Here is a 173,863-nt window from a genome sequence, read left to right as displayed (position 1 = left end):
ACGGTAAAAAGCTTGTAATCGCTTCTTCACTTCTACGACATCATTCTTTGTCTTTGCCCAATCAAACCATTCACAATAGGCTTCCTTTAATTCATGAGCTACTTTTAATGTTTCAGACATTTCTGTATAGCGCTGTAAGTACCACTGTTGTTTCGGTGATAATTTAGATGCACGTTTATAAAATACATGGCGCATTCGTTTACACTTTGTGCGATTGTATTTGTCCCATTCTTTTTGTACTTGTCGGCGCACTTCATCCATTGCCCAATAGATATAACGGGTATAATGAAAACGGTCTGCCACAATAACAGGTCGACCTAGCACTTGGCGAACAGCTGCTTTAAAACTTGGATTCATATCCATTACCACTATTTCAACATCGGCTCCATACTGACTTAAGTAATTTTTTATTGTTTCTTTTTTACGATTCGGTAAAATATCAATCGGCTCGCGTGTCTCCGCATTCGCAATTATTAGCTGATACGTACCTGCATCTGTATCACCTTTATACTCATCAATCGCGATCGCTTTTGGTAAACGCACACCCTCTACTAATTGTTTTTTTGCGACCTTTTTAAAACGGCGAATGACCGTCGTAGTTGATGTACCTAGTACTTCTGCAGCTTCTTTAAATGTTTTGGCTTTAATAGCACGTATACTCACCACTTGATTCCATTCCTTTGAATAACGTTGATATTTATCTACGAAGGGGGATTTTTCAGAGAAACGCTTTCCACAATCACAAACATAACGACGACGTTTATAGAAAAGAATAGTTAAACGTTCAAACCATTTTAAATGATTGATCTTTTGTATACGGTAATCGTGAACCTTCGATGTTTCTTTTTTACAAACAGGACATTGATGTGTACATTTAGGCAATTGCACATACAATGCGATTCGATCGCCTACTTCTTCTACTTTCGTAATCTCTACATCTTTTAATCCTGGGATATTCATGTTAAAATTCATTTGCACAGTTCACCTTTCTATTACTTGTTTTTCGACAATTCAAGTATATATAAATCGGTGAATCTGTGCTTTTTTTATGCGTGGAATTATGTGAATACCCCAACAAATATTATAGAACCAAAAAAAAACCTTACAGCCACTTTGACTGTAAGGTTTAATCATTTTGATGAAGATAAAGTTAGTCTTCGTGACGACGTGGTGCGCGTGAACGACCTTGTCCACCTTCACGGCGACCTCCGTCACGGCGTCCGCCTTCTCGACGATTTCCTCCACCGCTTCCTCCACGACGATCTCCGCCACGTCCGCCTTCTCGACGTCCGTTAAAGCTACGGTTACCGCCACGTCCACGATCTCCACCACGACTGTTAGAACGCTCACGACGCATTGGTAATGGTCGTTCTTCAGTAATTGTTACTGGCGAGTCATCTGGCTCTTTTGTTAATGAGCGAAGTGCAGCAGCTACAACATCGATTGCATCATGGTTTTCAAGTAATTCTGTCGCAAGTGGACGATAATCACCTAAATCGTTGTTCGCAATAAAACCTTCTAATGTCTCCATAGATAGGCGTTGTTGACCTACTAAAGCTTCGTCCGATGTTGGTGGTCGAAGTGGTGTCATACGTTTTTTCGTTGTTTCTTCTACAATACGTAAGTAGCCCATTTCACGAGGTGTTACAAATGTTACTGCAAGACCTGATTTACCTGCTCGGCCTGTACGACCAATACGGTGAACATAAGACTCAGGATCTTGAGGAATATCGAAATTATAAACATGTGTTACACCAGAAATATCAAGCCCACGAGCAGCTACATCTGTTGCCACAAGAATATCAATTTTATTTTCTTTAAATTGACGTAATACGGAAATACGTTTTGCTTGGCTTAAATCACCGTGAATCCCTTCTGCTAGGTAACCACGGATTGATAACGCTTGTGCTAGCTCATCCACGCGACGTTTTGTACGTCCGAAGATAATCGCAAGTTCTGGTTGGTGAACGTTTAATAAACGAGATAAAATGTCGAATTTTTCACGCTCAGCAGACTTCACAAAATATTGATCAATGTTATCAACTGTTAACTCTTTAGCCTTAATTTTTACGATTTCTGGATCACGCATAAATGTCTCAGCAATTTTACGGATTGCTGGTGGCATTGTTGCTGAGAACAATAATGTTTGACGTTCAGCAGGCACATTTTCTAAGATTGAATTAATATCGTCGATAAAGCCCATGTTTAACATTTCATCAGCTTCATCAAGTACCAATGTTTGAACATCTTCTAATTTTAAAGTACGACGATTAATATGGTCAATTATACGACCAGGTGTACCTACGATAATTTGAGGTTTATTTTTCAGTGCACGGATTTGACGGCCGATTTCTTGACCACCGTAAACTGATAACAATTTTACACGTTTATCATAACCAATTTTATATAGCTCTTCTGAAACTTGAATCGCTAATTCACGAGTTGGTGCAATTACTAATGCTTGGATATTTGGATTTTTCGGGTCAATTTTTTCGATAAGTGGAATCCCGAAAGCAGCCGTTTTACCAGTACCTGTTTGCGCTTGACCTAATACATCACGGCCTTCAATCGCAAAACGAATAGTACCTTCTTGGATTGGTGTTGCTTCTTCAAATCCCATACGCTTTACAGAGCGTAATGTAGATTCGCTAATATTTAATTCTGAAAAATTTGTCAAACTTCTCAATCTCCTTTTTTTCCTTTTAAGTTGACAAATGGTTACATTTTCAGATGAAGTTGTCGGCAAATTCGAGCCTGTGTTTTGGAACGTTTCCGTTACTTAAAATTTTTCTCTATATGATGGTCACATAGAGCTCTCTTATATGAAAAGGAAAGCCCGGTCTTTACCGAGCGGTTTGATTCTGTCGTAATTATTCACTTTAGAATAAAACCGTTGTGTTCAAAAAAAAGTACTCTTCAATCAAATATGAAGAGTCTTCGCACAAAATGTATCCATTGCTTACACTAGTCTAACATGGGATTAAAACGTATGCAACGATAACGCATGAGTCGTAATAATCTGACTACTTTATGAACTCTTTAAAAACGACAAAACGTAAGAAAACCACTCAGAGCAATCTTCGCCATAACATATATGATGCTTGCCATTATCAGAAAAATACAAGGTTTTATCAGTTGAGGTTAATTGATCATATAAAAAGTGAGCAGTGTGATAGGGCACTATTCCGTCTAATTTTCCTTGTACAATATATACAGGAATTTTAATATCTTTATAATACGGCTCTACCATACGAACAAGCTTCATGAATTCTATCGTTGACGATAGTGGTACATTATTAAACTTATGTCGGTATCGTAAATACAGCTCATTATTAGACAGATTACGGTGATATGCCACAGTGGCAAGCATTTTAAAATCTTTGACCAGTTGCTTCGGACTCACATACTTGGCAGCAGCGCTTAGTAATACTAGCTTTTTCACTTTATAACGCTTAGCTAAATAGAGCGCTATAATGCCACCCATTGAAAACCCAACTACTATTACTTCATCTACTTTTTTAGCAAGAGCGCGAAAAGCGAGTTCGGCATCCATTAACCAATGCTTAGCGGTGAAACCTCGCATTTGTAATTCATCCCCATGCCCTGACAAAGTAGGTTCTTCAATTAGCCAATTTGTATGCGTACGTAAATAGGTAGTAAAAGGTTCTACTTCATAAGGTCCGCCTGAAAATCCATGTATACATAACACACCTACTGACATTACTTTCACCTCTAAATGTGTAACTCATTTATGTCAATGAACGAAGGAATCGGTGAGAGATTGTCCCACCGATTCTTGTTTCATTTTATCTCGCATTAACTGCCCGAATCAATTATACCTCGGCATAATTGCGTCTGGAAAGGAGGCTTTCACTTTATGACGTATATGCACGTAAGATTGTTTCTAATTTCATACCACGAGAGCCTTTTAGTAAAACGATAGACTCCTCGTTAGCTTGCTGTAGTTTTTCGATAATTGGCGTGTAATCATCCTCTACATATAGCAAATGTTCCTCATCAAAACGCTCTTTTAAGACTTCATTTAAATAAGCCATTCGTGGGCCAAATAAACATACATAAGCGATTTCTTCTGCATGAATATCCTTCGATAAATCTTCATGGAAATGCTTTTCATTTGGGCCAAGTTCAAGCATATCACCTAACACAAGCCATTTTTCTGGACGAATCGTTGTCGATGCTACAAATTGAATAGCAGCCTTCATAGAGGTCGGTGCAGCATTGTATGCATCATTAATAAACAATGCCCCATTTGATCCATTCACTTGTTGCATGCGCATATCCGTTAGAGCTACTTGTTTTAAGGATGCACGAATTTGGTCATCGTTTAAACCTAGCTTTTGAGAAATTAACATGGCGACTAATGTATTTTTCACCTGATGCTTCCCGAGAACTGAAATAAAGAAATCTCCTTCAATCACACCATGTGTAGAGAAGCTACTACCATCGGCCGTTGCTTCAATATTGTCTGCATACAGTAGGTTGCCATGCTCTAAGCCAAATGCCACCGCATTTAACTGCTGCTCTTTCGCAACTAGCTCTTGAAGCAGCGGTTCATCTCCATCATAAAATAGCACTCCATCTGGTTGCATTCCTTGAATTATTTCAAATTTGGCTTTAGCGATTCCCGCACGTGAGCCTAAATCTTGCATATGAGCCTCGCCAATGTTTGTAATCACTGTCATATGTGGACGAGCAAGTTTCGTTAAAAATTCAATTTCACCAAAACCACTCATACCCATTTCAAGTACAGCAACTTCAGTATTTTCATCTAGCTGTAAAACCGTAATAGGTAAACCTAGTTCATTATTAAAATTCCCAATGGTCTTTTGTACTTTAAAAAATGGTGTTAGCGTTCCTGCTAAAATATCTTTCGTCGATGTTTTACCGTTTGATCCAGTAATACCAATAAATTTCGCCTTATGCTCACTGCGATAGGCACGTGCCATTTGCTGCAATGCCAATTCCGAATTATCTACAAAGAGTAATGGTACACCTTGTGGTGGATTTGGTTCATCTTTCTGCCAAAGAGAAGCACCTGCTCCTTTTTCAAAGGCCTGCAGAACAAATTTATGTCCATTGGCTGTCTCACCACGAAATGGTACAAACAGGTCCCCTTGTTGAATTGTACGTGTATCAATGGAAATTCCTGATACAACTGTATCACCAAAAGCTGGAACATCTTCATTTAACCATGTAGCTAACTGCTTTAATGTTTTTTTCACAATAATCCCACTCAGTCTTTTTTATAGTGAAGCTGTTGTTTTTCTTCAAAACGCTCAATTGCTAGTGTAATCAGACGATTAATCAGCTCTGGGTAGCTTACATTTGTATGCTGCCATAGAAGAGGATACATGCTAACAGGCGTAAAACCTGGCATTGTATTCACTTCGTTAATATAAATGCTGTTATCGGCCGTCACAAAAAAGTCCGCACGAACTAAACCGCTTCCATCAATGGCTTTGAACGCACGCTTTGCTAGCTCCTGTAAGCTTGATATTGTATCTTTAGAAAGCTCTGCTGGAATGATAAGGGCTGTTGAGCCATCTTTATATTTAGAGTCATAATCATAAAATTCAGTTACTGGTTTAATTTCACCAGGTACAGAAACTTCCGGGAAGTCATTTCCTAACACAGCCAGTTCAATTTCACGAGCGACAACACCTTGCTCAACTACAATTTTACGATCATACTGTAAGGCTATTTCGATAGCCTTCACTAATTCATCACGATTTGTTGCCTTGCTAATTCCGACACTTGATCCTAAGTTTGCAGGTTTCACAAACATCGGCCATTCCAACTTATCTTCACAACGAGCAAGGATTGCCTCCTGTTCACTAGCCCACTCGCCACGAATGAAGTACGTATACGGCACTTGTGGTAAGCCGGCAATTTCAAATAATTGCTTCATGATTACTTTATCCATGCCAGTTGCTGATGCTAACACACCATTCCCTACATACGGCAAATTTAGAACCTCAAGTAAACCTTGAACAGTTCCATCTTCACCATTAGTACCATGAAGCAATGGGAAAATTACGTCGAATTGTACAGATTTACCATCTTTATCAATTAAAAAATCTGTAATATTATTTTCTAAAATTGTGGCATCATCACCCAATTGTAATTCTTCAATTGTACTTGCAGGTTTTTTTAGACGCTCACCACGGCGCCATTCCCCTTCAAGCGTGATGAAAATCGGATATACTTCATACTCCTCGAAATTCAAAGCTCCAGTGACTGCACGTGCTGTCGACAATGACACCTCATGCTCTGCTGACTTTCCACCGTATAATAAACCGATTCTTTTTTTCATTTTTGTGCCCTCCACATACTTCTTGAGTACTATTAGTTTATCATGAAACGTCTTGACTAATGACATAAAAATCTCACCGTGATTTTGACGGTGAGATTTGAGTGTATATTTTCTACGTACAAATGAACGGTTAAATAATATAAATCAATTCATCGTGCTCATTTTTCAAAATTGTATTTAAATCATCCCATACCTCATCAGGGAAGGAATATTCTGACAGATTGCGAATTTCGATACCGTAGGCTTCTTTAGGCTTTTCAATTCGATACAATGATAACAGTGCTCCGTCTTTAGTAAAGGAACGATAGGCACGCAAAAATTCCGGTGAAATAGAAGGAATACTCGACTTCACTTTCCGTCGCCAAAAACCAGTGCTACGTTCCTTTTCACGAATCAAACTATTCAAAACATTCGCAATGAGTAAATCAGAATCACTTAAATGGCGAAAATAAATTTTAGTCATTTTCTCTAAGTCTGAAGAATAGTAGACAAATCGATTTTGCAATTTATTAAAAAATGGTGAAGTTATCGGTTCCTTTTTATGACTTATGTAAAGCAATTCTCCTTGTTCCATCGGTGTTAGTTGGTCTAGCCTCTTCTCATCCATAAAGTCTATCCAACACAATTCTTTGGATTCAGTAGCTTTCTTTACAAACTGAGGTACTTCCTCTTCTGGTATATAATCAAACTGTGTATGCATATTAAAGGAACCATCTTCATAGGAATGTTTCAATAACAGTAAGTGATGCAGTGGTTCAAGTGCAGCCACAAATTGCGAGAATTTAAGCCCGCTAAAAATAACAAATTTATCGACATCATTCATATGAACATAAATATGATACATAAAATCTTCTGCTGACTTCAATTTTTTAGCCACAACCATCACCCCATTCTTCACTACATTATAAAACTAAACATGCATTTTTTGAAACATTTTATGCTAATAATCGTCATAACAATATTCACAGGCGTAAAAGTGTTTTTTACGGTATAATATGAATGTTAAAGATGCTATTGTATGTATGTTTTTAACCACTCTGAATGAACAAATTTTTAAAAATATAATTCTATTCATTTTTTACAAATATCTGCGAGGATTCTAAGCCAATAGCAACCATCGAGTCTCATCGTTAACACACTTATTTCGGCATCAATATTTACCTCTTGACCTAAGGTGAATACTCCTTATCAATTATGCCTTGGCATAATTGCGTCTGGAATCGGCTTTGTGCTTGCACAAAGAGCTCCTTTCCGATTCCGTGACATCCGCCGGAGGCTTTAACTTCTTTCGAGCGTGTTTGAAAAGTAGCTTAAATCCGCATTCATCTCACCACCGAAAAAAGTGGGGGACTTTTGTTGAAAGAAGTTAAATATATTTGGTAGCATATTGAATTGGAATTAATTTGAATCAAATTTACTCATGAAGAGATACTATATTAATTTAGGTGGCTTGTATGGAAAATAAACGAAATTTCGCGAATCGTTTTGACTGGACGCTCGCTTTTATACTTTTAACCTTCCTAGTCATAAGTTTGTTAGCCATTGCCTCGGCGCAAACATCAGGTCAGTATGGCATTAACTATGTTCCTTTACAATTGCGATGGTACGTCATTTGCTCAGTAATTATTGGAATAGTTATGTTTTTTGAACCTGACCAATATAAAAAAATGTCTTGGTATATGTACGGTGCAGGAATTTTCTTATTAGTACTGCTTATCTTCATGCCAGAAGGAACAGGACAAATTGGTGAGCGTATTAATGGTGCAAAAAGCTGGTTTAAGACACCTTTAGGAAATATTCAGCCCTCTGAGTTTATGAAAACCTTTTACATTCTAGCACTTGCTCGACTAATTAGTAAGCACAACGAAGTTTATTCCTTTAGATCAGTAAAAACAGACTTTATATTGCTATGTAAAATCGCTGCTACACTGCTGCTACCTTTAGCTCTTATTATGAAGCAGCCTGACCTTGGTTCAGCATTAGTATTCTTTGCCATTACAGCTGCTGTTGTCATCGTAGCGGGTATATCGTGGAAAATTATTTTACCAACTTTTCTAGGTGGCGCTATATTAGGTGGTTCTCTTTTATGGATGGCACTCTTTATGCAGGGTTTTTTAGAGAAAGCATTCGGCTTTAAACCCTATCAGTTTGCTCGAATCTATTCTTGGTTAGATCCATATTCATATTCTTCTAGTGATGGATACCATTTAATTACTTCCTTAAATGCCATTGGTTCAGGTGAAATTTTCGGTAAAGGTTTCCGCGGTCGTGAAGTTTACGTTGCCGAAAATCATACCGATTTTATTTTTACGGTTATCGGAGAAGAATGGGGTTTTATTGGTGCTAGTATCGTTATTTGTATTTTCTTTTTATTAATCTATCATTTAACAAAAACTACACTATTATTGAAAGATCCATTCTCAACATATGTATGTGCTGGTATTATTGCAATGATTACATTCCACGTACTTGAAAATATCGGTATGACTATTCAGCTTTTACCTATTACCGGTATTCCCCTACCGTTTATCAGTTATGGGGGAAGTTCATTGATGGGGAACTCGCTAGCCCTCGGTCTTGTTTTCAGTATGCGTTTCCACTATCGTACGTACATGTTTACTACTCACGATGATGACGATTAATTATGGATATAAAAAATGGGTAGTCTCAATTACAGAGACTACCCATTTTCATTTGTAAAACGAGTTAAGCTTGAACTTGCGGAGTTTGCGTTGGTGGTGTGAGCACTTTTAAAAGTTCAAGTCGAGACTTTGTTACAGTGGCTGTTACACCCAACTTAGATAAATTCGAAACGATCTTTTTCAAATCTACTTCTTTTGTCATACATTCCACCTCAATCTTTCCTCGAATTTATATAACGTTTTATTTCCAAAAAAGTTTCATTTTTGCAAGTGTATGATGTCTGACGAGTCAATCTCTTTCTATCATACCATTTAACTCTGCATTAAAATTTTTCATTTTTGTTACAATGTAAATTTTTCCTTCGCTTAACTATTTAATGGCTTTTCATCAAAACATAGGATGATATTTTATTAAAACATATCCCATGTATATAAGTTGATTGGAGTGGAGACTGGGCGACTCCTTGGGGATCAGCGTCACAGATGAGACCCTGGAGCGAGCAGGCAGAGGAACGAAGGCTAAGAACTCACATCCTGTGATAACGCCTTCGTGACCAACATCGTGTTGGCCCAAGCGGCTCATCGGACGCCCCCAGGAAGCTTTGCTCTGCGCGAAAGCGAAGCGTCAGCGACAAAGCGCCAGTCGGAACGGAAATCAACCACACGTTATGGTGACGAACCATTTTTTCTTCATTTACCACTAAACAGCAAAAATTAAACATAAAAAATTAAAATATCGATATACCCTCTAGTAGTATACCCCAGAGATAATTTAATACACTATGCGACAATCGATACAAAAATTAAAAATGGAATGAGTCCATTTAGTTACTTTAAAAATCTTCATTAATTTTAAGTATTAATATAATCCCATTGTTAACAGTCTGCCGTTTTTTATACATTGTTTTAGTCTCTTTTCCATACTGCACTGTCCCCGTGAAGTCTCCAAGCATTCACTCTAATCACTTATATACAAGGCATGCGTTTTAACAAATGTCATCCCCTACTTTTGGTAATAAGCCATTAAGCACTTAAATTGTCTTCCGTTTTCTTGTAATAACAATAACAAGAGAGGTAGAATATACATACTAAAATACTGTAAGAAAGTAGGGTACTGTATGAAAAAGGCAATTTTGTTATTAATGTCTGTTCAATTCCTCGTCTACCTTGGATTTGGAATTATTATACCTGTCTTACCCGAGGTTGTAGTTCAGCAAAATTGGGATAATATACATGTAGGTGGTTTACTTACAGTGTACTCGCTTGCCAGTTTTTTCACTGCACCATTTTGGGGTATGCTGTCCGATAAGGTAGGTCGTAAGCAACTTATATTAATAGGCCTAGTAGGTTTTAGCTTAAGCTTTGTTATTTTTTCATTATTTATTGATAATTTAGCAATATTGTACATCTCACGTGTTATAGGCGGTTTATTCTCAGGAGCACTATACACAGCTGTAACAGGCTTTATAGGAGATATGTCGAGTGAGGAGGATCGCAATAAATATATGGGTCTTATGGGCATGTCCATCGGGCTCGGTTTTATTTTCGGTCCTGCAATTGGCGGTATGCTCGGACACTACAGCCTGCAACTGCCCTTTATCGCTTCAGCAACACTAATTGCACTATTATTTATTTATGCAAGTTTCGTTTTAAAAGAACCTTTAAAACGAAAAGATACAAATAAACGTGCAATCGTGCCAAAGGGTGCTACCAAAATGCTGCAGTACCGTGTACGTTATTTATTTATGTTCTCATTTTTAGTGACTTTTATGCTTGCAGGAGTAGAAGCCACTTTCCAGCTCTTCCAAATTGATCGAATTCGAATTACACCATTACAAATTGGTTATTTGTTTATGTTTAGCGGCTTTGTAGATGCAGCTATTCAAGGCGGTGTTGTTAGACGAATTAAAAATGGGAGCGAGACAACTTGGTTAATCGGTGCACAAATTGTCACAGCAATGGGTATGCTTTTATTCACTTTAACAGCTAACTTATTTATGGCAGGTTTTGCCCTTTGTGTTTTTACAGCAGGAAATGCACTAGCAAGAACATGCGTCGTATCTCTTTCAACTAAAGAATCTGGTGGTCAATATGGGACTGCAGCGGGTCTTTCCTATTCAATGGATAACCTAGGACGCATTCTAGGTCCACTATTCTTCACTTGGCTATTTACACTACAATCTAGTTTAGGCTATTATACTTCAGCAACAATAGCCGTCGTTTCAATAAGTTTAATATTTATTTTTAAAGCATCAAATAAATCTTTACGCTTTGAATAATTTGTTGATAAAAAGCCGTAACTTAATAGTAATTCGAAGTATACCGAACACATCAAGGAATATTGGACTCCTTAAAGTGGAATATCGGAGGGCTCTGCATGAACAAAACAACAAATCTTTTACTTCCAAAAGAGCTAGAATCGTTTCGTTTTGAAATTGAAGATACACTACTTTCAGCAATTATTATCACACCATATAAACGTTCAACTACGTTTACGGAAAGTAAATTTGCTGGGGAACCTTATTTACCCTATTACCAAACGTATCCGAAAGATATTACAGGTGAGCCTATGCGGCTATTAGCTCAAATTAACTTTGCAGAAATGCCACCACTAAAGGATTTCCCATCTCAGGGTATTCTTCAATTTTTTATTTCATCTAATATTTTCGTAAATGCTGATCATTATCACGAGGATATTTTCCAACAATTCTATAAAATACGTTTTTATCCTACCGCAGATTTTGAAGTGACTGTCCCTAAACAGGAGTTTTTAGCACACAAAGCAGATGATCGGTTCCCTATTGATCAGGAGTTAGCATTACAATTTCAACCGATCCAAGAACCTGTTTCTGCTCTAGATTATCGTGCAGTACACTATTTGCCAACATTAATTCCTTCATCAGAAGATGTTGATTTACGGGAGATTTATCTACAACACTTCTTAGGGGCTGGAGCTAAAATTGGTGGTTATGCCTATTTTTTAGAGGAGGATATCCGTCACGAATCGCAGCTCCTTAAACGATATGATGTATTGTTACTCCAAATCGACTCTAATGATGAAATCGGTATTATGTGGGCAGATAGCGGCGTTGGGAAATTTTTCATTAACCGAGAAAAGCTCCTTCAAAGGGATTTTTCTGATATTTTATTTCAATGGGAGCATTACTAATTATTTATCTTTATTCAGCAAATGGTTTCTGTAGCGAAAGCGAAGTAGCAGCTTACAACCATTACAACAAGGCGAAATTGATTGTGGATTACCCCGTTCTAGTTTTGGAGGTAATCCTTTTCAATGCTTACTAACAATTTCGTATCTTCTTTCCACATATAAAGTAAGCTATACTAGATATATTGCGAAAATATAGTAAAGGTAGGTGTAGAAATGAGTATTTTTGCAGACTTGGGATATCTAGTATCTTTAATTATGTTTGTTAATATTTTAGCAGCAATGGTCATAATTTTTTTAGAGCGTAAAGATGCCACTTCTACATGGGCATGGATTCTCGTACTATTTTTCATTCCATTAGGTGGGTTTATTTTATACTTGCTATTCGGACGACAATTACGGAGAAAGCATTTATTCCGTTGGGAAGGACGCAAGGATATTGGTATCGATAATCTCATTAGTTATCAGACAGAAGCGATCCGAGATGATACGTTCGAGTTTCGTATAGAAAACGCGGAAAATTATAAAGAAATGATTTATATGCATCTTAAAACAAATAATGCAGTATTAACGCAGGACAACCACATTGATATTTTTGATGATGGTGCAAATAAATTTGAGCAGCTTCTAAAAGATATTGAGGTAGCAAAAGATCATATTCACATTCAATATTATATTTTTCGTCTAGATGACTTAGGTACACGCATTATTAATAAACTTATAAAAAAAGCAAAGCAAGGGGTTAAGGTAAGAATCTTATATGATGAGATGGGCTCACGCAACGTTAAAAAACACCATTTCAAGGAATTGCTTAATGCGGGCGGAGAAATCGAAGTATTTTTCCCATCCATTTTTCCACTTATAAACCCTCGTTTAAACTTTAGAAATCACCGAAAAATCGTTGTAATTGATGGCCGTATTGGTTATATCGGTGGCTTTAATGTCGGAGATGAGTACCTAGGTCTTCAAAAGAAGTTTGGCTATTGGAGAGATACACATTTACGTATTGAAGGTAGTGCCGTACATCCTTTACAAACACGTTTTTTACTTGATTGGAATCAAGCCTGCTCACAACAGAAAATGGGTTATTCGGACCGTTACTTCCCTGCTATTCCGAAAAAAGGCGATGTAGGCTTACAAATCGTGTCTAGCGGACCTGACTCCGAATGGGAACAAATTAAAATCGGTTATTTAAAGCTTATTAATATGGCGAAGAAATATATATATATCCAAACGCCATATTTCATACCTGATGTTAGTTTTTTAGATGCTATTAAAATTGCTACGCTTTCAGGCATTGATGTAAGGATCATGATTCCAAATAAGCCTGATCATATGTTTGTTTACTGGGCTACATACTCATACGTAGGACAATTATTGCGTGCAGGAGCAAAAGTTTATATTTATGAGAAGGGCTTTATTCATGCTAAAGCAATTATTATTGACGATGAAGCCTCTACAGTGGGAACTGCAAACCTTGACGTACGAAGTTTTAGTTTAAATTTTGAAGTAAATGCCTTCATTTATGACTCAACGATTTCACATCAGCTTGCTGAGTTGTTTGAAAAGGATATTTTTGATTGTACTGAATTAACCTGGGAAATGTACAAAAATCGTTCTACACTGATTAAATTTAAAGAATCCATTTCACGCTTACTAACACCTATCTTATAGAATGTAAAAAAAGGAAGAGAGCTAGTTCATTAATTATGAACAACTCTCTTCCCTATTTTTATTTCACACCTAAATATTCTTCTAGCGTACTATTTTGTTTTTTAATGTCTTTTGCTATGTCTACACCAACATAACGGTAATGCCATGACTCATACATATAACCTGTGATGTCTTCTTTATTTTTGGGGAATCGTAAAATAAAGCCGTAGTCTTGGGCATGTGTAAATAACCATTGTCCTGCTGGTGTTTCGCCGAATTCTTCAGTTAGCCATAAATTATCTTTGCCGCGCTCCCCTATATCAAAAGCCAAACCTGTTTGATGCTCTGAATAACCTGGTCGAGCACTATAGCGATCAGCCGCAGCCTGTCCATCACGTTTAGCATAGTTATTATATAATGTTGTTTGATAGTCAAAAGATCGATAGCCGCTAAAGGCTACTAAATCAAAACCTTGTTGTTTTGCTGCATCAAACATTTTGTTTAGTGCTTGACGTGCCTCAGGATTTTCTTCAGGCGCGAAGGTAGATGGTAGCGGATATATTTTATTCGCTAATAAAATACCCTTAATATATGTCGGCTCAGTTGGTAATGTTTGATTTGGTACGTAGCCATTTTCATCTGTCTTCTGCTCTGGCTTCACAGGATTATCTGCTGTTTTTTTCGGTTCTTCTTTTGCAGGTGAATCTTTTTTAGTTGGTTCTGCTGTTTGTTGTTCTTCTTCATCCGATGCATTACTTACCTGTTTATTTTTATAGTTATAAACTACGAAAATAGAGACAATAAGCGCCACTGAGATTACAGCACCAAGGATGAGTGGTAAACGTTTCTTTTTCACTATTTTTTACCCCTTTTAAAGTTATCCAGTACTACATGGTAAGTATCCTCTTTCAAAGAAATCAAGAAGTTAAATCTATTGTAGAAAGAATAGTCCTTCAGTAAGTACCGACACTAGTTTTTACTATATTGGTATAGTCTCATTTTAGCATTGTTCACAATTTAGGGTGTAGATTTTCACCAACGATTTTAAAATTATTCTGTTAGTCTATGAGAATAATAATAAACACTACTATAGAAGCAATCGAGAAAAAGATTGCCATGTACTTCATCCATTTTGCCTCTTTTATATAACCTTGCTCTTTAAAACTTTTTGCCCTAAAACCATTCGATACGGCAAACATAATAGTCATTGCAAAGACCGCAAAATTAAACTTACCCATGATAATAAATACGATCGCCGCTATACTAAAAATCGCGACTAGAATAGATGATAGCCATTTTATGTTCATCTTGCTGTCCTCCTAAAAAAATCGAGGCTACATAGGCGCCTCGACATAAATTATTTTATGAGTTTACTTTTTCCGGATGCTCCGAATAAAATTTTCGACCGATATATGTTTGAATAATCAACAATGCACCGCTGACTGACCAGTAAAGTGGTAGGGCTGCCATAGATGACATCGAGATAAAGACAATCATAATTGGTGAAATGTAAATAAACATTTTCATTTGTGCTTTTTGTTGCTCTGGTACTGTCCATAATGATACACGTGCTTGAACTAAATATACAAGGCCTGCGACAATTGTCATAGCGATATCAGGTGAGCCTAAGCTAAACCATAAAAATTCATGTGCTTTCACATCTGTAGAATATAAAATAGAGAAATAGAGACCCATGATAATTGGCATTTGAATTAACATTGGTAAACAGCCCATGTTGAGTGGATTAATACCATGTTTTTGATATAATGCCATCATTTCTTGTTGATACTGCGTTTGTTCTTCTTTTGTCTTTGCTTCCTTCATCTTTTTCTGAACAGCTTCCATTTCAGGCTTAAACGCATCCATTTTCAATTTCATCTTTTGTTGCGAACGATAATTTTTTAACATAATCGGCATTAAAATTAAACGAATAAGAACCGTAATAGCGATGATTGCTAAACCATAACTACCTGAAAACATAGTGTTACCGAAAAATTCCAACAAAAATTCCATTGGTTTTACAAAGATACTATAGAAAAAACCTTCTTTGTTTTGCACCGCTTGACAGCCACTAAGAACAAAAACGACGAGTCCAAGCATTGAAAATAGCTTCAAATTTTTCATTTTTCCACCTACTATATATTTATCAACTAAAATGAAGTATACATTAAAGGGTCTATTTTTATCAAATAGCAAGTGCTACTAATTCCACTGTATTTGATATCATAAAAAAAGATGCGAGCTTTAGCATCGCTAATACGTCCGCATCTATTTATTAATCATATTGTGAATAACTACTAAGTATACTTCTGGCTATCAATTATGCCTCGGCATAATTGCGTCTGAAATCAGCTTTGTGCTTAGGCCTGCAGGTCTTTTTTGCGCGAAAGCGTAGCGGCAGCGGCAGCAACATGAGGGTCGACATGATGTCGGTCATTTCGGTAATGCCACAGGACGTGGCGTTCTTAGACTGAGTTCCTCTATTTCAGCGGATGCTTGGACACCCACTGAAATAAGTTAAACGTTTTGAAGCTCTGATTCCGCCATTTCAAAACGATAAAATTCATGATGTAGCTCGTCTCGGAAATGTTTGGGCGTTACCCCTGTATATTTTTTAAAGATGCGGGTAAAATAGCTTTGGTTACAGAAATGGAATTGATCTGAAATAGAAGTAATACTTTTATTAGTGTGTCTAAGATAGTACTGTGACTCTTCTACTCGACGTACATTTAGATATTCAACTAGTGTAATCCCAACATGTTCTCTAAAAATACGTGATAAGTGACTTGTACTTATATGGAAGTTATTTGCGATGCTTTCTACTGTTAAGTCATTTTCCAATTCATCATTTATATACATAATTACTTTATTAACGGTCTGGTGACGGAAAGTCGGTTGCTTGCGATCTGCGATAAAATAAACAAAGAAATCAATTAAATCATCAGCAAATTGTAAAAATTCTGCGTCTTTCATCTGATTTTCAATCATATCATTACACGCAATATTAAAAGCAAATGCTTTCTTCGAAGGAACTTGATTGTCTAGCAATTTACGAGCAACAATTGACGACAAAACAGAAAAATAACTTCGAACTATTTTAATGACTTGTTTGCCAAAACGTATTGAAAGAATATCAATTAATTCGTGCAAAGATTTCTTAGCCTTTGCAGATTCTAAATGGTAAATTTCAAATATTAATTTCGACTCAATATTAAAAAATTCTTCTACACCGATGTATTGGTTAATACTATCGATTTCCTGAAAGTATCTTTTGGATATCGTTTCTGACATAGAATGTTGATGTAGTTGCATAATCTTCCCCATCTTTCCTCAGATTGCACAAATTGCTTTCACAATTTTTGACACCAATCTACTTATTTCAAAATAAGAAAATAGTATTCCCTTATTAATTGTATGAATTGAGTCATATTTCATAATTATATAATGAATATAACTTAAAAATAACCCTACTAAACCACCAGTTACAAAAAAAAATAGACTATACAGTGAATTTTACCATATTCTGCGATTTCCTTTCAACCACATTTTGTCTTCCATACTAGTTCCAATTTATCATATATACATAGTAGAAACCTCGTAAACTTATTTACTTACAATTAGATTTTACCATATACATACCAAAATTAATTAGTAATTATTTAAAATTTGTTACAAATTATGTAATGTGTTTAGCGCATTTATATTTCATCAATCGACATTTCTCTTTTTTATTCCGAAATCTTCTCTATATAATTTATACGAATATGTAGTAAAATAGATGATAATACTATTTTTAAAAGTTTAGACGAGGTGTTAATAGTGGAACCAAGACAAATAGAAGAAATTATGGAGATTATAAAGGAGTTCTTTCCCGAGAATACTTCCATTGCAATTTCCGATACAAACGAATACTTGTACTACCAACCGAGCAAAAAAGTTGATTTAAAAATCAAACCTGGCGACCCAATTAAAGAAGGTTCTGCAGCTCATAAAGCGTTAAACTACGGACAAAAGATTAGCTCTTACATTGAGCCTGATGTATTTGGAGTAGCATATTACGGCATGAGTATTCCTCTAATGGAGGAAGGTGAAACTAAGGGTGCTATCACTGCGATCTTCCCACAAAAGCCATCAGCATTTTTAACGAACTACATTACAATCAAAATTGATGATTGCTGGTACCCAATCAAGCATGATCAGGTCATTTATCTTGAAACACAGCTACGAAAAACATTTGTTAAAACAATGAGTCGTGAAGGATATCACCGCTTAAACCTAAGTGATCTTGAGCTATTTTTAGCGCCTGACTCATTTATACGTTGTCACCGCTCTTATATCGTTAACATTGACTACATTGATGAAATTCAACCAGATTCACATTCAACGTTTTTATTAATCATGAAAGACGGTACTCGCATTCCTGTTAGCCAACGCTACGCAAGTTACTTCCGTCGTTCTTTAGGTTTCTAATTTTGATAAGTACAGCGAGCATTTTTTATTGTTCGCTGTACTTTTTTCTTACTGCACATCACTAACAGTTTAGGATGACACGTTAAAGCTCATCAGACGCATCCAGGAAAGCGCACAGTTGGAACGAAAATCACCCCCCATTATGTTATTTAATCTTTTATTTTTAGAAAATTTCCTTTGTAGCTCTACATTAAAACGTTTTCTCTGTCGAAAATTCGTTTTTATGCTCATTTTTCCTGTTTTTACTCAATTTAATGCTATTTCTAAAGTATTTGTGACAATTTGGTGATAGTATTATTCAAATGGTTGGAGTCATACTACAACTAAATAAACAGAAAATTCTTACACGTTTTTTCTAGTTTTGTAATCGGTTTCCATCAAACTTTTTAGGGGAGGATTTTTTTATGGATGCAAATGTTCAAAAACGCCTAGGCTTAAAAGAACTTGAAAGTAAAATTGTTACTGCTGATGAAGCTGCAGCACTGATTTCTGACGGTGATGTAGTTGGTATGAGTGGATTCACTCGTGCGGGGGACGCAAAAGTTGTTCCTATGGCATTAGTAGAGCGCGCTAAAAACGAAAAATTTAAAATTGATGTATATACAGGGGCTTCTTTAGGACCTGAAGTTGATAAATACTTAGCTGATGCTGGTGTTATCCGCAAACGTGGACCGTTCCAAGGAGATGCAACGATCCGTAATTTAATTAACTCTGGTGATGTCCTATATGTAGACGCTCATCTTTCACATAACGCTGAATTAGTTCGTCAAGGAATTATTGGACCAATTAAATATTTAATTCTTGAAGCTGTTGCTATTACAGAAGATGGATTTATTATCCCAACAAACTCTGTAGGTAACTCACCAATCTTCGCTGATTACGCTGAAAATATTATTGTCGAATTAAATATCTCTCATCCAGAAGCTTTAATAGGTATCCACGATATCTATGTACCAGGTGAGCAAGGTCAACGTGAAGCAATCCCAATGACTGATGCTATGCAACGCATTGGTGACATCGGTATTAAAGTAGATCCAGCTAAAATTAAAGCGATTGTTATTTCTGAAGAGCCAGATGCTCCTTCATTAATCGTTCCGCCAGATGAAGAAACACAAACAATGGCGAACATTTTATTAGACTTCTTCAGCGATGAAATTAAAGCTGGTCGCTTAACAAAACAATTAATGCCATTACAATCTGGTGTAGGTTCTGTTGCAAACGCTGTACTTGACGGCTTCGCAAATTCAGAATTTGAAGATTTAGTTGTTGCTTCTGAAGTACTTCAAGATGCTGTATTCAACTTAATTGATGCTGGTAAAGTTAAATTTGCAGCAGCTACTTCAATTACACTGACTGAAGAATTACAGAAAAAAGTATATGACAACCTAGAGAAATACGCTGATAAAATTTGCTTACGTCCACAAGAAATTTCTAACCACCCAGAGCTTATCCGTCGTTTGGGTCTAATCTCAATCAACACTGCTCTTGAATTAGATATCTATGGCAACGTAAACTCAACACACGTATCTGGTACTCGTATGATGAACGGTATCGGTGGTTCAGGTGACTTTGCACGTAACGCACGTCTAGGTATTTTCGTTACTAAATCATACGCAAAAGGCGGCGCTATCTCTTCAATCGTGCCAATGGTTTCTCACGTAGACCACACTGAACATGATGTTGATGTAATCGTAACTGAGCAAGGTATTGCTGACTTACGTGGTCTTGCACCACAAGAGCGTGTACCTTTAATTATCGAAAACTGTGCACACCCAGATTACAAAGAACAACTTTGGGATTACTATAACCGTGCTCTAGAAGCAACTGGCGGCCATCAAACACCTCATATTTTAGAGGAAGCACTTTCTTGGCACGTAAATCTTGCTAAAAACAAAACAATGAAAAAAGAAGTGGCTAAAGCTTAATTTTCATATTTCAGGAACGCTTCATAAGTTGAAAAACTTATGAGGCGTTCTTTTTTTTCCGAAAATGGTATAATAAGAGTGATATTCATTCTCACTAATATACAATTTTCCATCGGAGGAACTATGAAGAAACTTATCTATTTGATTATATTCTTTTCATTTTTCGACCTATTTACCCAGCTTCCTGTCATGAGTACATATGCTGAATCCTTAGGGGCATCAGCCTTCATTACTGGCCTAGCAGTAGGTATGTATTCCCTTTCAAATACGTTTGGTAATATTATTTCTGGCTTTTTAACAGATCGTAAAGGGCCCTTCGTTATTTTAATCCTAGGTCTTTTAACAACAGGTCTTTCACTATCACTTTATAATTTAGTAGAAGAGCCTATTGTTCTATTAGTAGTCCGCTTTGTACATGGATTAGTTGCGGGCTTTATCGTTCCTGCTGCTTTCACATTTTTAGCAAATGCAACTGAGCAAGAAAAAAGAGGTAAGGGCAGTGCTATCTCTGGAGCATTCGTTGGCATCGCCGCAATAATCGGCCCTGCCTTTAGTGGAATTTTAGCGAGTCGTACTAGCGTACCATTCGTTTTTAATATAACAGCAAGCTTTATGCTCTTGTTGAGTGTACTTGCCTTCTTTTTGCTAAAATCAAATCAGGTAAAAAAAGAAAAATCTGCGCAACCTACAAACATCCCTATTCATGTACTTTTTAATAATAAAGGTACATTAAAAGCCTTCTTTAGTGCATTCTTTTTAATGTTTTCTCAAGGGGTTATTGCCTATCTCCTTCCTCTTAAAGTACAATCTTTAGGCTTTGATTCACGTTTAAGCGGAACTTTGATGAGTACATTCGGAATTATTGCTGTACTCGTATTTATTTTGCCGACTAACCGTATTTTCGATAAGGTTGCTCCAATTAAAACATTATCACTTGGTATAGGTTTAATGGGGATAAGTCAATTATTAATTAGTCAGGCAGATTCAAGTACGTTCCTTTATATTACAATGGCCTGCTATGGGATCGGGTTTGGCTTCTTATTTCCATCAGTCAATTCACTTTTAATCGACTCTACGACTGCTGACATTCGTGGAAAAGCCTATGGTTATTTTTATGCCTTCTTCTCACTAGGCGTTGTCCTAGGTTCCTCATTGCTCGGATGGCTCTCACTAGGTATTGTCAGCGGCTTTATATTTACCGGAATTGTATTATTAGTATTTGCAACTATCATCATATGTACACAAAAAAGACCTTCTCACGTGAAATGAGAAGGTTTTTTGCTATTAATTCTTTTTTTCATGAATTTCTTCATGATAGTAATGGATACTTGTATGTCCTCCGCCTTCAGCAACCATTTCGTTTGAAGCTATTTTGGTTGGAGAAGTTCCGGCTTCTGTCGCTACTTCAGTAGATATACGCTCTGAAATGTTTTCGTGCATCTCCATATTCGTTGTATTCAAATAAGATGCTAATTTAGACTTTGCATCATTGAACGTACTTAATGCTTTATCACGGTTTTCTTTTTTACTTAAATAAGTTGCAGCTAAAGCTAACCCTGCAATCACAAAACCTTTACGTTTTGCCATTATATATCCCTCCCAAAAATATAGACTTTGCCCTGTATTATATCTTTTCCCTATTTTTAAAGGACTAAACATAATTTTTATATACTTTACTGCATATATAAAAAGAGAGAATTCCTATAACCTTTCGCTTTCATCATATAAACAAAATCCATAGTACGTCTGTATGTTTCAAGACATAGTTAACTACTAAATTATATTGCAGGTATTTATTTCTTGCTTATCATCAAAAATTAGGAAAGACATTTAAAGTGCCCAGTCGAAAAGACAATCAATCCACGTTATGGTCATAAGCAATTTTTCTGTAAATCATGATGTTTTTGTAAATAATTGTGATTATTAAGGACAAGTAAAGGGAATTAATGAATTAATACTAATAATAAGGGAGTGGTTATCATGAAAGATTTAGACTCAGTATATGATTGGATAGACATGGCTTCATTAGTAGGCGGAGCAGGCCTCTTAACAGCACTAATATATAGTATTTTACTGTAAGGAGAGCATGGATGAGTGGTATTAGAAGATCAATTATGCCTCGGCATAATTGCGTCCGGAATCGGCTTTGTGCTTCGGCCTGCAGATGTTTTTTGTGCGAAAGCGCAGCGACAGCAACAGATGATTTTTGTGCGAAAGCGCAGCGACAGCAACAGATGATTTTTTGCGCGAAAGCGCAGCGACAGCAACAACGTGATGCAGGTCAGTTAGCCGTTATCGCATGAATGCGATAACGGCTAACATCCTTTAAGAACTCCTTTCCGATTTCCGTGATATCCGCCGGAGGCTAACTTCTTGCAGCGGATGTTTGTACACCCGCTGCAAGAAGTTAAAAGGCAATCCGCTATCAAACAAGCAGATTGCCTTATTTTTTATTCCGCATTAACGGGCAGTAAGTTTCACCATAAAATTTTGCAAAATTAAAGAAGTAAGATGAGATTAAAACTGCCCGTAAACGCCCGATTGGTGAAAACTAATAATCAGTGGGGATGAAAAAAATCCCCACTGATTAAAGTTTCACTTTATTGTTTTACATCATTATAAGCATCAGATTTTTCAAATGCTGTGACTACATACGAGCAAACAGCCTCCATTTTATAACCTTGCTCACGTGCATAAGATGCTGCATGATCTAACAATTTTTTGGCCACGCCTTGACCACGGAGCTTATCTGATACATATGTGTGATCCATTACCATTACTTGCCCCTTTTGCTGCCATGTAATTTCCGCTAATCTTTCCCCTTCTTGCTCATAGACAAAAGCAAGTTTATTTTCCGCTAGCTGTTGTAATTGAAATTCCATTTCTCACCACTCCTTTTTATCATAGTAACATAGCCTTTTTCATGTAGCACTTCAAAAAGTCCCACCCCTTGAAAAAAAAGAATCTGCTCACTTTCCTCTAGTAATCAGGAGAAAGTGTTGCAGATTCTTTTCTATGAATTAATTAAACCATGATGCAATTGTATCCTTTAAATTAGCAAAGAAATTTTTCACACTTGCCCAGAATCCTGTATCTTCCATTAGCGATCCGAATTTATCTTTAATCGTACTGCTAATATCGTCTAATTGTTTAGACCATTTACCAAAATCAATGTCTAGTTTACTAATTTTGTTCATCAAATCAACTAGCAATTGACGGTCCTTATCACTTAAATTAATTTCAAGCTTGTTTAATTGCTCTTGCACAATTTTTTCAACCTCTTCTTTAGTTGCTGGCTTTGATTCTGCAATTTGTTTTTTGATTTCTGTTAGTAATTCCGCAACCTTAGCATCGTCCACGCCTGCCGATTGCGTTAGAGTAGTTGCTACTGATAGTTCGTCATTTGCAACATCTGTACGATCAGTATCAAGCTTTTCACCTGTGGTTACTTCGTATGCTTTGTATATTCCTACAAGCGCTGAATGACCTGTTACTGCTTTAGGTGCAGCCACCTGTACTGTTGCATCTTCAATACCTGCAGTTAGCATGGCATTTGCATACATTTCGGAAGTAACCTGTGTAATATTTGATGGTGTAACAATTTCAATAACTAAGCCTTCTCCTGCATTCTTGCGCGTAATTTTGGCAGAAGAATACATACGAGAGCTTGAATTACTATCTTTAATATATTTAGCTAAGTCTTGACCTGAGACTGTTATTTCTTCAACTTCAGGCTCTTCGTTCACTTTTAATGACTCTTTAACAGACTCTTTTTCAGCCTCAGATAAGTTTGCACCATATACGACGATTGGTACTCCTAATTTTTCATCAATTGCTTTAGGTGGCGTATTATCAGCTGCAAAACCTGTTGCTGGTGCCATCACGCCAAACACTAACATAGTAGCAGTTAGTATTTTTATCCACGTTTTTTTCAAATTGTGTGACCCCTTTCGTTAGAAAACTCATTTGGCCTGTATAATGTTTGCCAATCAATTATGCCTCGGCATAATTGATTCCGGAGGCTTTAGCCCAACACGATGTTGGTCACTCAGTCGTGTGTTGTTGCTGCCGCTGCGCTTTCGCACAGATAAAACCCTATTGCTGTCGCTTCGTTTTCGCACAGATAAATTGCCACAGGACGTGACGTTCTTAGACTGAGTTCCTCTATTTCAGCGGCAGTTTGGCGACCCGCCGAAAGAAAGTAAGCAATAATTAGTACGAAAAAAAGACGAGAAGGTTTCATAGTAGCTCTCGTCATTTTCTTTCACTTCATCTGGCAGTCATTCACCATACCTTAGATATATGAATGTCTTCCTGCACTAAATTTCCTCTGTCCAACCATTTTGTTGTTTCACCTTACCAGCTTTCAAAAGTGTACCTAGCGCACGTTTAAATGCAGCTTTACTCATATTAAACATTTCTTGAATTTCATCAGGTGAGGATTTATCGCCAAATGGCATTTTGCCCCCAACATCTTGTAAATAATTTAATATTTTTTGTGCATCATCTGAAATGCGTTCATGCTTACGTGGTAAAAGTGAAGCATTCATTGAGCCATCATCTTTTACATCAATAATACGAACATCTACGTCTTGTCCAAGACGAGGTTCTGCATTACGCTCTGACTCATGAACAAAAATACGGTAGGGAATCTCCACACCTAATAAAAATGAGCCAACTGGTAATAAACGATATGGACGTGCCTTAATATTTTTATTATGCAGTTCTTCAAATGCACCTTCATACAATTCCGAAATTTTTTCTTCAGTTACTAAACGTCCAAATAAATCACCATTGCGATCTGTGCGTAATGTCATAAATAAATGGTCGCCTGGTGCTGGCCAAAGCTCTTTTACTGCAGGTAAATCTTCAGCCTTTACTAGTACCTCGCGTGACGTTCCGATATCTACAAAGGCCCCTTCATGCTCGACTACTTTTAGAACACGAGCCCAGCCATATTCCCCTTGTACGAAAGATGGTATAGCTGTTGTTGCTGCTAAATCGCCACGACGATCCGCAAATAAAAATACTTCAAGGCGGTCACCTACTGCAAGTGGCTCTGTTACCTCTGAAGCATTTAAGGGCAGTTCGTCAACTCCATTTGTTAAGATCCATTTCGATGCTTGTTGCTCTAATACAGTTAACGTAACAACTTCACCTGATTTTAATTCGTTCATATTGTCTTCCTTTCCCTCTTACCATCATTTTCACAAAAACTTTAGAAATTATGATGTGTTCTAGATGCCTCTAGTTTTTTAACGATGTCCGGATTTTCTTCCATTACCTGCACAAGATCCGCAATTCGATCAATTGAGTTCCAACTTAAATGATGTTCAATTCCTTCTACATCATCGTAAATTCGCTCTTCATCTACACCAATGATTCGCAAAAATTGCTCTAGAAGCTCATGGCGCTGTACAAGACGTTTTCCTAGCTTTTCTCCTCTAGGCGTCAATGTAAGGCCACGGTATTTTTCATAAACTAAATAACCATCTTTATCTAATTTTTGAACCATTTTTGTAACAGAAGAAGGAAGAACAGATAATGCTTCAGCAATGTCAGACACACGAGCATACCCTTTATTAGTAATTAATAAGTATATTTGTTCGATATGGTCCTCCATACTTGGTGTTGGCATATCCTATTCCCTCTCTTTCCTTTTCTTACTCTCTAGTTTACTACAAGCTTGCCTTAAAAGTTAACTGAAAATACATATGCCAGAAAATCAATACATGTGCAACATAAAAAAACCAACTTCATATGCTGGCTCCCATGTAGTTGGAAAATTTGTGTCAATGAAATTAAGGTATCATTTTAAACAAAGTATGTCTTTTCGGCAAAGCAAGGGGTTGATTTCCGTTCCAGTCTACTCGCTTTCCCACGGGAGTCGAGTAGCCTTCCACTCCAATCAACAATAGCGTAGAGATATTGTGAATTTTATCCATTTCAAAAGTGAATGCTTTGGCTACTCATCGGACGCCCACAGGAAAGCGCCCAGTCGGAATGGAAATCAACCGCTCACTTTGCAGAAAAGACACACTTTATTTAATAAGACATTTAATTTCCTTAACCATTTATTTTTCAAAAACATGAAAAGCCAACTTCATATTGAAGTTGGCTCTTCCTTATGTCGAGGATACTTATTTACCACATGTAATGCATGAATAATCTCTTTATTGATTCGTTCGATATTTTCAGGAGTATTCATCATTTTAAATGCTTCATCTCGGGATTCCATAGATGTAACATACTTACTAGGCAATGCATTCAGTGTAAGTGCCACTGCGTCAAGTTCACAGATTTCACATTTACAAAATGTTTGATATTCCGGTCCTCGTAATAGAAAACTTACTAAACCACACACAATTTCCTCTGTAACATTTACTAAAATAGGATCTGACATATTCAAACCTTCGCCTCATTTATATTTAATTGTTACATTATTCCTGAGACCATAATAGCGTTAACAAAGCTTTTTTTCAAGAATCGCTAGTAGCATCTATATCAATAAATATTACTAGCCCCTCAGAATGACTAATTTCCTACACATTTCCACCGGATTATATCTTATTCACCATTTCTTAGATTTGATTAATCGTAATGAGTTAAAAACAACTATTAATGTAGCACCCATATCTGCAAAGATTGCAATCCATAATGTTAGCCATCCTGGGATAACGAGTAACAGAGCAACAAATTTTAGGGCTAGGGCAAATATAATGTTCTCTTTAATAATGCGTAATGTTTTTCTACTTAAACCAATTGTATAAGGAAGCTTAGTTAAATCATCACCCATTAATGCGATATCCGCAGTTTCTAGTACCGCATCAGTGCCAGCACCGCCCATTGCAATACCAACATTGGCTGAGGCAAGTGCAGGAGCATCATTGACACCATCTCCTACCATCGCCACTGCGCCAAACTGTGCACGTAAATCTTTAATGGCCATTAATTTTTCTGCAGGTAATAAACTTGCTCTTACATCTGTCATATTTAAAGAAGTTGCAATTGCCTGTGCTGTTGGTTCTGCATCACCTGTTAGCATAACTTTATGCTTCACTTTTAAACCATTTAATTTATTTAAGACATCTTTACTTTCTTGACGTAATTGATCAGCAATACCAATCATCCCAATAAACTGATCATTACTAACAGCTGCTACAACTGTTTTACCCTGTTGTTGAAGTTTTTCAACCTGTTCTTTTATTGTTTCATCAACAGTCGTTAATGTAGCAATCCATTTTAAGCTTCCTACATAAATTGTTTGACCATCTACCGTTGCATAGGCACCCTTGCCTGTTACGGATTGAAAGTCTGTTGGCGTAAGCTCTGTTAAATTTTTCTCATGCAATGCCTGTATAATTGCTTTAGCTAATGGATGCTGTGATTGCTTTTCAACGGCCGCTACTAGCTGTAAAACATAATCCTCAGACACTTCCCGCGATGTAAAAATATCTGTTACAGCAGGTTGACCTTTTGTAAGTGTACCTGTCTTATCAAATGCTATTGCTTCAATATGACCAAGCTGTTCTAAATGGATACCACCTTTAATAAGAACGCCTTGTCTAGCAGCATTCCCGATTGCCGTAACAATAGCAACTGGTGTAGAAACGACTAATGCACATGGACAGCCTACAACAAGTACTGCTAATCCTTGGTAAATCCAATGTTGCCAATCACCTATAAATAAAGGTGGTATAACCGCTACAAGTAAAGCAACAATCATAATTGCAGGTGTATAGTATTTCGCAAAGCGATCAACGAACTGCTGTGACGGTGCTTTTTCTGCCTGCGCTTCTTCAACAAGATGAATGATTTTTGCAATTGTTGTGTCCTCTACTCGCTTTGTCACACGAACCTCTAGGGCACCTTCTTCATTTAGAGTTCCTGCAAATACTTCGTCATTGACTGTTTTATTGACCGGGATAGATTCACCTGTAATCGCCGCCTGATTCACCGCTGACAACCCACTAACTACAATTCCGTCCATAGCAATCTTCTGACCAGGTTTTACGATTAAAATGTCGCCAATTTCAATCTCCTCCGTCAGCAGCTCCATTTCATGGAAATGCTCGCCATGCGCCCGCTTTATCGTTGCTGTTGGTGGGGCTATATCCATTAGCTGACGAATCGATTGACGCGCCTTATCCATCGAATACGCTTCAAGTGCTTCACTTACTGCGAATAAAAAGACAACAACGGCAGCTTCTTCCCATTCACCTATAATAGCTGCACCTATTACTGCAATGGTCATCAGCGTCTTCATATCAAATTCAAAGCGTGCTAGATTGCGGAAACCTGTTTTAAAAATTCCAATTCCCCCAACTAGAATCGCGATGATAAACATCCCAATAGTTAACGGTTCAGTTTCACTACGCATTGCTCCAAATACATATCCAAGCATTATAAATAACAAAGAGATTCCAGCTAATATATTTTCTATTTTTCGATAAAAAGGTGTTGATTTTTCAATTATTTTTGCTGTTGATTGGGATACTTTTATGCCATCGAAGGCACCTGCTTCTTCAAGTTGATCAACATCTATATCACCTATAACTGTTATTTTAGAAGCACCAAAATTCACTTGTGCATCCTGTACCTCTGGAATAGCCTTCACGTTTTTTTCGAACTTTGCTGCACAGCTGGCACAAGATAAGTTTTGTAGCCTATATTCTTGTTTAGTTGGTGTCGCTACCATTTGCAATCCCCTCTTTCACATGTTCGTAGGCAACCGTTACAATTTGATACACATGCTCATCAGCTAAAGAGTAATACATCTGCTTTCCTTTACGATATGATTTCGCTAAATTATTATCTTTCAAATAACGTAAATGATGCGATGCTGTTGCTACTGACGAGCCAATAATAGAGGCAACATCACAAACACATAATTCATCTTCAACTGTTAAGGCATACGTAATTTTAAGTCTTGTTTCATCAGATAATGCCTTTAAAAATTTTGCTACTCCTGATAAATCTGGCATTTGCTGTTGTACCTTAATGACTGATTCTTCATGAACATGTGTTATCTCACATACTTCTTTTGGCATTTTCTCACCTCATTCAAATATTCGTTTGATTGTTTTCAACATAACATAATATCCCATCATATTCAAACAAATATTTGAATGTAAATGATTTATATCACAAATTTAAAAATGTCTTTGTTTAAACTGCTAACTCATAAATATAAAAGAAAAAAAAGCTATCACTTCAATGTGATAACTTTTTTCAAATGAAATTAAGATGTCATATTAAATAAAGTGAAGATTCAACAACATAATAGCAAATTAGCCACTCGATACACTAATAAGGCATGCTAAGAGGTTGATTGGAGTCGAGACTGAGAGACTCTTGGGGATCAGCAATAGAGGAACGAAGGCTAAAAGCATCACGTCCTGTGATAACGCCTTCGTGACCAACCTCGTGCTGCTGCCACTACGTTAGCACTACGCTTTCGCGCAAAAAACATCTGTTGTCCCAAGCGGCTCATCGGACGCTCCTAGGAAGCTCTGCGCGAAAGCGAAGCGTCAGCAACAAATGTTTTATCTGTGCGAAAGCGAAGCGTCAGCAAAAAAGCGCTCAGTCGGAACGGAAATCAACCCCTCGTTTTACCGAAAAACCACGTTGTCTTAATATAAAAGCGTATTAGATTTTTATAGCCTCTCATCCTATTTTGCTTTTAATCGTAACGTTTTACCTTTAATATCTTCTTTTCTCACAAACGTTTGATGATAATTTCCATTAGCCCAATCCATTACTTGATCTTGATACCAGGCAGATTTTACATGTCCACTCTGTCCCGGACCAACGATATGATAGGCTGAGCTTAAATCACCAACATCTACAACAAAGCGCCATGATGCCCCGTGATCAACATTACCAGCTAAATCATTATCAGCAGCTTGAACAGTAACCTTTGAACCACCAATAGCAACCTTTTTAGCATTAAAATATGCCGCAAGAATCGGCGAAGATTTACCTAATGTATGGTCAAAGGTAAGTTGATGGAAGTCACCCCATTTCCATTTCGATACGTTTTTTCCGAATTGATCTTCTATTTGTGCGATAGTGAGCTCTAACGCCTTGTAAACTGTTGCATCGACTCCACCTTGCTCCTCGATCCATATGCTCTTGTTACCTGCATAAGCTGTACGTAAAAGCTGGTCAGTAATATTAAATTTCCCATACATTAATTCATACATATCTTCTGGCATCTGACCCTTAAATAACACTTCCTGTAACTTTTCCATTAATGTATGGAACACTAATGGCGCGCCTGAATCCTTTGCATCTACCATATCCCAATTCTCCAATAATTTAATAACATCTTTATATTTTCCATCCTGATCTTGTGCTTTTATCGACGTTAATAAATATAGTAAAAACTCACGAGCATATAGGTTATGCTGATCCATTTGTAAGTTCATCATATCTTCCACTGTTAAAGAATCGTTCGCCTCTAAAACTTCCTTAATCCGTTCAAAACGATAAGGCTGTGCCCAGAAATCTGTTATATGATAAGGATATTCTTCCCCAATGACTTCATTGTTCGCTGTTGCAATAAAGCCTTCATCTGGATTTACTACAGTCGGAAGCTCATTCCATGGGATAAAGCCCTCCCACCCATAGTCACTAGAATCACCCGGTACTGGTAATTGCCCGTCTCCTTTTTTTCGAATCGGAATTTGACCATTCGCTTTATAGGCAATCGTGCCATCCTTTGATGCAAAGACAAAGTTTTGAGCTGGTGCCTTAAAATCCTCTAATGCTTTTTCAAATTCAGTCCAGGATTTCGCCTTATTAAAGCCTAGTACTGCACGTAGCTCTGTCGTAGGCTGCAGTGCCGTCCACTGCATCGAAAATTGTGCTGTAGGCTCAGTATCTTTAAAAGCTAAATCTGTCATGATTGGGCCATGACGTGTGACAACGACTTTAAAATCTACCGTTTCTCCGTCCTTTACCTTAATCGGTTCATCACGTACCTCTGCTTGCTCCCACTTGCCATCATAGCTGAACTGTGTTGGATTATTCGGATTTGGTATTTCAATATATAAATCCTGTACATCAGGTCCAACGTTCGTTACTCCCCATGCAATGTTATCGGTGTGGCCTAAAATAATTCCTGGAACACCTGCAAAGATTACGCCACTAACATTTTGCTCAGGAGATTGTAGATGCATTTGATACCAAATAGATGGTGTACTTAATCCTAAATGTGGATCATCCGCTAAAATTGGCGTACCGTTTTTTGTTTTCTTCCCCGATACAACCCAGTTATTACTACCGTTAAATTCATTTGGCAACAGGTCTGCATTAAAATGCCCTGCCACGGCTACTGGATTTTCTTTATTTGCCTGAAGGATGGATGAAGCGTTTTTAGGATACTTTATAAATAATTCTTTAGCTTTTTCTTCATCAAAGTTTTGTAAAGCCCAATGACGGAACGCAAGCGTATTCCAATTACCACCTAAGTCATAGGCCATATATTTACCAATAGTAAGAGAATCTACAACGGACCACTCCTCTGGTTCGTAGCCTAGTAATGCAAATTCATAACTTAATGTATTATTTTTCTTTGCCTGTACAATAAAAGTATTGACGCCATCTGCAAACCACTCAAGTACCTGTCTACTTTCTGCATCATAGGTAGATAATGACTTTTCAGCTGCATCACGCAAGCTAAACGTTCGGAAATGTTTATCAGTATCAATAGTTGCCTCACCGATTATTTCCGACAAACGACCACTAGCTTGTCTCCGAGCTAAATCCATTTGAAACAGTCGATCTTGTGCTTGAACATAGCCTTGTGCACGATACAAATCTGCATCTGTCTTAGCAAAAATATGAGGGATTCCCTTGTCATCCCTTGTGACAGTTACATCTTCGTCTAGCACACTTAACGAAAGCTCTCCATCAATTACTGGTTTTGATTTATTCATAAACCATGTAAATCCGATAAATACGACAATAGCTACTACAGCTAAAAATCCTGCTATAGCCAGTAGCCACTTTTTCCATGTAAACTTTCTCACATCTCAACCCCCTTCTTTGCAATATATTCTTTTACCCGCTTTCAAATCCTTTTAAAAGTTTTGAAATTTAACTTCTTTCAGCTGGTGTCCAAGAAGTTAAAGCCTCCGGCGGATGTCATGGAATCGGCTTTGTGCAAGCACAAAGCCGATTCCAGACACAATTATGCCGAGGCATAATTGATTATTTATTGCGTTGCAGTATAAAAAAGAGGTTGGGACATAACTAAATGGTTCCTTCGAAAAGTCGAATAATTTCTAAATTAACAAAACACGATAAATAGAAAAACCGAACTATTCCGAAACACTTCATAAGCGTTTCATTGAATAGTTCGGTATTTTTGTTGGCTGAAACACTTTTGTCCCAGCCTCTTTTATGTTGTTGAAAAACTATAGTCATAAAGAGGATCTTTGTGAATGTTGTAGCACTTTAAAAGAGAGTGGTTTCCATCCCGGGCTAATAGCTTTCCAGTGAGAGCTCTTCCCCTGCTTATGTTGTTGTTGTTGTTGTTGCTGTCGCTACGCTTCCGCACAATATACATCTTTGGCTAAAGCGTTCTATCACTAAAAATTAGAATGACATGCCAGAAGATACATGCTATGTGAAGTGGTTGATTGGAGTGGAGACTGAGCGACTCCTTGGGGATCAGCGTCACAGATGAGACCCTGGAGCGAGCACACAGGGGAACGAAGGCTAAAACCATCACGTCCTGTGATAACGCCTTCGTGACCAACATCGTGCTGCTGCCGCTACGTTAGCACTACGCTTTCGCGCAAAAAACATCTGTTGGCCCAAGCGGCTCATCGGACGCCCCCAGGAAGCTTTGCTCTGTGCGAAAGCGAAACGGCAGCGACAAAGCGCTCAGTAGGAACGGAAATCAACCACTTATTCTGCCGAAGAGCCCTACTTTAATTGACCTTTTTATTTTCATAGATATTACTGACCAAGCTGTAATTCAATTGGACAATGATCACTGCCCATAATTTGTGAATGAATGCTTGCCACATTAATGTTGTTCTTTAGTCTTTCAGAAACAATAAAGTAGTCAATACGCCATCCGATATTACGCTCGCGTACTTTATTCATATAAGACCACCATGTATAATGATCTGTTGTATCTGGATACATATAGCGGAATGAATCTACAAAACCACTTGCCAATAGCTCCGTCATTTTTTCACGTTCTTCATATGTAAAACCTGAATTACCGACATTAGACTTCGCATTTTTTAAATCAATTTCCATATGTGCGACGTTTAAATCGCCACAGTAAACTATAGGTTTCTTGGAATCTAACTCTTTTAAATATAGCGCTAATCGATCCTCCCATTCTAAACGAAGAGGTAATCTCGCTAAATCACGCTGTGAATTGGGGGTATAAACATTCACTAAGTAAAAACCTTCATACTCTAGTGTAATAATCCTTCCCTCTTCCTGCGATTCATCCTCACCAACGCCATAACGTATTGCAAGTGGAGTATGTTTTGTAAAAATGGCTGTACCTGAATAACCTTTCTTCTGTGCATAATTCCAATATTGCTCATATCCCTCAAGTGAAATCTTCACTTGTTCAGCCTGACACTTTGTTTCTTGAATACAGAAAAAATCTGCATCTACATGATTAAAGAAATCTAAAAACCCTTTACCTAAACAGGCCCGAATTCCATTAACATTCCATGATATAAACTTCATTTTCTGTCTCACTCCTCAAAAAAAACGCCCTCCACCATTAGCGAAGGGCATAGTATCCTATAATTCGTCACCAACGATTTTTACTTCTGTTTCTAAATCGATGCCAAACTTTTCTTTAACTACTCGTTGTACCATTTGGATTGTTGCAATATATTCAGTAGCCGTTGCATTACCTTTATTAACAATAAAGCCTGCATGCTTCGTTGATACCTCTGCATCACCTACACCTTTTCCTTGTAAGCCACTATCTTGAATAAGCTTGCCAGCAAAGTGACCTGGTGGGCGCTTAAAAACACTTCCTGCAGATGGGTATTCTAACGGCTGCTTAGATTCTCGCTGAAACGTTAAATCAGCAATTTTTGCATCAATTTCTTCCTGCACACCTTTTGCTAATTGAAATTCGGATGATAATACAAAATAGCCCTTCTTGGCAATGATACTTTGACGATAGCCGAGTTCAAGATCTTCTTTCGACAATATTAAAATTTCGCCTTCTTTTGTTAACACTTTCGAGGAAATAATAATATCCTTAATTTCACCGCCATATGCACCTGCATTCATTGCCATAGCTCCACCAACTGAGCCTGGGATACCACATGCAAATTCAAAACCTGTTAAAGATGCTGCCGCAGCCAGTTTCGATACATCCTTAATAAGTGCACCGCTTTGTGCATAAACACGGTCATCATTAATGCGAATCTCATCTAAAAATGAAAATGTAACAACGATCCCTCGATGACCGCCATCACGAACGACCATATTAGATCCATTACCTAACATTAATAAAGGTATATTATTCTTATGGGCATAGCGAATAACTATTACTGCCTCTTCCTCTGTTTCAACGAGAACAAAAACATCCGCTTTACCGCCTAATTTTGTCATAGTATATTGCTGTAATGATTCATCTAACTTAATATTGGCTGGATTAACGCTCTGTGCTAAATCCGCCACCCATTGTTCTTTTGTCATGAGAGCTAATTCCTTTCTAACGTCCTTCTTACTCTACACTAGTATGGATTTAGAACCCTAATTTGACAAGTAAAATGAAGGTTATTTTTTATCTCGCCCTAACGGTTAACGAGACTTCTTGTGCAGAGATGATGAATATGATAAAGAATTCATAGTCACTAGAATTACATATGTCCAATGTTTATCTATCCATCAAAAATTTCGAGATAGCCTTCATACTTATCAATTATGCCTCGGCATAATTGCGTCCGGAATCGGCCTTGTGCTTAGGCCTGCACGAGGGCCGACACGATGTCGGTCATTGTAATGCCACAGGACGTGGCGTTCTTAGACTGAGTTCATCTATTTCAGAGGTTGTTTGGACACCCGCTGAAAAGTGACTTAAAACCGCATTTATCTCACTACCTATAGAAGTGGGAGACTTCTGTACCTGTCGCTACGCTTTCGGTACAAAAGACATTTGCAGAAAGAAGTTAAAGCCAGCTCGTTGCCCATGATTCGATATTGCGGATTGCTCCTTCTAGTGCCCAACCTTTATCTGTCAAAGAATACTCAACACGCACCGGTACCTCTGAATATACTTTTCGTTTAACAAGCCCTTCTTTTTCTAGCTCTTTTAAACGTTCGGATAATAAACGACCACTTACAGGTAATGAAGATTCAATCTCATTAAAGCGCTGTGGCCCGTCTAATAATTGATATAAAATTAGCCCTGTCCAGCGTTTTCCGATTAAATCCATTGCTTTAGCTAAACGAGGACATAAATTTGTCTCACTCATTTTTTTCACCTCTTATGTACTCTATTGTAACGATTATTTTTAAAAAAGTAAATTTGAAGTAACTTATTTACTTACAGTAATTTGTTTACTGTTTTTTATTTAATTACTAAATGTAACTAATGGATGTTTTATCATTTAAATAAAGACTAATGATGCCAAAGAAATTAACCATGACCGTCCGATTAGAGGCGAGTCAAGGTCTTCTAATAACAGCAATGAAAATGGCAACTTACTTCTAAATAGATGCACATGATTTTATTATTATGACTCCTTCCATTGTTGTATCCCCTTTGTAAAAGAAAAGATTACGTACGGTTATGACGTTATGTCGACAAAATCATCTTTCGCGAATCAGAGTTTTTATAATCATTTTAAACATTCACAAAAGAAACTTTTATCAATGTAATATTTTCTCATTTTTTCAAAAAACTCATTGAATATCTGAATTGTTTAATTTATTATTCGTGTAAGATACTGTTTTAGGGGGCTTTTCCAATGAAAAAGTATGCGATTGATTTTAGTCATTCAACTATTGGCTTTTCTGTACGACATATGATGGTATCAAAAATATATGGTGTATTGAATCGTACAATGCAGAAATAGCTGTGTCAGATATTGAACAAATGGCGGATGCAAACATATCATTCACAATCGCTGTTGCTAGTGTTTCTACGAAAAACTTTGATCGCGATGTGCATCTTGTATCTCCTGATTTTTTTGACGCTGACATTTATCCAAAAATTTCATTTATGTCTACATATATTGAAAAACTAGAAGATATGAAGTTTGCTATACATTGAGATTTAACTATTAAAGACATAACGAAGCCTATCGTATTTACAACAGTATATACAGGGAACGATGTAAATCCATGGGCGCAAGAAGTACAATGGATTCCAAGCTAAGGCATAAATTGACTGTCGAGATGTTAATTTAGTTTACAAAAACCTCTTAGAAACAGGTGGTGTATTAATTAGTGATGTAATTGATGTTTTGGTGGATCTTGAAATAAATCCTTTATAACGACTTCAAGCACATATTTCATAGATTGGAGGCCTTTTATGGTTGGGTTTGATGAATTCTCTTATGCACCCAGTTTTATTTCAATAATATTTTTTATCGTGTTCGGTATTATGGCATTTACTATTATTAGAGGTATTTTACAATGGTCGAAAAACAACAATGAACCAGTATTAACAGTACCCGCTAAAGTCGTAACAAAACGTTCAAATACTCGTGGAGGTTCTGGTAACTCTAGTGCTCATACGTCGTACTATGTAACATTTGAAGTGCAAAGTGGCGATCGTCTAGAATTAAAAATGAATGGTCATGATTATGGACAGCTTGCAGATGGGGACTTTGGCTTATTAACATTTCAAGGAACACGTTATCATGCATTTGAGCGACACAAAAAGGAGAGCAGCGTTTAACAACGCGCTCTCCTTTTTAACATTTCATTATTACTTAATTAAATATTTACTAAAGCCACCTTCTGTATCTCCTAAATATTCGATATTGCTACCTGCAGGAATGACTTTTTGTGCAGCCTTAGCAGAGTGGTAAATAATTTTTGTATTTGCTGGGAACGGTGCAAATGACCAGTTGTTATCCGCAGCAGGATTAATTGTTTTATTTTCCATAACGTAATCAATTACAGCTTGGCGATTTTCATAAGCATAGTTTGTTATGTTAGAGCCATCTGTATTTTTAAATGTGGCACCATAAGAACCACCCACGCGGTAATTGTTCGTAATAATGATAAATTCTTGATTTACATCAATTGGTTTACCGTTGTATTGTACGTTTTTAATACGATTTGCTTTTTCATCTACTAGAATACCTCGACTATCATATTTCGCTGGAGATGTTACATCGATTTGATATGTTAAGCCATCTAATACGTCAAAATTGTAAGAACGTGCCTCTGGATCAATAATATTTTGTTCTTCAGTTTTATTTGGATCAACTGTTGTAAAAATACCAGCAGCCATTTCTAACCATTCAATAGCTTGTGCACCTGTTACTTTAATTGTTGCAACCGTATTATCGTAATAATAGATGTCTGCCATATTTTTAATCGCAAGCGGACCTACAGGAATGTTTGTGTAATCTGCAGGGTTATTACGAGAGCCTGCCTTGAAAGGAGCACCAGCAGAAAGTAGTGGTGTTTTTTCATCAGCAGTACCTTTTAACTCTTTTTCAATAAACCATTTTTGAGCTTGTGTCACAATTTGAATAGAAGGATCATCTTGAACCATCGAGAAGTAGCTATGGATTGGTGCAGTTGTCTCACCAACAGGCTGACGTATATACTTCAATGTACCTTCATGAGCTTCTTTAATTGCATTTAAAACTGTATTAGATGGTTGTAAGCCTTCTTGTTTAATAGAACGGATAGATCCTTGTCCAGCCACTACAACCCATTTAGAGCCTTGTTGTTCTAGTTTTAAATCAATGACTCCAAGATAGCTACCATAGCTTCCTGCCATTACAGTAGGCACACCGTTAATTGTCCCTTTTTCTTGATCAACATTTTTAAGATTTTTATAGTCACCTGGGAATGTTAAATGAGAGTGACCAGTAATTAAAGCGTCGACCCCTTCAATCTCAGAGATTTGGTATCCAACGTTTTCGGCACCTTTTACGTAAGTATCCTCACCAATACCCGAGTGTGAAAGTACTACAATTACGTCTGCACCTGCTTTTTGCATTTCTGGTACAACTTCTTTCACCGCTTCAACGGGTTCTTGCATTTCTACTTTGCCTGCTAAATGGATAGCATCCCATTCAACAATTTTCGTAGGTACGATACCTGTAACGCCAACTTTAAGTGTGTGCTTTTTACCTGTATTGTCTACAACCTCTTTATCAAGAATTACATAAGGTGTGTACATATGCTTTTTTGTTTTAGCGTCGTATGTGTTTGCATTTACGACTGGATATTTTGCATCATTTAATACTTCATCTAAAAACTCTAAACCATAGTTGAACTCATGGTTTCCTAAAGTTCCACCATCATATTTCAGTGCATTTAGTGCTGCAATAGCTGGATGAACTTCACCTGGTTTTAAACCATTTTCTAACGCTTTATAAGAGCCTAGTGGTGTTCCTTGAATTAAATCACCATTATCAAATAGTAGTGTATTCGGATTTTCAGCACGAGCTTGTTCAATTAATGTTGCTGTATTTGCTAAACCTATATCAGATGATTCAGCATCTAAAAAATAATTATAATTTGCAAGGTTTGTATGAATATCTGTTGTTCCTAAAATTTGAAGGTCTACTTTAGTTGTAGATGTAGGTAACTTGTATTCAGCTACAAAACGTTCAATAATACTTTGCATTTGATCAGTTGTTACATAGTCACGAGGACGAATTGTGTTATCTTCAAAGCCTTGTAAGATGTTTGCTCCAACAGCATTTGCTAAATCCTGCTTATGTGTTGTAGCAATTTGATCTGCATCTTTAAACTTATTTAATACAGAAAGCGGAGCGTTTTCATTGACTAATCCACGGGCAGAAATAACAAATGCTTGTTGACGTGTCAATTTATCATTTGGACCAAACAATGTCGCAGTTTTACCTTTAATAAGCTTCAATTCTACTGCTTTTTCTACATACGGGGCTAAATCCTTAGAGACGTCAGTGAAGGCAATTTTCGAACCATCACCTAGCTCCACATTTAAGCTTTCTACTAATTCTTTCACGTAATCTCCACGTGTCACATCGCCTGATGCAGCATTTGCGGATAGTCCAAGTGGTAACACCGTGAATAGAACAAGTAACATTGCCAAGAATTTAGTCATTAATTTCTTATTCATGAAACAACCTCCTTATAAATCTAATATTTTCCTACGATTTCTATTATATTATACTAATTGCTTTATTAACTGAACAAATAGTCCTAATTGTATGTATTTTTAAACGAATAGCAAAACACTTTACCAGAAAATGATAGATTAATATTATTTCGTATTTATTTCACATAACGTGATGTTATTAAATGTAAATCGAGAATAAGCGCATAATACCAATATTTCAGAGCTCCTTACCATTACCATACCTCTATGAAAGAAATAAAAAAAAGTTCTCTCAAATCAGAGAGAACTTTTATTAAAAAATAATTTATTATGCGTTTACAGTTTGTAAAGATTGAGCCACTTTTTTAACCGCTTCTAGGCCATTTGCAATAATTTCTTGTGCTTTATCTTGTGACGCGTTATGACCTTCAATGATAACCTCTTCGATAATTTCCATACCGAACATGCCAACAACGTTTTTGATATAGTTAACTGACATTTCCATTGGTTGTGCTTCAGGTGAAGAATAGTAACCACCACGAGCATTTAAAATAACTGCTTTTTTGTCAGCCATTAAGCCTTCTAATTGACCGTTTTCATTATATTTAAATGTATAACCAGCTTGGAATACATAGTCAATGAAAGTTTGTAATTTCGCTGGGATTGTTAAGTTCCAAAGTGGGAAAGCAAATACAACAACATCAGCTGCAGTTAAAGCATCCATTGCTTTTTGTTTTGCTGCTAAAAGACGTGATTCAATGTCAGTTAACGCTTCACCGTTTTGAACTTTACCAAAAGCATTGAAAAGATCTTGACCGAAATAAGGCATATCTTCTGCAAATACGTCAAAAGTCGTTACATCTACACCTTGTACATTTTCCATAAATGCGTCATACATTTTTGTTGAAATACCATCTGGACGGTTGTTAGCTTTTACTACTAATACATTCATTATATAAATTCTCCCTTAAAATCAAAGTTTAATATCTCGAATTCAAGATATATAAGTATATTAAAAAATTTTGCGAAAAAAGTCAACGCTAGTAGACTCAGACTTTTGACCGAAATGCGGTTGATTCAAAATATTTACACCATAACGTAAGATTGATTTCCATTCCGACTGGGCGCTTTCCTGGGGCGTCCGATGAGCCGCTTGGGCCAAAAGGATGTTGGTCACGAAGGCGTTATCACAGGACGTGATGCTTGTAGCCTTCGTTCCTCTATTGCTAATCCCCAAGGAGTCACCCAGTCTCCATTCCAATCAACTTTGCCACATGATAGCGTTTAACAAAGGTCACCCCTTTTGGTAGTGAGCTATTAAAGCATATATGTTAGGTTGCTTGGAGTGTTAAATGAACTTACCCGAGCTTCTTCGTGTTCCGAGAGTATTCTGTAAGGCACCCAACCTTTTCGAAGTCCTTACCCGAATGTTGTTATAGTCTGATCGTCTTCCTTTCAAAAGTGATCAGGTCCTATTATTTCACGAGCTTTTCCAACAGCATTAAAATTTACAACTATCATCGGTACAAACTCCACCATCTTCAGAGCCTGCCATCTTTAATCCTGGTTGTAAGCCTTCTTCCTCTGCTACTTTACGTAAAGTTTCTTCAAATACTTCTTGAGGTTGTGCCCCAGAAATACCGTACTTACGATTTAATACAAAGAACGGTACCCCTCGTACACCAAGCTGCAGTCCTTCTTGTATATCAGTCTCTACTTCTGTTTTAAAATCATCGCTAGAAAGAACCTTTGCAACTTCTTCACGATTCAGACCTACTTGCTCAGCAATATCGATTAATACATCATCCTGGCCAATACGCTTTGCTTCAATAAAATAATTGTGTAATAGTGCTTCAACAAGCGCTGTAACATCCCCTTGTTGTTCTGCCCATTTTACTAGTCGATGCGCTTTTAATGTATTTTCCTCCATTAAATTATCAAAGTTATAATCTAGACCAACTTCTTTTGCGCGAGCAGCAACACCTTGCGTCATTTCCTTCGCTTTTTCTAGCGACATTCCATACTTTTTCGCCAATGCTTCATACGTGGTCACATTTGTATTCACAGGTGTTGTTGGGTCAAGTTGATAGCTTTTATAAACGAGCTCTACCTGCCCTGCATAACCAGTATCCTGAATCGCCTGCTCTAACTGCTTTTTACCAATATAACAAAATGGACATACATAATCTGACCAGATTTCAATTTTCATAGGTAGTCACGCTCCTTTTGCTACATTGTAGCGATAGTAATTACAGTAAGGCAATTTTTATGCTTCATTGCATAAATTTTCAAATCAATCTACATACTGAACGTAAAAACAATGTGAGGGTTATGTATGACACAATCTCTTTGGCTCGGAACAATTGATCCTGTCTCGCTACCATCTCTTCCTGCATCAACAACTTGTGATGTATGTATAATCGGTGGAGGCTTGACTGGACTATATACAGCATATGTCTTAGCAAAATCAGGTGTAGATGTAGTCTTGCTTGAAGCAAATTCCTATATCGGTCATGGTACAACTGGTAATTCAACAGGAAAATTAACTGCACAGCATAGCTTAGTTTATGCCAACCTTATTGAAAAGCTTTCTGTAGATGAAGCACGACTCTATTATCAGCTCAACCAAATAGCCGTAGAAAAAGCATTGCAATTACTCCCTAAAGAAAGTATTCAACAAGTAGATTCATTGCTTTATTGCCAAACAAAAGAAGGCTATGCCCAATTATTAAAAGAATGGAATGCCTATAAAGTATTAAATATTAAGGCGAAAATCACTTCTGATACAGAGCTTCCCTTCCCAATTACAAAAGCACTTAGCATGTCCCAACAGGCACAAATACATCCAGTAGAAGTTTGTAATTTCCTTGTAAAAGAAGCATTATCAATGGGTGCAAAAATCTATACAAATACCCGTGTTCAGCAATTAAACATCCCACAAAATAGCTTACATACCGCAAATGATATGTCGGTTCAATATAACAAACTTATTTTGTGCACACATTATCCAATCGAAGCCTTTAGAGGACTTCAGCTTTTTAAACTTTCTAACAGTCGCTCCTATATGGTTGCTGGGAAAATTACTGATACACTACAAGGTCAATATTTATGCGTCGATAATCCTACTCGGTCTATTCGGACGGCTACCATTAACGGTGAGCATTATTTAGTATTAGGTGGAGCTAATCATATTGCAGGTGAAACAACCAATACGGAGCCCTATTATGAGGCTATTCAAAATGAACTGAAGGCACATTTCGAACAGGATCCAATCTATCGCTGGTCAGCGCAGGATATTGAAACACCTGATATGGTCCCGTATGTTGGCAGGATTACACAGTCCTTGCCTAATGTTTTCATTGCAACTGGCTATCGAAAATGGGGAATTTCTAATTCTTTTGTAGCTGGAGATTTACTATCCTCCCTAATAACAGGAGCAGGGAATGAGGAGGGTGCAATTCCTCTTTATTCGCCAGCACGTACGAAATTTGGGGCTCAGTTTATGCAGATGCTAAAGGTAGGAGGTTTCGTAGCCAAGGAGTTCGTGACAGGTTATGTTAAACATGCCAATACACCTACTTGCACGCATTTAGGCTGTAAAACAAAATGGAATGAAGCCGACGAAACTTGGGATTGCCCTTGTCATGGCTCTCGCTTTAATGCCAAAGGAGAAGTTCTTGAAGGTCCTGCTGTACACCCCTTAAAACTAGATTAAAAAAAGAGGTTGCCTTTTTTAGGACAACCTCTTTTCATTATTTCAATGCATCAGTTAAAACTGGAACAATTTGTTTTTTACGAGATACAACACCTGGTAAAAGAATGCGATTATTCACGAGCTCAGCGCCAAATCCTTTTGCTGCAGCCTCTGCTACTTGTCCAATTGCAACGGCAGTTGAATCATTGTTTAAAATATCTGTTACAACAAAGAAGAATAAATCTAAGCCATTTTCCGCTACATTTTTATTTAATAAAATTTCTAATTCCTCTTGGCGACCAAGTACATCGTTAATATCGACAGCGTTTACTTGAGCTACTACTGATTTATATTCACCGAATTGGAATTCTTTTGCATCTAATGATAAAAGATCTTCTAATGATTTATCTGAAAGGTCAGCACCCGCTTTAAGCATTGCTAAACCGTATTCAGCGGCATCAACACCTGCAATTTTTGCTAGCTCCTCACCAGCTTTTACATCTTGCTCTGTGCAAGTTGGAGATTTGAATAATAAAGTATCAGAAACGATGGCAGAAAGCATTAATCCAGCAATATTTGCAGGAATTGCTACGCCATGTTCTTTAAAGATCTTGTTTAAAATCGTTGCAGTACAGCCTACAGGTTCTGCACGGTAGTATAGTGGATCAGCCGTTTGAAAGTTTGCAATACGGTGATGATCAATTACCTCTGTAATTTGTACTTCTCCAATGCCATCAGCAGATTGCTGGAACTCATTGTGGTCTACAAGGATTACTTTATCTGCTTCTCCAACTACTGATGAAATTAATCGAGGTGCCTCAAAGCCAAATTTATCTAAAGCAAATTGTGTTTCGTTATTTACTTCTCCAAGGCGTACCGCTTCAGCATCAACGCCAATTTGCTGTTTTAAATATGCATATACAATTGCAGATGTAATTGTGTCTGTATCTGGATTTTTATGACCAAAAACTAAAACTTTACTCATTGAATTTATTCCTCCTAAATGGCAATAACATTTATATTTTATTTTATCATACCTTATGAACAAACAAGTTATAAAGTGAAAGTTTATCTATAAAGGATCTACTGCCAATACACAACTAAAATCTCCTATTCTAGGATAACTGCGTCTTCATGTATTATTTATCTTTCCTATACATTAAAGAAACTTATTTAAATATTAGTCAATCACAAAATGGAGGAGGATATTTGTTAAAACGTATGCCATAAATATGAGTTGATTGGAGTAAAAACTCAGGGACTCCTTGGGGATCATAATATCACAGATGAAATCTTGGAGCGAGCTGTAGAGAAATGCGAAGGCTTAAGGTACCACGCCCTGTGATGACGGCTCATGACCAACATCGTACTATCCGCTTCGCTTTCGCACAAAACACATTTGTTTGCCCAAGCGGCTCATCCGACGCCCTCTGAAAAACGCACAGTCGAAACTGAAATCAAACCTACTGTATGGTAATCATCAGGAAACTACCTATTCGTACCATTTCTAGGTTATTATTAAATTTAATATATTTATCTCTTAATAACATCCTATTTATACCACTTAATAATAATAATGCATAGTTTATAAAAAATATTTACTATTAATAGATATATAGTTGTGTTTTATATTTAAGAAACCGTAATTTTATGCTATTATCAGATAGTCTATATTTATTAGGATATACAGGAAATGGGGATCACGATGACAAAGAAAATGGAAAAAAAGTATATTCCTTTAGCAAATTATTTTGAAGTAGCTTTACAACAAGAAATTACTTTATCATTTAGCGAACTCGAAAATATTATGGGACAAGCCTTACCAAATGCAGCTTACTTGAATAGGAGCTGGTGGAAGAAAACAAAGCCCCCACTCTCTCACTATTTGTCATGGACAAATGCAGGCTACTATGTCATTGATGTAAAACTCGGTACCAGTGTAACTTTCGCGCGTACACAAATGAAGACTACGAGCAATATTTCTAAAAATGACGATAACCCACCTGCATACATAATTCGAGCAATTGAAGCATCAGATGCTAGATCATTTATTCATTTGCAAGAAGAAATTTTCCAAAAAACAGACTTCATGTATAATATGGAAAACGAATTAGACCTCACAGTTCAACAGCTTCGTAAAGATTTAGGCTATTGGAAACAATTGAAAAACCGTACGATTTTACTTTGTATATTAAATGGCATTTTTGCTGGCTATGCCGTTGTCCATGGATATAAACATTCTAAAGCTAAGCATGTTGCATCAGTTCGCCTAGCTGTTAAGGAAGAGTATCAGCGACAAGGTATCGGTTCAGAGCTGATGAAGGCAGTTGAACGCTGGTCTATACAGCGAGATATTTTACGCATAGAAGCATCTGTTATGGAGCATAATGATGGTGCTTTAAATTTGTTTAAAAAATTAGGTTTTCAGCAAGAAGGTATCCGACAAAACGCCATTAAATTAAATGATACCTTTATTAACGAATATAGCTTAAGTAAAATTTTATAAGCTTCTTTTTCAAGGATGTCTAAAACTTATTTGGACATCTTTTTTTATGTGTAGCGTTGTAAAGTTTTTAGAAAACCTGCTTTTCTCTTGCAGCATCTAAGAATAGCAAATTATTTTCTACTTGTTCATATGATTGCTGATATTTCTCATATTGTGCCTTATCCTGACTGACCATTTCCTCAATTAGCGCATGTAAAAACGAAAACAAAACTGGAATGACGTCCAATGAAGATTGCTTTTTCAGACCAAGTGTAAAGAACGCACTTGCATATTCCCGAATAGAAGACAACACCGAACCAGTAATGGCAATAATTTTAGCCTTTTTCTTTTTGGCAATTTCTACAATCGTTTGAATTTCGTTTGAATGCTTTTCCCATGAAAAAACTATTAATGTCGTGTGCTCACTCATACTGTTAATTTGCTGTACAATATCGTCGGATTCTGAGCGAAGCTGTTTCACATTTGGGCGTAAAGTTTTCATTGTAAACGATAACCAATTTGCAATGGACGCAGCTTGACGAGTACCTAAAATATAAACGTTCTCTGCTTCATGTATCCATTTCGAGCTTTTTTGAAGCATATTATGGTTAATCAAATGAATCGTATCTTGAATATTTTGAATATCACGTTGCATCACCTTACCAAAACTCGGAATATCCTTCTTGCTTGAAGAATATGTAGTTTGAAGACTCGCACCATCATTTTGAGTCATTAAATAGCTTCTAACCTTGTCTTGAAGCTCTACATAGCCCGATAAATCCATCGCATAACAAAAACGAATAACTGTCGATTCACTAACATTCGCCTGTCTACCAACTTCTGCTGCTCCGTTACCAATTATAACTGTAGGGTTATTCATAACAAATTGCGCAACTTTACGCTGCCCCTTCGACAGCCTAACAAATTTTCTTTCTATATCTTCTTTAATGCTCATTTCTAACAACCTTTCTTTCAATGAAATTATCACGAATGGAGATTGTTTCCTACTGACTCTGAATTCGATTAAAAATACAGTATCACGATTAGATTCTGAATACAATGACTTTTCCGAAAAATCTTCAACGCTTCAACTTGCTAATATAATAGTTCAAAAAAAAGACATAAAATCGTTCTATTTTCATTATCAAAGTTTATTGATGAATCATCACTATCACTTAAAGGTTAATTTTGGGTTGCCACTGGGCGCTTTCCTAACAAAGCTCGCTTCAGTGTCTCGGGTCAACAAATGTGTTTTGTGCGAAAGCGAAGCGTCAGCGGCACGAAATCAATTCCCATTTTCAGTGGTAAACCTTATTTTGTGATTTTAACAGATTTTTAAAAATATTTGTATAAAAATTAATAACTTCTAATTTTTATGTAATTAAATTAGAAAAATGTCTTGGACTATAGTTCATCCAAGACATGATTCTTTTTGTTATTCTAATTCAATTTGTTTCGTTTCTTGACCTAAAAATATTACCCCGACAACACCGATAATAATCGCTCCACAGAAAATAGCAAAAATGTAGCCGATATCATAACCTGCTGTTAACAAAAAGCCTACTAATAGAGGTCCAAAAATACCACCGATGCGTCCAACAGCTGCTGCCATTCCTACACCCGTTCCACGAATAATAGCTGGATACTGCTCTGGTGTATAAGCATAAAGTGCACCCCAAGCCCCTAAGTTAAAGAACGATAAAAACATCCCCGAAGTTAATAGCACTACTATTGTTTCAGCATTACCAAAAATGAAAGCACTTACAGCTGTACCAATTAAATAAGAAACAAGTACAAACTTCCGTCCGAATTTTTCTATAAACCATGCAGCTGTAAAATAACCTGGTAGCTGAGCTAGCGTCATAATGAGAACATATTTAAAGCTCGTAATCATATCAAAGCCTTTACCAACCATGACACTAGGTAGCCATAAAAACATACCGTAATACGAGAAAACAACCGTAAACCATAACACCCATAACATAAGTGTCGAGCGTACATATTTTTTTGACCATACTTCTCGAATATTTTGCACAACACTACGTTTCTTAGACTCTGCTTTTACGGTAAATTGTGGTGAATCTGGTAAGTGCCAGCGAAGATAAATTGCATATATTGCTGGAATTGCCGTTAACAATAAAGCAATACGCCATCCCCATGTTGGAATAACAAAATACGAAATCAATGCAGCGATTAACCACCCCGCCGCCCAGAAGCTTTCCAGTAAAACGACCACTCGCCCACGCTCTTTGGCTTCTACACTCTCAGAAACTAATGTCGACGCGACTGGCAATTCTCCCCCTAGTCCCATGCCTACTAAAAAGCGTAGTGCCATAAAAGCAGCTAATGTAGTTGTAAATGCTGACAAGCCACTTGCAATCGAAAATAACACAAGCGTCCACATAAAAATTTGCTTACGTCCCACTTTATCGGCAAGCACGCCGAAAATAAGAGCTCCTACAGCCATCCCTATTGAGTTTATGCTACCTATCCAGCCCGATTGACTTGGCGTTAATCCCCACTCAACTGCTAATGCTGCAATAACGAATGATAATATTCCTACATCCATTGCATCAAAAAGCCATCCAACGCCAGCTACCCCTAAAAGCTTATTGCGAGAAATAGATTGTTGAGACTTACTCGTTGATACTGTATTTGTCGCCATTTTAACCACCTGTCTTTACACTTGACTATACAATCATAAGTTTACTATACAGTTGTTTCAAGAAAGTGACAAGCAAAAATTCAAATTACCGAATTGTTTCGACAATTTCTGAAATGCTATTGAAAACATAGGGCAATTTGCGTTAAAATGTCTTTTATACAAAAACAACTGTTCTTTCTATAAGAACAAAAGGAGATCGTAAACGTTATGTGGAAAGGCCTAATTGAAGAATATAAACAATTTTTACCCGTAACAGAAAATACACCTGCTCTAACTTTAAACGAAGGCAATACGCCTCTTATACATTTAGTAAATTTATCTAAAAAACTTGGCATTGAGCTTTATGGAAAAATCGAAGGTGCAAATCCAACCGGTTCTTTTAAAGACCGTGGTATGGTGTTTGCCGTTGCAAAAGCGATTGAAGATGGTAGCAAATGTGTTATTTGCGCTTCAACTGGTAACACATCAGCCGCCGCAGCAGCTTATGCAACACGTGCTGGAATCCAGTCCATAGTCGTTATCCCTAAAGGAAAAGTGGCCCTTGGTAAACTAGCCCAAGCGACAATGTATGGTGCAAAGATTATCGAAATCGACGGTAATTTTGATGATGCATTAAATATTGTTCGTCAAGTAAGTGAAACAACTCCAGTCGCACTTGTAAACTCTGTTAATCCATACCGCATCGAGGGGCAAAAAACGGCATCATTTGAAATTGTAGATGCTTTAGGAACAGCTCCAGATTATCTTTGTATCCCTGTTGGTAACGCAGGTAACATTACTGCGTATTGGAAAGGCTTTAAAGAATATGATGCTGCAAAAGGCTCTGGTTTACCAAAGATGTTCGGCTTTGAAGCTGAAGGTGCAGCAGCAATTGTAAAAGGTGAACCTATTGCTAATCCTGAGACAGTGGCGACAGCTATTCGTATCGGCAATCCTGCAAGCTGGAAATTTGCAGAAGCAGCTCGCGATGAGTCTGGTGGAATTATTGATTCGGTTACAGACGAAGAAATTTTAGCTGCTTACAAATTAATCGCTGGCACTGAAGGAATTTTCGTTGAACCAGGTTCAGCTGCATCATTAGCAGGCGTTATTAAATCCGTTGAAAATGGCAAGATTGCCAAGGGCTCTAAAGTTGTGACAATTTTCACGGGTAATGGATTGAAAGATCCTGATACTGCAATGAATGTCTCAACTGTAGATGTTGTCTCACTTAAAAACGATGAAGAAGAAATTCGAAAATACATCGAGGGCGTACTATGAGTAACATGTGGGAAATCACGGTTCCTGGAAGCACAGCCAATCTAGGCCCTGGCTTTGATTCAATAGGGCTTAGCTTATCTCTTTACTTAAAGTTAACCGTGACTTTACAGGATAGTTGGGAAATTATCCACCTCGATGATAATGGTCCTAAAGAGTTTGAGCTGGAAGAGCACTTACTATACGTGATTGCCAAAAATATTGCGGATCAATACGGTAAGCAGCTACCTGCTTGCCGTGTTGAAATGGCAAGTGAGCTTCCATTAGCCCGTGGTTTGGGAAGTAGTGCAGCAGTCATCGTTGCAGGAATTGAACTAGCTAACCAAGTCTGTGACCTAGGCTTAACTGTACAGGATAAACTCAATTTATCCTCACAAATCGAAGGTCATCCAGACAATGCAACAGCCTCGGTATTAGGGGGATTAACAATTTCCTCAATGAATGAAAATGGCGTTGTTGATACATTTCATGTCAATGATATAGATGCTTCCTTTGTTGTGTATGTGCCCGATGTCGAACTAAAAACAAGTGAATCTCGGTCTGTTTTACCAGAACAATTTGACCGTGCATATGCAGTGAGGGCCTCTGCAAATGCAAATATGCTAGCAGCATCATTAATGGTTCATGATTTTGAGCGTGCAGGTCGTTATATGGAAGCTGATTTATTCCATGAACCTTTCCGCGCCAATTTAATTCCACAATATACAGAAATTCATGTAGCCGCAAAGGCTAATGGGGCATTTGGGACGGCTTTAAGCGGTGCTGGACCAACACTGATTTCCATCATCCCTACTGCTATTGCGCAAGATTTCGTAAATACCATGAAAAATCAATTTCCAGATCATCAAATTATCTTAACAAAAGCCGATGAAAATGGTGTAAAGGTAAAATTTGGACGTCTACTGCAAAAGTAGACGTTTTTTCTTGAAGGAGGAAGTAGCTTGAAACCAATTATTTTCTGTGATTTTGATGGCACTATAACAGAAACAGATAATATCGTCTCTCTAATGACTCAATTCATTCCAGAGGAATCTGAGAAAATTGCTAAAGCAATGATGGAACAAACTATAACCTTTAAAGATGGCGTTTCAGCAATGTTCGAGCTATTATCGACTAAACAAAAGGATGCTGTGATCCAATATTTATTGGATACGGCTATTGTACGTGAGGGGTTTGGCGATTTCGTTCGTTTTGCACAAGAGAAACATATTCCGTTTTATATTGTTAGTGGGGGTGTCGATTTTTTCATTAAGCCACTATTAAAAAAATACGGTCCATTTTCTGGTATATATTGTAACAGCGCTGATTTTTCAGGACAGCACATTAAGCTCATCTTTCCAAATAGCTGTGATGAAGAATGTGCGAAATTTGAGACACAGGGTTGTGGTTGCTGCAAGCCAAGCGTTATGCGAAAAGTTACACAGAGCAATCATTTTAAAATCGTGATTGGAGATTCACTTTCTGATTTTGAGGCAGCAAAACAGGCAGATTTAGTACTTGCTAGGGATCATCTTATTAAACGCTGTAAAGACCTCCATCTCCCTTATGAGCCCTTTGAAACATTCTATGATTGCTTAGAAGTTGTAAAAAAGCTTATGGAAGTAGAAAAGGCTGTTTCAATGTAATTGAAAAAATTAAAAAAACTCATCACCCTAACGTGTGGTTGATTTCCGTTCCTACTGGGTGCTTTCCTGGGGGCGTCCGATGAGCCGCTTTTGTTGTTGCTGTCGCTTCGCTGTAGGATCTCGGGCCAACACGAAGGAGTCGCCTAGTCACCACTCCAATCAACTTATATAGATGACATAACAAAAGGAGCCTCCTAATAAGGTGGCTCCCTTTCCAAATTCATGATTTATTTTTCGCCTTAAAAAGTCTCTTTCTACGTTCATACCAAATAACACAAATGATAAACCACGTATAACCGATACTCCATCCGGCCAATACATCTGAAGCAAAATGACGGGCTCCAGCAACTCGAGACAAACCAATAAGTACGGTTAGAATAATTGCCCCAAGCCAAAGCAATGTCTTACGTCCCTTGCTATTGTTTTCCGAAAAAATATAGGCTATTGTAAATAAATACAAGATACCGGTCATAGCATGTCCAGATGGAAAGCTAAAGGATGTTAATTGATCTTCAATCTCAGGTCTTGGTCGGTGTACCCATTTTTTCAATAATTGGTTAAGTACATTCCCACCTGCAATTGTTAACAAAACAAAAAGTATACCTCGGTTATTTTTTACCTTCCATGCTAAATATACTATTAAGACTATAGCTACAGACACTACAAATGCCGGTTCACCTATATAGTGAAAAAATTCTATAAAATGATTACCGAAAAATAAATCAGCCATATTTGTATCAAAAGTATTGATTAATTTACTTTGAAAAGTAACTCGTAATACAAAAAAGATAATGAGCGTTAATACCGCTAAAGGATAAGCCCATTTTTTCATATAATACTTCACCTCAAAACTATATGCTGTTATATTTTTCACATCATATCATATTTAAGTCAGTTAGAGGTGAATTTGCTTTTTATCCCATGTAAAACTCCGAACGTAAAGTTAAGCACAAGGTTAATTGCCCGTAAATGCCCGAGAACTAACCCAATTTGCCCCCTCTTTCCTGGGGAATGACAAATGTTTTTACTTCTGCTTTATTAAAATAATTTGAAAGAGCTAATGCAACGATAAATAAAATTGCAACGATAGGTATTATTTTTCTAAACAAAATATACACTTCCTCATCTTCAGTCTGAATTATTTTAATAGTACTGGATCGAATAACCAATCTTTTGGCCCGAAGTTTTTATCCTTCTCTCCTCTTACCTCACGAGATATATTGTTTTTAATAATTAATTCTCTAAACTTTCTACTGAACAAAGTTTTTCGATATAAATATCTTCCGTCATGGCTCCATTCTGCTGAGAAGAATACATCATTTTTTATATTGGTTAAATCTTTACGCTTGTAAATATCCGGACCATTGATTACTCCACTTAATCCGCAACGACATGGCGGTTGTTCTGTCGCAAAATACAATTTAACTCTTTCAGTGCTGCATTCTGGTAATACTTGTGTCGGAAAAATTTGAAAAGCTTTTTGCTTCCCTTCTTCCGGTCCTTGATGAATAACCTCTAAAAGTTCATAGCCTTTAATATCCTCTTGCTTCATTAAAGTCACTAATTCCTGAGAAGCAACCCAATATCCGTTCACATGAACTAGATGACGGTCTTTCATTTCTGTTGTATCTATCACTAATGGAGAAAGTTGCTCTTTTTCCATTAGTCCGCAATGCTGGCAATGGGTGCTTATAGAAAATAAAGTTCCTTTATCATCTATAAACATATCAGGTGAGTTACCTGTTGAGTTTAATGTGAACAATGGTGCTTGCTCATATTCGTAATCTGAAAAGTCAAAGTAAAAACGTTCTCCGATTGAAACAATTCCTAATTCGTGTTCCAATGATTTATATAGTGCTGCTACATGTTCATATGTGACATCTTCATTTAATGTAAAAATAGGATTGAATGATGCCTTTAATTTTCTTTTTCTTATTTCAGGTGCACCGATAAAAATACCATAGCGATTATAAACTTTAATGACTTGATCTTGACTAGATTCATCTATAGAAAATAAGTTTTCAAGTTCTACTTTCAAAATACACGCCTACCTTTATATAAAGTTTTATGGTGAAGTATGTTGACTAGCTAGTAACTTTAAAAAAATCTACAATCTCTACTTTATTCATAGATAGTCAGGCTCTTATTTTAAACGAAATCTTATATAGTAATACTTACTATAGCAAATCTACTTAACCACGATTATCTTAAGCGTACCAGTACTTATACCGACATTTCAACGTTGGGTTTACGCCAATTTTTTGGCGGTCTTTACCTCAATTTTTGGCGTGATTTGGCGGACATATAAAAAACACCGCCAAAGTTTGGCGGTGTTGCACGAAAATTACAGGTATTTAGAATCGGAATTTAGGTATAATTAACCAAGTTAAAATATGGTATTAAAAAACCACCTAAACTCTCCCTTTTTATTGAAAAATATACCAACGAAAATAAGTATAGCATACAGACAATCTATAGTAAATTCATTCTTTCTGCAAGATTTACAGCCTCTGTCCGTGAATCTACATTCAATAAAGAAAACAGCTGAGTTAAATATCTTTCAGTTGTTCGCTGAGGAATATTTAATTCTATAGCAATCGCTTTATTCGTATGTCCTTCTGCAATTAGTCTTAAAATTTTCTTTTCTTTTTCATTTAAGTGAATATCGAGTTTTGCATCTTGCAATTTAAATTTATTATCGAGAAAATCCAAGAAATTTTGAGGTAAAACAATTTCACCATTTGCAATGGCTCGAACAGTTCGTAAAATTTGTTCCTTAGATGCTGTTTTAGCTAAAATACCTTCTATTTTCCGTTCTAAAATAAGTGGATAATAATCAGTAATATCATCACCAGTATAAAGGATAATTGAAGCATTTGACTGGATTGCTTTAATGTTTCGTCCTAAATTAATGCCATTTTCTAACGGCATATTTATATCAATTAAGTAAATATCATATGGTTTGTTTTTAATTCTCTGTATGACATGAGTTGCATCACTTTCTGTATCAACTATAATATCTTCATTTTCTTGAAATAAATTTTTTGTTCCCTCTAAAACAATAGGGTGATCATCCACTATGAGCATCGTAATCAAGTGTATCACTTCCTTCTTTAACTGTAATTCTAATAGACATTCCCTCATTAACCTGTGTATCGATGTAAAACTGCCCGTTAAAGGCCTTTACACGCTCTTGCATACCTTGAATTCCCATCGAATCTGCGATAATAATATCATCAATATTACAGCCCACACCATCATCCTTATAGATGATTTCGAAACCATCGTCCATTTCCTGCAAATGAATTTCGACTGTTGTTGCATAGGAATGTTTTAAAGCATTGTTGAGTAATTCTTGAAATAATCGATAAATCATTAAATTCATACGCTCATCCTCTAAATAAAGACGATCTATCGTATAAATTAACACAAAACTAGATCTTTCTATTACTTTGCGAATTAGCTTTTCTAATGCAGCGTTTAACCCTAGTGTATCTAATAATGGGGGCTTCAAATTTTCACAATAACCTCTTAAATCATGTAAAGATGTAACCATCTGCTGATGAATTTTCGCAAGTTTTGGCTGGATATCTGGTGCATTCTTCATATTGACTAGGACATCAACCTCCCGGGCAATATGGAGCTGCTCTTGCAAATTTGTATCATGTAATTCTTGAGCTAATTGGTATTTTTCCTCTTCAAATCTTAACCATAATAACTTGTTGAGCCAAGGTAGCTGACTATCATCTGCTTGCCTCATATGCTTTAGTTCCTCTAACAGTTCTTCTACCAGCTTTGTATTTTCAATAAAATTGTTTACATATAATAAGAACAATTCAAGCCATAGAAGCTCTTCATCTTTTAAATGAATTGAATTATTATGTCCCAATACTAAAGCTCTTTTATAATGAGCATCTTGATGGAGGAAGGCTAAGTAGACTTTGTCAATTCTCCGTATTTCTCCTAATTTTAAATCCTCTATTAACGCTGGATTAATTGAAAGCCTTCCCTCAACCGTTGAAGTAAATTGATTTGTATCATAGTTATAGGTTAATACAAATACATGCTCTAGCTCAAGATGTAATGAAACCTCTTGAGCAAACTTCTCTAGAAGCTCATCTATTTTAACCGTTTTGCCAATCCTATCTACAGCAGTGTATAGCTGATGTATATAATCCCCTTTTGTCGAAAATAAAATTTTTCGTTTTCGATAATCTACCTTCTCTTTTATGTAAAAAAGAACAACTAACGATGTAAAAGTAAAGAAAGAAACACCTGTTATTACGGGTATAGTTAAATATTTTCCTACAATCGAATACAAACCAACTATAAACCATAAAGTAAATATCAATGAAAAAATTACATAATAACGAAGTCTTGTAATATGGTATTCAATATCAAATAATCGATCTGCTACCTGTGTAAAGATAAAGCTAAAAGGAATAAGCAATAAAAATAAAGAGCAGATTTCACCTGAAAGAATATACGTATCAAAAAAAATTTTAGGGAGTGAATATAAAAAAAGAAATGGCAGAAACGGTATCAATATACTACATAACAATATTTTCAACTGAGGTGATTTATATTTGAAATAGCTTAGTAATAAAATACTAAGAATAATAATAAGGAGAATAAAGAAAAGGACTAACACTACTTCAGAAAGAAAATAATAAGAAGCAGGATGGAAAATAATAATACAGCTCAGTGAAAAGGCGATTACAGGGAATATATAAAAGAATTTGATATTGTTTGTAAACAGCCATTTTATTTTTACAAATGAATAATAATCTCTTAAAAAATGTAATAATATAGCTAAACATAATACCATACTACTACGATTTACTATTATCCCAATTCCATTTACTCTACTAGATACTCCACTGCTTACATAAGCCAATGAAACAGTTAACATAAAAAAAATAAGTAAGTTAGTAAGGTTTGTATTTTTTCGATTAAAATGTAGATATATGGTGATGAATAGGGTTAATAAATAATAACAAGCTGGAAATAGTAATATATAGTAAAGTTGGCTGGGTATATCCAAATGCTTAATATGTATGTCTTTTATTTCTCCATTTGGCTTCATTATTGTTATTTTATTAGCAGCTACTATCATAGATTTATATTTCAACTGATTTAGATGATCCATTGGCACATTATCTACTCTTAAAATAACATCAGCTGGTGAAATATTCTTCCATTCAGTCCAGTCTTTATAGTAAGGTTGCGTTACTCCCCACTTGCCATTCTCTTTTTCTACCTCAATGTTTAATAATGGCGCGCTATAATTCGCATAATTTAGATAAAGACCAATCACTAAATAGAGCATTATAGCACGCCAAAATAACTTACTACTCAACGATTTTATAACCAAGCTGTACTTTCCAACTCTACTTCACTACTATATGCATCTAAAATTGCTTTTTGTTCCATAGACGAAATTCCAATTAATGATGCTTTTTGTGATTTTAATAGAGCAACTAGGTCTGGTTTTTTTTCTAGATATTGAATTAAATTCATCATACATATCTCTCCTCATTTCATTAGTTTTTTTAAGTAGTCTTTACCTAATTCGTTTATAATCACATTTTCAAGATTATTTAATGCTTTAAACTTGTAAACATTCTTCATAGTAACTGCATAACGTATTGCGCCACCATTTGTCAACTCGTTTTCTGTAGCGTTATTATCCAAAAATGCATCTATATCATCATTATAATAGCTTATAACAGACTTTGAAACATCATTTTTCTGTGATAAAAGATAAATAATAGGCAATGAGTATCTTTTATTTAGCAGATCATTTTTAGGTCCCCAAGTTTTTAAACTTTGAATATCGTTTTTAATTTGTTGGATAATACCTATGTATTCCCCATACTCCTCAACCTCAGAAGATGTCTCGCCTCTTGCAAGTACTTCACCAATTAAGCAACTCATTGCTGTTAAAGAACCTGACTTTTGTTCAATCATGTGTAAATATGATTGCTCATCGCTACAAGTATTAAGTAAATCTAATTGCTGACCGTTTATACTTCGTAATGCATAATCCTCTAGTATTTGAATAGCTGCACTTTTGTGTTCAAAGGAAGTCTCACGTATAGTTCTAGAAGCCATCACTAGCATAGCTAAAGCTACATTTAATGATAATTCAGGTGTTTTAGTCCAACTGTAGTCTGAATCTTTATCCTGCAAGTCATCGATTATATCAAAAGATAAAATTAAAAATTCGATAGCTGCAGCAACTTTATAGATGTCCTCGTTCAAACAATCTGTAAATGCTTCATAATGCCAATAACAGAGCTTACCAAATGAATAGCCAACTGCTTTTTTTTCTTCCTTAAAAATTTTTAGCATTGACCGTAGTTCATGACTTATCAATGTCTCGTTCTCAATTAGAATGTCTAATGATTCATTAATCTGTACGTCAAGCTCCTGCAATAGTCCTCTCCTCCACCCAAGTATGTTATTAAATAGTATACAGATTAATGGGAAATAATACTAGACACCGAAATATAAAGGTAATATTTAACATTACCACAAATACCGCCAAAAAGTGGCGTTATTTGTGGTAAGCACGCCATTTTTTTGTTGAGAAATAGTGAAATACGTGGCGGTGTTATATTATTAACCGCCATTTTTTGGCGTAAACTCACCCTTGAAATGGCGTCCTCACTGATGTTACGCTTAAATTAAGCTTAGATAAATTTGCATTTTGTTCGTACACTATTCTTTCATTAATTCAAAGTTATATGGTTCATCGCCAAAAAGAAACGAGACCGTATGCTATGTATATAAGGTGATTGGGGAGTACAGTTCAGATCGGAAATCACTTACGTTATCGTAATGAGCCATTTTATATAGGAAACTTTTAATCTATTAACAAGGAAATTCTCGAAACACTGGGAGTGATTGAAGTGAAAAATGAAGTAAATGAAAACATTTTAATACTTACAGTTAATTTTTCCTGTGCAATTTTTGTGTCTGAAGAAGAAATCACTATTAAAAGACCTTCGAAAGAACAGCAATATATTGAGCAAATAATTATTGATGCCGAGCAACGGGCTTTTCAAGAAACATTAGCAGAGTATAAAAGCAAATCTACATTTTCAAATTTCATTTGCAATACTCCCGGATTCGAGGATACTTTTCAGCAAAAGCTGGACACTTTAATTAAACAATATAGAATTATAAGACTATCTGAAGAAGGTCAGTCTATGTTGTCTTTAGTAAGTTCATTTACCTCTGGATTAAACATACATACACCTATTATTTATACGTCACCAAGCTTTAGTATTATAAATGCAAGAGGCAATTTCTCTAGTACTTCCTCTATTGAAAATGCTGTTAAAATTGAAGAAAAACTCGGTATACCTGTTTATCTCCATAATTCAAAATTAGAAACGGAAACGTCCTCTTTAGGGAAATTTACTGCTGTAAATGAAGCAAATTGGGCATCCAAACAATCAACTCCCAATTTTACAGAGGTTGCCATTAGTGACAATGGTATTTCTTTTAATATTACTACAGCATTTAATGCATGGAATAAAGCGTCCATTAAACATTAATACTAGACTGGGTATGGCACTGTTATAGATATGTGCCCTGCCCTTCTTCCTTAATATCGTTCTATATGCCATTTTAATAGTTCTATTAGGTCCTTGATGATTCTTTCCGTCGGTCTGTCTTCTATGCTACTCTAGCCATTCTTTCCGCCGTTCTGACCTTTCTAACCATCATTTTGGCTCCTCTATCCACCTTCGCTCTGCTATCTATCATTTTATTTCTACGGGACAACGCGAAGCTTGATGTTCTTTTCATAATAAAACAGGTGCCTCAAATGAACTTTGAGACACCTCTAAATTATTAACCTTTTACATAATAAACTTCTTGTCCGCTTTCGATAATGTGATCGGGCTTCGGTTTACCAGCATTTGCTTTATGACCAGCAATATGCTCAGGGCTCTTCTCCCAATTTTTCCATGCCTCTTCTGATTCCCATCGAACCACAATTAGCACTTCTTCATCACCACGTCGTACTTTTTTTACAAGTACTTGCTTATCAATAAAGCCTAGCTGTTGTTCAAGCAATGATGGACCATCTTTTTTGGCGCCAAAGCGCTCAACAACTTTATCCGAATTCCCTTCCGTAACAACAATACGTTTAATTTGTACAAACATATTAGTTAAACACCTTAAGAACATCTTCTACTTTTTGAGTTTCAGAAGTTAAACCGCCACCAGATAAATACCAAACTTGTGGATCTAAATAAACGATCTTACCATTTTTCGCAGCGTTAGTAGCACCAACGATTTCGTTTTCAATTGCAGCTTTTGTACCTGACTCACCTTCTGGATTTACAGCAGCATCACGGTCAACTACGAATAAAATATCTGGGTTTGTGTCACGTACATATTCAAATGATGCGTTTGCACCGTGTGTAGAAACTTCAATTTTTTCATCAGCAGCTTTCACGCCATATACATCATGAATGACACCGAAACGTGAACCAGGACCATATGCAGATAATGAACCTTCATTTGCTAAAACGATTAAAGCTTTTTCTTTAGCTGAAGCTGTTTTAGCTTTAACTTCTTCTACTTTTGATTCGTATGCAGCAAATGCATCAGCAGCTTCTTTTTCTTTACCAAAAATCTTACCAGCTAATTCTGTTTTTTCTTTAAATGATTCCATGAAATTTTGATCGTCTACACCTACAAATATAGTTGGCGCAATTTTAGATAATTCATCGTAAGCTGATGCTTGACGACCAGAGATGAAAATAATGTCTGGATTCAGAGCAGAGATTGCTTCAAAATCAGGCTCTTTTAAAGAACCAACATTTACGTAATTTTTATCAGTATATTTGCTTAAGTAGTTAGGAACTGATTTTTGCGGTAGACCTGCAACTTTAACACCTAAAGCATCTAAAGTATCAAGGAAACCATAGTCGAATACAACAATATTTTCAGGCATTTTATCAAGAGTTACTTCTTTAAAAGTATCTTCACCATCTTTGATAGCTGGGATTGTTAGTGGGTAAGCAGTAGCTTCTCCTTTTTGCTCTTCAGCAGACTTACTATCAGTTTTAGAATCTGTATCCTCTTTTTTAGTATCATCCTTTGAGCCGCAAGCAGCTAATACCAATAGCATCATTGCCATTAAAACAGTAAGTAATTTCCAATTCTTCATTGTAAAATTGCTCCTTTAAGATTTATTTTTTAGGTGGACATTTCCATCTATTATTTTTTAAGAGTTAAAATACACGCAAATGCGACAGCCGTCCTGTTCTTGAACAGGGATATCCATATCATAGATTTCCTTAAGCGCATCAGAGTTGATGATGTCATTTGTTGGACCGTCTTTGACAACACGTCCATTTTTTAATGCGACAATATGATCAGAGTATACGGAAGCAAAGTTAATATCATGTAATACGATGACAACTGTTTTCCCCAGCTCATCAACGAGCTTCCGCAAAATTTTCATGATTTGCACAGAATGCTTCATATCTAAATTGTTGAGCGGCTCATCAAGCAAAATATAGTCTGTGTCTTGTGCAATAACCATAGCGATAAATGCACGTTGACGTTGACCACCCGATAATTCATCCAAATAATTGTGCTGAATATCATCTAAATTCATATATTGAATTGCTTCATCTATCTTTAGCTCATCCTCAGGCTTCAAATTTCCTTTCGAATAAGGGAAACGCCCAAATGAAACAAGCTCACGAATTGTTAGACGTACATTCATATAATTGGACTGTTTTAAAATTGATATTCGCTTCGCAAAATCATCCGATTTCCAACGACGTACATCTGATTTATCGAGTAATACTTCTCCAGTGTCTGCATTAAGTAAACGGCTTACCATTGAAAGCAATGTTGATTTACCTGCACCATTTGGTCCAATAAAAGACGTAATTTTCCCTGGTGCAACGTCGACACTAACATCTTGAATGACCGGTTTTTTCCCAAAATACTTAGAGATTTCTTTTACTTGGATCATCCTGCTGACCTACTTTCCTTCAATAATAAGTAGATGAAATACACGCCACCTACGAAGTTTATAATAACGCTTAGTGTTGTATCGAAATTAAAAATACGTTCGACTATCCACTGTCCACCGACTAAAGCTACAATACTCATGACACAAGAACCTGCAATTATCACAGAGTGCTTGTACGTCTTGAAAAATTGATACGATAAATTTGCCACGATTAAGCCAAAGAACGTAATAGGCCCAACAAGAGCTGTAGAAACGGCAATTAACACCGAAGATAATATGAGCATTCGCTGTACAAGCTTGTCATATGGTACCCCTAAGTTAATTGCTGTATCACGTCCAAGAGACATTACGTCTAATTGGTTTATATGACGCCAGCCATAAATAAAGGTAATGATGATGACAACAGCTGCAAGCCATACTAAATCTGAATTGACATTGTTGAAGCTTGCAAACATTTTACTTTGTAAGCTTAAAAACTCATTCGGGTCTATTAACACTTGGAAGAACGTAGTTACGCTTCCTAAAAATGTTCCGACAATCATACCGACAAGCAGCAAGAAATAAATCGGACGTTTTCCTTCTTTGAACAATACACGATAAAAAATCACCGCAAAGACAACCATAGCTAAAACAGCTAGTAAGAAATTGTATTTGGCATTAATAACGAATATCGACATAGAGCCAAAAAAGTAAAAGATGAACGTTTGAACCATCATATATAATGCATCAAGTCCCATTACACTTGGCGTTAAAATACGGTTATGTGTAATCGTTTGGAAGACTACAGTTGAATAAGCAATCGCAATCCCTGTTAACGACATCGCTACCACTTTAATAAGGCGGCGTGGAAACGCATAATGATAGTTACCATTAAGTTCATAAAATACATACAGTAAGATAGAAATTACTGCAAGACCTAGTAAAATCAACATTTTTGTACGGTTACGCATATGCTTTCCCCCTAAACAACATAATTAGGAAGATCGCACTTCCGATGACCCCGACAGTCATACTAATCGGAATTTCATAAGGGAAAATCAGTACACGCCCTATAATGTCGCAGAATAATAAGAACGACATACCTAGTAATGCTGTATGAGGCAATGTCTTAGCAAGGTTATCCCCTTTGAACAGCGAAACTATATTTGGAATGATTAAACCAAGGAACGGTATCACACCAACTGTTAGCACCACCGTCGTCGAAATAAGTGCTACTAACACTAAACCTAAATTCACAACGAATTTATAGGAAAGACCAAGATTTTTTGCAAAATCCTCACCCATTCCTGCCACTGTGAAACGATTCGCATAAATGTAAGCTAAAATCAGCACGGGTACACTTATGTATAAAAGCTCATAACGACCTTTCATCATTAATGAGAAATCTCCCTGTAACCATGCAGAAATGTTTTGGATAATATCCGCCTTATACGCAAAGAACGTTGTAATGGAAGAAAGGATATTCCCAAACATTAAGCCAATAAGCGGTATAAAGATCGCATCTTTAAATTTTATTCGATTTAATATTTGCATAAACAATAATGTGCCGGCTAAAGCAAATATGAAAGCGAAGGAAATTTTTTGAAAGTACGAGACATTTGTGAAAAACATCATCGAAATTAATATCCCCAACTTTGTAGCATCTAACGTACCTGCTGTCGTTGGTGACACGAACTTATTCCTACTTAAGCTTTGCATAATTAAACCAGCAATACTCATACCTGCACCTGCTAACAAAATTGCTACAAGTCTCGGTATACGACTAATAAAAAATAGTCTAGTTTCTTCTGATTCGAAGTCTAATAGATCACTCGGTTTTATATCAACTACCCCGATAAATAGTGAAACTATAGACAGCACAACAGTTGCTGTTAAAAGATATCTTTTTTTCATTGTAATCCCCGGTAGATTCATTTTTGCTCGTAACACTTATTGAAAATCATTATCATTACTCACGATTCTCATTATAAGCGTGTTTCCATTCTCAGTCAACCTTCGACTGAGAATTATTCTCGTTTTATTTGCAAATCCTTAAAAAACGAGCATTCCCAACAGAATATTTGCATTTTGTATTACTTCCGAAGTTAATTATCTCTACATTTTTCACACAAATAAAAAGGTAATTGAGAATAAAATACTAATTTTTCTCAACCACCTTATTAAATCAATTATGCCTCGGCATAATTGCGTCCGGAATCGGCTTTGTGCTTAGGCCAGCAGATGTTTTTTGTGCGAAAGCGCAGTGTTAACGTAGCGGCAGCAACAGATGTTTTTTGTGCGAAAGCGCAGTGTTAACGTAGCGGCAGCAACAGATGTTTTTTGTGTGAAAGCGCAGTGTTAACGTAGCGGCAGCAAGGTGTTTTGTCTGTGCGAAAGCGAAGCGACAGATAAATTGCCACAGGACGTGGCGTTCTTAGACTGAGTTCCTCTCTTTCAGCGGAAGTTTGGACACCTACTGAAAAATGACTTAAAACCGCATTCATCTCACCACCTATAGAAGCGGGAGACTTCTGTACCTGTCGCTATGCTTTCGGTACAAAAGACACTTGTAACTGCCGTTTCACTTACGTTACATAAGACACTTGTAACTGCCGTCTCACTTACGTTACATAAAACACTTGTAACTGCCGTTTCACTTACGTTACATAAAACACTTGTAGCTGACGCTTTGCTTTCGCTACAGAAAATAATTGCTGAAAGAAGTTAAACTATTCGTCGAACGCCCTTTAGCCATGCAAAAATAATTAAAACGATTAATATAAAACCGACATATCCCATCACAGCATATAGCTTGGCTACAAGCGTCGTAAAACCAGCAAGACTTGCTAAAAAGCCCAAACCACCAATAAAAACGGCAGTTACCTTAAAACTGGCCTTATTAGGTTTTGAAAATCTTACCATAAATGAATAGAACATCCCCACTGCTGTATTATAAATCATCCCTAATAAGGAGATGGACATCAGCAGACCGATTTGAGGATGAATTTCATTTGCTAAAGCTAGCATCGGTATATCTACGCCAACGATTTCATTCATTTTTGCAAGAAGAGACAGGTTAATAAGCAGAATTAAAGCTCCAAGCAAAATCCCCCCAATAATGCCTCCCATCCCTGCCACTTTTTCATTGCGAATAGATCCACACATAACAGTTAAAAGTGAAAAACACACACCGATATTAAAAGACAAATACAGTAAAGCAGTAACCCACCAGCTTTTAGAACTTACCTGTGCTTGTCGTGCGATAACAGCTTGTTCGACAAAGGTTAAATCCATCGTTGCTAATGAATAGATAGCTATTATCGAGACAATTGCTAGCAGATAGGGTGTAGCTACAGCAATAACGTTTATGATACTCTTCACATCCATCATAACTGTCGCGATAGTAAGTACAATCATACAGATGCTTCCTAGCCAAACTGGTAGTCCAAACATTTGATGAAACGTAGCACCTGCTCCTGCAAACATGATTACCGCTACACCGAATAAGAAGAGCGACAGTAAATAATCCATCACCAAACCTACAGCATTACCTGAAATTTGATAAATTAAATCCTTGTGCGATGTCGTACGCAACCTTGAGCTAATTTGAGCAATGCACATTCCTACTAAAGCAAATCCAAATGTAGCAATAAGTGCACCATATATTCCTTGAAAGCCATAACTCGTAAAATATAGTACGATTTCCTGTCCTGATGCAAACCCCGCACCAACGATAATTCCTACATAGGCACCACCGATTTGCAAACTTTTTTTCAATCAGTTCTCTCCCTGTTTATCCTATTATTGGGATCATCACCAAAACATGTGGTTGATTTCCGTCACGAAGGCGTTATCACAGGACGTGATGGTTTTAGCCTTCGTTCCTCCAATCGCTAATCCCCAAGGAGTCGCCCAGCCGTAACGAAGATCAACTTATTTACATAGTAGACGTTTTACCAAAAGTCATCCACAACATTTGGTGATGAACCTATTATTGATAGACCTTCTTACTGATTGTTAACTTATCAATTACCATCATATTAGGTGTATATCCAATTCCGGCCGTTTGTGGCACACGAATATAACCATCCTCTACAATTACTTCAGGTGTAATGATATCCTCATACCAATAATGACTAGAGCCTGCAGTATCCCCAGGCAATACAAAATTAGAGAGCGACGTTAATGCAATATTATGCGCTCGTCCGATACCTGCCTCTAACATACCGCCGCACCAAACAGGAATATCATTTTCCTTACATAAATCATGAATTCTTCTTGCTTCTGTTAACCCGCCTACACGTCCTATTTTTATATTAATAACACCACAACTACCAAGCTCTATCGCTTTTCGTGCATCTTCATAAGAGGTGATGCTTTCATCTAAGCAAATAGGCGTTTTTAACTTTCGCTGTAGTTTTGCATGATCGACAATATCATCTACAGCTAATGGCTGCTCAATCATTAATAGATTAAATGCATCAAGTTGCTGCAATACTTCCATATCATTCAATGAATAAGCAGAATTAGCATCTACCATCAATGGCAAATCTGGCATTTCAGCTCGAATAGCTCGAATAACTTCTACATCGTGACCAGGTTTTATTTTCACTTTTACTCGTTTATAGCCTTTATTTACATGGCCTTTTAATAAATCAATTAATGCTTCTGCGGAAGATTGAATTCCTACGCTAACGCCTACCTCTATTTGCTCCTTATCCCCGCCTAACGCTTGAGCAAGTGATTGTTTCGTTTGTTGAGCGTAAATATCCCATATAGCCCCTTCAATAGAGGACTTCGCCATGCAATTACGACGAATAGAGGAAAACAAAGCACTAACTTCATCTGGATGCCCAACCTCTTTATGTAACAAGATGGGGATTAAGAAGTCTTCAAGCATATGCCATGTCGTTTTTAATGTCTCCTCTGTATACCAAGGCGCTACAAAGGCCACAGCTTCTCCCCATCCTATAGTTCCTGATTGATCTATCGCTTCTATAAGTAAGAGTTCTTTTTCATCTATTGTGCCAAAACTCGTTGTAAACGGTGCTTTCATAGGCATTTTTATATGTCTGACTATAATCTGTTTTAGTTTCACAAGATTTCACTCCTTATCCTTATTATAAAGCTAATAAGGAGCGTCTGACTAATAGATAGCTATCAACATATTCCTTGTTCTTTTTCATTCGAACAATCGCATAATTTTGCTCAAACAATGTCGTTAAAATAGTACGAACTTTAAAACGCCAATCCTCTGCAAGTTTAGGACTCTCTACTTTCATCTTTTGTAAATATTGAGGAATGGGCAATAAATAGGCGTCCTTATAATATAATTGCTCGCGCTGAAATTCACCATCAATATCGAGCACTGGTAAGCCATCCACCGTTAAAGACCACGGTACAATTTCTTCAGCTCCTTCTTCCAGTTCATCCAAGGAATCTTCCATTCGATCGTGTTCAATCCACCATTCTACAACAATTCGATCTGACGGTAGCCCATCGTTAAAATCATCCTTGAGCGGACCATAATAATCGTTTTCATATTGAAAACTAAAGGCATTGAGCTTCAAAAATGATAAATTAGCCATACATGCTTCTAGCGGATCAAATAGCCAAATTACAAGCTGGAACCCATGTTCTTTTGCATATTCCTGCTGGGCATGCTTTAATAATTCACCTACACCTTGTTCACGATATGTTTTCTCAACACCAATCATGTGTGAGTGTAAATACATTTTTCTTTGTCGATAGCCAACAAAGCAGTAGTTAAAGCCAATCAGCTTTTCGTCTAAATACGCCCCAAGGACTAATCCACCATTTTGTACAACCGCTAACAATTGATGCGAGGGAATAGCCTGACTCCCCCAAATACTTTCGTTCAAAATTTGTACTTCTGCAATCTCTGTAGGTGTCATTATTTTTTGAATACGCACTCTTTCTAACATTATGCTGACCCCTCCTTTGTATTCCCCGACTCCAATGCTAACAATACCGCTCTTGTAAGGATTTCAACCCCCGTTACAAGCCTCGCCTGCTTAAATTTCATCTTCGGATGATGTAGTCCTGGTGTTAGCCCACAACCTAAACCTAACATCGTAGATTTTATATGCGGACGTTGAACAGCATAGTGATGAAAATCTTCTCCTCCAGGTGTATGAACTGGTTTTCTTAAATTCGACAACCCTGTTGCTTGCACGATTGCCTGCTCCATAAGATACTGGGCAGTTGGGTCTACCTCAGCAGCTACAATATTTGCTACTGTACGTATTTCAATCTGTACTTTATGCAAGACCTTGGAAGAATCAATCACCCTTTTCACTCCCTGTGCAAGTGCATCCATTACATCATTTTGTTGAGCTCGTATATCAATGGTGAACGATGCACATCCAGGAATAATATTGCCAGATTCCCCTCCTGCTTGGAATTTGGTCATCTTAACTGATACAGGAACCATTGGATCTGTATGAATCGTTCTTAAATCTTCGATAATAGTTGCTCCTACTTCAATCGCATTCACGCCAAGATGCGGTCTTGCAGCATGGGCATCTTCTCCAATGATTTCCCCCTCAAGCAATCGGGATGCTCCATGATGTAACGCGGCACAATATGTACCGTCTTCAAGCTCATGGACAGGTCTTACATGGACACCAAATAAAAAGTCTAAATCATCGATAATTCCTTCTTTTAAAACAGATAAAGCACCTGTTCCTTTTTCTTCAGCAGGTTGAAAAATCACACGAATTGTACCGTCGAATGATGGAGCAAGTTCTTTCAAAAGTAATAGAGCACCAATTGCCATCGTCATATGTCCGTCATGGCCACAGGAGTGATTCGCGCGAAAATCACCATCTACTTCCTGCCATAACGCATCCATATCCGTACGCAAACCAACTTTAGGATTGCCATTTCCTACGTCAACATAAAGCCCTGTACTGTTTTTAAAACGTATTGGTGAAAAACCTTCACGTGTTAGTAAATCAAAAATATAATTTGTTGTTTCTACCTCATGCCAGCTTATTTCTGGATTCGCGTGCAAATACGTGAAAATCTCCATTAATCTTGGCCTCAAACGACTTAAAGCTTCCTTCATAGCACCCAACCCCTTAAATTATCATACTATTAAGACTATTATAACGAAAATGAAATCTTTTCACACAAAAAACATATTCCCGCATTCAGCAAATTAACTACATAATACGGTAGATAAATGGCTCATCGCATAACGTGTTGGTTTTCCTCTATTGCTGATCCCCAAGGAGTCGCCCAGCAGGAACGGAGATCAACTTCTTTACATAGCATACGTTTTAAAAAAATGTCATCCCAATCTTTTGATGATACGCTAAAAAATAAATACTTAGAGTCATTAGAATCATCGAGTCTTTTAGCATTATAAAAATGGTTCTTCATTAAATGTTTAGATGCTTTATGACGTTCTATCCATCACTTTTGTTTCTACTGGCACTAGCTTTCAACTTTCTGACGAATGATTGCCCACCTCCTCGGTTTGTTAATACAGACACTAATATCAAATGCACCTAAATACAAAAAAGATGCAAGTACAGTTATTTGAATAACTGCACTTACATCCTATTATTAGTTAATACCTCGCATCGCCTTTGAAATAATTGGCGAAAGTACTAATATTATTATTCCTAAAACAATTGATAATGTGCCTAAGAAACCGAAGTATGTGAATTCACTTACCACTTCATAGACTTTTACAAGTTGTGCGTTGATTGCTTGCGCTGCTGCGCTTGTTAAAAACCAAAGTGACATCGTTTGTGCAGCAAAAGCCTTCGGAGCCAATTTTGTAGTAGCTGATAAACCTACTGGCGATAATAATAACTCCCCAACTACAACTAAAAAGAATGATAATACTAACCACAATGGACTTACTAAATCTGAACCACCAGATAAATACGCTGGAAGCATCATCACTACGAATGACAATCCTGCAAAGAATAATGCATAAGCAAATTTACGTGGTGTAGATGGTTGTTTATCTCCCCACTTCAACCATAACGTAGCAAATAACGGAGCCATCGTAACGACGAATAAAGGGTTTAACGATTGGAACCAAGAAGATTGAATATGGAAACCACCAATATCTAATTGTGTACGTTTATCTGCAAACGTTGCTAAAATAGTTGCCCCTTGTTCTTGGATTGCCCAAAACATTACAGCTGATATAAACAAAGGAATATAAGCGAGTATGCGAGACTTCTCATCCTTCGTTGTTTTCTCACTGCGATACATATAAATAAAGAACACCGTTGGAATTAATACACCTAGCGTCGTAATAATTAAACTGAAAACATTCATTGTTAGTACACCAGTTTTAATACCAATTGCCCCAACAATAATAATAAGTAGAGCTATAATCCCAAATCGTGTAAAGACTTTTTTACGTTCTTCAGGCATTAATGGGTTGTTTACTTGTAACCCTGCTATCCCTAAATATTTTTTCTCTGTTAATTTATAAATAATTAAACCAACAAACATTCCGATCCCTGCTAGACCAAAGCCTAGGTGGAAATTATACTTTTGTCCAATTGTTCCGACAATTAAAGGTGCAAGGAATGAACCCATATTAATACCCATGTAGAAAATTGAGAAACCTGCATCACGGCGACTATCTGTTTCAGCATAAATATCTCCGACAATGCTTGAAATGTTCGGTTTTAATAAGCCTGTCCCAATGACAATAAATGCCATCGAAGTAAATAACATGCTTACGCCACCAGGTAACGCTAGCAGTAAATGGCCCAACATAATGAATACGCCACCATAGAAAATGGTTCTACGTGTACCTAGTATTCGGTCAGCAACCCAACCACCGAGTATCCCGGACATGTATACCATTGATCCGTAGATAGCCATAATGGAGTGCGCTGTTCCTTCTTCTAAACCTAGACCGCCTTCGTGCAATTCATAATACATAAAGAAGATCAGAATTGCTCGCATACCGTAGTATGAGAATCGTTCCCAAAATTCAGTGAAAAATAATGTAAAGAGCCCTTTAGGGTGTCCGACAAAGCCATTTTGAGGGACGGATTTTACAATTTCATCTTTAGTAGACATAAAAATATCCTCTCCCGATTTCATTATCCGATAATAATATTATTACCCAATAGTAAGGATAAAAACTTTATTTCACCATACTAAAGCGTTTTAAAAACTTTTTCAAGAGTTTTAAAAAATGTTGGAATTTTACACATTTTCTTTAAATTCAGAATGATTTCCATAGAATTGTGCAAAATCCATTGATATTCTTAAGTTTTCTGATTCTTAAATATCTACTGAATTATAAACTACCTTGAAATTATTCTAAAATATTTTATAGTCAGATTTTTTACTTTTTAAACAAAAAAACTAGTATTATCTATAATTTCATTCACAGCGATGCAAATTCGCTTTTTCGATTACAAAAAAGCATGCTAGAAACACGAAGTGCTTCTAGCATGCTTTTAAAACAATGATGTTATTCATTATTTAATTACATATTGTTGGAATTTTGCGTAATCCGCTTCTTTTACCTCTATTGTTAGCAGCGTACCATTTTCTTCATACGCTGTTTCATAGACAGAGGCATTTTCATTTAAATAAGAAACGATATTCCCTTGTTCATACGGAATGAGCATTTTACATGTTACATAATCAGAGAAAATATGCTGACGTATCATTTGCAATAATTCTTCTAATCCAATCCCTTGCTTCGCTGAAATCCAAATATTATCACCACTAATAACAGGATAAGGAACGTTTGCTATATCCGCTTTATTATACACATAAATCGTCGGAATCCCTTCAACGCCAACTGCTTTAAGCGTTTCATTTGTTACTTCCATCATAAAGCCGTGCTCAGAATTGGAAACATCTACAACATGGAGTAATAAGTCGGCATCACGAGCCTCTTCCAATGTTGAGCGGAATGCCTTGACTAGATGATGCGGTAATTTGCTAACGAAACCAACTGTATCTGTTAATAAGAATGTCTTTTTATCAGGTAATTCTATTTGACGGACGGATGTTTCAAGTGTAGCAAAAAGCATATCCTTCTCAAACACTTGTTTATGATCTTCCTGTCCTATTTTCGTAAGTAACTGATTCATAATCGTTGACTTACCAGCATTCGTATAGCCAACAATAGACACGACAGGAACAGCATTTTTGCGTCGTTGTTTACGCTGCGTCTCTCGTTGCTCCTTTACATGCTCTAGCTCTTTCTTTATTTTCGAAATCTGATCCTCAATTTTCCGACGGTCTAGCTCGAGCTTTGTTTCACCAGCACCACGGTTTTTAAAGCCACCCCCTGTGCCACCACCTTGACGGCTGAGAGAAGCATGCAAGCCGACTAAACGAGGTAGCATATATTGCAATTGTGCTAACTCAACTTGCATCTGTGCTTCACTTGTTTTAGCACGACGTCCAAAAATATCTAAAATTAACATCGTTCTATCAATAACCTTCGTCTCTAAATCACGCTCTAAATTACGGATTTGTGAAGGTGATAATTCATCATTAAAAATCACTAAATTTGCTTGTGTTTCATCATAAAATTTTTTTATTTCTTCTATTTTACCAGTACCAACATAATGAGATGGTGTAATGCGCTCTAAATTTTGTGTAACAATGCCGGCAACTTCAACATTTAAAGCTTCAGCTAAATTTTTTAGCTCCTCCATTGAATAATCAAAATGCTCATCATTCCGTAAATTCACGCCAACTAAAACAGCTTTTTCCAACAATATATCTACTTCTTTAATTCTATCCATCCACAAACCTCCCACCAACACCTTGGTGCTACTACGACAAATTTTCTTCATCTTACCATATAATGTCCAAATTCGTGTCGTTTAACATTTATATCGTAAAAAATGCGCCTCTATGCAAAAGGCGCATTTCATTTTTACTTACGTTCTTCCTTTAGTAATACTTCAGTACGATTAAATTCGGCTTCAATATCTTTATTCGGTTTATATGTCAAAATGCTGACAATAACCGCAACGATTAAGCATACTAAGAAGCCTGGAACAATCTCATATAATGTATCAGCTAAGAACTTAATTTTCCCCCAAACAAAGGCAGTTGCAGCACCAGCTACCATCCCACTGAGTGCTCCGTAATTCGTTAATTTCCTCCAATACAGTGACAGCAATATTACAGGACCGAACGCTGCACCGAAGCCAGCCCAAGCAAAGCCCACTAAGTCTAAAACAGACCTATCTGGATTCCATGCTAAAATCCCTGCGACAATAGCTACAACTAAAACAGCGACACGGCCAATAAAAACATAATGCTTATCATCTGCTGTTTTATTAAATAAAGCTTTATAAATGTCTTCTACAAGTGCAGACGAAGTAACAATTAATTGCGATGAAATTGTACTCATAACTGCGGCTAAAATGGCAGCAAGCATTATACCTGCAATAAACGGATGGAATAAAATTTGGCCAAGTACAATAAATACAGTTTCAGCGTCCTTTAACTCACCTGCATTTTGCTCATAATAAGCCACACCTACGAAAGCTGTTGCAATCGCTCCAAATAAACTTAACATCATCCAGCCAATTCCGATGCGACGAGCCTGCTTTGTTTCCTTTACTGAGCTAATAGCCATAAAGCGCACGATAATATGTGGCTGTCCAAAATAACCTAGTCCCCATGCAAGTGATGAAATAATTACTGCAGCAGTTGCATTTGAAGATAATAAGCTCAGGTGTTCAGGATTTACAGCTTTAATAGATGCTATTGTGTCACCAATTCCACCTGTTAAAAACAATCCGAATAACGGTACAGTTATAAGTGCTAAAAACATAATAAGTCCCTGTAAAAAGTCTGTATAACTAACTGCTAAAAATCCTCCAAACAATGTGTATGCTACAACAACAGCAGATACAATTAATAACCCAGTATGGTATTCATAGCCAAATGAGCTATCAAAAAACTTGCCCCCTGCAACCATTCCAGAAGAAACATAAAATGTAAAGAAGATTAAAATAATGATACCTGACGCAATTCTTATTAGCTTAGTGTTGTCACGTAAACGATTATCTAAATAACTCGGAATAGTAATTGAGTCATTAGCAACTTGTGTATATACACGCAGCCTCGGTGCTACTATTAGCCAATTCAAATAGGCGCCAATTGTTAAGCCAATGGCAATCCAAGCTTTGGAAAGTCCAGCTAAATAGATTGCACCCGGCAAACCCATTAACAGCCAGCCAGACATATCTGCTGCACCCGCGCTCAGCGCTGTAACAGCAGGGCCTAGTGAACGCCCACCGAGCATGTAATCTGTTAAATTCGATGTTTTAACAAATGCATACCAACCGATTCCTAGCATGGCGATCATATAAATAATAATCGCAAGTAATTGATACATGTTTTCAGACATAAATTTCCCCCTATTTCCCCTTTAGTCTATTTATTAAAAATTCTCTATAATTAAAATACCACAAATATACAAAAATATCCTATAAATATTCAAAAAATGAATGCCGGAATTTATACTAGCATCGCGCTTCTTAAATTGTGTTAAACTAGTGCCATCTATAACACGATAAAGAAGGCGAAATGTATGACATTTGAAGAAATGAAAGCTCATCTTATGGAGCAGATTTTACAACAGCAACTCGTTACTGCTACGATCAGTCAACCACGTATGAAATCAAACGAAGTAAAGCGTATAAAGCTAAAACCTTTATTACTTAAGGATGCTTACCATATACAAGTTGAATATCAATTTGAACGTATTTTAAAACATGAAAATGTTTTATTAGAAAATTTTCATGAGAAGCTGGAAGCATTTTTTAACGATTACCGTCAAGCGCATGTTGATTTTATTGATGAAAAAATACAAGTACAGCTATCAAAAAAGAACAAAGTACTATGGAAATCCGATAAATCCTCAGCGCCAAAGCAAGTCAATTTAGCGCATAATCGCAAGAAAAACTATTTACTAGCAGAGGATAAACCATATCCATTTTTAATTCGTCTTGGGGTACAAACAGAAGAAGGAAAAATAAAAAGACAAAAATACGATAAATTTAAACAAATCAACCGCTTCATCGAATTTATTGATGATGCATTAACCTATTTACCAAAGGATCGACAGGTTCGTATTTTAGATTTTGGTTCAGGCAAATCCTATTTAACATTCGCGCTATACCATTATTTAAAAATCGAAAAAGGCTTAGACATTCGTGTCACTGGTTTAGATTTAAAGAAGGAAGTCATTGAAGAATGCTCACGAATTGCACAGGATTTAGGTTATGAGCAGCTCGAATTTCTAGTAGGAGATATTAATGATTATAATGAGGAGTCTGCAGTAGACATGGTGGTGACGCTACACGCTTGTGATGTTGCCACTGATATGGCATTAGCCCGTGCTGTAAAATGGGGAGCAAGCGTTATTTTAAGTGTCCCTTGTTGCCAGCATGAGTTAAATCGCCAGCTTAACACACCAGCACTGGATATCCTGCTTCAGCACGGTCTCGTACGCGAACGTTTTGCAGCGCTCGCAACAGATGCAATCCGAGCGGAAATTTTATCACTCGTTGGCTATGAGGCACAATTGCTAGAGTTTATAGATATGGAAAATACACCTAAAAACATTTTAATACGAGCCTATCATACAGGTAAAAAGCCGAGCTCTGAACAGCGTGCTAACTATGATGCCTTTTTAAAGTTGCTAAATGCCAAGCCGTTTTTAGCGAATGAATTACAAGCTTACTTATAAAATTCGCTGTATTTATGGTCGTAGCGCGGGTATGCGCCCTCCTTTCGCGGATATATTTCTAATTTGCGCAATTCAAAGTAAAAGGGCGGTCCAATAACTTCTGGACCGCCCTTTCTATTATAGTTCTTGTCGTAATGCTTGAATTACGTCAATTTTTGTGGCCTTACGTGCTGGACGATAGCCTGAAACCATCGCTACCCCAATACTAATTGCTGAAGCAATTAGCACAAGCTGCCAAGGAATAAGGGAGAATGTAATTTCATTTCTACTAAAAGCATCTTCCCCTGTTGCTGCTTTTAAAATTAAAGGTAATGCAGCATTTGCTACAAAGCTAATAACATATGAAATGGCTACCGCTATCAAAGTACCAATAATACCAATGAATGTACTTTCCATTAAGAACAATCGTTGAATAAGCTTTGGACTTGCTCCGATCGCCTTTAAAACTCCGATTTCACGAGTACGCTCTGTAACAGCCATTGTCATTGTATTGAAAATGCCAATTGAGGCGATCAAGACAGCAATTGTTCCTACAAATATTAAGCCAATTTTTAAAACTAGGAAAAACACATTCATTTTATCCAATTGCTCAGTAACTGAATAAACGCTATAGCCTTTGTCTTTTAGTTTGTCTAATATCGGCTTTACATTTTCCATACTATCCGCAAAAATATTAAATTCCGAATAAAACATTTCATCCTCTTTAACCTTACCTGTTGCAGCTAAACTTGAAGCTAGCATTGGCTTTTGCTCTGTATCCATATAGATAGAGTTATTAATCATCCAATCATAAGAAGGCTTCTTCATAACACCGACAATCGTATATTTCATTTTCTCTGTCTCTTCTGCCCCATCAGTATGTGGCATTAATGATAATTCGATCTCTTTACCAATTAATGAGCCTTTATAACCTTCCTCACTACCATTATAATACGTGCCTTCTACTTCAGCTTCTTTACTCTTTTCTTCAATAATTTTGCGTTCAGCATCATTGACTAATGTTTGAGCAAAATGATAACCTACAACGATTTCGTTTGGCTTTGTAGGATACTTCCCTTTCTCAAGCTTGCCATTCACTTGCTCAAAATCATGCATATTAGCAACGTATAAATCAGATTGTGTATCACGACCCTCAAAAAGTGAATGTGCAGATGCACTGACAGTAATCGTTTCGAGTACTGTTTCCACATGTTCTATACCTTTTATTTCATTAATTTGTTCCTCTGTAAATTGACCATTACCGAATACTTGAATTTTTGTAACTTTTTCATTCGATAGTATTTCATTACGTAAGGAATCCTGAAGCCCAAACCCAACTGATGCGAGGACAATCAAAAATGCACAGCCCATCGTTGCCGCCAGTACTGTCATAAACACGCGTAATTTATTTTTCTTTATATGCTGTTTAACAAAATCTAATTGATCTTTAAATAACATGTTATGCTTCCTCCTTTACAAGTTCCCCATCGTACATGCGGAAACGTCGATGAGCTATTGTTGCTACTTCCTCGTCGTGAGTAATAATGACAAATGTTAAACCCAGCTCACGGTTTAGACTTTGAATGAGTAGCAATATATCTTGCTCTGTTTCCGAATCAAGACTTCCTGTCGGCTCGTCTGCCAACAAAATAGGAGGATTTGTAATTAAGGCTCTTGCAATACTAACACGCTGCTGTTGACCACCCGATAATTCATTTGGATAATGGTCTGCCACCTCAGTTAGACCAACCTTGTCCATTAATTTTTTCACCTTTTCTGAACGCACAGCTTTTTTGATACCCTGTAATTTCAACGGTAGTTCAATGTTTTCAAACGCTGTTAATCCTGGCATCAGTTGAAAGTTTTGAAAGATAAATCCGAACTGATCCAAGCGAAAAGCTGCACTTTCTGCTTCCGTGAGATTAGCAGTCTCCTTTCCATTTACCTTAATAGACCCTTGTTCTGATTTCATAAATCCGGCTAATATTTGTAATAAGGTTGATTTACCGGAGCCGCTCTTCCCAACAATTGCCACTATCTCTCCTTTTTTCACCTCAAAATTGACACTTTTTAATACCGGAACCTGTTTTTCCTTGCCTTTCTTTCCAATTAAAAATGTATGTTGTAAGTTCTCGACTTGAATCATTTTCAAAAAAACGCCCCTTTCACCTTCTTTAGATTCATCACCAAAACGTGGGGGTTGATTTCCGTTCCGGCTGGGCGCTTTCCTGGGGGCGTCCGATGAGCCGCTTCACTCGCGAGGCTCGCTCCAGGGTCTCATCTGTGACGCTGATCCCCAAGGAATCGCCCAGCCTCCACTCCAATCAACTTCTATACATGAATATGTTTTTAACAAATATCATCCCAAACTTATGGTTATTAACCCTTCTTTCTTCATTGTAGTAAATAATTCTTAATAAAGTTGAAGGATAAAAATGAAGATATTCTTAAGAAAGTGGAAAACTATTAGCAAAACAATTTCTTTACATTCTCTTTACAATTCACTCGAAAATTTATTCAAAATTTTATGTCCAAATAGTATCTTTTTGTATTAAACAGAGGGAAAACTTTTTATAAAACCTATCTTTAAGGCTTTTTTCTGTATTAATAAAAACAAATACAGAGATACCTTTATTATTTTGTGAACAAATTGTATATTACAGAATTGTAAAGTTTTCTGTAGAATAGAAGAATTTTATGTAGATAAATTAAAGATTTTGTTATGATAGTAAAGTTTAGAGGCCAATTTATTTTATCCAGGAGGATTCGATTTACATGCTTAACTCAAAAAAACAAGACCCTTTCTTTATAGCTTTGCATAAAATTGCTGAGAATATGAGAGAGGCCGTACATTACGCGAATGATTTTCGTATTAACAGTGTAGCTGACCTAAAAGAGATTAGCATTACTATGAAAAATTACGAAACAGCTGGTGATAAGCTCATTCATGAACTAATCGTGATGCTAAACAAATCATTTATGACACCTATCGAACGCGAAGACATTCTAGAATTTGCCATTCGTATGGACGACGTATTAGATGGTACGGAGCATTGTATCGCTCATTTTGAAATGTTCTCTCTAACAGAAGTTGACGAGTCAATGCGTATTTTCTTAGGCTATATTTCAAAAAGTGCTGATGAAATTGTTAAAGCAACAGAAGAGTTAAAGAAAAAGAATCTTATTGGCATGCGCCCACACTCAATTCTTATTAAAGACTACGAGCGTGAATGTGATGAAGTGCAACGTTCATCTATTAAGCAATTATTTCTAAATGAAAAAGATCCAATTCGAATTATTAAATTTAAAGATATATATGAACAACTTGAAGATATCGCTGATCATTGTCAAAACGTTGCAAATACAATGGAAACAATTATCATGCGTAACGCGTAATTAGGAGATGGGCACTTACAATGAACACAATCATTATACTAACCGTACTGGTCGTTATCTTTGCCCTAACATTTGACTTTATCAATGGCTTCCATGATACAGCAAATGCTATCGCAACTTCAGTTTCCACTAGAGCATTGCCACCACGTGTAGCTATCATGATGGCAGCGACGATGAACTTTATCGGAGCTATTACCTTCGTCGGTGTTGCAAAGGCTTTGACAAAAGATATTGTAGATCCATTCTCTTTAAATGCATTTCAAGGAGATACGACAGGTTCAGTCGTTATTTTAGCAGCATTAATTTCGGCTATTATTTGGAACTTACTAACATGGTATTTCGGTATTCCATCGAGTTCTTCACACACTCTGATTGGGTCCATTGCTGGTGCAGCAGTTGCATCTGCTGGCTTCGGAGTTCTAAACTATGGCGGTTTCACTAAAATCATTATGGCCTTAGTGCTATCACCAATCCTTGCGATTTGCGCTGGTTTTATTATGATGACACTGTTTAAATTATGGTTTAAAAACTTAAATTTATATCGAACGAATAAAGGTTTCCGGACGATGCAAATTTTCACTGCCGCTATTCAATCTTTTACACACGGTACTAATGATGCCCAAAAGGCAATGGGAATTATGACGATGGCGTTAATCGCTGGTGGTTTGCATACAGGAGATGAAATTCCTTTTTGGATACGAGCTGCAGCAGCAACTGCAATGGGGCTTGGTACCTCTATCGGCGGCTATAAAATTATTAAAACAGTCGGCGGTAAAATCATGAAAATCCGTCCTGTGAATGGAGTTGCAGCAGATTTAGCTTCTGCATCCATTATCTTCGGTGCTACATTAATTCACCTACCAGTATCCACAACACACGTTATTTCTTCCTCTATCATGGGCGTCGGCTCTGCACAACGGGTACGTGGTGTAAACTGGGGAATGGCGCGTAAAATCGTAACTACTTGGATTATTACAATGCCAATTTCTGCAGTAATGGCAGCTATTATTTACTTTTTATTATCGTTATTCTTTTAACTTCTTTCAGCGGGTGTCCAAACACCACTGAAATAAAGGAGTGCAATATAGGATGTTAGCCTAAAATCATCACATCCATGCGATAACGGCTAACTGACCTGCATCGGTGCCGCTGCCGCTACGCTTTCGTACAAAAATCATCTGTTGCTGCCGCTACGTTAGCACTGCGCTTTCGCACAAAAATCATCTGCAAGCCTAAGCACAAAGCCGATTCCGGACGCAATTCTGCCTCGGCATAATTGATTTTGAATGCATACTAAGACTCCTGTTCCTTGTTGGACAGGAGTCTTTACATTGTCACACGACAAAATGCGACACATCCTTTACACTATTTTAAAAAGGAGGATAGTACTTACTATGAAAAGTTTTTCAGCTTTTATAACAGCCCACGCTAAAGCTATCGTAGCCTTATGGTTCGTGATTTTTATTACTATGGCTATGTTTGCCATACAACTTCCAAATAAGCTTCATGGAGACGGTTTTTTTGTTAAAGGAGATCATACCTACGTAACAAATGAGCTTGCAAAAACATTTGATTTGCCTTCTGATACAATTTTGGTCGTCTTCAATCCAGCTGACGATAAAAAAATTCAGGATACTTTAAAAAAGTTAAAAAAAATGAAGGAGATTCATTCCATCCAGTCACCACTTGATGATCCCTCTTTACAAAAGAATGGTATAGCTTATGCCATGGTTCATATTAAAAATAATGTTGATCATCTACCTGATGTTGTGAAAGACATTCGTTCATTAATAGAGAATGACGGTGTGAGCATTACAGGCGGGCCCGTTATTTCAGCAGATATCAATACAGCAAGTCAAAAAGACTTAGCATCAGCGGAAGCAATAGGATTACCAATCGCTATCATAGTGCTATTACTAGCTTTCGGTACTGTCGTTGCCTCAATCTTACCTATCATTATCGGAATTGTTACTGTTGTAACTGCGTTTGGAATTTTGACTTTGTTTAGCGGTAATGTCAATTTATCAATTTTTGTGTTAAATATAGTACCAATGCTTGGACTTGCATTAAGTATTGATTTTGCCTTGTTGTTTATAAACCGCTATCGTGAAGAACGTGCCCATGCATCCATTGTACAGGCTATTCAAACGGCTATACAGACAGCTGGCCGTTCTATCATCTTTTCTGCAGTTTGTGTCATGATCGGCTTAGGTGCAATGATTGTCATTGATGTCGAAATTTTTCACAATATCGCTTTAGGAGGCACAATCGTTGTATTTCTTGCAGTACTTTCTGGCTTAACCTTGCTACCTGCTACGATGATGCTAATAGGAGATAACCTAAATAAATGGCGCTTATTACGTGTAAAGCCTGGTGAAGCAAATCGTTGGCGTGGCTTTGCTGGCTTTGTTATGAAACATCCAGTGACAATCGTTATTGTGGCATTATTATTACTAGGCATTGGTATGATTCCGTTGAAGGATATTAAACTTACAATTCCTCAGGTGGATTCATTACCAACAAAATATGATGCACGTGCAGCTTATGATCAGTTAGATAAAACGTTCGGACTTGGCGATACTTCAACTTTATATTTGCTAGCAGAACGTAAGGAAGGCTGGGAAGATAGTGAGGCAAGAGAGCTTGTTTTCAATATTCAAGAACAATTACTTGATGACCCACTAGTGAGTCATGTATCAACCATTTATACGACGGCTAACATTAAGTCCCCTGAGGAACTGACAGCTTCTTTGAAAATTCCTCAAGCGGCAGAACAATTAAAACCAATACTAAATACGTTTTCTAAAGATAAGCAACTCTTTATTCCAATTACATTGGATGCAGCCGGTTCATCAACTACCGCTCAACAATTCGCTCGAACATGGAAAGATAAAGATTTAGGTGTCGATTTTGCTCTTGGAGGTCATGCGAAATTCAATCAAGAAATTTTCGATGAAATCTCTAGTAAAATTTTCTTGGCTGTAGCCATTATTATCGTTTCAACGTTCTTTATTTTAATGCTCGCTTTCCGCTCTATTTTAATCCCACTGAAAGCGATTATTATGAATATCATTGGACTTTCCTCAGCCTTCGGTATTCTCGTCTATATTTTCCAATACGGACATTTGGGGATTGAAGCCGGTACGATTGTCCTTATAATCCCAGTAATTGTATTTTGTCTTGTATTCGGCTTAAGTATGGACTATGAAGTCTTTTTAATATCACGCATTCAAGAGGAATATCAAAAAAGGGCAGATAATACACGTGCTACGATTGAAGGTCTAACCTCAACAAGTCGTATCATTACGTCAGCAGCGCTTATTATGATTGTGATAACAGGGGCGTTCGCTTTTACAGATGTAATGCCTGTGAAGCAAATTGGGGTTGGTATAGCTATTGCGGTCGCCATCGATGCAACGATTATTCGTCTCATGCTCGTACCAAGTCTTATGAAGCTCTTTGGCGATTGGAATTGGTGGCTCCCCTTCTCGAGGAAGCAAAAATAAAAAATCCGCAACCTTCCGTGAGCTCTCCCTTCACTCAAAGGTTGCGGATTTTTCCTTATTTTGAATAAATACGGTCGTACCATTCTTTTGCTGCTTCTACCTCAGGCATTGTTAGCTGATGACCATAATTAAACCATACAGTTGTCACATTTGCCCCAGCCGACGTTAAAAGTGCCTCTAGATCCTCAGATTCCTGAGCAGTACACATTGGATCATTCGTTCCGGCACCGATAAAGACAGGGATTGAAGAAAGTGTAGGCAATTCAATATCACGTCTAGGCACCATTGGATGATGCAGTATCGCACCCGCTAGAGCATCCTCATAATGGAATAATAGGCTAGCAGCAATATTTGCGCCATTAGAGTAACCGATAGCAACCACTCGATTACGGTCAAAGCCATACTGCTGTGCTGCTTCTAATAAAAAGTCATTTAATTCCTTCGTACGGAAAATTAAATCCTCTATATCAAAAACACCTTCCGCTAAACGACGGAAAAAGCGTGGCATACCATTTTCAAGGACATTTCCACGGACACTTAAAATGCTTGCTGTTTCATCAATTTCCTTTGCAAGGCTAATTAAGCTTTGTTCATTTCCACCTGTACCATGTAACAGTAAAAAAGTTGGTTTTGTTTCATCTGTTCCTTTATGAAAAACGTGTTGCATTTACAGTCCACCTCTCAATTATCTTGAATTCGAGATAATTGTAGCCTGCGGCAAAATTAAATTCAAGCTCTTTGACTTATTAACTTCTCGATTTTCACGATTTGGCTGTTCCTCATGGTCTTTATAAAATTTTGTAATCGTAAATACAGAAAATAAACAAACAGCTATAACAACAGCAATAACTATTCCCACTATTTTTTTCCCATTCATTTGTTATCATCCCCGTATTACTTATTTCTTTTTACGAAAGCCCTCTTCTAGTAAATATTCTTTCGCAGCATCATGTGTGCCAAAGGCTTCCTCTAAATTTTCACCATGATAAACATTCCAAGAACGTTGCTCACAAGCTAGCTTTAATTGAATACCTTCACGATTTTGCCACATCTCTTCGATCGGCCCTTGCTCTTCTTCTTCTTCCGATAAATATTGAATGGCATCTTCAATAATTTCACGAAGCTGTTGTTCATCGTAGTCACGAATATTTACTAGGCCTTTATCGTTTGCTTCTTCCTCATAGCGCAATAAGTCACCAACAAAGACAAAGCCGTTGCCATTTGGGTGTAGCTTTTCCACAACAATTGTCTTTTCATAAAGACTATCCATAAAATGGTAATTTAAGCGTTTTAATGAAATTTCCTTTTTTGTAAGTCCAGGGAATGATTCAATGATGGTTTGTTTTTGTTCAAATGTTAGCATATAAAAATGCTCCTTTTCTATTCAATCTATCTTTCAGTATAACTTATTTTTCCTGTTATTTTGAAGTGAAATAGGACAAGCCTTATGGAAAGCTTGCCCTACATTTTTTCAGTTACTCATATGTCTCATTAAACATTTTATCTTTTACAAACTTAATAACATGTGCAACGTATAGTTCGCGGTAAGGGACAAATTGTGCTGTACTTACTGGGCGCACAATTTTCGCTCGTTGACCATCAGGGAAATATTCATAGCCTTCAATATTTAGAGTAGCTGTTTCTCCTAAAAAGAATGCCTCTGCCTCATCAAGTTTTGCTCGAACGACCCCTGATACTTCCTCATACTGCAGTTCAAATGATTCCCAATCATGTTTGAATGGATATATATAAACATGACAAAATTCATTGTCTATCATGTTTTCCGAAACGATACTACAAGATGTCATGCCCATTTTAACAACTTCGTGTACGTCGACATCGAGCCCTAGTTCTTCCTTCACTTCACGAATTCCTGATTCTACTGTCTCTATGGCCAATAGATGCCCCGCCGCTGTAATATCAAGCAAGCCAGGGTAGTCCTTTTTTTGTGAACTACGGATTTGGAAATAGATATAGTTCTCATTGACAAGCCAACAGTGGAATGTTTCATGCCATAGTCCTTTTTCATGTACTTCTGCTCTCGTTGCTGTCCCAATCTCTTCATGCTGTTCATTAAAAACTTTCACAATTTCTTGTTCCATTTTTTCGACTCCTATACTGACTTCGTAGCCTTTTTCTTAATCACGTTACGTTCATCATAAATATTGGATGCGATCACTTTTAAAACTGCATAAAATGGTACTGCAATGATAATTCCGATGAAGCCTGCAATATTACCTGCTGCTAAAATAACTGTAATAACTGTTAACGGATGTATATCGAGTGTTTTCCCCATTACGTTAGGAGTTATAAAGTTACTATCAATTTGCTGCGCCACGAGTGTGACAACAGACACCCATATGACTAACACTGGATCCTGAACAATAGCCACAATCAGTGCTGGTGTAAAGGCGATCCATGGTCCAATAAACGGAATCATATTCATAAAGAACGCGAATATAACAAGTAGCAACGAATATTCTAGACCTATAATTAAATACCCTACATACATAATGGATGCTAGTAAAAAACTAATCTGTAGCTGTCCTTGAATATAGCTACGTAAAACATCGTCAATTTCACTTAACGTCTTTTTCACCCATTCTCGACGTTCACCACTGAAATATTTATAAACTGACGGCGCAAATTTTTCATGATCCTTCAACATAAAAATAAAGAAGAATGGAATTAAAATAGCTAATAAAGAAACTGATACAACTGATTGTAAAAACGAAACTAGCCCCTTACTTGCTACAACGGCAAAATGCTGCACAGAATTCGCCATATTGTCGATAAAATCTTTTAACTGTGGCGGGAAGTTATCTTTGTTTCGCAACACATAATCGGCTGCATCTTGTATACTAGCACTAATCTGTGGTACATTTTTCACTAAATTATTAACCTGCACTGCAATTGGATTACCAACAATCCAACCAAAGCCACCAACAAGCGCTATAAGTCCAATGATTATCGTTAATATACTTGCCCATCTCGGAAATTTACGCTTCTCTAAAAACCTCTGAATCGGCTCCGTAACATAATACAAAACACCGCCGAGCAACAAAGGTACAAAAATAGCCTTTAAAATAATAACAAGAGGAGAAAAAATCCAATGAATCTCTATAAAATATTTAATGACTAGTAGAGCAAGTAAAACTCCTACGCCTACTTGAAACCAAACTTTCCTCGTCACTTTCTTCACTTCCTTTTATCACAGTTACTGAAAATACTACTTATATATTAACCATTTAGCAAGTGTCCTAGTATTTATTGTCTAAATAAAAGAGTTTTTGAAACTAAAAAAATTCACAACCCTCCAACGGGCAATCCCGCAAGTCCCTCAAATGCTAAAGCATCTAAGGAAGCTCGGACGGATTGTTTCCCCACAGGAGTGTCGCGAATTTTCACTAATGTTGCATAACGTAGTAGTCTATAATTTTGTATCGTCTACTGAATTTAAGTAATCTTCAATATCACCAATGACCGATTCAACACAGCCATCCTCAAATGGTGAAATTAAGCCTGCTTCTTTTACAAGCTTCGTAAAGGACATAGAGCCGCCTAAACCACATAAATGAGTATAGTCCTTCCAGGCAGCATCAAATTCTTCACGTGAACGTTTCCAGAATTGGAATGCACAAATTTGCGCTAACGTGTAATCAATGTAATAGAATGGACTTGAATAAATATGCGCTTGACGTTGCCATATACTGCCTGCTTCTAGATAGCTATTATGATCATAGTCACGATGTGGTAAATATGTCTCCTCAATTTTTTTCCACGCAGCTTTACGTTCAGCTGGTGTCATACTAGGATTTTCATAGATCACATGTTGGAACTCATCAACTGCAACACCGTAAGGAAGGAATAGTAAGCCACTACTTAAGTGTGTGAACTTATATTTCTCTGTGTCTTCCTTAAAGAATAGCTCCATCCATGGCCATGTGAAAAATTCCATACTCATCGAATGAATTTCACAAGATTCATATGTTGGCCATAAGTATTCTGGGATTCCAATATTACGACTTGAATAGACTTGGAAAGCATGTCCAGCTTCATGTGTTAACACATCGATATCGCCAGAAGTACCATTAAAGTTCGAGAAGATAAATGGTGAGTGATAGTTTTCGATAAATGTACAATAACCACCACTCTCTTTTCCTTTCTTCGCCACTAAGTCCATTAATTCATGATCAATCATAAAGTTGAAAAATTCACCAGTCTCAGGTGATAGCTCTTCATACATTTTTTTACCGTTCGCAACAATCCATTGCGGATCGCCTTTTGGTGTAGCATTTCCTGATACAAAGTTGAATGCTTCATCATAGAACTTAAATTCAGAAATACCAATACGCTTTGCCTGGCGTTCATATAACTTGGTTGCAATAGGTACGATTAAATCACGAACTTGGTCACGGAATTTCTTTACCATATTTGCATTATAGTCAATGCGATTCATTCGGATATAGCCTAGTTCGACATAGTTTTTATATCCTAATTTAACAGCGATTTCATGACGCACCTTAACAAGTTCATCATATAGTCGATCAAATTCCTCTTCATGCTCAGCAAAAAAGCCAAAGCGCGCATCTGTTGCCGCCTTACGCATTCCACGATCAGTAGATTCTGCATATGGTCCAAGCTGAGCAAGTGTTAATGTTTCACCATTAAAGTCAATTTGCGCAGAGGCAACAAGTTTATTGTATTCTGAAACAAGCTTGTTCTCCTTTTGCATTAGATCTATGACTACTGGTGAAAAGCCTTTAATTTGATAGGTTGCTAAATCAAATAATTGCTCACCCCATTTTTCTTCTAACTGCTCACGGAATGGTGAAACGATTAGCGCTTTATAATATTCTGTTGTTACCTCTTCCAACTCAGGTCCAACCTCGTCAAAATAATCGCGTTCTGCATGATAAAATTCATCATTTGTATCAATCGAAGCACGAATGTACACTAAGTTTGCCATCGTAGCGTAGTCATTACTCAGTCCGTTTAATTTCTCAATTATGTCACTTTGCCCGTCCATCGTTTGAGCATTTTTAAATTGATCAATTAAGGATAATTGTTGCTCTTTCATTGCCTCGATATTCGGACGGCTGTACTCATAGTCTTTAAACGTTTTCATAGAAATCCCCTCTTTCTGTCATATACCCCGTTATATTTCTATTATATGCCAAATCTATCTTATTAAGAAACAATTTAATAGCCAATTATATATGTTTTTAATAGTGCTGCCCTTTCACGTAGATTTAACTTTACTTCCACTGATTTTGGCGTTTTTGCTGCCACGACATCTGCTTCAAAACCTAAAGACTCAGCTAAATATTTTGCACGCTTTAAATGAAAATCATTAGAGAGAATCGTGATTTTCTTAGTTCCTTTAGGCAAAAGTTCTTTAGAAAATAATAAGTTTTCATAAGTTGAAGTAGATTGGTCTTCCACTAATATTCTATTAGTATCAATGCCATTGTCCTGTAAGTATTTAAGCATGACAGAAGCCTCTGTCCGATCTTCATCCGCCCCTTGCCCACCTGAAACAATTACTTTTACATGAGGATATTTGTTTAAATACTTTACAGCTTCTTCTAATCTATTTTTCAAAGAAAGCGATGGAATTCCACCCAGTTTTACCTTTGCTCCCAGGACAATCATGTATGTAGCTGTTCCGTTTGCAGCTGGCTGGACACCTTGTTTCATCTCCTCGCCGAGCCAAATATAAACAACGCTACAAATACCAAGTAGTATAACCCCTATTCTTATTACCCATTTTTTCACGATCGACCCCTCCCTTACCTTTTATTAACGTTTAGACAAAAAAAAGGATGCTTGTACTAGAATTACTGTACAAACATCCTTGATTGATTATCTTAATATAAAGCGCTTAATAGATTCCTGTAATGCCGTTATTTCATCTGTTAAATCATTGGAAGATTCACTAACCAGTTGAATAGCACGCTGCTGTTCATCAACGGATGCCGTTACTTCCTCTGATGCAGCTGCATTTTTCTCACTAATCATTGCAATACTTTCGATAGATTGCATGATGTAATCCTTTGAGCTATTCAAATATTCTACTCCTGCAGTCATTTCCCCAATGACAGAAATAATTTTCTCTACGGACAATTCAATTTCCTTGAAGGATGACTCTGTTATGGCAACCGAATCATTTTGTTGACGAACAATAACATTTGTTTTCTTCATTTCATCGTTCACTAAATTCGTTTCACTTTCAATCCCCTTTAAGGTTGTACGCACTAGCTCAGTTGCTACAGATGTTTGATCCGCTAGCTTACGTACCTCCTCAGCAACAACTGCAAAGCCCTTGCCATGCTCACCAGCTCTAGCTGCCTCTATGGATGCATTTAATGCAAGCAGATTCGTCTGATCAGAAATCTCGGTAATGGTACCAACAATGCCTTCAATTTCTCTTACTTTCACAATTAAGCTATTAAATACAGTATAAACATTATTAATCAATTCTGAAGACTCGTGTGATTTCTCTTTTAAGCCGTTTAAATTTATAAGCCCCTCTTGATTTGATCGTTTCATATGTTGAGATGCATCAAGCATTACTTCATTTTTGTCATGCAATCCTTCAATCTGCTGGGCAAAAACAATGGCAGTTTTATTCGTATCCTCAGCATCTGAAGCTTGCTTTACTGCTCCGTCCGAGACCTCATTTATCGCTTTTACTATTTCATCTCCATAAGCATTTGTTTCCTCTGCTACAGATGTTAGATTTGACGATGTCGATTGAATTTCTGCAATAGCTTCCTCTACATCTGTGATTAATGTTTTCAGTTGATCCACCATTTCATTAAAGCCTTCATTTAACTGACCAATCTCATCTGAGCGTTGTAAATTTTCAATTTCTACAGTTAAATTCCCCTTCGCAACCTCACGTACGCGTTTAGATAATTTTTGCACTGGTAAAGCTAAATGTCTCGAAACCATTATGACAACTACAGTACCTATAATAATGGCACCTAATAATGTAATACCAATAACGAGTAATAATGAATTAGCTTCTTTATTAAAGTCTTGCATATATGTACCCGATGCAATGATCCATCCCCAATTAGGATCCTTTACAGAATAAATTATTTTTGGAGCTAATACATCTTGACCTGGTAGCGCAAACTCATATTGTGTAAATCCTCCACCAGCAAGTGCTTTTTCGATTACTTCTCGAATAAAGTAATTGCCGCTACTATCTTGATCGTTCCATAGGCTATCCCCTTCTCGAGTCGGGTGGGTTGTTAATGTCCCTTTATCATCTAAAACATATATATAACCATACTTCCCTAAGTCTCCAGGATAATTAATTGGCCTCTTTCCTTCACTATCCTTCGGTCCTAGAAGTGCCTCCCGCACCCGTTCCTGTGCAACTTCCAAAGGAACGTCGCCCCTTTTAACACTCTCATTTGCAAGCTCGATTAATTGCAAAGTAGATTCAACGCTATTTTTGATAACTTGTTGGCCAATATTCTCCATACCTTTATTCGCTTTGTTATAACTAACCAAACCTATTATTAAACTAGGAATAATTAATAATGCTAATGAAATAATAATTAGTTTCCCCTGTATCGAACGTAAAAACTTCATGCTTTAGCCCCCCTTTTCTCTTCATTCACCATGACTATTAATCTATATTATGTTATGATTTGAATTTTTTCACAATGGGTAAAACGTAATTTAAGTATGAATTATTCACCTTTTTACCCAGATATGCTTGATCACCATAACGGCTGGGGCGCTTTCCTGGAGGCGACCGATGAGCTGGAATCACAGAAAAAAACTATCTTTCTACAGGGATATGGCTTATAGAAAAATAGTTTTTTTATTTTTATCGCTCGCCTATGATATGATCATAATCCAAGCCACTAAAGCTATTAAAGTAGCGAGAAGAGTTGGGATTGTTAGAACAATACCTATTTTTAAATACTGAACCCAGCCAATTTTAATTCCTTTTTGCTTCAATATATGGAGCCATAATAATGTTGCGAGTGAGCCAATCGGTGTCATTTTAGGACCTAAATTAGTGCCGATGACATTTGCATAAATAAGACCTTCTTTAATAATGCCAGTTGCACTAGTTTCAGCAATAGCTAATGCATCAATCATCACAGTTGGTAGGTTATTCATAATAGCTGACAAAATCGCAGCTACAAACCCCATCGTTATCGTCGCTACCATCAGTCCTTGTTGTATTGCGTGCTCTAATAGACTCGCTAGCAATCCTGTCATTCCTACATTTTTCAAACCATATACAACCACATACATACCGATAGAAAAGAACACAATATTCCATGGTGCCCCTTTCACAACTCTCTTTGTATCTACAATATTGCTACGTCGTGCAAGTAGGAAAAAGATAGCTGCTACACCACATAAAATAAATGACACAGGAATTTTGAAAAACTCACTCATAAAGAAACCAACTAATAAAATTGCTATAACATACCATGATAACAAAAATAATCTCGAATCCCGAATTGCAAGCTTTGGATTACCTACTGCCTCAAGTGAATATTCTTTTGGAATCGAACGGCGAAAAACAATATAAAGTGCAACAATGCTTGCCAGTAAAGAAACTAGGTTCGGTATTAGCATATGTAAGAAATATTCCATAAATCCAATACCGAAATAGTCTGCCGACACAATATTCGTTAAATTACTAATGACTAACGGTAATGATGTTGTGTCTGCTATAAATCCACTTGCAATAATAAATGGAAAGACCATTTTATCGGTTAAATTTAACTTACGGATCATCGCTAGAACAATTGGTGTTAGTATTAAAGCTGCACCATCATTTGCAAATAAAGCTGAAACAATAGCGCCTAGACAGGAAAGATAAATGAATAAGCGGATACCACTTCCCTTTGCCACACGTGCCATATGTAAGGCAGACCATTCAAAGAATCCTATTTCGTCTAAAATAAGTGAAATAAAAATAATTCCTATGAACGATAACGTTGCATTCCAAACGATCCCTGTTACCTCAACAACATCTTGCCAAGTAACAACTCCGAGCGTCAACGCAATTGCAGCACCAATACAAGCAGACCAGCCGATCGATATTTTACGAGGCTGCACTATTACAAAAAATAAAGTTACTAAAAATATAGCAATCGCTAAAAGAGCTTGCACCGTTCTCCTCCCTAATTAAAAACCAGTAGCTTTAATTGCTACTGGTTTTAGTTTGTCGATAAAAGAATAAATTAAAGTGTATCAATAGACAAAGGTTGATTTCCACTCCGAGTTGGCGCTTTCCGCGGGCTTGGCTTCAATCTCCTCGTCACTACGTTCCTGCGGGGCTTTCAGCGCAAGCTCATCCCGCTGGAGTCGCCACTCTCCGTGAAAAATCAACGGCTCCTCATCATTATTATGAGTAGACAAGATGAACCTAAATAGGATGGATTAAAATATCAAAGAGATTCAGCCTAAATAATAATAGGATATGTTTGATTATTATTTTTATATCCAAGAAAAGCCTATTACCATATAACTTTATGCCATAAGGAGTATCGTTTTTTCTACAGACAAAACCAGTAGCTTTAAATTGCTACTGGTTTTATAGGTTTATATTATTCGCCTAAATCAGCATTATGGTAAACGTTTTGGACATCCTCTAAATCTTCTAATACATCAATTAGTTTTTCAAATTTCGCAACGTCGTCACCCGTTAATGCTACTTCTGTTTGAGGAAGCATTGAAAGCTCTGCTACTGTAAATTCTTGAACGCCAGCTGCTTTTAGTGCTTCTTGTGCAGCAAAGAATTGGTCCGGCTCTGCATAAATAATGACAGCCTCATCTTCTTCTAGAATATCACGAGCATCAACATCTGCTTCCATTAAAATTTCAAGAACTTCATCTGCTGATTTACCTTCTAAACCGATAACTGCTGTTGAATCAAACATGTAGGCAACAGATCCACTAACACCCATATTCCCATTATTTTTACCAAATGCAGCACGTACATCAGAAGCAGTACGGTTAACATTATTTGTTAAAGCATCAACGATTAACATAGTGCCTGCTGGTCCGAAACCTTCATAACGTAATTCGTCGAAGTTTTCATCGCCGCCCCCCTTCGCTTTATCAATGGCTTTTTCAATAATATGTTTAGGAACACTGTATGTTTTTGCTCGTTCAAGAACAACTTTAAGGGCACGGTTTGATTCAGGATCTGGCTCGCCTGATTTAGCTGCTACATAAATTTCGCGTCCAAATTTTGCATTGATACGGCTTGTGCTTTGGTCTTTAGACGCTTTCTTTTCTTTAATATTGTTCCACTTACGACCCATTGTTTCCACTCTCTTTCAAATTATAAGTTTATAAAAATCATAGATGCGCAGCTGCACATCTGTAAATGGTAATTAAATACTTCTCGTATCTTTACTCTGAAAATAATAACACAAATGATGCTTACAAAGCTAGATATGCCAATGTTTAAGGTCGTTTTCTAAAGAATAAATTGTAAAAAAATCAGATCATCACCATAACGTGTGGTTGATTTCCGTTCCGGCTGGGCGCTTTCCTGGGGGCGTCCGATGAGCCGCTTCGCTGCAGGGTCTCATCTGTGACGCTGATCCCCAAGGAGTCGCCCAGCCTCCACTCCAATCAACTTATATACATAGCATACGTTTTAAATGTCACCCTCAACTTTTGGTGTGGTCCAGAAAATTGTTTCACTTAGAGCCACTTTACAATTGGTTTTCTACTTTGATTTTTTCTAATAGTGCATGACAGCCTTCTAAAACTAAATCATAGGTTTCTTGAAAATCTCCTGTATAGTATGGATCAGGCACGTCTTTTCGATGGTCAGTTAAATCTAAAAAGCGGTAAATCTTTGGAGAATCAGGATTACAAAGCATCGTTCGGATATTGTGTATATTGCTTTCATCCATGCCAATAATGTAATCAAAATTTTCAAAGTCAGCCTTTTGTAATTGTCGGCCTTGCATACCCTTTGTTGAGATGCTATATTCTTTTAGCTTATCTTGTGTTCCTCTGTGAGGTGGTTCGCCAATATGCCAAGAGCTAGTTGCAGCCGAATCTACCTCGACTTTATGATTCAAATGCTCTTTCCCTACCAAATCACGCATGACCGCTTCAGCCATTGGCGAGCGACAAATATTACCTAAACAAACAAAAAGTACTCGAATCATTTCTATATCCTCCTACAACAAAGCACTCAAAATCAATTGATCCTGAGTGCCTTCTAAGTCATTTCTTTTCTGCCACAATTCGCTTTTCTAATTCCTCTGTTAAAGCCATCAGTTCATGCTCAAGACGTTGTGTAAACTCCTCGCGTCCTTCTTTACCCTTGCCTGTCACATAAAATGGCTCTCCATAAATTAGATAACCCTTTCCACGCTTCAAGACATCACCAGCATTACGCGCACCAACATAAGCGGCTGGTACAATTTGCGCTTTTGACAGCTGTGCTATTGTAATCGCGCCTTGCTTTAAATCCGATCCTTCTGCATTTCGTGTACCAGATGGGAAAATCCCTACGATTTTACCCTCTTTCAATAACTGTGAAGGGATTTTAATAACACTTGGTCCTGGATTGTCACGGTCAACTGGAAAGGCATTTAAACGCTCTATAAGCCAACCAAGGCCTTTAATATCAAACAATTGCTTTTTAGCCATAAAGTGAATTTCTCGAGGAGACATTGAAACCCCAAGGTTTAAAATATCAACATAACCCGTATGTGTACATGCAATAATAAACCCACCTTCCTTCGGTAAGTTTTGCTCCTCATATACACGCGCCTTTGAGCCCGTTAATTTTAATATCACTTTGACAAGATTTGCTATAAATTTATACACTGTTTCATTCCTACCTTATTCAATAGTTATTACCATTGTAATCGAAAAGACCAGTATACTGCAATTGCATGTGAAATAACTAGACTCTTCCCACTAATACATCAACATCAATCGTAATTTCATTTAACTCGATATTGGCTTCCTCTTTTTTATGCCAGCCCATCGGTGTCATTTCAAGTAGTGCTGGTACAAGCTCTGTAGCTAATAGTACCGTATAAGTAATACGCTCCACACTAACATCATCAAAGCTTTCTTTAAAGCGAGCAACTATTTGTTCATTCGAATACGACTCTTTAGTAGAATCCGCATATAATTGTGCTCGAAGCTCATGTAGGTACCCACTTTGAGGGACAACCTTAACAACACAACCATTGTGAGTTAATAGACGTTTAAATTCTTCGTAATTGGCGGGCGATAAAATATTTAATATGGCATCGAAGCTTGATCTTGCAAATGGACTTTTCGCTAAATCACCAACACACCAAATTTGCCCTGGATAATGTCGGGATGCAGCAAGTATGCCTTCTTTCGCTATATCAATACCAATGCCAATACAGTTACCTTTTAGTCCTTCCATAATACGAGCTAAATGTGAACCCTCACCACAGCCTGTATCCAGCACGGTTTCTGCGTTAGCAATTAGCTCTCCGATTTTATCTTCTACTAAATCATAGATGCCACTATCAATAACAGCTTTTCTAGATTCAAAGAGATCTTTACTGTACTTAGAAACAGCACCATGTGTCAGCATATTGACATAACCCTGCTTGGCAATATCAAAAGAATGATTTGAGGAACATACTAATCTACCCTGCTCAAAAACATCCATTGACTCCTGACAAATTGGACAAGCAAAAAGCGTAATATTTTTCTCCATTAAGGCTGCCCCTGCAGCTCTTTTAGAAAGTGCTCCCATTAATTTGCCTCCTTCTGTTCTGTAGGTGAAACAAGCGCGAAACGCTCCCACTTACGACTTCTCCATCTAAAGTATACGATAATGGCTCGCATCCATTCATCTGCCGAAATCGCTAGCCAAATACCTACTAAACCCCAATCTAAAACGAATACAAACAAGTAGCCGAGCGGGAGGCTCATACATACCATTGATAAGAAACCGATTTTCACCGGGAATCTTGCATCCCCAGAGGCACGCAATGAGTTAATAACTACAATATTCATCGTACGCCCTGTTTCAAGCAGAATACTTAATGCTAGGACAGATGCTCCGATGGCTATAACCTCTGAATTATCAGTAAAAACGTGCATAAGTTGCTTACGGAATATCGTCACAACAGCAACCATAGTTATCGTAAAGACAAAAGCTGCACGTACACTTGACCAAAGCTGATGATAGGCTTGATCTTTTTTACCAGCACCGACATTTCGCCCAATAATTATAGCCGTGCCTGTCCCAATTGCAATCGCAAATAAATACGTAAACATCGAAATATTCATGGCATACTGTCTTGCAGCAAGTGTCTCTGAGCCTAAATACGTTGCATAATAAAGAAAGACAATCTGACAAAACTGATAAAGCACCTGCTCAAATGCTGACGGTAAGCCTATATTTAATATTTTTCGAATATATTCCTTTGAATACTCGAAATAATATTCTAGCTTCACTCTAACATCCATGACTTGATAAAACAGCCAGAAAAACACGAGAATTGCTAATCCACGACTTATAACTGAGGAAATAGCAGCTCCTTTTACACCTAACTCCGGTAATCCTAAATTACCGAAGATTAAACCGTAGTTTAATACAACGTGTAGCACATTCATACCTAGTGATACATACATCGTTTGCTTTGTCCATCCATGTACACGGATAATCGCTGCTAACGCATTTATAATTGCTTGTAAAAAAATAAAGCTTCCTATGATTACTAAATAGCTTTGAGCGTATTTAAGCACTTCCCCCTGCAAGTTCATCATGGACATTAAATGACTTGAAAAAAAGAAAAATACGACGCTCATCATTAGTCCAACGACCAAATTCATCGTTACTGCTAAAGCGGAAATCTTCGCAGCTTCAAAAATGCGCCTTGAACCTAAATATTGAGATACAACAATGGAAGCACCATTACCAACTACTTCAAGTATTAAAATTGCAATATGAATATATTGATTGGCTGCACCAACTCCTGATACAGCATTGTCTGATAAAGCACTGAGCATAAATGTATCGGCTAGTCCCATTAACATAAATAAAAATACTTCTAAAAATATCGGCCACGTTAAATGGAACAAACTTAACTTATCTGTCTCTTGTATATCACTTTCTTTTAATGTATCTGCCAATACTTTTCACTTCTCCTATACGCTTCATAAAGATAGATTTTACGAGCAGTTAATCTCCCACCTACCAATTTTGAGGCGGGAGTTTTGTACCTGACGCTTCGCTTTCGGTACAAATAAATTACGGCCCGTTAACGCGGGATAAAAATATATAGTATCTTATCATAGATTTATAGAGTGTAAAGAGTTTTTATAATGAAACCTTAAAAGAATATGTAAAGCTAGTATAATAAACAAAAAATCCCTCTCACAATTTTATGTGAAAGGGTTTCTTATCATAGTAAGCAATGGTCCTGCAATTGCATACGTTTTTCTGTTGTTAAGCCAAACTCTTGCTCTAAAAAAGCGGCCTTAGAGCCATATCGGTTATCCATTGCATCAAATGCTGCTTGTAAATAGTCCTCACGGGCAGACATTAAGGCATAAAATTGCTGTAATTCTCGCTCGCTATAATCTTGCTGAATCGTCTGAGCCATTCGTTCTACTAAGGGACGTAGATGTACATTTGTATCTAAATAGTCCTCCATGATCGTTTCCTCAGGTACATCTAAAGCTAGTAAAATAAGTGCACTGCCAATACCTGTTCGATCCTTCCCGACCGCACAATGATGAACAAGCCCTAAATTTTCAGGATGTTGAATCGTTGCTATTAATTCCTTGAACGAGGCATTATTAAAAGGCATTTGTGCATAAAAATCTCTGAACATCTCTGGGCTTACAACCTTATAAAAATCTTTTCCACCAGTGTTTGTAGGCATCTCAAAAGCATGATTTCCCTTTGCTGGTATTTGAATATACTTGGCATACGGGAATACCGGATTAGGATTATTTTGAGCTTCATGGTTGTCTCGATAATCAAAAATTGTTTTCACACCTAGTGTTTCAAAAAGCTCCTTATCTGCTTTCGTCATTTTACCAAGTGCTGCTGAACGATAAATCAAACCATCCTTAATAGCACGCCCATCGCTCGACTTATAACCACCCATATCACGGAAATTATAGACTGCCTCAAACGAAGTAATCTTCATATCAAACTGTTTCACTCACTGCACCTCTCTCTGTTAGCAAGCATTCTTATCTCTATTTTATCGAACAATTCGATATAATACCAATTTTCACACTAGGTAATGTTATACACTACTTAGAGAGCGATAAGGGGGTTTATTTGAGTGCCTCTTTGCCAGAGCGGAGCAAGTGGCCGTATTACCCGATCACATCTTCACCGAAGAGAAACGGGTTTTTCCCGAGCATTTCACTACCAAAGTAATTACCCATTAAAAAAGCTGTCCTTGATAAAGGACAGCTCCAAAATACTATTTTTCAAAATAGACTATTTAAATAACTCAGGGTATACTGCTTTTGCTGTTAACTCAACAGCTTCGCCAATACGCGGGCCCGGACGGTTTGAAATATCAGTATCTATAAAATAAACCGCTTTATTTTGAATGGCAGTAATTGAATTCCATCCATCACGAGAAAGGATTTCTGCCGTTGGGTTTTCCACATAGTTTACTGTTGTTAAAATGACATCTGGATTTTTCGCAATAATATCTTCCTCAGATACCTTTGCCCAGCTTTTGAGGTCAGCAAAAACGTTCTTAACATTTGCAGCATTTAAAATCTCTTGTTGGAATGTACCAGAACCAGGTGTATATATGTCTGGCTTTGGACTAATTTCGAAATAGATATTTTTTGGCTCTTTCACATCTTTGACTTTCGCTTGAACTGCCGCAATTTTAGCTTTAATATCTTCATTTAACTTGTCGCCTTTATCTTTGATTCCCATAACCGTTGCGATTTGTTGGATATCCCCATAAACATCATCAAATGATTTAGCTGATTGAATGGCAAACACTTTAATACCTGCGTCTTCGAGACCTTTTAAGGCATTTAAATTTTCATCATCGCCTCCAGTTGTATAGGCAATAACGACATCTGGCTTTAACGCTAAAATACGCTCACTATTGAATTTTACAGAATCAGAAACACGCTCAATTTTTTGCGCTTCTTCTGGATACGTATCATGCTCAGTTGCACCAACGATTTTATCACCCACACCTAGAGCAAATAGAACTTCTGTATTACTTGGTTGCAATGAAACAACAGTTTTAGGTACAGCATTAAACTCTACTTCTACGCCGCGGTCATCCTTAACTTTATAGCTAGTTTTCTCAACTTGTTGATCTTCCTTAGAAATAGTCTCTTTATTAGTATCCTCTTTCGTGCCACAGCCAACTAATACGAGTGCTAGCATAAATACAGAAAGCCATTGTAGCTTAAACATTTTCTTCATTTCATTGATTCTCCTTTTTCTTTTTCATCGGGTATGACTTACTAATAAACGGTATTTCAGCAATACCAGCCCGCTGATTCATAAAGACAGCCATTACAAAAAATACATTGGCTAGTAATCCTAAATAATCAAAGAGAATAGCAGGTATTTCCCGTTCTTCAGATACTATGTGCAAAACGCGATATGATTTTTTCGACTCACTACGGCATAAATGTAATGCAGTAGCAGCCTCTGTTCCTTGAGGTAATACAAAGTTTTGTATTTCCTCTTTAACATGACTAACATAGAAATCATAGCGATCACTAAGCCAAGTCAAATCATCTTCGGTTACCGCTAATTTACCTCGGACTGAGCCATTTACATGGTAAGCCATTGGTAAAATGGCTAGTAAATCATCTGCTACTACCTCTACTGTTTCCTTTTTTACCGCCGCCAAAGCGACGCCAATATGTGTTGTAAGGCTATCCGTTCGAATTTCAAAATCTACCGTTGATGCCTTTTCACGCATAAATGGATAACAAGAATAACGTGCATCTTTTTTCAAATCTAAGTCCCCGCTTTCCTTCGTGAAAAATTCTTTAACACTCTCCTTAGGATTTCATCAGGTGAATTATAAGTGTACATAAAAAAAACGTTGTTTCCACTCCTAAGGAAACAACAAAAATAACATAAAAATTGTCGTATAGATACGACATAGCCTATGTATTTGCCGCATATTCTCCTAGCTTCCGAAGAGTTATCTACACGTTCAAACAAAGGTCGGTCTCCTGGCTTGTACAGTTCATTCAATCACGTTGTGAGTCATAAAAAACCTTCCCATCAAATAATTCGACAGTGGTATATCTTTATGATTCCTGTACTTACAGTTGCGGAAACAGCTTCGGTTTTTCACCGAATTCCCGATTATGCTATAGTTCAGCACCCTTATTCTGCAAGAATTATTCACTTGTAAAGCAGTTTAACATAGATTGATAGGAAAAAATAGCTGTGGAATTTGAATAAACAAATACGATGGATAAAAATCATGCATGTATTACCTTTTACACGCGGATATTCTCACTGCCCCCATGGGTATTCATCCTGATCGTGCAGTCGTTTTATTTTTTCATACTTTATAAAAACTATTTCTTAACGAAAGTATTGCGCAAAAAATAGACATTTCATAACTTTTAACGGATGGCATTCATATATTTCTTTTTGTATTTAACATCTCTCTCTTCCTCAATTAAACGCTGTGCAATCTCTAGTAGTTTTGGGTCATTCGTTGCATCGAATAACTTTTTAAAGGATACAATAATATCATAGCGTATTAATGTCGGGTGCTTTTCGTCTAAGCATATTTGAAATCTTTTCGCCAAATATGAAACGACTAAATCTCTTTGTACCTGCCCTGCTAAACCTATTCTCCAAATTGCCTGTAAAGTATGCCTCGCAGTCACTGTTTTTTCATCATACGTTACGGCCCAAATCTTTAAGAAGTCCTCTAATACTCTTTCTTCAGGATCACTTTTTGCTGCCAATGCGCATAAAAATTGTGCAGCACTTGCACGCACATGTTCGTTTTTGTATGTAAGAGCCTGAACAAGTTGTTCCCAAACTGAATATGTCCAATCAACTGGTTCCTGCATAATTTTCATTAATCCTTCGTATGATTTGTATTGTATATCACGGTCACGCTCTGTTAAATTACTAAAAAGTTGCAAAATCTCTTTTTCCATGATTCATCCCTACCTTTATTGTTTCAGAACGTAAAAAATAGTGTACTTGTAAGTGCTGTCTTAATTTCTATTATTTGTTACTTTACTGCTACGAAATTAAAGTCGCAAATGATTTTAATTTCAAAGCAAGCTCCCGTATTATATATTTCAAAATTATCAGAAATGAGGCTCAACATGCAAGGGGGAACATTACTTTCAGTTATATAAAGATACATTTATTTTACACGTTAGCTTTATTATTGGAGGTGTCACACTTATTTGCCTTCTTTTAAAATCCAACCAAAATACACAATAACGATGGCAATCATTATATGGATAACTAGTGATATTCCTTCTCTCGGCCCTACTATCATTTTAGTAACTAGGGCTATAGTAGTAAATATATCTACTTATGTAAATTTATTCATCCTAGATGTTATTTTACTCATTATTCGTCGAGTAGTCGACCCTTAATTAATGGATTACCATATCGGTTGCGTGATGGGTTTACTCGCAGGACCTTAAATACCGTCAAATAATAAAAAAGGCCATCTTTGTAATTTCTTTTACAAAGATGACCTTTTCGCTATTTAAATCGTCTAAATAATAGCAAGGCTTATTGAATACGACCGAAGCCTACTAAATATTGATTCCACCAATCAAGTGATTCAATGACAACACCTTTATTTTGAGCATCGATCATCGTGTTATTCCCTAAGTAAATACCTACATGCGCTATGCCTGAACCATAGCTGAAGAATACTAGGTCACCTACACGTGCTTCACCTGCTGAAATACGTTGTGTTGCTAAATATTGTTGTGATGCTGTACGTGGTAAAGATACGCCTGATTGTTTGTAAGACCATTGTACAAGACCTGAACAGTCAAATCCTGTTGATGGGTTACTTCCGCCCCAAACATAGCTACGGCCTAGGAATTGCTTTGCAGTTGAAATAGCATCACCTGAAGATGCAGTGCCTGATCCTGAACCAATAATGATTTGTTGTGATCTTTCGTTGTTAGCTTTGCTACTGTTGTTAGCGTTGCTGTTGCTATTGTTGTTACTGTTACTATTGTTATTGTTTGTTGCTTGTACAACTGGAGTAGCTGCTTGAAGTGCACGTAAACGAGCTGCTTCTTCCTCTGCTGCTTTACGTTCTGCTTCTAAACGTTCTTCTTCTTGTTTCGTTGCAATTTGTGCCTTTAATGCAAGAGATTTCGCTTCATTTTCAGCTTTTTTTACTTCCATTTCGCTTTCCTTTTGTTGAAGCTCTTGGAATTGCTTTTGAAGCTCTTTTTGTTTTTCATCTAATGTTGTTTTTTGTTTCTCTAAGTTAGCCTTATCTGCTTCTTGTTGATCTACTAATTCTTGGTCAGCATCCATTAATGTTTTTACCGCTACGACACGGTCCATTAGATCTGCAAAGCTTTTTGATTCAAGAACAGCACTTAAATAAATACCCACAGTATTATCTTGAGCTTGGTATGCAGCCATACGTTCACTTAAAATCGCTGAACGTTGCTCAATACGTTTTTTAGTATCTACAATATTTGCGTCAACTTCTTTAATATCTGCTTGTACTTTGTTAAATACTTTTACTTTTTCATCGATCTCTTTTTGTAGTTTAGTTAATTCGTCTTGAAGCTTTTTAACCTCTGTATCTATTTTAGCTTTCTTATCAATCATTTGTTGAGATGTTTCTTCTGCGTGCACTTTAGTTGGTTGAACTGTATTAAATAATAAGCCGCCAGCTAGTGCTAATGCTAGCACCATCGACTTACGCCATTTATTGCGCTTACCCACGTTATTCTTTCCCTTCACTAGTCAATTTCGCTCTTAGTATTTTAATGTAATCACTGGAACGATTTCTTTTATTTATTCTTATATTTTATTAGCCTTTTAAAGTTTAGCATTATTAGCATAACTTTTATACTATTTCACGTCTTTTTAATCGTTTAGTAAAACTCGAAACATTCTTGTAACATTCACGTAAATTCATATATCTTCTACAAAATAACGTTTTGTTCTACATAACAACGTTTTTAACTGTTTTACCATTAGACCCACTATTTGTTTTGTAATGTTTTTGTAATATTTCTCGAGAACATTTATCAATTATGCCTCGACATAATTGCGTCCGGAATTGGCTTTAACTTCTTACAGTGGATGTTTGGACACCCGCTGTAAGAAGTTAAAATAAAAAAGGGTAAGGGAGCAATTCCCCTACCTTAGTTTGTTGACAAAAGAATAGATGTAAACAATGTGTTTCAATAAACAAAGATTGATTTTCACTCCGAGTTGGCTCTTCCTATTGCCTCATAGAACGTAGCGCTTGGATAGAAAGCCGTACTAAAAGAATGGCACATAAAAATAATCCTAAATATGCAGCTGTATTTAAGTAAACAGCGTACGTGTCACGAATAAATTGTGAGATTGCTAAAAGTGCTACAGAAATAATGCCAAAGGTAATACCTACGAGAAGTAAGACGAAACGGGAAAACAAATTTGTAATAAAACGAGCATTATCCTCATCCGAAAAAACATCGTGATGTAAGATAATTTTTCCACTCTCCACCCGTTGAATGAGCTGGTCAACTCGTCTTGGCATTTTGCGCAATGTCGGAATAAGCATTGCTAATTCTTCTTGTAAACGTTCCTTTGTTGCCATCGGTTCTTTAAATGGCTTCAGGAAGGTTGCGCGCATATATGCAGATGAAAAATCTTTCGCTTCCGTAAAAATATCAAAACTTGGGTCAATTACCCGTAATGTCCCCTCCAATGTTACTAATGAACGCAGCGCTAAACCTACTGCTGGATAGAAAGCAAGACCGAAATCACGAACAACCGTAAATAATGCATGTATTAATTCCTCTGTTGGAATTCGATCCACGTAAGAGATTTTCAAGAGAATTTGATCAATCGCTTGCTCTATCTTTGCACGATCTGCATGATCAGCATTTTCAACCAATAATGTTAAGCCGTCAAATAAAGTACTTGAATCATTTAGATGAATCCCCATTAATATTAGCTTTAAGCCCTCTTGTTGTGTAGCTCCCAAACGGCCTACAGCCCCAAAATCAAGAAGGATCGGTGTGCCATCCATCTCATCAATATGAATATTTCCTGGATGTGGATCTGCATGAAATATACCCGAAAAAAGCATCTGTTCAATGAAGGAGTATAAAACAGTCCGTGCAAACTGCCTACGATTATTTTTTAATTGATTAAATTCAGCCGCAGCATTTGCAACGCTTTTCCCTCGTACATATTCCATGACAATAATATTTTCATTACAATATTCTGTATAGATTTTAGGAATCCTCACCTTATAATCGCTTTTGGTAAGAGCATTCGTCACCTGCAATGTATTTCGAGCCTCAATATCTAAATGTATTTCCTCGCGTAACCCATCGCCAAACCCTTTAGCAAGCTCTCGAAAACCCAGTGACTCAGCCCATGTAGACTTGTTTGAAAGCCAATTAGCAAATTCCTCCAAAATATCGAGATCGTCTCGCATGATTCCCTTCACTTCTGGACGTAGTAGCTTCACCACAACTTCATCAAAATTTTTCAATCGTGCCTTATGTACTTGTCCAATAGATGCTGCCGCAATAGGCTCCATTTGAAAGCTTTCAAATATTTCATCCATAGGCTTCGGAAGTGAATCTTCTAAAATTTGTGTTACCTGCTCTGACGATAATGGCTTCACACTATGTTGTAACTTCTCTAACTCGTCAATAAAGATAGGCGAAAACAGTTCCTTACGAGTAGAAAGTACCTGACCAAATTTAACAAATATCCCACCACATTGCTCCAAAGTGACCCTTAAAGCAATGGCAAGCTCCTTTTCATTTTCTCGTTGTCTTGTGTATTTAATCGTTTGAACAACGCCATTTGTCACTGCTATTTTTAACACCTGACGCAAACGCTTTTGCTGTCGCCAGTAGCTACGAAGGCGCAATAATAAATTTTTTTTGCCATTCCGACGATCTCTAGCTGTAATACCACTTGGATCGAAAAGTTCAAAAACGAGATAGAGCAGCATCGAAATTAGTAGCATGCAGCCAATCCAAACAAGTGTACTGACCTCTGTCACTGTTTGCATCATTGGTTCGTATAAAAAGTTTGTATGACGTAAATAGGTATACCAGTAAACAAAGGACGTTAGCGTCACACTAATGACTACAGAAAGAACCCTACGTATAAAATTAATGTTTGAACCAATTAGTCGACCACTTACAAAATAAATAAGCCCTGATACAACAATGATTTGGATTAAAAATTTCAAAAAAATCAACAGCGTCACCTCCGATGCTATTTCCTAATACTGCTAGTATAACAAATTAAGACCTGTACTTCTTTTAATGTATAGAACGAGTGACCAGAGAAATAGTTCTTAATAAAGGATATGGTTTTAAACCGCTTCGCTACGCTCCAAAGTCTCATCTGCCTATACAACCTCAGATGTAGATTTCCATCTTTAGATAAAAAAATACCTTTAGACAAAAATTATCTAAAGGTAAAGGTAAATCGAAACGTATATTATTTCTACTCGCAAGGGACGTTCTCTCCTCTTTTTAGTTAGTGGAAAGTACTTGCTCCCAATTTATTGTGCCATTTTTAACTTGTTCCCGTTTTTCTTTATTCATTATATCATTAGGACGTCCGCCTTTTGGCCAATCTTTATCATGATTTTTCCATTCAGGTCGATCCTGCGATAAAATAAAGGCTGCTAAATCAGCGGCATCTTGATCTGTCAAAGTACCAGCTGTACCGACTGGCATATTATGTTTGACGTAGCCGGCCATTTTCGACATTCTCGCCATACCCGCTCCATCATTGAATGAGTTTTCACCCCATAATGCCGGACCTGTATTAGCACCAGTACCTGAGCCATCAACTGCGTGACAAGCTATACAAGACTGGGTATATACTTCTTCACCTTTCGTAACATCCGGTAAAGGGATGTTCTTCATAGTACTTGTACCTACCCATTCACGTTCCGCCCCGATAGGTACACCTTCTGAAATATAGGCGAAGTACGAGACCATTGCTTCTAACTCTTTACTATTCATGTCAAATTTTTTTCCGTTCATACTGCGAACCATACAACCATTAATACGCTCCTCAATCGTTACAATATCACCTGAGCGTGCAATATATTGAGGATAATTCGCCATAACACCTACTAATGACGAAACTTGCTCATCGTAACCTGCCCCTGCATGACAGCTTGTGCAAGACAATTGATTCCCAACATATTCTTCTGCAGCAACATGTGTATTATTTACAAGCTCATAGCCATTTAATATCGCTTCCTTCATAGGCCCATCTGGTACTTCTTCAATGCTTGGCGGCGCATAGACAACTGACTGAGCAGCTGCTGATGTTGGTATTTTTGTTTGTACAGTGGCTTCATTGCTTTCTCCTTTAGCATCCCCTAGAATTTTGTCGCTAATGACTGCCCCCACAAAAAGTGTACCTGCTAACAGTACTGTCCCCGCTACTCCTGCTACTATAGGTTTCATCTATAATACCCCCCTTTGTATAATCACCTATATTTTAGCAAAAATGGGTGTTTTTCGATGTGACTTTTCTCACACCTTACACAAATAGAATCATTTAGAGGATAAAATTACAAAATTCATTGTTCTATAACACATTAAACAAGACTTAATACCTCTTGCAGTATGTATTAGAAGATATTGAAAGAAATTATAGAGTATGAGGAGTAGCATTAATGCTACTCCTTTATTATTTTTTCTTTTTCATTTCAGCTAATTCTTTTCTAATTGCATTTTCCACAATTTCACAAACGCTTTTATCATGAATAACTGCTTGTATTTTTAAATCCTTCATGAATTCAATATCTATATCGAAAGACGAACGTTTCCTAATAACTTTAGTTCGTTCCTTGAACCAACCTTAGAACCAACGTTTGTTAGTTCCTTCGTTGGAACGTTCGTAGATATTGATTTTTTCACGCTTTTATTCGAATTTATAAAATCTGTATAGTCTTTGTTTAACGGTTCGGGATCTGTTCCGGCATACGTCCATCCAGTTCATCTATTAAATAAATAATCAGCATTTTTAAGCGCTTTACTTTACTTAACTTTTCTTTACCTACAGTCAGTTCTTTCCCTATGTCAGCTAACGCCTTACCTTGCCCTAGTTCTTCTATAATTTTACCTATGGTCAATGCCCCCCTCTACATATATTATTCGGGGTGAATTATACTTCATCTTCAAATAAAAAAGAGCCTGAATGGACAAGCTTGTGGCAAAATGCCATGATACTGGATTATACGCCGGTTGTGCGTGTGCAGGTAGTACGAAATCTGCGGAAGAAAGAGGTTGCTAGTCATTTGCCGGCAGGGATGGTGAGTGCGGTCCAAGAGACGAGGAAATATTCGGTAAAAGATGCGGATTATTTAACAGGGGATTTCGATGATAATTTAAGTCTGTAGGCGATTTAGAAAAAGGTTTGTATAAAAAACGCATGATCGGCTGGGGTGGTTTGTTAAAAGAAGTTCATCAGCAATTGAATTTGGATTATGAAAATGGCGATTTAGTACATATCACTGAAGAAGAGGAAGCGAAAACGGAGGAAACAGCGTTAGTGTTGATTGCTCGTTGGAATTGGATGAAACAAAATTATTTTATAGAGGCTGGGACAAATGTGTTTCAGCCAACAAAAATACCGAACTATCCAATGAAACTCTCATGAAGTGTTTCGGAATAGTTCGGTTTTTCTATTTATCGTGTTTTGTTAATTTAGAGATTATTCGGCTTTATGAAGGAACCATTTAGTTATGTCCCAGCCCCTTTTATTTTTTAGTATGAAGGTATTTATTTAATGCTTTTTGGACCAGCACTTATATTTTCAACAAGTGTTACTGTTTTTAGTTTCTTCTTGTATGAAGAATCACTATACATAGTGATTTCATGTTTATTTTGGAAAGTAGAACCAGCCATACGCATCCAAATTTTATCTGTGAAATAAGCTGTTTTCAAACTTTTATCTAGAATAACTACCCCAAATGCTGATAAAGGAGACGTGTACGGAGCCGCAATGCCTAGTAATGCACCTAATGCAGATGCTGTTGCTACAGTCATTGCGTTCTGTGCTCCTGTATCTTTTTTCTTTGTTTCAACATATACCCAATCAGATGCAGCTGCTTCAGCGACAGGTGCTGATAATTTAACTCCACTTTCAGTTTTTGATATGCTTACAGGCGATAAAGCGAAAGTTGTGCCTAGTAAGGCTATGGATGCACCTGTAAGTAATGTTTTTTTACCTAAAAAATTCATAATATGTATCTCCTTAGTTGTGTTTTTTTTAGTAGTATATTAAGATAATTTTCTGAACATATTACTTAATCATTATATTAACATTATTTACAAGTTAAAGAAAGGGTGATTTGTAATAAAATGAAAGAAAAAGAAGGTAAATGGGTGTACGTTGCACCTTTAACTATTATTATTGTTTGGTTATTAACTATTTTCGAACCTAAGGGATATGATTATATTGCTTTAGCGCTTTCTTCGGGTTTATTAGCTTATATAGGCTATATGCTTAGAAAGAGCGTTATTGATAAGGTTGCGATGTTCTTGGGTGTAATTTTATTTTTTGTTTTTGTAGTATTGTATTTTGTGAAATGAGGGCGAGAAAAAAAGAGTGGCAATTGTAAACTGGCACCTATGTCAAGGACACAATAAAAAAAGAGATTAAGCAACGAGAAGGTGATTCCTATATTTATTAGAAGTCATCTTTTTTAAGTTCCACTGATAGCGATAATTGTTATAGTAAACCATATAATGATTTATTTTTGACCTTAGCTCTTTTAATGCTTTATAAGATAGATAGTCTACCTCATCTTTTAAATGACCAAAAAACAACTCTTGGGGCGCATTATCCCAACAGTTTCCTCTTCTTGACATGGATTGACCTAGATCATATTTTTTCAATAACTTTTGATATTTAGGGCTTGTGTAATGGATTCCTTGGTCTGAGTGGATAAAGGCATCTTTATGTAGCCTGACTTTCTTGTTGTTGACTAATTTATGGATTGTCTGAGTGGCGATATCTAGAGTAATACGATCAGAACTAAGATTTCATTCGTGGAGGCATCTTTTATGGTCGACAAATAAGCCATACAATTATCGTTATATGGCAAATAAGTAATATCCGTTAATAACACTTTTCCAGGAATTCCTTTATTATTGCTACTCTTTTTTAATGATTTAGATTGCTTAAACTGATTTTTGAAAAAAAGTGCACCATTTTCTTTTTTTGTGGTAGCAGCAAGTTCTTTTTTTACTTGTTGTGTTTCGTGGATCGCCTTCATCAGTTGTTGATCACGTTCGATTTGTCGTTGTTCAATTCGTTCTAATTGCTCTACTAGCTTTTGATTAAATTCGTATTGCGCTTTCATGAAATCAGTCCACATTTGTTCTTCTTGTAGCGGTATAGCGGAAGGCGCTATGGCTAAATTGGCGCGATACAAAAATACTTTTTAATTCTTTTTAATTCTTTTAAACAGTTTAACCTGATATTAAACCCTTTGAATCACTTGAAATGGCTTACAGAGCATTTAAAAGGCCTGTTAAATCAAACCCGTAAAAAAAATTACGGGTCACCCAAACCCGAGAGCATTTAAGTAACAAACTAGAGGTTGGCTTCCTAATCAATTTCACCTTGGCGTAATCGTAGCTGTCGCTTCGCTTTCGCACAGAAAAGATTCGCTGAATGAAGATAAAAAAATGCCGAGCACAGCGTTGCACTCGACATTTTAGTGTTTCACTATAATTTACATTCACCATCAGCACAAATAGCTTCACCATCACCTATCATCTTTAATACCGGCTGAATACCCGCTATCTCTGCCGCTTGATGCAAAGTTCGTACAAAAACCTCATTCGGCTCTGCACCTTTAATACCGTAACGATTTTCAAAAACAAAGAACGGAACACTTTGTACACCTAGCTGTTGGGCATCATATCGATCTCTATCCAAAGCTTCACTGAAGTCAGTTGATGCCAGAACACCCTTCGCTATTTCAACATCCAAGTTTAGAGTTTCAATGACTTTTAACAAGAACATATCGTCATTTAAGTCTTTTCCTTCTGTAAAATAACCACTCATAAGCTCTTCCGTATAAACCAACTCTTTGCCAAACTGTCTTGTCCATTTTGCCAATCGATGAGCCTTTTCAGTATGCGCTGTTTTCATATCTTCAAAATTGTAACGCAAACCAACCTCTTCTGCCCGTATCGCTATACCCTTTGTAATTTCCTTTACTTCTTCTATCGTAGAATCCAATTTTGCAGTCATACCCTCATATATAGTTGGTGCATCTTTCTTAGGTGTATGTGGTCCAATTTGATATGCTTTGTATTCAATTTCTACCTGCCCCGAATAACATGCCAAGTCAATAGCGCGTTCCAATTCTTTTTTGCCAATGTAGCAGAACGGACATGTGAAATCTGAGAAAATCTCAATTTTCATTTACTACAGCCCCTTACAATATATCTATCCATATTTTAATGGCAGTCGCTAAAATGAGCGCTGCTAAAATAGCTTGTAAAACTTTTGTATTTAATTTTTTCCCTGCTTTTGCACCTAGTGGGGCTGCTATGAGGCTTGCTACAATCATAATGAATGCAGGATAATAGTCAACTTGTCCCGTCATCAATTTTCCGATTGTTCCGCCTATAGAGGATATAAAAGTAATAGCAAGGCTTGTAGCGATTGTCATTCGTGTTGGTATACCTAATACTACTAGCATTATCGGTACTAACAAGAAGCCACCACCTGCCCCAACAATCCCCGATCCAATACCAACAATAAAAGCTAATACAGTTGCTATCGGTTTATTGAACGTTACCTCATCCAATGGCTTATCGTCAATTTGCTTCTTAGGAATAAACATCATCACTGCAGCAATCAACGCCAATACACCATAAACGACGTTAACCCCTATTTCAGATAAAAATCGGGAGCCAAAACTACCAACGAAACTTCCTACTAATACAGCACTACCCATATATATAATCAGTGATTTATTTAAATAACCACCTTTCCGATATGCCCACACCCCAGCAAGAGAGGCAAAAAACACTTCTACTGAACTAATACCTGATACCTCATGTGCTGAAAATGCTGCAAAACCAAGTAAAGGTGGGATATATAATAACATTGGATATTTAATAATTGCTCCGCCAATTCCCAGCATTCCTGATATAAATGAACCAACAAAGCCAATCAAAAATATTGCAATAATCCATGCTAAATCCATATTTTATCCTTCTTTCTGGTGACTTCACCTTAGGGGACATGATCATTTCCATCACTGCTTCCAGATCCAGCTTTAAGCACGAAAGGAGGGTTGCTCTAAACTTCTAATAGAAGAGACAACCCTCACTAGTTTTAAGCTTTCTGAATAAAAAATGTAATGACCCCAGCGTCTTCAGCTTTGTCTAAAATTGCATGACCGCCAGCTTTGGCCCAAGCAGGGATGTCCGCTAAAGCTCCCTTATCTGTTACTTGAACTTCTAAAATTTCCCCTGAAGCTAATGTATCTATCGCTTTTTTTGTTTTCACTATAGGCATTGGACAAGATAAACCCTTTGCATCTAGTTGTAAGTTTGATTTCATATTTTTCTCCTTCGGAACAGCAAAGGTTGTAAGCGATTTTGCCGGTTCTGTTTGTTTTTTCACGACTTTACGAAGGATGAGCGCCTTCGCTTCGCGGTATTTATATGCTATAACCATGCATGCGTACGCATTGCATTTGAATATCTTTTATAAACGGACTATCGAACTGCACAACGATTCGGACCAATTTCCATCTCTGTTTGTTCATCCTGCGTTGGGGTAATCTTACCCATATTTACTCGACGAATTTCTTGATACGCATTTGGTTGTGGAGGCAAATGCTCTGTTACGACACTTCGGAATTCTGCTTCATCTTTAATATTTAAGCCGTGATTTTCGGCAAATAATTGCCCAAGATGTTTTGCTACAGTTCCACCTTCATTTAGTTCATCAATAATCATAAAATGAGCCGGTAAAACAATTAAATCATCCGATAATTCTCTGTATCGATTGTAAAGTGTTTCGCGCAAATCACCAACCCAATCTTCTGCAAGACCCGCTAAATCAGGGCGTCCAATTGAATCAATAAATAAAATATCTCCAGTTAATAAATACTTGTTGTCCACAACAAATGACGTTGAACCAATTGTATGACCAGGCGAATAAATTGCTCCTACGTCAATTTTAGAGGCGCCAATTTGTACAGTTGTTCCATCAAGTAAAGGTGTATAGTCAAACTCAACCTCTTCTGCATCTTTTGGTGGTAAATAATACGTCGCACCAGTAGTAGCCGCTATATGTCGTCCACCAGAAATATGATCAGCATGCAAATGAGTATCGAATACATGTTTAATTTTTACGTTTTTATCCTCTGCAAAGCTTGTGAATGCGTCAGTAAAACGCACAGCATCGATAATCGCTGCTTCACCCTCAGAGATGACCAGATAAGAAAGGCAGCCCTTCCCTAAACGGACAAATTGATATAGCTCACCACCTCCTGTTAAATCTCCAACTTTAATCGGTTCTAAATATTCACTCCACGTTTTCATTCCACCTTCTAAATAAGCCACCGCACGTCCCGCTTCTGATAACATCTCAGCTACCATCAGCGATGATCCTTCTTTCGCACAAACGACTAACACATCCTTATCCGCTGGAATCTCCGGTAAAATATCCTCGACGCCATCTAATAGCTCAAAATACGGAATATTAAAGTATTCAAATTTACGGCCATCAATTTTCCAATCTTCGAACGCATCCGCATTTCGAACATCTAAAATAAATAATTCTTCATTATTAATTACTTTTTTCGCTACCTGTACTGCGCTCCATTTTAGAACTGACACTCCAATTACCCCCTAAGGTATTATTTTATTGTTTTTTTAGCGGAAAGGACTGTCCTCTCCGCCGGTATAGCTGTTTAAATCAATTATATTAATTAGAATGTTAATGACGGTGCTGCATCTTTCGCAAACTCTAAGAACGTCACAGCTCCCCCAACCTCGATACCTTCAATAAAATCATCTGTCGTTAAACTCATTACATCCATAGTCATTTGACACGCGATAAATTTCACACCTAATTCTTGTGCCATCTCCACTAATTGCGGAATTGCTGGTACATTAGCTTTAGCAAACCCTTCTGCATAATGCTCCGCTCCCGCAGGCATAGGTAATGCATGCATTCCTTGTTTATGAATTAAATTTAACCCTTCGAATGTAAAGAAGATGGCTACTTCTTTCTCTGTAGCTGCCGCTGCCGTTGCAATATTGAACACCTTATACGCATCGAAAAGACCACCGTTACTTGCAATTATCGCTACTTTATTAGACATAAATTAATTCCTCCTAAATGTTTTTAGTTAAATCTTTCGTCCAGGATGTCATACCCGGTAGAACGTTAAATACCTTTGCAAAACCATGTGCCGCAAGCTTTTGAGCAGCTAAATCACTACGCTTCCCAGTTCGACAAACGACATAAATCTCCTGTTCTTTATCAAGCTCAGAAAGGCGTGCTTCTAGCTCACCCATCGGAATAGACTTTGCTCCCTCAATGTGACCAAAAGCAAACTCCGCCTCCTCACGAACATCGAGAATAAGTCCTTCTCTTTCCATTGCCTCTTCTAACTCAATTGTTTGTTCAAATGTTTGCTCATCCATCGTGTCGTCTGAACATTTGCGAATGTAATGTTTAAGCACACTTTCTTCTTCCACTGTCCCAATATATTGATGACCCACAGATTCAGCCCATGCAGCAATATCTGCCTTCGAACCCTTATCTGTTGCAGATACTTCTAAAATTTGACCATCTACTAAATCAACCATCGCCTTTTTCGTTTTAACAATCGGCATAGGACAAGAAAGCCCCTTGGCATCTAGCTGAAAATCTGCCTTAATACTCATAATTCCCTCCTACATACCTACACGGGTATTGTTTTTTCTAAAAAAATATAGCAAGCGCACAGGTTCTCTGCATCTCCTTACTTTACTTCACCATTCCAAGCGAGCATGCCACCAACCATATTGGATACATTGAAGCCTTGGTTTTCTAAAAACTGAGTAGCACTACCACTTCGACCACCTGATCGACAGACCATAACATATGATTCATTTTTATTTAGCTCATGCATACGAAATTCAAGTAAGCCAAGTGGGATATGAATAATGCCAGGTATGTGTCCTGCCTCCACTTCATCTACTTCACGTACGTCGATTAAATTTATTGCTTGACCTTGCTCTAAAGCTTGTTGTACTTCTTTTGCTGAAATTTCCTTCATGCTATTTTCCTCCTAATACGCGCTCATGCCACCACGAACATTTGTAACACGCTCGAATCCTTGTTTTTTTAATTGCTTACACGCTTGACTACTACGCATTCCACTTTGACAAATGACCACTATCTCTTTATCTTTCGATAATTTATCGAAGCTTGAACCAAGTGGAATATTTTTGAATTGCGGAATGTTACGACCTTTATATTCAGCTGGTGTTCGAACATCCACGAATACTTTGTCTTTATCATTCAACATGTTTTTTAATTGTGCTGTCGAGATAGTTCGCACTCCTTTTGTCGGTTTCATACGCCAAATTAAAAGTACAACTACAAAAGCAATAATAATCCACATTTCCAAAATAATTCGTCCTCCTATCCATACTGTTAAGGGTATATAATAATTATCTACTTTTCACGACTAAATCCATTGCCTCTTGGATGGCCGTATTCACTTTTTCAGCATTCCCTTCAGCAGTCGTTACACATTCCAATAAATTTTCACTAACGATTACTCCGATAGTCCGATCAACCGCAGAACGCACCGCAGATAGCTGTGTAATCACATCTTTACAGTTCTTTTCTTCTTCCATCATGCGTAAAACGCCACGCAATTGACCTTCTATTCGCTTCACACGATTAGCTGTTTTTGTACCGTAAGCCATACTATCACGCTCCCTTCCAAAACGATTGATTGAACTCACTTACGTGATTCATAATATACCCCATTAGGTATAATGTCAACATGAAAGCCCAATTTTTTTCTTAATCATCGTTCCAATGTTTTTTCCGCTTGTATCTACGTTTTATCCGTCACTTTCAGGTTGTTACCCTCATCTTCTTATCTTTTGTTTACAAAAAAAGCGGGAAATTCGACGATTCTCTCATCGAATTTCCCGCTTAAACAGACTTTATGAATGCTTATTTCTTTTTAATAGTAATTGTCCAAGCCGCTTCGCCAACTTGTTCATACTCTGTTACCTCGTGCCCTTCTTCAGCAGCCCAACGAGGAATGGATTCTGTACCTTGTGTACAATCAAATTGCACTTCTAATTCATCGCCTGAATTTAAGTCTTTTATAGCTTCTTTTGCTTCTACTAAAGGAAATGGACAAACCATCCCCATTACTTCTAATGTTCTTTTCATATGAAAACGCTCCTTTTTTACGCTGTTATTACTTGCGCAGCTTGCTTAGCTTTTTTACTTGGTCGAACGAATACAAAGTAAGATGCTGTCCATGTACCTAAAATCATAAACCCTAATGAAATCCAACCTTGCCAAGTCATCATCGCTGTCATCACCAATCCATTACCAATTGAGCAACCTCCTGCTAAACCTGCGCCGAATCCCATCAAAAGTCCACCGCAAAAGCTGTTAATCGCTGTTTTTGTATCTGGAATACGGAATCTAAATTCACCACTCATTTTCGCTGCGAATAATGATCCTAAGAAAATCCCTAGTACTAGGAAAACACCCCAGTTGATGAAGCTAATTTGTCCAGTCACCAAAAATTGCAAAATATTAGCAGAAGGTGTTGTAATGCCTAACCCACCTATGCGACCAGTAGCAACACTTAATGGCCATGCTAAAGTTGCGATCACACCAATAATTGTTGCAGTTATAAATGGATGCCAACGTTTTTCAAATAAAATATGTGCTAATCCCGTTTTTTTCGGCTTTAACCCCGGGATTTTCAAGCGTGGCTTCTTTAGCTCACGGTAAACGATGAATGCAACAACTACTACAAAAATCGTTATAATCAACCAGTTGTTTACGCCAATTGTCTCAGCAATAGAATTACTTTCAATGCTCGTTTCTTTAATTGCCTTATCCAATGGCAATAATACGCCTGATTTCATCATTGCTGCTACAAGCATATATCCAGCTAATGCAATCCAACTGCCAATTAGACCTTCTCCTGCCCGATACCATGTCCCTGTTGCACAACCACCAGCGAAAATAATGCCAATTCCAAAAATAAATGAACCAACAATAACAGCTACGATTGGTAAAGAACCAGCATTGAATTCAAATACCTTTAAACTAATTAATGTATATACACCAACACTTTGAATTGCTATCGCAATAAGTAATGCGTAAAACATACGGTTATCTTTTGTCAAATACATATCGCGGAATCCGCCAGTCAAGCAAAAACGGCCACGTTGCATAACAAATCCAAGTAAAGCTCCACAAATAAGTCCCGTAATAATCATTTGGCCCATCTATCATTCCCCTTTCAATACCTTAGTATTCTTATATGGTATATTACCACTAGTTTTACTAAGAATTCAATTACTTTTTTAATAACTATGAAAAATCTAATAACTTTTTTCAAACCTATGCACACAAAAACCCCTGCTACAAGTGTAGAAAACTGCTTCTTATAACAAGGGTTCATCTATTTATTTATTTTGTTAATTGCTTGACCGGACCAAAGAATTCATAATGATTTTTTTCGTCTTTCACGCCAATCTCATGTAAATTTCCAACTTCTTTTAGCAATAATTTTTTTTGTAAAGGTTTCTTATAATGACCGTTTATCAATTTTTTTCGTAGTATGATTACCCAGGAATTACGCTCTGCACAAATAAAAGTTTGCCTAATTCCTAAGTCGATTTCAGGAAGTGCATCCCTCAATTTTGTATTTAACCTATAGAATTACAATGTTTTAAGGGTTAAAAATACTGTGATTTAGTTTTGTACTAATATGTTTATGAAATTCAGGTAATTCCTTTAACGGTTCTTTAAAAGTAATTAGCACTTTTTCTATACCAATGCTACTTAATTCTTGTAATTTAGCAATTACTTCATCATAACTACCGATTAACCCTGTACGAAAACCTTCATTATTAGCTACAAAATCACTTAACTGAGTGGCATTTTTCCACATCCCTAACGTTTCTTTGCGATTCTGGAACTGCAGGATTGCTTCTTCATCGGCATGGTCAATAATAGATTGAAATTCTTGGAACGCTTCTTCAGAAGTTTTACGGGCAATCACAAATGCATTAACAGCAAATTTTATCGTCCGACCCTTTCTTTTCGCAATCTCAGTTACATTTTCAATCTGTTTTTGCAACTCTACAATCGACGCTCCGTTCATAAAATAAACATCACTGTGTGCGCCTGCCATAACTTGAGCGTCCTCTGAATTACCACCTTGATAAATTGGAGGATAGGGCTTTTGAATTGGTTTTGGTGTAAGCGTCGCATTTTTAATTGTATAGAAATCGCCCTCGTAGCTAAAGTTATCTTGTGACCAAAGACCTTTCAATACCTCTAAATACTCTGTTGAACGTCGATAGCGATCTTCGTGGTTGATCCACTCAATACCAAAGGTTTCTTGTTCTTTTTTAAACCAGCCACTCACTAAATTAATATGAAATCTCCCATTTGAAATGACGTCTATCGTTGAACCTATTTTGGCTAAAGTTGCCGGATGGATGAACCCAGGCAAAACAGCTGCTATAAAGTGAATATTTTTCGTTTCAGCAAATAACGCTGCTACAATCGTTAGGGCATCCAGCTGTCCTTCTTCAGCACTACCATTACCACCAATATTCCCTATATATCGAATCGGAAATAAAACAGAATTTATATCTAACTTTTCAGCTAATTTTATCAATGTTTTATTGTACTCAAAGCTTCCTTCTGTATTTTGCTCTATCCTAGATCGTAAAAACCCACCCGCTAAATTTGAGCCCCAAATAACAAATTCCATTCAATGATCACTCCGTTTATCCAAATAATGGCAATACCTTTTCACCGAAAATTTCCGCTTCCTCTTTATGAGGGAAGCCTGATAAAATAAAGTGCGTTACACCGATATCAATATACGCTTGCAATCCTGCTTTTACTTGCTCTGGTGTACCAACAATAGCGGTTCCTGCACCTTTCCGAATTTTACCGATACCAGCCCAACTGTATTGATCAAATCGCTCGTTTTCAGCAGTAAGGACGTTCATCCTTTTTTGAGCCACCGAATCTACCGTTTCATAATATCGATTAAGATTCGATTGTACAGGGTTTTCAATTTTACTAATAATGTTATAAGCAGCATCCCAAGCCTCTTGTTCTGTATCCCGTGCAACTATATGAATTCGAATACCGTACTCTAATTGACGATTATACTTTTCCGCTCTACTTTCAACATCTTGAATTTGCTCCTGAATGCTCGCAATGGGCTCCCCCCATTGCAAATAAACATCTGCAGCTTTAGCAGCTATTTCCTTAGCTACATCGGAAGAACCTCCAAAATAAATAGGAATACCTTTTTCTTGATAAAGAGTAGGAATCAACTTTCCTTCAGTTACCTTAAAAAACTCGCCATCATGATGAAACGATTCTCCTTGCCATGTTTCTTTCACTACAGTTAAAAATTCATCTGTACGTTCATAGCGTTGTTGATGTGATAAATAGTCACCGTCTTGTGCTAGCTCTTTTTCTGAACCGCCCGTTACAACATTGACCAACACTCTTCCTTTCGAAAATTGATCTAAAGTTGATGCCATTTTAGATGCAACTGTCGGTGATACAAAGCCAGGTCTAAACGCTATTAACGGTTTTATATGCTTTGTCTGATGAATGATAGCAGACCCTACGAGCCATGAATCTAAATAAGGAATACCTGTTGGAATCAAAATTCCTTCAAATCCTGCTTTTTCTGCCGTTTGAGCTACATCTACTAAATACTCAAAGGTCGGCTCTCTTTCAGGCTGCTTTAACCCTAAATACCTTCCGTCTCCATTTGTAGGAGCAAACCAATAAAAATGTGGTTTCATAGTTCTCTCTCCTTACCTAATTAAATTCTTCAACAAGCTTTAACAATCGATCCTTTTCACTATAGTTTTGATATTGCGCTGCAAAGGTACGAACAGGATCACCTGAATAAAAACGTTCATATAATTCGTGACGCGCTCCAAGCTGACTACCTATTAAATCCCAAGCTAGTTTAATAAATTTGGTTCTTGCAAATGCACTTGTATGTGTACCTCCATAATACGCCTGTAACTTGTCACCTATTGGCCCATTGATTTCTTGAATAGTAGACGGCACTTGCAATAATCCGCTTGCTCCAATTTGCTGTAATATTTCCAAAGCACGTGGATAATAACGTGTACCTAAATTTCGAGCAGTCGTTAAAAATCGTTGTTTAGGTAGATAAATTCCATTGTGTTCGATAGCTTCATATTCAGCTGCATTTAATAAGCCCTTTATAGTTTCTAACTGTATGATTAATTCACTTAACTTCTCTTTTACATGTAAAAACTCCGTCGCTCCAGCTGTTTCCGCTAGTTCGTTGCCAATTGCTACTACAGATTCTAATTTACTAATCAGGCGTACAACCGTTTGATGCTGACTTAACAAGGATGATGTCGTTTCTATTCGCAGCTTCCAAGCTAATTCAGGATCTTCTGCTACCAACACCCTTTCCCAAGGAATTAGAACATTATCAAAAATTAAGACAGCATCCATTTCATCAAAACGAGAGCTTAATGGGTGGTTGTTTGTATCAGTAGAAGCAAACGATTCTCGACATACCATATGCAGTCCTTGAGCTGAGGTTGGAACATAAAATATATTTGCCATCGGTGCTTCGTCTAACCCTCGCTTATGATAAGAGGTTATGAGCAGTTCATCTACATATGGTGCTGCTGTAGCAATTGTTTTGGCACCGCTCACAAAAATTCCTTCTTCATTTTTAGTAACTACACGTAATTTTCCGTGCTCTATCTCTTCAACAGATTTTGAACGATTTTTTTGTGGATCATGTGCAGCTACCGTTGATAATAAATCAAAATCACGTGCCGCTTCGTATAGTTTTTCAAGCTTTGTTGCAATGCCCGGTGACAAAACATCTAATTGTTGTCTACTTGCATACCAACCTACTAACTGCGAACGAGAATATTCGGATAAACGGCTCATTACTCCAAATGTTTTATCTACCCAGCATTTATAAGCTAAACTTTTCCTTTTCAAATCATTGATTGATGTTGGAACTAAAAAAGATAAATGGGCATTTGTACCTTTTTCCGTTTCATACGTTAAAATCGATTTTGTCGGCTCCACTGTTTGTAAATTTAATAAATGCTGTATTGTTTGAACAGTCCCTTTAAAGGCCTTATGTTTTTCAAAATTATTAACAATCTCCCCATCTAACCAGACTGTTCGCCCATTATTCAACCTCTGCAAATACGGAATCGGCGTATTCATCTTCGTTTACCTCCCTTTCAATTAAATTATCCAAGAAATGATTTAACTTATTTTTCAAATAGGACTTATCATAAGTTTCATACTGTAATGCATAAACGCGTGTTGGATCTCCTGTGTAGAACCGCTCGTATAAATCATGACGTGAGCCAAGTTGACTGCCAATAAGTTCCCATCCGATTCTAAATAACTTTTCTTTTGTTCGTGCATCTACCTTTGCTCCTTTATAGTATTTAGAAAATAATGGGTATAATTCGTGATTTTCTAGAATCGGAGATGACGTTAATTGAATAAAGCCTCCTGCACCAATCTGCTTTAAAATATCTAGAGCATGGCCATAGAAATGGGTACCTAAATTTCTTGCTGTTTGTAGGGGAGTAATATTAGGTAAATAAACATTCTGCTCATTTAGATGCCCTTCTTTTTCTGATGAAATTAATAAAGCTTCAATACTATCAATTTGTGTATAAAGCTCCCCTATTTTTTCCTGAACATGTAGAAAGTAATCTGCACCAATTGATTGAGCTATTGCCGTTGTAACTCCAGCAATAAATTCTAATTTTGATAGTAAACGAACCACCGTTTGATGCTGTGCTAGTGCATCGAGTTGCTGATGCCGATGAGCTTTCAACACGCCCTCAGGTGAACCCTTAATAAGCACCCTATCCCATGGAATTAAAACATCGTCAAATAATAAAACAGCGTCCATTTCATCAAATCTTGAACTTAATTTATGATGCTCTTTATTTGAAGCAAATGATTCTCGACAAACAATTTGTAGTCCAGGTAAGTTTAATGGCACAATAAACATATTTGCTTGTGCTATTTGATTTGATGATAATTTTTGCGGAGAGGTGACAATGACATCATGTGCATAAGGAGCACCAGTTGCAATCATTTTAGCCCCTCGTACAACTACCCCCTCCTCGGTCTCCCGTATAATACGCAATAATGCATCTTCATCTTGCTCTTCTGCTGGTTTCGAACGATCAATTTGAGGGTCCAAAATTGCAGTAGTAACAATTCGCCGTTCATCTCTAGCTACCTCATAATATTTCGTTATTTTTTCAACGAATCCAGCATCATATTGCGCAAACTGATGACGATCCAAATAGTATCCGGTGATTAGAGAATTAGCATAATCTGATAAACGGCTCATCACCCCATAGGTTTTATTCGACCATAAAGCAAATGCTTTTTTTCGCTTTATTAAATCCTCATAGCTATGTGGAATATAAAATGCACTATGAACAAATCGATTACTTTTCGGACTTTTAAAACCTGCAATGCTTTGATTGTTCTCATCATCTAGAAGTGCTAATAAATACGTGATAGTTTCTAATGTTCCCGTAAAGGCAGGATGAGTTGTTACGTCCACTTTTACTCCGTCCAGCCACACACTTCTTCCATCTTTCAAACTTCCACTAAAAGACATTTGTTATCTCCAACTCCTTTTTCATGAACACAAAAAACTCCCACCAAATCTCCTTCGCAAATCTTCGCTTAAGATATCAATGAGAGCTCCATTTTCATGGTCACTATGAATATTTTTTATGGCCTAAAAAACAAAATCGGAGCTTTTAGTCTTAAAACCAAAGCTCCGATTTATTCAGTCGCCACATTATATAAATTAATTTACATATTAAACCAAACAAAACCGATAAGTCAAGTATATTTTAAAAATCATTTAATCAATTATGCCCCGGCATAATTGCGTCCGGAGGCTTTAGGCCAACACGATGTTGGTCACTCAGGCGTTTTCACAGGATGTGAAGTTCTTAGCCTGAGTTCCTCTATTTCAGCGGCTGTTTAGACACCCCCTGAAAAGTGACTTAAAACCACATTCATCTCACCACCTATAGAGGCAGGAGACTTCTGTAGCTGACGCTTCACTTACGTTACATAAAACACTTGTAACTGCCGTTTCACTTACGTTACATAAAACACTTGCTGAAAGAAGTTAAAAACTTATTGATTTATAAAAAAGCGTTTGCTATAATCCCACTAATCCAATTGGTATTAAAATAATTACTGACCGGAATCACCGGAGGCGTGTAAACAATTGTCGTTTACGCGTTTTTTTATTGCTTACATCCAGTAGTCAGTGTCAATATTACTTTTTTAGATAATGGAGGGCAAAATAATGAAACATTTTCTTTTCCTTTTAAGTACCATGCTATTGATATCAATGTTAGCAGCTTGTAATTCAAACGGAACTGCACAAGATACATCAAATAAAACAATTAAAATAGGTTTTACACCTGGTCCATACAGCGACCAATTTCAGTATGGCATTGCACCGATACTAAAAGAAAAAGGATACACAATTGAAACAATTGAATTCAGTAATATTATCCATCCTAATATCGCTTTGGGAGATGGCTCGATTGATGCTAATATTTTTCAACACACGGCCTATTTGGAAAACTTTAAAAAAGAGAATCATTTAGATTTGACAGAAATACTTAAAGTTCCTACTGCACCAATGGGAATCTATTCAGACCGTTTTGATTCTATCAACAGTTTAGAAAAGAATAAAGAATATACAATAGCAATTCCTAATGATCCAGCTAATATTGCACGTGCTCTACGAATCTTAGACGATCTTGGATGGATTGAATTAAAAGAAGGTTATTCACCCACTACAGTGAGTAAACAAGATATCACTAAATACGTATACACCATTGAATTCGTTGAAATGGAGCAAGCACAATTGCCACGTTCACTTTCTGACGTAGATTTTGCACTTGTAAACGGTAATTTTATTTTGTCATCTGGAAGAAAACTATCATCGAACTTAGCATTAGAGGATCCAACCTTCGAATACCAAAACCTATTAGCAGTTCGCACTGAGGATAAAGATAAAAAGTTTGTAAAGGATTTAATTGAGGCATATCATTCTGCAGATTTTCAGAAATTTATTGAATCCAATAAAGACTACGAAGGATTTCACCGACCAGATTATTTTAAAGACTAATTCTTTATCAAATTAAAAAGATGACGTGCTTTTAAATAAGAGCACGTCATCCACAATTTTGAATTTTATTTTACTAATTGCATAGCTGGACCAAAGAATTCATAATGAATTTTTTCGTCTTTCACGCCAATCTCATGTAAATTTTTAATAACCGCTTCCATAAAGCCAACTGGTCCACATACGTAAACATCTGCATTGTTGGCTACTTTTTCAGCTAAAAATTCTTTTGTGATTTTCTTATCTTCATCTGAATATAACGCTGTGTATGTTGCATTTGGAAGCACATTTACTTTCTCTTTAATATCATCGCTAAATGCTACAACTTTTTCATTGCGTGCACATTGGATAAAGCTCACTTCATTTGCCGCATCATCTTTTAACGATTGCAGCATACTGTTTAATGGTGTTACACCGATACCGCCACTTACAAATGTAATTGGAGCAGAAGTTTCTTCTAAGACAAATAGTCCTGCTGGAACACTTACATCTACTAAATCTCCGACTTCTAATACGTCGTGAATAAAGTTAGATACTTTACCATTTGGCGTATGATCGCTTTCACGTTTTACAGAAATACGATAGCCATCTTCTGTACTTGCTTGCGAAAGTGTATATTGACGGTTCATTAAATATTCTTCGCCTGGCACTTTCACACGGATGCTGATATATTGACCTGGTTCATAAGCCGGTAGAGGAGAACCATCTTCATTTTCAAAGTAGATAGATGTAACAAGTTCACTTTCTACTACTTTTTTTGCCACTTTCAATGGTTTAAATAAGCGCCATCCGCCATTACCTTCTGCTTTTTGATATAGCTCTTCTTCTACTTGAATGAAAATATCTGCAATTAGGCCATATGCTTCAGCCCAAGCATTAATAATATCATCTGTTGCTGCATCACCAAGCACTTCTTTAATCGCTTTTAATAAGTATTCTCCTACTATTGGATAGTGCTCAGGTAAAATACCTAGACTACGGTGTTTATGAGCAATTAACATCACCGCTGGTAAAATAGCTTCTAAATTTTCAATATGAACTGCCGCAGCATAAACTGTGTTTGCTAATGCCGTTTGCTGACGACCTTTTTCTTGATTTGTATGGTTAAAAATATTTAATAATTCTGGATGAGCTTGAAACATATTTTTATAAAACGTTTTAGTAATCTCAACTCCATGAACTTCTAATACAGGAACTGTTGCTTTAATAATTTGTACTGTTTCTTGTTTTAACATATCGCTTACCACCCTTTCGTGATTACAATATAACGCTCTCACTTTTTAAAAGCAATATATAAAATACATCTTTAACAAAATGGACATAATTAATGTATTTTAAATACATCTTTAAAAAAGTATTGAATTTATAATACTTCAAGGTAAAAATGCTATAATTATTTTGAACTATAGAAAGTAGGGTGTTCTTATGCGCTTAACTTTATACACAGATTACTCTCTCCGAACACTCATATATTTGGGTGCGAAGGAAGATGGCCAATTATCAACTATCCAAGAAATTTCAAATGCTTATAATATATCGAAAAACCATTTAATGAAGGTGACACACCAACTTGGATTATTGGGCTATATTGAAACGATTCGAGGGCGTGGTGGAGGAATTCGCCTAGCAATTGATCCAAAGACCATTACAATTGGTGAAATAGTACGCCATACAGAAGAGGATTTCCATCTTGTCGAATGCTTTGACAAAGAAAATAATCTATGTAAGATTGCTCCAGAATGTCAGCTAAAGGGCGTATTATACGAAGCACTACAAGCCTATTTAGCCGTCCTAGATCGTTATACTCTAGATGACTTTTTACATTCGAAAGAAAAGTTGATGGCACTGTTGCTTGGCGAATAAAAATACCCGCACAACTCAAGTTGGACGGGTATTTTTTATGTCTATATTATTTTACAATGCCTTTGAAAAGAAAATCATATCTAGTGCACGAATTCCATTTTCATAGATGGGCTCTGGGTAATTACTGAAAAAATCTTTTTCAATTGCTTCCATACGAAAACCCGCTTTTTGATAGAATGCAATATTATCAATGCTAGAATTTGCAGTTCCAACAATTATCGTATGATATTCTTGCGAGTGACAAACCGTTGTTATTTGTCGTAGTGCTTCTTTCCCAAGCCCTTTACCTTGATACTTCGGTACAATCGCAATATTTTTTAACTCGACTGTCGAATCAGATTGTGGAAGAAGTAACGCTACACCCGCTAATTCTTCACCACATTTAATTTCGTATAATTCACCGTCATTTAAATATTCTCGAACAGCGACTTCACTTTCATCAGCTAATAATAATTGTGGTATATAGTCTTCCCGCACGCCTTCCACTTTCTTTAAGGATGTACGATATCGAACAAAATCTTCGCGCTCAAAAACATTTAAAACACACGGCTGCTTTTCTTTGATTTCTAGCCATGAATGCTCTTGCGGAAAATCATTCTCAACTCCTAATCGAATAAAAGACAACTTTTCCTGTGCTTTTTGTGAGCGTATATTAACCTTTCTAGCGCCTGCAAAAACACGCTTTAGCCCTAACTCAAAGAATGCAATATCTAAAATCGCAATTTTTGATTGAAGATTATAGCCTTTTCCCCAAAATTCATAGCCCAGCCATGAGCCAATATGACAGCTCTTTTTATTGTGATCAATAAACATTAATGCCGTCACACCAATAAGTTGTCCTTCCTCATCCAGAACAACACGAGGGACTGTCTTTCCAGCTTCTTCGTCTACACATTCACGTTTAATAAAATTTATCGTATCTTCTACTTTGCCAGCAGGTAATCCTAGTGCATCTCGAACCTGTGGCATAGAAGACAGTACATGCATCGCTTCAGCGTATTTTAAATCGTGCCTAACTAAAGTTACTACCATATGCTATTCTCCTTTTAACATGATTAAGCCTCATTGCAACGGATTTTTATCGTCCTCTAGTTGCATAAGAGCTTATTCCGTCTATTTTTCATGTCTATGGCTCATCACCATAACGTGAGATTGATTTCCGTTCCGACGGGGCGCTTTCCTGGGGCGTCCAGTCTCCACTCCAATCAACTTATACACATAGTATACGTTTTTTAAAAATCATCCCTAACTTTTGACAAGGTATATTCATTTATCCCTAAATTTAATTATACGTTAGTTGCCAGGATACACCGAAACGATCCTGAATCCAGGCAAATTTCTTAGAAAACCCATAATTATTAAGTGGCATTAACGCTTGCCCACCCTCTAAAATTTGAGCAGCTAGACTGTCGATTTCTTCTTCAGACTCACATTCCACAAATATAGAAGTTGACGGTGTAAACGTAAAGTTATGCTGTATTGCGCTATCATTCACCATCATTTTCAAACCCTTTAAATGAAGAACAGCCATTGCAACTTGTTGTGAGTTTTCCATATAAGTTAAGCTTTCCACCTGTAACTCTGAAAACCACTGTTGATATTGCTGAATAGCTTCATTGGCTTGTCCCTGAAACATTAAAAATGTAGTGGCACTTTTCATTTATTTAACTCCCCTTCATATTTTGTAATCCATTGTGCTGGTGTCATTTTCGAAACAAGCTCTCCAATTAATTCGTAAGGAATATTTTTAGTGCTTGTAAAACGAATACAGCTTTTCCCCATATTGAGTTTCGTCGGTACTCGTTTCGCATATTCCTCCTGGAACCACGAGAGTAACGCTTGATCTGCATAGATACCCATATGATAAACTGCAATATGACGTTTTTGTGCAGCAAGACTTATAAAGGGCAATGGAGTATTTGATGTAACATGATAGCCCTTCGGATAAGTAGATAACGGGACAGCGTAGCTTATCATGTCATAATACATATTTTCTTCAAAACCCTCTGGTAAATTGCTTTCTATCACATCCACTAGTTTGGCAAAACTCTCTCGCCATTTTTCATCCACTTGTTCAATATAAGTGTTCTTCATATTCTGCCCTCTTTTCAACATAGTATTATTGCTGTCTAAAGAACATGACCCTCTGCTTTTGCTTTTCGGTATAATTCCTTTGTTTTGTAGCCCAATCTAATAATTTCACGCATCTCCTCTAAGCGTGCTACTTGCGTCTCTTCCTTTTTCGCGCTATAGATATAACGGGCCCAGTCCTTTTGATAACCCGGTGTTAATCCATCATAAAATGTTAAATCATCCGGATTTTCCGCAAGCGAATCACGCAATTGAGGAATCATACCTTCATAGTCACTAACGCACTGACTACTCGCTGTCTTCTTCTTGCCACGTCCCTTGCCATCTCTCTTGATGCTTACTATAGAAAATGTCTCATCTAACGACATAAGACTTGCAAATTTATAATCACTGCCAACAATGTATTTCTCCTCGTCCACTTGAATTGCTGGGAAGATTTCATCACGATGGATAAACTGTTCATACTTCTTATTCCCCTTTTTCGGATAAACAAAAAATAAATAGCCTTGCTCCGTAAGAGTGTTTAACTTTAGTGCATTTTGTAAATATGTTACCATTTCATCAATAGTAAACACAAAGGCAATGATTCGATCATGAGGTGCATTTCCTGTTTGGGATATTCCCTCTAAAAGCATCTCCTGTGGTTGATTATGAATGGCAATGGACAAGCCATCCTTAATTTTAAATTTCTTTTGCATAGTTTTAACACCTCTTCTAATTATCAATACAATTTTCTCTTAGTTTTGATAGTATAGCTGATTTAGTGAAATTTTCGTATAAAAAAACGCTCGAACATTCTCGAGCGTTTAAAATTGAGATAAGTTACTTAATTTTTGTAGCCGCAACTATTCCTTTAATAATCGGAATGGCTATTACAATTAGCATGATTGGTAAGAACCACCAACCGATATTCTCTGCCTCCCCAAGTGCAATACGTATCATTTGGAATGATATAGCTGCAAATAAAATTAGACAGAGGTTTTTTGTTTCATTCAATCCTTTTCGGCTATTCAAATAAAACGCCTCTACATTACTTTCGTTTAAGCGTGCCGGATAATTATGCATATGAGGAGCTTTTTCAAGTAACCCTAACAAGATCCATAGAAATAGTCCGATGAGCGGAAGGATAAGTAACTCTATTTTTGAACCCCAACGATCAACTTCTCCTGCTCCATTAAAATGGCCAGGAATCTCCTCTGGTAATTTGCCCCACATTACAAAAATATAAAGAATGGATAGCACGAATAACCCGCCACCGATATAATCCCAAATCTTTTCATATTTCATTTTCGGCAATTTCAAAATTGGCCTATACATCTTCCCACTTCCTTGCTTATTCCTTTATTTATTCTACGGTACTACAGCTCATTAAGTTTCAAATTTATGAAAATTGTCACAATTACCAATGTTACATCGGTAACTATCCGCTTTCGCCAATATTAAATCGGCAATTTATTCTGCTTTTTTTATCATTTTATCTACAATTTACTTCCTTTTTGATTCTATCGATTAATGTAAAAATACTCATAATACTTTGTAAAATTCATATAATCTGATATAAATGGTATATACATATTTCATTTTTTTGTAACATTTCTACTAAATTACTGAGAAAGGAAACAACAACTATGCGATTTACTATCTACAAGAAGTTAGTACTCGGTTTTTTTATTGTTATTTTAGTATTAGTTAGCACAATCGGATTAAATTTTAAACAGCTTAATTCCGTAAACAAGACATATCGTGTGTTACTCGAAGAACAAACAACTAAATCTATTAGCATTCAAGAGCTACGCGCAATTGCTAAACAAGAAATTGTAAATATGAGAGGCTATCTATTACTTGGGGACAAGCAAAATTTTCAAAGTAATACGGCGTCACGCGAAGAATTTAAAAAGAAATATGATGAATTAAAGGCTTCGTTCGATTCTCAGAAATCGATTGAATTATTAGAGGCAATCAATAAAAGCGAGCAAGATGTTCAACAGTTTGCAGATCGAATGTTTTCATTAAAGGCTGCTGGAGAAACAGAGCAATACGAAAAGCTCGATAGTACACAAGGCCGCCTAATTATTAAACAATTCGATGAACGTGTAGCTAACCTTGCTAACTACCAAGATGAATATATAAAAGAAAAAATCGCTGCTACATCAAAAGAAATTCAAGCTATTAAATTCCAAATGATTATTCTTGGCATCTTTGCTGTTGTCATTAGTCTCATCATTGCTATGATCATGGGAAGCCTTATTTCCCGCCCTATCAAAGGTATGGCAAAAACCGCGAAAAAGATTGCTGATGGTGATTTAACAGCTGAGCAAATTCACATTAAGAATCGTGATGAGGTAGGTGATTTAGCACTTGCCTTTAATCAAATGGCGGTAAATTTAAAGGACCTTATTACAAATGTACGTCATAACACCGTGCAAGTAAGTGGTTCTGCTGCTGAGTTAACCGCAAGCGCTGAACAAACAATCCAAGCGACAGAACAAATTACTTCCTCTATACAAGAAGTAGCAAGTGGCTCCGAAGCTCAAGGAAAAAATGCTACTGAAAGCTCAACAGCTATGAAAAATATGACAAAAGGCATTCAACAATTGGCTGCGACGACAGCTGCCGTTTCAGAGCTTGCTATAGAAACAAATACTGAAGCTAATAAAGGAAATGAATCGCTACACCGTGTTATTACACAGATGGACACAATTAATTCAGCTGTTTTAGAATCTGCAAGCGTTGTGAAAAATTTAGGAAATCATTCCGTTGAAATTGGAAATATTATTGGTCTTATCACGGATATCGCAGAGCAAACAAATTTACTAGCACTGAATGCTGCAATTGAGGCAGCACGTGCAGGGGATCATGGTCGTGGCTTTGCAGTAGTTGCCGATGAAGTGAAGAAGTTAGCGGAGCAATCCAAACAATCTGCTGAACAAATTGCAACTTTGATTTCAGAAATACAACAGGATACAAACCGTGCCGTAACTGTTATGGATACTGGTACACAAGAGGTACAAGTAGGTATGCAAGTGGTAAAAGTGGCTGAGGAAGGCTTCTCAAAAATCGTTGAACTGATCGAACAAGTATCCCAACAGATTCAAGAAGCAACAACAGTTTCAGAGGAAATGTCATCAAGTGCTGAGCAAATTTACGCATCCTTCGATGAAATTGCAACAATTGCAAAGATGTCTTCATCTAATTTGCAAAATGTAGCTTCTGCTTCTGAGGAACAACTAGCGACTATTGAAGAAGTTGCCGCTTCTGCTGCCACACTATCAAACATGGCCGAGGAATTACAAACACAGGTTTCGCGTTTTAAGGTGGAGTAAAAAGTCTTTTTGCGCAAGCTTTTTTGATTTGTAATATCGTTAATTTCAACATTTACAAAGTCAATATTTGGGCTATTCAACATAAGTTGAGAGTATAAAATATTTTGTGTACATAAATAAGAGACAACAAAAAAAGGAAGACCTTTTCTTGATAGTTAAGTCATACAACTAATCATAGAAAAGAGTCTTCCCTATAAATCTTCAACAAAAACCGAGGCTCTAAGATATTACCTACGTTTTTCGTACTAACTAAGTATCCCACCTTCTATAAATGTTAATATTTTATCCGGAACAGATGCACACATTATTTACGTCTCTACATTTTATAAATATATTTTTTCCCTTTTTTGTTGAGTTACAACCGTTATACAATAAAGAATATTTCAAGCAAAGGAAATGATATTTTAAATCAACACACCTAATCTAATGAATAAAATTTTATACAATTATGTAATATTAATTAACAATTAGCGTGTTATTTTGTCCATCCCTACCAATTCGATATTTTTCTGAGCTATTTTTATTTTCATAATAAATATATTGATCGTTACAAGTAAAGCTAGCTACAGATGTTTCCGTTATTTTCTTAATTTTAAAACTATTTAAATTCATGACATATATTTTATTTTGATCTTTACGATTTAAAAAAACCAATTCGGTGTCTGTTAATATAAAATATGTTGTGATTATATCTGATAGGATTTTTTCCGAGTCTGTACTTGTGTCATGCTGGACAATTTGATTTTTTTCATTTAAATAATAAATTTTTTTTCCATCAAAAGCGACATTTTTTAGTCGTGGATATGTAATAATTACTTTTATTTTACCTGTTAACCTATCAACCCTACTTATCTTATCTTGATCGACGAAGTAAATATTCTTCTCATTTAAAAAGAAGGATTTTATTGAATTGTAAAAATATAAATCGGTATGATCCTTTTTATTCAATCCCACTAAACTAAAACTTTTTGTGTCTATACTTTTTTCAAAAATCACTTTCTCACTAAAGGTAGTCGTATCAACTTCTATTACAGAAAATCTGGTTAATTCTTTATAAAAGCCCGACTTTTCATAATCATATTTCATATAATAGACAAGCGATCCATTACCAAAAAGACTATTCTCAATCTTTGTTAATGATTGAATTGGATTTCTTATAAAGTTTCCTGTCTCTTTATTTTTTTTATTTTCAAAAACAATCTTAATATCTTCCAAATCGGTTTCATTTACATAAAATCGATAGTTTTCATTTTCAAAAGATTGTCTAGTTGAATCATTGTATATAACATCCTTTTCTCCGTCCTCCTTAAAAGGGGAACAGCCCACAAGATTAGTCATGACTAGACAAAAGATAGATATTATACTTGATAATCTCAGAAAGTTCCAGCGTTTCTTCTTGTTCCATGTATTACTATGCTTGTGGAAAATATAACTAATTGCAGCGATACTGAAGCATAATGTAATAACAAACAGGATAAATATAGTTATCAGAGAAATTTCCTCAAACTTCACAGTCATCTGATTTGTAAATCTGTTATACTCATGTTCATTCCCTCTAAAAAAACCAGTAGAAGCCATAAATCCCAGCGGTCCCGGTAAAAAGTATTTAGAGGATGCAAGACTAAATCCAAAATAAGGAATTACTATTGCGGCAGTAGAGAAAAAAATTGTAAATGCATATTTTTTTATCCATACAGAACAAAACATGATAACTACAGAAAAACTTAAATTCCCAAATGTTTTTATAACAGATGTCCATAGAAATGTAGAAAAAAGAGTGATCTTTTTTTGAGATGTCGCAAAATAAGCTAAACTTTGTAACGGGTAATCTCCATTTTCTAAACCATATTTTACTTGGAAGAACCCATATCGTATTAACGATGTTAATAAAGAAAGTATTATAACCGTCATTAATACTAGACTGATTTTAGTAAACGTATGTAATTTAGCACCTTTTTTTACCGTTAAGTGAATAACATCCATCTCGCTTGTAAACTCAGAACAAAATACCGGGGTCACCAATATCAACAATAATAATAAAAACAGAAAATCTATACGGTCATTAGACAATAGCCCATCCCAACCATTCGTAGATAAAAAATAACGATTTTCTGGTTTCTCCTTAATAAACATATATTGCTTGAAAATAAGGTTAAAACCGCTTTCATTTTTTACTTTGTTCTCTAATGGACCTGACAAGGTATTAAACTCATTTTCCGAAATATTTCCATCATAATAATCGTTGTATATTTTATTCAAGGCAACCTTTGCATCGGAAATTCTGTTTGATTCATTTGTAAAAAATTGTTCCAGTTCATCCGAGTACGGACCATTTACTTGATCTAAATAATAGGAATACTGAGAGGAATTTATTTCGAGTTCTTGATTTTTAGGTGTATCAAAAATCATAATAATCCCTATATTTATGATAAAAAACAAGCTAATCATTAAAAGGCCTTTTTGGTATAAAAACATTTTCTTCATTTCATAGAATAATAATGACATATTATTTCATTCCTTTGCTATAGACAATATTCTTTTTGATTATCAAGAGAATGCCAAATAGACAGAAGCCCACCCAAGTAAATGAAAAAATAAGAGCCAGAATATAACTAATAACGGGATAGCCAAATAAATTTACAAATTCCGTATTTCGAAATAATTCACGATTGACAATTAGCGTATATGGATTTAGAACTTTTAATAAAATTCGACTAGAGCCCATATTCATTTCCTGAATATAAATGGAGCCAAAGGTTAAAATTAAACTTATAATAAAAGGAGCCAAAGTGTTTTTAAATAGTGTAGTGACAAATAAAACTACTAAAGCTAGTACAAGAATTCCAACTGTTTTCAGTAGATTAGATAGAATTACGAATTCCCCTAAGTTTACATCAATTGACGAATTAACAAAATTTTCTATCGAATATATTGGGGAAAATGTACCCTCCAAAGATTCAAAAATAATCGCAAATGCAGCAAAATCAATTAACCAAAACCAAGAGCTAACAAAGCAAACAAAAATAACTGATGCCATTATTTTAGCTAGAACTGTTTTGCTCCCTCCAGCTTTTGTCGTTAATAAAAGTAAATCCATCTCCGTTTCCTTTTCAAAAATAAATACATTAACTAAGGCATATATACAAATAAGAATTACTAAAATAGTTGAAAAATCATAATGAATAAGATTTTTATACATTTCTACATATGAAAAACTTGGGATGATACGTCCTTTATACATTTCTACAATTGCTGCATTTTTTCTATACTCGTATTCATTCTCTATAGATTCAAAAAAGTCTTTATTTTTTTTTGCAGTGGTGACCACATTATTTGCATAGTTTCTATACATATAGGCATATTCCATTGGATTCACAAAATTCCATTGAAAAAAATAAGTATCATTATATAAATTTCCGGTATATGTATTTGGATTATCCATTGCGGTACTCGCAGTCATATCCGCTGTTTGTTCGTTAAGTGGTTGATAAATCGACATGAGTTTTTCAATCTTTTCATTTGTAATGGTTCCTCTGAAATCTTCGTACATTTCCCAATATAAGTATTTCCAAGTTGGATCCGTACTTTTGGATAACAGTGAAGATGTATCATATATACTGTGTATTTTAACAATGTTCAATACACTAAAAAGAAGGATTGCTACGATAATTGACTTTTTAAAAAACTGTTTACGACATTCGAAAATAAAGATTTTCATAATCTTTCCACATCTCCCGCAAAGTACAAAAATACATCTTCTAAATTAGGATGTACATTTATAGCATTCACATCGGGTTTAACGTCATCAATTACTCTTAAATGAATACCCTCTTGATCACGCACCATGTTACTGATTTTTAATTGATTCAATTTTTCTCCCATTGTTTCATTTGTTACAGTCACTTGCCAAACTTTACTTTCTATTTCACGAACAAGTACAGAAGGCGAATCTTGTTTCAGAACATGTCCATCTTTTAGTAAAATGACCTTATTTGCAATAAATTCAATATCCGAAACAATGTGCGTTGCTAATATTACAATACGATTCTCTGAAAGTCTGGAGATTAAATTCCGAAATCGTATTCGTTCTTGCGGGTCAAGCCCTGCTGTCGGTTCATCTAATATTAAAATGTCAGGATTATTAAGCATAGCTTGTGCAATGCCAACACGTTGCCGCATTCCTCCAGATAAAGCCCCAATTTTCACGTTAGTAGCATTACTTAAATTCACGATATCCAATAATTCTTGTACTCTTTTTTCACTTATTTCTTTAGGAATACCTTTTAGTACACACATATACCTTAAGAATTCTATTACTTTGAAGTTTTTATAGAATTGAGGGTACTGAGGTAAATATCCGATACGAGATATAAAATCTATCCCCAAATCCCTAACATCAATATCATTAAATAATATTTTCCCTTTATCATTTTTTAGAACACCCACAATGATATTTATTAAAGTTGTTTTTCCAGCTCCATTTTCTCCTAGAAGACCATAAATACCCTCCTCAAATTCTAAGTTAAGACTTTTCAATACACTCTTACCCTTATATCTCTTAGATATATTTTCAATTTTAAGTTTCAACAATGGTTACCTCCTCTTATAAATAAGGTGCTTTCTTCTAACTTAATTTTTCAGAAAAAGCACCTTAGACAATTGAGCATATATTTACAGATAAGAGCTTTTTTGAATTTATAGTTAAAATACGATATTACTCTAATAAATATTTTTAATAATACATATTTTAGGCGGACAATTTTGTAATTATCTATACAATAATATTGAAGGAGTCTTTTCTAAAACAATTACATCATCTGGGAAATCATTTGCATTTATAGGAACAGACACAACATAAAATGTATTAAAATCCTCTAAATCTTTTACATCGATATTTACATCAATAATAGACATATTTCCCTTTGTTACCTCGGTTTCAAAGGAGCTTCCTTCTTTACTTGATACAGGTTTATGATTGATATAGAACGTATTTCGATACCGAACATTTGGGTGACCGAATATTTTAAATTTTACTTTAAGAGAACCGTCATCATTTATTTGAATATTTTCCATTTTTTCTTCATCTTCTGAATAAACACCGGTAAACACTTGATGATCCAATCTATCTAAATCTATTAGTTCCTTATCTAGCATCTCATTAGTCACTAGCTCTTTATACAAACTTACATCAATTAAAGATTGGTTTTTTTTGATTTTCGAAAAAACAGTAGTATCTGGATCCTGTTGGAATACCAAAGAACTCACCGCTTCTAAAGCTACATGATAACCACCGTAGCTACTTGTTTCTTTCATGTCAGGAATAAATGAAGGATTGTAAATGCTGGAAATACTAACACTAAGTGTGTCACCTTTTTTTCCAGTGATTGGGGTGAATATAAAAGATAAAGGCATATCTTTATTGTCTTCTGCTAAATCCATGACATGTAAAAATTCATAAGATTCTTCTTCAGAGTTGATTTTATAGGGTTGTGGTAACCCATCTATAAATATTAGAAACCCAATATTTTTTGCCTTTCCAGAAGCATTTACTAAGTAATCGATTTTTAACTCCCCACCATTATAGGTTAAGGGAATCATTTCACCATTATTATCTATTTTTGGATTGGAGAAACCATGATTTAAAGCGCCCATTACAACTGTTTCATCGCCCTCTCCCTTAAATGGATTCTCCTTTATATCCTTCACTTCATCATCATGATCTAAACTACTTTGTTTCGAACAGGCTGAGGTTAAAAAAGTAATTGTTGCTAAAATTATTAATAATTTGTAAAAATTGGATATTTTCATAATTTCCCTCTATTCAATTTTACTATCTCTTAAAATGATAGAAATAGTCTATCCGCTTGTTAACGAAATATAGTCCATTTCTCTATCGATACAAACATAGATGTGATAATAAATTATCACATCTATGTTTTGAATTAACATATTCTCATTTACTATCTATTAAAGAATGTATATGTATACACGGCTTTAGCACCATATGTGCTTCCACCTTGCACACCATGTGTTCCATACATTACATGTGAGCTATCTGGTGCGTAGGTAAAACCAATTCCGTGCATCTTGTCCCCCCTAGAACTTTTTAATTCCTTATAACTAACTACTGTCTTCCCATTTTTATCTTGGATTGAATAACCGGCTACCAAATAAGCATTATCGTTATTTTTAGTTACAGTTGTATCTGCTCCTCCAGCGTCACCACCAAGATACGAATAGCCCGTTAATGTCCCATATCCATTAGCAGATGTGGATGATTCATTAGCAGAAGCTGCCGTGACCAATGATAAAGAAAGAGCCGCGGTAGCCATACCAATGCCTAATTTTTTTCCTAAATTCATAATGAAAACCTCCTAATATTATTCAGGGAAAATACAAAATTTATTTTACAATACATTTCCTATTAACCCTATATTTACATATTACACCACTTGAACAGGGAAATAAAGGGTAAATTATATTTTTCATTATAATATATATATTATTTTACAATTTTTCTTTATATATGTAAAAATACCTTTATATATTATAATAAATAATTTTAAATTTTACATTTTGTATAATATAAAAGCAGAAACTTACGTATCGTAATTGTTGTCGAAACAAACCACGAAAGGAGTTTCCGCTTTGTAATTTACAATTTATCAAATTGTTTTATCGCACCTTTATAACAACAATTTTTGCATATACATAATATTTTATCTCTTTCAAGGGAGACAACATTTTAAAAATGTAGCTGAAAATGTATTTGTAATTAAATACGATTTAGGATGATAATTCTAATCTAGTAATCCTCGGTATCTTCATTATTTACTTCGTAATCTTTCTCTAAATAACACTTAATTATAATTAAAACCCGCTTGGTTTAATTTCTTTGCACCTTCCGCTTCAATTAGATTCTTAAGCTCAGTTCATCAAAATCAGTATGTTTTCCTAGCCAAAATTTCATTTCATGCTTAATCGGTAACCATGTTTCAATGGTAACTTCATTGTAGTGAATTTAGACTTAGAGTTTATCTAAAGCATTTGCCAATTTCGCTTCATATGTATCTTTATGTTCAAATTCAAACCACAAATCATAAACTGTTGGCCTGTGTCATTGCCTATCATATCTCTTATTTTTTCAATCGCTAGAATTTCATTTTGTCTCTTTTCTATTTTTAGTTCAGCATTATACATCGTAGCAAGTGCTGGAATATCAGTTGCATAAACCTCTACTAAACCATGTATAATAATTATTTTTAATAGACGTTCTCTATTAATTTTTTGTAGTAAGTGTTCTTCTATAGCCACCGCCAGCCATTATGCTACTCGCCACGTATGTTCAGCAGCACTTTCATGTCGCCCATCTGAAAGCAAACTATGTCATAGCTCACACTTTAAGCCTTCCGCCATATGCAATAGTTTTAACACATTACGTAAAAGTCCATTGTTGTCACCTTTTATTTATACTTTTCATTTAATACACTTAACATTTTAATTACTGCCGTTTCCTCACCTGGTACTTGTAAGGATGCAAGCTCACGTACTTTATGCTCACCTACACAAACGCTTTCTTTTGCCTTTGCAAACATCGACGCATCATTCGTGTCATTACCAAATGCGATAAATTCACCTTCAGCGACACCTAATTTCATTAAGCCATTCCACTTATCAATGCCATTAGGACTCATATCTACAATATTTTCGGATGTATGTTCATATAACGAGATTGGTAGTTTTTTTAGCTCACCTACTATTTCATTACGTTGCGCTCCAGGAAATAAAACAATTTTTACGATATCCTTTAGTTCATGTAATGACACGTTTTTCGCAAGCTTTAGTGGATCTAAATTTTGATAAATTGGATGTGTCTCACTACCTGTATACGCATAATCCCAATCACCGTCTACTAAATAAGGTAGTTGAAAGGTAGAAATAATATTTTGAATCTCTTCTACAATTTCTACTTCAAATGCTGTTACCTCAACAGTTTCTCCGTTCCGTGCAACAAATGCACCATTTCCCCCTACCATTGGAAATTTCCTCATTGTTTCAGGTAATACAGGCAATAAATCACGAATCGGACGAGCTGATGCAAAAATGATTTCATGCCCATTCTCTATACAAGCTTCTAGAGCATTTTTAATTCCTTCACTTAATGGTTGACCCTTAAAACAAATCGTTCCGTCTAAATCAAATACAAATTTCATTGTCACGCCCTCTTTCTAAACTGTTAATTGCCCATTTATTATCTCATAAATATTTACATTGATTGTGAAAAATAAAGTGAATCACCATATCGTGGGGTTGATTTCCGTTCCGGCTTGGGGCTTTCCTGGGGGCGTCCGATGATCCAAAATTAAGAGTGTTTTTTTCATTATCAAATGGATCGATTTCATAATAAATTATTGAGCATCTTATAAGACAGAAAAAAAATAATTTTTAGAATATTGTTGACATTCAAGAGATATCGAAGTATTATTGCTTTCAACAACACATTATTGTAGGCCAAGATTGGAAATAGTAGGAATGCAAGTGTACTTGTAGAGAGTCGGTGGTTGGTGAAAACCGATAGACACACATTTTGAACTCGCCCATGAGCCACTCCCTGAACTTTGAGTAAGGGACGTCGGTTTCCTCCGTTAACAGGATAGACAGTGATAGCTGTCGATAAGGGGACTTTCTCTGTAAGGAGAAGGTCAATTAGAGTGGTACCGCGAGCATAAACTCGTCTCTATATTTTTATATAGAGGCGGGTTTTTTTATTGATTCCAAAAAGTTTATTGGCCTAAGTGTGGATTTCGTCTCTAGCCTCAGAGTAACGGTTCAAAGCAGAGACAATATCAATATAATGACAACTACTACAAAAGGAGTGTTTGAAAATGGGAAGAAAAATTTGGGTGTTTGATACAACTTTACGTGATGGTGAGCAAGTGCCAGGTGCAAAACTGAATTTATACGAAAAAGTAGAGATTGCTCAGCAACTCAAAAAATTAGGCGTCGATATTATCGAAGCTGGTTTCCCTGCTTCATCACAAGGAGATTTTGATGCAGTTAAAGCTGTCGCACAAAAAGTTGGTCATACAAGTGACATTATGATTACTGCTTTAGCACGTGCTGTACAGGCAGACATTGATGCTGTTTATAACGCTGTAAAATACGCTGAAAAACCTATGATTCATATGGTGCTTGGTACTTCTGACATTCATGTTAAGAAAAAATTTAGTAAATCCAAGGATCAGATTCTACAGATTGGTGTTGATGCAGTAAAATATGCAAAAACTCTTCTACCACAAGTCCAATATTCCACAGAAGACGCATCTCGCTCTGATTTTGAGTATCTTTGGAAAACCATTGAAGCTGTCATGAAGGCTGGTGCCACAATGATTAATGTACCTGACACAGTCGGCTTTGCAGAACCGGAAGAATTCGGAGCAATGATTTATAAACTAAATGAACGTATGAAAAACTTAGACGATAGCGTTTTACTAAGTGTCCATTGTCATAATGATCTTGGTATGGCAACTGCTAACACGCTTGCTGCGATTAAAAACGGCGCAGATAAAGTAGAATGTACAATTAACGGCATAGGTGAACGCGCAGGTAATGCAGCATTAGAAGAAGTCGTCATGGCGTTGAAAACACGTAGCTCTGTATACAATGCTGAGACGCGTATTAACACAAGAGAAATTATGAATACGTCTCGCCTTGTTTCAAGCTTTATGGGCTTAGATGTACAAGTAAACAAAGCAATTACTGGGGATAATGCTTTTGCCCATTCCTCTGGTATTCATCAAGACGGCCTTCTAAAATCTCGCGATGCCTATGAAATTGTACATCCAGAAGATGTAGGTCTTGATGATATGGAGCTTGTTCTGACAGCTCGCTCCGGGCGTCACGCGGTGAAAAATGCCCTTGAAAAACTTGGCTTCTCAAATCTTTCTACAGATGAATTTGAAGGGATTTTCGAAGGCTTTTTGAAACTTGCTGATGCTAAGAAAGAAGTTTACGATCACGATTTATATGTTATTGTGGAAAGCTATTATGAAAAACATGACGCAAACAATGCTAATGCTACTCATTATAGTGATCAGTTCTTTGACTTCGATGATTTACAAGTCGTCAGCAACGCTAGCTTCCCTTCAGCAAGTGTGAAAGTACGTAAAGGCGGGGAGATATTTAAAGCAAGTGCAGTTGGCTCAGGTCCGATTGATGCCCTATATTCAGCCATCGCGGAAATTACAAACATTGATGTGAAACTTGTAGAATATAATATCAATAGCGTTTCTCGTGGAAAAGAAGCGCTTGGTAAAGTAAAAATTACAATCGAGCATGAAGATGAAAAATATATCGCAAAAGCTGCGGATACAGATATTTTAAAAGCGAGTGCGCTAGCTTATATTAATGCTATCAACAGTATTGTTGTTGCTAAATTAACGCCTGTTATGAACTAATTAAATAGTTAAAAGAGGCTGGGACAAAAAGAAAAAATGTTAGACCGATTGTATTTCGGTCTAACATTTTTTTGATTTAGGAAGGAACACTCTACTCATCGAAGCGAAAAAGTTATTATCTATTTTCGCTATTTTTCAAAATAATCGAGTTCTGTCCCAGCCTCTTTCATTTTCGCTATCGACTGCCCTCCACCAACTTTTGATATTCCTCTTCAATCAATTCAACATCAAGACGTTCAAAGAGTGGTGTCACTTCGCTAATGCTTGCTGGTAAGTCCACTTGCTCATGCCACATCACTTCGTTTATTCCTAACATTTTTCTCACCTTCTCAGCTGAAAACGGTAAAAATGGATGCAACAGCTGTCCAAGATTAGCAATAATATAAACACACGTTGCTAATGTTCGATTACCAGCTTCTACATTCTCTTTCACCTGTAGCCACGGCTGCTGCTCGTCAAAATAGCGATTCGCCACACGAATGTATTCAAAAATAGCTTCTAAAGCTTGTTTAAAATGACCCGCTTCTATATGAATCCCAACATCATTAAACAACTGAATCGTTTGTTTTCGGATAGTGTCATCTACCTCGGCTTGAGGCACTTTGCTATCAAACGATTTTTCTAAAAACTTCAATGTTCGATTGACAAAATTACCATAAGCGCCAAGTAATTCGCCATTATGACTATAAATAAATTCCCGCCATGAGAAATCAGTATCACGATTTTCTGGCGCATTCATTGTTAAAAAATAACGAATAGAATCTGCATCGTATTGACTCAAAATATAAGGCACCCATACCGCCCAGTTTTGGCTCGTCGATAATTTTCGCTTTTCTAATGTTAAATATTCGTTTGATACAATATGTGTAGGTAAGGCCTTTGCTCCTATACCCATAAGAATGGCTGGCCATATAACTGTATGGAACGGAATATTATCCTTACCATGCACATAATACGAAATCGTTTCTTCATTCCACAAATCTTCAATCGCTATTTGATGCAGTTTTGCCCATTCAATACTAGCTGTTAAGTAACCTGCTACTGCTTCAATCCACACATATATTTTTTTGCCTTCAAAACCTGCTACAGGCACGTCTATTCCATTTGGTAAATCCCTTGTTACAGCGCGGTCCGGAACCCCTTCTGCCAAATAACGTTCTGTTAAACCTAAAGCATTGTCTCGCCAGCGTTTTTCCGCCTTTGCCTCCGCTAAATAAGTCTCCAACCTCCCTTGAAACTGACTAAAAGCAAAATAAAAATGCTCTGTCTCCCTGATAATTGGCTCATTCCCACAAATTTTACAGCGTTTATCGATTAAATCGAGCGGGTCTAAAATTGTTGAGCAATTATCACATTGATCACCACGCGCCTTCGCACCACAGTTTGGACAAATCCCCTCTACAAATCGGTCCGGCAAAAACTGCTTGTCCGTTTCACAATATGCTTGTTCAATTTTCTTTTTGTATAAAAAATTGTTCGCTAGTAGCTGTAAAAAAATTGTCTTAACAGATTCATGATGGTGCTGAGCGTCTGTTCTCGTATACAAATCATAGGTAAATCCTAAATCTTTGAAGCACCTTGTAAACTCCTCGTGATAATGATCAGCAATTGCTTCCGTTGTCGTGTTTTCCTGTGCAGCTCGAATAGAAATCGGTGTGCCATTACAGTCACTTCCCGAAACATATAAAACCTTCTCGCCCTTTTGTCGGTAATATCTAGCCAAAATATCACCTGGTAATAATGCGGCAATATGTCCTAAATGCAAAGAACCATTTGCATATGGCCACGCGCCTCCAATAACGATTGTCATCCTAAGTTGCTCCCCTCGAAAAAAAAGTGTACAAAAAAGTGTATATCAATTACGCCTCGGTGTAATTGCCGCTGACGCTTCGCTTTCGCGCAGATAAACAATACGTCTGGATTTTGAATTGTGCTAGCACAATTCTTCCTTTTAAAATCCGTGACATCCGCCGGAGGCTTTATCTTCATTCAGGTAAGCCCTGAATGAAGATAAAAAAAACGCCCTAATCAAAATTGATTAGGACGAGTATACCCGTGTTACCACCTATATTTACAAATAGCTCACACTATTTGCCTCCATCAGTACGTTACATTTTAATAATGAGAGATACTGCCGCTGTTGTAACGAGTGCCCATCTCGTCGTAATCTACTCGCAAACTTGCTTTCGGCACGAAGCTCAAAGGTCATTTTCAAAAGGGGGCATTGGCCTCATTTCCACCAACAGAGGTTCTCTATATAATACTTACCCAATTTACTTTTCCTTATCAATGCTTTTACTATAGATTTCCACCATTTTACTCTTTCTACCCTTGAATTGCAATGCATGTCGATAAATGACTGAAAGTTCTCGATAAAATGAAAAAGTTAGGCGATAAATCAAAAAAGTTGGGTGATAAATCATTCAATCTTCTCGATAAATCAGAAAATGTAGTCGATAAAATTTTATCCTATCTTTATATAAAGTAGCTCTTTTAAATCATCGATGACTATGTCTGCTTTCTGCAATTCTGTTTCCTGCGCAAAGTCGAATCGTACACCAACAGAGAGTAACTGATTGTCATGAGCTGCCTGAATATCAGAAGAACGGTCACCTACAACTGCTCCGCGTTCAATGGCATTTTCCTCGATTACCTTTTTCACTAAATCAGATTTATGACCGCTCGAAATAGACTGAATACTATATGTACCTTTGATAAAACGCTGCAATTGGTAGGTTTCTACTATTGCTTGTAAATACTCGGTTTGTCCATTACTGGCAATGAATAAATCATAGTTTTCTGCCAAAGTAGCAAGTGTTTGCTCTGCATTTGGATACAATGCGCCCTGGCGATTCCGTATTTGTTCAATAAGTTTAACATGGAATAATGCATTGCTTTCTTCACGTGTCTCTAGCGCGTGCATAGGACATAACGTTTCCCAGACAACAGGTAATGGAACCCCCATAATTTCGCGATATTTCTCTATTGGTGTTTCACCCTGCCACAAGCCTTTTGCACGTAACACATCGAACGTTGCCGATAGTGCTGGCTCTAATATTAGATTTGTCTGAAATAAAGTACCATCCATATCAAAAATAATAGCTTTTTTCATAAAATCACCCCTTCTGTATTATTAACGTTTTCTCCTCTTTTATTGTTTCTCGTTAATATTATACAATTTTGAGACCTCTCTAGTTTCCTAAACTAAAAGGGGCTCCATATTTTTAAGGTTCTAAGGGTACTATCATTTCTAATTCCTTTATTTCTTTCCAATAACCTTGCTCATCCGCCTTACCTGGTTTAAGTGTAAATGATTTTGGCATTTTCTCCATAGGAGGCAGTACTAGAATAATATGATGTCCATAATCCTTGGTTGCACCTATTTGCATATTTGCGCTATCATATAACTTCCCTTCACTATCAATTACCTCAAACTCAAAAAATGGCCATTTATCATTTCTATCCTGTTCTCTTGGATAATCTACTAGGACATCTATACGTGTCGATAGCGGTGTGGATGATACCTGTGCAACGTTTAACTTATATAACCCATTGTTAGTACTAGATTTTACATTTGGATAGAAGTTAATAACTTCTTCCTTTAATTTTTCCAGAGTAAAATCCACATGCCAATTACCTTTGTAGCCAAATAAATCTCTCCCATCCAAGGCTACTTCAATTTTATCCCCGTATATATCTGTATTCGATAACGTTAATTCATGATGCTCAATAATTGTGTTTTTATCTATATCATCTTGGCCTGTAGAACCTACCGCAACATCTATTGGCTTCCCATTGACAGTTAGCATATTAGTACCTACATTCTCTTCTTCTAAAGAAACACCATTCTGCCCTGTATATGCAACCGTAACTATTAATCTATTTCCATCATATACCGCTTCTTCAACAGCCATTGTAAGACCTGCATGAGTATCCTTCTTTCCTATTTCTGTCATAAAATGTTTTTGTTCAATTTTTTTAGCTGCAATATCCCCAAACTCAGCATAGATGGCTCCAATATAAGGTACATTGGTAAGTGCAGTAGCTATTGTAGGGGAGAAAAATCCCGAACCTAGTAGCGCTATGCACAATCCGCAGGCAACAAGAAGAGGTTTTATAATTCTAATGATCCGCTTCTTCCTTTTTGCTGCACTTATTGCCGCCTGCTCTCTCATCATCAATTGTTGAAGTGGAATATCGATACGATCAATAGATTGATTATTATTTTCCTTACTCATACAAGTAGCCCTCCTTTAAGATTGGTTTTAACTCTTTCTTAGCTCTATTAATATAGGATTTCACTGTACCTTCAGGACATCCCAGCATTTTTGCAATCTCTTTGACAGAAAAATCATGATAAAAGCGTAACCACATAATCGTTTTATACTTATCATCTAATGTTTCAATAGCCTCTTTTAAATCCATTGAATAAGTAACATTCTCCATATTTTGATTTCCTGCTATCTCTGCAAAAAACTCCGCATCTCCTGGAGTGAATTTTCTTGAATCTTTTCTAATAAAATCTATAGATTTATAAACCACAATCTTACTAATCCATCCTGGAAAACTATTTGGATTCTTTAATGTTTTCAATGTTGTATAAGCTTTATAAATAGACTCTTGATAAATATCAAGCGCATCCTGTTCATTTCGAACATATGAATAGGCAGTACGATACAATTTCTCGCGCATTAAAGCAATCAACTGCTCAAATGCTTCATCATCCCCCCTTTTTGCGCTCTTAACCAATTTTTCTATATCCACCTAATCTCCTCCTTCTGGTTACACTTTAAAGTCGTTTGAGAAAAGGAAAACGTTGCAAAAAAAATAGATGTCCTCCTCTTAAAGATAGAGACACCTATTTTTTAATATTAATCAAAAAACTCCATATGCATTTTTTCTTTCTTATAGTAATCCAATCGATCCTGTAAAGTCCCTGTATGAAATTCGAATTTATGACCGTCTGGATCTGTAAAATAAATCGATTTTTTATCTCTTACATCTCTTTGTCTGCCTTCCAGAATATTGACACTATACTGGACTAACTTTTCATACATGTCTTCAAAATCATCCTCATGGATAGAAAACGCTATATGTGTATAGGATTGATGTATGTCATTGCGTGGAATATCCTTTTCTACATTCAGGGCAAGCCACAGCCCATTTACATCTAAATAGGCTGTGCTTCTACCCTTCACTAATAATTTTGCGTCAAAAACCTTTTCATAGAATGCGATGGATTCCTCTAAATTTGAAACTGAAAATAATAAATGATTTATGTTTTGGATTGTCATTTTCGTGCCCCCAACTATGAAATCGCCGATAAATTGCTCACTCTTAATTTGATTTTTTGCCTTTCTTTAAGCCTTTCGCAATTTGCTTCCATTTGCGTTGCTCATTTAGTCTTGCTTGAGCATTCGTTTTGCGTTCGATAAACGCAAGCTCTCTTTGCAATTTAAAGTAGCTTTGGAGACGTGATTGTTCAAGAACGCCATCTGTAATTGCTTGCTGTACAGCACAATGCGGCTCCTTCTGATGTGTACAATCCCTGTAACGACAGGCCGCAGAAAGTTCCTCAATATCCCGAAAACTAGAGGATAAGCTATCACTTTGATCCCATAACTGCAGCTCGCGCATTCCAGGCGTATCAATTAAACAGCCGCCACCTGACAATAAAACTAACTCACGATGTGTTGTTGTATGGCGCCCTTTCGCATCATCTTCACGAATATCCGAAACCTTCATAAGCTCCTCACCACTAAGAGCATTTGTCAAAGTGGACTTCCCTGCGCCAGAAGAGCCAAGTAATGCTCCTGTCACACCTTCCGTAAATAGCGCACGGATATCTTCTAAGCCCTCGCCTGACAGAGCGCTAGTCACAAAAACATCCACACCAAACGCTACAGACTCAACCTCACGTAGTTTACTAGAAACATCTTCACAGAGATCAGCCTTCGTCAATACAACGATTGGCTTCGCACCCGAATCCCACGCAGCTACTAAATAGCGTTCTAAACGACGAATATTAAAGTCTGCATTTAAGCTCATAACAAGAAGCACGATATCAACGTTCGATGCTACAATCTGCTCTTGTATTTCCAATCCCGCGGCCTTGCGGGAAAAGACTGATTTTCGTGTAAACAATTTATGAATAATCGCCTTTTCCTCACCCGGCATTTTCTCAACAAGCACCCAATCTCCAACCGCCGGGAAATCCTCACGTGCTAATGATGTATACGCGTAATGTCCAGCAATCGTTGCCAGCCACTCTCCTTCTTCAGCCAGTACACGATAAGAATGCTTATGCTCTAAGGTAACCCTAGCAGGCACGCAGTTCGCTAGCTTAGCCTCCTGTTTAAATCCAGTCATTTGCTCTTCAAAATATGTTGAAAATCCTAAAGTTGTTAAATTCAATTTGTTTTCCTCCTAAATGTGCATATCGTTTGTCATCAATTGAAAATAAAACACAAAAAACCTTGTCTCTGCGCAATTCGGCAGTACAAGGTTCACAGGCACATTTAAGGGAATATATAAATCACCACAATTGTGATTTAAATACACTGCGTGGTCAATTTATATATTTTAGGCGTGTGAAATTGAACAAACCGAATTGCAGTTCGTTAAAAACGGATCTATTCATCATGTCACATCACCTACTTCCGATTTAGTTAATTTCAATGTAGCAAAATATTCTTAAATTGTCAATCATAATCTAACAAGCATGTACCCCCTACCTTCCTGCATACAATGAACAAGACCACTAGTTGCGAAGGAGATGTTGAATTGTCAAAAATCATTTCTATCAGTACATACCAACCACCGTACACATTACAGCAGACAAACGCAGAGGAGCTAACGAAGGAGCTTTTTCATGCAAAAATCCCTAAATTAGAACGTTACTTAAAAGTTTTTGAGAATGGTGGTATTGCAACACGTCATTTTTGTGTACCACCAGAATGGCATCGTACTGATCATTCCTTTGAGGAACGTAACGATTTATATATTGAGCTAGCTACACAATATAGCATTGACGTCATTCAAGCATGTTTACAAAATGAAGCATTTTTACAATCACCGATTTCTCCTAAAGACATTGATGCCATCATTTTTGTGAGTACGACAGGCTTCTCCACACCAAGTATTGATGCACGGGTTATGAATAAACTTCCTTTTTCAGACAGGCTTAAACGTATTCCTCTTTGGGGGCTTGGCTGTGCTGGTGGTGCGGCAGGTGTTAGTAGAGCCTATGATTTTTGTCGTGCCCATCCAGAAGCAAAAGTTCTTGTCGTTTGTGTCGAGCTTTGTAGTCTAACCTTTCAGCCGAATGATTTTTCAAAAAGTAATTTAATCGGTGCCTCTCTTTTTGCAGATGGAGCAGCATGTATACTCGTCTGTGGAGATGAAGTGAATATCGCAGTAAAAAAATCAATACCTGCTATTATCGGGACTGGCTCTAAATGGATGCCAGATTCAGAAAATGTTATGGGCTGGAATATTAAAAATAATGGTCTACATGTCGTTTTTCAGAAAAGTATTCCTGCCATAATCACCAATTGGCTCGGCCCATTCATTGAACAATTTTTATTGGAACATGAACTATACAGTGAACAGCTTAACCATTTCATAGCACATCCTGGCGGTAAAAAAGTATTAAAAGCCTATGAAGATACTCTTTATCTAGCTCCCCAAAAAACCGACATTTCTCGGGAAATATTAAAATATCATGGAAATATGTCATCTCCTACGGTGCTATATGTATTGGAGCAATTTATGTTAAACGAAGGACAAGTAGAGGATACTGGTTTGCTCGTCGCTCTCGGCCCTGGCTTCTGTGCTGAAGCTGTATTACTTAAATGGAGGGAGTAGCATGATTATTTATATTATTTTAATCCTCGTCATTCTACAAAGATTGACAGAAGTTTTCATTGCAAAACGCAATGAAAAATGGATGCTTTCACAAGGGGCATATGAAGTTGGTTCCTCTCATTATCCATATATGGTTTCTTTGCACGCCGGTTTTTTCCTATTTTTAATTATTGAAGTAGTTACTAATCATAAAAGTTTATCGCCTTTATTTCCGTTTTTGTTCATATTATTTATTGCTGTTCAAGCATTACGCATTTGGTGTATTCGTTCATTAGGGTCTTTTTGGAACACAAAAATACTCATATTACCCAATGCAGAAGTTGTACGGAAAGGCCCTTACACATTTATGCGCCACCCAAATTACGCTGTGGTTTGCTTAGAAATTATTCTTCTGCCTTTAATGTTTCAAGCATATTTCACAGCATTTTGCTTTACACTTTTAAATGTGACAATGCTATCCGTACGCATTCCAATTGAGGAAAAAGCTTTGCGAGATGCTACAAATTATAATCATATATTTCAAAAGAAGATTTCGGAATCCTAGCCGAAATCTTCTTTGTTTTTATCTTTAATGCCATTCCCAATTGAACGGATCTTGTAGACCCTCGCATGAATTATTAGACTCCTCTTCCGTTAATAAGCATGTGTCCAATTCTTTTATAATCGAATCTTTATCTAATTCAACGCCAATTATAACAAGCTGTGTCATGCGATCTCCGAATTCCTCATCCCAATCCTTTAGTACCTCGGGGCTTTGCAAGAAAACATCCTGCTGCTGTTCCTTTGGTAAAGCAGCTACCCAATAAGAAACGGGCTCTATTTTTGCCGATGAGCCTGCCTGTGATAGCAATAATGCAACATCTTGATGCTTTGCACTCCAAATAATCCCCTTTGCTCGAACAATCGTTTCCGGCATCTGGTCACACCATTCTACAAAACGCATTGGATGAAAGGGTCTTCTACGGATATAGGTGAACGAAGAAATGCCGTACTCCTCCGTTTCAGGTGTATGATTTTCATGACCAAGCTCTAATTCCTTTAACCAACCAGCCGATTCCGATACTCGTTCAAAATCAAAGCGTCCAGTATTTAAAATCTCTGATGGTTCTATAATGCCGTTAATTGAACGAATTAGCTTTGCTTCGGGTTGTAAAGCACGTAATATACTCTCTAATCTTTCGAGCTCTTCACCTGATACTAAATCACATTTGTTTAATACAAGGACATCACAAAACTCGATTTGCTCAATGAGTAAATCAGCAACATCCCGTTCATCCAATTCACCGACCGCCTCCTTACGCTCTAATAGACTTTCCCCTGACTGAAAATCATGCCAAAAGCGATTCGCATCTACAACAGTCACCATCGTATCAAGCTGGCAAAACTTTGTTAAATCAATACCTAGCTCCTCGTCTAAATAGCTAAACGTTTGGGCAACGGGTATTGGCTCGCTAATCCCTGTCGACTCAATTAAAATATAATCAATAGTACCGAGCCTCGCGAGACGCTCAACCTCCTGCAATAAATCCTCGCGTAACGTGCAGCAAATGCAACCATTCGATAACTCTACAAATTTTTCCTCTGTACGTGAAATACCGCTTCCATTTGCAATTAACTCTGCATCAATATTAATTTCACTCATATCATTGACGATTACAGCTACACGCATATCTTTTTCATTTTGTAGAATGTGATTCATCATTGTTGTTTTACCAGAACCTAAATAACCACTTAAAACTGTAACTGGAATTTTTCTTGTCATTTTCACAACTCCTCAAATCGTAATGATTACTGTTTACAGTTTGTAATTAAAACATAGAATCCTACAAAATGCAACGCTAAAAACTTTGCAGAAATACGATATTGACATATTTCAATAAAAATAATAATGTATAAAGCGTAATTATTACGATTTAAAAGGAGGTTATTTTATGCGTGTACAAGTGACATTAGCCTGTACAGAAACAGGTGATAAAAACTATATCACTACAAAAAACAAACGAACTAATCCTGAAAGGCTGGAGCTTAAGAAATATTCCCCGCGCTTAAAAAGAGTTACATTGCACCGAGAAACGAAATAATATTATACCTAATCTGAACAAGGCATGATATGATTGCTCTACAACTATGTAGAATTCTCTAATAACATAAAAATGGCTGTTTCAAAAGTCCTTTTCTTGCTTTTGAAACAGCCTTCAACAACACACTTTATACAGTTTTATCAGTATTTATTTCTATAGTTAGCTCGTTCAATTTGTGGTCCAAATCATCAAGCAAGTGTAATTTATGAATCAACTGCTTTTCAAAATCCATTGATTGAACCAATACCTTATTTACTTGAGCATTTATTTCGCCAAAGCATTTTTAATATGAGCAAGATGATGCTTTCCATGCCAAGCATATAAGGCTACAGCTTTTTCAAGTGTCATTAATCCTGAATCCGGATGATTAAATGCTCGTTGTAATTGCTCTTCTGTTAAGCTTGTTAGCAAATAAACCCAACGTTCATGTAAGCTCTCAATCATTTTATACGATGTTGAGGCAGGCATTTCTGAATCGGGAAGCTTTGCCCAATCTTCCTCATTGTAAGGCTTTATCGTTGGAATATCCTCCGTCAAAGCTAGCTTAAAACGGATATAGCTATTCATATGACTATCTGCAATATGGTGGACAAGCTCCGTAACCGTCCAGCCATTTTCTCGGTAGGATTTTGTTAATGCTTGTTCGTTTGCTCCATTAAGAGCCTCTGCTAGTTGTTTCGGTAATAGACGAATATCCACAATCCATTCCTTTACTTGCTGCGCTGTAACTACTTCCGGAAATTGAAATTGTCCAATTGGATATCGTAAATCGGTCATGTAGCTCTCCTCCATTTCTATTTTCTTACTTTTCATATTACCAATTTTATATTTTTTACGCCATTTGCTTTAATTGTTTTAAGCAAAACCCTCATTTTGTAAGAAATTCAGCTTACAAAACGAGGGTCATCGTGTGAACTATTCATTCTCTATTCATTAATATCGTAAATTAACGTATCAAAATAGCTTCCATTCGTATAAAGTAAAATTGCCCATTCACCAGGTTTTGGGATTTTCACACTTGAAGGTGTATGAGCATCTGCACCATTAACAGGTCCACCAAGTCCTATAGTCCAACCATCTACCAAGATGGGATACACCGTTTTAGAATCTTTATGATACCCGACAATTGTTAACTTGGTATTATGACCTTCTTCAATTCCCCAAAGATGCCACATCCATTTTTGAGTGTTTAAACTCGGTATATTGGACCCGATAACACCTGATTTATCCTCATTACCAATAATACCTCTCTCTCCAAATTCTACTGCCTTTTTGTCCCAATCAATTGATTTAAAGTCATTTTCCTGCACAAAATCAGGTAAATCATTTGGCAGAGCAACCGCTTTCTCATTCATTGAACAGCCTACCAACAATAACAACACCGTTACAATTAGTACCCATCTCCCCATTACTACACTCCCTATAAGTTATGGCTATTTCCTATGAAACGAATTTTTCGCGCAAATTGTTACAGAGTATTCAGAAAACTTTACATAAACTACTATTCTATAGCTCTCATCACAAATTTAACTAACGACTTTAGCGGATTAGCAATCGTTAACGTTGATTCTTTTTCGAATTGCTGTGCGGCTTCAACCATTGAAAGTTGCGCAACTGAAATTTGCCGTTGCTCCTCCGCTAGATGATGAAGAGTTTGTCTAATAGTGTTATTATACGCTTCCTTTTTCCCCTGCATAATCAGTTCAAAAGTATTGTCGACAACTTTTGCTACTACATCTAAAGTTTTTTCATGTTGCTCAGCGTATTGCTGCAGTCTTTTCAACGTTCCTTCCACAGTCTCCGAATTTGTAAAAAGAATCGTTTGAGGCTGTTTTTCTTCACATATTATTTCAAAGAACGGCTCATCTATTTTAATAATTGGAATAGAAAGTTTCAGCTGTTCTTCCTCTAGCAATGTAATATAATTCGTACACGTTATTAAAATAGCATCCATATTACAACTTTCCATCCATTCAAGTTGCTCTTTAACCTTAAAAGCTAGCCCGTCAGTCCCTTTCGAAACTTGCTGTATAAGACCTGGATCCACAAAATGGACTAGTTCTACGTTCTCAATGTTTTGAAATGCCTGTTCTATACACTCAATATTTGAATGATGTGCATGTAAACAGCCAAGCTTTTTTCTCAAGAGCAGTCCCCCCCTAATTCGTAAGCTGTTTTTCCATTGTCGCTACAGAAAGAGAGAAACCGTTACGATTTTCTGCCTTGCCCTCTCTTGTGACAACATAACCTAATGAGCGATACAACTCAATATTTCTTGGTACACTCATACGTACTTTACATTCGCTAATCGTTTTTCCTTTCGCCCATGCGAATTGTTCAAGCTCAGCAATTAATGCTTTAGCCAATCCTTGTCCTTGCTTTACTGGAATTACAGATAATCTAAAAAATAAATCCCCTGAGCACTAAGTGTAAATCTTACCATCGCAACAGGTTGTTCATCGATATATCCGATGAAGGCATGCTCTCCTTTCTTCATCGCCTGTTCAATCGATTCAATCGTTTCACTTAGTGCACTTGATGGTGGTGTTACATGTTCATACTCTTTAAAGGCCTGTAGCATAACATTATGAATTACTGAAGCATCCTCTACTTGTGCTAAAATAATGTTCATCTGTCAACACTCCTTTTGTGATTAAAAATACATTATAATGCATCTTTAACCACAAATAAACCGCATTACATAAGATAATGCGGTCACTACTATTTATTTTTTGTTCACAAAACGTATTGCTCTACTCATAACAGTTGGAACGATTGAAGCATGATTTTCCTCCAACGCTTCATAGAAGGAGATATCCATGATTTTCTGTAATTTACTCGCAATTTGTTGCGCATCATCAACCATAAAGGTTTCCAGTTCTCCTACACCGATGAATAATTTTTCATAAGCAAATGGAAGCTCTTTTAAAAATTTTGACGCATAACCTAATAGTTCATGCTCATTCCACCAAATAGAAGGGCTAATCGCTATATAACGTTGGAAGCTTGATTGATGATGAAATAATTGCCAAAGAACAAAATAACCTGCTAATGAATGCCCGAACAGTGCTTCATGTTGTATATTTACAGGGAATTGAGCCCGAATACTTGGCTTTAACTCCTCCTCTAAAAATCTATTAAAGTTCTCTGCTCCTCCATGTTTCTCATGGCCCTTACCTTTAAATCTTGCAGGATAAGTATACGTTTCTGCTTGTCCTGTAAAATCATAAAATCGTCGTTCATGCATGTCAGCACCATGCCCAATGCCAATGACAACGGCTGGTAAGACTCCTGTTTTAGGTGCATTACGACTTTGTAGGCGAACCGCTTCCTTTACAAGATGGAAATATGACGATCCATCTAATACGTATAAGACTGGAAAACCTTCTTCTGGTACTTCTCCGTTCGGTACATAAATATTTACCGTATACGTATAATCCGTAAACTTCGATACAATTTGCTGCGTCACATAATCAAGTGTTTTCTCGATTTTCTCCTCAATCATTTGTCGGCCTCCTTCATAACATCATAGCCATAACATACTGGTGTTTTCGTAACTGGATCTTCCATAATACGTGCATTAATATTGAATACGTTCCGCATAACATCTGCACATAAAATTTCCTCAGGTGTTCCAGTTTTCGTTACAGCTCCCTGCCTCATTGCAATTAAATGATCTGAATATCGTGCCGCGTGATTAATATCGTGCAATACCATAACAATCGTACAACGATGCTGTTCGTTTAAGTTTTTCACAATTTCTAGCACCTCTAACTGATGTGCCATATCTAAATATGTTGTAGGTTCGTCTAATAGCAAAATATTTGTTTCTTGCGCTAAGGCCATTGCAAGCCATACACGCTGGCGTTGACCTCCTGAAAGCTGAGCAAGCTCTCGATTTCGGTACTCCATCGTATTTGTTACATTTAAAGCCCATTCAACCATTTCCTCATCCTTTTTTGTTAAGCGATTAACGTTATTTCGATGTGGATAACGACCATAAGCAATAAGCTCCTCAACCTTTAACTGACCTGGGGCAATAGGCGTCTGGGACAAGATTGCTAGCTTTTTCGCAATTTCCTTTGTCGATAAATTTTGCATGTTTTGATCCTGTAAATAAACCGTGCCCTGTTGCTTCTTTAATATACGACCAATTGTTTTTAATAGTGTAGATTTTCCACATCCATTGGGGCCTATAATGGTCGTAACCTTTCCTTCTTCAATTGTTAAATTCAAGCCTTCAAACACACGAACCTGCTCATAGCCAGAAGATAAATTTTCCATTCTAAATGCAGTTTGCACACTTTTTCCTCCTATGCCTTCGATTTCACTAATAAATATAAGAAGTACGGAATCCCAATTATCGAGACAACAATACCAACTGCCAGCTCAGATGGCGCAAATACTGTTTTTCCTATAAAATCAGCTAAAATAAGCAATCCCGCACCTATCAACGCACTGACTGGCATGACGTAACGATGTTGAATACCAACAAGCTGTTTAGCAATATGTGGTGCCATTAATCCAATAAAACCGATACTACCTGATACCGATACACAAGCACTGACTAAGCCGACGCTTGCCAATAACAGCTTCATTTTCTCTTTTTCCACTGCTATCCCTAAGCTAGTAATGCTATCCTCTTCTAATTGAAAATAATCGAGCAAATACGATTTCCGATGAACATAAAAGCCTAATAAAATAAGCCACGGCAACATAGTCACAACAAAAATCCAATTTGCATTATAAATAGAGCCTGCCATCCAAACTGCGGCTGCTTCATAATCCTGAGCATTCATTTTTAATGATAAAAACAGTGACAATGCCCCAAAGCCACTATTAATCGCAATCCCTGTTAAAATTAGCCGTTGCATATCTAAATGGCCGTTCTTCATGGCAACCGAGAAAATCAACACTGCTGCCATCGCACCACCGACGAATCCAAAAATCGGCATCATCAAAATGGATAACCAGCTACTCATATCTGCAGATGTGAGACGTAATTGAAAGAAAAACATAAATATAACCACTGCTGCACCAGCCCCAGCATTGATCCCTAAAATCCCAGGATCCGCTAGGCCATTACGCGTAATACCTTGTAGCACAACCCCTGCCATCCCTAGGCCAACACCGACTAATCCCGCAATGACAATACGTGGTAAACGGAAATCAAAAATGACAAGATCAAATTTTGGATTTGCTTCAATGCGCAGCAATGTTTTTAAAACATCCATCACTGACATATCAAAGACACCATTTGTAATATGGAGATAGCCGGCGCCAAAAATAAATAACATAAGTATGGAAACAGTCATGACGAATACACTTGAGGTTTTTTTACGCACGTTGTTCACCTCCGTGTTTACGAACTAAATATAGGAAGAATGGAACACCAACCAAGGCCGTTAATACGCCGATTGGAGTTTCGAATGGGTAATTAACAAAGCGACTAAGTACATCACAAAGCGCTAAGAAAAACGCCCCTACTACAGCTGCACATGGAATGATAAAGCGGTAATCAACTCCAACAAGGAAACGTGTAATATGAGGAATGACTAACCCTACAAATGCAATCTTCCCTACAAGTGCAACAGCCGTACCTGTTAAACACACAACAGCAAGCATGCTAATAATTTTCACTGATTTAGTTTTTTGCCCAAGTCCAATAGCGATATCTTCTCCTAGTGAAGTTATCGTAATAGCTTTTGCTGATAATAATGCAAGAACTAAACCGACTAGCCCAAATGGAATAGATAGCATGAGCATATCCATGTCCACCATATGTACCTTTGTGTTATACCAAACACTTACCGTTTGTGATACTTGGAAATACATCGCAATGGCTGTAGCAATACTACTTAAAAACGTACCAATGACCGTACCAATAATGGCGAGCCTTACTGGTGATAAACCATTTCGAATTAAAGAGCCAAAACCAAATACAATACCTGCTCCTAATGCTGAACCGAACATTGAAAGTAAGATCATTTGGTAATTTGGAAGCCCTGGGAAAAATACAATTGCTATCGTAATCATAAATGCAGATCCATCATTAACGCCCATTAATGATGGAGAGGCTAAATAATTTCGTGTAATACCTTGCATCACTGCCCCCGCTACTGCTAAAAATGCTCCAACCAATAAAACTGCGGCAATTCTAGGAATACGCCCAGTTCGTATAATTTGGTGGTCAACATTTGAAGGATCGAATGCTGTAATCGCCTGCCACACCGTTATTGCGCTAATGTCTTTTGTGCCATACATAACGGATACTAATGCCACAATCGCAATTAGGAATGGAGAAACTGCTAATATTGAAAATGCCACAATGTTTGTTTTTTTCAACTTCCACACCTTTTTCTATATCAATTATGCCTCGGCATAATTGCCGCTGCCGCTACGCTTTCGCGCAGATAAACAATGCGTCCGGAATCGGCTTTGTGCTTGCACAAAGCACTCCTTTCCGATTCCGACATCCGCCGGAGGCTTTAACTTCTTTTAGCGGATGTTTGGACACTCGCTGAAAGAAGTTAAACTCTATCTTATAAAAAGCTGGTAATAGCCTGGTGATGCCACCAAATCTACTACCAGCCTCTCTAAACTATTTAAGTAATTTTTCAGCTGCGATGTCTAAGAATTTTACCTTAGACCATGCCGTACCACCTTGTGCTAAAGGTTCAATGGCATTCACGAAAACCTGATTATTTTGTGATGCCTTTAAGCTTGCAAAGATTGGATTCTTTTGTAGCTCTTCTAATGCTTTTGGTGCATCGGCATTTTCTGATTCCTCGAATTGAAGGAAAATAGCATCAGGATTAACCTCTGCTAATGTTTCAAGAGATAGTTCAGCCTGTGCCTTTGCAGTTTTTAAAACCTCTGGTATTGGAGCCCCTAAATCTTCATACAGAACAGGGTTTAAGTAAACTCCTGCAGGATAGATATACATGATGCCACCACGTACTCGAATAACTAGAACTTGCTTGTCCGCTAACTGCTCTTTAGATTTCACTTGAGAATCGGCAACCTTCGCTTCATAATCAGCAATAATTTTTTTAGCCTCGTCTTCTTTACCTGAAAGTTGTGCAAGTAATATTAAGTTCTCTTTCCAATTTGTAGAGACATGTGAATATGGAATCATCGTTTGAATTTTATTGAGTTTTTCAGCCATTTCCTCAGGGTATTTTGAGGAACCTAGAATAACATCTGGATCAAGTTTAAGAATGGCTTCAGTATTCGGTGTCATTTTATTTCCAACAAGCTCAGCACCTTCAAATTCAGAAGCAAGATATGATGGAATTTTCCCACCGATATCAAGCACGCCAACAGGCTTAATACCGAGCATTGCCGCATCTTCCATAGACTCTAAGCTTGCAGCTACTATGTTTTTGACATCTGCGGCAATTTCATATTTTTCACCTAAGTATGTAATCGTCTGTGTTTTTGCTTGATTTGTTTGCGTTTCTGTTGCACTGGTTGCTGCGGCATTATTTGTAGATGCAGTAGACTCTTCTGCTTTATCCGTACCACAGGCAGCCAAGGATAAAGCTAATAGAGCAGGTGCACACATTTTAAAATATTTATTCATAGATATTCTCTCCTAACAAACATAATTATATTGATAATGATAATCATTTTCAATTATAAGTCAATAGAATATATGGCTTTAATTGATATTCATTATCATTTATGGATACTATCCTAACAAAGAGAAAAGCAGTTGTGAATGGACAATTTCATGAATCACATGGACTTTTGCCGATTTTTGAACAACAAAAAAGCTGCTTCTTTTGTCAAGAAACAACTTTTTATACGTATTTAGCTTCCTCAATCATTAATTTCCGATAAGCTGTTGGGGACATTCCAGTACATTTTTTAAATACTCGACTAAAATAAAAACAATCTGCATAACCTACACATTCAGCTATTTCCGCTACTGGTGAATCGTCATATTTTAGTAACTCCTTCGACCGTCGTATGCGATATTCCGTTAAGTAGACGCTAGGATTCATCCCAGTATGCTGTTCAAACAGATAGGCAAACCTACGACGCTCCACGCCAAATTCTTCAGCAATTTTCGAAACAGAAAGTTGTTTAGCATAATTCTCATGTATATACTGTAAAGCTTGCTCCATCTGTTCACTAGCTGTATCAAGTACCTTCACTTTTGCCGACATAAGAATGGCATCCAATAAATTCATAAATAGAGTCTTTGCTTTGAATATTGACATATTACCTGGCATTGCTTGGCTTTCTATTAGCTGCTGTACATAGTCAATAATTTTTGTATGATAGCCTGTATTGATTAAAAAGTGCTGATTTGATAATGAATATTGAGGTATTTCTTCGGGGGGGATATGATAATGAACAACTGCATACTCCCATTCCTTATCGCTAGTAACTTTAATTTCGATTGACATTTGTGGCCCTGCATGCACGACCATACCCGGCTCCATTGCATAAGGGATGCCGTTAAAGCTAAATATAGCACTACCAGCAAGCGGCACAACCAAACCACACTTCCCGGGGGCTGTTGTTCGACCAATATCTATTTGGCCTGGCTCCATTCTATTTGTAAAAACATCCGTAAAACTTACAGACGCATGTGCATAGTAATCAATTAAATGCTTGATATCCACTTTATAGCTCCTATATTCTGGATTTGTGAAAAATGATGCACATCATGATCTACTAAACTAGCAAAATAACCGTAAAGTGTTAATTCTGAAGCACCTATTGTAAAAGGCTGTTGCCATTGCTTATCAACGATTTGATAAAGTGCGTCAATTAGCTGATGTCTCTGATTGATAAAATTAGTTATCGTTTCTTCTTTACTTTGAGCACAACTATTCCTTGCTGCATTAGCATTCATCTCTTCTACATCTGGCCCTTTTAGTAAGCTTTCTTCTGTAAAAAGAAACGGTAGACGTTGTTTTACTACGAATTTATCCCATGGAGTAAGATGCCCAATTACCTCTGCTACTGTCCATTTTCCAGGTTCTATAGGCATACGCCATTGTTCTTCGGTTATGTTTGCTAAACTTTCCACAAATACGATAGATCTTTCATAATGCGAGATTAATTGATATTTATCGTGATACAAGCCTTTAGCTCCTTCGCTTCATTTTAGTAGATAATTTGTAGCTTCGACCAACTTAATTCCCACTGCTTGTTTCGAACTCTATTCATATAAACTTCATGCCTTTGAGAGCCTTTTTGAAAATATGGTGTAGGAGCGACAATCCCAGTAACTAAGTGCTTGATACCATGAGGTGCAGCTATTTCAAGTATTCCATTAGTAAGCCTCACACCAATAGCTGTCGGTATTTCTGGAAAATGAGCCATACCATCAATAGATGATTGATAAGGTTCACTATTATTTACTACATGCATTCTCGCTTGATTTTTCACAGACCAAGGCTCATTCGGTAAATACTTCGTCAATTCTTGTTCATACTGCTTCTCATATTTTTCTGAGCGATTTACTTTATCAAAATATATCACATCAATATCGGCTAATGGTGTTCTATGTTCCTTATCATGTAAATAATCCCAAACCTTTGTACGAATAAATCCAGCACATATCCATGAATCAGGTAATTGTAGCTTCTTTACGGTTGATAAAATAGCCATCATCCATTCATCTGCTGCAATTAAGTTTTTTAGCTCTTCTTCTGTTTTTATCAGCTTCATTCACCTCTGAATTTGTCATACCAATGCTTACACTACTTCCTAATTAATGATCCACAAGCCATGTTCTTATCTTTTTAGCAACATCCTTAGGTGCTTCACGAAAAATATCATGGCCTGCATCAGCGATCGGTTCAATATCCAAGTTTTTAATGCTAGTTTGCAAAATTTGAATACTCTTCTTTCTAGTAGATTCTAATTCGTTTGGTTTTGTTGCGCGTATCAATAGAGCCGGACAATGCACCTGTTCAACTTTATCTGTGATAGGTTCTGCATAAATACCTTTTATGATAGATTGCCCTGTAAAAGTAGAAATCGTTAGTCTAATTTCTCCATCCAGCTCCTTAACTTGAGCTTTTGATGCCTCTTCCAACTCTACTGACCATCGTGATAGTTCTTCTTTTTCCGATTCAAAAAATACGTCCCAAGATGGGAATCTTTCTTCATCGCAAAATTTCTCTATATCTTGTAATTCGTTTTCTAATGTTATGCCTAAATCTTTCGGTGACAAATAACCACCATCTAACAAAATAATTCCCTTTATTCGTTTTGGGTATTTAGCGGCATAATGTAATGCCAAATCAGCTCCAAAAGAATGGCCAATTAAATAATAAGATTTATTACCTAACTGCTGATTTATTGTTTCTTCTATGTCTTCAATCAAATTGGAAGGAAAATAAGCTTTTTCTTCTTCCAAGGCTTTTGCATAGCCGTGTCCAGGTAAATCAAAGGATACGATATGATACTCTGGTAAATGTTTTGCTAGTTCTCCAAATGCTAAGCCGGTACTCCCTAGCCCATGTAAAAAGACGAAAGTTGGATTTTGTGAGTCGCCCCATTGATAGATATTTTGTTTCATTCCTACCACCCCCTTCTGTGTATAATAAATTCCATTAATAACAATAATAACTATTTACAGTTCAATTTCAAAGGGGCTAAGCAGATGAAAGTAAGCATGAGGAGCTTTAAGGGGACTGTATTTCGAGTAGTATTTATAGTGAAAGAGAAAAAATCATTTGTACTTTGTATAAATATCTTTTATACAAAACGAAAAATAATATATTAGATTTATAAATTGTTTACCCGTACCCTTTAACTAACAACGTTAAAGGAGACGCTTATGAAAAAATCTTTTATTTTGATTGTGACCATTGCCATTATAATAGGACTTTCTTATACAAAGCTTTCACTGACGCTTGTCGGTATCGGAATTATTGCCGCTTTTATCGGTACCCTTGCTGGGGGTGCTGGGCTAATTACGATCCCTGCTATGATGCTTGTTGGCATACCTATTCAAACAGGCATTGCTACGAATAAATTTTCATCGGGCATTGCAGCGTTGTCAAGCATCTTTTATCTTCTTTATCATAAAGAGCTTCGTCTAGCATCTATTATGAAATATGTTGCTATAGCCATTGCCGGAGGGGTTTGTGGAGCACTCCTAACAGTATCCATCTCAGAAAAAACAATGAATATTATTGCATGTATTCTACTTGTTTTCGTTCTATTTATAACGTTGAAAAATAAAGAATGGACTGTTAGCTCAGAAGAAAATGACACTAAACACAGCAATAAATTATGGCAGCCATTTTTAATCGCAGTTTATGATGGTGGCTTTGGACCTGGCTCTTCAACCTTCAGCATACTACATTTTTTACGCTATCATTACTCCTACATAAAGGCTGTACAGCTCACACGCGTACTTATATTCGGGAGCTGTACAGGGGCATTTTTGTATTTTACCAAACTGGCTTTATTCAATGGCAATATGCAATAGCGATGGCAATTGGCTCAATTATCGGCTCTCAGCTCGGACTTTTAATTCTACCTAAAATTCCGATAAAAGCAGCTAACATACTACTAATAATCATCATTTCATTACTACTTTTTCAAGTAGCAATAAAAATAATTTAACTACTTAAATGTTCATGAATTAACTTCCATTCATTGTTTAAAACAGTAAAAATATTCGTTGCTCTTCCGCAACCTGATACAAATTTTCCGTTATGATAGCCCTCATAGTGGTATGTATAAATGCAGGTAGCTGATTGTTCATCAACCGTAAGCCACTGGACATCGGTAGCCGAATAAACTTCTTCCCTTATCAAATCCCATGCATTATTGAAATAAGCTCCTATTTCTTCTAAGGTTATGCATGTTTTATCCGAAAACCAATACACTGCTTGCGGATGCAAAATTTCCTTTACGTTATTAAAATCATGAGAATTTGTTGCTGCAATATAGCTCTCCAAAGCTTGTTGATACGGCATTGTAATTTCTCCTTTTTTAACTAATATTAATCGTAATTCTACTACTTAGAAAGATTAATATTCGAAAGAAAATGAAGAGCTCTCAAAAAAGCACCAAAGCAACTAACCATTGTAGAACGCTTGTTCAATAATTTTCGCATCGATGGATCAATAATGTCTGTTACTGCTAAAGTATGGACATTTATAGAAGTAGACGTGACAAGACTATTTCAAGCAGTTTATGATGGAGTAAAGTAAAAGTAAATAAGGAGGATCCCCATGCTCGCTACTATTCAAAAACAACAAAATAGCTATGTCGTGAAATTCAACCGTCCGCTGTCACATTCAGTTGATGCTGTTTGGGCAGTATTAACGGAGAATGATAAGCTTCAAAAATGGATGAATAATTTAGAAATCATTGATCTTCAAAAAAACGGCAAAATCCACTTTAATATGAATGATGGAACAAATGCTTATAAGGAAATAGCAATTACAGACTATGCTGAGAAGAATGTACTCGAATTTAATTGGGGCAAAGATACAGTAAGATTTGAACTCTCCCCTACTAGCAGTGGCTCCATATTAGTATTACTTGAAACGATTGGTGAGCTAACTGACCATACGCCTAAAGATTTAGCCGGCTGGCATATATGCTTAGACCTGCTTTCGGATTTGTTAAACGGAACTGTACATGATGAATTTCCAATGGAAGAATGGCAAAAAAGGTTTGCAGAGTATACGCAGCTTGTGGATGACGTTGAAAAGATTTAAGCATATCACGAATAAAACTCCTAGAGCAGAGATACATGCTCTAGGAGTTTTCATAGTGTTGAAAAACAAAATGGTCAAGGTAGCGTTATATGTAAATGAAGATGATTTACGTTTCAAGCTACTTGCTTTCGCGCGCCCCGAAGTGATCAGGTTCATCTCAGAACTAATCGTGTAAGGTCACTCCTTTCTTTCCCTACCTAAAAACTCTTTTAGTTATTTAAGCTCATTAATTCGCTTCGTCAATTCATTAAACTTTTGATCAAGCATAGCGTAATCCTTATCCTTCGCTGTAAGAAAACTAAGCTTACCAAGTATCTCTTGTCTTTCATTTTCAAGCTTTAAACGAAGAGTTGCTTTATCATCGACTTGAGAAGGCGCGTTATTTCTCCACTTTTTCTCAATACGTTGATTTCTAAGCTCCCACACACTATCTGTTACCTTCTCAAGAAAATATCTATCATGTGAGACAACAAGTAAAGTTCCCTTATATTGCGCTAGCGTTTTTTCTAATTGCTCCCTTGAAGGCAAGTCAAGGTGATTCGTCGGTTCATCTAAAATAAGCACGTTTTTATCCTCTAAAATGTAAGCCATTAGTTTACATTTCACCCGCTCGCCCATGCTCATTTCGCCTATTGGTGCAGTCCAATGTGCTGGCGTAAAGCCTAAATGCTTCATTAAATTTCGAACCTTCCCTTGTTCCTCAAAGGTTTCCTTATTGAAGTATTGCTCAGGTGTCTGATCCAGTGGTAAGTCAAATACTTCCTGCGTTAAATAGCCGATATTCGCGGCAGGAGATATCCAAACCTCTCCTTCTGCATTTAACTGTCCTAAGAGCACCTTTAATAATGTTGTTTTGCCACTACCATTCGATCCAGTAATGGCAATCTTGTCACCAAATTGAGCAATTACGTTTACATCTTTCAATAAAACACGCTGCTCAAAGCACTTCGTTAAATGCTTTGTCTCTAAAAAACGCTTCCCTACCCGTTGATTTGTATCTAAAGAAAAACGAATCTCTTCTTCAGGTTCTACAGCATCAACCTTAGCCTTTTCAAGCTCCTTCTCTAATCGTTTTTTCTTGGATTTAACCTGCGAGTCCATACGTTTTGCTTTTACACGATAAAATTCCTTAAAACCCTCCTGCTTGGTAGACTGGGCATGTGCCTTTTGTGACCAAGATGTGAGCTCCTGCATCTGCGCTTCTATACGTTCAATGTTTTTTTGCTGTTTTTCATAGGCGCGTTGTTGTGTTAGTCTTCGCTGTTCCCTAGCGGCCATATAGCTTGAATAATTGCCACTATGCTCTATGAGTTTTCCTTCTTCTAAAGCCCAAATTTTTGTTGCAATCTCGTCTAAAAAATAGCGGTCATGCGAAACAACAATAATTGCGCCATCGTAATTTTTTATTTGTTCGATGAGCAATGTAGTGCTTTGCTCATCTAAATGATTCGTAGGTTCATCTAGTAAAAGTAATGAAGCCTTTTGTGCAAAACCATCAGCAAGACGCATTTTAAGCTTCTCCCCGCCACTTAAGGCTGAAAATAACACATCCGGTACTTGCCATTTAGCAAGCAAATCAGCCTCGCTCGCAGTTACCTCCAGCGTATTAAAATGTGCGCTCTCCTGTTCTACATAAACAACTTTAGCAGACTGCAACCATCGTAATTGCCCAGCAGATGGCACTATCGAGCCTGCAATCAGCTGCAATAATGTTGATTTACCAGCACCATTCCTACCAATAATGCCAATTACCTCGCCTTCCTTTACGGATGCTATTGCGTGTTCGAAAATTTTTATATCTTTTACTTCATAATGTACATCTTGTAATTTTAAAAGTTCCTTCATGATATCTATTCCTCTCCATTCGGAGGGACAAAAAAATCCCTCCACGTATTTTGGAAGGATTAGTCGCAAAAATATCATACACAAAAAAGCTTATGAAGATAGCTTTGTTTGTGTTCCATTACTAAGCAAGCTACTTCCTATCTGCTTCTAAATAAAACCTTCAGATGGAAAATGAAGCACTTGTAAGTATAGTACAACCTCAAATCGACAAAGCTTCGCCGATACGAAGTGCGCGTTATGGAAAATGGGCAGACTAATCCTATTTTTTGATTCAGTGATGAAATATCAATTTCGCCTTGGCGTAATTGCGTCCGGATTTTGAATTGTGCCCGCACAATTCATTCCTTTGAAAATCCGTGACATCCACCGGAGGCTTTATCTTTATTTAGTAGGTGTTTGAACACCTATTAAACGAAGATAAAATTTCATGTGTAAAAAATAAGATTAGTTAATCATTAGCCACCCATCGTCCCTTCATCATTAATTACAATAATTGTAACATTGTTGTCTTTAAAATAAAAATAATAAAGCTGTAAAATAATTCTTCACCAATTAACATCATACTAATATAAAGTATAGCTATTCAGCAAAACGAGGGGTTGATTTCCGTTCCGACTGGGCGCTTTGTCGCTGACGCTTCGCTTTCGCGCAGAGCAAAGCTTCCTGGGGGCGTTGGACTAACACGATGTTAGTCACGAAGGCGTTATCACAGGACGTGATGCTTTTAGCCTTCGTTCCTCTATTGCTAATCCCCAAGGAGTCGCCCAGTCTCCACTCCAATCAATCACATAGCATATAACTCTATTTAAGGAAGATTTTCATTGGCCATTTTTTCAACACTATGAATCAATAATAAAAATTCCCTATTAATGACACCTTTATTTCATTAACATAGTTTCTTAATACGCTTAATTACCATCTCGAACATTCATACGAGCGAATATTTCTTCTTGCGATGGTTTGGAAGCGCCAACCACTTCTGCTACTCCATCGGAACCCTGCAACAAACTCTCTTCCTACAGCAGTTAGGAAGAACCAAAAGCCTGATCCATTAAACATCCATATATACGTATTTCTAAATAAGCATGATTGAATACCACTTGAACCTATTCCGAATGGTGGAAGTGATGGCGCAAAGCTAGGTGGTGGACCAAGAGGCATTTGACCTGCTGGTGGCGGACCGAAACTAGGTGGTCCAAATGATGGTGGCTGGCCTAAACCAGGCGGGCCAAACGACGGTGGTGGACCAAACGATGGTGGTGGACCAAAACCAGGTAGTCCAAATGATGGTTCGAAACCGGGTTCTGGAAGTGGCATTATTTCTTCATATGGATTGTACAAGATAAACCCCTCCTTTTACATAATTCAATATATGTAAAAGGGCTAATAACCGTTGAGCAATTGCCCATTAGCTTTGCATTCAGTCGTCCTAAACTGTATTCGTATTTTCACGGTTGGTATTGTATAATAAAAGGTATATTTTCCAATAAAAGGGGTGCTTATGCGAAAAATATTTTTACTAATTACTACAATCCTACTGTCCTTTGGGATATGGCTATTTTTCAACTCTTCAAATTCTTCTGCAGATTCAACAAGTATTCAAGACAGGCTAGCTGCTGTTAAGAAGTACAAATATTATTTAGATGCAGGGAACGATAAGATTGGCAAGGAAATGGCTAAAGTAGATTTAGTCATTGTAGAGCCTATCGAAATACAGCAGCAGTATATTAAGCAGGCTCAAAAAAATGGAACATTAATTTATGGCTATATTAACGCAATGGAAGCAGACAAATGGAATTCAGAGTTCTATAGCCGATTGAAAGAAGAGGATTTTTATAAAGACGAGCGTGGAGAAAAGATGTATTTCTCTGAGTGGGATTCGTATTTAATGGATATGACATCTAAACACTATCAAGAGCTTTTGCTAGAAGAAATTCAAAAACAAATTGTTCAAAAAGGATTGGATGGTGTGTTTTTAGATACTGTTGGCAATATCGAGTCCTACTTACCTGAAAAAGAACAGGGCGCGCAAAATGAAGCAATGCTTGCCTTTATAAAAAAAATAAAGCAGCAATATAACGACCTGTCTGTTGCTCAAAATTGGGGTTTTCAAACATTAGCTGATTATACAGCGCCATATGTCGATTTTATTATGTGGGAAAACTTTTCGTATGATGTAGTCGGAAAAGATGAATGGTCGTTGAATATGATGCAGCAATTAGTGCAGATACGAGAAAAATTCGGTACACAGGTGATGACAATCGGATTTAACGATGAAGAAAAAAGTCGTGCCTTAGCTGAAAAATATCATTTTAAATTCTTTCATAGCGCGGCAGGATCATACTACAACACATGGCAGTGATGTCCATCCTCATGGCTTATAATCCTCTCCGTTAAGTAACACTCATCGGAGGGGATTTCTTTGTAATGTAATTATCTCGGCAAATAAGATTGCATTACTCGCCAATCCTCAAGCTTTTCTTCAAAAGATTTAATATTTTTCCCTGGTATTGGACTAGTCGAAGGCATTTTTTGATATGTTCGACCATCTAAAACCTCAAGGCCAATATGCTTTTTAAAAACTTCGAATGCCTTTGCGCCATTAAAAAGCACTAACTCAATATTAGGATAGTGTTCAAAAAACGTTTTAAAATCATTCGGTTTTTCATTACGAATGGCTGCATCTAAGCTTCCTTTACGCTCGCACGATTCTATTGTATCCCAGAGACCAATATGATGATCCTTTAGCAATTTTAATCTTTGCCCATAATCCTGAGGTACATCTATCCCTAATATTCCTCCAATAATCGGCCAAAAGTGATTGCGTGGGTTACCATAATATTGCTGCTTCTCTAATGATTGCTTTCCTGGCATTGAGCCGACAATTAGCACCTTCGTTGACAAATCAATAACTGGCGGTAATACATTTTTAAGTTCATTTGACATGACAATCACTCCTTCCTTATATTGTAGCGGAAATTTTGTGTCAATGTCATTGAAGGGCATGTATCAAATACCAAAAACAGAAGGCTCTTCACCATATCTTGGGGGCGATTTCCTGAGGGCGTCCATCCGGAACGAAAATCAACCTACATACAAAACATACGTTTTTACAAATGTCATCCACATCTTTTGGTGATGGTTTTCCCATTATTTTTAAATAAATCAAGCTTGAGGGCCTTTCTCTATTTGTTGGATATTTATGATAGACTAATTCAAATACGCTCTTTTTGTTAGCATGCAGTCACTTATTTTTCAAATGGACTATAAGTAGAAAAATTGATTACGAATATCAAACTACATAGAGGTGAAATATGAAAAGTTGGTTCCAATCTCTTACAGCTAGAATGATTTTTTTAATAAGTATCCTGATCCTTTTAATATGTGGAATGTTTATGTATCTTTTACAAGAACATATTCGAGATACGACAGAAAAACAGATGGGAATGGAGGCATTAAATATTGCAAAAACCCTCGCATCTATGGAAGAGATCATTACCGCATTTGATAAAGAAAAGCCAAGTGAAATCATTCAACCAATCGTCGAGCCTTTAAGAAAAGAATTTGACGCAGCATTTATTGTCGTTGGAAATTCTGAAGGTATTCGTTATTCACATCCTTTAAAAGATAAAATCGGAGAAAAAATGGTTGGTGGAGACAACGATGCCGCATTGTTAGATAGACAAGCTTATATTTCTAAAACTATAGGGTCATTAGGTGAATCTATTCGAGGTAAAGCCCCCATCATATTAGACAATAAAATTATTGGTGTTGTATCAGTCGGTTTTTTAACAGAAAATATCGACACTACCATCGAAAGTTATATTCACAAATGGATAAAATACACGATTATTATTCTTTTAATAGGAGTATTGGGGGCAATAGTTATTTCCATCTATATAAAAAGATTATTGTTTAATATGGAACCTATTCAAATTGCTAAATTATATCAACAAAACAAGGTCATTTTAGAAACAACAGAAGAAGGGATACTGGCTGTCGATCACTTTAATCAAATTACTACCATTAACAAAAGTGCTTATGAAATGCTAGATTCTACTCACAATAAACCTCTATCAGAATGGATGGGTGCAAAAATTGAACATATTTTTACGCCTAAAATTGTTGCAGAGAAAAACATTCATAATTTAGAGCTACCACTTGATGAGCATATTATCATTTTAAATAAAACGCCTTTAGTTGAAAAGAAAAGGAAAATTGGTTCACTATACACCTTTAGAAAGAAAGTAGATATTCAAAAAATCATTGATGAATTAAAACAGATGAAGCAGTATGCAAATGTTCAACGGGCCTATACTCATGAATTTGCTAATAAGCTTCATATCATTTTAGGTTTACTTGTTCATAAGCATTACAACGAAGCAATTGAATTTATTAAAGAAGAACGAAACATACAACTTAAAAATCAGGCTTTTTTAAATAGCAATGTAACAACCCCTCTTCTACTTGCATTAATTCAGGGGAAAATTGCAGAAGCCGCTGAACTAGGCATCAAACTCGAGCTAAACGAAATTTCTTCATCTATTGAATTATCTAAGCAGCAAGAAAATGCTATCCTAACAGCTCTTGGTAATGTACTTCAAAACGCTATTGAGACTTTGAAAAGCTGGGAATCATCAGATAAAGTGATTCAACTATCGATCAACAATTATAAAAACCATTACTTATTTGAGATTCAAGACAATGGACCAGGTATTGATAACAATATTTACGATAAAATTTTTACAAAGGGTGTATCTACTAAAGAAGGGTTAGATCGCGGACATGGACTTGCTATAAGCAAGAGAGCCCTTCAGGAGATAAATGGGGAAATTTTATTGGATTCAGGTGATTTATCAGGAGCATGTTTTTTAATTATAGTTCCTAAAGGAGACATTGAGCATGACAACATTAAAAAGTGTATGGATTATTGAAGATGACTTTAGAGTAGCAAAAATTCATGCCGATTATGTTCATAATATGGAAGGATTTATCGTCACTGAAAATTTACGCACAGGAAAAGAAACGATTGAAAAGCTGGAGATGACTTCTAGCTTACCAGAAATTATATTAACAGATTTATATATTCCGGATGTTGAAGGTAGCTCATTAGTAAGCCATATACGTCACCTCTATCCGTCTATAAAAATTGTCGTAATCTCAGCAGCAACTGAAGTAAGTTTAATAAGGGATGTATTGGACTTAGGAATTTTAGATTATTTAATAAAACCCTTTGAAGAGCAGCGACTTCAACGCGCATTTCAGAAATATTTGCAGGAACTTCGATTATTTCAAAATAGCAAAAATGTCACTCAAAATGACCTTAACTCATTATTTTATAGTGAATCAAACAATAAAGTAGAAGATGAAGAATCGTTTGTAAAAGGGATTGATTTGCACACATTACAAATTGTTAAAAGTATTTTTGAAGATCTCAAAACCCAGGAGCTTACAGCCTCACAATTAAGTGAACTCATCGGTTCTAGTCGTTCAACAGCTCGCCGTTATTTAGAATACTTAGTTGGCGAGCAGTTTTTACAGACAAAACTAATTTACGGCACCGTTGGAAGACCTGAACGGAAATATGTATATCATGGAACTTATGAACAAAACTAATAGTATGCTCTTTATTTAACATATGACTATATTATTTTCCTCTCTTTAGCACTATGTTATTTTTTAAATAATCTGAATGATTGAACACAAAGGGAGGAAATGTTTTTGAGTCTAAGTATAATAGGATTTTTAACAATTATTATTATTGTTGCTCTACTTATTAGTGGTCGAGTATCACCACTTGTAGCAATGGTTATACCACCTATTGTAGCAGCATTTATAGCTGGCTTTAATTTCGATGAATTAGGAGAATTCTTTAGTTCTGGATTAAGCTCTGTGATGAACGTAGCTGTTATGTTTATCTTTGCAATTATTTTCTTTGGTATTATGCAGGATGTAGGATTATTCGAGCCATTGATCAATAAAATGATTGCGCTTTCAAAAGGTAATATTATTGTTGTTGCAGTAATAACAGTGATCATTGCTGTAGTGGCGCAACTAGATGGTTCTGGAGCTTCAACATTTTTAATTACAATTCCAGCATTATTACCTTTATATTTACGTTTACGCATGAATCCATATCTATTGTTGTTATTAGTTGGAGGAGCTGCAGCAGTTATTAATATGATTCCTTGGGGTGGTCCATTAGGTCGTGTTGCTTCAGTTTTAGAAACGGATGTAACTGAACTTTGGTATCCTTTAATCACTATTCAAATCATTGGTGTCGTGTTAATGATAGCCTTAGCGGTGTTCCTTGGTTTTAGAGAAAAGAAGCGTATTCTAAAACAATACGGTACCCTTGACTTCACAAATGATGATCACGCTATTACACAAGGTGTTGTTTCATCAGAAGTAGACACAAGCTTACAACGACCAAAGCTATTGTGGATTAATGCAATTGTTACTGTTCTTGTTATCGGAATTTTAGTTGCAGGTATTTTACCAGCAGGATTAGCCTTTTTAATTGGTGTGGCCATCGCCTTGCCAATCAACTATCGTTCTCCTAAAGAACAAATGGAACGTGTACGAGCACATGCTCCGAATGCTTTAACGATGGCGTCTATCATCATTGCCGCTGGACTATTCTTAGGCATACTTAATGGTACAGGGATGTTAACTGCGATTGCCAACAATGCTGTAAACATTCTACCATCAGCCCTATCATCTTATTTACATATCATTATTGGGGTATTAGGGGTACCATTTGATTTATTACTAAGTACGGATGCATATTACTTCGCTTTATTCCCTGTAGTTGAACAGATTGGCTTATCTTTCGATATTGATTCTCTTTCAACTGCCTATGCCATGATTATTGGTAATATTGTAGGTACATTTGTATCGCCACTTGCCCCTGCTGTTTGGTTAGCTTTAGGCTTATCAGGCTTAGAAATGGGGAAACACTTAAAATACTCTTTCTTCTGGATGTGGGGATTGAGCATTACTTTACTATTCATTGCTGTAGCAATAGGAATTATTGCTATCTAAATTAATTAGTGTAATAGTTGTCGTAAATTGTTCGGCAACTGGTTATTTTATATCACCATAACGTGGGGTTGATTTCCGTTCCGACCGGGCGCTTTGTCGCTGACGCTTCGCTTTCGCGCAGAGCAAAGCTTCCTGGGGGCGTCCGATGAGCCGCTTCACTCGCAGAGCTCGCTCCAGGGTCTCATCTGTGACGCTGATCCCCAAGGAGTCGCCCAGTCTCCACTCCAATCAACTCATCCTCATTACATACGTTTCAACAAAATTTCATCGCCAACTTTCGGTGATGAACCTTTTACTTAGGTATTGATTATAGAGGAAAATCAGAGCCAGCAAGTATTTCCTCCGAACTTTTTACATGCAGTTTATTGGATGAATGATTTTTTATATAGGTCCTTACTATTTCATAGCCAATGCAATACCCCATCCATTGAGGAAGCTTTCCACCATATAAAAATTCAACATGATTGTTTAATCCTTGCTTATTGATTTGAGGTAAAAAATGCCCCCTCCAAATTTCTAGCATCTTATCCAATGAGTAGTTCCTCAACCATGGTGCTAACCATTTATCCCCGTAGATCTCCTCTACTGCACATTCTGCTAATCCCTCTAAAATTAAAGAATCTAACAGTGTCACTTCGTCTAGAGATTTATTTAAATATTGCAGACGACAAACATGATTATACTCATGGGCAAATAACGCTTTAAGCTCCTGCTTTTCAAGCTCTCCTATATATAAAAAAAGAGCATTGGGATAGGCAACACCGTTTTTCTTAGTAATCGTTTGCTCCTGTGTGATTGGGAAGATATAGATTGGTATATTCGGACCGCTCCATCTTTCCTTTAAATAGTTAAATTCCTTCTGTACTACTTCCCAAACGTTTTGTTTTTTTAACTTGTTAATGTCTATTTTTTCATGCGACTGAAAAAGCCCCTGTTGCTGAAGTTCAAATTGTATTTCACCTGGAGATCCACCAATAAAAATCTCTACTAAACGACTGCAAAGAATAGAGCGTTGTAAGTCCTCAAGATTTTTACTATCATTGAGCCTTTGACTAGCTATTAATTTATCGAGCCACTCATCTGTTGGAATTACCGACATACATTCCCCCCTTACTATAGCTTATGTCTGAAGTAGTCAATCGGCTAGTGATAATGTTTGCAACCGCATATATTAGCTTGTAAGGAAGTCGAAAGGAGGGATAGTTTGTGAATCCAGCTGATACTTACAATCTTTGCTGTAGATATCATGGTAAACGTGTAAGAATTACAGAAGCAAGTGGCAGAGTACATTATGGAGAAATAACTAGGGTGGATAGAAGACAGGTGTGGATTCTACCTGATAGACGATTTGGCGGTTATGGTTTAGGTTACTGGGGTTGGGGAGGACGAGGAGAAGGTTTTGGCTTTGGAATAGCATTTGGATTAATTGCCGGAATTGCACTAGCACCACTATTATTTTGGTAATATCGAAATGACTACTAATTATACTATCCGCTGCGCGATGACAGACTCTGTCATGGAAAAAAATAAGCCATTTCAATCTGTTGAGATGGCTTATTTTCCTTATTGCACTTGCTCTTGTTGCTGTTTGCTTTTAATCAACTCGGATATTGTGACAAATGTATAACCTTGTTTTTTAAGTTCTGGTAAGATTTCTTCCAGTGCCTTAATAGTCTGCGTACGATCGCCGCCTCCATCATGGAACAAAATAACATCTCCAGGCCTCGACCCATTCATCACTTTTTGGACAATTTTGTTGACACCTGGCTGTTTCCAATCTTGAGTATCCTGATGCCAAGACCACATAACTACTTTGTATCCATCCTTTACAGCGGCATTAATCATTTGATCATTATAGTAACCACCTACAGGACGGAACAAAATTGGTGCAAATCCAGTAATACCATAAATTATTGCCTTTGTCTTACGCAGTTGTGCCTGTAATTCAGCTACGGAAGCTTTAAACGGATGTGAATACGTATGATTGGCCAGCTCATGCCCTTCAGAATAAGATCGTAAAACAAGGTCCGGATATTTTTCTGCATTTTTTCCAATAATAAAAAACGTCGCCTTTGCATCATACTTTGCCAATAAATCTA

General features: G+C 36.7%; 163 protein-coding genes, 6 pseudogenes, 1 riboswitch and 2 other annotated features (1 of these 172 running past the window's edge). Of the genes and pseudogenes, 38 read left to right on the top strand and 131 right to left on the bottom strand.

Going from position 1 to position 173,863, the window contains the following annotated elements:
* The 6 genes from ACQKOF_RS04670 to ACQKOF_RS04645 all read right to left on the bottom strand — a co-directional run.
* Positions 1-972: ISL3 family transposase (locus ACQKOF_RS04670; protein ID WP_427554150.1), on the bottom strand; the 972-nt coding region annotated here is incomplete at its 3' end.
* A gap of 178 nt (positions 973-1,150) precedes the next feature.
* Positions 1,151-2,677, bottom strand: coding sequence for a DEAD/DEAH box helicase (locus tag ACQKOF_RS04665; protein ID WP_427554148.1), 1,527 nt, complete (start codon positions 2,675-2,677; stop codon positions 1,151-1,153).
* Between the two features lie 351 nt (positions 2,678-3,028).
* Positions 3,029-3,721 (bottom strand): alpha/beta hydrolase, encoded by a 693-nt coding sequence (locus tag ACQKOF_RS04660; protein WP_427554146.1) that lies wholly within the window; start codon positions 3,719-3,721, stop codon positions 3,029-3,031.
* Positions 3,722-3,875: 154 nt separating this feature from the next.
* Entirely contained in the window at positions 3,876-5,243 is a 1,368-nt protein-coding gene (locus tag ACQKOF_RS04655) for a UDP-N-acetylmuramoyl-tripeptide--D-alanyl-D-alanine ligase (RefSeq protein ID WP_427554144.1), read from the bottom strand.
* A gap of 11 nt (positions 5,244-5,254) precedes the next feature.
* A complete protein-coding gene (locus tag ACQKOF_RS04650; protein ID WP_427554142.1) occupies positions 5,255-6,334 on the bottom strand; it encodes a D-alanine--D-alanine ligase in 1,080 nt (359 codons plus the stop codon).
* Between the two features lie 130 nt (positions 6,335-6,464).
* Complete coding sequence (locus tag ACQKOF_RS04645; protein ID WP_427554140.1) at positions 6,465-7,217, bottom strand: hypothetical protein; 753 nt, start codon at positions 7,215-7,217, stop codon at positions 6,465-6,467.
* 571 nt (positions 7,218-7,788) lie between these two features.
* Between ACQKOF_RS04645 and ACQKOF_RS04640 the strand changes: the two genes are divergently transcribed.
* Positions 7,789-8,976: an FtsW/RodA/SpoVE family cell cycle protein gene (locus tag ACQKOF_RS04640; protein WP_427554138.1), complete on the top strand. Its 1,188-nt coding sequence runs from the start codon at positions 7,789-7,791 to the stop codon at positions 8,974-8,976.
* Between the two features lie 64 nt (positions 8,977-9,040).
* On the opposite strand, the gene ACQKOF_RS04635 is transcribed toward ACQKOF_RS04640, so the two are convergent.
* Positions 9,041-9,178: an Lmo0850 family protein gene (locus tag ACQKOF_RS04635; protein ID WP_004232019.1), complete on the bottom strand. Its 138-nt coding sequence runs from the start codon at positions 9,176-9,178 to the stop codon at positions 9,041-9,043.
* A 916-nt stretch (positions 9,179-10,094) separates the two neighbouring features.
* Here ACQKOF_RS04635 and ACQKOF_RS04630 point away from each other — a divergent pair.
* The 3 genes from ACQKOF_RS04630 to cls all read left to right on the top strand — a co-directional run bounded on the left by ACQKOF_RS04630 (position 10,095) and on the right by cls (position 13,816).
* Positions 10,095-11,255: an MFS transporter gene (locus tag ACQKOF_RS04630; protein WP_427554136.1), complete on the top strand. Its 1,161-nt coding sequence runs from the start codon at positions 10,095-10,097 to the stop codon at positions 11,253-11,255.
* Between the two features lie 98 nt (positions 11,256-11,353).
* The gene (locus ACQKOF_RS04625) at positions 11,354-12,145 is read left to right on the top strand and encodes a YwqG family protein (protein WP_427554134.1); all 792 of its coding nucleotides are present in this window, start codon (positions 11,354-11,356) and stop codon (positions 12,143-12,145) included.
* A gap of 213 nt (positions 12,146-12,358) precedes the next feature.
* On the top strand, positions 12,359-13,816 hold the full coding sequence (gene cls, locus ACQKOF_RS04620) for a cardiolipin synthase (protein ID WP_427554132.1): 1,458 nt from the start codon (positions 12,359-12,361) through the stop codon (positions 13,814-13,816).
* Positions 13,817-13,874: 58 nt separating this feature from the next.
* Here cls and ACQKOF_RS04615 read toward each other — a convergent pair whose 3' ends face one another.
* The 4 genes from ACQKOF_RS04615 to ACQKOF_RS04600 all read right to left on the bottom strand — a co-directional run bounded on the left by ACQKOF_RS04615 (position 13,875) and on the right by ACQKOF_RS04600 (position 17,107).
* Positions 13,875-14,651: a M15 family metallopeptidase gene (locus ACQKOF_RS04615; RefSeq protein ID WP_427554130.1), complete on the bottom strand. Its 777-nt coding sequence runs from the start codon at positions 14,649-14,651 to the stop codon at positions 13,875-13,877.
* Between the two features lie 202 nt (positions 14,652-14,853).
* Positions 14,854-15,102: a hypothetical protein gene (locus ACQKOF_RS04610; RefSeq protein WP_427554128.1), complete on the bottom strand. Its 249-nt coding sequence runs from the start codon at positions 15,100-15,102 to the stop codon at positions 14,854-14,856.
* 55 nt (positions 15,103-15,157) lie between these two features.
* Positions 15,158-15,919: a membrane protein insertase YidC gene (yidC, locus tag ACQKOF_RS04605; protein WP_427554126.1), complete on the bottom strand. Its 762-nt coding sequence runs from the start codon at positions 15,917-15,919 to the stop codon at positions 15,158-15,160.
* A 393-nt stretch (positions 15,920-16,312) separates the two neighbouring features.
* Positions 16,313-17,107 (bottom strand): helix-turn-helix transcriptional regulator, encoded by a 795-nt coding sequence (locus ACQKOF_RS04600; protein ID WP_053481947.1) that lies wholly within the window; start codon positions 17,105-17,107, stop codon positions 16,313-16,315.
* A 507-nt stretch (positions 17,108-17,614) separates the two neighbouring features.
* Here ACQKOF_RS04600 and ACQKOF_RS04595 point away from each other — a divergent pair.
* From ACQKOF_RS04595 to ACQKOF_RS04585, 3 genes are all read left to right on the top strand, one after another.
* Entirely contained in the window at positions 17,615-18,265 is a 651-nt protein-coding gene (locus ACQKOF_RS04595) for a LytTR family DNA-binding domain-containing protein (RefSeq protein WP_370043833.1), read from the top strand.
* 404 nt (positions 18,266-18,669) lie between these two features.
* The gene (locus ACQKOF_RS04590; protein WP_427554124.1) at positions 18,670-20,190 is read left to right on the top strand and encodes a succinate CoA transferase; all 1,521 of its coding nucleotides are present in this window, start codon (positions 18,670-18,672) and stop codon (positions 20,188-20,190) included.
* 123 nt (positions 20,191-20,313) lie between these two features.
* Positions 20,314-21,459: an MFS transporter gene (locus tag ACQKOF_RS04585; RefSeq protein ID WP_427554123.1), complete on the top strand. Its 1,146-nt coding sequence runs from the start codon at positions 20,314-20,316 to the stop codon at positions 21,457-21,459.
* 15 nt (positions 21,460-21,474) lie between these two features.
* Here the strand turns inward: ACQKOF_RS04585 and ACQKOF_RS04580 are convergent, their stop codons facing one another.
* Complete coding sequence (locus ACQKOF_RS04580; RefSeq protein WP_427554121.1) at positions 21,475-21,777, bottom strand: hypothetical protein; 303 nt, start codon at positions 21,775-21,777, stop codon at positions 21,475-21,477.
* A 584-nt stretch (positions 21,778-22,361) separates the two neighbouring features.
* On the opposite strand from ACQKOF_RS04580, the gene ACQKOF_RS04575 reads away from it, so the two are divergent.
* Entirely contained in the window at positions 22,362-22,493 is a 132-nt protein-coding gene (locus ACQKOF_RS04575; protein WP_427554119.1) for a hypothetical protein, read from the top strand.
* Between the two features lie 297 nt (positions 22,494-22,790).
* Here ACQKOF_RS04575 and ACQKOF_RS04570 read toward each other — a convergent pair whose 3' ends face one another.
* The 11 genes from ACQKOF_RS04570 to ACQKOF_RS04520 all read right to left on the bottom strand — a co-directional run bounded on the left by ACQKOF_RS04570 (position 22,791) and on the right by ACQKOF_RS04520 (position 35,666).
* On the bottom strand, positions 22,791-23,072 hold the full coding sequence (locus ACQKOF_RS04570; protein ID WP_427554117.1) for a GNAT family N-acetyltransferase: 282 nt from the start codon (positions 23,070-23,072) through the stop codon (positions 22,791-22,793).
* Positions 23,073-23,210: 138 nt separating this feature from the next.
* Positions 23,211-24,125 (bottom strand): DUF1002 domain-containing protein, encoded by a 915-nt coding sequence (locus tag ACQKOF_RS04565; RefSeq protein WP_370043830.1) that lies wholly within the window; start codon positions 24,123-24,125, stop codon positions 23,211-23,213.
* Between the two features lie 384 nt (positions 24,126-24,509).
* Positions 24,510-25,367 (bottom strand): CvfB family protein, encoded by an 858-nt coding sequence (locus ACQKOF_RS04560; RefSeq protein WP_427554115.1) that lies wholly within the window; start codon positions 25,365-25,367, stop codon positions 24,510-24,512.
* A gap of 41 nt (positions 25,368-25,408) precedes the next feature.
* Positions 25,409-25,828 carry a transcriptional regulator MntR gene (gene mntR, locus ACQKOF_RS04555; RefSeq protein WP_053481939.1) on the bottom strand — a complete coding sequence of 140 codons (420 nt, stop codon included), beginning with the start codon at positions 25,826-25,828 and terminating at the stop codon, positions 25,409-25,411.
* 465 nt (positions 25,829-26,293) lie between these two features.
* A complete protein-coding gene (locus ACQKOF_RS04550) occupies positions 26,294-26,593 on the bottom strand; it encodes a late competence development ComFB family protein (RefSeq protein WP_370043854.1) in 300 nt (99 codons plus the stop codon).
* A 168-nt stretch (positions 26,594-26,761) separates the two neighbouring features.
* A complete protein-coding gene (locus ACQKOF_RS04545) occupies positions 26,762-28,888 on the bottom strand; it encodes a heavy metal translocating P-type ATPase (protein ID WP_427554112.1) in 2,127 nt (708 codons plus the stop codon).
* Complete coding sequence (locus ACQKOF_RS04540) at positions 28,869-29,240, bottom strand: ArsR/SmtB family transcription factor (RefSeq protein ID WP_370043826.1); 372 nt, start codon at positions 29,238-29,240, stop codon at positions 28,869-28,871. Before ACQKOF_RS04540 ends, ACQKOF_RS04545 begins: the two co-directional genes overlap by 20 nt.
* A 621-nt stretch (positions 29,241-29,861) precedes the next feature.
* Positions 29,862-32,225 (bottom strand): penicillin acylase family protein, encoded by a 2,364-nt coding sequence (locus tag ACQKOF_RS04535; protein ID WP_427554110.1) that lies wholly within the window; start codon positions 32,223-32,225, stop codon positions 29,862-29,864.
* A gap of 934 nt (positions 32,226-33,159) precedes the next feature.
* Entirely contained in the window at positions 33,160-33,915 is a 756-nt protein-coding gene (locus tag ACQKOF_RS04530) for an exodeoxyribonuclease III (RefSeq protein ID WP_427554108.1), read from the bottom strand.
* Positions 33,916-33,972: 57 nt separating this feature from the next.
* The gene (murB, locus tag ACQKOF_RS04525) at positions 33,973-34,887 is read right to left on the bottom strand and encodes a UDP-N-acetylmuramate dehydrogenase (RefSeq protein ID WP_427554104.1); all 915 of its coding nucleotides are present in this window, start codon (positions 34,885-34,887) and stop codon (positions 33,973-33,975) included.
* Between the two features lie 473 nt (positions 34,888-35,360).
* Positions 35,361-35,666, bottom strand: coding sequence for a winged helix-turn-helix transcriptional regulator (locus tag ACQKOF_RS04520; protein WP_400730791.1), 306 nt, complete (start codon positions 35,664-35,666; stop codon positions 35,361-35,363).
* 495 nt (positions 35,667-36,161) lie between these two features.
* Between ACQKOF_RS04520 and ACQKOF_RS04515 the strand changes: the two are divergent.
* Positions 36,162-36,466 (top strand): annotated as a pseudogene (locus tag ACQKOF_RS04515) (YceI family protein).
* A 261-nt stretch (positions 36,467-36,727) separates the two neighbouring features.
* A complete protein-coding gene (locus ACQKOF_RS04510; protein WP_370043820.1) occupies positions 36,728-37,096 on the top strand; it encodes a DUF2500 domain-containing protein in 369 nt (122 codons plus the stop codon).
* A 30-nt stretch (positions 37,097-37,126) separates the two neighbouring features.
* On the opposite strand, the gene ACQKOF_RS04505 is transcribed toward ACQKOF_RS04510, so the two are convergent.
* From ACQKOF_RS04505 to ACQKOF_RS04495, 3 genes are all read right to left on the bottom strand, one after another.
* Positions 37,127-39,487, bottom strand: coding sequence for a bifunctional 2',3'-cyclic-nucleotide 2'-phosphodiesterase/3'-nucleotidase (locus ACQKOF_RS04505; protein WP_427554101.1), 2,361 nt, complete (start codon positions 39,485-39,487; stop codon positions 37,127-37,129).
* 307 nt (positions 39,488-39,794) lie between these two features.
* Positions 39,795-40,418 carry an FMN-dependent NADH-azoreductase gene (locus ACQKOF_RS04500; RefSeq protein WP_427554099.1) on the bottom strand — a complete coding sequence of 208 codons (624 nt, stop codon included), beginning with the start codon at positions 40,416-40,418 and terminating at the stop codon, positions 39,795-39,797.
* 549 nt (positions 40,419-40,967) lie between these two features.
* Positions 40,968-41,675 carry a DsbA family oxidoreductase gene (locus ACQKOF_RS04495; protein ID WP_427554097.1) on the bottom strand — a complete coding sequence of 236 codons (708 nt, stop codon included), beginning with the start codon at positions 41,673-41,675 and terminating at the stop codon, positions 40,968-40,970.
* A gap of 126 nt (positions 41,676-41,801) precedes the next feature.
* Between ACQKOF_RS04495 and ACQKOF_RS04490 the strand changes: the two genes are divergently transcribed.
* Positions 41,802-43,181: an FAD-dependent oxidoreductase gene (locus tag ACQKOF_RS04490; RefSeq protein ID WP_427554095.1), complete on the top strand. Its 1,380-nt coding sequence runs from the start codon at positions 41,802-41,804 to the stop codon at positions 43,179-43,181.
* Positions 43,182-43,218: 37 nt separating this feature from the next.
* Here the strand turns inward: ACQKOF_RS04490 and ACQKOF_RS04485 are convergent, their stop codons facing one another.
* Complete coding sequence (locus tag ACQKOF_RS04485) at positions 43,219-44,145, bottom strand: manganese-dependent inorganic pyrophosphatase (RefSeq protein WP_427554093.1); 927 nt, start codon at positions 44,143-44,145, stop codon at positions 43,219-43,221.
* 720 nt (positions 44,146-44,865) lie between these two features.
* On the opposite strand from ACQKOF_RS04485, the gene ACQKOF_RS04480 reads away from it, so the two are divergent.
* The gene (locus ACQKOF_RS04480; RefSeq protein WP_427554091.1) at positions 44,866-45,666 is read left to right on the top strand and encodes an N-acetyltransferase family protein; all 801 of its coding nucleotides are present in this window, start codon (positions 44,866-44,868) and stop codon (positions 45,664-45,666) included.
* 67 nt (positions 45,667-45,733) lie between these two features.
* On the opposite strand, the gene ACQKOF_RS04475 is transcribed toward ACQKOF_RS04480, so the two are convergent.
* Together ACQKOF_RS04475 and ACQKOF_RS04470 are read right to left on the bottom strand one after the other, a co-directional pair.
* A complete protein-coding gene (locus ACQKOF_RS04475) occupies positions 45,734-46,600 on the bottom strand; it encodes a MurR/RpiR family transcriptional regulator (RefSeq protein ID WP_427554089.1) in 867 nt (288 codons plus the stop codon).
* A gap of 480 nt (positions 46,601-47,080) precedes the next feature.
* Positions 47,081-48,310, bottom strand: coding sequence for an MFS transporter (locus ACQKOF_RS04470; protein ID WP_427554087.1), 1,230 nt, complete (start codon positions 48,308-48,310; stop codon positions 47,081-47,083).
* A 207-nt stretch (positions 48,311-48,517) separates the two neighbouring features.
* Between ACQKOF_RS04470 and thrC the strand changes: the two genes are divergently transcribed.
* Genes thrC through ACQKOF_RS04455 form a run of 3 tightly spaced genes read left to right on the top strand, consistent with a single transcriptional unit; the run spans position 48,518 to position 51,192 of the window.
* Entirely contained in the window at positions 48,518-49,570 is a 1,053-nt protein-coding gene (thrC, locus tag ACQKOF_RS04465) for a threonine synthase (RefSeq protein ID WP_427554085.1), read from the top strand.
* Positions 49,567-50,481, top strand: coding sequence for a homoserine kinase (thrB, locus tag ACQKOF_RS04460; RefSeq protein ID WP_427554083.1), 915 nt, complete (start codon positions 49,567-49,569; stop codon positions 50,479-50,481). The genes thrC and thrB overlap by 4 nt, the downstream gene beginning before the upstream one ends.
* A gap of 27 nt (positions 50,482-50,508) precedes the next feature.
* Complete coding sequence (locus ACQKOF_RS04455; RefSeq protein ID WP_427554081.1) at positions 50,509-51,192, top strand: 2-hydroxy-3-keto-5-methylthiopentenyl-1-phosphate phosphatase; 684 nt, start codon at positions 50,509-50,511, stop codon at positions 51,190-51,192.
* 220 nt (positions 51,193-51,412) lie between these two features.
* Here ACQKOF_RS04455 and ACQKOF_RS04450 read toward each other — a convergent pair whose 3' ends face one another.
* The 7 genes from ACQKOF_RS04450 to ACQKOF_RS04420 form a co-directional block, all read right to left on the bottom strand.
* Positions 51,413-52,024 (bottom strand): phosphatase PAP2 family protein, encoded by a 612-nt coding sequence (locus ACQKOF_RS04450; protein ID WP_427554079.1) that lies wholly within the window; start codon positions 52,022-52,024, stop codon positions 51,413-51,415.
* Positions 52,025-52,172: 148 nt separating this feature from the next.
* Positions 52,173-52,301, bottom strand: a complete 129-nt coding sequence (locus ACQKOF_RS04445; protein WP_427554164.1) for a hypothetical protein — start codon at positions 52,299-52,301, stop codon at positions 52,173-52,175.
* A gap of 29 nt (positions 52,302-52,330) precedes the next feature.
* Complete coding sequence (locus tag ACQKOF_RS04440) at positions 52,331-53,230, bottom strand: hypothetical protein (protein ID WP_427554077.1); 900 nt, start codon at positions 53,228-53,230, stop codon at positions 52,331-52,333.
* Positions 53,231-53,664: 434 nt separating this feature from the next.
* Complete coding sequence (locus tag ACQKOF_RS04435) at positions 53,665-54,279, bottom strand: response regulator (RefSeq protein ID WP_232733125.1); 615 nt, start codon at positions 54,277-54,279, stop codon at positions 53,665-53,667.
* Complete coding sequence (locus ACQKOF_RS04430; protein ID WP_427554162.1) at positions 54,263-56,521, bottom strand: sensor histidine kinase; 2,259 nt, start codon at positions 56,519-56,521, stop codon at positions 54,263-54,265. Before ACQKOF_RS04430 ends, ACQKOF_RS04435 begins: the two co-directional genes overlap by 17 nt.
* Positions 56,522-56,556: 35 nt before the next feature.
* Positions 56,557-56,715: a competence pheromone ComX gene (gene comX / locus ACQKOF_RS04425; protein WP_427554075.1), complete on the bottom strand. Its 159-nt coding sequence runs from the start codon at positions 56,713-56,715 to the stop codon at positions 56,557-56,559.
* A 12-nt stretch (positions 56,716-56,727) separates the two neighbouring features.
* Positions 56,728-57,630, bottom strand: coding sequence for a polyprenyl synthetase family protein (locus ACQKOF_RS04420; protein ID WP_427554073.1), 903 nt, complete (start codon positions 57,628-57,630; stop codon positions 56,728-56,730).
* Between the two features lie 476 nt (positions 57,631-58,106).
* On the opposite strand from ACQKOF_RS04420, the gene ACQKOF_RS04415 reads away from it, so the two are divergent.
* Positions 58,107-58,757: a hypothetical protein gene (locus tag ACQKOF_RS04415; RefSeq protein WP_427554071.1), complete on the top strand. Its 651-nt coding sequence runs from the start codon at positions 58,107-58,109 to the stop codon at positions 58,755-58,757.
* A 298-nt stretch (positions 58,758-59,055) separates the two neighbouring features.
* Here ACQKOF_RS04415 and ACQKOF_RS04410 read toward each other — a convergent pair whose 3' ends face one another.
* From ACQKOF_RS04410 to putP, 12 genes are all read right to left on the bottom strand, one after another.
* Positions 59,056-59,370, bottom strand: a complete 315-nt coding sequence (locus tag ACQKOF_RS04410; protein WP_427554069.1) for an antibiotic biosynthesis monooxygenase family protein — start codon at positions 59,368-59,370, stop codon at positions 59,056-59,058.
* A gap of 1 nt (position 59,371) precedes the next feature.
* Complete coding sequence (locus ACQKOF_RS04405) at positions 59,372-60,382, bottom strand: siderophore ABC transporter substrate-binding protein (protein WP_427554067.1); 1,011 nt, start codon at positions 60,380-60,382, stop codon at positions 59,372-59,374.
* A gap of 57 nt (positions 60,383-60,439) precedes the next feature.
* Positions 60,440-61,201, bottom strand: coding sequence for an ABC transporter ATP-binding protein (locus ACQKOF_RS04400; RefSeq protein WP_427554065.1), 762 nt, complete (start codon positions 61,199-61,201; stop codon positions 60,440-60,442).
* On the bottom strand, positions 61,198-62,151 hold the full coding sequence (locus ACQKOF_RS04395; protein WP_427554063.1) for an iron chelate uptake ABC transporter family permease subunit: 954 nt from the start codon (positions 62,149-62,151) through the stop codon (positions 61,198-61,200). Before ACQKOF_RS04395 ends, ACQKOF_RS04400 begins: the two co-directional genes overlap by 4 nt.
* A complete protein-coding gene (locus ACQKOF_RS04390) occupies positions 62,144-63,094 on the bottom strand; it encodes an ABC transporter permease (RefSeq protein ID WP_370080044.1) in 951 nt (316 codons plus the stop codon). The genes ACQKOF_RS04395 and ACQKOF_RS04390 overlap by 8 nt, the downstream gene beginning before the upstream one ends.
* 810 nt (positions 63,095-63,904) lie before the next feature.
* Positions 63,905-64,957 (bottom strand): YkvI family membrane protein, encoded by a 1,053-nt coding sequence (locus tag ACQKOF_RS04385; RefSeq protein WP_427554061.1) that lies wholly within the window; start codon positions 64,955-64,957, stop codon positions 63,905-63,907.
* Positions 64,958-65,171: 214 nt separating this feature from the next.
* Complete coding sequence (gene menC / locus ACQKOF_RS04380; protein ID WP_427554059.1) at positions 65,172-66,278, bottom strand: o-succinylbenzoate synthase; 1,107 nt, start codon at positions 66,276-66,278, stop codon at positions 65,172-65,174.
* Between the two features lie 22 nt (positions 66,279-66,300).
* On the bottom strand, positions 66,301-67,125 hold the full coding sequence (locus ACQKOF_RS04375) for a GNAT family N-acetyltransferase (RefSeq protein ID WP_427554057.1): 825 nt from the start codon (positions 67,123-67,125) through the stop codon (positions 66,301-66,303).
* On the bottom strand, positions 67,125-68,270 hold the full coding sequence (locus tag ACQKOF_RS04370; RefSeq protein ID WP_427554055.1) for a M20 peptidase aminoacylase family protein: 1,146 nt from the start codon (positions 68,268-68,270) through the stop codon (positions 67,125-67,127). The genes ACQKOF_RS04375 and ACQKOF_RS04370 overlap by 1 nt, the downstream gene beginning before the upstream one ends.
* 503 nt (positions 68,271-68,773) lie before the next feature.
* Complete coding sequence (locus ACQKOF_RS04365; RefSeq protein WP_427554053.1) at positions 68,774-70,261, bottom strand: peptide MFS transporter; 1,488 nt, start codon at positions 70,259-70,261, stop codon at positions 68,774-68,776.
* Between the two features lie 407 nt (positions 70,262-70,668).
* Positions 70,669-71,955, bottom strand: a complete 1,287-nt coding sequence (gene hflX / locus ACQKOF_RS04360) for a GTPase HflX (RefSeq protein WP_427554051.1) — start codon at positions 71,953-71,955, stop codon at positions 70,669-70,671.
* A gap of 134 nt (positions 71,956-72,089) precedes the next feature.
* Entirely contained in the window at positions 72,090-73,577 is a 1,488-nt protein-coding gene (gene putP / locus ACQKOF_RS04355; protein ID WP_427554049.1) for a sodium/proline symporter PutP, read from the bottom strand.
* A 183-nt stretch (positions 73,578-73,760) separates the two neighbouring features.
* Between putP and ACQKOF_RS04350 the strand changes: the two genes are divergently transcribed.
* Positions 73,761-74,921 carry a class I SAM-dependent methyltransferase gene (locus ACQKOF_RS04350; protein WP_427554047.1) on the top strand — a complete coding sequence of 387 codons (1,161 nt, stop codon included), beginning with the start codon at positions 73,761-73,763 and terminating at the stop codon, positions 74,919-74,921.
* A gap of 117 nt (positions 74,922-75,038) precedes the next feature.
* Here the strand turns inward: ACQKOF_RS04350 and ACQKOF_RS04345 are convergent, their stop codons facing one another.
* Complete coding sequence (locus ACQKOF_RS04345) at positions 75,039-76,358, bottom strand: ABC transporter permease (protein ID WP_427554045.1); 1,320 nt, start codon at positions 76,356-76,358, stop codon at positions 75,039-75,041.
* 1 nt (position 76,359) lies between these two features.
* Positions 76,360-77,046: an ABC transporter ATP-binding protein gene (locus ACQKOF_RS04340; RefSeq protein WP_427554160.1), complete on the bottom strand. Its 687-nt coding sequence runs from the start codon at positions 77,044-77,046 to the stop codon at positions 76,360-76,362.
* Between the two features lie 629 nt (positions 77,047-77,675).
* Here ACQKOF_RS04340 and ACQKOF_RS04335 point away from each other — a divergent pair.
* The 3 genes from ACQKOF_RS04335 (at position 77,676) to ACQKOF_RS04325 (ending at position 81,802) form a co-directional block, all read left to right on the top strand.
* Entirely contained in the window at positions 77,676-78,296 is a 621-nt protein-coding gene (locus ACQKOF_RS04335; RefSeq protein WP_053593946.1) for a DUF47 domain-containing protein, read from the top strand.
* 20 nt (positions 78,297-78,316) lie between these two features.
* Entirely contained in the window at positions 78,317-79,333 is a 1,017-nt protein-coding gene (locus ACQKOF_RS04330; protein ID WP_400724754.1) for an inorganic phosphate transporter, read from the top strand.
* Positions 79,334-79,690: 357 nt separating this feature from the next.
* Positions 79,691-81,802, top strand: coding sequence for an MMPL family transporter (locus tag ACQKOF_RS04325; protein WP_427554042.1), 2,112 nt, complete (start codon positions 79,691-79,693; stop codon positions 81,800-81,802).
* A gap of 55 nt (positions 81,803-81,857) precedes the next feature.
* On the opposite strand, the gene ACQKOF_RS04320 is transcribed toward ACQKOF_RS04325, so the two are convergent.
* The 18 genes from ACQKOF_RS04320 to ACQKOF_RS04235 all read right to left on the bottom strand — a co-directional run bounded on the left by ACQKOF_RS04320 (position 81,858) and on the right by ACQKOF_RS04235 (position 99,955).
* On the bottom strand, positions 81,858-82,469 hold the full coding sequence (locus ACQKOF_RS04320) for an alpha/beta hydrolase (protein ID WP_427554040.1): 612 nt from the start codon (positions 82,467-82,469) through the stop codon (positions 81,858-81,860).
* Between the two features lie 18 nt (positions 82,470-82,487).
* Positions 82,488-82,679, bottom strand: a complete 192-nt coding sequence (locus ACQKOF_RS04315; protein ID WP_427554038.1) for a hypothetical protein — start codon at positions 82,677-82,679, stop codon at positions 82,488-82,490.
* 21 nt (positions 82,680-82,700) lie between these two features.
* On the bottom strand, positions 82,701-83,165 hold the full coding sequence (locus ACQKOF_RS04310; protein ID WP_370043780.1) for a hypothetical protein: 465 nt from the start codon (positions 83,163-83,165) through the stop codon (positions 82,701-82,703).
* 112 nt (positions 83,166-83,277) lie between these two features.
* Entirely contained in the window at positions 83,278-83,904 is a 627-nt protein-coding gene (locus tag ACQKOF_RS04305; protein ID WP_427554036.1) for an NUDIX hydrolase, read from the bottom strand.
* A gap of 11 nt (positions 83,905-83,915) precedes the next feature.
* On the bottom strand, positions 83,916-84,995 hold the full coding sequence (locus ACQKOF_RS04300) for an AI-2E family transporter (RefSeq protein ID WP_427554034.1): 1,080 nt from the start codon (positions 84,993-84,995) through the stop codon (positions 83,916-83,918).
* Positions 84,996-85,232: 237 nt separating this feature from the next.
* Entirely contained in the window at positions 85,233-86,930 is a 1,698-nt protein-coding gene (locus ACQKOF_RS04295) for a M3 family oligoendopeptidase (RefSeq protein ID WP_427554032.1), read from the bottom strand.
* Positions 86,931-87,004: 74 nt separating this feature from the next.
* On the bottom strand, positions 87,005-87,580 hold the full coding sequence (locus tag ACQKOF_RS04290; protein WP_427554030.1) for a YdcF family protein: 576 nt from the start codon (positions 87,578-87,580) through the stop codon (positions 87,005-87,007).
* 87 nt (positions 87,581-87,667) lie between these two features.
* On the bottom strand, positions 87,668-89,410 hold the full coding sequence (locus ACQKOF_RS04285) for a methyl-accepting chemotaxis protein (RefSeq protein ID WP_427554028.1): 1,743 nt from the start codon (positions 89,408-89,410) through the stop codon (positions 87,668-87,670).
* Positions 89,411-89,662: 252 nt separating this feature from the next.
* Entirely contained in the window at positions 89,663-90,958 is a 1,296-nt protein-coding gene (locus ACQKOF_RS04280) for an arsenic transporter (RefSeq protein WP_427554026.1), read from the bottom strand.
* A 437-nt stretch (positions 90,959-91,395) separates the two neighbouring features.
* Entirely contained in the window at positions 91,396-92,115 is a 720-nt protein-coding gene (locus ACQKOF_RS04275) for a YebC/PmpR family DNA-binding transcriptional regulator (protein ID WP_427554024.1), read from the bottom strand.
* 399 nt (positions 92,116-92,514) lie between these two features.
* Positions 92,515-92,979, bottom strand: coding sequence for a low molecular weight protein-tyrosine-phosphatase (locus ACQKOF_RS04270; protein ID WP_427554022.1), 465 nt, complete (start codon positions 92,977-92,979; stop codon positions 92,515-92,517).
* A 58-nt stretch (positions 92,980-93,037) separates the two neighbouring features.
* Positions 93,038-93,646, bottom strand: a complete 609-nt coding sequence (locus tag ACQKOF_RS04265) for a lysophospholipid acyltransferase family protein (protein WP_427554020.1) — start codon at positions 93,644-93,646, stop codon at positions 93,038-93,040.
* Positions 93,647-93,725: 79 nt separating this feature from the next.
* Complete coding sequence (locus ACQKOF_RS04260; protein WP_427554018.1) at positions 93,726-94,562, bottom strand: putative RNA methyltransferase; 837 nt, start codon at positions 94,560-94,562, stop codon at positions 93,726-93,728.
* Entirely contained in the window at positions 94,562-95,947 is a 1,386-nt protein-coding gene (locus tag ACQKOF_RS04255) for an MATE family efflux transporter (RefSeq protein ID WP_427554016.1), read from the bottom strand. The genes ACQKOF_RS04260 and ACQKOF_RS04255 overlap by 1 nt, the downstream gene beginning before the upstream one ends.
* A 272-nt stretch (positions 95,948-96,219) precedes the next feature.
* On the bottom strand, positions 96,220-96,987 hold the full coding sequence (locus ACQKOF_RS04250; protein ID WP_427554015.1) for a tyrosine-protein phosphatase: 768 nt from the start codon (positions 96,985-96,987) through the stop codon (positions 96,220-96,222).
* 287 nt (positions 96,988-97,274) lie between these two features.
* Positions 97,275-98,237, bottom strand: coding sequence for an ABC transporter substrate-binding protein (locus tag ACQKOF_RS04245; protein ID WP_427554013.1), 963 nt, complete (start codon positions 98,235-98,237; stop codon positions 97,275-97,277).
* A 1-nt stretch (position 98,238) separates the two neighbouring features.
* Positions 98,239-98,781, bottom strand: coding sequence for a hypothetical protein (locus tag ACQKOF_RS04240; protein WP_427554011.1), 543 nt, complete (start codon positions 98,779-98,781; stop codon positions 98,239-98,241).
* A gap of 196 nt (positions 98,782-98,977) precedes the next feature.
* Positions 98,978-99,179: riboswitch (cobalamin riboswitch) on the bottom strand.
* 227 nt (positions 99,180-99,406) lie between these two features.
* Positions 99,407-99,955, bottom strand: coding sequence for a hypothetical protein (locus tag ACQKOF_RS04235; RefSeq protein ID WP_427554009.1), 549 nt, complete (start codon positions 99,953-99,955; stop codon positions 99,407-99,409).
* 258 nt (positions 99,956-100,213) lie between these two features.
* Here ACQKOF_RS04235 and ACQKOF_RS04230 point away from each other — a divergent pair, with 258 nt between their 5' ends.
* Positions 100,214-100,408 (top strand): hypothetical protein, encoded by a 195-nt coding sequence (locus ACQKOF_RS04230; protein ID WP_427554007.1) that lies wholly within the window; start codon positions 100,214-100,216, stop codon positions 100,406-100,408.
* A 142-nt stretch (positions 100,409-100,550) separates the two neighbouring features.
* Here the strand turns inward: ACQKOF_RS04230 and ACQKOF_RS04225 are convergent, their stop codons facing one another.
* From ACQKOF_RS04225 to ACQKOF_RS04210, 4 genes are all read right to left on the bottom strand, one after another.
* Entirely contained in the window at positions 100,551-101,756 is a 1,206-nt protein-coding gene (locus tag ACQKOF_RS04225) for an NlpC/P60 family protein (RefSeq protein WP_427554005.1), read from the bottom strand.
* A 487-nt stretch (positions 101,757-102,243) separates the two neighbouring features.
* The gene (locus ACQKOF_RS04220; RefSeq protein ID WP_427554003.1) at positions 102,244-104,232 is read right to left on the bottom strand and encodes an ABC1 kinase family protein; all 1,989 of its coding nucleotides are present in this window, start codon (positions 104,230-104,232) and stop codon (positions 102,244-102,246) included.
* Positions 104,233-104,512: 280 nt separating this feature from the next.
* Positions 104,513-105,463 carry a c-type cytochrome gene (locus ACQKOF_RS04215; protein ID WP_427554001.1) on the bottom strand — a complete coding sequence of 317 codons (951 nt, stop codon included), beginning with the start codon at positions 105,461-105,463 and terminating at the stop codon, positions 104,513-104,515.
* 494 nt (positions 105,464-105,957) lie between these two features.
* A complete protein-coding gene (locus tag ACQKOF_RS04210) occupies positions 105,958-106,134 on the bottom strand; it encodes a hypothetical protein (protein WP_427553999.1) in 177 nt (58 codons plus the stop codon).
* Between the two features lie 27 nt (positions 106,135-106,161).
* Here ACQKOF_RS04210 and ACQKOF_RS04205 point away from each other — a divergent pair, with 27 nt between their 5' ends.
* Both ACQKOF_RS04205 and ACQKOF_RS04200 read left to right on the top strand, forming a co-directional pair.
* Positions 106,162-106,401 (top strand): protein rep, encoded by a 240-nt coding sequence (locus ACQKOF_RS04205; protein WP_427553997.1) that lies wholly within the window; start codon positions 106,162-106,164, stop codon positions 106,399-106,401.
* 8 nt (positions 106,402-106,409) lie between these two features.
* Positions 106,410-106,661 (top strand): annotated as a pseudogene (locus ACQKOF_RS04200) (protein rep); the annotation flags it as partial.
* A gap of 122 nt (positions 106,662-106,783) precedes the next feature.
* On the opposite strand, the gene ACQKOF_RS04195 reads toward ACQKOF_RS04200, so the two are convergent.
* The gene (locus tag ACQKOF_RS04195) at positions 106,784-107,245 is read right to left on the bottom strand and encodes a hypothetical protein (protein ID WP_427553995.1); all 462 of its coding nucleotides are present in this window, start codon (positions 107,243-107,245) and stop codon (positions 106,784-106,786) included.
* A gap of 120 nt (positions 107,246-107,365) precedes the next feature.
* Here ACQKOF_RS04195 and ACQKOF_RS04190 point away from each other — a divergent pair, with 120 nt between their 5' ends.
* Positions 107,366-107,596 carry a hypothetical protein gene (locus ACQKOF_RS04190; protein ID WP_427553993.1) on the top strand — a complete coding sequence of 77 codons (231 nt, stop codon included), beginning with the start codon at positions 107,366-107,368 and terminating at the stop codon, positions 107,594-107,596.
* Between the two features lie 66 nt (positions 107,597-107,662).
* Here the strand turns inward: ACQKOF_RS04190 and ACQKOF_RS04185 are convergent.
* The 18 genes and pseudogenes from ACQKOF_RS04185 to ACQKOF_RS04100 all read right to left on the bottom strand — a co-directional run.
* Positions 107,663-108,147, bottom strand: a pseudogene (locus ACQKOF_RS04185) (IS3 family transposase); the annotation flags it as partial.
* Positions 108,148-108,234: 87 nt separating this feature from the next.
* A pseudogene (locus ACQKOF_RS04180) lies at positions 108,235-108,369 on the bottom strand (DUF3967 domain-containing protein); the annotation flags it as partial.
* A gap of 368 nt (positions 108,370-108,737) precedes the next feature.
* Positions 108,738-109,442 carry a DsbA family oxidoreductase gene (locus tag ACQKOF_RS04175; protein ID WP_427553991.1) on the bottom strand — a complete coding sequence of 235 codons (705 nt, stop codon included), beginning with the start codon at positions 109,440-109,442 and terminating at the stop codon, positions 108,738-108,740.
* 13 nt (positions 109,443-109,455) lie between these two features.
* The gene (locus tag ACQKOF_RS04170; protein ID WP_427553989.1) at positions 109,456-110,232 is read right to left on the bottom strand and encodes a sulfite exporter TauE/SafE family protein; all 777 of its coding nucleotides are present in this window, start codon (positions 110,230-110,232) and stop codon (positions 109,456-109,458) included.
* Positions 110,233-110,363: 131 nt separating this feature from the next.
* Positions 110,364-110,591 (bottom strand): sulfurtransferase TusA family protein, encoded by a 228-nt coding sequence (locus ACQKOF_RS04165; RefSeq protein WP_323648046.1) that lies wholly within the window; start codon positions 110,589-110,591, stop codon positions 110,364-110,366.
* Between the two features lie 158 nt (positions 110,592-110,749).
* Positions 110,750-111,877: an MBL fold metallo-hydrolase gene (locus ACQKOF_RS04160; RefSeq protein ID WP_427553987.1), complete on the bottom strand. Its 1,128-nt coding sequence runs from the start codon at positions 111,875-111,877 to the stop codon at positions 110,750-110,752.
* Positions 111,878-111,969: 92 nt separating this feature from the next.
* Positions 111,970-112,365, bottom strand: a complete 396-nt coding sequence (locus ACQKOF_RS04155; RefSeq protein ID WP_387084398.1) for a DsrE/DsrF/DrsH-like family protein — start codon at positions 112,363-112,365, stop codon at positions 111,970-111,972.
* A gap of 13 nt (positions 112,366-112,378) precedes the next feature.
* Positions 112,379-112,933 carry a sulfurtransferase TusA family protein gene (locus ACQKOF_RS04150; RefSeq protein ID WP_427553984.1) on the bottom strand — a complete coding sequence of 185 codons (555 nt, stop codon included), beginning with the start codon at positions 112,931-112,933 and terminating at the stop codon, positions 112,379-112,381.
* Between the two features lie 77 nt (positions 112,934-113,010).
* On the bottom strand, positions 113,011-113,307 hold the full coding sequence (locus ACQKOF_RS04145; RefSeq protein WP_427553982.1) for a rhodanese-like domain-containing protein: 297 nt from the start codon (positions 113,305-113,307) through the stop codon (positions 113,011-113,013).
* 12 nt (positions 113,308-113,319) lie between these two features.
* A complete protein-coding gene (locus ACQKOF_RS04140; protein ID WP_427553980.1) occupies positions 113,320-113,661 on the bottom strand; it encodes a rhodanese-like domain-containing protein in 342 nt (113 codons plus the stop codon).
* Between the two features lie 43 nt (positions 113,662-113,704).
* A complete protein-coding gene (locus tag ACQKOF_RS04135) occupies positions 113,705-113,965 on the bottom strand; it encodes a metal-sensitive transcriptional regulator (RefSeq protein ID WP_386845821.1) in 261 nt (86 codons plus the stop codon).
* A gap of 256 nt (positions 113,966-114,221) precedes the next feature.
* The gene (locus ACQKOF_RS04130) at positions 114,222-114,446 is read right to left on the bottom strand and encodes a sulfurtransferase TusA family protein (protein ID WP_049663225.1); all 225 of its coding nucleotides are present in this window, start codon (positions 114,444-114,446) and stop codon (positions 114,222-114,224) included.
* 17 nt (positions 114,447-114,463) lie between these two features.
* A complete protein-coding gene (locus ACQKOF_RS04125) occupies positions 114,464-115,525 on the bottom strand; it encodes a YeeE/YedE thiosulfate transporter family protein (RefSeq protein ID WP_427553978.1) in 1,062 nt (353 codons plus the stop codon).
* A gap of 184 nt (positions 115,526-115,709) precedes the next feature.
* Positions 115,710-115,940: a hypothetical protein gene (locus ACQKOF_RS04120; RefSeq protein WP_427553976.1), complete on the bottom strand. Its 231-nt coding sequence runs from the start codon at positions 115,938-115,940 to the stop codon at positions 115,710-115,712.
* A gap of 31 nt (positions 115,941-115,971) precedes the next feature.
* Positions 115,972-117,024 carry an LLM class flavin-dependent oxidoreductase gene (locus ACQKOF_RS04115; protein WP_427553974.1) on the bottom strand — a complete coding sequence of 351 codons (1,053 nt, stop codon included), beginning with the start codon at positions 117,022-117,024 and terminating at the stop codon, positions 115,972-115,974.
* Positions 117,025-117,040: 16 nt separating this feature from the next.
* On the bottom strand, positions 117,041-118,084 hold the full coding sequence (locus ACQKOF_RS04110) for an LLM class flavin-dependent oxidoreductase (RefSeq protein ID WP_427553972.1): 1,044 nt from the start codon (positions 118,082-118,084) through the stop codon (positions 117,041-117,043).
* Between the two features lie 16 nt (positions 118,085-118,100).
* Positions 118,101-119,516 (bottom strand): 4-hydroxyphenylacetate 3-hydroxylase N-terminal domain-containing protein, encoded by a 1,416-nt coding sequence (locus ACQKOF_RS04105; RefSeq protein ID WP_427553970.1) that lies wholly within the window; start codon positions 119,514-119,516, stop codon positions 118,101-118,103.
* Complete coding sequence (locus ACQKOF_RS04100) at positions 119,479-120,948, bottom strand: 4-hydroxyphenylacetate 3-hydroxylase family protein (RefSeq protein WP_427553968.1); 1,470 nt, start codon at positions 120,946-120,948, stop codon at positions 119,479-119,481. The genes ACQKOF_RS04105 and ACQKOF_RS04100 overlap by 38 nt, the downstream gene beginning before the upstream one ends.
* A gap of 708 nt (positions 120,949-121,656) precedes the next feature.
* On the opposite strand from ACQKOF_RS04100, the gene ACQKOF_RS04095 reads away from it, so the two are divergent.
* Positions 121,657-122,490, top strand: coding sequence for a MetQ/NlpA family ABC transporter substrate-binding protein (locus ACQKOF_RS04095; protein ID WP_427553966.1), 834 nt, complete (start codon positions 121,657-121,659; stop codon positions 122,488-122,490).
* A gap of 65 nt (positions 122,491-122,555) precedes the next feature.
* On the opposite strand, the gene hmpA is transcribed toward ACQKOF_RS04095, so the two are convergent.
* The gene (gene hmpA, locus ACQKOF_RS04090) at positions 122,556-123,722 is read right to left on the bottom strand and encodes an NO-inducible flavohemoprotein (RefSeq protein WP_427553964.1); all 1,167 of its coding nucleotides are present in this window, start codon (positions 123,720-123,722) and stop codon (positions 122,556-122,558) included.
* Positions 123,723-123,912: 190 nt separating this feature from the next.
* Between hmpA and ACQKOF_RS04085 the strand changes: the two genes are divergently transcribed.
* The gene (locus ACQKOF_RS04085; RefSeq protein WP_400724858.1) at positions 123,913-124,350 is read left to right on the top strand and encodes an Rrf2 family transcriptional regulator; all 438 of its coding nucleotides are present in this window, start codon (positions 123,913-123,915) and stop codon (positions 124,348-124,350) included.
* Between the two features lie 51 nt (positions 124,351-124,401).
* Here the strand turns inward: ACQKOF_RS04085 and ACQKOF_RS04080 are convergent, their stop codons facing one another.
* The 5 genes from ACQKOF_RS04080 to ACQKOF_RS04060 all read right to left on the bottom strand — a co-directional run bounded on the left by ACQKOF_RS04080 (position 124,402) and on the right by ACQKOF_RS04060 (position 127,758).
* Entirely contained in the window at positions 124,402-125,382 is a 981-nt protein-coding gene (locus tag ACQKOF_RS04080) for a GNAT family N-acetyltransferase (protein ID WP_427553961.1), read from the bottom strand.
* A 250-nt stretch (positions 125,383-125,632) separates the two neighbouring features.
* Positions 125,633-126,010 (bottom strand): VOC family protein, encoded by a 378-nt coding sequence (locus tag ACQKOF_RS04075; protein ID WP_427553959.1) that lies wholly within the window; start codon positions 126,008-126,010, stop codon positions 125,633-125,635.
* Positions 126,007-126,444: a DUF1801 domain-containing protein gene (locus tag ACQKOF_RS04070; RefSeq protein ID WP_427553957.1), complete on the bottom strand. Its 438-nt coding sequence runs from the start codon at positions 126,442-126,444 to the stop codon at positions 126,007-126,009. Before ACQKOF_RS04070 ends, ACQKOF_RS04075 begins: the two co-directional genes overlap by 4 nt.
* A gap of 35 nt (positions 126,445-126,479) precedes the next feature.
* A complete protein-coding gene (locus ACQKOF_RS04065; RefSeq protein WP_427553955.1) occupies positions 126,480-127,139 on the bottom strand; it encodes a YdeI/OmpD-associated family protein in 660 nt (219 codons plus the stop codon).
* A 124-nt stretch (positions 127,140-127,263) separates the two neighbouring features.
* On the bottom strand, positions 127,264-127,758 hold the full coding sequence (locus tag ACQKOF_RS04060; protein WP_427553953.1) for a DUF1648 domain-containing protein: 495 nt from the start codon (positions 127,756-127,758) through the stop codon (positions 127,264-127,266).
* A 311-nt stretch (positions 127,759-128,069) separates the two neighbouring features.
* On the opposite strand from ACQKOF_RS04060, the gene ACQKOF_RS04055 reads away from it, so the two are divergent.
* Positions 128,070-129,764: a methyl-accepting chemotaxis protein gene (locus ACQKOF_RS04055; protein ID WP_427553951.1), complete on the top strand. Its 1,695-nt coding sequence runs from the start codon at positions 128,070-128,072 to the stop codon at positions 129,762-129,764.
* A gap of 456 nt (positions 129,765-130,220) precedes the next feature.
* Here ACQKOF_RS04055 and ACQKOF_RS04050 read toward each other — a convergent pair whose 3' ends face one another.
* The 7 genes and pseudogenes from ACQKOF_RS04050 to ACQKOF_RS04020 all read right to left on the bottom strand — a co-directional run bounded on the left by ACQKOF_RS04050 (position 130,221) and on the right by ACQKOF_RS04020 (position 137,977).
* Positions 130,221-132,269, bottom strand: a complete 2,049-nt coding sequence (locus ACQKOF_RS04050) for a DUF5050 domain-containing protein (RefSeq protein WP_427553949.1) — start codon at positions 132,267-132,269, stop codon at positions 130,221-130,223.
* A 1-nt stretch (position 132,270) separates the two neighbouring features.
* A complete protein-coding gene (locus ACQKOF_RS04045) occupies positions 132,271-133,482 on the bottom strand; it encodes an ABC transporter permease (RefSeq protein ID WP_427553947.1) in 1,212 nt (403 codons plus the stop codon).
* Positions 133,479-134,351, bottom strand: coding sequence for an ABC transporter ATP-binding protein (locus tag ACQKOF_RS04040; protein ID WP_427553945.1), 873 nt, complete (start codon positions 134,349-134,351; stop codon positions 133,479-133,481). Before ACQKOF_RS04040 ends, ACQKOF_RS04045 begins: the two co-directional genes overlap by 4 nt.
* A gap of 180 nt (positions 134,352-134,531) precedes the next feature.
* On the bottom strand, positions 134,532-135,572 hold the full coding sequence (locus tag ACQKOF_RS04035) for a beta-glucanase/beta-glucan synthetase (RefSeq protein ID WP_427553943.1): 1,041 nt from the start codon (positions 135,570-135,572) through the stop codon (positions 134,532-134,534).
* Positions 135,573-135,724: 152 nt separating this feature from the next.
* Positions 135,725-136,126 carry a hypothetical protein gene (locus ACQKOF_RS04030; RefSeq protein WP_427553941.1) on the bottom strand — a complete coding sequence of 134 codons (402 nt, stop codon included), beginning with the start codon at positions 136,124-136,126 and terminating at the stop codon, positions 135,725-135,727.
* A gap of 498 nt (positions 136,127-136,624) precedes the next feature.
* Positions 136,625-137,180 (bottom strand): annotated as a pseudogene (locus ACQKOF_RS04025) (HD domain-containing protein).
* 47 nt (positions 137,181-137,227) lie between these two features.
* The gene (locus tag ACQKOF_RS04020; protein ID WP_427553939.1) at positions 137,228-137,977 is read right to left on the bottom strand and encodes an HAD-IIB family hydrolase; all 750 of its coding nucleotides are present in this window, start codon (positions 137,975-137,977) and stop codon (positions 137,228-137,230) included.
* A gap of 291 nt (positions 137,978-138,268) precedes the next feature.
* Positions 138,269-138,506 (top strand) — a binding site (T-box leader).
* A gap of 143 nt (positions 138,507-138,649) precedes the next feature.
* On the opposite strand from ACQKOF_RS04020, the gene ACQKOF_RS04015 reads away from it, so the two are divergent.
* The gene (locus tag ACQKOF_RS04015) at positions 138,650-140,221 is read left to right on the top strand and encodes a 2-isopropylmalate synthase (RefSeq protein WP_427553937.1); all 1,572 of its coding nucleotides are present in this window, start codon (positions 138,650-138,652) and stop codon (positions 140,219-140,221) included.
* 175 nt (positions 140,222-140,396) lie between these two features.
* On the opposite strand, the gene metG is transcribed toward ACQKOF_RS04015, so the two are convergent.
* The 6 genes from metG to rsgA all read right to left on the bottom strand — a co-directional run bounded on the left by metG (position 140,397) and on the right by rsgA (position 146,635).
* On the bottom strand, positions 140,397-142,031 hold the full coding sequence (gene metG, locus ACQKOF_RS04010; RefSeq protein WP_427553935.1) for a methionine--tRNA ligase: 1,635 nt from the start codon (positions 142,029-142,031) through the stop codon (positions 140,397-140,399).
* A gap of 226 nt (positions 142,032-142,257) precedes the next feature.
* Positions 142,258-142,520, bottom strand: a binding site (T-box leader).
* Between the two features lie 165 nt (positions 142,521-142,685).
* Positions 142,686-143,333: an HAD hydrolase-like protein gene (locus ACQKOF_RS04005; RefSeq protein WP_427553933.1), complete on the bottom strand. Its 648-nt coding sequence runs from the start codon at positions 143,331-143,333 to the stop codon at positions 142,686-142,688.
* A gap of 112 nt (positions 143,334-143,445) precedes the next feature.
* Positions 143,446-144,459, bottom strand: coding sequence for a DUF4179 domain-containing protein (locus ACQKOF_RS04000; protein WP_427553931.1), 1,014 nt, complete (start codon positions 144,457-144,459; stop codon positions 143,446-143,448).
* Entirely contained in the window at positions 144,452-144,985 is a 534-nt protein-coding gene (locus tag ACQKOF_RS03995) for a sigma-70 family RNA polymerase sigma factor (protein WP_427553929.1), read from the bottom strand. The genes ACQKOF_RS04000 and ACQKOF_RS03995 overlap by 8 nt, the downstream gene beginning before the upstream one ends.
* 107 nt (positions 144,986-145,092) lie before the next feature.
* Positions 145,093-145,515, bottom strand: coding sequence for a FosM family fosfomycin resistance protein (fosM, locus tag ACQKOF_RS03990; protein ID WP_427553927.1), 423 nt, complete (start codon positions 145,513-145,515; stop codon positions 145,093-145,095).
* A gap of 43 nt (positions 145,516-145,558) precedes the next feature.
* Entirely contained in the window at positions 145,559-146,635 is a 1,077-nt protein-coding gene (rsgA, locus tag ACQKOF_RS03985; protein WP_427553925.1) for a ribosome small subunit-dependent GTPase A, read from the bottom strand.
* A gap of 369 nt (positions 146,636-147,004) precedes the next feature.
* On the opposite strand from rsgA, the gene ACQKOF_RS03980 reads away from it, so the two are divergent.
* Both ACQKOF_RS03980 and ACQKOF_RS03975 read left to right on the top strand, forming a co-directional pair.
* Positions 147,005-148,087: a type III polyketide synthase gene (locus ACQKOF_RS03980; RefSeq protein WP_427553923.1), complete on the top strand. Its 1,083-nt coding sequence runs from the start codon at positions 147,005-147,007 to the stop codon at positions 148,085-148,087.
* Position 148,088: 1 nt separating this feature from the next.
* Complete coding sequence (locus ACQKOF_RS03975; protein ID WP_427553921.1) at positions 148,089-148,631, top strand: isoprenylcysteine carboxyl methyltransferase family protein; 543 nt, start codon at positions 148,089-148,091, stop codon at positions 148,629-148,631.
* Between the two features lie 24 nt (positions 148,632-148,655).
* Here ACQKOF_RS03975 and ACQKOF_RS03970 read toward each other — a convergent pair whose 3' ends face one another.
* On the bottom strand, positions 148,656-149,849 hold the full coding sequence (locus ACQKOF_RS03970) for a GTP-binding protein (RefSeq protein ID WP_427553919.1): 1,194 nt from the start codon (positions 149,847-149,849) through the stop codon (positions 148,656-148,658).
* 169 nt (positions 149,850-150,018) lie between these two features.
* On the opposite strand from ACQKOF_RS03970, the gene rpmG reads away from it, so the two are divergent.
* Entirely contained in the window at positions 150,019-150,168 is a 150-nt protein-coding gene (rpmG, locus tag ACQKOF_RS03965) for a 50S ribosomal protein L33 (protein WP_053481849.1), read from the top strand.
* A 264-nt stretch (positions 150,169-150,432) separates the two neighbouring features.
* On the opposite strand, the gene ACQKOF_RS03960 is transcribed toward rpmG, so the two are convergent.
* The 14 genes from ACQKOF_RS03960 to ACQKOF_RS03895 form a co-directional block, all read right to left on the bottom strand.
* The gene (locus ACQKOF_RS03960) at positions 150,433-150,945 is read right to left on the bottom strand and encodes a YfiT family bacillithiol transferase (RefSeq protein WP_427553917.1); all 513 of its coding nucleotides are present in this window, start codon (positions 150,943-150,945) and stop codon (positions 150,433-150,435) included.
* Positions 150,946-151,094: 149 nt separating this feature from the next.
* Positions 151,095-151,577, bottom strand: a complete 483-nt coding sequence (locus tag ACQKOF_RS03955) for a hypothetical protein (RefSeq protein ID WP_427553915.1) — start codon at positions 151,575-151,577, stop codon at positions 151,095-151,097.
* Between the two features lie 92 nt (positions 151,578-151,669).
* Positions 151,670-152,320 carry a hypothetical protein gene (locus ACQKOF_RS03950; protein WP_427554158.1) on the bottom strand — a complete coding sequence of 217 codons (651 nt, stop codon included), beginning with the start codon at positions 152,318-152,320 and terminating at the stop codon, positions 151,670-151,672.
* A 7-nt stretch (positions 152,321-152,327) separates the two neighbouring features.
* Positions 152,328-152,534, bottom strand: coding sequence for an N-acetyltransferase (locus tag ACQKOF_RS03945; RefSeq protein ID WP_427553913.1), 207 nt, complete (start codon positions 152,532-152,534; stop codon positions 152,328-152,330).
* A 23-nt stretch (positions 152,535-152,557) separates the two neighbouring features.
* On the bottom strand, positions 152,558-152,800 hold the full coding sequence (locus ACQKOF_RS03940) for a hypothetical protein (RefSeq protein WP_427553911.1): 243 nt from the start codon (positions 152,798-152,800) through the stop codon (positions 152,558-152,560).
* 93 nt (positions 152,801-152,893) lie between these two features.
* Positions 152,894-153,673, bottom strand: coding sequence for an alpha/beta hydrolase (locus ACQKOF_RS03935; protein WP_427553909.1), 780 nt, complete (start codon positions 153,671-153,673; stop codon positions 152,894-152,896).
* Positions 153,670-154,452, bottom strand: a complete 783-nt coding sequence (locus ACQKOF_RS03930; protein WP_427554156.1) for an ABC transporter ATP-binding protein — start codon at positions 154,450-154,452, stop codon at positions 153,670-153,672. The genes ACQKOF_RS03935 and ACQKOF_RS03930 overlap by 4 nt, the downstream gene beginning before the upstream one ends.
* A gap of 29 nt (positions 154,453-154,481) precedes the next feature.
* Positions 154,482-155,513: a FecCD family ABC transporter permease gene (locus ACQKOF_RS03925; protein WP_427553907.1), complete on the bottom strand. Its 1,032-nt coding sequence runs from the start codon at positions 155,511-155,513 to the stop codon at positions 154,482-154,484.
* The gene (locus tag ACQKOF_RS03920) at positions 155,506-156,513 is read right to left on the bottom strand and encodes a FecCD family ABC transporter permease (RefSeq protein ID WP_427553905.1); all 1,008 of its coding nucleotides are present in this window, start codon (positions 156,511-156,513) and stop codon (positions 155,506-155,508) included. The genes ACQKOF_RS03925 and ACQKOF_RS03920 overlap by 8 nt, the downstream gene beginning before the upstream one ends.
* A 256-nt stretch (positions 156,514-156,769) precedes the next feature.
* Positions 156,770-157,753: an ABC transporter substrate-binding protein gene (locus ACQKOF_RS03915; protein ID WP_427553903.1), complete on the bottom strand. Its 984-nt coding sequence runs from the start codon at positions 157,751-157,753 to the stop codon at positions 156,770-156,772.
* Positions 157,754-157,973: 220 nt separating this feature from the next.
* A complete protein-coding gene (locus ACQKOF_RS03910; protein WP_427553901.1) occupies positions 157,974-158,804 on the bottom strand; it encodes a helix-turn-helix domain-containing protein in 831 nt (276 codons plus the stop codon).
* A complete protein-coding gene (locus ACQKOF_RS03905) occupies positions 158,786-159,268 on the bottom strand; it encodes a DinB family protein (RefSeq protein WP_427553899.1) in 483 nt (160 codons plus the stop codon). Before ACQKOF_RS03905 ends, ACQKOF_RS03910 begins: the two co-directional genes overlap by 19 nt.
* Positions 159,269-159,291: 23 nt before the next feature.
* Positions 159,292-159,858 (bottom strand): nucleotidyltransferase family protein, encoded by a 567-nt coding sequence (locus ACQKOF_RS03900; RefSeq protein WP_427553897.1) that lies wholly within the window; start codon positions 159,856-159,858, stop codon positions 159,292-159,294.
* A 43-nt stretch (positions 159,859-159,901) separates the two neighbouring features.
* Positions 159,902-160,714 (bottom strand): alpha/beta fold hydrolase, encoded by an 813-nt coding sequence (locus ACQKOF_RS03895; RefSeq protein WP_427553895.1) that lies wholly within the window; start codon positions 160,712-160,714, stop codon positions 159,902-159,904.
* 261 nt (positions 160,715-160,975) lie between these two features.
* Here ACQKOF_RS03895 and ACQKOF_RS03890 point away from each other — a divergent pair.
* Positions 160,976-161,769, top strand: a pseudogene (locus ACQKOF_RS03890) (sulfite exporter TauE/SafE family protein).
* Here ACQKOF_RS03890 and ACQKOF_RS03885 read toward each other — a convergent pair.
* A complete protein-coding gene (locus ACQKOF_RS03885; protein ID WP_427553893.1) occupies positions 161,766-162,125 on the bottom strand; it encodes a YybH family protein in 360 nt (119 codons plus the stop codon). The pseudogene ACQKOF_RS03890 and the gene ACQKOF_RS03885 sit on opposite strands and share 4 nt — an antisense overlap.
* A 258-nt stretch (positions 162,126-162,383) precedes the next feature.
* On the opposite strand from ACQKOF_RS03885, the gene ACQKOF_RS03880 reads away from it, so the two are divergent.
* Complete coding sequence (locus tag ACQKOF_RS03880; RefSeq protein ID WP_427553891.1) at positions 162,384-162,875, top strand: SRPBCC family protein; 492 nt, start codon at positions 162,384-162,386, stop codon at positions 162,873-162,875.
* Between the two features lie 213 nt (positions 162,876-163,088).
* Here ACQKOF_RS03880 and abc-f read toward each other — a convergent pair whose 3' ends face one another.
* Both abc-f and ACQKOF_RS03870 read right to left on the bottom strand, forming a co-directional pair.
* The gene (gene abc-f, locus ACQKOF_RS03875; RefSeq protein WP_427553889.1) at positions 163,089-164,720 is read right to left on the bottom strand and encodes a ribosomal protection-like ABC-F family protein; all 1,632 of its coding nucleotides are present in this window, start codon (positions 164,718-164,720) and stop codon (positions 163,089-163,091) included.
* Between the two features lie 912 nt (positions 164,721-165,632).
* The gene (locus ACQKOF_RS03870) at positions 165,633-166,061 is read right to left on the bottom strand and encodes a hypothetical protein (RefSeq protein WP_427553887.1); all 429 of its coding nucleotides are present in this window, start codon (positions 166,059-166,061) and stop codon (positions 165,633-165,635) included.
* Between the two features lie 160 nt (positions 166,062-166,221).
* Between ACQKOF_RS03870 and ACQKOF_RS03865 the strand changes: the two genes are divergently transcribed.
* Positions 166,222-167,082 carry an endo alpha-1,4 polygalactosaminidase gene (locus tag ACQKOF_RS03865; RefSeq protein ID WP_427553885.1) on the top strand — a complete coding sequence of 287 codons (861 nt, stop codon included), beginning with the start codon at positions 166,222-166,224 and terminating at the stop codon, positions 167,080-167,082.
* A gap of 71 nt (positions 167,083-167,153) precedes the next feature.
* Here ACQKOF_RS03865 and ACQKOF_RS03860 read toward each other — a convergent pair whose 3' ends face one another.
* Positions 167,154-167,666, bottom strand: a complete 513-nt coding sequence (locus tag ACQKOF_RS03860) for a DNA-deoxyinosine glycosylase (RefSeq protein ID WP_427553883.1) — start codon at positions 167,664-167,666, stop codon at positions 167,154-167,156.
* A gap of 449 nt (positions 167,667-168,115) precedes the next feature.
* Between ACQKOF_RS03860 and ACQKOF_RS03855 the strand changes: the two genes are divergently transcribed.
* From ACQKOF_RS03855 to ACQKOF_RS03845, 3 genes are all read left to right on the top strand, one after another.
* A complete protein-coding gene (locus tag ACQKOF_RS03855; RefSeq protein ID WP_427553881.1) occupies positions 168,116-169,654 on the top strand; it encodes an ATP-binding protein in 1,539 nt (512 codons plus the stop codon).
* On the top strand, positions 169,623-170,336 hold the full coding sequence (locus tag ACQKOF_RS03850; protein ID WP_427553879.1) for a response regulator: 714 nt from the start codon (positions 169,623-169,625) through the stop codon (positions 170,334-170,336). Before ACQKOF_RS03855 ends, ACQKOF_RS03850 begins: the two co-directional genes overlap by 32 nt.
* A gap of 105 nt (positions 170,337-170,441) precedes the next feature.
* Positions 170,442-171,764 carry a CitMHS family transporter gene (locus ACQKOF_RS03845; protein ID WP_427553877.1) on the top strand — a complete coding sequence of 441 codons (1,323 nt, stop codon included), beginning with the start codon at positions 170,442-170,444 and terminating at the stop codon, positions 171,762-171,764.
* Between the two features lie 307 nt (positions 171,765-172,071).
* Here ACQKOF_RS03845 and ACQKOF_RS03840 read toward each other — a convergent pair whose 3' ends face one another.
* The gene (locus tag ACQKOF_RS03840; RefSeq protein ID WP_427553875.1) at positions 172,072-172,863 is read right to left on the bottom strand and encodes a DUF2268 domain-containing protein; all 792 of its coding nucleotides are present in this window, start codon (positions 172,861-172,863) and stop codon (positions 172,072-172,074) included.
* 107 nt (positions 172,864-172,970) lie between these two features.
* Between ACQKOF_RS03840 and ACQKOF_RS03835 the strand changes: the two genes are divergently transcribed.
* On the top strand, positions 172,971-173,228 hold the full coding sequence (locus ACQKOF_RS03835; protein ID WP_427553873.1) for a hypothetical protein: 258 nt from the start codon (positions 172,971-172,973) through the stop codon (positions 173,226-173,228).
* A 99-nt stretch (positions 173,229-173,327) separates the two neighbouring features.
* Here ACQKOF_RS03835 and ACQKOF_RS03830 read toward each other — a convergent pair whose 3' ends face one another.
* Positions 173,328-173,863, bottom strand: partial view of a polysaccharide deacetylase family protein gene (locus ACQKOF_RS03830; RefSeq protein WP_427553871.1) — the 3' portion only. The gene runs 202 nt beyond the window's last position; only the last 536 of its 738 coding nucleotides appear in the window; its start codon lies beyond the right edge, outside the window — the gene reads right to left on this strand; the stop codon is at positions 173,328-173,330.

The organism is Lysinibacillus sp. NPDC093190 (genome assembly GCF_050280425.1).
In the GTDB taxonomy this organism is placed as follows: Bacteria; Bacillota; Bacilli; order Bacillales_A; family Planococcaceae; genus Lysinibacillus.
The sequence above is the reverse complement of the archived record's forward strand: the minus strand, read 5'-3'. Positions and strand labels throughout refer to the sequence as shown.

Excerpts from the sequence above, each read along its gene's own strand:
- ACQKOF_RS04145 (WP_427553982.1), bottom strand. The coding sequence starts at position 113,307 with ATGAAGGAAATTTCAGCAAAAGAAGTACAACAAGCTTTAGAGCAAGGT.
- abc-f (WP_427553889.1), bottom strand. The coding sequence starts at position 164,720 with ATGAAGGAACTTTTAAAATTACAAGATGTACATTATGAAGTAAAAGAT.
- cls (WP_427554132.1), top strand. The coding sequence starts at position 12,359 with ATGAGTATTTTTGCAGACTTGGGATATCTAGTATCTTTAATTATGTTT.
- ACQKOF_RS04345 (WP_427554045.1), bottom strand. The coding sequence starts at position 76,358 with ATGTTATTTAAAGATCAATTAGATTTTGTTAAACAGCATATAAAGAAA.
- ACQKOF_RS04115 (WP_427553974.1), bottom strand. The coding sequence starts at position 117,024 with ATGGAATTTGTTATTTGGGGCTCAAATTTAGCGGGTGGGTTTTTACGA.
- ACQKOF_RS04340 (WP_427554160.1), bottom strand. The coding sequence starts at position 77,046 with ATGATTCAAGTCGAGAACTTACAACATACATTTTTAATTGGAAAGAAA.
- ACQKOF_RS04625 (WP_427554134.1), top strand. The coding sequence starts at position 11,354 with ATGAACAAAACAACAAATCTTTTACTTCCAAAAGAGCTAGAATCGTTT.
- ACQKOF_RS03955 (WP_427553915.1), bottom strand. The coding sequence starts at position 151,577 with ATGGGGAGATGGGTACTAATTGTAACGGTGTTGTTATTGTTGGTAGGC.
- ACQKOF_RS03970 (WP_427553919.1), bottom strand. The coding sequence starts at position 149,849 with ATGACAAGAAAAATTCCAGTTACAGTTTTAAGTGGTTATTTAGGTTCT.
- ACQKOF_RS04045 (WP_427553947.1), bottom strand. The coding sequence starts at position 133,482 with ATGAAAATCTTTATTTTCGAATGTCGTAAACAGTTTTTTAAAAAGTCA.
- murB (WP_427554104.1), bottom strand. The coding sequence starts at position 34,887 with ATGACAAAAGAACAATGGGTGGCGGATTTAGCACAGAGCGTTAATCCA.
- ACQKOF_RS04495 (WP_427554097.1), bottom strand. The coding sequence starts at position 41,675 with ATGAAAATTGAAATCTGGTCAGATTATGTATGTCCATTTTGTTATATT.
- ACQKOF_RS04135 (WP_386845821.1), bottom strand. The coding sequence starts at position 113,965 with ATGGCTTACGGTACAAAAACAGCTAATCGTGTGAAGCGAATAGAAGGT.
- ACQKOF_RS04650 (WP_427554142.1), bottom strand. The coding sequence starts at position 6,334 with ATGAAAAAAAGAATCGGTTTATTATACGGTGGAAAGTCAGCAGAGCAT.
- ACQKOF_RS04485 (WP_427554093.1), bottom strand. The coding sequence starts at position 44,145 with ATGAGTAAAGTTTTAGTTTTTGGTCATAAAAATCCAGATACAGACACA.
- ACQKOF_RS04150 (WP_427553984.1), bottom strand. The coding sequence starts at position 112,933 with ATGAGTATTAAGGCAGATTTTCAGCTAGATGCCAAGGGGCTTTCTTGT.
- ACQKOF_RS04085 (WP_400724858.1), top strand. The coding sequence starts at position 123,913 with ATGCGCTTAACTTTATACACAGATTACTCTCTCCGAACACTCATATAT.
- ACQKOF_RS03895 (WP_427553895.1), bottom strand. The coding sequence starts at position 160,714 with ATGAAACAAAATATCTATCAATGGGGCGACTCACAAAATCCAACTTTC.
- ACQKOF_RS03855 (WP_427553881.1), top strand. The coding sequence starts at position 168,116 with ATGTATCTTTTACAAGAACATATTCGAGATACGACAGAAAAACAGATG.
- ACQKOF_RS04110 (WP_427553972.1), bottom strand. The coding sequence starts at position 118,084 with ATGAAACCACATTTTTATTGGTTTGCTCCTACAAATGGAGACGGAAGG.
- ACQKOF_RS04065 (WP_427553955.1), bottom strand. The coding sequence starts at position 127,139 with ATGCAAAAGAAATTTAAAATTAAGGATGGCTTGTCCATTGCCATTCAT.
- ACQKOF_RS04105 (WP_427553970.1), bottom strand. The coding sequence starts at position 119,516 with ATGAATACGCCGATTCCGTATTTGCAGAGGTTGAATAATGGGCGAACA.
- ACQKOF_RS04350 (WP_427554047.1), top strand. The coding sequence starts at position 73,761 with ATGACATTTGAAGAAATGAAAGCTCATCTTATGGAGCAGATTTTACAA.
- ACQKOF_RS04125 (WP_427553978.1), bottom strand. The coding sequence starts at position 115,525 with ATGGGCCAAATGATTATTACGGGACTTATTTGTGGAGCTTTACTTGGA.
- ACQKOF_RS04130 (WP_049663225.1), bottom strand. The coding sequence starts at position 114,446 with ATGAAAAGAACATTAGAAGTAATGGGGATGGTTTGTCCATTTCCTTTA.
- ACQKOF_RS04215 (WP_427554001.1), bottom strand. The coding sequence starts at position 105,463 with ATGAAACCTATAGTAGCAGGAGTAGCGGGGACAGTACTGTTAGCAGGT.
- ACQKOF_RS04520 (WP_400730791.1), bottom strand. The coding sequence starts at position 35,666 with ATGAGTGAGACAAATTTATGTCCTCGTTTAGCTAAAGCAATGGATTTA.
- thrC (WP_427554085.1), top strand. The coding sequence starts at position 48,518 with ATGTGGAAAGGCCTAATTGAAGAATATAAACAATTTTTACCCGTAACA.
- ACQKOF_RS04410 (WP_427554069.1), bottom strand. The coding sequence starts at position 59,370 with ATGTTTGTACAAATTAAACGTATTGTTGTTACGGAAGGGAATTCGGAT.
- ACQKOF_RS04560 (WP_427554115.1), bottom strand. The coding sequence starts at position 25,367 with ATGAACGAATTAAAATCAGGTGAAGTTGTTACGTTAACTGTATTAGAG.
- ACQKOF_RS03900 (WP_427553897.1), bottom strand. The coding sequence starts at position 159,858 with ATGAAGCTGATAAAAACAGAAGAAGAGCTAAAAAACTTAATTGCAGCA.
- ACQKOF_RS04570 (WP_427554117.1), bottom strand. The coding sequence starts at position 23,072 with ATGGAATTTCAATTACAACAGCTAGCGGAAAATAAACTTGCTTTTGTC.
- ACQKOF_RS04315 (WP_427554038.1), bottom strand. The coding sequence starts at position 82,679 with ATGAATGGGAAAAAAATAGTGGGAATAGTTATTGCTGTTGTTATAGCT.
- ACQKOF_RS04175 (WP_427553991.1), bottom strand. The coding sequence starts at position 109,442 with ATGAAAATTGAGATTTTCTCAGATTTCACATGTCCGTTCTGCTACATT.
- ACQKOF_RS04475 (WP_427554089.1), bottom strand. The coding sequence starts at position 46,600 with ATGAGCATTAAAGAAGATATAGAAAGAAAATTTGTTAGGCTGTCGAAG.
- ACQKOF_RS04195 (WP_427553995.1), bottom strand. The coding sequence starts at position 107,245 with ATGAATTTTTTAGGTAAAAAAACATTACTTACAGGTGCATCCATAGCC.
- ACQKOF_RS04600 (WP_053481947.1), bottom strand. The coding sequence starts at position 17,107 with ATGCAACTACATCAACATTCTATGTCAGAAACGATATCCAAAAGATAC.
- ACQKOF_RS04635 (WP_004232019.1), bottom strand. The coding sequence starts at position 9,178 with ATGACAAAAGAAGTAGATTTGAAAAAGATCGTTTCGAATTTATCTAAG.
- ACQKOF_RS04450 (WP_427554079.1), bottom strand. The coding sequence starts at position 52,024 with ATGAAAAAATGGGCTTATCCTTTAGCGGTATTAACGCTCATTATCTTT.
- ACQKOF_RS04015 (WP_427553937.1), top strand. The coding sequence starts at position 138,650 with ATGGGAAGAAAAATTTGGGTGTTTGATACAACTTTACGTGATGGTGAG.
- ACQKOF_RS04165 (WP_323648046.1), bottom strand. The coding sequence starts at position 110,591 with ATGAAATCAAACTTACAACTAGATGCAAAGGGTTTATCTTGTCCAATG.
- mntR (WP_053481939.1), bottom strand. The coding sequence starts at position 25,828 with ATGCCAACACCAAGTATGGAGGACCATATCGAACAAATATACTTATTA.
- rpmG (WP_053481849.1), top strand. The coding sequence starts at position 150,019 with ATGCGTGTACAAGTGACATTAGCCTGTACAGAAACAGGTGATAAAAAC.
- ACQKOF_RS04100 (WP_427553968.1), bottom strand. The coding sequence starts at position 120,948 with ATGTCTTTTAGTGGAAGTTTGAAAGATGGAAGAAGTGTGTGGCTGGAC.
- hflX (WP_427554051.1), bottom strand. The coding sequence starts at position 71,955 with ATGGATAGAATTAAAGAAGTAGATATATTGTTGGAAAAAGCTGTTTTA.
- yidC (WP_427554126.1), bottom strand. The coding sequence starts at position 15,919 with ATGAAAAATTTGAAGCTATTTTCAATGCTTGGACTCGTCGTTTTTGTT.
- ACQKOF_RS03840 (WP_427553875.1), bottom strand. The coding sequence starts at position 172,863 with ATGTCGGTAATTCCAACAGATGAGTGGCTCGATAAATTAATAGCTAGT.
- ACQKOF_RS04320 (WP_427554040.1), bottom strand. The coding sequence starts at position 82,469 with ATGCAACACGTTTTTCATAAAGGAACAGATGAAACAAAACCAACTTTT.
- ACQKOF_RS04285 (WP_427554028.1), bottom strand. The coding sequence starts at position 89,410 with ATGAAGTTTTTACGTTCGATACAGGGGAAACTAATTATTATTTCATTA.
- ACQKOF_RS04395 (WP_427554063.1), bottom strand. The coding sequence starts at position 62,151 with ATGCGTAACCGTACAAAAATGTTGATTTTACTAGGTCTTGCAGTAATT.
- ACQKOF_RS04490 (WP_427554095.1), top strand. The coding sequence starts at position 41,802 with ATGACACAATCTCTTTGGCTCGGAACAATTGATCCTGTCTCGCTACCA.
- ACQKOF_RS04020 (WP_427553939.1), bottom strand. The coding sequence starts at position 137,977 with ATGAAATTTGTATTTGATTTAGACGGAACGATTTGTTTTAAGGGTCAA.
- ACQKOF_RS04055 (WP_427553951.1), top strand. The coding sequence starts at position 128,070 with ATGCGATTTACTATCTACAAGAAGTTAGTACTCGGTTTTTTTATTGTT.
- ACQKOF_RS04235 (WP_427554009.1), bottom strand. The coding sequence starts at position 99,955 with ATGGAAAAAGAGATTTTGCAACTTTTTAGTAATTTAACAGAGCGTGAC.
- ACQKOF_RS04260 (WP_427554018.1), bottom strand. The coding sequence starts at position 94,562 with ATGGGAGCACTTTCTAAAAGAGCTGCAGGGGCAGCCTTAATGGAGAAA.
- hmpA (WP_427553964.1), bottom strand. The coding sequence starts at position 123,722 with ATGTTAAAACAAGAAACAGTACAAATTATTAAAGCAACAGTTCCTGTA.
- ACQKOF_RS04430 (WP_427554162.1), bottom strand. The coding sequence starts at position 56,521 with ATGCTCTATTTAGTGATTGGTCTTTATCTAAATTATGCGAATTATAGC.
- ACQKOF_RS03975 (WP_427553921.1), top strand. The coding sequence starts at position 148,089 with ATGATTATTTATATTATTTTAATCCTCGTCATTCTACAAAGATTGACA.
- ACQKOF_RS04335 (WP_053593946.1), top strand. The coding sequence starts at position 77,676 with ATGCTTAACTCAAAAAAACAAGACCCTTTCTTTATAGCTTTGCATAAA.
- ACQKOF_RS04060 (WP_427553953.1), bottom strand. The coding sequence starts at position 127,758 with ATGTATAGGCCAATTTTGAAATTGCCGAAAATGAAATATGAAAAGATT.
- ACQKOF_RS04305 (WP_427554036.1), bottom strand. The coding sequence starts at position 83,904 with ATGGAACAAGAAATTGTGAAAGTTTTTAATGAACAGCATGAAGAGATT.
- ACQKOF_RS04000 (WP_427553931.1), bottom strand. The coding sequence starts at position 144,459 with ATGAGTAAGGAAAATAATAATCAATCTATTGATCGTATCGATATTCCA.
- ACQKOF_RS04095 (WP_427553966.1), top strand. The coding sequence starts at position 121,657 with ATGAAACATTTTCTTTTCCTTTTAAGTACCATGCTATTGATATCAATG.
- ACQKOF_RS04080 (WP_427553961.1), bottom strand. The coding sequence starts at position 125,382 with ATGGTAGTAACTTTAGTTAGGCACGATTTAAAATACGCTGAAGCGATG.
- ACQKOF_RS04640 (WP_427554138.1), top strand. The coding sequence starts at position 7,789 with ATGGAAAATAAACGAAATTTCGCGAATCGTTTTGACTGGACGCTCGCT.
- comX (WP_427554075.1), bottom strand. The coding sequence starts at position 56,715 with ATGATGAATTTAATTCAATATCTAGAAAAAAAACCAGACCTAGTTGCT.
- ACQKOF_RS04645 (WP_427554140.1), bottom strand. The coding sequence starts at position 7,217 with ATGGTTGTGGCTAAAAAATTGAAGTCAGCAGAAGATTTTATGTATCAT.
- fosM (WP_427553927.1), bottom strand. The coding sequence starts at position 145,515 with ATGACAATCCAAAACATAAATCATTTATTATTTTCAGTTTCAAATTTA.
- ACQKOF_RS04435 (WP_232733125.1), bottom strand. The coding sequence starts at position 54,279 with ATGCTCATAGTGGATGATCACCCTATTGTTTTAGAGGGAACAAAAAAT.
- ACQKOF_RS03865 (WP_427553885.1), top strand. The coding sequence starts at position 166,222 with ATGCGAAAAATATTTTTACTAATTACTACAATCCTACTGTCCTTTGGG.
- ACQKOF_RS03915 (WP_427553903.1), bottom strand. The coding sequence starts at position 157,753 with ATGAATAAATATTTTAAAATGTGTGCACCTGCTCTATTAGCTTTATCC.
- ACQKOF_RS03940 (WP_427553911.1), bottom strand. The coding sequence starts at position 152,800 with ATGAACATTATTTTAGCACAAGTAGAGGATGCTTCAGTAATTCATAAT.
- ACQKOF_RS04540 (WP_370043826.1), bottom strand. The coding sequence starts at position 29,240 with ATGCCAAAAGAAGTATGTGAGATAACACATGTTCATGAAGAATCAGTC.
- ACQKOF_RS03860 (WP_427553883.1), bottom strand. The coding sequence starts at position 167,666 with ATGTCAAATGAACTTAAAAATGTATTACCGCCAGTTATTGATTTGTCA.
- ACQKOF_RS03885 (WP_427553893.1), bottom strand. The coding sequence starts at position 162,125 with ATGCCGTATCAACAAGCTTTGGAGAGCTATATTGCAGCAACAAATTCT.
- ACQKOF_RS03850 (WP_427553879.1), top strand. The coding sequence starts at position 169,623 with ATGACAACATTAAAAAGTGTATGGATTATTGAAGATGACTTTAGAGTA.
- ACQKOF_RS04585 (WP_427554123.1), top strand. The coding sequence starts at position 20,314 with ATGAAGAAACTTATCTATTTGATTATATTCTTTTCATTTTTCGACCTA.
- ACQKOF_RS04470 (WP_427554087.1), bottom strand. The coding sequence starts at position 48,310 with ATGGCGACAAATACAGTATCAACGAGTAAGTCTCAACAATCTATTTCT.
- ACQKOF_RS04545 (WP_427554112.1), bottom strand. The coding sequence starts at position 28,888 with ATGGTAGCGACACCAACTAAACAAGAATATAGGCTACAAAACTTATCT.
- ACQKOF_RS04510 (WP_370043820.1), top strand. The coding sequence starts at position 36,728 with ATGGTTGGGTTTGATGAATTCTCTTATGCACCCAGTTTTATTTCAATA.
- ACQKOF_RS04480 (WP_427554091.1), top strand. The coding sequence starts at position 44,866 with ATGACAAAGAAAATGGAAAAAAAGTATATTCCTTTAGCAAATTATTTT.
- ACQKOF_RS04365 (WP_427554053.1), bottom strand. The coding sequence starts at position 70,261 with ATGTCTACTAAAGATGAAATTGTAAAATCCGTCCCTCAAAATGGCTTT.
- ACQKOF_RS04405 (WP_427554067.1), bottom strand. The coding sequence starts at position 60,382 with ATGAAGAATTGGAAATTACTTACTGTTTTAATGGCAATGATGCTATTG.
- ACQKOF_RS04070 (WP_427553957.1), bottom strand. The coding sequence starts at position 126,444 with ATGAAGAACACTTATATTGAACAAGTGGATGAAAAATGGCGAGAGAGT.
- ACQKOF_RS03960 (WP_427553917.1), bottom strand. The coding sequence starts at position 150,945 with ATGACCGATTTACGATATCCAATTGGACAATTTCAATTTCCGGAAGTA.
- ACQKOF_RS04030 (WP_427553941.1), bottom strand. The coding sequence starts at position 136,126 with ATGAATTTAGGAAAAAAATTAGGCATTGGTATGGCTACCGCGGCTCTT.
- ACQKOF_RS03880 (WP_427553891.1), top strand. The coding sequence starts at position 162,384 with ATGCTCGCTACTATTCAAAAACAACAAAATAGCTATGTCGTGAAATTC.
- ACQKOF_RS04190 (WP_427553993.1), top strand. The coding sequence starts at position 107,366 with ATGAAAGAAAAAGAAGGTAAATGGGTGTACGTTGCACCTTTAACTATT.
- ACQKOF_RS04170 (WP_427553989.1), bottom strand. The coding sequence starts at position 110,232 with ATGGATTTAGCATGGATTATTGCAATATTTTTGATTGGCTTTGTTGGT.
- ACQKOF_RS04530 (WP_427554108.1), bottom strand. The coding sequence starts at position 33,915 with ATGAAGTTTATATCATGGAATGTTAATGGAATTCGGGCCTGTTTAGGT.
- ACQKOF_RS03930 (WP_427554156.1), bottom strand. The coding sequence starts at position 154,452 with ATGGAAAATTTATCTTCTGGCTATGAGCAGGTTCGTGTGTTTGAAGGC.
- ACQKOF_RS04275 (WP_427554024.1), bottom strand. The coding sequence starts at position 92,115 with ATGGGTCGTAAGTGGAACAATATTAAAGAAAAGAAAGCGTCTAAAGAC.
- ACQKOF_RS04390 (WP_370080044.1), bottom strand. The coding sequence starts at position 63,094 with ATGAAAAAAAGATATCTTTTAACAGCAACTGTTGTGCTGTCTATAGTT.
- ACQKOF_RS04075 (WP_427553959.1), bottom strand. The coding sequence starts at position 126,010 with ATGAAAAGTGCCACTACATTTTTAATGTTTCAGGGACAAGCCAATGAA.
- ACQKOF_RS04630 (WP_427554136.1), top strand. The coding sequence starts at position 10,095 with ATGAAAAAGGCAATTTTGTTATTAATGTCTGTTCAATTCCTCGTCTAC.
- ACQKOF_RS03935 (WP_427553909.1), bottom strand. The coding sequence starts at position 153,673 with ATGATTGAGGAGAAAATCGAGAAAACACTTGATTATGTGACGCAGCAA.
- ACQKOF_RS04610 (WP_427554128.1), bottom strand. The coding sequence starts at position 15,102 with ATGAACATAAAATGGCTATCATCTATTCTAGTCGCGATTTTTAGTATA.
- ACQKOF_RS04245 (WP_427554013.1), bottom strand. The coding sequence starts at position 98,237 with ATGAAGAAAATGTTTAAGCTACAATGGCTTTCTGTATTTATGCTAGCA.
- thrB (WP_427554083.1), top strand. The coding sequence starts at position 49,567 with ATGAGTAACATGTGGGAAATCACGGTTCCTGGAAGCACAGCCAATCTA.
- ACQKOF_RS04270 (WP_427554022.1), bottom strand. The coding sequence starts at position 92,979 with ATGATTCGAGTACTTTTTGTTTGTTTAGGTAATATTTGTCGCTCGCCA.
- ACQKOF_RS04050 (WP_427553949.1), bottom strand. The coding sequence starts at position 132,269 with ATGTCATTATTATTCTATGAAATGAAGAAAATGTTTTTATACCAAAAA.
- ACQKOF_RS04035 (WP_427553943.1), bottom strand. The coding sequence starts at position 135,572 with ATGAAAATATCCAATTTTTACAAATTATTAATAATTTTAGCAACAATT.
- putP (WP_427554049.1), bottom strand. The coding sequence starts at position 73,577 with ATGTCTGAAAACATGTATCAATTACTTGCGATTATTATTTATATGATC.
- ACQKOF_RS04375 (WP_427554057.1), bottom strand. The coding sequence starts at position 67,125 with ATGTTAGAAAGAGTGCGTATTCAAAAAATAATGACACCTACAGAGATT.
- metG (WP_427553935.1), bottom strand. The coding sequence starts at position 142,031 with ATGACAATCGTTATTGGAGGCGCGTGGCCATATGCAAATGGTTCTTTG.
- ACQKOF_RS04370 (WP_427554055.1), bottom strand. The coding sequence starts at position 68,270 with ATGAAGGAAGCTTTAAGTCGTTTGAGGCCAAGATTAATGGAGATTTTC.
- ACQKOF_RS04005 (WP_427553933.1), bottom strand. The coding sequence starts at position 143,333 with ATGAAAAAAGCTATTATTTTTGATATGGATGGTACTTTATTTCAGACA.
- ACQKOF_RS04330 (WP_400724754.1), top strand. The coding sequence starts at position 78,317 with ATGAACACAATCATTATACTAACCGTACTGGTCGTTATCTTTGCCCTA.
- ACQKOF_RS04590 (WP_427554124.1), top strand. The coding sequence starts at position 18,670 with ATGGATGCAAATGTTCAAAAACGCCTAGGCTTAAAAGAACTTGAAAGT.
- ACQKOF_RS04550 (WP_370043854.1), bottom strand. The coding sequence starts at position 26,593 with ATGTCAGATCCTATTTTAGTAAATGTTACAGAGGAAATTGTGTGTGGT.
- ACQKOF_RS04500 (WP_427554099.1), bottom strand. The coding sequence starts at position 40,418 with ATGAATGTATTAGTAGTAAAAGCTAACAACCGTCCAGATGGTATTTCA.
- ACQKOF_RS04505 (WP_427554101.1), bottom strand. The coding sequence starts at position 39,487 with ATGAATAAGAAATTAATGACTAAATTCTTGGCAATGTTACTTGTTCTA.
- ACQKOF_RS04325 (WP_427554042.1), top strand. The coding sequence starts at position 79,691 with ATGAAAAGTTTTTCAGCTTTTATAACAGCCCACGCTAAAGCTATCGTA.
- ACQKOF_RS04310 (WP_370043780.1), bottom strand. The coding sequence starts at position 83,165 with ATGCTAACATTTGAACAAAAACAAACCATCATTGAATCATTCCCTGGA.
- ACQKOF_RS04580 (WP_427554121.1), bottom strand. The coding sequence starts at position 21,777 with ATGGCAAAACGTAAAGGTTTTGTGATTGCAGGGTTAGCTTTAGCTGCA.
- ACQKOF_RS04660 (WP_427554146.1), bottom strand. The coding sequence starts at position 3,721 with ATGTCAGTAGGTGTGTTATGTATACATGGATTTTCAGGCGGACCTTAT.
- ACQKOF_RS04400 (WP_427554065.1), bottom strand. The coding sequence starts at position 61,201 with ATGATCCAAGTAAAAGAAATCTCTAAGTATTTTGGGAAAAAACCGGTC.
- ACQKOF_RS04295 (WP_427554032.1), bottom strand. The coding sequence starts at position 86,930 with ATGAAAACGTTTAAAGACTATGAGTACAGCCGTCCGAATATCGAGGCA.
- ACQKOF_RS04155 (WP_387084398.1), bottom strand. The coding sequence starts at position 112,365 with ATGTCTAATAAAGTAGCGATAATTGCAAGTAACGGTGGTCTTTTCGAT.